The sequence below is a fragment of the Aureimonas phyllosphaerae genome (assembly GCF_047943035.1).
In the GTDB taxonomy this organism is placed as follows: domain Bacteria; phylum Pseudomonadota; class Alphaproteobacteria; order Rhizobiales; family Rhizobiaceae; genus Aureimonas; species Aureimonas phyllosphaerae.
On the sequence record NZ_CP181348.1, the window covers coordinates 3,075,220 to 3,296,367 of the forward strand.

The window sequence follows — 221,148 nt, forward strand, 5'->3', positions numbered from 1 at the left end:
GGCGGCCGCCTGCCGGCTCGCATCCTCGCGCGGCACGCCGAGCCGGACCAGCGGGTCGGCCACCACCTCGAGCGCCGAGGCTCGGGGCACGGCGCGCAGGAACTGGCTGACATAGCCGATCGAGCGCTCGCGAAGGCGAAGCACCGTGCGCGGGTCCCCGGCACCGAGGTCGCGCATCTCGCCGTCGGCGGCGTCGCGCACCAGGATCGATCCGCGATCCACCGCGTAATTGCCGTAGATCATGCGCAGGATCGAACTCTTGCCGACGCCCGAGGGCCCGCCCAAAACCACGCATTCACCGGGGTGAAGCTCGAAGCGGACGTTCTCGACGACGGGCAGCGTCAGCCCGCCGCGCAGGTGCATGGTGAAGGACTTGGCGACGCCCTCGACGGACAGGAACGGAGCGGACACGGTCACGACTCCGGGATCGAGGCGACGAGAAGCTGGGTGTAGGGGTGGTGCGGATCGTCCAGCACCCGGTCGGTCAGGCCTTCCTCGACCACGCGACCTTCCTTCATCACGATCATCCGCTGCGACAGGAGCCGCGCCACGGCGAGATCGTGGGTCACGATGATGACAGAGAGGCCGAGGTCGGCGACGAGGCCGCGCAGGAGGTCGAGCACCCGCGCCTGCACCGACACGTCCAGCCCGCCGGTCGGCTCGTCCATGAAGACGAGACGCGGATGCGTGACGAGGTTGCGGGCGATCTGGAGCCGCTGGCGCATGCCGCCGGAGAACTCGGTCGGCCGGTCGTCGATGCGGCTTCCGGCGATCTCGACCCGACCGAGCCAATCCTGCGCCGTTTCGCGCAGGGTTCCGTAGTGGCGCTGGCCGACGGCCATCAGCCGCTCGCCGACATTGGCTCCGGCGGAGACCCGCATCCGCAGCCCGTCGGCCGGGTTCTGGTGTACGAAGCCCCAGTCGGTCCGCATCAGGAGCCGCCGTTCGGCTTCGGTGAGGGTCGCGAGGTCGCGGGTCACACCGTCCCGCATGGCATAGGAGACGCTGCCGGCGGTCGGCTCGAGGCGCGCGGAGATGCACGACAGGAGAGTGGTCTTGCCGGAGCCGGACTCGCCGACGATGGCGAGCACTTCGCCGGGCCAGAGATCGAACGAGACGCCGATGCAGCCGACGCGCGATCCGTAGCGCTTTTCAAGGTCGCGGACCTGGAGGAGAGGTGTTTCCATGGTCATTCCGCGGCCTCCCCGAGCGCGAGACCGGTTTCGCCGGCTTCGCGCTGCGTCTCGCAGTGATCGGTGTCAGAGCAGACGAACATGCGTCCGCCCCGGTCGTCGGTGAGGACCTCATCGAGATAGACGCCGGTCGAGCCGCACAGGGCGCACGGCGTGCGGAAACTCTGGACGCGGAACGGATGGTCCTCGAAGCCGAGGCTGACGACTTCGGTGTAGGGAGGCAGCGCGTAGATGCGCTTCTCGCGGCCCGCCCCGAAGAGCTGGAGTGCCGGCGAGCGGTTCATCTTCGGATTGTCGAACTTCGGGATCGGCGAGGGGTCCATGACGTAGCGACCCTCGATCTTCACCGGATAGGCGTAGGTGGTCGCAATATGGCCGTGCCGCGCGATGTCCTCGTAGAGCTTGACGTGCATCAGCCCGTATTCCTCGAGCGCGTGCATCGTCCGTGTTTCGGTCTCGCGCGGTTCGAGGAAGCGCAGGGGCTCGGGGATCGGCACCTGATAGACGAGGATCTGTCCGGCCCGGAGCGGCACCTCGGGGATGCGGTGGCGGGTCTGGATGATCGTGGCTTGCGCCGTCTTCGTCGTCGTGGCGACGCGCGCGACGGACTGGAAGAATGCCCGGATCGACACCGCGTTGGTCGTATCGTCGGCGCCCTGGTCGATGACCTTCAGAACGTCGTCCGGACCGATCACCGCTGCGGTGACCTGCACGCCGCCCGTCCCCCAGCCGTAGGGCATCGGCATCTCGCGACTGGCGAAAGGAACCTGATAGCCGGGGATCGCGATCCCCTTGAGGAGCGCGCGCCGGATCATGCGCTTGGTCGCCTCGTCGAGATAGGCGAAGTTGATTTCGGGAAGCTCGGTGCTCATTCGGCTGCCTCCTGACGGGCGTCGCGCTCGGCGTTGAGCTGACGCACGAGGTCGAGTTCGGCCAGGAAATCGACGTAGTGGGGCAGCTTGAGGTGCTCGACGAAGCCGGTCGCGGCGACGTTGTCGCAGTGCTCGAGCACGAACTCCTCGTCCTGCGCCGGGCTGCGCCGCTCCTCGCCGTACTCGTCCGCGCGCAGCGCGCGGTCGACGAGGCTCATCGCCATCGCCTTTCGCTCCGACTGCCCGAACACGAGGCCGTAGCCGCGCGAGAAGCGGGCAGGCTCGTCGGGACCACCGGTGAACTGTGCCACCATCTGACATTCCGTGACGCGAACGCGCCCGATGGTGATGGCGAAGCCGAGTTCGGGGAGCTCGACCTCGACTTCCACCAGCCCGATTCGGATTTCGCCGACGAAGGGATGGGTGCGCCCGTAGCCGCGCTGCGTCGAATACCCGAGCGCCAGGAGGAAACCCTCGTCGCCGCGCGCCAGCGCCTGCAGCCGCAGGTCGCGTCCGGCCGGAAAATCGAGCGGATCGCGCGTGATGTCGCCGGGCTCGCCGCCGGGTTCGCCATCGTCCTCCATCAGGCCTTCCGCGCCGAGGAGATCGGTCACGCGGGGCGCGACGGCGGTCGGTGCGGCGCGGCGCTCCGGCTCCGCGACGTCTTCGTCGCGCGCCATCGCCGGGTCGAGCAGACGGTGGGTGTAGTCGAAGGTCGGACCGAGAAGCTGGCCGCCGGGAAGGTCCTTGTAGGTCGCCGAAATGCGTCGCTCCAGCCGCATCGCGCCGGTGTCGAGCGGCTCGGCGGCGCGGAAGCGGGAAAGAGTTGTCCGGAACGCCCGCAGGAGGAAGATCGCCTCGATGAGGTCGCCCCAGGATTGGCGGATGGCTAGCGCCGCGAGGTCGGGATCGTAGAGCGAGCCTTCCGCCATTACGCGGTCGACACCGAGCGCAAGCTGCGACGCGATCTGCTCGATCGTCAGGGCCGGCACGCTCCGGTCTCCGCGGCGACGGTCGGCGAGCAGCCGGTGCGCCTTCTGGATGGCGGCTTCACCGCCTTTGACGGCTACGTACATCTCAAGCCTCCTCGACGCAGGTCGTGCGCGGGAGCACGAGGCAGTGCGCGCCGGCAGCCAGAACGAGGTCGTGCCCCCGGGGGAACAGTGCGCGATTGGCCGCGCGGGCGGCGATGAAGCCGGCGGGCAGGCCGAGTGGGGCGATGCGGCGCGTCGTCTCGATGCCGGGGCCGGACAAAGTCAGTGACGCTCCGCCTTCTAGCGCCTCGACCGACAGGATCAGGGTCGCGGAGCGGTCGGGATAGACGTCGGTGCCGAGCGGATAGCGCTCCCACCGCTTGGGATCCGACATTGGCGACAGAACCGCGAACGCGGCATCGGCCGGATCGGCCAGCACGGCCGCGCCGGTCTGGAAGGCGATCCACGCCAAAGTTTCGGCAGCGTCGTCGGTTTCGAGGAAGACGGGCGCGTCCGCGTCGGCGAGCGTCGCCAGAAGCGTCGCGATCGCGGGCGTCAGGGGGCTCGGCGCGGAAACGAAGCCGCCGAGGTCGATCGTCGTGCCGGGCTCCGCGAAGGCGCCCATGATCCGTCGGAACGCAGCCTGCGATCCGAGGACCGGATCGTTGAAGCCGCCGGAGACGGCGGTGGTGGAAAGCGCAGCGGACATGACGATCAATCCTCGCCTCGGGCGACGGTGAAGAAATCGACGCGGGTGGCTTCCGTCTCCTCGGCGCGGCGCTCCAGCGCCTCGGCATCGGCGGCGAGCGCCGGCGTCACGAACTCGGTCTCGATCCGGTCGCGCCAGGCATCGGTCTGCCAGAGGGCGTCGAGGTGAGCGGCAATGCGGGCAGTCTCGGTATCACGCCCGAGGATCATCGCGTGCCCAACCTCGCCGGTCGCAAGCCGCACCGTGGCGCGGCAGACGCTGGCCTCTCCAAGATTGAATGCCGCACCACCGCCGCCGGCGCGTCCGCGCAGCATGACGAGGCCGACCTCCGGCCCGCGAACGGGCAGGGCCGGCGGCACCTCCTTCGCGAAACCAGCAAAGCGATCCTTCAGGAAGCCTCGCGGTGCGAGCGCCAGCGCGTTTATGGCGCGCTTGCGGGCATCCTCAGTTCGCATGTTCGAGGGGGTGGCGGTTTGAGGCATCAAGTACGACCCGCTTCCGATTGTCTATTTGTCTAGACTACCGATCTGGACGGGGAAGGTATAGCGCCTCGATGGTGACACCTCTATGACGGCGGCGCGCGGTCAAACGGAGCCCGACGGAATGAACGATGCGGACGAGGGGGTGACGCGCTGGCGACGCGTGGCGGACCGCATTCGCGCCAGCATCGCCGACGGTTCGGTCTCCGATCAGCTTCCACCCGAAACGGAACTTGCCGAGCGGTATGCGGTCAACCGGCACACCGTTCGTCGGGCCATCCAGTCGCTCGCGGCCGAAGGGCTTCTTCGGTCGGAGCGGGGGCGTGGCACCTTCGTCAACGCACCTGCTCCGCGTCTTGCCTACCCGGTCGGCCTGCGAACCCGCTTCTCCGAGAACGTCACGGCGCAGGGTCAGCGGCCTGCCGGGCGTCTGATCCGATCCGAAACGGTGCGCGCGGATCAGGCGCTGGCCGCCTTGCTGAACTGCCCGCTCGGCGCGGCGCTCGCCCGGCTCGACACGCTGTCCGTCGCCAGCGGCCTGCCGCTCTCGGTCTCGACCGGCTATTTCCCGGCCGATCGCTTTCCCAACATCGTGCGCGACTATGCCGAGACCGGATCGATCACCGAGGCTCTCAGGCGGCACGGATTGCCGGACTACCGTCGGCTTGAGACCCGAATCACGGCCGAGCGCGTGCATCCGGTGGATGCCGAGCATCTTGACCTGCCCCCCGACAGCATCGTCCTCGTCTCCAGCGCAGTCGACGTCGATGCCGAGGATCGCCCGGTGCAGGCGATGCGCTCGCGCTTTCCTGCCGACCGGATGGAACTCGTGTTCCGTCTCTGATCGTCAGCAGATTGCCGGATCTCGGCGTCGCTTGCGCGTTGCTCGTAGGCCGTCGCGCGCGAGCATGGACAGGGTTTCGGCCCCTCGCTAAAAGGCTGGCGCTGCGGCGTTCCTGCGCCGCGATCCTATCCAAGCCTTGAAGGTTTCCCATGAGCGGCGTGAACGAGATCCGGTCGACGTTCCTCCAGTACTTCGCGAAGAACGGGCACGAACCGGTCGCGTCCTCGCCGCTGGTCCCTCGCAACGATCCGACCCTGATGTTCACGAACGCCGGCATGGTGCAGTTCAAGAACGTCTTCACGGGCCTCGAGAAGCGCTCGTACACGCGCGCCACGACCGCGCAGAAGGTCGTGCGGGCCGGCGGCAAGCACAACGATCTCGACAACGTCGGCTACACCGCCCGGCACCACACCTTCTTCGAGATGCTCGGCAACTTCTCGTTCGGCGACTACTTCAAGGAAGAGGCGATCAGCCTCGCCTGGAGCCTCGTGACCAAGGAGTTCGCGCTCGACAAGTCGCGCCTTCTCGTCACCGTCTACTCGGAGGACGACGAGGCGGCGAAGCTGTGGAAGTCGATCGCCGGCTTCTCCGACGACCGCATCATCCGCATCCCGACCTCCGACAACTTCTGGACCATGGGCGAAACCGGGCCGTGCGGCCCGTGCTCGGAAATCTTCTACGACCAGGGCGAGAGCGTCTGGGGTGGCCCGCCGGGCTCGGCGGAGGAGGACGGCGACCGCTTCCTCGAGTTCTGGAACCTCGTCTTCATGCAGTTCGAGCAGGTCTCGCCCGGCGAGCGCCTGAACCTGCCGCGGCCGTCGATCGACACTGGCATGGGCCTCGAGCGCATGGCCGCGATCCTCCAGGGCGTCACCTCGAACTACGAGACCGATCTCTTCCGCCGCCTGATCGCGGCCGTCGAGGAGGCCATCGGGTCGCGCGCCGAAGGCGATGCGCTCGCCTCGCATCGTGTCATCGCCGATCATCTGCGCGCGACAGCCTTCCTGATCGCCGACGGCGTGCTGCCGTCGAACGAAGGTCGCGGCTATGTCCTGCGCCGGATCATGCGCCGCGCCATGCGCCACGCGAAGCTGCTCGGCGCGCGCGAGCCGGTGATCTACAAGGTCCTGCCGACGCTGGTGGCTGAGATGGGTCGCGCCTATCCGGAACTCACCCGCGCCGAAGCGCTCATTTCCGAGACGCTGAAGCTCGAGGAGAAGCGTTTCCTCGTCACCCTCGACCGCGGCCTGTCGCTGCTGAACGACGCGTCGGTGTCGCTGGGCCAGGGCGACATGCTCGACGGTGAGACAGCCTTCAAGCTTTACGACACCTACGGCTTCCCGCTCGACCTCACGCAGGACGCTCTGCGCGCTCGCGGCGTCGGCGTCGATCTCGACGCCTTTAACTCCGCCATGCAGCGCCAGAAGGCCGAGGCGCGGGCCAGCTGGGCAGGCTCCGGCGAAGCCGCGGCGGAAACGATCTGGTTCTCGATCCGCGAGCGCGAGGGCGCCACCGAGTTCCTTGGCTACGACACCGAGACCGCCGAAGCCCAGGTCCGCGCGATCGTGCAAGGCGGCAAGGAAGTCGAGAGCGCTGCGGCAGGCGAGGAGGTTGCGGTCGTCCTCAATCAGACGCCGTTCTACGCCGAGTCCGGTGGTCAGGTCGGCGACACCGGCTTTATGAAGGGCGAGGGCGTTCGCTTCGCGGTGACCGACACCCAGAAGGTGGCCGACGGCCTCTTCATCCATCGCGGCAAGGTCGTCGAGGGCACGCTGAAGGTCGGTGCACCGCTGGAGCTCGTCGTCGATCACGAGCGCCGCACCCGTATCCGTGCCAATCATTCGGCGACTCATCTGCTGCACGAAGGCCTGCGCGAAGTGCTCGGCACGCACGTCGCACAGAAGGGCTCGATGGTCTCGCCCGACCGCCTGCGATTCGACTTCTCGCATCCCAAGCCCGTCGAAGCGGACGAACTCGCTCGTATCGAGGCGCTCGCCAACGACGTGATCCGTGAGAACACGCCGGTCGAGACACGGCTGATGGCGGTCGACGACGCGATCGCGCTGGGCGCGATGGCGCTGTTCGGCGAGAAGTACGGCGACGAGGTCCGCGTCGTGTCCATGGGTGGGGCCAAGGACGGCAGCACGAAGGCGGCCTACTCGATCGAGCTTTGCGGCGGCACCCATGCACGGGCGACTGGCGACATTGGCCTTGTCCATGTCGTCTCCGAGAGCGCGGTGGGCGCCGGCGTGCGCCGCGTCGAAGCGCTGACTGGCGCGGCGGCGCGAGATTACTTCCTGGAGCAGGATGCGCGCGTCCGCCGGATCGCCGCCTCGCTGAAGGTCGGCCCAGCCGAGATCGCAGATCGCATCGACTTGCTGGTCGAGGAGCGTCGGCGCCTGGAGCGCGAACTGACCGAGGCGAAGAAGAAGCTGGCGCTGGCCGGCGACGGTTCGTCGTCGTCGTCCGCCCCGAAGGACATCGGCGGCATCTTGTTCATTGGACGCGTGCTGGACGGTGTCGCCGCAAAGGACCTGAAGGGGATGGTGGACGATGCGAAGGCCGCCCTCGGCTCCGGCGTCGTCGCCTTCGTGGGCGTCACGGACGGCAAGGCGAGCGTCGTCGTCGGTATCACGGCCGATCTCATCGAGCGCGTCAGCGCAGTCGATCTGGTCCGTGCCGCTTCGGAGGCGATCGGAGGCAAGGGCGGCGGCGGCCGTCCTGACATGGCGCAGGCCGGAGGTCCGGATGCGGACAAGGCCGACGAGGCGATCGCGGCCATTGAAGCCAGGCTTGCAGCCTGACCGGCGACCCGCCGGCCAACATCTCGAACAAAAAGGGCGCCTCTCGGCGCCCTTTTCATTTTCGTCAGCCGTTGTAGCTCGGGAACGAAGCGATCTCGGCGGCCGAGGTCGTCAGCGTCAGACGGTTGCCGTCCGGCGAGAAGCGGTCGATCGGGATTACCTTGGAGCCGGTGAAGCCGGTGGTCGTGCCCTTGAAGTCGACCACAAGGGCAACAGGGGTGTTGGCATCCGTGCCCAGAACCGCCTCGACTTCGCCAAGCTCGACGCCGTCACCGCTCTTCAGCACCTTGGCGCCTTCGACAGCGTCGACCGACTTGTTCCAGGGCATGAGCATGACGTTCTCATTCACTTCCACGGCGGCCTGCTGGGCCTGAACGGCGGCGCCGGAGAGAAGGAGAACGCTGGTGGCGCCGAAAATCATGCGATGCATCTGATGCACTCCTTGATGATGGATGCACGCCTAACGACAGCATTTCAAATGCGGTTCCGCGATTTTATCGCGTTCGATGGGAGCGGAGTTTGCGCTTTCGAGTTTTTGTCACAGTTTGGTCACGACGTCGGCGCGGGCGCGCGAAAGCGATGTCCTCATCCTCAGGGAGGTTGGGAAGGTCCACCGTCAATCCTCTGCCAGACCGCCCGATTTTTGCCGGAGGTTCGCCCCGTTTTCGAAGGTCGATTTTTCGCTAAGCGGGGCAGTCTGATGGTCTTCTGGATTGCCGACAGAAACCGATCTTCAAGAGATTCGTCTAAGCGAGGCCGTAGACCGCTCGCTGGCGCATGAAAAAAGCCGGCGCGTTAGACGCGCCGGCTCCATTCAGAAAGTCATTCGGCCGCTCAGGCCATCGCCTTGCGCAGGTTCTCGTCGATCTTGTCGAGGAAGCCGGTGGTCGAAAGCCACGGCTGATCCGGACCGATGAGAAGAGCGAGATCCTTGGTCATGTGGCCGGCCTCGACCGTGTCGATGCAGACCTTCTCCAGCGTGTCGGCGAAGCGCTTCAACTCGGCGTTGTCGTCGAGCTTGGCGCGATGCGCGAGGCCGCGCGTCCAAGCGAAGATCGAAGCGATCGAATTGGTCGATGTCTCCTGACCCTTCTGGTGCTGGCGGTAGTGGCGCGTCACGGTGCCGTGCGCGGCCTCCGCCTCGACCGTCTTGCCGTCCGGCGTCATCAGCACCGAGGTCATCAGGCCGAGCGAGCCGAAGCCCTGCGCCACGATGTCGGACTGGACGTCTCCGTCGTAGTTCTTGCACGCCCAGACGTAGCCGCCCGACCACTTCAGCGCGGAGGCGACCATGTCGTCGATGAGGCGGTGCTCGTAGGTCAGCTTGCGGCTGTCGAACTCGGCCTTGAACTCGGCGTCGAAGACCTCCTGGAAGATGTCCTTGAAGCGGCCGTCATAGGCCTTGAGGATCGTGTTCTTGGTCGACAGGTACACGGGGTAGCCGCGCAGCAGGCCGTAGTTGAACGAAGCGCGGGCGAACTCGCGGATCGAATCGTCGAGGTTGTACATCGCCATCGCGACGCCGGCGGAGGGCGCCTGATAGACCTCGTGCTCGATCGTCTGGCCGTCCTCACCGACGAACTTGATCGACAGCGTGCCCTTGCCTGGGAACTTGAAGTCGGTCGCGCGGTACTGGTCGCCGAACGCGTGGCGGCCGACGATGATCGGCTGCGTCCAGCCCGGCACGAGGCGCGGCACGTTCTTCATGATGATCGGCTCGCGGAAGATCACGCCGCCGAGGATGTTGCGGATCGTGCCGTTGGGCGACTTCCACATCTTCTTCAGCTTGAACTCCTCGACGCGCTGCTCGTCGGGGGTGATCGTGGCGCACTTCACGCCGACGCCGTGCTTCTTGATCGCGTTGGCGGAGTCGATCGTCACCTGATCGCCGGTCGCGTCGCGGTTCTCGACCGACAGGTCGTAGTACTCGAGATCGATGTCGAGGTAGGGGTGGATCAGCTTGTCCTTGATGTACTGCCAGATGATCCGGGTCATCTCGTCGCCGTCGAGCTCCACGACCGGATTCTGGACCTTGATCTTCGCCATCGCTGTCTTCCCCTTGCGACGCGCCCGGCCGGAGGGGACGGGCGCTTTCGAACGATGGGGGCTGGTGCGCCCCCGGCACGGTGCTCGGGCCTATAGCATCGCCCCCCTGCCGCGCAAAGCCGCGCCGGCCTTTGCGCCGCCCGCTTCGTTCGGATAATCGTGCCGGCCAACACGGATCAGCGAGGACGGGCGCACTTGGCCGGCACCAACAGAAGCGACGAGAACCGGACCGGCGGACCGGCGATCATCCTCGTCGAACCCCAGCTCGGCGAGAACATCGGCATGGTGGCGCGCGCGATGGCCAATTTCGGCCTGGACGATCTGCGCCTCGTCAACCCGCGCGACGGTTGGCCGAACGAGAAAGCGAGGGCGAGCGCCTCGCGCGCCGACCACGTGATCGACGCGGTGCAGCTGTTCGATACCGTCGAGGCCGCCGCGGCCGACCTCACCTACCTCCTCGCCACCACCGCCCGTCCGCGCTACTCGATCAAGCCGGTTCGCGGGCCGGAGGAAGCTGGCGGCGAACTGCGCGCGCGGATCACGGCCGGGCAGGGCGCGGGCATCCTCTTCGGGCGCGAGCGCTTCGGTCTCTCCAACGAGGAGGTCGATCTTGCCGACGAGATCGTGACCTTCCCGGTCAACCCGGCCTTCGCCTCGCTGAATATCGCGCAGGCTGTGCTTCTGATGAGCTACGAGTGGATGAAGTCCGGTCTCGGCGAGGGTGCCGCGCCGCGCTTCCAGGCGCCCAATGTCGTGCCCGCCGCCAAGGAAGACCTCTACCGCCTCTTCGACCATCTGGAGGGCGCGCTCGACACGACAAACTTCTTCTTCCCGCCGGAGAAGCGGGAATCGATGGTCCACAATCTGCGGATCATGCTGACGCGGGCCGGCTTCTCGGATGCCGAGGTGCGGATGCTCCGCGGCGTGCTGCGCGCTTTCGAATACCGAATCGAAAAAGGACCGCAGTGAGCGACAAGCCCGTTCTCCTCTTCGATTCCGGCATCGGTGGATTGACGGTGCTGCGCGAGGCGCGCGTCCTGATGCCGGAACGCCGCTTCATCTACGTCGCCGACGACGCGGCCTTTCCCTACGGCGACTGGGAAGAGGAGGCCCTGCGGTCCCGTATCGTCGGCCTGTTCGGCGATCTCCTCGCCGAGCACGACCCGGCGCTTTGCATGATCCCCTGCAACACGGCCTCGACGCTGGTGCTCGGCAATCTGCGGGCGGCCTTCCCGCACATGCAGTTCGTCGGCACCGTGCCGGCGATCAAGCCGGCGGCCGAACGCACGCAGTCCGGGCTCGTCTCGGTCCTTGCGACGCCCGGTACCGTGAAGCGCCAGTACACGCGCGATCTCATCACGCAATGGGCCACGAAGTGCGAGGTCAATCTCGTCGGCAGCGTACGGCTTGCCGCGCTGGCGGAAACCTACATGCGCCACGGCTTCGTCGAGGAGGAGGCTGTCGCGGCCGAGATCGCGCCGTGCTTCGTGGAGCGCGCTGGTCGGCGCACTGACATCGTGGTGCTCGCCTGCACGCATTATCCGTTCCTCGCCAACCGCATGCGCAAGACGGCGCCATGGCCGGTGGACTGGCTCGATCCGGCCGAGGCGATCGCACGTCGTGCCCTGTCGCTTCTTCCCGCGCCGTCGGGCAACGTTCCGACCGATCCCGACCGGGCCATCTTTACCCAAGGCCAGCCGGACGCGTCGACGCGCTCGCTGATCCGGGGCTTCGGGCTCGCGGCCTGAGCGTATCAGCTGCGGCGAAGCGTGATGTCGGAGGTCCGGCGGGGTGTCCCGTCGACATCGTCGGTGACCACCAGCGAGAACGTGCCGCCGCCGGTGTTTCGGATGGTCATCGTCGCGGTCCGGTCGCCGTGAACGGTCACCGGATAGGTCAGGGTGAACGTCAGCGTGTCGCCTTGCAGGCGACCGTTGGTCAGGCGGGAGATGCCCTTCGTCGATCCCGTGTAGGATCCAGCGAAGCGTCCGCTGGCCGGATCGAAGCGGATTTCGGCGCCGATCTCGCGACGCACGATAACGGCGGCCCGGCAGGTCCCAGCGATCCGCAGCCGGTTTTCCGAGACCTGCGATCCCTCCACCCGGCAGGTGACGCGACGCGGCGAGGTATCTTGCTCCCGCTGGACGCTTCCGGTTCCTCGGAACGATCCGTCGAACCGTTCGAGAAAACCCGGATCGGCGGCAGCAGCCGTCGGAAAGGCCAAAGTGGCGATGGCGAGGAGGTGAGCGATCCGCATCGAGTATCTCCGTCTAGCGCGCGTGAATGTGATCTTCGTATCGAACGCGGGAGGCTCGCGAACGGAACGGTTGCAGCGCATCATCGTTCGTTAGGCGGACGCGAAACCAACGGACCGATCCATGGACCTCATCAAGATCATCTTCGCCATCCTGCTGCCGCCGCTCGGCGTCTTCATGGAGGTCGGCCTCGGCAAGCACTTCTGGATCAACATCATCCTGACCCTTCTCGGCTACATTCCGGGTATCGTGCACGCGATCTGGGTGATCGCCCGCAAGTGACCGTCACGGCTTGACTTATCTCCGCCCGGCCAATAGGGACTGCGCATCGGCGGATCGAAAGGTCCGCCGGTTTCATTTTTACGTGTCCCGTGGACTCACCGTGCGCTTCGTTCGGTAGTCCTGTCGGTCCCGCCCTAAAAGGCAGGACAAAGGAGGGCGCGTTTCCTGGCGTTGCGGATGGTCCGTGCGCCTCATCCTTTGGGAAATGCGATGTCAAAGCGCGAGTCTTCCAAGTACAAAATCGATCGCCGCATGGGCGAGAACATCTGGGGACGTCCGAAGTCCCCGGTGAACCGCCGCCAGTACGGCCCAGGCCAGCACGGCCAGCGCCGCAAGGGCAAGATGTCCGACTTCGGCACGCAGCTCCGTGCGAAGCAGAAGCTCAAGGGCTACTACGGCGACATCTCCGAGAAGCAGTTCCGCAAGACCTACGAGGAAGCCGCCCGTCGTCGTGGCGACACCTCGGAGAACCTGGTCGGCCTGCTCGAGTCGCGTCTCGATGCGATCGTCTACCGGGCGAAGTTCGTGCCGACGATCTGGGCTGCCCGCCAGTTCGTCAACCACGGCCATGTCAACGTCAACGGCGTGCGTACCAACATCGGTTCGTACCGCTGCAAGGCTGGCGACGTGATCGAGGTTCGCCAGAAGTCGAAGCAGCTGACCGTCCTCATCGAGGCGACCCAGCTCGCCGAGCGCGACGTGCCGGACTACATCGAGGCGGATCACTCCAAGATGGTCGCGACCTTCCAGCGCGTTCCGGGCCTCGGCGATGTGCCGTACCCGGTCGTGATGGAGCCGAACCTGGTCGTTGAGTTCTACTCGCGCTGATCGGTTCGCCGAAAGCTATCGAATGCGAAGGCCGCCTCCGGGCGGCCTTTTGTTTTGGGGCCGCCCTTGTTAATCGAGGCTCGAAGCGAGGACATGGCCCGATGCTGGACGACGTTCCGAACCAGCCCAACAACGAGACGGCTGACGAAGCCGACACCAGTGGTGCGCATCCGCTGTTTCGGAATACGCCCGACTCGGTCTCCTTCAAGAAGCTGCGCAAGCGCCTGCTGCGCGACATGCGCGAGACGATCGAGGCCCATGCCATGGCGCGGCCCGGCGCACGCTGGCTGGTCGCGATCTCCGGCGGCAAGGACTCCTATTCGCTCCTCGCCCTGCTGCTCGACCTGGAGTGGCGGGGCCTCCTGCCGGTCGAGCTTCTCGCCTGCAACCTCGACCAGGGCCAGCCGAATTTTCCGAAGCACGTCCTGCCGGACTGGCTCACCGCAAACGGCATTGCTCATCGCATCGAGTATCGCGACACCTACTCGATCGTGAAGGAAAAGGTGCCGACGGGCGGGACCTACTGTTCGCTCTGCTCGCGCCTGCGCCGGGGCAACCTTTATCGCATCGCGCGGGAGGAAGGCTGCGAGGCGCTGGTGCTCGGGCATCATCGCGACGATAGTCTCGAGACCTTCTTCCTCAACATGTTCCATGGCGGTAAGCTCTCCGCGATGCCGGCCAAGCTTCTGAACGACGAGGGAGACCTCCTCGTCCTGCGCCCGCTGATCCGCTCGGCCGAGGACGACCTCGCCCGCTTCGCGAGCGCCATGCGGTTTCCCATCATCCCGTGCGATCTCTGCGGCAGCCAGGACGGGCTGCAGCGCAACGCGATGAAGGCGTTCCTGTCGGACATGGAGACGCGCTTCCCTGGCCGCCGCGAGACGATCGGCCGGGCGCTCGCCAACGTGCGTCCAAGCCATCTCCTCGACCCTGCGCTCTTCGACTTCGCCAGCCTCCAGCCCCGAACGGACGAGACACCGTGACCTTCGACATCGACACGCTTGCGACCATCCTGCGCGACGCCGCCAAGGCGGAGGTCATGCCGCGCTTCCGGCGCCTGGACGAGGGGGACATCCGCGAGAAGACGTCCGCCATCGACCTCGTGACCGAAGCCGACGAGAGCGCCGAACGCTTCATCAAGGCGGCCTGCGGCGGCGCCTTTCCCGACGCGCTGTTCGTGGGGGAGGAGAGCGTCGCGGCCGATCCGGCGCTTCTGCGGAAGATCGGCGACGCGGACTTGTCCATCATCGTCGACCCGATCGACGGCACGGCCAATTTCGCGATGGGTGTGCCGCTGTTCGGCGTCATGGCTGCGGTCGTCTCGAAGGGCCAGACGATCGGCGGCATCATCTACGATCCGCTCGGCGACGACTTCATGATCGCAGAGCGCGGCGCCGGATCGTTCCTCGTTCGCCCGAACGGCGAGCGCCAGCGCCTGCAGGTCGCAGCACCCGCTCCGGTCGAGGAACTGTTCGGCGTGGCTTCGTCGAGCTTCCTGCCGCGCGAGGAGCGTCGCCAGCTCCTGCAGCGCATGGCCGAGATCCGGGTCTTCGCGAACTACCGCACGGCCGCCCACGAGTACCGCCTCGCGGCGTCCGGCCACGTCCACTTCCAGTTCTATCTGAAGCTCATGCCCTGGGATCACCTCGCCGGGTCACTGCTGATCGAGGAAGCCGGCGGCTACGTGCGCAAGCTCGACGGCTCGCCCTACCTGCCGACCGACGTCGACGGTGGCCTTCTGACCGCCCCGGACGCGGCGACTTGGAAGGCGGTGCGCGAGCTCGTCGGCCCCGAGATCACCGCCTGAACCGTTTGGCGGCGGCCTACTCGGCCGCCGCCGGCTCCACGACCCGCGGACCGCCATCACGCGGGCTCGGCCGCTCGTTGAAGAGCTTTCCGTTCTCCGCGATCAGCGCGCAGCCGAAGGCTCCGAGCGACAGGACGACGTAGCCGATCAGAAGCGGGATCAGCGTTCCGTCGTACATATAGCCGACGATCCCGCCGAGCACGCCGCCGCCGAAGGTCTGCATGAAACCGAGTACGGACGAGGCCGTGCCGGCCACGTGGCCGAGAGGATCCATCGCCAGCGCGTTGAAGTTCGTGCCGATGAAGCCGAACATGCAGAGCGAGAGGATCGTCATCGGCAGATAGACGGAGAAGGGCGGCACGCCGCCGTTCAGAAGCGCGATCACGAGGTGCAGGACGTTCAGCGCGAGGAACACGCACATCGCGCCGTGTGACAGATGCCGCATGCCGAAGCGCTCGACGAGGCGCGAGTTCCAGAACGACGCGAAGGCCATGAAGATGGCGCCGGCCGAGAAGTAGAGCGTGAACTCGGGACCCATGCCGTAGATCGAGACGTAGATCTGTTCCGCCTGGTTGATGAAGGCGAAGAGGACGCCGAAGGTCAGCGCGGTGGAGAGCGTGTAGGCGAAGGCCGTGCGGTTGGTTACGACGACCCGGAACGCCTGCCCGACGCGTGCGATTGTCAACGGCAAGCGGTCCTCGGGATGCTGCGTCTCGGGCAGGCGGAAGTAGGTCCAGAGCGTCACGAACGCGCCGAACGCCGCCACCGCGATGAAGATCTCGTGCCAGTCGCCGACGAAGAGGACGAGCTGGCCGAGGTTCGGTGCGATCACCGGGATCGCCATGAAGATCATCATCACGAGCGACATGACGCTTGCCATGCGCGCGCCGCCGAAGCAGTCGCGCACCACCGACACCGCGATCACGCGCGTTGCGGCCGCGCCGATGCCCTGGATCGCGCGCAGCGCCAGCAGCATCGCGAAACTCGTCGAGAAGATCGCGGTGACCGAAGCGAGAACGTAGACGCACAGCCCGAAGAGCAGGACCGGCCGTCGCCCGAAGCGATCCGACAGCGTGCCGTAGAAGATCTGCGAGATGCCGAAGCCCATCACATAGGATGTGATGACGAACTGCGCGTGGTTCGGGTTCGCGAGTTCCAGCGTCTGCGTGATGTTGGTGAGCGCCGGAATGAAGATGTCGATGGCCGCCGCGTTCAGCGCCATGATGCAGGCGATCAGGGTCACGAGTTCCCAATAGGGGATCCCGCGCACGGTCTTGGGCGCGCTCGACATGAGGTCCGATCTTTCGTTGGTCGCGTTCGTTCTAAGCCGAGCGGTACAAAAAGCAAGGTCGACTGACGAACGCTGCGGCAGGTCCGCAAACGAAAAAGGCCCGCTCGGATGAGCGGGCCCTATCTTGGTTAGTGACTGGCGATCAGGAGGCCGTTGTCGGGGCGTTCAAGGCAATGCCCTTGTCGCCCATGAAATCCTGCAATTCGCCCGCCTGGAACATCTCGCGGAGAATATCGCAGCCGCCGACGAACTCGCCCTTCACGTAGACCTGCGGAATGGTCGGCCACCCGCCGTATTCCTTGATGCCGTTGCGAAGCTCGTCGGAGCTCAGGACATTGACGCCCTTGTAGGGCACGCCGAGGTAGTTGAGGATCTGGACGACCTGACCGGAAAAGCCGCACTGCGGGAAGTCCGGCGTGCCCTTCATGAAGACGATCACGTCGTTCGTCTTCACCTCGTTGTCGATCCAGTCGATGATGCCGGCCATGGCCAAATCCCGTGATGTCGAGCCCGCCGATGGACGGGCAATGGTGCGTTCCCGATCACATACGATGTCCAGGTCGCGCTTTAAAGGTCACCTGCGCCGGGCGCTACTTCGGAGCGCTCGTCTGCAGCGCAAGAGCATGGAGGACGCCGCCCATGTTTCCCTGCAGCGCCCTGTAGACCATCTGGTGCTGCTGGACGCGCGACTTGCCGCGAAACGATTCCGCCACGACCTCGGCAGCGTAATGGTCACCGTCGCCCGCAAGGTCGCGGATCGTGACCGTCGCGTCCGGAATGGCGTCCTTGATCATCGCCTCGATGTCGTGGGCGTTCATGGGCATGCGGTAATCTCCTGCCGGCGACGACGATCGGAAGGCGTTGTCGCAACGCCGAGGATAGGGCGAAGGCCGGGTCTGATCAATCGAACCCGGCCGCTCGTGTCAGGCCGCAGCAGCTTCCACGGGGAGGGTGCCCGACATGAAGTTGGGGAACCAGCTCTCGTGCGCCACCGTGAGGTCGGAGACCGCGACCGACAGGACGCCGTCTACCTCGAGCGACGTGCCTCCGATGGTTCCGAGGCGACGATGGGGCAGGGAACCCAACTCGGCTGCAACAGCCTCCGCCGCTTCAGCCGGTACGGCGACGACGTAGCGCGCCTGATCCTCGCCGAAGAGCAGCGCATGACGCGCGCCCTCGCCGACGGAGACCTTGACGCCGATGTTCGACGCGATGGCCATTTCAGCGAGCGCAACCGCAAGGCCGCCGTCGGAGAGATCGTGGCAGGCGCTGACACGTCCCGAGCGGATGAGGGCGCGGACCACATCGCCGTGACGCCGCTCCGCCTCGAGATCGACCACCGGCGCGCCGCCATCCTCGCGGCCTGCGATCTCGCGCAGGTAGATAGAGGAGCCGAGATGCGTCCCATCCTGTCCGACGAGGATGAGGACGTCGCCATCCTTCCAGCCGCCGATGGTCGCGGTCTTGGTGCGATCGTCGATCAGGCCGACGCCGCCGATCGTGGGCGTCGGCAAAATCGCTTGGCCCAGTGTCTCGTTGTAGAGCGAGACGTTGCCCGACACGATCGGGAAGCCGAGCGCCTCGCAGGCCGCGCCGATGCCCTGGATCGCCTTCACGAGCTGGCCCATGATCTCGGGCTTCTCGGGATTGCCGAAATTAAGATTGTCGGTTGCCGCCAAGGGCTCGGCGCCGACGGCTGTGAGGTTGCGCCAGCACTCGGCAACGGCCTGCGCTCCGCCTTGGTAGGGATCGGCCTCGCAATAGCGCGGCGTCACGTCCGAGGAGAAGGCAAGCGCCTTCGTCGGGTGACCGTCGACGCGCACGACGCCGGCATCACCGCCGGGACGCTGCATCGAGTTGCCCTGAATCAGCGTGTCGTACTGCTCGAAGACCCAGCGGCGCGAAGCGATGTCGGGCGAACCCATGATCTGGAGAAGCGCGGCACCATAGTCCTTCGGCTCGGCCACATCGGATGCCGAGACCGGCGCGGCCGGCTTCGGCTCGACCCATGGGCGGTCGTATTCCGGGGCCTCGTCCCCGAGTTCCTTGATCGGGAGGTTGGCAACCTCCTTGCCGTCGAACAGGATGCGGAAGCGCAGGTCGTCGGTGGTCTTGCCGACGACCGCGAAGTCTAGGCCCCATTTCACGAAGATGGCCTCGGCCTCCTCGTGCTTCTCCGGACGCAGCACCATGAGCATGCGCTCCTGGCTTTCCGACAGCATCATCTCGTAAGGCGTCATGCGCGCCTCGCGCACCGGCACCTTGTTGAGGTCGAGTTCGATGCCGAGGTCGCCCTTGGCACCCATCTCGACGGCGGAGCAGGTCAGGCCCGCCGCGCCCATGTCCTGGATCGCGATGACGGCGCCGGTCTGCATGAGTTCGAGGCAGGCTTCCAGCAAGCATTTCTCGGTGAACGGGTCGCCCACCTGAACGGTCGGGCGCTTTTCCTCGATCGTGTCGTCGAACTCCGCCGAGGCCATCGTCGCGCCGCCAACGCCGTCACGACCGGTCTTCGCGCCGAGATAGACCACCGGCAGACCGACGCCCTCGGCCTTGGACAGGAAGATCGCGTTGGACTTCGCGAGGCCCGCAGCGAACGCATTGACGAGGCAGTTGCCGTTGTAGCGCGAGTGGAAGTTCACCTCGCCGCCGACCGTCGGCACGCCGAAGGAATTGCCGTAGCCGCCGACGCCCGCGACGACGCCCGATACGAGGTGTCGCGTCTTCGGGTGGTCCGGCGCGCCGAAGCGAAGCGCGTTCATCGCGGCGATCGGCCGGGCGCCCATGGTGAAGACGTCGCGCAGAATGCCGCCGACGCCCGTCGCCGCGCCCTGATACGGCTCGATGTAGGAGGGGTGGTTGTGGCTCTCCATCTTGAAGACAACGCAGTCGCCGTCGCCGATATCGACGACGCCCGCGTTCTCGCCCGGTCCCTGAATGACCCGCTCGCCCTTCGTCGGCAGCGTGCGCAGCCAGCGCTTCGACGACTTGTAGGAGCAGTGCTCGTTCCACATCGCCGAGAAGATGCCGAGTTCGGTGATCGTCGGCTCCCGCCCGATCAGGTCGAGAATCCGCTGGTACTCGTCCGGCTTGAGGCCGTGGCTGGCGATGAGCTCCGGGGTGATCTGGATGTCGGCCATGGAGACTCCGAAACCGTCTTCAGGAATGGCGAATAGCCTTCGCCGCCTATCGGGCGGGAAAGCTGCGTGTCATCTGGCCGGTACCCAATCCGACCGGTTGCGGCAAGGGCCGACATCGGCACTGGCGCGCAGGATCGTCGCGTCGTCCTCGACCTGGCTGACCGCGCCTTCGATCCGGCGCTGCAGGATCAGCAGCGTGTGGTCGAGGCGACCGTCCCGCATCGGCGCGCGCAGGCAGATGGCGTAGCCGGACGCCGCAACGCCTGTCACGAAGCCGCGTGTCCACTCGAACGGCTGGCGGCGGTAGATGGCCGACCCTGTTTCGCGGATGTAGCGAATTTCCGCAGCGTTCGGGGCGGGACCTGAAGTCTCGGCGAAGGGCGCTGCATCGGTGCGACAACCGCCGAGAACGGTCGACGCCAGGACGAGCAGGCCGAAGCCCACGGTCCGGAAGGCGGCCAGCGGTTCAGGCATTGCAGACGGTCGAGCCGGCACGCCAGCGGGCGAGATCGCCTTCCAGTCGTGTGCGCAGCGAAGTATCGAGAAGCGGCCCGTAGGTCTCGACCTCGGTCGATCCCGCCGCGCCTTCGACCACAAGCAGCGGACGGGCCTCGAGACGGCCGCGCGGCACGAGAAGGAAGCGCGGACGTCCGGAGAAGGACGAGAGCTCCGGGGCGATGCTGTAGCTCGCGAAGGCCGGGTCTTTCGACTTGAACCAGCAGCGGTTGGCGGTCAGCGTCAGCCGCTCCATCCGATCGAGGCCGGTATCCGCACGTCGCGGCGCCGGCTTCTCGGGCGCCGGAGCGCGGGACGCACACCCCGCCGCGATCAAAAGCGCAGTTAGAGCGAGGCTCAGAGTCGAGACGCGCGCGACGTTCAAGCCGCGAGGCCCCGTCCGAGAAGCCCAAGCGCCCCTTCGAACAACGGTCGCCCATCGCTGCCCCCGTGCTCGGGCTCGATCAGGTTTTCCGGGTGGGGCATCATGCCGAGGACGTTGCCACGATCGTTGACGATACCGGCGATGTCGTTGATGGCGCCGTTCGGGTTGGTGCCCTCCGCATAGCGGAACACGACCTGACCTTCGCCCTCGACGCGATCGAGCGTCGAAGCATCGGCGAAGTAGTTGCCGTCGTGATGGGCGACCGGGCAGCGGATGACCTGATCTTGTGCATAGCCAGCAGTGAAGCGCGTGCCAGCGTTCGTTACCTTGAGCTTCACCTCGCGGCATACGAACTTCAAGGTCGTGTTGCGCATCAGCGCGCCCGGAAGCAGCCCTGCCTCGCAGAGGATCTGAAACCCGTTGCAAACGCCGAGTACGGGCACGCCCGCCAACGCCTTCTCGGCCACCGCCCGCATCACCGGCGAGCGCGCGGCGATGGCGCCGCAGCGCAGATAATCGCCATACGAGAACCCGCCGGGAACGACGATCAGATCGACGTCGGGAATGGCGGTCTCGGTCTGCCAGACGGTGACGGGCGCCTGACCGGAGATCTTCGTCAGCGCCGCGATCATGTCGCGATCGCGGTTAAGACCCGGCAGGAGGACGACAGCGGACTTCATGGACTGATCCCTCAGGCGAGCTCGATCGCGTAGTTCTCGATCACCGTGTTGGCGAGGAGCTTCTCGCACATGGCCTTGAGATCCGCCTCCGCCTTCGCGCGGTCCGCGCTGTCGACCTGGACGTCGAAGACCTTGCCCTGGCGGACGCCAGACACGCCGTCGAAGCCGAGCGTGCCGAGAGCCCCCTCGATCGCCTTGCCCTGGGGATCCAGGACGCCGTTCTTGAGGGTGACGACGATGCGCGCCTTGATCACGTTGTCTGCCTGCCTTGCGAATGAACCAATCGGAGAGCCGGAGCCGGCTGCGACACGGGACGCCGTGCTACTTGACCAACACCGGCCCGGAAGGGCGGGGCGGCTCGTTCTCGTTCATGATGCCGAGACGGCGCGCGACTTCCTGGTAGGCCTCGACGAGGCCGCCCATGTCGCGGCGGAAGCGGTCCTTGTCGAGCTTGTCCTGGGTCTGGACGTCCCAGAGGCGGCACGAGTCGGGCGAAATCTCGTCGGCCACGATGATGCGCATCATGTCGCCCTCGAACAGGCGGCCGGTCTCGATCTTGAAGTCCACGAGCTGGATGCCGACGCCGAGGAAGAGGCCGGACAGGAAGTCGTTGACGCGGATGGCGAGCGCCATGATGTCATCGATTTCCTGCGGCGTCGCCCAGCCGAAGGCCGTGATATGCTCTTCCGACACCATGGGGTCGTCGAGCTGGTCCGCCTTGTAGTAGAACTCGATGATCGAACGGGGCAGCACGGTGCCCTCCTCGATGCCGAGGCGCTTGGCGAGCGAACCCGCCGCCACGTTGCGCACCACGACCTCGAGCGGGATGATCTCGACTTCCTTGATCAGCTGCTCACGCATGTTGAGCCGGCGGATGAAGTGCGTCGGGATGCCGATCCGGTTCAGATGGCTAAAAATGTATTCGGAAATGCGATTGTTGAGGACGCCCTTGCCGTCGACGACCTCGTGCTTCTTCTTGTTGAAGGCGGTCGCATCGTCCTTGAAGAACTGAACCAGCGTGCCAGGTTCCGGGCCTTCATAGAGAATCTTGCCCTTGCCTTCGTAGATACGGCGGCGACGTGTCATGGATGATGCCTGATCGCGTAAGGGGCGAGTCGAACGGCGACCCGCGAAAACCATATGTCTCCCGCGGGTGAATAGACCAAACGCCCCGCCTAAACAATCGCAAACCAGACATGCGTCCCTTGCGGGACGCGCCGGAGCTTCGCTGGACAAGCCCGAGCAGGCCGCTAGCATTCCCGCAGACACGCTACGCAGCCAGCGAAAGGATACGGGAATGTCGCTGAACGACCGGGGTCACGATCACGAGGGCCGCTACGCGCACGACGAGGAGCGCAAGTTCCGGATCGAAGCGCGCGCCACGAAGCTTTTGGGTCTCTGGGCCGCCGGCAAGCTCGGAAAGACCGGCACTGAAGGTGAAGCCTACGCGTCGCAACTCGTCAATCTCGACCTCGGCGCCGCGGGACCGCAGGACGTGTTCGCCAGGATCCGGGCCGACTTCAACGCCGCCGGCGTCCAGCAGTCCGACCACCAGATCGAGCGCCATCGCACCGAATGCCTGGAAGAGGCCGAAAAGCAGGTCGCGGCATCCTGATGCCGATCGGAAGCCTGAAGACGCTTCTCGACAGGCCGGAGCCCGCTTTGTGCGGCTGGTCCAGCCTTGCCGATCCGGTCGTTCACGAAATCCTTCTGCGCAGTTTCGATGCCCTGATCCTCGACGGCCAGCACGGGCTTCAGGATATGGCGGATTTGCGCGAGGGATGCACACGTGCCGCCCTTCTCGGGAAGCCCTCGATCCTGCGCGTCGCGCCCGGCGACCTCGCGCTTGCCGGGCGAATGGCCGATCTCGGCGCATCGGCCGTCATCCTGCCGATGGTCGACAGCGCTTCGGAAGCCGAAGCCTTCGCGAAGGCGCTCCGCTACATGCCCGGCGGCACGCGATCATTCGGGCCGACGCGAGCGGCGGACCTCTTCGGACTGACGCCGCGCGACTACTTCGCTGCAGCCGACGAGGCGGTCCTGTCGTTTGCGATGATCGAGACGGCCGGGGCGATAGCCGACCTCGATGCGATCCTCGCCGTTCCGGAACTCGGAGGCGTCTTCCTTGGACCTTCGGATCTCTCGATCGCGATCGGCAACGGCGCGCTCGACCCGAAGGGTACGGCGACCGATGCAGCGGTGGCCGACGTGGCCCGGCGGGCACGCGCCGCCGGCAAGGCAGTGGCGATCTATGCGCTGGATGCCGACGACGCCCGGCGCTACGCCGGGATGGGATGCCAGCTCATCGGCATTTCCTCCGATGTTGCCATCCTCAAGGCAGGATGCGAGCGGCTGAACACGGAGTTCCGTCGCTGATGCTTCACCTCGGCTGGGGCGCCGGCAAGCGGGCGAGGAACTTGCCGAAGGTCAGAAGACCTTCCGGCCAGGGACCGTGCCCGCTGGCCTCGTCCAGACGCCCCGACTCGCCCGCATCCACGAAGAGGGAACCCCAAGCCGCTGCCACATCCTCGACCGCGTCAAAGCTATGATCGGGTTCGCCCCGGCTTGCGACGACAACGGAAGGGAACGGCAGCGGATCGCGCGAATAGGCGGAGAAGCCGTGCGCGCCGTCGCCGAGGTCGAGGGGCGCCACGAAGAATGCGCCGGCAACCGGCTTCGACAGGTGCGGCACCGCTTCGACGGCCGCGGCGACCCCCAGACCGTGAGCCACAAGGATCAAGGGGCGTGTAGCCTCATCCACGGCCTTCATGACATCGGCGGTCCATCGCACGGCGTCAGCCTGTTCGGCGGCGGGCGGAGCAACACGGCGCGCCGTGGAAAGCTTCGATTCCCAGCGGGACTGCCAGTGCTGCTCTGAGGCACCGTTGAGACCGGGGATGATCAGGATATCGACGTCGGAAACTCGCATCGTCCGCAGATGCGAAGGGGGCACCGGCTTGTCAAGCGGCGCAACTAGAGCAGCGGACTGATCAGGCGGGTGACGTTCTCGCCGAGCTGGACGAAGAACCCTCGCTTGTTCCATTCCTCCAGATGAAGCTTGCGGCTCTTCGTTCGGTAGTCGTCCTCGATCGCGCGCAGATCGCGTACCGTATCCTCGCTGTAGGTGATCAGCGTCACCTCCGAATTCAGCTCGAAGGATCGGCGGTCCATGTTGGCCGAGCCGATGATCGCGATGTCGTCGTCGATCGACAGATGCTTGGCGTGCAGGAAACGCTCGCGGTAGAGCATCACCTCGACGCCGGCTTCCAGCAACTCGTCGTAGTAGGACTGCTGGGCGTGATCGATCAGGAAGCTGTTGGTCGTCGACGTCACGAAGAGCGTGACCCGCACGCCCTTGGCGACCGCCGTGCGCATCGCCAGCAACAACGGCTCGTTGGGAATGAAGTACGGTGTCGCCAGGACCACGCGCTGGCGTGCGCTGTAGATCAGATCTGTGAAGAGGATGTCGACGCCGGCTTCCGGGTAGTCCGGCCCCGACGGAAGAACCTGCGCGGTCGCCGTCCGCTCCGCCGAAGGCGGCTGGGGCGCTGGCATCAGCTCGGGCGAGCCGATGTCCTCGGCCGTCTCGAGGTACCAGTCACCGATGAAGATCGCCTGCAATTCCAAGACGACCGGGCCTTCCACGCGTGCCATCAATTCGCGGTAGAAGGTCTTCGGCTCGTACTCGATGCGGTGCATGTTCTGCGAGCCGACCCACCCCACCTTGCCGTCCACCACGACGATCTTGCGATGGTTGCGCAGGTCCATGCGCGTCGCCTGATTCCAGAACCGAAGCGGCAGGATCAAACGTAGCTCGACGCCGGTGTTCTTAAGCCGTTTTGCGATCGCCTTGCGATCGCGCGACGAACCGACCGCGTCGATCAGGAGGCGACACTTCACGCCACGCTTGGCGGCCCGCTGCAGCGCGCTCAGCACCTTGTTGCCGGCCTGATCGTTCTGCAGGATGTAGACCATCACATGCGCATGGTGCCGCGCGGCATCGATATCGGCGGCGATGCGGTCGACCACGCGATTGTAGTCTGCATCCAGCACGATCCGGTTGTCGGCAAGACAAGGGAAGCGACCGATCCGGTGAACAAGGTGCGCCGTCATCCGGTGCTGCGGCCGCAGCGTGCGCATTCCGCCCGTGCCCTCCAGCGTCATGTGGGCGATCGCGCGGCGGATGATGTCGGGCACGTTCTTCAGACGGTCCTGACGCCACTTCGGATGGCGGGCATTACCGACCGCAAGATATACAACCAGCGCCGCCCACGGCAGGAAGAAGAAAAGGAGAAGCCAAGCCTGCGCCGCCACCGGGCTGCGGCGGAACGGGATGTAGATCACGGCACCGATCAGGATGGCCCAACTCATGAAGGTGAGGGCCATCGGCAAGACTGTGCCGTCGACGAATTCGATCATACGTGTCTCGACCTCGATCGTCGTGCCGTCGGCTGCGCCTTGCGCGGGTTCCTACCCGGCGATATGGGCGAAGCCGGGCACCGGGCGAGACGCGCGGGAAACATTCGTTTGCCGGAACGCCTCGATCTCTCCGACGTTGGACGGCGAGGCCGCTGGCGAGGGGTGTTCCGTGCGGAACGGTGAGGGCATGTTGCGGATCGTCTACGCCAACCTCGGTTACAGCCGCGACATCGACGGCTCCCTGAAGCACCATGTCCGCCGGGCGCATCACCACGTCTTCACGACCCGTAGCGTGCAACTGCGAAGCCTCGGGCTCGTTCGCGAGCGGCTTCGAGAACTGAAGCCGGACCTTTCCTGCTTCGCCGAGATCGACAAGGGCTCGCTCAACAACGGCTTTTTCGACCAGGTCGGCGCCTTGGCTGAGGCGCATCACACGACCGTGCGGATCGACAACAAGTATGGCGCCGGGCGGCACTTCCGACGCCTGTCGGTCTCGCGCGGCAAGTCGAACGCGTTCCTCGCGTCGCGACCGCTGACCTACACGGCGCGCTATCTGTCGTCAGGCAAGAAGCGGCTGGTCTACGACATCGAGATTTCGGGCATTCGGATCCTGATGGCGCATCTTTCGCTGCGCTATCATGTCCGATGTCTGCAGATGGCCGAACTCTCGCGCTGGGTGAAGGAGCGCGAGGTCCCAACCGTGGTGATCGGCGACTTCAACCTCTTTCGCGGCGTGGACGAGTTGCGACCGCTCCTCGCCGATGGACGGCTGGTGCACGCCAACGCACATTCGGGCCCGACCTTTCGGCTCGGGCCCTATCGCGCTGCGCTCGACATCTGCCTCCTGACGAAAGATCTGGAGGACCGTTGCAAGATCGCGATCCTCGACCAGCCATATTCGGACCACCAGATGATCCAGCTGGATATCGAAGGCGCAGACGAGGAGGGCACAGGACCGCTGAACACACCCGTCCTCGTCGCCGCCGACGCCGAAGCCGCCTGAGCGCGATCAGGCCTTGCCGAACACGCGGCGGAAGATCGTGTCGACGTGCTTGGTGTGGTAGCCGATGTCGAACTTCTCGCGGATCTCTGCTTCCGACAAAGCGGCTGTGACCTCGGCGTCGCCGAGGAGCTCGGTCAGGAAGTCGGCGCCGTGCTCCCACACCTTCATCGCGTTGCGCTGGACGAGACGATAGGCGTCCTCGCGGCTGACGCCGGCCTGCGTGAGAGCGAGCAGCACGCGCTGCGAATGGACGAGACCCTTGAACTGGTTGAGGTTGCGGTCCATCCGCTCGGGATAAACCAGCAGCTTGTCGATCACGCCGGTGAGGCGTCCCAACGCGAAGTCGAGCGTCACCGTGGCGTCCGGGCCGATGTAGCGCTCGACGGAGGAATGCGAGATGTCGCGCTCGTGCCAGAGAGCGACGTTCTCCATCGCCGGCATGGCAAAGGAGCGGACCATCCGGGCGAGGCCCGTCAGGTTCTCGGTGAGGACTGGGTTGCGCTTGTGCGGCATCGCCGACGAGCCCTTCTGCCCGGGCGAGAAATATTCTTCGGCTTCCAGCACCTCGGTCCGCTGAAGGTGGCGGATTTCCGTGGCGAGCCTCTCGATGGAGGAGGCGATCACGCCGAGCGTCGCGAAGTACATGGCGTGGCGATCGCGCGGAATGACCTGCGTCGACACCGGCTCCGGCTTCAGCCCGAGCGCCTTCGCCACATGCTCCTCGACGCGCGGATCGATGTTGGCGAAGGTGCCGACCGCACCTGAGATCGCACAGGTCGCCACCTCTTCGCGCGCCGCGCGGAGGCGGTCACGGCAGCGGTCGAACTCGGCATAGGCAAGGGCGAGCTTGACACCGAACGTCGTCGGTTCGGCATGGATGCCGTGGCTGCGGCCGATGGTGACAGTGTCCTTGTGCTCGAAGGCGCGACGTTTCAGAGCTTCAAGCAGCGCGTCCATGTCCGCGAGGAGAATGTCCGTCGCCCGCACGAGCTGGACGTTGAAGCACGTGTCCAGCACGTCCGACGAGGTCATGCCCTGATGGATGAAGCGGGAATCGGGACCGACGAACTCGGCAAGATGCGTCAGGAAGGCGATGACGTCGTGCTTGGTGACGCGCTCGATCTCGTCGATCTTGTCGACGTCGAACTGCGCCGCGCCGCCCTTCTCCCAGATCGTCTTCGCCGCCTCCTTCGGGATCACGCCGATCTCGGCCAGCGCATCGCAGGCATGAGCCTCGATCTCGAACCAGATCCGGAACTTGGTCTCCTGCGACCAGACGGAGACCATCTCGGGGCGGGAATAGCGGGGGATCATCGGCGGGCCTTTCTGGCGGACGGCAAACGGGGGCTCGGCCGCGCTGTAACAGACGCGCCGCCGCGCCTCAATCGAACCCCGCGTCTCAGGCCGGCAAGTCGTACCAGCAGCGCTTGAGGTCGCCGGGTGCGGAACGGGCGGCATGGACCCCGCGGGCGACCGCGCGCGCGATCGCGCTGGTTGCGGCGGCCGCGAGTTCCACGCGTTCGGCGCCTTCCGGCCGCCAGCCGCTGCCGCCCGTCGCAGCAGCGAACACCAGGTCGCCGTCGAAGTCGGTGTGGGCCGGCCAGAGCGAGCGCGCGAAGCCATCATGCGCGGCGACCGCGAGGCGGCGAGCCGCCCCCTTGTCGAGAACCGCGTCGGTGGCCACCACCGCGATTGTCGTGGCGCCTCCCGGTCGAGGGTCAAGCTTCGTGACCGGCGACTCCGACAGGACTGGATGGGGAACGGGCAACCCGAGGCCACCGAACTCGTCATCGATCTCGAACGGCGCGGCATGGAAGTGCCGGCCGGAGCCGACCAGCGGCGAGCCGAGCGCGTTCACCGCCACGAGTGCCGCGACCGTCGCGCCCGACCGAAGCCTGACGGAGGCCGATCCGAGGCCACCCTTGACCACCGCCGTCGTTGCGCCGGTTCCCGCGCCGACGCTTCCCAGTTCGAACCGTTCGCTCGCAGCAGACGCCGCCTCGAAGCCCAGTTCGCGGTACGGCGAGTGGAGGCCCCAGTCCTTGGCACCACCATTGGCGAGATCGAACAGGATCGCCGCCGGAACGATGGGGACGCGGTGGCCGGCGGCCAGGAAACCTCGACCAACGGAGCGCAGGTAGGCCTGTACGCCGGACGCGGCATCGAGACCGAAGGCGGAGCCGCCGGACAGGACAAGAGCGTCGATACCGGGAACGAGCTTGTCGGGCGCGAGCAGGTCCGTCTCGCGTGTGCCGGGTGCCCCGCCGAGAATCTCCACGGCCGCGACGCACGGCGCATCGAAAAGGATCGCCGTCGAGCCGCTTTTCAGCTTTTCATCCTGTGCGTTTCCGACGCGCACCCCTGCGATATCGGTCAGGAGGTTGCGCGGACCCGTCTGCCAGATGGCGGCCATTCAGCTCAACCCTCGGCGTCCGGCACGAAGCGTTGCCCGTCCCAGCGATAGGCGCGGAAGGGCGCCACATCGGCTGCGCCTTCGCCATCGAAGCGCACGAGACCGGCGGTGGTGATGAACGTCTCGTCGTTCAGGAGGTCGATCACGCTGCGACTTTCGGCTCGAGCCCGCGTCCCTGCCTGAATGGCGATCTCGGCGCCGACGCGCGCGATCCGCGCATAGCCCTCGTCTTCCGGGGGCGTTTCGGACGGCGCCCAGTCGACATCGAAGCCGCTAGCAAGCGCCACGACACCGGCGGGTAGCGCCACGCCGCCTCCGGCGTCGATCAGGGATTCGCCCCCTGCCGCCTCGAGCGTCGACCCGATCTCCGCCGCGTCACGCAAAATCACCGCCGTATCGCTGCGTGCCCCGAGGAACAGGACACGGGTCACCCCGCTCTGCTGAAGACGACGGGCGACAGGAAACTGTTTTTCCTCCGCTGGCCGGTAGGTTTCCGTGACGGCCGCACGCAGGCCATCGGCCTCCAGCGCCTGACGCACCTTATCGGCGAGATCGCGCGATTGCGGTGAACCGTCTTCGACGATGCCGAACGCCGTGTCGGACCATCTTTCGCGCACAAACCCGGCGAGCGCCCGCGCCTCCGCACCTGCGGCCGGCGCAAGTCGCCAGACGAGGGCACCGTGCTGCTGCCGTTGTCGCTGGATGCGCGCCGCCCGCACACCGACGTCGAGAACCGGGATCGCCGCCGCGGACAGTTTCGGCAGGGCCGCCTCGAGTGCGACGGTACAGAGGAAGCCGACCGCTGCCGCGGCCCGTGCAGCGATCAACGCATTCGCCGCTTCGCGGCCGCCATCTGCCGAGCAGAACGTGTCGACCGATACGGTCGTCCCTCCGTTTTCCTCCGCGGCGCGCTTGGCACCCGCCTCGATCTGGCGGCCCAGAATCTCGTTCGGGCCGCTGAGGGGGGCGGCGATGCCGATCACGAGCGCGTCACCGGATTGCGCCCGAACCGACGCTATCGGCACGGTTGCGAGGAGAGCGGCAAGGATAAGGGCGCGGACGGCATGTGGCATGCCTTCTTCTAGCGCCTTCCGGGACCGGGAGCGAGGTGGCTTCGCTTGACCCTTCGCGCACGCGCCGCTTAAGTCGCCGCGGGCCGCCGAAACCGGCGCGCAGCGGGAGATCGGACCCGGCATCAAGGCCGATGGTCCCAAACTGTTTCGGGAGTTCAAGCATGATCGGCGGACGCAAAGCCATTCTGGGCCTGACGGCTTCTCTTCTCGCGCTCGGCGTTTCCGCCGCGTGGGCGCAGGATGCCGGGATCAAGGTCGGCCTCATCGGCGGCATCACCGGCCCGATCGAGAGCCTCATGCCGCCGATCGCCAATGCAGCGAAGCTCGCGGTCGCGCAGGTAAACGAAGCCGGCGGCATCGGCAAGAGCGGCGCGAAGGTCGAAATGGTGATCGGCGACGACGGCTGCGTCGATGCCGCGCGCGCGTCGGACGCCGCCGACCGTCAGGTAAATTCCGAGAAGGTGGCGGGCATCGTCGGCGCCATGTGCTCCGGCGCGACGATCGCCGCCGCCAACGCCGCGGCGATCCCAGGCGGCGTCGTGATGGTGTCTCCCGCCTCGACCTCGCCGGCGGTGACCGATCTCAACGACAACGACCTCGTGTTCCGCACCGCGCCGTCCGACGCTTACCAGGGCGAAGTGCTGGCGCGCGTCGTCAAGAAGAACGGCATCGACAATGTCGCGATCACCTACGTCAACAACGACTACGGAACCGGTTTCGCGCAGGCCTTCCAGAAGGCCTACGAGGCGGACGGCGGCACGGTGACGGTCTCGCAGGCACACGAGGACGGCAAGGCCGACTACCGTGCCGAGATCGGCTCGCTCGCGTCGTCGGGCGCCGATGCGCTGGTGGTGCTGGCCTATGTCGACGGCTCGGGCGGGCGCATCGTGGCGCAGGCGCGCGAAACGGGCGACTTCTCGACCTTCGTCGGCGGCGACGGCATGGTCGGCGGCAACCTGACCAACGTCACCGGAGGTGACGAGAAGCTGATCCTGACGCGTCCGGGCGGCACGGCGGCGCTGGGCGCCGAGCAGTTCGCGACCGCGGCCAAGGCTGCCAACATCGATCCCGCCGCAACCTACACTTCGACGTCCTACGACGCGGCCTTCGCGCTGCTCTTGGCGCTGGAAAAGACGGGCGGCTCGCGCGAGGGCCTGAGCCAAGCGCTGCGCGACGTGGCTTCGGCGCCTGGCGAGGTGATCCTGCCGGGCGAGTGGACGAAGGCGAAGCAGTTGATCGAGGCCGGCACCGACATCAACTACGAGGGTGCGTCAGGCGCACTCGAGTTCGACGCCAAGGGCGACGTTCCCGGCTCATACGACGAGGTCACCGTCAAGGACGGCAAGATCGTGGTCGTCGGGCCCGCGATGTAAGCCGAGCGAGCGCATTCGAAACGACGAAGCCCCAGAGTTCGCGCTCCGGGGCTTTTTTCGTGTCAGTGCTTCTTCATGGGGTCGTGTCCCCAATTCATCAGCGAGTACCGCCAGGGGGTGTCCTCGATCTCGCCCTTCGGCTTCTGCTTCATGTGCCGCTTGATGTAGCCGACGACCTTCTGCATGTGCTCGTACTCGGCGTCGGTGAGATCTGACTTCTTCATGCCCTTAATCTCGATGATCTCGCGGCCGGACTTGTGTCCAACGGACTCCCCCTTGCCGCCGGATTTGGCTCCGACGTCCTTGGACTCGTCCGTCTCCAGCCACGTTTCGAGCTGCTTCGGCGTCATGTTCACGAGGTCCTTGAACTCTGCATAGACCTCGGCTCGCTTGTCGTCGTCCATTGGTGCGCTCCCGCTGTGGTTGCGCGCCCAACGACTCCTTCCTGTGGACGGTTCCTGCGAAAACCGTTCAGTCGGTCCGACACCGTTCCGGCAGCACGCCGTGGGGCGCGAAGCGCAGGACCAGCGTGATCGTAAGGCCGATCACGAACACGCGCATCTGCAACGCACGCGAATCGAGGTCTGCGGGGGCGACCCATCCGAAGAGGCTTTGACCCCAGTCGCGCGCCAGCGAGAAGAGCGTCAGCGCAGCCGGTTCTGACATCGTCCACACGATGTAGACAAAGACTGCACCGAAGATCGCACCGCGATTGTTTCCGGCGCCTCCCAGGATCACCATCACCCAGATCAGGAACGTGTGGTTCAGGTCGACGAAGCCCGAAGGATCGAAGATCGAGGTGAAATGGACGAGGATCGCTCCACCAAGGCCCATCAGCATGGCGCCGAGGACGAAGATCTCGAGCCGGCGCCCATCCACGTTCTTGCCCATCGAGGCCGCGGCCGCCTCGTTGTCGCGGATGGCACGCATCATGCGGCCCCACGGCGCTCGGTAAGCGCGCTCCATCAGGAGGTAGACAACGAGGAGGATCACGGCGGTGACGGCGAGATACAGGCTCCGGCCCCAGAGGAAACCGACCTCCGCCGGCGTGGGTACCGGCCACGGCAGCGGCGAGACGGTGAGGGTGCCGCGCGTCAGCCAATCGGCGTTCCGCAGGAAGGTCTTGATGATCTGCGCGATTCCGAGCGTGGCGATGGCGAGATAGTCGGCTCGCAGTCCGAGGCAGATCTTGCCGATGACATAGGCGATCGCGCCTGCCACGACGCCAGCCGCGACCCAACCGACGCCAACCGGCAGACCGAAGCCGCCGATGAAGCCTGCCTCGGCCTCGATAGCGGTGGTCGCCGGATCGAACTTCGCGGTGACCAGCATGAAGGCGATCGCACTGGAGATCACGGTGAGGGCGGTGACGAGTCCCTGCGGCAGACCTAGCCGGCGTGTCTGCGATATGAGCCCCACGACGACAACTGCACCGACCAGCCACACGAGAGCTTCACCCAGCATCGGCGCTCCGCGCGACGCCCAGAACGCTTCGTTGACCGGGAAGGTCATCAGCACGGAGGCGAAAGCACCAGCCACAATGAAGCCCATGATGCCGACGTTGAAGAGGCCGGCGTAACCCCATTGAATGTTCAGCCCGATCGCGATGATCGCATAGGCCGCGGCTTCGACGAGCATGCGGGTCGCATAGGCCGAACCCTGAAGCCAGAAGACGAGCGCGACCAGCGCACAGAGCGCCAGGATCAGGACGAGTTCGCGGTTGCGGTTCGAGGAGACGGATCCGCCGCGCATCAGAACACCCGCCCCTTGAAGATACCGGTCGGCCGGTAGATCAACACAACGATCAGGATGAAGAACGGCACCACGAGACGATATTCGGTCGGCACGAAGGCGAGGTTTGCGGGAATTTCGAGCCCTGCGGGCAGCAGTCCCTGGAAGGGGCGTAGCAGCACCGACAGATTGAACACGGACAGCGTCTCAGCGAAGCCGATGAGATAGCCTCCGGCGATGGCACCGTAGGGTTGGCCGATGCCGCCGACGATCGTCGCGGCGAAGATCGGCAGCAGGATGTTGTAGGCGAGGTCCGGCTTCAGCTGCACGTCCATCGCGAGCATCGTACCGGCGATGGCGGCCAGGGACCCGCCGATGACCCACGTCGCCTTGACCACTGTATCCAGCGGAATGCCGGTCACGCGGGCGAGGTCCGGATTGTCAGATACGGCGCGCATCGCCTTGCCCAACCGCGAACGCGTGAGGAAGACGTGCAGAGCCACGACGGACACGACGGTCAGGACGATCAGCGCCAGCTGCGGCTCGGTGATTACGATCGGTCGACCACCCGTCGGAATGCGGAAAATCTGCTTGGGTGCCTCCTGATACATATCGCGCGAGCCCGTGCCGGCGAAGAGGCGGATCAGCCCTTGCAGCATCAGCGTCACGCCGATCGACGCCATCACCATCACGACGGGCCGTGCGCCGCGCTCGCGCAACGGCTTGTAGAACGCCTTGTCGAGCCCGATCGCGAAGACCGACGTCAGCAGCATCACGACCGGCAGGAGTAAGAGTACCAACGGGACGGGCAACGATATGCCGAAGGCGGCACACAGGCTGGCCAGCATAAAGGCGAAAAAGGCAGCCGCCGTCATCATGTCGCCGTGGGCGAAATGGGCGAAGCGCAGGATGCCGAAGATCAGCGTCACGCCGACGGCGCCGAGGGCGTAGATGGAGCCGATGATCAGCCCGCCCATCAGGCCACGGTTGATGAAGAAAACTAGCTCGTCCAACGGATTGTCTCGAAGAGTTCGATCAAGGGGCGAGGCGTCGGCTCAGCCGCCCAGGAAGGATTTTGCGACATGCGGATCGGCCAGAAGAGCCGCGCCGGTGTCGGTGAAGCGGTTGCGCCCGCCAGCCAGCACGAACCCCTTGTGGGCGATCCCGAGTGCCTGCTTGGCGTTCTGCTCGACCATCGCGACGGTGACGCCCGAGGCATTGACCGCGAGGATGCGGTCGAAGATTTCGCTCATGTAGCGGGGCGAGAGGCCAGCCGTCGGCTCGTCCAGAAGGATCAGCTTCGGGTCGATCATCAGAGCGCGTCCCACCGCCACCATCTGGCGCTGGCCGCCCGAGAGTTCGCCCGCCGGCTGCCGGCGTTTGTCCTTGAGCGGTGGAAAAATGTCGTAGACGCGATCGAGCAACCCCGACACGTCGTCGCGCCGGACATAGGCCCCCATTTCGAGGTTCTCGTGGACGCTCAGCGTCTTGAAGACGTTGTGCTCCTGCGGCACGAACGCCATGCGCAGGGCGCTGAGGCTGTCGGTCGGGCGATTGGTGATCTCCTGCCCATCGAACATGATCCGGCCTGAAGAGACGCGCAGCAGTCCAAAGATCGCCTTCAGCGTCGTCGACTTGCCGGCCCCGTTCGGTCCGACGATGACGCCGATCTCGCCGGCTTCGAGCTCGAGGTTCACCCCGTTCAGGATCATCGCCTCGCCGTAGCCGGCGACGACGTTCTCGACCTTCAGGAGGCTCATGCGCTCGCTCCCGGGCCCGTGGTCGCATGGCCGGTGGGGGAGCCTCCGAAATAGGCCTCGACTACGGCTTCGTCCGCCTGGATCTCGGCCAGCGTTCCGGTCCGCATGACTTCGCCTGCGGCCATGACGATCACCGGGTCGCAAAGACGGCCGATCAGGTCCATGTCGTGCTCGATCACGAAGAAGGTGTAGCCGCGTTCGCGGTTGAGGCGCTCGATGTTGGCCGCGATGTCATTGAGAAGCGTGCGGTTTACCCCCGCCGCGATCTCGTCGAGAAGTACGATCTTGGCATCCACCATCATCGTGCGGGCAAGCTCGACGAGCTTCTTCTGGCCGCCGGAAAGGTTGCCTGCAAGCTCGTGCGCGACATGGCCGATCTTGAGGAAGTCGATCACGTCTTCCGCCCGTTCGCGCACCCGCACCTCGAACTCGCGGACCGTCCGGCCTCGGAACCAGGCTTCCAGAAGGTTCTCGCCGGGCTGGCCGCCGGGCACCATCATCAGGTTCTCAATGACGCTCAGATGCGAGAACTCGTGGGCGATCTGGAACGTGCGCAGGAGCCCGCGGTCGAAGAGCTGATGCGGTTTCAGGCCCTGGATCTCGCGCCCTTCGAACAGGATCTGTCCGGACGAGGGCGCCAGATTGCCGGCGACCATGTTGAACAGCGTCGACTTGCCTGCGCCGTTCGGCCCGATCAGCCCGGTGATGCCGCCCTGTTCCACCGTCAGCGAACAGCGGTTCACCGCCGTGAAGCCGCCGAACCGGCGCGTTACGTCCCTGACCTCGAGGATCGGCGCCATGTCGGCTTCCTATCGCATTGAAACATTTCCCGAAGCGGCGCACGAACGCGGCGCCGCGGGAGCGGGCACGTCCTGAAGGCTTGCGGCTGCGATGTCAAACGCGTTGACGTTCGCGTCGCTCACGAACTCGAAAAGTTTCAGGGCCTATGGTGCGCACTGTCGGCCAGCGCCCCATGTTGAGAGGGCGTCCCGCAAACGACGTGACAGCCCGAAGGACGAATCTTGCTTCTGACCCACGCCGAAATCGACCGGACGGCTTTCCGCGAGGCGATGAGCCATTTCGCCGCCGCGGTAAGCCTCGTGACGACGGACGGTCCGGCCGGACGGCGCGGCGTGACGGTCACCTCGGTCTGCTCGGTTTCCGACGATCCGGCAACGCTTCTCGTTTGCCTCAACCGGTCCAGCGCGGCCAACGCCCGGTTCGCCGAGAACGGTGTCTTCGCAGTCAATGTCCTCGCCGACCGCAGTGAGACGGTGGCGCGCGCCTTTGCGGGCGAGGGCAAGCTCGACCTCGATCAGCGGTTCGCGTCGGGGCGCTGGACGACCATCGAGACCGGTGCGCCGATTCTCGAGGATTCGATCGTATCCTTCGACTGCCGCATCCTCGAAAGCCGGACGGTCGCGACCCATCAGGTGACGATCGGTCAGGTCGTCGGGCTGTCGGTCCCGAGAGCGGGGCACAGCTTGCTGTACCGTGCGCGGCGATATCATGCGCTGCAGCACCTCGACCCGGAATGACATGGTTGTGACGCGGGGCGTTCGGCCTATCTTGTTGAGACCCACGCCAGCGGACATCATGCGTTGACCCAAGTCCCCCGCAGCATCGACGAGACGGAGACCCTCCTTTCCGAAGGGGGCTACGTCGCCGACCGCTCGCTCGCCACCGTCCTGTTCCTGGCACTGCGCATGCGGCGTCCGCTCTTTCTCGAAGGGGAAGCCGGGGTCGGCAAGACGGAGATCGCCAAGGTCCTGGCGGATCGGCTGGGACGTCCCCTGATCCGGCTCCAGTGTTACGAAGGTCTCGACGTCTCCACCGCGCTCTACGAGTGGAATCATGCCGCGCAGATGATCGAGATCCGCCTGCGCGAGGCAAGTGGCGACACGGCGCGCGATGCGATGCGCTCCGACATCTTCTCCGAACGGTTCCTGATTCGTCGCCCGGTGCTGCAGGCTTTGGAAGGCGACCCCGGACGCGCGCCGGTTCTCCTCATCGACGAACTCGACCGGGCCGACGAGGCGTTCGAGGCGTTCCTCCTGGAAGTCCTGTCGGACTTTCAGGTGACGATCCCGGAACTCGGCACGATCCGCGCCACAGAGATTCCGATCGTCATCGTGACGACCAATCGTACCCGCGAGATCCACGACGCCCTCAAGCGCCGCTGCCTCTATCACTGGCTCGACTACCCCGACGCCGCGCGCGAACTGGAGATCGTGCGCCGCAAGGTGCCGACGGCGCGCGCCGACTTGAGCGCCGAACTCGTCGCCTTCGTTCAGCGCCTGAGGGGCGAGGACCTGTTCAAGGCGCCCGGCGTTGCCGAAACGCTCGATTGGGCGACGGCCCTGACCGAACTCGATGCCGTCGCGCTCGACCCCGAACTGATCACCGATACGTTGGGCGTCCTGCTGAAGTACCAGGACGACATCGCGCGGATCGGCCAAAGCGAGGCGGACGAGATGCTGAGGGCCATTCGTAGGGAGCACGCTTCCGCATGATCGCGGGAGGGCACCTCGCCGAAAACGTCACGCACTTTTCGCGCGCGCTGCGACGGGCGGGACTGCGTGTCGGTCCGGCCGATACGCTTGCCGCGATCGAGGCCATCCGCGCCGGGGGTATCGGATCGCGCGACGATTTCTACTGGACGCTGCACGCCGTCCTCGTAGCTCGCCGCGAAGACACGCCGGTCTTCGACGAGGCGTTCCGACTGTTCTGGCGTTCACGACAACTGGTCGAGCGCATGCTGGCGATGTTCTCGGCAAAGACACCTGCGAAGGCGGAGCCGCCCCCGGCGAAGGCCGGTGCCCGGCGGGTATTCGACGCGCTGGAAGGCCGCGCCGATGCCCGCCGCGTTGAGGAACGTCCGACGCTCGATGTCGATGCGCGGCTCACGGTCTCGGCGGATGAGGTTTTTCGGGCCAAGGACTTCGCTCAGATGAGTGCGGCGGAGCTCGCGGAGACGAGGGCGGCGATCCGCCGCCTGGTTTCGCCCGACGACCGAGTCGTCTCGCGCCGCTTTCGCTCAGACGGCCACGGGCGACGTTTCGATGCACGGCGCACGCTGCGGGCCTCGATCCGCTCCGGTGGCGATCTCATTCTGCCGCGGTTCTATCGCCCGCGTACCGTGCTACCCCCGCTGGTGGTGATCGCCGACATTTCGGGTTCCATGAGCCAGTACAGCCGCGTGATACTGCATTTCATGCATGCGATGTCGGCGAAGCGTCGGGTTCGAGCCTTTCTGTTCGGCACGCGGCTGACCCCCATCACGCGGCAACTCGCCCGCAAGGATCCCGATGAGGCCGTTGCCGCGTGCAGCAATCTGGTGCGGGACTGGTCGGGAGGGACGCGCATCGGCGCGGCGCTTGAAGAGTTCAATCGACGCTGGTCGCGACGCGTCCTGTCCGGCGGCGCCATCGTTCTGTTGGTGACGGACGGTCTCGAGCGGGACGACATGCAGCGGCTTGCCTGTGAGGCGGATCGCCTTCATCGCTCGTGCAGGCGGTTGATCTGGCTCAATCCCTTGCTGCGGTTCGATGGATTCTCGGCCCGCGCTCGCGGCGTTCGTGCCTTGCTGCCGCATGTCGACGAGTTCCGGTCCGCCCATTCGCTGGATTCCCTCGCCGATCTTTGCGCCGCGCTCTCTCGCACGCGGGCGGGTCGCGATATGGAGCCGCGCACCTGGCTGAAAGCCGGCGAGGCCGCTTGAGGAACGCGAAATGAGCGACGCAACGGATATCCTGGCTACCGCCGAACGCTGGGCCTCCGAGGGGAAACGTGCAGCTCTGGCGACCGTGGTCGAGACGTGGGGCTCCGCCCCGCGACCGGTCGGCAGCCACCTCGTCATCGACGAGGACGGCGGGTTCGAGGGCTCGGTGTCAGGCGGTTGCGTCGAAGGTGCGGTGATCTCCGAGGCTCTGGACGTGATCGCCAGCGGAGAGCCGAAGATGCTCGAGTTTGGTGTCGCCGACGAGACCGCCTGGCGCGTCGGCCTGTCCTGCGGCGGCCGTATTCGTGTCTATGTCGAGCGCGTGGGCTAATGCGAGCGGATCTTCTCCGGGCGTTGAACGCCGAGCGACGGGCACGCCGCGGATGTCTCGTCTTGACCGATCTGGCCACCGGTTCCCAGCGACTGGTGCGTGAGGGTGATGCAGAGACGGAAGGAGAGGCTGTGCAGCGAGCGCTCCGCGCTGGACGCTCAGGCATTCTCGAGGGAACGAAGACGTTTCTGAATGTCTATCTGCCGCCGCCACGGATCGTGGTTGTCGGCGCGGTCCACATCAGCCAGGCGCTGGCTCCGATGGCGTCGATTGCCGGTTTCGACATTTCGATCATAGACCCGCGCACGGCCTTTGCGACACCGGAGCGGTTTCCCGGCGTCCCGTTGCATGCGAAATGGCCGGAAGATGCGCTGAAGGAACGGCCACTCGATGCCTACACAGCGCTTGTCGCGGTCACGCACGATCCGAAGATCGATGACCATCCGTTGATCGAGGCTCTTGAAGTCGGCTGCTTCTATGTCGGGGCATTGGGCAGTCGAAAGACCCATGCGCGTCGGATCGAGCGACTTTTGTCGGCCGGCGTGCCGCAGCATCGGATCGGCCGGATCGAGGCGCCGATCGGCGTCGATATCGGCGCATCGACGCCAGCAGAAATTGCTGTCGCGGTTCTGGCATCGGTGATTGCGGCTTTCCGCGGTCGTAAGATGCACGCGGAACGTCGGGGCGAGGCGGGAGGCGCATGAAGTTCGGCCCTGTGCCGACGGCCGAGGCTCGAGGTGGCCTCTTGGCGCACGCCCTGACCGTCGACGGACGCCGGCTCGCAAAGGGTCACGCGCTTTCCGGCGACGACCTGCGGCAACTTCAGGACCAAGGCGTCAGCGAGGTCGTCGTCGCCCGGCTGGACCCGGACGATGTGACGGAAAACGATGCCGCTGCCAGGATCGCCCTCGCGCTGGCTGCCGACGGCATATCCGTCGCGCCGCCTGGGACCGGTCGAGCCAATCTTCACGCCGAGGCATCGGGAATCTTCCTGCCGGACCGATCGCTGATCGATGCCGTCAACCGCATCCATCCGGGCATCACCGTGGCGACCCTTGCGGAGTATACATCGGTCGAAGCTCATCGCATGCTCGCGACGGTCAAGATCATACCGCTCGCGGTACCGGGAGCGGCTGTCGCGGAGGCGGAACGGGTTCTGTCCGGCGGGACGGCGCTTCGATTGAAGCGGTACAGAGCTCGCGGCGTCGGGCTCGTCCAGACCGAACTGCCGACGATCAAGGCCACCACGCTCGACAAGACCCGGCGTATCCTGGAGGGACGGCTCTCTCCGTCGGGTTCGATATTGCTTCGCGAAGTCCGATGCCCGCATGACGCCGGCGAACTGGCGCGCCGACTGAGCGACGCGGCGGCAGACGAGGAACTGACGATCGTCTTCGGCGCATCCGCCGTGATCGACGAGGCCGATGTGGTGCCGGACGCGATCCGGCGGGCCGGGGGTGCCGTCCGGCACCTCGGCATGCCGGTGGATCCCGGCAATCTGCTGCTTCTCGGTCAGATCGGACCGCGTCTCGTGTTGGGTGCCCCCGGCTGCGCACGAAGCCCAATCGAGAACGGTTTCGATTGGATTCTCAATCGTCTCATGGCGGATCTTCAGGTGGGGCGCGAGGAGATCGTCGGCCTTGGCGTCGGGGGGCTACTGATGGAAATCGCGACGAGACCGCAAGCCCGTGAAGACGTCGTCTCGGTCCGACCGTCGACGCCGCGAGTCCATGCGCTCGTGCTGGCCGCCGGGCGTTCCAGCCGAATGGGCGGGCCCAACAAGCTCCTGGCGCGGTTCGGAGGCGAGCCGCTGGTCCGGCGGACTGTCGAGACCGCGCTCGCCAGCCGTGCGTGCGGTGTCACGGCGGTGACGGGCCACATGGCCGACGAGATCGGCGCGGCCCTCGAAGGTACGAGCGCCAGAATAGTGCACAACGAGGACTTTGCCGCCGGACTGTCCACGTCATTGCGGCGTGGTTTCGCGGTAGCGAGCCAGGACTCAGACGGTGTCCTGGTGCTCCTGGCTGATCAGCCGCTGCTGACGAGCGCCGATCTCGATCGGATGATCGAGGCGTTTAGCCCCGCGGGGGTCGGCTCCATCGTCCTCGCGACCGACGACGGCCGCCGGGCCAATCCTGTGATCCTTTCATCGATCTTCGCGAATGCCATCTCGACCATCGAGGGCGATGTCGGCGCACGCGCCATAGTTCAGTCGAGCGGCGAGCTCGTTCGCGAGGTCGAACTCGGACGAGCGGCGTCGCTGGACGTCGATACGCCGGATGTGATGCGAGAGGCGGGCGGGGTCTGGGATTAGCGGAAAGCTGCACGGATTCGCTGCACCACCGGAACACGATGGCTTTTGCGGCAGAAGAGCTGGCCGGGTTAGGACTTCGTTAAACATGCGGGCGCAGCCTTGAGACCGAGGGCTGCTTCCTCGGCCCGATGCAGAAGGAGCCGACATGCCTGCCGCACGTACGCCCGATCCGCAGTTACTGAAGATGCTGTCCGGCTACGGCCTGACGTTCGCGGAAATCCTCTACCGCATGCCGGATCACCCGGCCTTCCTCCAGACCTTCTTCTGGCAGTTCGACGACATCGCGCCGGACTATCCGCGCCTCCGACGCTTCCTCGACCACTGGGAGCGCGACGTGGAGGCAAAGATCCACTCTGTCCGCGTGATGCACCAGGGCCTGATCCAGCCGCGCGAAATCAAGCTCGTGCGCGAGGTCGGCTACCTCAACTGACGCGTCAGATGAGACTTTCGGCGCGGAAGCTGAAATGGCCGTTTCGGCCGATGATGACGTGATCGTGTATCTTGATGCCGAGTGCTTCGGCGACGTCGACCAGCGTCTTCGTCATGTCGATATCGGCGCGCGACGGACTGGGATCGCCGGACGGGTGGTTGTGGACGAGCACCAGCGCGCTCGCCGACAGGGCGAGGGCTCGGCCCATCACTTCGCGCGGGTAGACCGGCGTGTGGTTCACCGTGCCGACCTGCTGCACCTCGTCGGCGATGAGAGCGTTCTTCCGATCGAGGAACAGGATGCGGAACTGCTCGCGTGTCTCGTGCGCCATCACGGCGTGGCAGTAGTCCAAGACCGCCGACCAAGACGACAGCATCTCGCGCCCACGGATCGAAGCGCGAAATGCCCTTTGATTGACCGCGGTCACGATCCGGAGATCGAGTGCCGTGGCAGCGCCGATCCCGTCGATCTCCGTGAGCAGTTCTGCGGGCGCGTTCAATACGTCGGAGAGCGTCCCGAAGCGCTTCAGAAGAGCCTTCGCGATCGGCTTGGTGTCGCGGCGGGGGATGAAGCGGAACAGCAGGAGTTCGAGAAGTTCGTAGTCGGCCAGCGCGTCGGGCCCGGCCGACGTAAAGCGCTCACGCAACCGGTCGCGATGCCCGTCGTGATCCTTCGCAGCCGCGCGCGGCTTCGGGAGGGGCACTTCGACAGCAGCGGTCCAGTCGGGCTGCGGCGCTTCCTTCAGGCCGTCGTCCCCCTGCGCCATGATCCGTTCAGGCCTCGGCTTCGGCCCAGGCCGAAGCGGGAAAGCCCGGCATGTCGCGTCCGTTGAGAGACCTCGTGAAGACCTCGCATCCGGTCTCGGTCACGCCCACGGTGTGCTCGTACTGTGCCGAAAGCGAGCGGTCGCGCGTGACCGCAGTCCAGCCGTCGGCGAGTACCTTCACATGCGGGCGTCCGAGATTGATCATCGGCTCGATGGTGAAGATCATGCCGGGTCGCATCTCGACGCCTTCGCCGCGACGCCCGTAGTGCAGGATGTTCGGCGCGTCGTGGAAGAGGCGGCCGATCCCGTGACCGCAGAAATCCCGCACAACCGAGCAGCGCTCGCCCTCGGCGTAGGCCTGGATCGCGGCGCCGATGTCGCCGACGTGGTTGCCGGGCTTCACCGCCTCGATCCCGATCAGGAGCGAGCGATAGGTAATTTCGCACAGCCGCTCGGCGGCGCGCTTGATCTGACCGACGGGATACATGCGCGACGTGTCGCCGTAGTAGCCGTCGAGAATCAGCGTCACGTCGATGTTGACGATGTCACCTTCGCGCAGCGGCTTGTCATTGGGAATGCCGTGGCAGACGACGTGGTTGATCGAGGTACAGACGTTCTTGGTGTAGCCGCGATAGTTGAGCTGCGCCGGCAGCGCACCGTGATCGCGGGTGAACTCGAAGACGAACCGGTCGATCTCGTTGGTCGTGATCCCCGGCTTCACGATCTCGGCCAGTTGGTCCAGCACCTCCGCCGAGAGCCGGCTGACGCGGCGCATCCCCTCGAAGGCCTCCGCATCGTAGAGCCGGATGGAGCCGGTGTTGCGGAGAGGATTGGCTTCGGCTTCGAGGTAGACTGTCATGATTGCAGCGATGCGTGCCCGCGACGGGAGAGAAAGAGCTTGTGCGTGATGTCGCACCGATGGCGCATCGCTTCAAGTCCGGCGGGTCACTGGCGGACGTATCGCCCCGGCGCGTCCTCGATCACCGGCAAGCCGTTGGCGCCGGGTTCGCGGGCCGGCACCCGTTCGTTCGATTGCGCCTCAAGCCACGCCTGCCAATGCGGCCACCACGACCCCTTCGTCTCTCGTGCCTGACGCCACCAGTCGTCGAAGGACAGGTCGCGCGACGGCGAGGGTCCGACCCAGAACTGATACTTGTTCTTGGCAGGCGGATTGACGACGCCCGCGATATGGCCCGAGCCGGACACGACATAGGTGACCGGTGCACCGAGAGCCTGGCTGCCCTCGTAGACGCTGAGCGCCGGCGCGATGTGGTCTTCCTTGGTGGCGAGGTTGTAGACGGGCAGGGTGATCGACGACAGGTCGAGCCTGACCCCGCCGATCTCCATCATGCCGCGCGACAGCCGATTCTCCAGATAGCAGTTGCGCAGGTAAAAGAGGTGGTTGGCCTTCGCCATGCGTGTGGCGTCGGCGTTCCAGAACAGGAGATCGAAGGGCAGGGGTTCCTTGCCCTTCAGGTAGTTGTTGACGAAGTACGGCCAGATCAGGTCGCCGGATCGGAGAAGGTTGAAGGCCGTCGCCATCTGCGAGCCGTCGAGATACCCCTTCTCCATCGTGCGCTCGATCTCGGCGAGCTGGCCTTCGTCGACGAAGACTTTCAGATCGCCCGAGTGCTTGAAGTCGATCTGGGTCGTCAGGAACGTGACCGAGGCGATCCGGTCGTCTCCGCGGGCCTTCAAGTAGGGAAGCGAGGCAGCCAGCAGCGTCCCGCCGACGCAGTAGCCGACCATGTTGACCTCGCGCTCGCCGGTCGCCTGCTCGACCGTGTCGAGCCCGAAGGCGATGCCTTCGTCGATGTAGTCCTTCCAGCTCCGGTCGGCGTGCGCTTCGGTCGGGTTAACCCAGGAGATGACGAAGACCGTGTGCCCCTGCTCGACCATCCAGCGGATGAACGATTTCTCCGGGTTGAGATCGAGGATGTAGAACCGGTTGATCCAGGGCGGCGAGATCAGGATCGGTCGCCGGAAAACGGCTTCCGTCTGCGGCGCGTACTGAAGGATCTGGCAGACCTCATTCTCGGCAACGACCTTGCCGGGCGTCATCGCGAGGTTCTCGCCGACCGCGAATTTCGTCGGATCGGACTGGCGTAGCTTGAGCTGGCCTTTCCCCGTCATCATGTCCTCGGCGAACATGCGCATGCCGCGCACGAGATTCTCGCCGTTCTGCTCGACCGTCTCGCGGTAGAGCTCGGGGTTGGTGAGAACGAAATTGGAGGGCGAAATCGCGTTGGCGATCTGCCTCACATAGAATGCAGCCTTCTGGCGCGTGTGCGGGTCGAGGCCATCGGACCGTTCGACCAGCATGTTCGCCCAGTCCGACGTGATGACATAGGCTTCCTTGAGGAAGCCGAAGAAGAGGTTTCGGCTCCAGTCCTCGTGGGTGAATCGCTTGTCCGGCCGACCCGCCGGCGCTTCGGCCGGCGGTGCGCCGGAAGCCTTGCGGATCGAATCCGCCCACAGCCCCATGAAACGCATCATCAGTGCGCTCTGCGCCTCCAGCGAGCGCGCAGGGTCGGTCAGCCAATACTCGCCGACGCGCGACAGCGTCGCGACCATGTCGGAGTAGCTGAGTGGTCCATCCTTGATCTCGCCGCGCTCGCGCGGCTCGACCCAGGCCGACGCGGCCTTGCCGACCTGTTCCAGCATTCTTGCCATGTTGCGCGCGAACGCTTCGGGATCCCGCACCGCGTAATCCGAGAAGGAGGGCATCTCCCCGGCGGGGCCGTCGGTCGTGGATGTCGATTCCGCCATGGCCGGTCCTCCTTGATCGTCCCTTAAAGCATTATGTCGCCGCCACGACAGCGGCGTGAAGCGTCTTGCGTCGGACTTTCGTCGCCGCGCCGCAACATCGGGATGCGCGGCAACGCGCCATTCCCAAGCCGGAATCCTTCGGTTAAGAAGGTCGCGTTCGGGGGAAGGCGTTCATGATCTTGGGTGTGCGAGCGGTGCGATCGACGGTGACGAGCCTCCTGCTCGTGCTGAGCCTGTCCGCCTGCCAGTCGTTCCTACCGCGCGATGAGGCCCCGGTGACCCTTCCGCCGCTTGCGGCGGCGCCCGGCGTGTCGTCGTCCGGCCAGAAGCTCGACGAGAACGGCTATCCGATCATCGGCCGCATGCCGCGCGCGGCAAAGCCGCAGGCGACGGACGAAGCGGTGCAGCGGACCGAGCAGCGCTACGCCAACGCGGGCGCGCGAGCGCCGGGCAATTCCGAGGCCTCCTACCGTCGCGACGTGTCGGAACTCGAAGCGATCGCCGCCAGCCAACGGGCGGAAGCGGACAGGGTGCTGGCGACGAGCGCGGCGCCGGCGGACGCGGCAGCCAGCAGCCGGGCGCAGTAGAGCGCCGCCGACCGCCAGACGCGGTCGATGCGCCCGGCACCAGCGGACGCTCAGCGAATGAGCCCGTTCGGCTGCCGGTTCATGCCGCCAGCCCATTTCATGCGTCCAGCCGAAGGCCCGCATCCATGAGCGAAGAATACCACAAGATCCGCCGCCTCCCGCCCTACGTCTTCGAGGAGGTCAACAAGAAGAAGGCGGCCGCGCGCGCCCGAGGCGTCGACATCATCGACCTCGGCATGGGCAATCCCGACCTGCCGACGCCGAAGTTCGTCGTCGACAAGCTGTGCGAGGCGATCCGCGACCCGCGCACGCACCGCTATTCCGCCTCGAAGGGCATCGCGGGCCTTCGCCGCGCGCAGGCCGCCTATTACGAGCGGCGTTTCGGGGTGAAGCTGAACCCGGACACTCAGGTCGTCGCGACGCTGGGCTCGAAGGAAGGCTTCGCCAACATGGCGCAGGCGATCACGGCGCCGGGCGACGTCGTTCTCTGCCCGAACCCGACCTATCCGATCCACGCCTTCGGCTTCCTGATGACGGGCGGCACGATCCGCTCGATCCCAGCCAAGCCCGACGAGGACTTTCTGCGGGCGATCGATCGCGCCGTGCGGCACTCGATCCCCAAGCCGATCGCGATCATCCTCAACTACCCGTCGAACCCGACGGCCTACGAGGCGGACCTCGACTTCTACGCCGAGGTCGTGAAGTTCGCGAAGGAAAACGAGATCGTCATCCTGTCGGATCTCGCCTATTCCGAAATCTTCTTCGACGGTGCGCCACCGCCCTCCGTGCTGCAGGTTCCGGGCGCGATGGACGTGACGGTCGAGTTCACCTCGATGTCGAAGACGTTCTCCATGCCGGGATGGCGTGTCGGCTTCGCGGTCGGCAACGAGCGGCTGATCTCGGCTTTGGCGCGCGTGAAGTCTTATCTCGACTACGGCGCCTTCACGCCGATTCAGGTGGCGGCGACCGCGGCACTCAACGCGGGCGACGCCGCGATCGAAGAGGTGCGTTCCGTCTATCGCCATCGCCGCGACGTGCTCGTCGAATCGTTCGGGCGCGCGCATTTCGAGGTGCCGCCTCCGTCCTCGACCATGTTCGCCTGGGCGCCGATACCGGAGCGCTTCCGCTACATGGGCTCGCTGGAGTTCTCGAAGCTCCTGATCGAGAAGGCCGATGTCGCGGTCGCGCCGGGTATCGGCTTCGGCGAATACGGCGACGACTACGTGCGCATCGCTCTCGTCGAGAACGAGCATCGCATCCGTCAGGCGGCGCGCAACATTCGCCGCTTCCTTGCGTCGGGCAACGATCCCGTTCAAAAGGCGGCATCTGCGGACGCTTGAGGCTGGTCGGCCAGGCGTCCCATTCCGACGATCAAGATTCAAGGACAGCCATGGATAGCCCGCTGCGGATCGGCTTGGCCGGATTGGGAACGGTGGGCGCTTCGCTCGCCCGCCTTCTGTCGACCCGGGCGCAGACCTATGCGCTGCGGGCGGGGCGGCCGATCGAGATCGTCGCCGTGTCGGCCCGCGACCGCTCTCGCGACCGTGGGATCGACCTGTCCGCGATGGCCTGGTTCGACGATCCGGTGGCGCTCGCTTCGAAGGCCGAGATCGATCTCTTCGTCGAACTCGTCGGCGGATCGGAAGGGGCGGCGCTCACCAGCGTCAAGGCGGCGCTGAACCGGGGTATCCCGGTCGTCACGGCCAACAAGGCGCTGCTCGCGCACCACGGTGTCGAACTCGCCAAGCTCGCCCAGAAGAAGAACGCGACGATCTTCTTCGAGGCGGCGGCGGCTGGGGGAATCCCAATCATCAAGACGATGCGCGAGGCGCTGCGCGGCAACGCCGTCCATCGCGTCTACGGCATCCTCAACGGCACCTGCAACTACATGCTGACGCGCATGGAGAAGGAGGGCATCGCCTTCGACGACTGCCTCGCCGACGCGCAGCGGCTCGGCTATGCGGAAGCCGATCCCACCTTCGACATCGGCGGCTTCGATGCCGCGCACAAGCTCGCGCTTTTGACCTCGCTGGCCTTCGGCTGCGAGATCGACCTCGACTCGATCTTCATCGAGGGCATCTCGTCGGTGACGAATGCCGATATCGAGGCCGCGGCGGAGCTAGGCTATCGCATCAAGCTCTTGGCGGTCGCGCAGCGCACCGACAGCGGGATCGAGCAGCGTGTCCATCCGACGATGATCCCGGCGCATTCGGCGCTGGCGCAGGTCGACGGCGTGACCAACGCAGTTGCCGTCGATACCGACCTTCTCGGTTCGATCCTGCTCGTCGGCCCGGGCGCCGGCGGCAACGCGACGGCGTCTGCTGTCCTGTCCGACGTCCTCGATATGGCGCAGGGCGTTCGCTTGCCGACCTTCGCGGTCGATGCCAAACAACTCGCGCCCTACAAGCGCGCCCGCATGCGCGCCCACGAGGGCGGCTATTACATCCGTCTCAGCGTGCTCGATCGCGTCGGAGCCTTCGCTTCGATCGCGCGGCGGATGGCCGAGAACGATATCTCGCTGGAGTCGATCGTCCAGCGCAAACGGGACGGCCAGGACGCGAGCGATACGGCGCCGGTGATCCTCATCACCCACGAGACCACCGAGGCGGCTGTGAAGAAGGCGCTGGACGCGGTGTCAAAGGACGGGCACCTCAAGGAAGCGCCTCGGATGATCCGGATCGAGGCGCTCGACTAACCCGAGCAAGGATGGCCTTCGGTGCTGCGTATGCGCGGCGACCGTCGGTAGAGGATGGCGACAGAGCACGATGGCCAGCGACGTTTCGAAGCTCTCCGATCCGCTAGACCGGGTCCTGTCGGTCGAGATCGCCCGCGTCACCGAGCGGGCGGCCGTCGCGGCAGCGATGCTTCGCGGTCGAGGTGACGAGCGAGCGGCGGACCAGGCGGCCGTGGATGCGATGCGCCGCGAACTGCAGGCGATGGCCATCGATGGTACGGTGGTGGTCGGCGAGGGCGAGCGCGACGACGCGCCCATGCTCTACGTGGGCGAACGCCTCGGGCTGGGAGGACCGGAAGTGGATCTCGCGCTCGATCCGCTGGAGGGTACGACGATCTGCGCCAAGAGCCTGCCGAACGCGCTGACGGTGATCGCGGTCGCGGCGCGCGGCTCGCTGCTGGTGGTGCCGGACGTCTACATGGAAAAGATCGCGATCGGACCGGGTTACGCCGAAGGGATCGTTGGTCTCGACCGGACCCCGCGCCAGAATATCGAGGCGCTTGCCCGGGCAAAGGGCGTTCCCGTGGATCGCATCACCGCCTGCATCCTCGATCGTCCGCGCCATGCCAAACTGATCGAGGAGATCCGCGCCACCGGCGCCGCGATCCGTCTGATCGGCGACGGCGACGTGGCAGGAGTGATCCACACGACAAACCCGGAGAGCACCGGCATCGACATCTACATGGGCATCGGCGGCGCGCCGGAGGGCGTCCTGGCGGCGGCGGCGATCCGGTGTACGGGAGGCCAGATCCAAGGCCGCTTGCAACTGAACACGGGCGAGAAACGCAATCGTGCGGACAAGCTCGGCCTGACCGACCCCGAGCGCATCTACAAGCTGTCGGACATGGTGCGCGGCGAGGTGATCTTCGCGGCCTCGGGTGTCACCGACGGTAACCTTCTCGATGGTGTGCGATTCTACGCTAGTCGGACGGTGACGCATTCGCTCGTCATGGATTCGCGCAACGGCACGTTGCGTGACATGCGTACCCGCCATCTCACGTCGACCGCTTCCGATAGCTGACGCGTCGTCGACACTGAATGCCTGACTTGAAACGGACCTTCCTCGGCGTCGAACGTTCCGTCGGCGCTCGCCGCTGGATCCATGCACTCGATCCCCGCGCGGAAGCGGCGTCCGCACGCATGGCACAGCTCTCGGGAATGCCGGATCTCGTGGCTCGTATCCTGGCAGCGCGAGGCGTCGCACCCGAAGCGGCTGCGGAATTCCTGGCGCCCACGATCCGCGACCTGATGCCCGATCCCTCGACGCTCACGGCGATGGATACGGCGGCCACGCGCATTGCCGATGCGGTCGAGCGGAGGGAGAACGTTGCGGTCTTCGGCGACTACGACGTGGACGGCGCCGCATCCGCCGCGTTGGTGCAGCGCTACTTCGCGCATTTCGGCCTGCGCTGCGACATCCGCATTCCCGACCGCGTCACGGAAGGCTACGGCCCGAACGCCAAGGCCTTGCGGGATCTGGCCAATGCGGGCGCCACCTTGATCATCACCGTCGACTGCGGATCGACGAGCCTCGACGCCCTGTCGGCCGCGGCCAGCGACGGGACCGACGTCGTGGTCCTCGACCACCATCAGGTGGGTGTGGATCTTCCGCCGGCGGTGGCTGTCGTCAATCCGAACCGTCAGGACGACTTGTCGGGACAGGGGCATCTTTGCGCCGCCGGCGTGGTCTTCCTGACGCTTGTGGCAGTGTCACGAGAACTTCGTCGACGCGGCAAATCGACCACGCAATTGCCTGACCTTCTCGGTGATCTCGACCTCGTGGCCCTCGCGACCGTCTGCGATGTGGTGCCGCTTATCGGCTTCAATCGGGCTCTGGTCGTTCGCGGTCTGGAAGTTCTGCGTGCTCGGCGCAACCCGGGTCTTCGCGCTCTCGCCGAGGTTGCCCGCCTACAGGGGCCGGTCGAGGCATTTCATCTCGGGTTCCTGCTCGGGCCCCGCATCAACGCCGGCGGTCGGATCGGCGACGCCGCGTTGGGAAGCCGCTTGCTGACCTTGCGCGACGAGGTCGAAGCGCGAGACATCGCGGCGGAACTCGAACTCCTGAATGCCGAACGGCAGGCGATGGAGCGTGAGATGCTCGCCGAGGCCGAACAGGAAATCCATGCCGAGATCGGGACAGGCGACGGACCTCCGATCCTCGTCGTTGGTCGACCGACGTGGCACCCCGGCATCGTCGGACTGATCGCCGCGCGGCTCAAGGAAAGGTTCGGACGCCCGGCCTTTGCCATCTCCTTCGACGCCAACGGTCGCGGAACCGGCTCGGGACGCTCCATCGCAGGGTTCGATATCGGACGCTTCGTGCGCGATGCGGTCGAAGACGGCACACTGGTCCGCGGCGGCGGGCACGCGATGGCTGCCGGTTTAACGATCGCGCGGTCGAGGCTCGCGGACTTTCGCCTGCGCGCGGAAACCTACGCCCGCACGACCGTCGACGCCTTGCGCGCCGAGGATACGCTGGCTGTCGACGGCGCCTTGGCCGCTCGCGGCTTGACGCTGGACATGGTCCGCACGATCGAGCGGGCAGGGCCCTTCGGCTCGGGTCACGCGGCGCCGATCCTTGCGATGCCACGTCATCGACTGGTGTCGTCCGCTGCCGTCGGCTCCGGGGGCCACATCCGCGCCACGCTCCGGGGTGCGGACGGCGCGACGACGTCGGCTATCGCATTTCGCGCGGCAGGAACGCCGCTCGGCGACGCGCTGATGGGTCGTCGAGGCGAGGATGTCCACGTCGCCGGGAATGTCTCCATCGACCGCTACCAGGGCGGCGAGAAGGTCACCTTCCGCATCATCGATCTGGCGCTTCCCGCGATCTGATGATGCCCGCAGCAACGACCCGTAGGCAGCGAATGACCGCCGTTACGACTGCATAGCGAGTACGGAAGGGAGTGGTACGCCCGAGGGGAATCGAACCCCTCTCTCCACCGTGAAAGGGTGGCGTCCTAACCGATAGACGACGGGCGCGGACGAGTGGGTCTATACGGCGAGTCGCTTGGTGGTGCAACCCGAAATGTGACCCTTGGCGACGCTTTCGCCGCGGCGCACGCTGCGCCGCCAGAGGGTGCGCTACGCGCGCCGGGTTCAGGTCGATTGACGACGGCGGCAGGGCCAGTTCCAGTCGCGCATCTTGCCGACATCGATGTGGATAGCCGCCGTATGGCAGTAGGTTCCGACACCGCCTCGACCCGGAAGGGCGCGGACGAACTGGGCGACGTCCTGTCCGTTGACGCCCGGCACATGCAGATCCGCCGCCTTGCACGCCATGTGCATCGAAGCCTTCGCGCCATTGACGCGGCGATTGTGCTGCGGCGAACGGAAGCCGGAGGTGATCACGACCTTCTGCTTGAACCGGCGCTCGATCTGGCTGATCAGCGACATCAGGTTCGAATCAAAGCAGTTGGTGACCACATCCTCGCGCTGGATGAGGAGGCCGCTGGGTGCGAGTCGCGCGATGCCGGAGAGCGAGGCCAGCTGATAGCTGCTGCCGATGTCGTCCATCAGCTCCGAATCGACCGATGCGCGCTGTCCGATCTCGAACAGAGACTTCGGATCTACACCCGGCAGCGAGTTGGCGCCGATATCGGTTTCGGCGTCGTTGCGCTGATGGACGATCACACGGCCGGGTTTGCCAGCCTCGGCGTTTCGCAACGGTGTCTTCGCCTGCGACTGGTTGTAGAGCGAAGCGTAGAGGGACCGGTCGGCCTCGGCCGATTTCTTCGGCGCGGCAAAGGCCGCGATGGCAGGGCCTGTCGTTCGAGTCAGAAGGCGCCCAGGCTGGATGCCTCCGGCTGTATCACTGTTTCCCGCAACCGCAGCGACGACGGCTTCGGTCTTTTCGGACGCGCCCGCCTCGGCGACGCGCGCCGTCAGAGTCGGATCGAGGGGGGCCGGCGATGCCGCCGGCGTGCTGTCATTCGCCTCGGCGACCTTGGCGGGCTCCTCGCCCTTCCCTCCGGGCTCTCCCTCCTTTGCCGCTTGGGCGATGGCATCCTCGACGGACTTCGGCTCGGGCGCTTGCGAGAAGCCGAAGGCGCTGCTTTCGTCCACCGCCGACACGCATCCGCCCAGGAGAGGCGACAGCGACAAGATGGTTGCGGCAAGGAGTGCCTTGCGCGGCAGCAGGCCGCGTGCGGAGAAAAATCGTTCGGTCAACCGGTCGTCCACCCTCTCGGTGTCGGCTCGTAAGGCCGTTCACCCAAGCCATGACCGAAGCCCCGGATCGGGTCTTCGGAAGACTGCCGCTTCGATCGCGTTCGCTTCCCCAAAGCGCGGGCCCGATACCGGGGCCCACCGCGAAGTATGACTATTTCGTTAGCACTGTGTCGTTTCCGAGGCTAGCCCGGCCTCAGTTCACAGTGAATGCTACCAGGTTCCGGTGTTCGGCATGCTGGACCAGGGCTCCGCCGCAGGTTTCGCTTCGCCACGCTGCAGCAGTTCGAAGGAGATGTTGTCGGGAGACTTTACGAAGGCCATGCGACCGTCCCGCGGCGGGCGATTGATGGTCACGCCCTGATCCATCAGCCGCTGACAGGTCTCGTAGATGTCATCGACTTCGTAGGCCAGATGCCCGAAATTGCGGCCGCCGGTGTAGTCCTCAGGATCCCAGTTGTGGGTCAACTCGAGAAGGGGAGCAGCGTTCGAGCGACCCGCGCTCTCGTCGTCGCGCGCAGCGAGGAAGATGAGCGTGAAGCGTCCGGCCTGGCTTTCGGTCCGGCGAACTTCGACCATCCCCATCTTGTTGCAGTAGAAATCCAGGGATTTGTCGAGGTCGGCGATGCGGACCATCGTATGGAGATATCGCATGGGATCCTGCTCAGAACGTCGTTCCGTTGCGACTTAGGGGCACGAAGCGATCCGCCAATGTGCGACCCATTGGAACAGCCACTACGTCTGCGACTTTTTGCGAAGCTTGCGGCACGGGGTCCGGGCGATGTTTTTTGCGCGGAACGGGAAAAACGGGGCGCTTGAGGATTCCCAAACTCACTATTCAAACTATTCTGAAAACTCAGGTGATCGTTTGACGAATGGTGATGGATCGCGAATGCTGACGCGTCCTGCACGAATGTTGGAACGGTCGGCGTCAGGCCGTCTTCGCGGCGGGCGTAAGTGACGAACGAGGCGGAACGTTCGATGACAGTGCGTGCACCCAGCGCGATGGATCATGAAGCTGACGGTTCGACGCGGCCGCTCGATCTCGAAACCGTCACCGGCAGGATCAAGTGGTTCGATGTCGCCAAAGGGTTCGGCTTCGTGGTTCCGGACGGAGGCGGCGACGATGTGCTTCTGCATGTCACCTGTCTGCGCCGCGACGGCTTCTCCACCGCCCTCGAGGGCGCGACGGTCGTGTGCGAGATCCAGCGTGGCGAGCGCGGCCTTCAGGCTTTCCGTGTGCTCAGCATGGATACCTCCACTGCCGTCGCACCGGCCCAGACGGCGGCAGCCCGTACCCATGTGCAGGTGGTACCCACGAGCGATCTGGAACGGGCCTCTGTCAAGTGGTTCAACCGCAGCAAGGGCTACGGCTTCATTTCGCGCGGGGAGGACACCGAAGATATTTTTGTCCATATGGAGACGCTGCGTCGCTACGGCATGGCGGAACTCCGGCCGGGGCAGGAGGTGCTCGTGCGATACGGCAACGGCGACAAGGGCCTCATGGCGGCCGAAATCCACCCCTTGACCGGGCCCGTCCGGCCGGGAGCCCACTGATGTCGACGTTCTTCGCAAGGGCAGCACAGGTTGGCGGAGCGGCCGCTGCGATGGTCCTGATGCTCGCATCCGCCGCGTTTGCCGATACGGCAACCTTGATAACCGAAACGGGAGCACACGCGATCGAGGTCGAGGTCGCCGACACGCCATCGGAGCGCGAGATCGGCCTGATGAATCGCGAGTCCCTTGCGGAGGGCACCGGCATGCTGTTCGATTTTCGCGAAAGCCGTCCCGTCAGCATGTGGATGAAGAACACGCTCATCCCGCTCGACATGCTGTTCGTCGACAAGGACGGGACGATCGTGCGAATCGCGCGCAACGCGAAGCCGCATTCGCTGGAAACGATCCCGTCTGGGAAGACCGTACGCTTCGTTCTCGAAATCAACGGCGGCGCAGCAGCGACGTATGGCGCGAAGGCGGGCGATAAACTCGAGCATTCCTTGATCAAGGGACGCTAGATTGGCGGTTCGGGCCGGAAACGCCGCATTGCGTGCCCGGAGCGGTTCGTCTAGAAGCCCTGTGTTTCGGATTGTTCCGGATCATCGGAGCGTAGCGCAGTCTGGTAGCGCATCTGGTTTGGGACCATTTTGGCGTTCCTCCTAAACTAGCATATTTCTCAACGGGTTGGGTGCGATTTTCGGGGGCTTCGGAAAACTTCTCCGGGGCCAGTCCGGGGAATTGCATCAAGCGCGTCTCCAACGTCGTCGTCCAGCACGTGGGCGTAGCGCATGGTGGACGAGATGTCCGAGTGCCCGAGCGCCTTCTTCACCAGCGCCAGGTCGCGGGTCGCCCGCAGGAGCTTCGTCGCGAAGTCGTGGCGCATGTCGTGGCGCCGGAAGTCGGCGATGCCTGCCTGGCGTAGCGCAGTCTCGAAGGAGCGCCGGTAGCCCGCCACGGTGAGCGGCAAGCGCATGCCCTTCTTCGGCCCTCGCTGCACCTCATAGGTCCAGACACAGGGCAGGGGCGACTTGCCCATCTCGCGCTCAAGAAGGGCAATGTCAGCCCGGCTCACGCGCTGCCACTTCTCCCCATGTCCCTTGATCCAGATCCGCACTCGGCGGTTCGGCACGTCCACGTCCAGCTTCTTCAGCCCGAGCGCGGCTTGCAGTCGGAAGCCACGTTCGAACTGGAAGGTGGTGAACGGGATGAAGTCCTCCCGCAGCGCCTCCCAGAATGCGCGCGCCTCGGCCTCGGATAACTCGCGATCGCGGGCAGGCTTCTCTCGTCGCCGAAGCGCCTTCCAGTCGATCGTATGGGGCCTGCACGTCATGCCCCAGGCGCGTGAGGCATGAAACATGAGCGCCCGCATCGGCTCGATGACGTTGCGGTTGACTGTCGCACCCGAGATGGGTCGGGCAGTCTTCTCGTCCTTTCCGACCACTTCGCCCGCGCGCTTTTGACACGCCAGCGCTATGTCGTCTGCCGTGACGTTGATCAGCCGCCGCTCGCCGCCGATGAGCCGGGCGCAATGCTGGAAGCCGATAGCGGTGTCGATCCCGCTAGGCTTCTGCGCCAGCACCTCGTCCATGTACCGCCCGATGCAGTCGTCTAGGGTGAGATGATCGTTAGGTGCGGCGCTGCGGACCCGGCGCTTCTCTGCTTCTTCAAACGCCTTAGCTCGTCCAAGCGCCTTTTCGCCAGTTGTGCCATGGAACCGTCGGCTTTCCCCGTTGACCTTGATCGTGAAATCGAAGTGGAAGAAGGGCGACTTTTCGTTGCCGGCTTTGTCCTTGGGGCGGTAGACTGACATTCAGGGCTCCGGGTCAGGTAGGCTTCGATGTCCTCGCGGGCGTAGCAACGCCGCTTCCCGCGGATGCGGAACGCGATGCTTCCCCGCTCGGCTTCCCGGCGCAAGGTGGTCGAAGAAATCTGCAGGACGGACGCGGCTGCCGGCTCCGACAGGAACGGGCCATCCGCAAAGGCTGCCGCGATCAGGGCAGCGACGCTCGGAGGCAGAAGCGGGCTACCCATCGGCTTCGTCCCCCTTCTGGGAGAGGGCTCGGGCTCGCTTCAGCGCGTGGGCGGGCGAATTTCCTGTCGCCAGGATATGCCACTCCCAATCATTGATGTTCCCGCGCTTCTCAATGACGCGCCAGCCGTGCTCGCCCATTTCGTCGCGTTCATCGACAGGTCCGTAGGATAGCTCGTGAGCCGAGCGCTCGCCGAACCATTTCAGGAGGTCTGCCTCCTCCAGCGCCGCCTTTCTGGTCTCGGCCTCTTGGCGGGGAAGGCGGGAGGCGAGGAACGGCATGAGAGCTTCCGCCAGCGCACCGGCTCCGAGGCTGTTCGAGCCATCGACGCGACGGATTTCCTGAGCGAGATCGTCCACCAGCGTATCGTCCGCGCTCACGAGCGGGGCTCCGTGGTGAGGGAGGCGGGTCATGCTGCCCTCCTTTGCCGGTACTGCTCCGGCGCGTTGGCGTGAAAGACGGCCCGCGAGAAGCCAAGCGGCGTGGCGCTCCGAACGTCGCCGCGGTCACTGGAAGGGCTGGCGAAGTGGATGCGATTGTCCGGCTTCACGTCAATGAACTGCGGCGCAACGCGAGGTGCGGGCATGACGAACCCGTTCAGCGGCCAGATGCACGTCTTCTTCGTGTAGTGGTCGTCCTCGCACCAGCCGGTGTAGTCGGCTGGATCGAAGTAGTGTCCCGGCTTGCCGATGTGCGGGATACTCGACAGGATGCCCACCGGGTTCTCGAGAAAGCCCGGTGCGCCTGACCAGGCAATGGCCTGTCGACACGCCTCGAAGACCTCCAGCGCATCGCGCAGCATGTGGCCGCGCTTCTTGCCGTGGTCGCGCGTGCCGCTCACCGAGACGTGGGTGCACGGAGGCCAAGCGGCGACGAACACCGGGCGATACCCGGCCGGCAGGATCCACGCGCGGGCATCGCCCCAAACGTAGTGGACTAGGCCCTCGGTACGGTCTCGGCGGATGGAGTGCTGGACATCGACGCAAAAGCATTCGATGCCGGCTTCGCCCCACGGCTGGGCCGCAACGCCCGTCCGGTCGCAGAGGAAGACAGCGCAATCGGTGAGGTCAGCCATTGGCCTCTCCCTCCCGCTTGTCCGCCACCGGAACCGCTTCGGGGGTGGATAGGGCGGCGAGAGCTTCCCATCGCATCTTCGGCTGAACGTAGATATCCCGCTGCTCGCGGCCCTTATTCGCCCATCGACGGTGAGGCCGAACGGTGCCGGCGATCTTCCATCCCGCGCCGCGCATGCTTGCGCCGCTCTCGCTGGCGAGCGTGTACGTCACCATCCGCATGCCGCCCATCTGCTGCCAGATCCGCCAGCACCGGCCGTAGAGGAACGAGCAGGTGTTCTTGGGCGCGTCGGGCGCGGTGCACACGCGCAGCACCTCGGCGGTCACGCCGTCCATCAGCGTGACGCTCACAGGGTTGCCGACGATCGCGATGCCGACGACTTCACCACCCGCGACGGCCGCCACCGCGAACTTGCCGCCATTCCGAGCCGTGCGGCCCGAATGGCGATGATGCTGCGCCACGAAGTCGTTCGCGGCCCGAAGGGTTGTTGGGCGAAGGCTGAGGCTCATCGTCCCGTCTCCCCCTGGTGCTGGTCGCGCTCGGATGGGGACGGGGAGACGGTGAGGGCGGCGTAGAGCGGCGTCACGGACCAACCTCGCTGCTCATAGCTTTCCGCCGTTCCGCGTTCCCATACGAGAATGTCGGAAATGTCATGGGCGTGTGGATTGCCAGTGCAGCGGTAAGCGACGGGCTCCGCCACAGCCGGGCCGGTCTCACCCTCGTGCTTGCGAACGAACGGCTCGCCGGTGTCCATGTCGATGAACGGTTTGGCGGCTTCCTCCAGTTCGGGCAAATCGCGCTCCGTATCGCCGAACAGCATGTTCGACACGGCGTTTAGCAGCCGGTGCAGTTCCCCATCCGCATCGGTGCGAACGGGGGCGGCCTCTCCCTCTTGTGCGGGTGAGGAGAGGGCGGCGCGAATTGCTGCCGCAGCGGCCCTTGTTCCGTCTAGATAACCGTCGTTCCAGTCGGCGCTGTCGCTGCGGGCGCGGGGCCGGTCGTCAAACGCGCTCTCCGCAATGGAGGCCGCCCGAGAATTCAGCCTAGTCAGCCGCGCTTCTGCGGCCTGATAGCGGCGCTCGTTGATCAGCTGCTGCTTGATGGCGTGTTCGGCTCGATCGCGCTCGCGCTGGACCGCCGCAGCCGAGCCTGCCTGCATCTTCTCGATACGGGCTTCCAACTCTGCGACCATCTTCGCGTTGCGCTGCGACTGCTCGAAGTGGCGATCTGCTCGTGCGGTCTCGCTAGCGTCCGCCACTGCCGAGCCGGCCTTTCCCTCTGGCGACAGGGCGACATACGGCGTGCCCGAAATGTCGGACGGATCGCGATTGAACACCCAAAGCTGAAGGGGCTTCTGGCTTTTGGCCAGCTTCTTCATGTCGCCTTCGCGGACCCATGCTACCGGGGCGTCCGTGACGAGATCGCCGGCCGCGTTCGTGGGGGAAGTCGTCATCGGGAAGCGTCCCTCGCAAGACGACCGCCACGGCCCCAGTCGTAGTGGGTGCCGTCGGGCTTGCGGAAGTTGGGGTGGGTGGGTTTGCCGCCGAGTTTCAGGTGCTTGGCCTTCAGGCTGCGAACAGCGGCGCGCTCGCTGGCTTCGGCGGAGGTCTTCTTGCCGTGGCAGTCGCCGCACAGGATCTGCAGATTGCTCTCGACGTTCTCGCCGCCGTCAGCCAGCGGCGTGATGTGGTCGCAGGCGGTAGACTTCACGTCCGCGAGGCTGCGCGTGCAGGACGGGCAGGCGTCTCCGTGCCGGGCAGCGATGCGCAGCTTCACGTTGGTGCCCGGCATGCTGTCGTCGGTGCGGCCGCGCCATTCCTTGACGGTGCGGGCCATCAGCGCACTGCCGGGCGGATGTCCGCCTCATCCACGCCGACCTCGGTGGCGATCAGCTTCACGGCCGCTGGCATGTTCAGCTTGCCGGTGATGACCGAGTAGGCCCGGTCGACGATCTTCTTCAGGTCGTCGAGGTTCGACGGCAGCTCGCGCTTCCAGGCATCCTTCGCCGAGGTCAGGGCTTCGCCGCGGTCCTTCGCCGGCTGGGTGCCGGCTGCAATCTCCAGCATCTTCGCCGCGCACTCGGTCAGCAGGTTAAGCAGGACCGGATCGTGGCTGGCGGAGGACACAGTGCGATCCGCCTCGCGGTCGTCGGCCTCCTGCTCCAGCGCCGCCTCGTGCTCGAATGCTGGCGCGTCGGGGTCGATCTCGTCTGCGGGAGCCTGGGCCTCCACCTGAGGCTCAGGACGCGCGCCAAGCTCCCCGTCGATGTGATCCGCCCGGAAACCCTCCGTCGCGCTCTGCGACGTCTGTGCGGGCTGTGCGGCGATACGATCGGCAAATGCCGATCGGCCAGATTGCGTCGGCGTGATGTCGCGTGCGCCGTCGAGCTCGTCGCGATCGTAGACGCCCAGGATCACTTCGGGGAAGTGACGACGGGCGCCGGCACGGACGGAATAGTAGCCGAGCTGCTGGTCCGGGTCTGACTTCCACAGCGGTGAGTTCTTCGTCGTGATCGCGGCGAAGCGCGGGCTCTCGTAGACATGGACCGATCCGTCGGATGCCTCGAATGTCACGACGCACTGCCGGTCCTGGCCGTCGCCGCGGTATTCGATCTGCGGCCGACGCTTCAGCCCGGCGCGCGTGTTGATGACGGCCGCGATCAGCTGCGCCTCATAGGCCATCTGGTCACCGACCTTGTAGGACTTCTGGGCGACCGAGAACGGGTCCATCTCCCATTTGAAGGCCTGCATGCACACGGCGAGGCAGGCGCCCGGATTGTCGCGGAGATGCTTCGGGATCGCGATGTCGGCGCGCGCCATCACCTCGGCGAAGCGTACAATGTCGCCAAGGTTCTGCGGAGCCAGCATGCCGCCGCCGGCGCCTTGGCCGAATGCAACGGACTGGATGGATGTGCGCTCCTCGCGGACTGCGATATGGCTCATGCGGCCTCCTTCGCCGCCAGCGTCGTCTCAGCGCGCGTGCGGGCCCATTGCGGGATGTCGATGTTCAGAACGGAAGGGGCGAAGCCGTCGTAGCCGGGCCACTGGCCGCGCTTCAGGCATTCGCCGACCATGCGAAGGGCGTTGCGCGCCTGGCGCTCGCCAAGGTCCAGATCCTGCGTCCGAACCTCAAAGAAGCGAACCTCGTAGGGCGCGGTCTTCTCCACGAAGGCGAGCACGAAACTCTCGAACGGAAGCTCGAGCGCGCGGCACACCATGCGGATGACTGCGCCTTGGACATGGTAGCCGCGATCGTGGATGGACCGGGCGATGCTGTCGTCGTCGACGGCGGCCGCGGTCTTCAGGTCGACGAACGAGCCGTCGTCGCGCGGGATGACGTCGGGCCGAGCCTTCAGCCAGACGCCGGACACCCGTGCGAAAAGCGAGCGTTCGATGCGGCCGTTGAGTGCGCCGGCCTGGACGATCGGGTGCGCGGCAAGGCTGTCCCGCATCCGCCGCAGCGTGTCGATCTGCGCCGGCAGGACAACGGTGCGGCCCTCTGCCTCGCGCTCGGCGATCCACGCCTTGCACTCCGTCCGGTTGCCCTGCCACGGCTTTCCGCCGATCTCGTCCGGCCGCATCGCGAAGTGCTCCGAGAAGCCTTCCTCGCCAAGCAGCAGATGGTGCGCCGCCTTGCCGAAGTTCAGCGCCTCGGTGCTCTCCTTCTCGATCCGCGCCGGGTTGAAGGGGCTGTGGACCCAATAGGCCGACGGGCGGTCGATCACCTGCCGGACGCCGGATGACGAGATGGCGAAGCCGTTCAGCAGTGACGTGTCGCCGTGGTAGGTCTCGATCGGGACGGACGCGTAGACGCCAGCCTCGGTGATGGTCTTGCCGTCCCATGTGCGCTCGGTGCTCATGCCGACGCCTCCAGCTTGGCGGCGCGCGTCGCCTTCGCCCGTTCGGTGCGGGTGACGATGTTGGCCTCGCGGGCAGCGGCCTTGCCGGTCTCTGCGGCCCACCACGCCTCCGCCTTCGCCAGGCAGTCGTCGCGAGACGATCCCCAGAACGACATGTTGAACGGCACCTCGCCGGGGTTCGGCTTGCTGGCGGTTGGGGCCGGCGTGTTGAAAATCTGCGCCTGCCACTGGCGACCGGCCGGGGCGCACGGTGCGTGATAGGCGACGAAGCGGGTGCTCTCGATCACGGGCGGCCTCCCTGCGCGATGGTGGCGACATAGGCGGCGATGACGGCGAACCAGGGCGCGAGATGCGCGCGGCGGGAGCCTGTGGCGGGCATGGCAGCCTCCTGATGGGTGAGAGGGTCAGCGACCGCCGGCGGCCTTGTAGGCGGCGATGACGGCGGCGGTTTCGGCTCGGCGGATCTGGCGGGCACGATCGGGCAGCTTGTCCCAGCGGGCCTTGGCGCGGTCGGGATCGCGCTCTCGGATGAAGTGGACGAAGCCTGCGAAACAGGCGGCTTCGATCGCATCGGCGGACTGGGCCGGCGGCCAGCTCTTCGCGGACTGGCGGGGCCGGGCGAGGCGCGCGTCGGCGTCCGGGTCATAGGATCCGACGAACTGCGACTGCGCTTCCAGGATGCGAGGTGCGCGGTTCATGCTGCCACCTGCCGAGGTGCGAGGTCGATGTTCCGCTGCACGACGCTGAACGTCACCGCGACGACCCATGGGTTCTCGACCCAAGCTCCCTTGCCGTTGATGCTGTCCCAGAGGTGGGCGTAAGCTTCAACCGCATCCGGCGAAGCGTCGGCGCACCCGCACGGCTCGGGCTGGCCGCAGGAGAGGCAGCCACCGTCCACGATGCCCTCGGCGCGTGCGTCTGCTTCCGAGATATCCTGAAGTCGCTCCACGCGGACGTCGGAGACGGTCAGCGTCAGGCGTGAGGCCCAGCGCGGCATGTGGATGCCGGGCTTCGGCGGCGTCCAGTCGCCCTCGTCAGGATTATCATCCGCCCAATACCAGAGAGGGCAGTCGAACGGCCAATCGCGAGGCGGTAGGCCATGGCACCAATGCGGGCCGCTGAACGCCTCGCGAACCCACAAACGGTCACTGACGGCGAACCGAACGGCCACTCGGCCGCCGCCGTCCCCTTCGATGTAGATCCAGTCGCCGTACTCGTTGAGCGCGGGTCCCGGACGGCACGTCTCGTGCGCTAGCGCCCGGCGCGTCTGCGTCTTGTGGCCGGCCAGAAGGGCCTGCACCATCGGGGCGGAGAAGAGGATCGGACGGTCAGCCATCACGCCGCCACCGCCGCCGCAGGCTTCGCCCACAGCGCCTTGTCCTCGAGATCGTCCCAGCGTCCGCCAGCCTCGCGCTGGAGATCGTAAGCGATGTCTGCACGGTCCTCGGCCGACAGCTTGGCGTGCGACCGCGGCTCGACGGGCGAATGCAGCACGACGTAGCCGTTCCGCAGGTTGCGGTAGGCGATCAGCGCGTCGCGGTAGACGTCATCGTAGCGATCCTCCTTGCCGACGGCGGCGAGCGTCTCGCGGACGATCCACTGGCGGAGGAATGCTGTCTCGACGTCCGGCGCCGATGGCAGAACGGTGTGCTTCAGGAACACCCGAGCCTGCATGTCGCGGACGAGATCGTAGCCAAGCATGGCCTGGGCATCGTCTTCGGACAGATCGACCAAGGCCAACGCCTCGGTGACGAAGAAGCCAACGGTGTCGCGCATCACAGCACCGCCTTTCCGAGCGCGGCGAGGCCAAGAACGAGGCCAAGAGCCCAGGTGGCGAAGCACAGGCGATCGGCGCGGGTGGTCTGGGAGAGGAGGGTGGCGATCATCGCCCCTGCTCCATCGAAGCAGTGCGGACCGAGCGGAACGCCTCCTGTCGCTCCACAGCGCGCTTGGCGAGGTTGCCTTCCGCCATCCACAGCGCGCCGTAGAAGCCGAGGCCGACAATGGTGGCGCCTAGCATGGACGCGGCCAGCGTGCGGCCGATCGGGATGGGGTGGTCGGATTGGGGGATGCGGGGCAAGTCGGCCTCCATCGGGTCAGCAGTGCGCTAGGGATGGGTCCGAATATCGCAGAATTTGCGATGCTTGCAAGAGGAAGTATCGAAAAAAATGCGATATCCGCTTGCGCTCACCTGTCAGAGTATCGCAAAAGAAAACGGCCCGGACCCGCGTGATGAGGTCCGAGCCGCCGCACCGGCAGTCGCTTGGATGCAGATTGCCTACCAAAATTCCCCGTTATTCACAACCGCGGGGTGCGGCGAATCGGCCTTGAAGGGGCCGGCGGGTCTGCTCGGAGGTTCCCGCCGCTGGCTTTTCCACAGCCGATTCTTGATCGAGGTCTCCCGACCATGCCCCTCGATCGCGGATCACGCCGCCGATGATGGTCTAGCGGTGCCGGCCCCAGGCTGACCGGACCGAACTGACGGGGCATGACGGGCCCGCCGGGAGCACGCGCAAGGCAGCGCGCCGGACAACCACGAGCACTGAAGCACCACGGCCGGCTGGTCCGGTCTCCTGGCAGATGCCGAGCTTTACAAGCTCACACGGCGCCAGGTGCAGCGCGGAGGGGCACCGCGAGAACAAAGGCTAGCTCGTGGGGGATATCGGTTCGACGGATGCACATGCCGCACAGGATCGCGGCGCCAGTCGGGGTGGTGCAGTACCCGTCTATGACCGAGCTATGCCTAGAGGTCGATGATGACCCTGAAGACGCGGCCGAACACGTAGAGATCCTTGTCGCCAACGGCTGTCGCAACGTGGTCCGGATTCCACGAGTAGGGCATCACCATCGGTTCTGGATCGCGGCGATACTTCTTGAAGGTCGCCTCGCCGTTGTCGAGCGAGAAGACATAGTTCCTGCCGTCGATCAGAACGTCATCTGCTCGATTCACGATGATGATCGAACCGTCCGGCGCGATCCGGTTCATGGAATCGCCTTCCACCGTCAACGCGAACCAGTCGCCCTTTGGGAGGTGCGAGACCTTGATATGGCGTTCGATATCGGCCGGGCGCACCCCGTCCTGCTGTCGGAACGTGCTGGCGCTAATCCTCGCGAGCAAAGGCACCTCCACCGTCTCGCGCTCATCATCCTCAACCTGATCGGTCTCGGGCTCGGCGTAGAGAGCCGAGACGGGCACTTCCAACGCGGTCGCCAGGTTCCGCTCATGCTTGGGCATGATGCGCGTCTTGGAGTTCTCCATACGGCTGATGGTCTGCCACTGAACGCCGATCCGGTCGGCGAGGTCAGCCTGCGTCCATCCCCGTGTTTCGCGTAACTGTTTCAGGCGATTGCTCATCGCACAACCGCTAGCAGTCATCGCAAAAGATGCGTATCGCAGGAAATTCGATACAGATGTTGACGGTATCGCAGATTGTGCGATATAAGGGCTCATCGAAGGAGCCCCTGCATGACGACGTTGAAGGAATGGCGGGAGGCGCAGGGTTGGAGCACGCAGCGGGTCGCTGACGAGCTCGGCTTGGACGCCCGGTCCGGTGCCGGCACGATCTGGCGCTGGGAGACGGGCCGCAGCCGGCCCGATGCTGATGTGGTCGCCAAGATCGCCGAGATCACTGGCGGCGCCGTCACCGCTGATGGGATGCACCGCACGCGGCTTGACTTCCTGAAGTCCCGTGAGGCGGTTGCCGAGGCAGCAGCATGATCTTCGCCGCGCTCACGTTCACTGGAGCTCTGGCGCTCGGCGTTTCCCTCGGTCGCTTCCTCACCCATCGCAAGCCGATGGATGCGGCGGTTGCCGTGCTGGGCCTGACCCTGATCGCCGTCGCGCCGCTCGCGCCTCCCAGCTGACACCACTCCGCTTGCGGGTTCCCCCACTGCCCCGCGAGCGCCGGCGGGGAAGGCGATTCCTCCCTCGGCCTTCCCCGCCAACCGTCCAAGCCTCCGCAGTACCGCATCGCAGGCTTCGTCCATCGTCATCGGTTCGTCGGTGCGGGTGGCGGTGCTCATGAACCGGAAGATGGCGCTCGCTCACGGCTCCGTCATCGAAATTCGAACCCCGAACCTTTCGAGAACACCGATGCTGGCAAAGCCCCTGTCGCACGACGAGAAGGTCTTCAAACGAGCGTTCAAGCGCGCCTGCGATATGGCCGGCGGCACGAGCGAGATGGCCCGGCTACTCGGGATGGATCGGCAGGCCGGCCAGGTTTCGAAGTGGCAGTCGGACACCTATCCCGACGTTCTGCCATCCCGCCTGTTCAACGTCGTCGACCGCATCGCCGGCTACCCGGTGATGAAGGAGGCGATGTGCGGGATCGACGGGTTCGAGATCCGCGCCGTCACGCCCGAAGACCCGGACATGCCGATCTGCTCCATGATTTCGGCGCTGGCTGGGGAGAGCGGCCGCGCGCTTCAGGTGATGCTCGAGGCGAATGCGGATGACATGATCACGCCGCGCGAAGCCGAGTGCATCGAAGGTGTCGGCAAGCGCGCGATCCAGTTCTTCCAGCGCATCATCGACGCGGCGCACGCTCGAGCGGCTGGGGGCGGTCAATGAGCGCGCTCCTCAACCCCGCCAACGATTTTCAGTCGGTCGCCCCGTTCGAGCACATCATCATGCCCGCGGTCCGCGTGCTGAAGGCGGCAAGCGAAGCCCGCACCGATCGCGAGGCGCAGGAGAGCATTGAAGGCGGTTCGATCGAGCAAGCCGAGGTGCCGGGGGCGGGGCACTGATGACCCGCTTCCGCTGGACTGACGAGGCGCTCGCCAGCCTACGCCGCGACATGAACCTTGGCCTCTCCTATGCGGAGATCGCCGCGAACCTTGGATGCACCGTCAACGCCGTGCGGGTCCGCTCGTACAAGGCCGGGTTCTCTAGTCGCGGCCGCTCGGCAATGCTGACTGCCGAGCGGAACAAGGGCAAGCCGCGTCCTGCCGCCCTCCGACGCCGGCTCGCTGCCAAGGCGCGTGAGAGATGGGCCGACCCGGCGTTTCGTGACCGCGTTCTGCCGATCATCCTCGAGACGAACCGCAAGCCAGCCCGCTGCCGCAAGATCAGCTTGGCGCAGGACCGACTGCGCGGCGCCGCGATCCCGCCCGAGATCGCCGCCGACTACCGCTTCCTGTTGAACAACAAGGGCCTGCCGGCGCGCGAGGCTCTCGCCGTCCTCGGCCTTCTTCCCCCATCCACCACCGCTAGCAAGGGAGCCTGATCATGGCCCGTGCGAATGCAGCCGCAGCGAATGAACCGGCCGGCGTCGGCCACAACCAGCGCCCCGCCAGCGAAACGGAGGTGCTCTTCTTCGTCAACCGACGCAGCTACCTCGCCGCGCTGGAGGAGCAGAAGGCCGCCAACAAGCGGGTGAAGGACGTCGGCAAGACGATCAAGGCGGACCTCGGCGCCAACGGCCTGCTGATGATCAAGGCCTACGAAGAATCGCAGTCGCCGGAAGGCAAGGCACGCATCCAGGCACGGCAGGAAGCCGAGCGGCAGGCCATGGGCTTCGCCGGTATCCCGATCAACACGCAGCTCGACCTGCTGACCGACCGCATGCCGCTCGTCGAGCGCGCCTTCCGCGACGGGCGCGAGGCGGGTCTGCGCGGTGACACGCTGGCGAACCCGTACAACGAGGGATCGGCCGAGGGGCAGGAATACGCCAAGGGTTGGCACGACGGGCAGGGCGCGCTGTTCACCGGCATTAAAGCGAAGGAGGAAGCGGCGGCCGAGCTGATCGAAGGGCCGGGCCACGATGACGGCGGCGATCTGGACGAGGACGACGCCTGATGTCCGATCCCGAGATCGCCTGCCCATGCTGCGGCGGCGCTGTGTCGCCGCTCGACCTCATCATGGACGAGAAGACCCGCACCATCGTTTACGCAGGCCAAGTCGCTCGGCTGACCGGGAAGCAGTTCCAATTCTTCCGGGTTCTGCTCGACGCCTTCCCGCGGGTTCTCTCGCGTGACGATCTGGTCGAGGCGATCTATGCAAACGGCGACGACGCGGCGGGCATCAAGGTCTTCGACGTCATGGCCTGCAAGATCCGGCCGAAGATCGAACCCCTCGGCCTGACCATCACGACGCAGTGGGGCATCGGCTACCGCATCGAGCTCGACGAAGAGGGTAAGGCCGCCGTCCTGCGCGCTCGTCGTTTCGAAGAGGGCCGCAAGCGCCGCATCCAGTTCGAAGGGCCGGATCTTCCTCTGATTTCGGTCTACCGTCAGCAGGGCTACCCGATCACCGACATCGCGCGGCGTCTTAATCTCTCGTTCCGCGCGGTGACGGCCGGGCTGGACGCGATTGAGTCGGCGAAGGTGCCCGCGGCGCTGGCGGGGAGGCAGGCCGCATGAACCTGATCCTCGGCCTCGACGTTGCCCAGCGCACCGGCTGGGCCGCCTATCGCCCCGACCGCAGCATCTCGGCCATTCAGGCCGGAGTTCTCAAGGCGGAAGGCGAGAGCTTTGAAGAGCGCGCCGCCACGCTCGGCCGCCAGTTCGGGCTGCTGCTGAAAGAGACCGGCAAGCCCGCCCTGGTCGCGATCGAAACGCCGCTCCGCATGCTGCCGCAGGGCAAGCGCACCGCGAAGATGATGGGCGAGGAAGAGACCATCGTCGGCGCCGGCGGCGGGGCGAACGCCATGATCTCGTCCAACCAGCTCGTCGGCGCGATCTCGGCCATCTGCGGATGGAAGGCGCTGACCTTCGTCTGCATTCCGGCGGCGACCTGGCGCAAGGCCTTCCTCGGCTTCGCCCGTCAGCCCGGATGGGATCGCAAGGCGTGGAAGAAGGCCGTCCGCGAGCAGTGCGCCCGCGAGCGCATCACAGTCACCAACGACGACATGGCCGACGCGGTGGGCATCGCGATCGCGGCCAAGATTACCCCCGAGTTCCGACAGATCCAATATGAGCAGTCTAGGAGGGCAGCGTGAGCGCCTTGCACGAACTCCTTGCGCGCGCCGAACAGAACGCGGCCGCGCGCTTCTCCGAACTCAACAGCCTCGCGGAATCGCGCGCGGCGCTGAAGGAAGCCGAAGCTGCGGCTCGCGATGAGCACCGGAAGGCGCACGGCGTTGTGATCCGTATCCGTGGCGCGATCGAAGCCGTCGAGCGCCTGCCGGAAGCGGCTGAGATCCTCGGCGATGATCCGGCGCCGGTCGCCGCGGAAACGGTGCTCGACGGGCTTGGCCTGCGCGCCGGGCAGGATGGCGAGCCGCCGCTGGTCGAGGTCGCCCCGGTCGCCCCGTTCACCCCGGCGCTCGACTATCCTGCCGAGCATCCGATCGAGCCGCCCCGGCGCGAATCCAACGTCCGGCCGATCGCGGCAACATCAGCAATCGAGGCCGTCATCTCGAAGCCGCTGCCCGCCGTGCGGCTGGACTCGGAAAGGGCCCGACCCGCTCGGCCAAACTCGAAGAAGGTCCGCGCGCTCGCCGACGACATCCTCGCCATGTTCCAGAAGGTACGACACGGCAGCTGCGCGTCGCTCGACACCGAGGTGATCTACCGAGACACCGGGAAGTCGGCGGCGGCCGTCAGCGTCGCGCTGACCGATCTCGCCGACCGTGGCCTGATCCGCCGGGTGAAGGCCGCCGAGCGCGGGCACATCACCATCCTGATCAAGGACACAGCGGAGGCGGCGGAATGAACCAGCACGCCCCCATCGAAGAGGACAAGAGCTACAACATCGAGGCGGAGCAGGCCGTGCTCGGCTGTGTGCTGATGGACAACTCCGTGCTCGACGCGCGCCTCGGCTTTCTCCAAGGCGAGCACTTCGGCGAGAAAATCCATCAGGACATCTTCGACGCAGTGCGCCGCTATGCCGACGCGGGCCGCCGCGCCGACGCGGTGACGCTGATTCCTGACTTCCGCGCCGAGCGGATCGACGACATGACGAACGGAGCGCAGTACATCGCTCGCCTCGTCGCTGCCGCCGTGCCGATCGCCATGGTCCGCGACTACGGTCTCGCCGTGCTCGAGGCATACGCCGTCCGGCTGGCGTCGGCCACCTGCGAGGACTTCGCCGCCCGGTTCCGCGTCCGCACCGGATCCGAGCGCATTCTGGACATCGTGGGCGACCTCGAGGACGAGATCGCAGCCATCCGCAATCTCGCGCCGAAAGGCGCTGAGCGGTCTTCTATCAACGCCTACGTCGACACCTTCATCGCCGAGCTGTCGGACGCCGACGCCTCGGCCCGCGCCACTATCCCGTTCCCGCTGCCCGAGATCGCGTCCATCCTTCAGGAAGACGGATTCGAGCCCGGCAACCTCTACGGGCTGCTGGCGGCATCAGGCGAGGGCAAGACCTCGCTGCTGCTCCAGATCATTCGCGCGGCCGCCGAAGCCGGACATCCGGTCCTGCTCATGAGCTTCGACCAGACCGGCCAGCAGGTCGTCCGGCAGATGGTCTCGCAGCGGACCGAGATCAGCCTGGGTCAGATGCGCCGCAAGAACGGCCTGAACGATCGCGAGTGGGGCATCGTCTCGAAGGAGGTCGAGGGCGTCCGGCAGCTGCCGATCGAGGTCAAGACGCTCCGCACCGAGAAGATCGGCCGCATCTGCGGCCAAGCGCAGGCTTTCGCCAAGCGCTGGGCCCGCACGACCGACAAGCCCTGCCTGATCGTACTCGATCACAACCGCAAGGTCGCACCGGACCGGCCGAACGATCACGAGGGCCGTATTGCAGCGTCCATCAACGGGGCTGGGAAGGCGTTGGCGGAAGAACTGGGCGCTGCGGTCCTGTTCCTGAACCAGCGCAACTCCGGCGGCTCAAAGCGCGACGTGCCGCGCCCGATCATCTCCGACCTGTTCGGCGGCGAGATGGCCCGCGAGGACTACGATTCGATCCTCTACCTCTACCGTCCGGAGCACTGGCAGAACGAGAAGCTGAAGGTGGCTGGCTCGGCGACCGAAGAGGACAAGATCCGAGCCCGCTTCCGGATCAACGGCCAAGACCCGGAAGGCAAGGCCGAGCTGGGCGCGCTGAAGGTGCGCTACGGCCGCGCCGACGTGCGCGAGATCGTCCGCTGGAACGGGCGCTTCACGAAATACGAGACCATGCGCTCCGGCGGGCAGGAGCTGTTCTGATGCAGTACGAGGCCGGCAAGAGCTACGCCTGGTTCACCGCGCACGGACGAGGCTACGCCGCCGTGTTCGCCTACCCCGGCAACAAGCGAACCCGCATGTTCTGCGAGGGCGGCAAGGTGGTCCAGTTCACCAGCGCCACCGACGCGATCGCGGCCGCGCAGATGCAGGTCCGGAAGGTCTGCGAGCCCGACATTCGCAGCACGATCGCGGAAGAGGTTCAGCCCGCCGCTGACGTGCTCGACGTTGCCGGCTGGCAGGCGCGGAAGGTGCAGCAGCAGATTGAGGACCGGAAGGTGTTCCGCGGCCTCGGTAAGGGCTTCCTGACAGTCGAGACGAAGCGGAGGCGGGCATGAGCCGTCAGCATCTACCCAACCGCCGCCCGGCCGAGAACGTCGACGTGCGCTTTCAGGGCATGGACGTTCAAGTCTCGTTCGGCTGGACCGACGACTGGCGGATCACGGAGGTGTTCGCCTCGACCCGCAAGGTCGGCACCGCGATCGACACGATGGTGCGGGACCAGTCAGTGCTGCTCTCGATCGCGCTCCAGTACGGCGCCACGCCGACGGTGCTCCTGCGCTCACTGACGATGACCGAGGAGGGCGACCCGGAGGGATTTGCGGGGCTGATCCTGCGGATGATCGTGGTGCGCGAGGCCGAGATCAGGGCGGAGGTGGCGGCATGACCGACCTGTTCGACATCATTGACCGTCTGGATGACGCCACCGGTCCCGACCGCGAGATCGACGCAGCCATCGACGCCACCCTTCGCGTCGGCAAGGACAGCCTGCCGACATGGGCACATGAACGCTTTCCGGTCTGGCGCGCGACGAAGCTCGGCATGGTCGAGGCGGTGACATCCGAAGGGCGCGGTCCATCATGGGATAGCCTCCGGTTCACCGGCAGCATCGAAGCCGCCACAGTCCTTGCCGAGCGAATGCTGCCGGACTGGGGCCGCATGTCCTACTGGAACAACTGCCAGGGACACACCGCGCTCGTCGAGGACAACGCGAACTCCTACACCGGCAGCACCGGGAAGGAATACGAGGCGACCGGCGCGACGGCAGCCATGGCGCTCTGCTCCGCCGTGCTGCTGGCACTCGCTGACCGCCCCGATCTGATGAGGAGCGCATGACCAACGCCAAGGGTCACCTCGACACGTTCCTGGATGGCCTTGGCGTTCGCCTGCTTCCCGTCTGGCGCCGGCGCAAGGGGGCGCAGAGCCACGCCCGCGGCAAGCTGCGCGAGATCGCCAAGCACCATGGCTGGGATCACCTCGGCCTTGTGGTGCGCTTCATCATCGAGAGCGAGGGGAACAAGACCGCGCTCTGGTCCGAGACGGCCGGGGCCCTGTCCGACGTCCTCGCCCAGCGCCCCGACTGGCAGGATCGCCCCTCGGACGTCTTCGCCGCCATGGACACCATCGACCTCAACAAGATGCGGGAGCGCGCGGTGCGCCGCCGACCCTGGCCGATCCGGCACACCATGCGGGCCTTCCTCTACGACGCGCTGGAGCAGCGCTTGGACACCGCGATCGACAAAGACCTGTTTGGAGAAGGCGCATGACCGACCTCACCATCGAAGCGGCCGAGCTCGCCGATATCGAGATCATCGCCCGCCACCGCTTCGTCGAGGCGGCCGAGACCATGGCCTACCTTCAGGTCCGAGGAACTCGCCCGTCGGACAAGAGCGGGACATGGCCTGGCGTCGCCGACATCGTGGATGGCGACTACCTTGAGCGCTACCGCCCGTCGGCCGCCGCCATCTCCCGCGCCGAGGAGGTGATGCAAGATTGGCTGCTCGACTTCGTGGCGGATCAGGAGCAACGTGTGGTCGCCTGCCGGTGGGCCGCAAGCCTCGCTGTGCCCAGGATTGCTGGTTCCTTCCGCTCGTTCTGCAAGAAAACAGGCCGAAATCGAACGACCGCAGATCGACGTGTCAATCTTGCATTCCAAAGCGTTGCCAGCGGGTTGCGAAAACTGGCTAAACCGTTGCGCGAGCCGGACTGGTCGAGGACTGGACCACTCATGCCCGATTGGGCTACAGACTTCGATATGGTCGCGGAACGTGTGGCGGAGAGGCAAACAGCTTGGCACGCACCGAACGCCCGGCCGACCAATCAACCCGAGATGCGCGACACCAGCTGGGCCGACGATCAGAACCGTCGGCGGCGTGAGCGCGAAGAAGAGCAAGCGGCGTGAGCAAAAGGTGGGATCACCGCCGAATACCGATTTGCGTCGAAAGTTGAAATCTTATCCAACGGGATGAGATTGAACGCACGGTGCTATACAAGTTGCTGAGTGGTAGTTCGCTGGCTCAAGACATAGGAATTCCCTGTTGAAACAGGGAGGTCCCCGATGTCGAATACGCTGTCCCCCAACGACGTGAAGTCGAAGGGCCGAAAGTTAGAAGATCTGATCTCCGAGGCTCTCAGCGGCAAGGACCTAGCTGCCACGGCGGTTCCGACGGGCTGCACCTGGCAATGCTGGGTCGAGATCGGCCCCGATGGGAAGCCCAGCGTGAAATGCGGGATACGCTGCTGAGCCAACATCGACCGACTTATAGCCCCGTCAGCTTCGGCCGGCGGGGCTTTCGTTTACGTCCGCACGATCGGCGGCAGTCCCGCCACCTTCCGCTCGTGATCGGTCCGCTCCAAGCTGACCATGACGTTGGCATGCAGCTCGGTGCCGGCCGGGTAGAACTGCTCCTTGCCGTTGATCGTAACGACCATGTGCCAGTTGTTGCCGATCAGGCGAGTGGTGAAGGTGGGGGAAGTCAACGTAATGCCATCGCTGCTGAAGTGATCGTGCCGTCGATCGGAATGTATCGGAAAGCTTCATAGGTCCACCAAGAACCGACGCCAAACGCCGAAAAGGCAGCTATGCCGAGAGCGATGCAGGTGGCTTGAAAGGCGTATCCGAGTTTTTGCACCCAGGGCTTCTTCGAAGCGAAGCATGCCTGAGAGAGGTACGTAAATCCTGCCACCAATGCTCCCCCGAGCGTACCAGCCACGAATGGAAGCAGGCAGGACGCGTAATTCTGTACCGCGTTCCCGTCCAGCCGCGCCAAGTTCCCAAGCAGGGCCAAAATGGCGATGGCGGCACCGCCATTGATGAGCACCATGAACCGCGTTGCGGTCTGGCCCATCTGAATTATGCTTCGGAACTCTTCAAGCGTGGCAGCGGTCGTGTACTTGTACGCCTCCACGCCTTGCGCGAGTTCGGCCTTGTAGCGTTCCAGTGTGGCCTCGGGCGGTTCCGGTTCTGGTGATGCCTCGATCCCTCGAAGATAGTTCAGTAGGTTGTCCACCTCGATCACCTGAGCGCCGCCTTCCTTCAAGGCTTCGATCTCAGCACGGAGCCCTGCTGCAAACCCACGAACGCTCAAGAGACCAACCCTCATGCCATCTCTGACGAACCCCAAGCACGAGCGCTTCGCAAGCGGTCTCGCCAAAGGGTTGAGCGCGAGCGAAGCCTACGAGCAGGCCGGGTACAACCCCAGCCGAAGCGCTGCGTCGCGGTTGTCAACAAATGTGAACGTTGTGAGGCGCACCAGGGAGCTTCAGGAACGCGCCGCCGATCGTGCCGAGTGGTCAGCAGCCGATCGCCTCCGAATGCTCTCCACGATCGCGCACAAGGCTCTGAGCGACGATCCTCGCGTCGCCGTCTCAGCCATCGCTGAAGCGAACAAGATGCAGGGCAGTCATGCCCCGGCGAAGCACCAGCATGCGGGGCCCGGTGGTGGCCCCATCCAAACCGTCGACCTATCGAACCTGAGCGACGATGACCTTGCACGCCTCGAAGCTATTCTCGGTCCGCTTGCCGTCGCTGGCGGAGATCCGAGCGGAGAGGGCGAGGCGGGCGGCACAGGCTGAACGGGATCGGGTAGCGCGCGACGTCGAGAGGATCCGGTCGCGATGCCAGACGCTGGCCGGCTTCATCCGTGAGGCTTGGCATGTGCTGGAGCCGACGAACCCGTATCTGCACGGCTGGCACATCGACGCCATCGCCGCGCACCTTGAGGCCATCACGTCCGGCGCCTTCCTCGCACAGGGGCTGAGCAACCGCCTGCTGATCAACATCCCGCCGGGCACGATGAAGTCGCTCATCGTCTCGGTGTTCTGGCCCGCCTGGGAGTGGGGGCCGAAGGGGCTTGCCTCGCACCGGTTCGTGACGACTTCCTACTCGGAGACCTACGCCAAGCGCGATAGCCGGCGCATGCGATCGTTGGTGACGTCGGAGTGGTACGAGAGCCTGTGGCCCGAGGTGAAGCTGATCCGGTCGGGTGAGGCGTCGTTCGCCAACTCGAAGACCGGTTTTCGGGAGGGCATGCCGTTCAAGAGCCTGACCGGCTCGCGCGGTGATCGGGTGATCATCGACGACCCGCATTCGATCGACACTGCGGAATCGGAGGCCGAGCGCGAGGCGACGACGCGCACCTTCCGCGAATCCGTGCCGACACGTCTCAACGATCCTGAGCGATCGGCGATCGTTGTGGTGATGCAGAGGCTGCATGAGCGGGACGTGTCGGGTCAGATCCTAGCACTCAAGCTCGGGTATCAGCACCTCATGCTGCCGATGGAATTCGAGCCGGAACGCCGTTGCCGGACGGCCATCGGGTTCGAGGATCCGCGCAACTATGACGGGGAACTTCTGTTTCCCGAGCGCTTCCCGCGCAACGTAGTCGAGCGCGACAAGGTGCCGATGGGCTCCTACGCCGTGGCCGGGCAGTTTCAGCAGCGCCCGGTGCCGCGCGACGGCGGCCTGTTCAAGCGCGAATGGTTCGCGGGGAAGATCATCCGCCAGGCGCCGCAGGGCACGCGCTGGATCCGACATTGGGACTTGGCCGCCACAAAGAAGGCAGGAGCCGCGCGCACCGCGGGCGTGAAGATCGGCCGCGCACCTGACGGCTCGTTCATCGTCGGGCACGCCGTGAAGACGCAGGACGAGGGCAACCGCGTCCGCCAGCTCATCAAGGCCACCGCGGAGGCCGACGGGCGCGAGGTGGAAATCAGCCTGCCGCAGGATCCGGGTCAGGCGGGCAAGGTGCAGGCGCAGGATATGGTTGCCATGCTGGCCGGCTGGAAGGCGAAGGCCGAACCGGAGACCGGCGATAAGGTAACCCGCGCCGAGCCGTTCTCGGTCCAGTGCGAGGCCGGCAACGTCTACATCGTCGAGGGGGCCTGGAACGAGGACTACCTAGACGAGCTGTGCCTGTTCCCGAGCGGCTCATTCAAGGATCAGGTCGACGCGAGTTCGGGCGCATTCGGGCGGCTCGTCCAACGCAAGGAAGCGCAGCCCGGCCGAGTGACCACAACGACCACGATGGGTGCGTACTGATGTCCGTTGATACCCGTCACCCTGAGTACGCCGACCGTGCCCCGGAATGGAAGGAAATGCGCGATACCTCCCGCGGCGCTCGTGCGGTGAAGGAGGAGGGCGAAACATACCTGCCGATGCCATCGGGCTACCGAGCGCAGGGGGATGGCGGCACTCGGATGTACGGCGCCTATCGGATCCGTGCGCAGTTCCCCGAGATCGTCGCGCCGACGGTCCGGGGCATGATCGGCGTCATCCATCGCACCGAAGCACAGATCGAAATGCCGGACGCCATGCTAGGGCTTTGGGAGCGGGCAACAGCTGACGGGTTGGCTTTGGAAGCTTTCCACCGCCGGATCACGTCGGAGCTTCTGCTGACGGGCCGCTACTCGATCCTGGCGGATGCTGCCTCTACGGGCTCCGAGTTGCCATTCCTCGCCGGGTATTCGGCTGAAGCGCTTATCAACTGGAGCGCCGATCGCGACTTCTACGTGCTCGACGAAAGCGGTCTGAAGCGCGAAGGTTTTGAATGGCGCGACCAGAAGCGGTTCCGCGTCCTGCAACTTGTGGAAGGCCGCTACGAGGTTGAGCGCTATGAGGGCACAGAAAAGGAAGGCGATACCCTGCAGCCGGTTGCGCAGGGCAACAAGGCGCTCGACGCGATCCCCTTCGTGGTGATCGGTCCGCTGGATCTGTCAGTCTCACCAACCGAGCCGCCGCTGATCGGCGTTGCACGTGCGGCGCTAGCGCAGTACCGCCTCGACGCCGATTACCGCCACCAGCTCTACATGTCGGGCCAAGAGACGCTGGTCATCATCAACGGCGACGCGCCGGAGGCGATCGGCGCCGGGGTCGTCATCACGCTTCACAGCGGCACAGGCGAGGACGGCAAAGAGCGAACGCCGGACGCAAAATACGTCGGTCCGCAGGGCACAGGCATCGAAGCGCACCGGACCGCGATCCAGGATGAGCGCGAGAACGCAGTGTCAGCCGGCGCGAGGCTATTCGACAGCGCCAAGAAGGCGGCCGAAAGCGGCGAGGCGCTGAAACTCCGATATGCCGCCCAGACAGCTACGCTGACGTCGATCGCCCAGGCCAGCGCACAGGGGCTGGAGAAGGCTCTCCGCTTCATCGCCATCATGCTCGGGCAGGACCCGATGAAGGTGGTGGTGAAGCCGAACCTCGACTTCCTCGACAGCACCCTCGACCCGCAAGCTGCCACCGCCCTCGTCACCATGTGGCAGAACGGGGCGATCAGCTACGCGACAATGTATGAGAACCTGCAGCGCGGGGAGATCGCGAGCGCAGAGCGGACCGCTGAAGAGGAACAAGCGCAAATCGACAAGGAGGACGTCGACAGCGATCCGGTGGAAGCTGGGCTGCTCGATCGTTCGGCGTAGGGCTCGAAACTCACGACCTGCGAGCCCGCAGCGTCTCCGACGGCTGCGCAAAGTGCCATTCCCAATCGTCAGCGACCCGCTGCCACAGCCAGTCGTTGATCGGGGTTCCGACGCTGAACTCGTAGGCGTCACGAGCGGTCGGAATTCGAAGCATCCTAGCCTTCAAGATCGCGCGCGCAATTGTCGGGTTGATGCGCCTTACAGCCATCGTGTCTTTCGCTGCCTTGCGGATTGGTCAGTGCGGAACGGGCGTAGGCACACGGTCAGGCGGTGGCGGGTCTTGGCCTTCGACCTGCCGGTTCCGTTCAGTGCAGCCGATCGCCCACGCCACAACGGCCACTGCGATCACTCCAAGCGCCAGTCTCTGAGACATCAGCATCTTCATTCCTCGGCCTGCGTCGGCGGGCCGTTCTACGCCCGCAGTGCGGGTTCCTCACCATAGGAGCGGCCAGTGGCCCTGAAAGCAATCCTCGACAGCCTCGATGGCGTCGAAACGACCCTCCACGATCTGTACACGGAGAAAGACGGCAAGTTCGTCCTCGAAGTGGATGGGATCGACCAGCATCCCGAGACGAAGGCGCTCAAGTCGGCGCTCGATCGCGTCCGGAGCGAGAAGCGTACGGTCTCGGAGAAGCTCACGTCTGCAGAAGAGCGATTGACTGGTCTGCCCGACGACTTCGACGCCGAGGCCTACGAAGACCTTCGCTCGCGCGCTGAGGGCAACGAGCCTGCCAAGCTGGACGAGCGCCTGGCTGCGCAAAAGACTCAGCTCGAGGGCAAGTTCGCGAAGGACCGCGAGAAGCTGGACGGACGGATTGCCAAGCTCGACGGTGCGCTTCGCCGCGTGATGGTCGACGAAGGCCTGACGAAGGCGTTGCTCGACGCCGGGATCGACAAGACGTTCCTGCCGGCGGCCAAGGCGCTGCTGAAAGAGCGCGGCCAGATCAAGCTGATCGAGGACGACGACGCGATCCAGGTTTTCGCCGACGATGGCGTGAACGACCGCACGCCGCTTGCCGACTACGTGCGCGCCTGGGCAGGTCAGGATGAAGGCAAGCCTTTCATCACCAAGCCGACCGGCGGCGATGCGAAGGGCGGTGACGGGCAGCGCTTTGGCGAGAACCCGTTCGACACGAAGGGCGGCACCGTGAGGCCGAACCTGACGAAACAGCAGGAGCTCATCGCTCAGAACCCGGTCAAGGCCCGCCAGATGGCGCAGGCTGCAGGCATCACGCCGACCTGGTGACTTCCCGGCGTCAGTGACGCCCCTCTGCATTCCAGGCCGCGCCCAGTGGGGTGGCCGCCCGAACCCTATCACCCCACTGATTGACAGGAGCCATTCCCATGGCAACCACCCGGCTGACGGACGTCATCTACGGTCCGCTCTTCCTGCCTACGACCATCCAGCGCATCGCGCAGCTGTCGCGCCTGCGGAACTCGCCGATCGTCTCGAACGACCCCGAAATCCAGCGCTTCGCCAACGGTCCCGGCGACATCGTACAGATGCCGTTCTGGAACGACCTCAACGGCGCCTCGAACGTCTCCTCCGACGATCCTGCGCAGACGGCGGTTCCGAACAAGCTGACGCAGGGCCAGGACATGGCCCGGAAGAACCGGCGCAACAACGGCTGGCAGTCCGCCAATCTCGTTGCCGCGGTTCTGGCGGAGGACCCGCTCGACGTCGTGGCCCAGCTCATTGCCGAGTATTGGGTGCGCGACGAGGAGACTGTCCTCGGTCAGGTCGTCAACGGCATCTTCGCCTCGTCTGGCATGGCCGGCAACAAGCTCGACGTCGCTTCCGAAGCCGGTGCCACCACGCCGGTCAAGCTCGACCCGGAAGTGGCCGCCAACGCCTATGCGCTGCTCGGCGAGTACGGCCAGACGCTCTCGGGCGTTCTGATGCACAGCCGCGTCTACTACAACCTGCGTGCCCAGCGTGCGATCCAGAAGTTCCAGGATCCGGTCTCCGGTCTGTCCTTCGACACCTGGGACGACAAGCGCGTCTACGTCTCGGACGCCTGCCCCCGTGTCGCGGGTTCGACCTCCGGTTTCAAGTACACGTCGTACCTCTTCGGCGACGGCGCGCTGGCCTACGCTGAGGCGACGGGCGAGGGCGGTCCGAAGAAGCCGGTCGAGATCGAGAGCGCGGCGTCGGCAGGTAACGGTGAAGGCATTGAAACGGTCTGGTACCGCCGTCACTTCGTGCTGCATCCGCGCGGCATCGCCTTCACGGGTTCGCCCGCAGGCAACTCGCCGACCAACGCCGAGCTGGCCAACGGCTCCAACTGGACGCGCCGCTACGACCCCAAGCTTCTCCGCATGGTCGCGGTCGTCACCAACGGCTGATCCGGCGGGGCTTCGGCTCCGCTTCCCCAACCCTTCATCATGGAGACGGTCCGATGACCGAGAACACGAAGCGTGAGCTGCCGGACGACATCCTCGAGGCCGAGGGCATCGCCCGCGCCGACGAAAGCAAAGTCGAGATCCTGCGCGGCATGGCGGGACAGAACAACGCCTATCAGGACGACCTCGACACGGCTGTGGCCAACGCGAAGGAATCGAACGATCACGTCGACAAGCTCCGCGGCGATCTGGATGATCGACCCGCTGATCTCTCCGGTGTGACACGCCTCTTGTCCGACAGCGCCGGCAATTTTGCGCCGAACATCGAGGTTGCGACCGCCGGCGGTATCGGCGTCGAGGCGAGCAACACCAACCCCGCGACCGGCAAGCCTGCACAGACGGCCGACGAAGCTGGCATCGTGCAGATTCCGGACGGGTGGGAGAGTTCGCACTGGCGCACCCGCGTTGCGCTGGCCGAGCGGATTTCGGGTCGAGACGATGTGAAGGCTGAAGAGGCCAACGACATCATCTCAGCCGAGCGGTCGCGTCGAGGCTGACCCGTGGTTGCGTCGCACTACGGCACCCTCGAGGGAGCAGACGCATTTCATGCTGCCCGAGGAAACGACGCGTGGGTCGGCGCTAGTGAAGTAGCTCGAAGCGCAGCGCTCATCCGCGCTTCGAGCTATATCGACGGTCGCTATCGGGATCGCTTCTCTGGCCGAAAGTCCGGGGGGCGAACCCAAGCGCTCGAATGGCCTAGGCTGAACGCTGCCGACGCCATTGGCGAGCCGATTGCAGACGATGAGGTCCCAGGCGAAGTCGTGCACGCCGCCTATGAGGCTGCGCTTATCGAACTTGGCCGACCTGGCTTCTTTTCTCGCGCATACACGCCGAGTGAGCAGAAGGTGCTGACGGAAGTAAAGGGCATCCGCTGGACCGTTGTTGGTGGCGGAACCGGCAAGGATGGCATGCGACCTGTCGCAACCGCTGTGGACGGATTGCTGTCAGGCCTGCTCATGCCAACTCCGTCCGCCTCTTCGTCGCGCTTTCTGCTGAGGGCTTGAGGATGGAAGATTGGAACGCGATCGCTGCCGAGGTGGCCGATGCCCTGCGCTCCGTCGCGGATGTGTCCCAGCCGGGCGGCTTCCCGGTCGTACTGCGGAAACAGACGAGCGTTGGCGGCGATCCCTGGAACCCGGCCTTCACGAACGCCACGGACTTTCCCCTGCACGCCATCGAGACGGTCCGCGAGGTGCGCGACGCCAGCGGCACGCTGATCGGCCAGTCGGTCCGCACGCTGACGGTGACTGCCATCCCTGACGTCGTGCCGGCAAGCGGTGACACGATCGCGATCGGCGCGGCCGTGCCCGACACGAACACGGAATGGGTCCAGATCGCCGAGGTGCGCCCGCTCGCGCCCGCCGGCATCGCGGTCCTTTACGAGATCGACCTGATCGCATGACCACGACTCGCGAGCGCATCGAAGCGCTGCTCGACACGTTCGACGCGCGGATCCGCGACGCATTCCTCGCGAGCATCGACGACATTCGGTCCGCCATCACGCTCAAGATTGTGGTGGAGCGATTGGAGCGCGGCGACATCGCCGGCGCGATCGACGCCTTGCACCTCGACGCCGATGCCTTCGCACCGCTCGAGCGTGCCATCGCGGAGGCCTACGACGCAGGCGGGCAGGGGCTTATCGCCGACCTGCCGCGCGCAACGGACCCGCAGGGCACTCGCATCGTGTTCCGGTTTGGCACGCGCAACCCGGAGGCCGAGCAACGGCTGCGGGCGCATTCTTCCAGCCTTGTGACGCGGATCGTTGACGACCAGCTTCAGTCGCTTCGGCAAGCGCTCGAGACCGGCCTATCCGAAGGCCGCAACCCGCGCTCCACCGCGCTCGACGTCGTGGGGCGGATCAGCCGAGCGACCGGCAAGCGTGAGGGCGGCATCATCGGCCTCACGGCGCCCCAGGAGCGCTACGTGGCATCAGCCCGTGCCGAGCTTTTGTCCGGCGATCCCGAACAGATGGCGCACTACCTGACCCGCGAGCGCCGCGACAAGCGGTTCGATCGCACGATCATGGCCGCCATACGGGCAGGGAAGGCTGTGGACGCGCAAACCGTGCAGCGGGCGACCGAGCGCTACTCCGACCGGCTTCTCACTCTCAGGGGCGAAATGCTGGCACGCAGCGAGACCATGACTGCGATGGCGACGGCGCGCGATGATGCGATGCGCCAGCAGATCGCTGCGGGAAAGGTCGAGCAGCAGGACGTGACGAAGACCTGCGCTCGGCCGGCGATCGTCGGGTGAGGCACACGCATCGCCTGCTGAATGGGCGTGCTGTCGAGATCGACGGGGTGTTCTACTCGTCGTCGGGCGCGGCCTTGCGCTTCCCCGGCGACCCGAACGCCCCTGCCAGCGAGATCATCGGCTGTCGGTGTTGGGTCGAGTACAAGGTGGACTTCGCCGGTGCGCTGGTCCGCCGCTTCCGAGCGCAAGAGGTCGCGTGATGGCCATGGAGAAGAGCGCGCTGAAGACCGAGCACTGCGGCCCGAAGCGGGGACGCGGCGCATGGTGCCGGAAGGCTGTCGCGAAAGCCCATTCGAACAAATATCGCCGCCGGGCTGACGCGCGTGCCATCCGGCAGGCCATCGTCGAGCGATGAAGTCGTTCGCCGCCCAGGTGTCCGAGTGGGCGCACAAGGTTGAGGGCGCCGTCGAGGTCGTCTTCCGGGAGAGCGCACAGGAGGTCGTGTCTGAGGCACAGCGGCCCGGACCGTCGGTTGCTTCGACGAGGGCAGACATCAAGGCCGGTCTCGGCACCATCGGGCGCGGCAAGAAGAAGCGCGCCATTGCCGGTCCCGTGCCGGCTGCCGGACAGGGCGGGCGCCTACCGGTCGACACCGGGTTTCTCCGAGCCTCGCTCCGAGCTTCCACCACCGCGCCGCCGCCGATCGACAGCCAGTTCGTCCCGGCTGACGGTAAGAAGTACGCCTTCGACGAGAGCAGCATCGAGGCGGTAATCGCGGGCGCCGAGATCGGGCAGACCCTCTACTTCGGCTACACGGCCGCCTACGCGCGAGCGATGGAATACGGATCCGGTGGCGGGCCGGCCTATGCGTTCGTGCGAACAGTAGCTCAGAAGTGGCCGAGCATCGTCGACGCCAAAGCGGCCGAGCTTAAGGGGCGCCTTGGTCTTTAGCCGCAGCGTTGTCTGACGCCGTGAGTAGCGCGAGCTGCAGCATCCCTAGAGAGCGGCGAGCGGCCTTCAGAGCCGTATCAGCGCGAACCGTAGCGCCATCCTCGCTGCCGAGCGCGAGCATCGCAGCATGCAGCCGGTCATAGGCGGCCATGTCGTCGAGCGGTTCTTTGTCGGCCATCATCGGAACGGATAGCACGGAATGCCCGTCGAGACATCGATCATGGAGGCGCTCTACGCGCATCTCGTAGACATGCCCGGTGTGCTGCCGATCGCTTGGCCGAACCGAGCCTTCACGGCGCCCGGTGACGGCAAGTTCCTGCGGGCCCAGTTCATCCCGAACCTCGTCGAGCGGACATCGATCCGATCTGAGGACGCGCCCCGGCGCCGCGGCCTCTTCCAGGTGGCCGTCATGTGGCCGCAGGATCAGGGCGAGACGCTCCCGCGCAACTATGCCGGCAGCATCGCCGAGCATTTCTCGACCGATCTCCGCCTCGTGCGCGACGGCGTGTCCGTTCGCATCACCAGCTACCCGGCACTGGCAGACCTCCTGATCGACGGGAGCCGGGTGATGATCCCCGTCACCATCCCATGGGAATGCCTCGACTGAGGCGAACACGGAGTTTCCCTTATGCCTCGTTTTGCTACAGCCGGGTCGAAGGTCTACATCGGCGCCCCGCTCGACCTGAAGACCACCGATTTCGTCGCGGCGGATTTCACGTCGCAGACCTGGGTCGAGATCGGCGCTCTGACGTCGATCGGATCGGTGGGCGATACCAACGCGGAAATCACCGCTAACGAAATCGGCCTCGGTCGTGACGTCTCGGCAAAGGGTACGGCCAATGCCGGCACCATGACGCTCACGGCGAACATTGACACTTCCGACACCGGTCAGATCGCGCTGCGTGCTGCGCAGAAGTCGATCTCGAACTATGCCTTCCGTATCGTCTTCCCGGATGCCCCCGCGACGGGCGCCAGCCCCAAGGGGTCCCAGCGTCTGTTCGTCGGCCTCGTCATGGGTGTGCCCGAGAACCTCGGCAGCGCGAACCAGTTCGCCACCGTCGACGCCACCGTGAAGATCAACTCGAACGTGGTCCAGGTCGGACCGTCGGCGAGCTGACCATGAAGGCGCCCGTCACCTCCGAGCCCGAGGCGAAAGCCCCGGACGCCGACCCGCGCAAGGTCGATCTCGTGGATGCCGCCGGTCAGCCGATCGGCGTGACCGTCACGCTGAAGGACGATCCGGTTGAGGACGAGACCGTTGGCGAGGACGACACGCCCGAGGCTGCACACGTCCGCCGCCTCGCCAAGAGCATCACGTCGTGGACCTCCATGGAAGTCGACGGCGAAGCCTATCCGTTCAGCCAGGCGCGCGCCGTCCCGCTGCTCACCCGCTACCCGCACTTCGCCGACCAGATCGGCAAGGCCCTGAAGCTCTGAAGGAGCCCGCATGTCCAAGTTCGACCTCGCCTCGCTCGACGCCCTCAAGTCCAATCAGGACGAGGGCATGGAGCTGCAGATCAAGCATCCGATCTCAGGCGATCCCATTGGCCTGACGCTGCGGGTCTCGGGCTACGAGTCCGACGTCGTGAAGCGCCTTCAGCGCAAGCAGCAGAACGAGCGCCTTCACAAGCGCTCGAAGAAGGTCACGGTCGAGGAGATCGAGCGGGCGGGGCGTGAGGTGATCGTCGCGTCCGTGCTGTCTTGGCAGGGCGACGCCGACTTCGAACTCGACGGTCAGCCGATCGGCGAGTGCAACAAGGAAGCGGTGGAAGCCCTGATCCGCCGCTTCCCCTTCATCGGACAGCAGATCGACGATTTCGCGGGCGACCAGTCCAATTTTTTGTCGAACTGACAGACCAGCTTTGCCGCGCCGTCCGGCACACCCTGTTCCTCGCGGAACGGGATGAGAAGTCCGGCATCACGCGGCGGGAAAGCTGGGAAGAGGCGGGCGTCGAGATTGAGGAGCCGGAGGTCTATGACGCCGGCTCCCATCTCGTCGAATGGTTCTGGGATGCGGACAGCCTGTGCGGCTCAACGGGCTTCGGCCTCGTGCCGCTTGATGCTCTCCGCATCCAGGCATGGGCGGGGCTGACCGGTACGACAGTCGAACCCTGGGAAGGTCGGATCCTGCTGGAGATGTCCCGTGCGCGCCAGCAAGGGCCGCAGGAGGACTTGCAGTCCGAGGCGCCGGTCACGCAGGCGATCAACCCGGCCATGTTCGACGCGCTGTTCGGGTAGGAGGAGGTCAGGCTGGGGCAACGGTCTATGACGATGGTCGGGAATGCGCCCAGGCCTCACTCGTCTCATTTTCGCCGTTGGAACGGTTCTGCTTGGCGGTTTGTCCGCCGTCCGAATTGTTGTCGATATGATCGGCTATTCGACAACCCCCGACGATGCGAAGGTTGCAATGGGTCTGCTGCACGACCTCCTAACATACCTTCTTCGTACGCCTTGGTGGGTGTTGCCGAGCCTCACACTGCTGGCGGGTGCGGCAACGTTCTGGATCTTCAAGCTTACCTACTCGCGAGAGGTGGTGATCCGGAGCGATACGCAGGTGGTCGATATCCGCTCCGCAGCGGACATCGCGATCGACTGCTCGAAGGGTAGAACATTTCTATTCCGGCCAATTGCTGACACGACAGTCAGTGCGCCTATCGACGCGCAGGAGGGCGTGTTTCGGCTGTTCGTCCTCACGGGAGCCGATGCGCGCAACCTAACCTTCAATGCGGACTTCGAAGCCGTATCTGGGACCGAACTGTCGGTCGCCTTGGCCGCCAACCGTATGTTCGAGTTCCAAATCGTCTCGATCAAAGATGGATCGCGCTTCCGCCACTTCGTCACCGATCCAGCCGCGTTCGTACGGGAGGTGCAGAAGGGGGTACACAAGTCGATGGCTTACGCCCTGCACTACGGGGGGTGAGACTCTGCGGGTATTATGCCTGACCTCGGAATTCCGAGGTGACGATCGGGTAGGGGCTTGCTAGCTGCTACCCGCCTGGAGTTGGCGTCGCGACAGGTTCGAGATCGTTATGTCTCTTAAGGACCGCGAAAATCTGCCCAAGCCAACGATTGGCTGCGATGTAGTCCATAACGTCGGCGTCGAGCCAGACACCCTGGTCGTCATGATCGGGGTCAGGGAAGGTGAACGTATGTCCGTCCGCTGTTTCCCAACCCATACCGTCATCGTACGAGTCGCCGTAATAATGGCATCCAGCTTCTTCTAAAAGCTCGACAACCTCGTAAAAGTCATAGCGGCTCAAGCGACTCGACGCTCTCGGCGATCCTCGGCAAACTCCTGCCGAGCTTTGCGCCGCTCATCCATGCGCTTAAGCATCGCAATAGCTGAGCGCACCGAGGATTCTGCTCGTTCCTCATCCGCAGGATTCAATGAAACGAACAGGCCATCAACGGTAGCAGACGTGTAGACAAGCTTTTGCCCGATCTGCTGCCGCGTGATTTCGTGACCATCTATCGTGAACATCTAGGACACCTTTCGACGCACCGTGGCGCATAACGGTGCATGAATGACACCACGAATATGCACCCCGCATACCGAACAATCAATGAACTCACGATGAGTTTCACCAACAGGATCGGCGTATGACCAACATACCGTACAGCGTAAGCACGACGTCGCATCGCTGAGGGGCCAGTGCCGGCGGAGGTCGCTCGTGCCCATGCTTTCTCCGACGGGAACGAGCGCGCTGGCTTTTATGTGGGACTGCCATTCATCGCGCAGAACGGCGGCACCTTTGCCGCGCCCGACACGGAAGAAGTCGGTTCCTGGATCGAGGCGCTGGTAGAGCGCAAGATCGATCTCGCCGAGTTCGACGCTAGGCTGCGACCGTTCGTTGTGCTGCGCTGATTGGCTCACCCCATCTGTCAACGGTGGACAGATGGGCGGCCAGGCCAGCCTACCTGAACGACGAGAAGCACACATTCTCCGTCAGGTCGTCCGTGGTCCCGCAGAACGATCCGCGGTCGAGTTCGTAGAACGTCGCGGCTCGGCCGTTCAGCTTCCATCGGTGAAACTGACCCTGATGTGGCCCCTGCTGAATAACGACCGGCTTCGGCAGTCCGGGGATCGCGAGGCGATAACCTTTCGACGTCTGCTCGATCTTGCACGGACCGTCCGCGAAGGCATCCGTCTTCGTGTTCAGGTAATCGCATGATGCTGCAGACGCTTCGGTTGCGAGAAGCGCAGTGGCGAGTGCCATGGCGAGAGAGTGGGCGCGCATCAGAGGCCTTCCTGAATATCTAGGCTTCAGCTGTAGGAAGTCTGCCCGGCCTACTTCTTCGGCAGCAGGCGGCGGCCGATCGTGTCCAGAACCTCTTGAGAGTCGATCGCCCCGTCGGGACGTGCCGATCCCTTCACGAGCCGAATGTAGACCGTCGCGCCCGGCTGATAGGCAGAGCTGGTGCTCGCGGGAGTGACGGTGTAACCGCCGAACCCGTTGGGGTTCACCATGCCCGGCGTGGAATAGGTCGCAACTTGGCTAGAGTCCTGGATGTCACCTTCCCTGACGAAATAGCGCGATCCATTCGATTGGGCCGTCTGCGCCGCTTTCAGCAACAGATAGTCGCCCACGCGGCTCGATGGTGTGTTCTGGTTGACCAGCGCTGAGACGCGGTATCGGTCGTATCCGACCTGCTCTGCCCGGACACCGCCGACGACTGCGCTTGATCCCTCCTCTTGGTAAGGCGTCTGACACCCTACCAATCCAACGCACAGCGCAACCGTAAGAATCGAACGTCGCATCCAGCACACTCCCGAGGCGAAGAGCCATTCGGGACATAGCGGCGGCGACGTGTCCAGACAACGCAGAAGCATTTGCACAGGCGTCCTTTGGGGCGCCTTTTTCGTTGGAGCATGCCCGTGGCCGATCTCGCCGTCCTTGGCCTGCAAATCGAGAGCGATGGTGCGCTGAAGGCGTCCAACGACCTCGACAAGCTGACGGCTTCCGCGACCAAGGCCGAGAAGGCGACCGATAGCGCCGGCAAGGCGTCTGAACAGGCCTCCACGCGGATGGCGGCGGGCTCCAAGGCCGTCGAGCGCCTCCTGGCCGCGATTGAGAAGGTCGAGCGCGCAGTCCGCGACCAGAGTGCCGCGCTCGGCAACATGGGCGGCGCCATGGGGCGCGTTGAAGCACAGATGGAAGCTGCTTCGAAAGCCGCACAGGGCGTCGCTGCAAGCGTCAGCGGGGCAGGAGCGGCTGCGACTAAGGCGGCGGCACAGGTCGCCACGCTTGGAGCCAGCGGATCCTCTGCGGCAGCCGGCATCGCTGCCACGGCAGCAGGCGCGGCGTCGATGGGCGCAGGGCTCGTCGCAGCCAACCAGAACGTGAAGCTCACGAGCAACCAGCTTCTGAACCTGTCGCGGCAGGCGAACGACGCCTTCACGATGCTGGCCTCGGGATCCGACATCACGCAGGTGTTCGCCACTCAGATCGGCCAGGTCTACGGGGCGCTCGAGGAAGGGCCGCAGGGCCTCCGCGGCTCTTTGAAGGCGCTCGGCTCGGCAATTCTAGGCCTCATCACGCCGACCACACTTGCAATCGCCGGGCTTGCCGCAGCAGCTGCGGCTGCTCGCTACTTCGGCAACGACACGGCCGCGAACATGGAGAAGGCCGAGAAAGCAGCCAAGTCCTACGAGAAGTCGATCCAGTCGCTAAAGACGGCTCAGGGCGACCTCGGCGGCGTGATGGGCCGCATCTTCGACCGAGCAATGATCCAGTCGGTGGACGACGCGCGCCGCCAGCTTGCACTTCTGGCCCAGGAGCAAATTCGTGCCAAGAAGGCGATCGGCGACACGCTGGTGGATGCCGGCATGCCCGGCATGCTGGAGACGCTGAATCCACTCGGCCCGATGCGCGAATTGTTCCGCATGGGGGAGGGCGCGACCAACAAGGGCACGTTCGGTTACCTCGGTGCGGAGTTCGAGGCGGGACGTCGGTCGGCGCAGTCCTTGCGCGAGGAGGTCGAGAAGATCCTGCTCGACGACCGCTTGCCGGATGACTTGCGCGAGCTCGGCAATCGGATGCTGGAAGGCGCCAAGCAGGCCGCTGAGGTCGAGGCTCGCATTAAGGCCATCACCACGGCCATCCGCGAGCAGAAGCGCGAGCTTGCGACCGAAAACTACAAGAAGGCAACGGATGCCTTCGACCAGTTTTTGCCGAACAACCGCACTCAGCGCGAGCAGATCGAGCAGGCCTATCGCGAGCGTGTCGCTGCCATTCAGTCGCTGCAGGACAATCCGCGCGCCATGGAAGGCCGGATGAATACGGCCGAGGCGCAGCGCCTTGCTGCGCTGAAGGAGATCGACCGCCAAGAGGAGGTGATGCGCCAGGGGCGCGAGCTCGACATCAAGGGTATCAACGCGCAGACCGTCGCCGAGCGCGCGCTTCTGGCGGCTGAGCGCGAGCGCTTGGCGTTGTCGGAGCCGGGGGCGAACAAGGGCGAGGTAGAACGCAAAGCTTCGGCCGCATCGCTGATGGTCTATGCGCAGGCTGAGCGGGAGGCTGCAGAGGCTGCTCGCCAAGCCCGCGATACCCGCGATCAGGCCGGCCTCGAAGGCTACGCTGCGCAGGTAGCGGCTGTGAACGCGCAGTTCGCGGAGCAGATCAGGCTGGCCGAGGGCTCGGAGGCTGCTGTCCGCGATTTGACCGCGGCGCGCGACGCTGAACTTGAGGCGCTCGAGATCTCGACACGGCGTTCGCTGTTTTCGTCGCAAGAGCAGTCGCTCCGACAGCTTCAGGCCGAAGCCGGCATGATCGGCATGAATGACGACGCGCGCCGCGTTGCGCTCGCCACGCTGCAGGCAGAAGCCGACCTGCGCCGTCAGGGCATCGACCTGAACGGCGCGTGGGGCCAGAGCTACGTCGATAATGCGCGCGAGATTGCGACGCTGGAGAACGCACTCGACAAGCAGCAGGAAGCATTCGAGAGCCTGCGCGATGCGGCCGGCGATTTCTTCTCGTCGCTCTCGTCCGGCAAGGGCATCCTAGAATCCTTCGTCGGCGCGTTCGCGCAGCTTGGTAACAAGCTGGCGTCGCAGGGGTTCGAAAAGCTGTTCGGTGGTCTGTTTGGAGCCTCGCAGCCAACTGGACTGAATGCCGGGCAGATTGCGTCTGGTGTCGGTCAGGCCTTGAGCCAGTCGCCCCAGGTCTACACCGCTCCGATCGGCCGCGTGGACCGCGCTCCGCTTCCGCCGCTCGTAACCGGTGAGGGGTTCTCCGCTTCCAAGGCTGCCAGTGTCGCGAGCCAGTCCGTGCCAGCGCGCGTCTGGAACTTCTTCGCCGGAAAGGGCCTGTCGGCACACCAGATTGCCGGCATCATGGGCAACGCGCGGGCGGAAAGTGCTTTCGACATCGGTGCCCGTGGTGATGGCGGGGCGGCGCTGGGCCTTTTCCAGTGGAACGATCGCGGCCCCGCTATGCAGAAGTTCGTCGGTTCCGATTGGCGCAGTGATCTTCAGGGACAGCTCAACTTCGCTTGGAAAGAGCTCCAGACGTCCGAAAGCCGCGCCTACCGCGCACTCCTGCAAGCGACCAATGTCACTGAGGCCACCGAAGCCTTCCTCGGCTTTGAGCGGCCCCACGGCTACAACACTGGCGTCAAGAACTCGCACAACTACTCCGGGCGGCTTCGTTTCGCGAATGAGGCCTACGGGGAGTATGGCGGCTCAAACGTCGCGTCTTCGAAGAGCGACGCGCGGGTCATCGAGAAGGCCACCGCGACCGGGACGGAGAAGGGATACACCCGCGCCGTTGAGAACTACGTGGGCGGGCAAACCAATTCGGCGTCATCTGCTGGCGCTGGATTGTTTGGGCCTCGTGGCCAAGCCGGGATGAGCGTACTCGGAGCGGGTCTCGGCGCTTTCGGCTCCGGTTATCAGTCAGGATCCCCGCTGTCCGGCGGCCTATCCGGCGCCCTCGGGGGCTACCAGGCGGGCGGGGCGATTTCGTCGTTCTTGGGCATCGGTGCAGGAGCGGGCGCTGCGTTGGGCGTCGTCGGCGGCGCTGCGCTCGGTATCCTTGGCGGCATCCTCGGAGCGCGGAAGCAGCGCGAGCAGGCGCATCGCGACAAGGCGGCGAAGTGGGAAGAGCTGCGCCCGCAGTACGAGGCGTTCGACAAGTCGCTGTCCGGCGACGGCAACGGCCAGCTGCGGCAGTGGATCACCGAACAGGAAGGGGCCTTCGCGCAGTTCCGGAAAGTGGGCGGCGACGCCTGGAAGTACGGCCAGGGCAACTCATCGGCGCAGTTCGCGTCGACCGGGACCAAGATGTGGACCCGGTTCATGGAGATGCAGGAGGAGTTCCGCGAGGGCTTCACCGACATGGTGGAGGATCTATCCTCGGGTGAAGGCCTCGGCGGCGCGTTCGCCAAGGGCCGAGCGGCGACCAAAGATCTGAAGAAGCAGATCAAGGACATGATCGACGACGTGTCGATCGCGTTCGGATCGGACGATATCGGCGTCGGCGTCAACGGGGCTTGGACTGAAGCGTCCAAGGCCATGGAGGAGACGCGCAACAAGGCGATCGCCGAGGCGAAGGTGGCCGCCGGCGAATACGCCCTGTCGCTCCTCTACACGGCGGAGACGACCTCGGACGTCGAGAAGAGCCTCGACGGCTTCCGCGGCACTGCCGCTGGCCTGCAGAAGGTGCTGACTGATCTCGGCTGGACGGCCGAAGCCGCGGCGGCCGACATCGACGATCGTCTCAGCCAAGCGATCGCCAAGATGGGCGAGACCTTCGTCGACGGGTTCCAGCAGCAGATCAACGATCTGTCCGGCAAGGGCTACCTGAACGACATCGCGGACCTCGTGAAGAACCGCGACACGAGCCTCAACGACACCAAGCTGCTCGGCGTCGACCCGTCGATCGTCACGAAGTGGTTCGAGCTCGCGCTGCAGGACATCGTGTCGAACGCAGACCTGACGGCACAGGCCCTGGAGGAGCTAAAGAAGAAGTTCCCCGAGCTGGCGAAGGTCGCGCTCGCCGTCACGTCGAAGATGCAGGCGGACTTCGACCGGGCCGTGTCGGATCGGGCCGAGGCCGAAAGCCTGCTGCGCGCCGAGTACGAGCGGACGGTCGACCGGATCAAGAGCATCACGGACTTCCTGTCCGACATCGCTCTCGACGACAACCTGTCGACGCTGAGTGGCAAGGAGCAGTTCGACGCCGCCCAGAAGGCCTACCGCGAGACGCTGTTCAAGGCGAACGGCGGCGACCGGGAGGCGCAGGACAAGCTGCTCGGCGTCGGCCAGGACTATCTGGACGAGGCCAAGGCCTACTATGCCACGTCCGAGGCCTACGGCGCCGTCTACGCTGAGATCAACTCCACCCTGAAGGCCTCGGCCTCGAAGATGGAGACCGAGCTCGACGTGGCGCGCCGACAAGCGACGTTCCTTGAGGACATCGTCACCAGCACCAAGGGCCTGTCCGGCCTGCTGGCGGACTTCCTGAAGGCGCAGTCGGCCGTCGACAAAGCCTACGAGACGATCAACGGCAACCGGAACTGGGGCGCGATGGCGGACCAGAACAAGGCCATCATCAAGGCCTTGTCCGGTGCCGGCATCCAGTACAGCGGCAACTTCGGTGGCGGCCAGTTCCTGGAATGGATCACGCAGCAGTCGACGAAGCAGCAGGCCATCATCCAGCCGATCGTCGACGGCATCGTGGCACAGTTCGCTGGCAAGAGTTTCGCGCTCGGTGGCTACACTGGCCCCGGCGGTATCAACGAGTTCGCCGGGATGGTTCATCGCGGCGAGGTCGTCTGGAACCAGCGTGACGTCGCGGCCTGGGGCGGGCCAGCTCGCGTCGACGCTATGCGCGTCGCGCGGATGCCGGACATGCCGAACGCCTCGGCTGGTGCCGGCGACAGTGCGGCGCTGATCGCCGAGGTCCGCGAACTGAAGTCGCTCATGCGGGCGCAGGTCACGACCACGGGCTCGGGTCTTCAGCGCGTCGCCGTGGCAACGGAGGAGGGCACTCGCTCGTCCCGCCAGGCCGAACTCGCCGCGCGCCGGTCGTCGAACAACAAGCAGGCCGCATGATCTACCTGATCGAGATGGAGCCGGTCGTGGAAGCGACCGGGGAGACAAGGGTGCTGCGCTACGGCTCGGCACCCTTCGTCACCCTACCGACGGACACGCCCGCCAACACCGAGTTCGAGGAGCGCGTCGCCGACCCCGGCAACTACGAGCGGTTTCTGTTCAGCCGCGGCCGCACGCGCGGGGAATCGTCGGTCGGCGGCGGCGACATCGTGCTGGTGAACGCCGACGGTGAACTGGACGATCTGCTCGATCTCGCCTTTGACGGACGTCGGTTCACGATCTGGGGGCTGGAGGACGTCGACGCGCCGTGGTCGAGCCGCCAGACCATTCTGGTCGGCACCATGGAGCAGGCGACGTTCCCAGGCCGGAAGGTCGAAATCCGCATCCGCGATCGCCTCGACCTCCTGCGCGAGCCGCTCCAGACGCAGCGGTTCAAGGGCACCACGACCTCCGGCGACTCCACCGAGGCAGAGGGCAACGTCGACCTGAAGGACGTGCTGGTGCCCGAACTATTCGGCACGGCGCGCACCATCCCGCCGATCGTCGTCGATCCGTTCAATCGCATCTTCCGCGTCGCGCGGCGGCTGGACGGGATCACGGCCGCCTACGACACCGGCGTCTTGCTGACGGCGACGCAGGACTACGCGACGTTGGCATTGCTGAAGGCCGCGACGCTCCAGGCGGGCCAGTACGCGACTTGCCTGGCGTTCGGCTTGATCCGCACGCAGACGACGTCCGGCAGTCTGACGGTAGACGCTTATGAAGGCGCGACGTTCGCCGACCGCTCGGCTGCGCGCATCGTGCAGCGGATGATGCCGGGCACGATCCCGCTGTCGGCGGGCGATTTCGACGCGCTGCACGCCGCCAACCCAGCCGAATGCGGCCTGTGGATCGGCACGAACGAGGTCACGATCCTCTCGGTCGCGATGGCCGTCCTGAATAGCGTGGGCGCTTCGCTCAGCATCGATCGCTTTGGGATTGTGCGCGTGCGCCGGCTGGAGCTTCCGATCGGCGTGGGGGCCATCCTGATCGACGAGACGAACATCCTCGACCGCGGCGAGGGCTTCTCGCGCTCGGCGCCAAGTGACGACGGGCAGGGCGTACCGTCCCCGTCGATCACGCTGCGCTGGGGCCGGTCGAACACGGTCTACAGCGAACAGGATCTGAAGGGCGTCGCGACCACCGAGGCCTTCCGATCCTTCGCGACGCAGGAATGGCGCGTCGAAGAGGTGAAGAGCGAAGCGAACGAGGCTCGGCACCCGAAGGGTCCGAAGCTGACCTTCGACACCTGCTTCGCCAACCGCGACGACGCGCTGGCCGAGGCGAACCGGCTGATGACGATCTACGGCGCCCGGCGCGACGTGTTCAACGTCGAAGTGGCGAGCGACGAAGTGGCAACGCTGGACCTCGGCGACGTCGTGACCCTCGCCCCCGATCGATTTGGCATGGCCGACGGCGTGCCCGCGCGCGTGACCGGCATTGTCTCGACCTATGCGACCAACGTCACCGAACTGGAGCTCTGGCGCTGATGGCTCGCTGCCTGTTCCTCTATCCGAACCTGTCGGACGTCCGGAAAGGCGCGACGCCCGGGGCCGATCTGAAGGGCGGCAACTGGGTGCTGCCGCTCGCCAACGTTCAGAACCGCCGTCTGTCGAAGATCGCGCGGTCCGCATCTACAGCACCTGCCGACACGCAGTTCGAGGTGACGTTCGATGCCTACGGCGAGGTCCGGGCGATCGTGCTGGTGAACCACAACTTCTCGCCCGTCGCGCGCTGGCGCATCACGGGCTGGGACGACGACGGCTCCTACTTCGACAACGCCTACCAGATCGAGACGGACGTCTATCCGACGCTCGGCTACCCGGAAGATACGCCGTTCGAGCAGGCGAACTGGTTCGATCAGAAGCCGCTTCTGCAGGATTTGGAAGGCTTCACGCAGAACGCGATCCACGTCCTGCCCGAGCCCTACTACCTCCGTCACTGGCGCATCGAACTGATTGATGACGACAACGAGGCGGGCTTCCTCCAGTTCGGCCGGCTCTGGATGGCGACCGGCTGGCAGCCTTCGCACAACATGAGCTACGGGCAGTCGGCGCTCGCCTTCAACTCGCTGACGACGGTCGAGGCCGCGCTGTCCGGTGCCGAGTTCTTTGACGTCCGCGCGCCGTTCCGCACCTTCGCGATCGGCTTCGAGTTCCTACCGCAGCAGGAGGCACTCGACCGCGGTCTCGAGATGATGCGCCGGGCCGGGAAGCACGGCGAGGTCTTCTACATCCACGACCCTGACGACGCCGCGAACCTCACGCGAACCAGTTTCCTCGCCCGCTTCGAGGAGCTGCTGCCGTGGGAGCAGGTGGTGTTCCAGCGGGCCAACATCGGCTTTCGGCTGAAGGAGCTTCTCTGATGGCGTTCACACCGGAGGAAGCCGCGGCCGGTACGCGGCTCGGCCTCTACAACATCGGCAAGGTCTCGCCGACGAACCCGTATGGCCTCGGGCAGGGCGGCCAGCGCAACTACATCAGCGCTGCGGACGACCTGTCACTGTTTGGATCGGCGGTCGTGCGCGAGACGCAGGCGCTGCTGGCGCTCGTCCAGGATCTGACCGACCAGGCGCAGCTTGCCGCCCTTCTCGTCGAGGGCGGGCCGGTCTCCACCGTGCAGGTCGGCGACGGCCCCATCCAGAGCGGTGCGGTCAAGATCGACCTGTCGGCGCTGTCGGCGCAGGTCAACACCGCCCTGCAGCAGGTCCAGACGGCGCAGGCGAACCTCGTCGCCGCGCAGGCCGGTCTTCTCGACGACGCCATCTCCTACAACCGCGCCTTCGGAGCATAAGCCATGGCCCGCACCTCGATCCTCGGCGGCGCTACGCTGACGACGACCCTTCAGACGATCGTCACCAACGCGTCGGCCGATGCCAAGACGCGCGTCGTGGAACTCCGGTTCTCCAACATCGACGGCGTAAACCCGGCCGACATCACGCAGTGCATCCTGATCGACAGCAGCGCGTCGAACGCCCAGCGTCCGGTCATGGGCGTCAACACCACGGTGCGAGCACGAGAAACGCTTTCCACCAACGTGACGCTCGATCCCGGCGACAGCATCCAGTCGGCGGCGTCTGCCGGCGGCGACATCTACCTGCTCGTTACCAAGATCCATGAGGAGGCTGCATGACCGCGTTTCGCAGCGGGCTTGATCGGCCCGTCAAGCGGTCGAGCGATCGGATTGGCGGCGGCATCCTCGGCCAGGTCTGGTTCGCGGGAACACCCGTCACGCAGGTCAAGCAAAGCGTCGTGCCGGACGGCGCTGCCTATGCCTTCGTTGAAGGACTTGGCCGGGGTGGGCTCGCTTTCACTGGCGGCTCTAATCCTGCCGCAGCTATTAGCGGCGGTGGCGCTGGTGAGGATGCAATCGTCGCGGTGTCGCCTGGCGCAAACCTGACGATCGATGCCTCCCACGCTGCAGTCATGGCAACCACGATCACGATCAGCGACAAGTTGGTTCTGACGGCGGCAAGCGCTCCCGATGCCGGCAACACTCGAGGGGCTGCAGGGGCCGGCAAGTATCCTGGAACGCAAGGCACCCTTTCGCCGCGCGTCGGCGGCAACGGAGGCGGTCGCTTCGGCGGGGCTGGTGGGCAAAGGGGTTCAAGCTCACAGCAACCCGGTGCAGGACTCGGCGCTGGCGAGGTTACAACCCAAAATGGACAGCTGTTTCCTGGAGGTTTCGGCGTCGGCTGCGTGACGTTCTTCACCTCCTATGACGATGCGCTGGCGTTCGCGAAAGCTGTCTACGGCAGCTCGTGGGTGCCGTGACCGGACCTCCTCCGATCGCCTGAAATCGATTGCCTTCCGCACGGGCGCCCTCAGAGGCGTTTTTTTCGTGCCCGCCATCCTGTGAGGCCCCATGGTCCAGAATACCCGTGACAGCAACCTTCTGAACACCGAATGGACGCAGGTCGCCTCAGGGGTGTCGGACGTCTACGTCTCGCTGGAGACGCGGGTGGCGCCCGTCCTGATCCGCGTCGCCGAAAGCACGCCGGCCTCAGGCGTCGACACCGGCCACACGCTGACGAACCTCAACCCCGCCATGTCCTTCATCGGGCTGACCGCCGCGCAGAAAGTCTATGCGCGAGCCGTGGTCGGCTCGTCGAAGATCTGCATCTCGTAACCGGAGCCTCCCATGCCTGCCTTCTCTTCTCGCATGGCTGGCGCTGCGGCGTCGTCCGGTTCCGGTTCTGGCACGCCCGGCGGTGGCGGTGCGTCGGCGACCGACCTTGCCCGCCTCATGTCTCGCGCTTTTCTGCCGGAGGCGTTCAGCGCGCTCGGCAACGATCCGACGAAGGACGACGCGCCCGGCCTTCAGGCGGCCCTCGACGCGGCCTCGGTCGCTAACTCGGGTCTCGGGGGCGTCGTCTCGCTCGATCCGAACCGGACCTACTATCCGAAGTCGAAGCTGTCCTTCGATCCCAGCCGGACCATGCTGCTCGGCAATGGCGCGCGCATCGACTTCCGCGGCAAGAGCTTCACCGACCCGGCGCTGTCGCCCGAGCTCGTCGGCAACTATTCGTTCGATCAGGACGGCTCCGGTTGGGTCGTGACGTCCAACTCGAACCGGCAGCCGGTCTTCGCCAACGGCGAGATGCGCTTCGACGCGCCGTCGGACGTCTACTCGTTCCTCGAGGTCGGCCGACAGATCGCGGCGCCCGCCGGGGCCAAGCTGCGCGTCGTCGTCGAGGTCGGCTACATCAACACGATCACCGTCGGGGCGAACACCTACCGCTCCATCACGGTCGGCTTTCGCGCCGGCAACCTTGCAACGGGCGGCGTGTCGGGTAAGTCGAAGACGATCTCGAACCAGGACGGCGCCTACAAGCCGGGCGCCTTCATCCAGTACGACGTTGGCATCCTGACGGCCAACCCGTTCCTGCGCATCCAGACCAGCGCGAACATGAGCATCCGCTCGATTAGCGTGAAGGTGCTGCCCGACAACACCTGCTTCCTGATCCAGACGCCGACCGGCGGGCGCCTGCGCGGCCACAACGAGCGCGAGGTCAGCAACCTGAAGCTGGCGGGTCGATCCGACCAGTCGTCGTTCGTTGACATGTTCGAGTTCGAGACGCCGACGGAGAGTTTTGCCTCGCGCGTGAACTTCTACAACGTCGATGCGTCCGAGGGCGTCGGGCGGGGCCTTCTCTTCGGCAACCGCGCCTACCTCATGAACTTCCACTCCTGCCGGTTCACTGCGGCTCTGGCCTGCGTCGAGACGATGGAGAACCCGGACGATGCCGGCGAGAACATCGCCTTCTTTGGCGGCAACCTCGGCGCCGGGCAATGCGGCATTCGCAACCGGGGCATGGCGTTCCGCCTGTTCGGCACCTCGATCGACTTCTCGCGCCAGTTCTATGTCGGCACAGGCACGCTGGAAGCGCATGGCGGCTGGTTCGAGACCAACCAGCACACGGCCGATGATGCCGCTGTCGCTGGCTTCTCCGAGACGCAGTACCGCTTCGACGTCCAAGGCGGGACGCTGAAGCTGTATGGCGGGCTCATCCAGGTCGACGGATCTACCACGCCGCAGGCCGAGGCCATCTTCCGGATCGCCAAGAACGCGACGGTCGATATGGAGGGGACCGACGTCTACAACATGCGCACGACCAGCGGTGCATGGGCGGTGGGCGATGGGCGGATCAAGTCGAAGATCCGCGGCGGCACGGGCAAGGAAACCGAGCCGGTCCTGTCGCGCACGTCGCTGAACAACCGCATCCTCGGCGACCTCGACAACCAGCCGGTCATCGTCAACGCCTGGCTCACCTCGACGTCGAAGCAAAAGCAGCCGGATCGCCGAACCATCCAGTGGGGACCGGTGAAGGCGTTCACCGGCACGCTGACGCGCGGCTCGGTGCAGATCAACACCGGCGACAACACCGGCCTCGTCGTCGGGATGACCATTGAGGGCGATGGTGTCATTCCGGGAACTTCGATCACGGCGGTGAACGGCAGTGCGTCGATCACGCTGTCGAACCCGGTCGGTGGGAACGGCCTGAAGTCGTTGACGGCCTACGGCGCTGTGAATGCGACGGCAGTCATGACGGCCGACGACGTCGTGTTCCGCACCGGCGGCCGCTCGCTGAAGGTGCAGAAGACAGGCATCGGGACGACATCGCTTCTCGCGTACGTCGCAGTCCCGGTCGAGCGCGGGCATGCCGCCGGGGGCGAGCTGTACCTGAAGGTGCTTGGGGGGCTTAGTGGCAACCAGTCGCTGTTCTTCGATACCTACTTCGCGGCGCTGGCACAGGGCGACAGTTCGGACGCGCCGATTGTCTCGGCGACGCGGCAGGCCATCACCAATCAGGTCATCGCGCTCGATCTCGCCGCCGGTCTCGACTGGACGCGCCTGTCCTGGAAGACGACCCGCGTCGACGCGACGGCGGCTCACGATGGCTACGCGCCGGAATGGGCCACGCACATCGTGCTCGCCTTCAACATGGCCTCGATGCCGAACGGCTTCACCATGCACCTCGATGACATCGTGGCCAGCTCGTTCTGAACGAAGAATGACCCGAGCGAAGGATTGAACTCCGCTCGGGCAGAACAGCAAACCGGTTCCCCAACATGCTTGCTGCTGAGCGGTGAGCTAGGGCGCGATGCTTGCGCGAGTATTGCGCTGCAGCGTCCTTCCCCTGCGACCTTTCCGCATCGTCAATCCAAGAGTGGAGGCCTTCGGCCATGTCCGCATTCTCAAACTACCTCGAAGCCGCGATCTGCAACTGGCTGCGTGGCACCGCGATGCCGAGCGCTCCCGCAGCCCTCTACGTCGCTCTGTTCAATGGTGATCCAACCGATACGGGCACCGGCGGCACTGAGGTGACGGCGACGATCCGCGCCGCGGGCCGGGTGGCGGGTGCTTTCGGTGCCCCGAACGATGGCGTGATCAAGAACTCGGCCGTCGTGAACTACGGCGCAGCGGCGGCCTCGGCGACCGTCTCGCACTTCGCCCTGTTCGATGCGGCGAGCGGCGGCAACCTTCTGATGTACGGGGCGCTGACCGGCGGTGCGCAGTCGATCGGCGCCAACACCAACGTCTCGTTCCCGGTCGACAGCCTGACCCTCACGGTGCAGTAAGCGAGGGCCCGCGCCATGACGACCAATCCCATCGCGATCGGCTTCGATTGGCGCCAGGCCTTCGATTTCCCCGAAGGCTTCTTCCAGCCGGGCGATCAGGTGCGGGCGGAGTTTCGCCAGTACGCGTCCGATCGACTGCCGCTTGCCACGGCCATCACGCGCATCGAAGGGGCGCGGCTGTTCGTGGAACTCGACGAGGCGCAGACGAGCGCCATGGCCCGACTTGCGAAGGACGCAGTCGTCACGAACTTCGTTGTCGATCGAGGCGGTGACGAGATCGCGATCGGCGTCATCGTCACTGTGCCGGTCGTGCTGCTGCCGACGAGGCCTCGCGCATGAACGCGATCGTCATCACCCCGGCGACCGGCCAGCCGATCACGGTACGTCCTGCCGAAGGCGTACCCGTCAAGGTCGTGCCCGTCCTGACGGCCCCGATCGACATTGCGGGCGTAGCGGGCATCCCAGGCGCCTCGGCACCGGCGGTCGTGGATTTCTCGAGCACGCAGTCGCCGGACGGCGTCGTGACGGTGCGCGTCATCATGTCGGACGGCGTGGTGCACGAGTTCGAGTTCCAGGGCGGAAGCGCGCTGCCGCCGATCGAACTCGCTTTGGTGGGCTCGGCCGCAGGCTCCGCCGCTGCAATCGGTTCGCTGCGAGCGGATCGCGAGATCGCCGGTGCTGCGTTCGGGACGGCCACAGTCTCGGCGACGCTCGGCGCGTGGCTCGATCTCGCCGCTGTTGCTGCTGCGTCTGGTTCGGCGACGGCACGTCTTGCGGCCGCCCTTGACCTCTCCGGCACCGCATCAGGCAGGGCGACGACGGCGGGGCAGCTTTCCGTCGCGCTTGAACTCGCTGGCGCGGCTATTGGCCGGGCGCAAGCGTCGGGCATGCTGCGTCTCGGCACCGATCTGACGCTGCAGGCGATGGCGACCGGACGGGCGACCGCTGACGGCATGCTGCTTCTCGACCTCACCATCGTCGCCACGGCGGTCGGGCGGGGCACGGCATCCGGCACGGTCCAGGCTTCGTCGGAACGGGCGGGCGCGGCGACGGGCATAGGGCAGGCGTCCGGGGCCCTTCTCGCTGCGACGGCTCTGGCCGGCAGTGCGACGGGCGTTGGACTAACGTCTGGTGCGCTGCTGCTCGAGGCCGGCGGCAGCTATGATGCCGATGCCCAGGCCGCCTTCAACGCGATGACGGTGCAGCCGAGCTCGCAGCGCAAGTGGCTCTACAACGCACTGATCCTCAACCTGAAAGCCGACGGTCTCTGGTCGAAGCTCGACTGGCTTTGCATCATGGCGGCACACGACGCGCAGACCGCTCGTCTCAACCTTCGCGCGCCCGCCAAGTCGCTCGCCGCGGTCAACACGCCTGCCTTCGTCGTCGATCGAGGCTATGCTGGCGACAACCTGTCCTCGCATCTCAGCTTCGGCGAAGCGTTCAACGCGACGGGGAACGTCTACGCCCTGAACTCGGCGCATCTTGGCGTCTGGTGCTCGGGGCAGGGGGCGACGGACGGACTGCGGAACCACATCGGCTCGTCGCAGTCGACCCGTAGCTTCATCCAGCCGCATACGTCCGGCGCTGGACAGGCTCGCATTAACGACTCGGCCTCGTTCAATCTCGGCGCGGCAGAGACCTCGCTCGGCGGCCGCATACTGACCCGCACGGGCGCTCTTGCTCGAGCCTACTATCGCAACGGCGCGCAGGGTCAGGCTGACATGACCACATCGTCAGCGATCCCAACTGGTCCCGCATACCTACTCAGGAATGGCGCCGGTTACACGGACGACCGTCTGTCGGCGGCGACGACCGGATCCGGCCTGACCGCTTCGGAAGTGCAGGCCCTGCACAACCGCATCAACACCTTCCTCACCAACGTTGGAGCCGTCTGATGGCCAACCTTCGCCCGTTCCTGCTTATGGACAAGCTACAGGCCGCCCGCTTCCGCGAGGAAACGGCCAATGACGAGAACCAGCTCGATCCGGTGCCCGTCCGCGGTGGTCCGCACATCAACAAGTTCGTGCTGCCGGAGCGCGTCATCTTCGACCCGGCATTCGAGGATCGACGCGACGCTTTCCGCATGCTGACGGTCGTATCGCTCGACACAGACGAGGCGTTCCCGCCCGAGCCGCCGCTCGAGGACGGTATGCGCGCCGCAAGGTAAGGTTACGAAAGTGATCCCCTTAACTGGCACGCGAATTTGATTGACGCGTGAATGCCCTCGGTCGTACGGAATGTGAACTATACACGCTGGGGATGTTCGATGTCTGCGCCACTGCCACCAAGCAGCCGTGTCTATTTTCTCGACGCGGCGCGGGCAGTGATGCTGTTGCTGGGCATCCCCTTCCACGTCTCAGAAATCTATCGCGTCTCGAACGGCTACTCGATTGACTCGCCGGATGCGTCCTACCTCGCGAGTGCTATAAGCGCTGCAGTCCATGTGTTCCGAATGCCTGCCTTCTTCATCCTAAGTGGCTTCTTCGCAGCGATGCTGCTCCAGAAGGGCACGCCGGAGAGTTGGATGAAAGGGAGGACCTGGAAGCTCGGGATACCGTTGGTCGCAACGACCCTACTGCTCGGATGGTTTGAGAATAGCATCGCCCTGTATCACCAAGACGGTATCTCATGGAGTTCGGCGTGGGCCTTGGCGACCGACGCCCCCATCTCAGAATGGGTGCATCACCGATGGTTTTTGGTCACCCTGTTGATGTACTGCGGCACGTTCGCGCTTTTGCACCCGCGTTTGGCCGTTAGCGCAGCCGCTAGTCAAGATCGATCCGGGAATAGCTTGATTGCCAAAGTCGGCATCCTTGTTGGTTTGATGCTCGCGCCTTTCCTGGCAATCGTAGCAGGGAAAGTGGCTGGCGAATGGTTCTGGATTGCTCCCACGCTCAAGCAGTATGCAAACTTGTATGTAAAGTACCTGCCGTTTTTCGCGATCGGCTACTGGACTTTTTCGACCCGTCGATCCTTTGAGGGCCTTTTGCACATCAAGCGCTGGGAACTTCCCATTGCTGCACTTGCCCTCTTGTCGTATTTCGTGACGTACTTCGCTTTCTATCCCGATGGCCCGTCCGGAAGCTCCGCAGTCGATAGGATTTTCACGCTCGTCCGCATATCGGTGGAGTGCCTTGCGGGGTTCTACGCCGCCAAATTCTTCTATGTTGCGATGCGGTTGATTCTGAACCGACGTTCTCGGACGGTATCGTACTTCGTAGAGGCGTCATTCTGCATTTACCTAGTTCACGAGGTCTTCCTACTTGCATTTGGTGGGGCGCTTCTCGACATCGGATTGGATCCTTACATCGAGATGGCTCTGATCTGTGGGGGGACGGTGATCGGATCCGTCGTCGTGTTTGAGATCGTGAGACGGTCCACCCTCCTCAGTGTTCTCTTCAACGGGGGGCCTGTTCCCAAGCTCCGGCCTGCGGGGAACCAGGGCCTTGGGGCTGCGGAAGCGAAAGCGTAATTCGTGATGAGGATCGAAGGAGGCGGCGTTGATCTACGCTGTCGAGTTTTGGATCTGCTGGAAGGTCGGTAGCGCTGCACTATCCGCCGCCGATGGTCTTGCTTGGCTCATTTCGGTTTCCCGAAAAGAAAATCGAAGACGCCGGACACAAAGCGGAAAGGGGCCCATATTGGCGGCTCATTCGGCGCCTGCTCCCTGGCAAGATTCCACCCCGCGTCAGTTAGGGCATATTCGATCCGATCATCTGTGACGGTGACATAGGATCTCTCCGTCATATACCCGAGGCTAAGAGCTGCCTGCAGCGCTCGCACTTCCTCGCTGGAAGATAAACCCGGAATGATTGTGATCGCACCACCGTCACGTGCGGCGAGCCGGCAGTAATCTCGGATCAACACAAGATCCGGACTGAACGTGTATGCGTTCATAACATCCTCCGACAACGTTGCGACCGCTGCGTTGTAGAGGGCTGATCAGCCAACCTGCAATCCCCAAACAGTCAGCCCTGACCCGCCCCCAGCCGAGCTTTCTCATGCCGCCGCCCTGCGTCAAAAGATTGAGTTCCCCGTCTGCCTCGCGATCGGGGCAGCGGTTCTCGATCTTTTTAACTATTTGGTTATTCTGTTCAGGCAGCGTTCACGCTTGCCGACCAAGGCGGCCCGGGAAACAGAGTTGCCCGTTCCCCGGGCCTGACGACAAGCCGGTTCCCCAACAAGCTTGTCGCTGCGCCGCAATTTATCTCATTGCGGCGCAGCCACCATCCTGCGTTTCAATTCGTGGTTGATGTGTGGCCGCAGCGTCATCAACGCGCCAAAGAGCTGCCACTCTCACTTCAAAGGGCGACCCGCCCGGAGCTCTAGATACCGGACGGGTCTACACATCGGCTACCCAAGTTGCCGATGCGATGAGGAAAACGACAAGCCAGCCGCGCAGGGCAAAGCCTCAGCCCCGCTCAGTTGCTTGGTTGCGGCGCTCGCGCCAAACGTTGAGCGAACGAGCTAGGACTACCCCAAGTACGGCTCCTCCGGCCTTCACCAGCGCATCGCTCGGTCTTGCATGTCTGCTTGGGGATAGCGCTTGCAGGAATTCGAAACCTCCGGCAGCAACGGTGAGCGCCACGCCTACGGATAGCCATTGTTTGGGGTAGGCGAAAACGAAGAGTGCTGAGAGGATGGTGAAGGCCAGCGCCCGGTCATAGCTGACCTGAACAATGTCATGGGGGCGGAATTCCATCGGCGAGACGGTAATGAAGACGATGACTGACAGTGCGAGCCATGCCGCGAGCTGCAGCAATCGCGGCAGTGCGCGCTCGGCAAACGATCTCAAGACCTCCATCGTTTACCGTGCCAATTCAAAGGAAAAGAACCGCGTCACCCAAACTGGAGATTAGGTGACGCGGCAAGAAACCTTCCATGCGGGGACGCGATGGAAGTTCCGTTGCCCTAGCGTAACCGCCTAGAGAAGCACAAGTCGTGCGTGTAGGTTATGTCCAGGGTTGCGGTTGGTACGAAATTCGCCTCACTCCACAGCGACCCGCTTGACCACTTCATGTGGGGCCGAGGATCAAGCGGGTCTTCGCGTTCGGACCATAGGAGCGAGGACGCGAGCCTGAAGTTCGCCAGCTCCGACGGTCGGAGTCAACCGAACAGTGAATGGCTGGGTCAGTGCTGCAGATGACGCAGGTTGATCGCCTGTGAACGCGCTTCGACACTTTCAACATTCGGCAGGCGCCTAGGCAGAAGGATCGACCATGTCACTCTGCCGGCGCGCGGTACTGCTAACACCTCTTTCCGAAAACGATCTGCAGATCCTGTGTCGGCCACTTTGAGCAATCTGGAGGCGTCTCGCGATTTGTGGAACACGCTAGAGAACCTGACGGAGGCGTCGGCAATCCTGCCTGCGGTGAACGTAAGATCCTTTGCCTGGCTGGGCATTCCGACGATGCCGAGCAAGCAGGCAAGTAGGACGGATTTCATTCTGCCTTCCGCCACAGCGCCCTCCCAAAACTAGAGCAACCCGCCCGGAGCTGGCGGAACCAGACGGGTCTTCGCGGGAATACCGTAGGAAGGTGCTCGCGATCGGCCAAGTTCGCCCGCGTCAAACCGCAGAGTCAATCCCGCCTCAAATGACGACCCGCTCGGCGTCAACTTAGGGGGTCGATTGCCGAGCGGGTCTCCGCGCCGAGCTCAGCAGGAGGTTGGCGCGAGGCAGATCATCCCGCAAACAGCTTAAGAAATCACCCGTACCCCAAATGGCGGGGTGCTGAAACGAGAAAGGCGCCGGGTGCTTGGAGGCCCGACGCCTTTCGCTTGTCGGACCTACGCAACGCGCCCGACTGCTAGGTCGTAGATGACCACAGTACGCTTAACGATTCGTTCCGCTCTGCTGAGGGCAAAAAAGGACGGGGTTCTCTGCCCGCGGGGTGTGGGAAATCCGCTCAACAACCTTACATGCTCTGGAGGAGTCAAAAAGGCTCAGACCTAACGACAAGAGCTGCCGCCGAGTAGCCGCCAAAGTTTGGACTTCGGGAGGGACACCGAAATGCAGAATGAAGCGCTAGCAACGCGCCCAACAGCCAAACCTGCCTTTCACCGAACAGCCAACAGCGGAACGCCAGAGCGACTGCGTCCCGCCTCAGGCCTTCTTCTCGGCCTTCTCCTGTCCAGTGTCGTTTGGCTTCTGTTGCTCGTTTTGTGGCTGTAGGTTCGACACCATAGACCGCGGGCGGAAAGGCACAACGGTCGGCCCCTTCTGCAAGTAGGCGTCGACCCAGGTTGGTCTTTCAACAGGCTTGGGGGAGCGGTATTGCCAGGCTCCCTTTCGGTTTCTGCGCCTCAGCACCCACTGCAGCCAAACAATTCTGTAGGTTTTCGTCCCATACCAAACGGGCAATGATACAGGGCGCCACGCGAACCATCTCGACCAAGGCGCCGGGCGGTAGATGGGCCGCTTGCTGTACTGCATTGCAAAAAACCTAAAGTCTTAAGGTGTTGGTGGGCCTGGAGCAATTGATTTACCAATATCCGCCGGATCGACAATAGTTCGATTTAGGATTGGTTAAGACGTGACACGCAAGGCGCCCTACTCGGGCGCCTTTTCTCTTTCCGAAAGGCCTCTTCCATGACCCTCGTCGCCAACTGGCGCCGGGTGCTTTCGCGCGCCTGGTCCGTCCGGTTCCTGATCCTCGCCTTCGGGCTGTCGGCGCTGGAGTTCATTCTCCAGACGTTCGGTGAGAGCCTGCCGATCCCGACCCGAGGCTACACGCTTCTGACCGGCCTTACGATCGGCGCTGCTTTCGTTGCTCGCCTCGTCGCGCAGTCCTCGCTGTCCGGAGGCCGTAATGCCGATCGGTAAAATTGCAGCCTCCAAGCGAGGCAAGGCAGCGGTGTTCGGCGCCGTCCTCGCGGCGGCTGCCGGCGGGTGGGCGGCCTACGTTGCGACGCAACCGTCCGTCACGCCTGCGGTTGTGCGCACTGCCATCGCGAAGGGCATCACTCCGCCGGCCGTGCAACTCGCGGTCGATCGGCTGATCAAGCCATGGGAAGGTCTGGTGCTGACCTCGCACTGGGATCCCTACGCGAAGATCTGGGACATCTGCTACGGCGAGACCCGCATCAACGGGAAGCCCGTCACGGCCGGGATGCGCTTCACCAAAGCCGAGTGCGAGCAGATGCTCAATCGGCGTGTGATCTCCGACTACTTCCTGCCGCTCGTCGATCGCGTGAAGGGGTACAACGACGCGCCGATCAGCGTGCAGGCCTCGCTCCTGTCCGGCGCCTACAACTTCGGCGTCGGCGCTGCGGTCGGGTCCACGGCGGCGCGCCACGTCTCCGCCGGTCGATATGCGCAAGCCTGCGCGGCGCAGACCGCGTTCAGCAAGGCTGGCGGCCAGGTCGTCAAAGGGCTCGTGAAACGCCGCGAGATGGGCGACGCGCAGCGACTTGGCGAGGCCGAAACCTGCCTGTCGGGGCTGAAGTGATGGGCGCCCTCGAGGCCATCAAGGCCGCGATCGTCCTCGTCGTCGGCCTTGTGATCGGCTGGCTCGTCGGCGGGCTCTACGCCGAACTCGTGTCGCTGCCGGCGGCGCGCGAGGCCGGTGTGCAATCCGAGCGCGTAGTCTGGGAGACCCGGCAGCGTGAAGCCGAGGCAAAGGCCGAAGCGGATCGCCGCGCGGCGCAGTCCCGTATCGATGCGATCGAGCGCGACTTCCACCAGCGCGAGACCGAGCGCCTTGCCCAGCTATCCAACCTTGAAGCTGCCCTCGACCAGGAGGCCAACCGTGTCCCGATCCCGTCTGCCGCTGACCGCGGCGCTGTTGCTTGCCGCCCTGCCGTTCCTCGGGGCCTGCGCAACGCGCTCGACGGTATCGGTCGCGCCGCGCCTCGCAACGATCCCGCAGGCGCTCCTGCTGCCGTGCGCTGATGCAGTGGCGCTTCCCGAGCGCGACCTGACGACAGCCGAGACCGTGCGGCTGTGGGGCAGGGACCGGCAAGCGCTCGGCGCCTGCCGCGATAGACACAACGCGCTCGCCGATGCGGCGGTCGCGCTTCAATCCCAGGGCTCGCCCTGACGCGTACGAAAGGCAGAGCCGGTGGCTGACGACAACGACGACCCGCCGCGCCGGCTGGCCGAGCGCATCATGCGAGACGAACGAGACCCGCCGCATGTCGGTCGGGGTGAACCGTACTACCCCCCATCGGGAGCCGTGCAATGGCTGGACGAGGAAGACAGGGAGAGGGTCGAGAACCTGATCCGAATGGAGCCGGACATCGCCGAGATGGTGCAGGCGCGGCGCTCCTGGGCGTTGGTGATGGCAACGCTCAAGACGGTGGCCGTCTGGCTGACTGCTATGTCCGGCGGTCTGCTTGTCGTGCGCGAGATCCTGAAGGGGCTAAGCAAATGAGCCGCCTGCGTCGCATTCTCACGTTCCCGAACACGGTTGCCGCGATCGTCTGCGCCCTGATGCTGCCCCCGGCTTACTGGTTGATCATCGACCGCGAGCCGGTCGCCTCGAGCGTCTCCGAAGTCCTCAGCCGCGACGTTCGGCAGGGCGACTTCCTCCAGATCGACTACGACGTCGTGTGGGCGTCGCGCTGCGAGATCGTGGCGTTCCGCTACATCATCGATGAGATGCAGGTGGAGTGGCCGATCTCGCGCTCTGAACGGGTCGTCGAAAAGGGTCGGCAGAGGTTCACGATCCGGGTGCCGGTGCCGATGGCGGCGGCGCCGGGCAAGGCCGTCTATAAGGGAACGCTGCGCTTCGCCTGCAATCCGATGCAGCGCCTGTTCCCGCTCGAGCAGGATCTACGGCCGCGCGAGTTTACGATCCTGGTGAACGAGGAACTCGCTTGGCGTCGCCGGAAGGACGCCCAAGGCGGTGCCCCGGCGCTGCGACGCTTCGCAGGGCTCGGCTAGCGCTTCGCCGCCCGCCAGCCGGCAGCCTGCGCCTCCGCCGCCGAGCAAAACCACCGTTCGCCGCGGCGCTCGTCGATCTTCGTCTTCTCGTAGGCGTCCTGTCCGGGCATGTGATAGATCCGACCGGACTTCGAGATGTTGCCCTTAATCGTGCAGCCCTTCGGCTGGTCATGAGCAACCTGCTCGGACGCCATCCGCGCACCGCGGCGCCACTTCGACGGCTCGGTGAACGTGCCCTGCCAGATGCCGCGCCTGGCTGCACGGGCATCAGCCTCGGCGTCGCTGTAGCGGCCATCCGAGTACTGCCTGTACTCGACCGCCCAGCCGGCGCGGACCATCTCCGCGTTGACGACCTCCCCGCCGCGCGCGGTGCACTCGGCAACGATGCGGCCGTAGCGATCGCGGTCCTCTTCCGTGCAGCTGACGTGGCCGGATCGGCCGATGAGCTCCGCCAGGAAGTCCGCCGACCGCGATCCGCAGAGATAGCGCTTGCCGTTGGCGTCATCGCACGTCTGGCCGCTCTCAGGCGCGTCGATGCCGTAGAGACGGATCCGCTCTTTCGTGCCGGCCACCTCGATCGTGTCGCCGTCGGTCACGGTCGCCAGGCCTTCGATCGTCTGTGCGACTGCTGGTGTCGCGAGAAGGCAGGCCATAAGGGCCGGCGCAATCCAACGTCTCATTCCGGCTTTTCACCCTTCTGGCGCTTCAGTTCCTGCTCGAGGCGATCTACTGCACGCTCCCAGCCCTCCAGACGCTGCTCGTCCGTGATGACCGTTGGCACATGCACCTCGCGGACGCCGTGTGATCTCCGCGCGAGGAAGGTGCGCCAGGGATTGTCGTCGCTCATGGTGTCAGGTCCTTCCCACTTCGCGGATGGTCCGCCCTCGTGCGGTCAGGCGAAACCAGACCGTGCCGCGCCAGCCGGACGATGCCTCAACCAGACCCATGTGCGAAAGTTCGTAGCAGGCGACAAGCACGGCGTCCGACAGTTGCTCGGCCTCCTGGCCTACGCTGTCCATGTGACCGTGGCCGTCATCGAGCCGCACGAGCGCGCGGATCTGGATCGGTGTCAGCTTGGAGAGATGCGGCATCGATGTCCCCTTTTCGATCTTGTCGAATCGTCCGAACGTTCTCTATCCGTTCTCGATGCCCCCGCGCGACAACCATGGTCTGTTTCTTGATGACGCTCAACGGCTCGGCCTGGTCGTCGAGGTCGCATGCAACTTCTGCCGGACGACGCGCTACTACAGCCCGGCTGACATGCGGGTGCTCCTCGGGAACGTCGAGGTCGACAGTCTACGCCGGCGCCTGAAGTGCGAGGATTGCGGGAAGCGCGATTACGTCGAGGTCATCGGCAAGGACCTTCCGGCTCACGAGAAGAACGGGAAGGTGCTGCGGAAGCTGACGTCGATTCAGGTGCTCAGGCGGCCGGTCTGGAAAGACGTGCCGATGTGATACTGCCGTCTGGATTGCGCCCCATCCCCCGAGGAAGCACAGGGGGGACGGGGAGGGCAAGGGGTTAGGCGGATCGCTTGCTGCTTCGCTCTTCCCATATCCCGTACCCTTTGCCGAAGACGCACCCGCCAGCGAAGGCAAAGACCGCGATCGATCCAATGTCGGCTTTCGCGATTTCGACAATGATGCTGGTTATGAGCGTCAGGAGGCCTACGAACATCATCTGTCGTGGCTTCATCGCGCTTCACCTTCTTCCTTGCTGGAAGCGGGAGCCTCGGGGGAGAGGAGGGAGCGGCCGGCTGGGGTGATGGAAAGCAGCATCGTGCTCGTCTTCCAGATTGAGCCTCGCTGCCTCTCCGCCAGACCATCGCGCAGCAATCGAATTGCAGGCTTGTAGCTTGCCGAACAGCGTCGATCTCCCGCGGCCAGTAGCCCAAGATAGTCGTGCTGCGCCTTCGTCAGCTTCACCGTCATGCTTCGCTCCCTCCCTGTCTCTGTCTCCAGCCGATCTCTGAGGGGGTGGGGGAGCGGGAGGGAACCTCGTCATCTTCGAAGTCGCTTGAAAGAGTGTCGGTTTCTCCGACACCCTCGCCCCCGCACGTATCGCACTCGTCCCAATCGACTTCCTCAAAGCCGACCGGCGACTGGCAGACGGCGCAGAAGCTGCCGAACGGCGTGTGCATCAGGTAGCTGCGCCTCATCTCTCCACCTCTCGTTCTCGCCAAGACCAGCCGAAGGGGACGGATAGGGGGAGGGGGATCATGCGGCCTCCCCGAAGATGTCGAGTTGTTTGCCCTGCCGATCGAACCGAATACCCTTGGCGCTCGGATCGTAGCGATCGAATGGGACGTTCCGGTATGCTCGCGTCACAACCCATCGCTGGAAGCGCTTGTGGGGGCGGCTCGTCTGATCAAACGGCATCGGATACGGGTCGATGCCTCGCGCCACCATCGCGTCGAAGCGGTGGAAAATGCGCTCCCATGTCTCCTTTCTGTCGTAGCCGATCAGCATGTACGCCATGAGCTGCGTCGGGCGGATGCCAGCCCGCTCCAGCGTATCCACACCTCGCATGAACACGCCTTCGTCCTTGAGGTTGTCCCACGCGACGTAGAGGCGGCGCTTGCCGAACGAGGCATCGCGGAAATCCACAGAGGCCAGCGCTTCGGCAACCTCATCCGTCACCATCCGGACGTTAATACCCTGGCTGAACGACAGCTTGAAGCCGCCCGTCCTCGCCTCCTCGATCCGCTCGCGCCACCACGGCTGGCCGAAAAAGTCGTTGTCGAGAAGGTGAATGTGTTTCGGTCGCCCGTTGCCGCGCCAGATGTCGTGCAGCGTGCCGACAGAACGGTTCGCACCTTCTTTCTTCGGGACGACGCAGAACCTGCATTTCAGCCGGCATCCACGCTGCGTGTAGCCTAGCGATGCGTTGAAGTCGGGCCAGAACGTGAAGTCGGCCAGATCGGTCACACCGGGCGCGATCTTCTCGACCGTCCGTTCCCCGTCAGGATCTACGCCTGTCCCGCCGATCGCCGCTTCGGGGAAATTGGCGGCGAAGCGCTCAACTTTCTCCTTGCTGAACGCAAAGATCGAACTGCCATAGGCGAAGTCGTAGCGCTTGGGCTCGAACACGTCGCGCGTAGCTGAACGCGAGAAATGGACCTCGTGCCCCTGCTGCCGATGCCACGCCCCGAGGCGTGCGAGGGCGAGGTTTGGCAGCTTGCCGTCAATCTGCGTTAGGCGCACTGACGCGCTCATTCCGCCCCTCCAGCATAGAGGGCAGAGCCGATGGCGAAGGGGGCGGGCGGTCTCGCGTCGAACGCGCGATGCAGCTCGTAGCGTTCGGACGCGCGGAACGGCCGCACCAGAACGGACGAGCAACATCCTCCGGTGATATTCCGGTGATCCTGTCGGCGGATTGTTTGCGGTTCGCTCTTTGTGCCCGGTTCTGCGGATTGACTTTGACCGTCAGCCGCCGCAAATGCCTTGCACGGTCGGCTTCTCGATCTGTCGGAGCGTAGCGCAGTCTGGTAGCGCATCTGGTTTGGGACCAGAGGGTCGCAGGTTCGAATCCTGCCGCTCCGACCATATCTGGAACACCGCAGGACAACGTATTCGGAGACGGCGAGAACATGGTGGCCCGCATCTATCGTCCGGCCCGCACGGCCATGCAGTCGGGCAAGGGAAGAACCCGCGAGTGGCTCTTCCTCTACGAGCCGGAAGACCCGAAGACCGTCGAGCCGCTGATGGGCTATACGTCCTCGCGCGACATGCGCTCGCAGGTGCGCCTCTCGTTCGAGACCAAGGAACTCGCGATCGAGTATGCCGAGCGCAACGGGATCCCGTATCGCGTCGAGGAACAGCATATCGCCGGACGTCCTAAGGTCTCCTATTCCGACAACTTCCGATACGATCGCGCACAGCCCTGGACGCATTGACCGGTCCGGCGCGTTCGGCCCCGTAGCTCAGAGGATAGAGCACCGGCCTTCTAAGCCGATGGTCGCAGGTTCGAATCCTGCCGGGGTCGCCAGCGTCCATTGGTGCCGAGTCCACTAGAGACTTCTGTCCATCCGAGCTCCAGGAGTCGCCGGCAGCGACCTGCGGGCGCGGGATCATGTGCTCTCGACGGGCTAGTCTCTGATGCCCACCAGATTGGCGATCGACCTTGCTTAGATCAACGCCGTGAGCTCTCCAGGAGAGGTCTGACTCCCTGCTGCCCCTGGTTCGCAGATCAGCTGACGGGCTCGCGGTAGGACACGTCGCCGAAGCCCTCCATCATCCGGCGTGCGCCGCTGCGGCTCACCTCGCGGAAAGTTTTTGGAACTGTCGGGCTCGGACCGGTTTTGGCTTCAGACGAAATAGTTCGGAATGCCATGAATGAACGTGATCCCGGATAATCCGGCAATCCGCCACGGCGGCGAAACGCTGCCGCTCGTCGAGGTCAGGGGACACAGTCTTCCGTTGCAAGCCGGCAATGCCTTCCTCGGCGACTTGGCCAGCGGTTCGCGGTTCCGTGAGCTTCTGCGGGAAGAAAGGCACAGGATCGAGGTTCGCGAAGCGCCTCCATTCGGGCACGATCGAACTCACGAGATCGGGGGCGACGAACTCGATGCCGCGCTATTAGAGCGGGCGACAACGCCCGAGGGGCGGATCATCGATCAGGCGATCCAAACCTTCTCCCGACATCTGGCCGATGTTCTGGTCCGGTTTCTCGACACGGCCGACTGGGAGGGAACACAACGGATCGCCTGCGGCGGCGGTTTGATGGAAGGCTTGGTTGGGGCTGAAATCGTCGAGCGGACGACACGGCTTCTGCAAGAAGGCGAAAAGCCCGTTCCACTCAGCCGACTGCATCATGCCCCCGACGAGGCCGGAATGATCGGCTGGGCCTACGCGGCCCCTTCGTCCGTCATCCAGCAGGCACCAGGCTTCGTTGCTGTCGACATCGGTGGAACCAACATCCGCTGGAGCACCGTTCGCCACAAGGGCGCGCCGGCGTCGTCAGCCGAGCCGGAAGTCGTTCACCACCAGAAGTGGGGCCACGCCGAGGAGGGTGTCGATCGCGAGGCTCTTCTGGACCGACTGGTCGACGGCATCGCCGAGATGTTGCGCCGGGCCGAGCAGGACGGGCTGCATCTTTCAGCGCTCATCGGTATCTCTTGCCCGGGTGTGATGCGCTCCGACGGCAAATTCTCGGACGGCTGCCAGAACCTGCCGGGCGCGTGGTGCGATCCGTCCTTCTCGCTACCGCAGGAAATCGATGACCGCCTTGAACAGAAGGGCATACGCGAAAAAATCGTGGCGCTTCACAACGACGCGGTGATTCAGGCGCTCAGCGAATGGCCCCGGATGAAGGATGTCGAGCGCTGGGCTGCCGTCACGATGGGGACCGGGCTCGGCAACTGCAGCTTCGTCAATCGGTAAGGAGAGACGGGCCCTCGAAAGGGCTCGACTGCCTCAGCGTTCGATCACCAGATCGCTGTTCGGCTTGGAGCAACACAAGAGCACCATGCCCGCATCGATCTCGCGTTGTCGAATGCCGCCCTGATGCGTCATCGCGACCGTCCCCGAGACCTTTTTCGATTTGCACGTGCCGCACATCCCCTTCGAGCAGGATGACGGCAGCCGCATGCCCGCTCGCTTGGCCGCCTCGAGCACGGTCATGGTCTCCGGGACCTCGACGCTGCGCCGCGTCTTCGTGAACTCGACCGTATAGGTCCGGACCGTGGGCCCGGCTTCCGTTTCCAGTTGTACCTCGGCCTCAGCCGCGACTGCCTTCTCCGACGCCGTCAGCGTCTCGAAGTTGAAGCTTTCGTCGTGGTAGCGCGCCATCTCGTAGCCGGCTTCGGCCAGGATCGCCTTTACGGCCGCCATGTACGGGGCCGGACCGCAGACAAAGACCTCGCGCTCGCGGAAATCAGGCGCGACGACATCGAGAATGCCGCGCGTGAGGAAGCCTCTCAGCCCGCTCGACGGAGCGAGCGGGGACACGTTCTGGACGATCGGAACGAAGCGGAAGGCGTCGTCGACGCGCGCCATTCCCTCCAGTTCCTCGCGAAAGATGATGTCGGCGGGCGATCGCGCGTTGTGGATGAAGACGATGTCTTCTCGCTGCCCGAGATCGTGGAATGTTCGCGCCATCGACATCAACGGCGTGATGCCGCTGCCGCCGGAGAGGAAAAGGTACTTGGAGGCGGGCAGATCGGCGCAGGTGAAGTCACCCATCGGGCCGACAGCACGAATGCGCATACCGGGCTTAAAGCTGTCGTGCAGCCAATTCGAGACCGGCCCGCCCGGAACCCGCTTGACCGTGAAGCTGATGCGGTCGGGACGCGTCGGAGCCGAAGAGATCGTGTAGCAGCGATAGATGGTTTCGCCATCGATCTCGAAGGCGTAGGTCATGAACTGACCCGGCTTGAAGCGGAAGCGGCCTGGCGCCGCCGGCTTCAGGACGAACGTCTTGACGTCATGGGTCTCATCGCGCACCGCCTGGCAGACGAGAGTATCGTCCGCCTCGCTGTCCCACAGCCCGTCGGCGAGCTCGATCGAGGCCGAACCCGAATTGCCTCCACCCGCGGCCTCGCTCATTTCGTGATGTAGTCCGTCATGCGGGCGACGTACCAACGGATGAATTTCTCCACGAGCATTTCGGTATTGGGCGAATAGGGGCCGGGCTCGTAGGCAGGGCTGAGCGCGCCCTGCTGGCACATCTCGACAAGAGCTGCATCCTGCGCGTTGGTCGCGGTCCAGACCTCAATCAGCCGATCGATCTCGTAGTCCACGCCTTCGACCGCGTCCTTGTTGACCAACCATTTGGTGCGGACCAGCGTGCGTCCTTCATCGAGCGGCAGGACCGAGAAGGTGACGATGTGGTCGCCGAGGAAATGATGCCAGGAATTCGGTTGCGTCCAGAAGGACAGGCCGCCGAGTTTGGCGGTGCTGAAGCGCCCAAGCGGGACGCTGCACGCCGCGCGCGTGTCCATCGTGTGGCTCTCGCCATCGCCGTCGAGCGGCAGTCGCTCGGTGCGGAAGCCGCTGACGCGGGTGTCGAGTTCCTCGACCTCGCGCGAGGGGAGGCCCATCCTCTCCCACTCGTCATGGCTTGTGGCCCGCAGCGCGTCGTAGCGCTGCGCATTCTCCAGATCGATCGGGTCCATTTCCTCCGGAGAGAAGCCGAAGCCGTAGGCGAAAAGCGGGACCGTCAACTCGGGATGATTGGCCTCGCAGTGGTAGCACTCGCGATTGTTCTCGAGCGTCAGCTTCCAGTTGCCCATTTCGATCAGATCGCTCTGGTAGGCGATCTTGGTGCCGCGCACGTTGTGAGGTGCGATGTAGGGGGCCATGCGGGCGGCGAGCTGGTCAAAGTCCTCGGGCGGGTTGTCCGCGAGGCAGACGAAGAGCAGCCCCTCCAGCGAGCGGAGATTGACCGGCTTCAAACCCTTGCAGGACGGATCGAAGTCCGACCCCATGTGCGGCGCATGCACGAGATGACCGTCGAGACCGTAGGTCCAGGAGTGATAGCGGCAGACGAGGTTGCCCACCGTCGTCTTCTCCTCGTCCACGAGACGGGCGCCGCGGTGCCGGCAAACGTTGAAGAAGGCGCGAACCTCGTTGTCATCGTCGCGAACGATTAGGATCGACGCCTTGCCGATTTCGACCGTCGCGACGTCGCCGGGCTCGGGTACGTCGGGCTCGACGCCGACATAGATCCAGTGGCGGTAGAAGATCGCTTCCATATCCGCCGCGAACACCTCCGGCGAGGTGTAGAAGGGCGCATCGAGGCTGTGTCCGGGGCGGCGCCCCAAGACCAAAGACTCCAGCGTATCCAGCTTGTTGAGCATGACCGACCGCGACTCCCCGCAGCAAGGCTAGCAGCCTCTTCAGCTTGGAAGAATTCTCGCTTTCGCAGCGTCCGTCTTGAACGACGACGACAGCTAATTTAGCTTTTGCGACATCGCGCTCGCTTGGTGCACCGTGACGGTCGGTTCGGATTCCCAACTCTTCGGTTTCATGCTGACCGAGAGCTTCTCGATGATCGCGTTCACCGCGGCCGTCGAGCCGCTCAGACTCGCCAACCGGGCTGCCGATCGTCGTCTCTACGATTGGAAGCTCTTTGCTTCTGACGGCCTTGCGGCCGAAGCTTCGAACGGCGTGCGGGTTGCCGTCGACGGATCCTTTCGCGATGCCCTGGGGCTGAATGCCGTGGTCGTCTGCGCCGGCGTGAACGTTCACCTTCACGACCATCACGACCTGATACCGACGTTGCGCAAGCTCGCGAAATCCGGGGTCAAGGCCGGCGCGGTCTGCACGGGTGCCTACGTGCTCGCGAAGGCGCGGCTGCTCGACGGCTATCGCTGCACGATCCACTGGGAGAACCGCCCGGGTTTGCGGGCGGACTTTCCTGATCTCGACGTCGGGGACGACTTGTTCGAGATCGATAGAGATCGCTTCACCTGCGCCGGGGGCGTGGCGGCGGCCGATATGATGCTGTCACTCATCCGCCGCGACTTTGGCGATGCGCTCGCACGGGCGGTTGCCGATCAGATGATCCACAAGCGCATCCGCGACGCCGACGAACCCCAGCGCCCCGATCTGGGAACGCGGTCCATCAACCCCCATCCGAAGGTCCAGCGCGTTCTGACGCTCATGGAGGCATCGATCGAACGTCCGACGAGCATCGATGAGCTCGCTCGGAGCGTCGCGTTGTCGTCACGTCAGCTCGAACGGTTGTTTCTGGAACACGTGGCGGTGTCGCCGACGCGCCACTACGTCAACATTCGGCTCGAGCATGCTCGGAAACTTCTGCGGCAAACGCGGATGAGCATTCTCGACGTGGCGATGGCGAGCGGCTTTAATTCTGCGTCGTACTTTTCGCAAAGCTATCTCGAGCGGTTCGGCCACTCTCCTCGAGCGGAGCGCAAGGTCACGCCGGCGTAACGCTCAGCCGCTGGCCAAGGCGTCGAAATCGATGATCTCGGGTTTGTGACCGGTCGCCTCGACCACGCGAAGCAGATCACCACTGGCGAGTGACATCGTGGCCGTATTGACGAGGGGATGGACGGTGATGCGCGGATGCGCCAGCATGTCTTTCGCCAGCACGAGTTGCACCGCTCCGGACTTGTCGTTCACGAGGGCGAGGGGACTGACCGAACCCTGAACGACGCTGAGCGACTCCATCAAGGTGTCGGCGCTGGCGAAGGAGAATTTCTTCGCGCCGAGGTGAGCTGCCAGAGCTTTCAGGTCGAGCCGACGATCCGTCGGAACGCAGACCAGCCAAAGGCTCCCCTTCGCGCCTTTCAGAAGCAGATTCTTCGTGTGGACGCCGTCCAGCGAGTTCCAGAAGGGCAGGGCTTCTTCCACCGTGTGGACGGGCGGATGCTCGATCTCGACGGGCTCGATGCCGAGGCGATTGAAGATGGCTGCGAGTTCTGCGCGTGCGTCGGACATGGACACCATTCGATTGCCTGGGCGCTCGTTTCGCGCGCCGAGATCGGAATTCGACGTCCGGCTCTAGCAGCCTGCGCTGTCGACTGCACGCGCGGTCACATCCTCGGCGAGCGAAAACGTCGGTCGACCGCACGGAGGGTCAGGGACCGACCATCGCAGCGACGACTTTTGGAAGCGACAGGCAGCCCAGTGCCTCTCCCCGAGGATCCCGCACGACGATCATCGATTTGCCGGAGGCCAGGAGGCTCGAAACCGCCGTTTCCAGGAGCGTGCTGCACGGCAGTTCGATGCCGTCGACGTCCGGAGGGATCGCCTGCCGTTCCACGACGGCGGACAGCTGCACGACCTTGCCGCGGTTCACATGGCGGACGAATTCCATGATGTACTCGTCGGCGGGTGAGAGGACGATTTCCTGGCCCGTACCCTGCTGGACGACTTCCCCATCCCGCAGGATGGCGATCCGGTCGCCAAGGCGCAGGGCCTCGTCCAGGTCATGCGTGATGAAGACGATGGTCTTGCGAATCTCCTTCTGGAGCTCGAGCAGGATCGACTGCATGTCGACGCGGATCAGCGGATCGAGGGCGGAGAAGGCCTCGTCCATCAGCAGGATCGGCGCATCGTTGACGAGGGCGCGGGCAAGGCCCACGCGCTGCTGCATGCCGCCGGACAGCTGGTGAGGATAGTGGTTCTCGAAGCCGGACAGACCGACCCGGCTGAGCCAGTGCATCGCCGCGTCGACCTGTTGCGCACGCGGGACACCCTGTAGCTGCAGCCCGTAGACGGCGTTGTCGAGCACGGTCCGGTGCGGCAGCAGACCGAACTGCTGAAACACCATCGCCGTCTTGTGGCGCCGGAACTCGCGCAGCTCCTTCGGCGACATCTTGCAGACGTCGACCCCCGCGACAAGCACCTCGCCGACACTCGGGTCGATCAGGCGGTTGATGTGTCGGATCAGGGTCGACTTGCCGGAGCCCGAGAGGCCCATGATCACCTGGATCGCTCCGGCCGGCATGGAGATGTTGATGTCGTTGAGACCAAGGACGTGCTTGTGCACATCCATGATCTCCTGCTTCGTCACGCCCTGCTTCAACAGCGGGACGATCTTATCAGGCGTCTTGCCGAAGACCTTGGAGAGGCCGCGGATTTCGATCGCGTGATCCTGCGTCTGTTCGCGGCGGGTAGGAGCCGCGCGCTGGAGGGGCGTCGCGGTATCAAGCATGCCCGAGCTCCTTGTGGCGCTGCAAACGCTGGCCGAATGCCTGGCTGATGCGGTCGAAGATGATCGCGATGCCGACGATCGCCAGACCGTTGAAGATGCCCATCGTGAAGTACTGGTTGTTGATGGCGCGCAGCACGGGCTGTCCGAGTCCCTGCACACCGATCATCGAAGCGATGACGACCATCGCGAGCGCCATCATGATGGTTTGGTTGATGCCCGTCATGATGGTTGGCATCGCCAACGGCAGCTGGACGTTGACGAGCTTTTGCCAGGACGACGACCCGAAGGCGTCCGAAGCTTCCAGCACTTCCTTGTTGACCAGCCGGATGCCGAGATCGGTCAGGCGAATGATCGGAGGAATGGCGTAGATCACCACGGCGATCAGCCCCGGCACGCGTCCAATGCCCATCAGCATCACCACCGGGATGAGATAGACGAAGCTCGGCAGGGTCTGCATCACGTCAAGGATCGGACTGATCACACTGCGGACGCGGCGCGAGGGCGCCATGGCGATGCCGACCGGAATGCCAACGACCAGCGAGATCAGCGTGCAGACGATGATCATCGAGATCGTCCGCATCGTGTCTTCCCACATGTCGAAATAGCCGATCAGCAGCAGCGTCACGACCGAGCCGATCACGATGGGCCAACGGCGGCTTGCCGCCCAGGCGAGGGCGGCAACGGCCAGGATGATCACCGGCCAGGGCGTGTTCAGCATGATCCATTCCATCCAGACCAGGAGGATCCGGAGCGGCTCGAACAGCGCCTGGATGGGATCGCCCCAAGCCCGAGTGAACGTGCGAAAGCTATCGTCGATGGTCGAGCGAAGCATTCGCAGATGGTTGTCGTCCATGTGCGGAAAGGTCCACAACCAGTCCATCGCGTCCCCCGTCGTCTGTTCGTCTCATCATCGGCCGAGCACTCGCGCCACTCGCGCGGGTGCCAACCAGAGGTCTGGATCAGGCGTCAGAGAGCCGCCTCGATCTTGGAAGCCGCTTCCGGCGTGACCCACTTCGTCCAGACGTCCTTCTTGGTCTCGAGGAAGTGCTTCGCGCCATCGTCACCGTTGGCCTGGTTGTCCGTCATCCATGCCAGCAGCTCGTTGACCGTCGCGTTCGACCACGACCGCTTGCCGAGATACGTCATCACCGGCTCGCCCGCGCGCTCGGCAAGCTTGGCGGTCACTACCGTATCGACGTTGTCGGCCACCCATTCATTGAGCTTCGGATCGGGGCAGTCGGCGTTGGAGTTGCAGCGCTTCCATTCCGCGGCATCGTGCGGGGCATCGAAGCCGAGGCGAACCATCGGATAGCGTCCCAGGATCGCAGTCGGGGCCCAATAATAGCCGAGCCAGCCCTGCTTGTTCTCGTTGGCGCGAGCGATCGATCCGTCGAGACCGGCGGACGAGCCGGTGTCGACCAGCGTGAAGCCCTTGTTGGCGGCATCGTAAGCCTTAAAGAACTGCGCGGTGACGACCGTGCCGCCCCATCCCTGCGGTCCGTTGAAGACGGCACCCTTGCTGGAGTCCTCCGGGTTCGGGAAGAGTTCCGGGTGCTTCAGCGCATCGCCGATGGTCTTGATGTCGGGATGGGCGTCCGCGACGTATTTCGGGATGAACCACCCTTGCTGCGCGCCGTCGGACAGGGCGTGACCGGTGGCGACGAGCTTCTTCTCGGCCAGACCGCGGTTGATGACCTCGGGCACAAGATCGACCCAGCCTTCCGGCGCGATATCCGGCTGACCTCGCTCGGCCATCGACGTCAGGGTCGGCACGGTATCCCCCGAAATGATCGAGACTTCGCAGCCGTAGCCATTTTCCAGGATGAACTTGTCGAGGCTGGCGAGCACTTCGGCGCTCTGCCAGTTCATCGCAGCCACGGTGACCTCGCTGCAGTCACCCGCGGCGTGAGCGGCGAGGGTGCCCACCGAACTGAACGCCAGCGCAAGAACGGTCGATGCCAAGAGATGCTTCATCAGTCGATACTCCTGCGGCGCGAGAACGGGGCCTACCCGGCGGCGCCATGTGCCGGGATGTGCTGGGGTCCTGATCCGATCGCGGCTCGAGCTCGATCCCGCGAACGAAGGAGACGGATGAGGGCGGGAGACCTGAATCCACCTCGATGCTCGGTGCGACTTCGGTCGCTTCGACCATGAGACTATCGGCGCACGGGGCAACCAATAGGATTATTGCGACGCTGGAATAGATTTATTGCGACGAACTGAGCACCAGCACCGCATCAATCGACGCTGGCTATTTTGTAATCAGGCAAGCGACTTTCCTCGATCCCCGTGGAGGAGAAGGAGTTGGGCCCCGGCGGCCCGGACCAGTTTCGATCGAACGGATCATTCCGTCTGCGGCAGCGTGACGCAAGTGGCCCGAAGGAACAAGGCGAGACGAAGCGGCGTCGAGCCGTCCGCCCCGCCGAGACCCGCTCAGGCGGCCAGTTCACCGTGCGGATCGAGGACGAACTTCACGGCCGCGCCCTGATCGAACGTCTCGTAACCTTCAACGGCTTGGTCGAGCGGAATGATCTTGGCGTTGACGATGTCGGCAATCGGCAGGCGATCGTGGAGTATCGCTTGCATCAGCTGCCGATTGTACTTCAGCACCGGGGTCTGGCCGGTGTAGAACGACTGCGCCTTCGCCCAGCCGAGACCGAAGCGAAGCGAAGCGACAGGCTGCCTTGCTTGGCCGCGCTGTCGACGGCGCCCGGATCTTCGGTGACGTAGAGACCCGGGATGCCGATCGAGCCGGCGGCGCGGGTGATCTCCATCATCTGGTTGAGAACGATCGCCGGCTGCTCGCCGCCGGAGTGCCCGCGTGCCTCAAAGCCGACCGCGTCGATCGCGCTGTCGACCTCGTTGGTGCCCACGACCTCCGCGACCATCTCGCCGAGCTTGTCGTGCTTCGAGAGATCGATCGGCTCGAAGCCCATCCTGGCGGCATGAGCGAGCCGATCCTTGTTGAAGTCGCCGATCATCACGACGGCCGCGCCGAGAATCCGGGCCGAAGCCGCGGCTGCGAGACCGACGGGCCCGGCACCGGCGACGTAAACCGTCGATCCGACGCCGACGCCTGCCTTGACCGCGCCGTGAAAGCCCGTCGGCAGGATGTCGGACAGCATCGTGAGGTCGCGGATCTTCGACATCGCCCGGTCGCGATCCGGGAACTTCAGAAGGTTGAAGTCGGCATAGGGAACCGTGACATAGCGGGCTTGGCCGCCGATCCAGCCGCCCATGTCGACATAGCCGTAGGCGCCGCCGGCTCGCGACGGATTGACCGTCAGGCAAACGCCCGTGTCCTGCGACTTGCAGCAGCGGCACCGCCCGCACGCGACGTTGAACGGCACGGAGACGATGTCGCCGATCTCCAGCATCTCGACGTCGATGCCCTTCTCGATCACCTGGCCGGTGATCTCGTGCCCGAGCACGAGACCGGGCTCGGCGGTCGTGCGCCCGCGAACCATGTGCTGGTCCGAGCCGCAGATGTTGGTCGAGATGACCTTCAGGATGACGCCGTGTTCGATACGGCGGCCATCGGGCGCCGCGAGCTTGGCATCGTCGATGTCGCGCACCTCGACCTTGCCGGGCTCCAGATAGACCACGCCCCGATTGCTGCTCATGTTCGTCTCCTCCCAGAGTTCACCTGCCCGGAGCGTTCAGCACTCCGGCAGGTTGACGGCCAGTCCTCCCAGACTGGTTTCCTTGAATTTCAGGTTCATGTCCTCGCCCGTCTGCCGCATCGCCTCGATGCAGTTGTCGAGCGGCATGAAGTGCGAACCGTCGCCGCGTAGTGCCAGCGAAGCGGCGGCGACCGCTTTGGTCGCCCCGATGCCGTTGCGCTCGATGCAGGGCACCTGCACAAGACCCGCTACGGGGTCGCAGGTCATGCCGAGATGGTGTTCGAGCGCGATCTCCGCCGCGTTCTCGACCTGCTCCGGCGTTCCGCCGAGAACCGCGCAAAGGCCCGCAGCCGCCATCGCGGCGGCAGAGCCGACCTCGCCTTGGCAACCGGCCTCCGCGCCCGAAATCGACGCATTGTGCTTGATCAGACCCCCGATGGCGGCAGCGGTCAACAGGAAGTCGGGAACCCGCGAGCGACAGCCTCCGTGGCAGTTGTCGAGATAATAACACAGGACCGCCGGCACGACGCCGGCCGCGCCGTTGGTGGGAGAGGTCACGACGCGCCCGCCGGCCGCGTTCTCCTCGTTGACGGCCATCGCATAGACGCTCAGCCAGTCCGAGGCCCCGTGCGGCTGGCTGAAATTGCGCAGCTTTTCGGCGAGCAGTTGCTCGTGGATCCGGCGGGCTCGTCGACGCACGCGCAGCCCGCCCGGCAGTTCTCCGTCGATCGACAATCCACGGTCGATGCAGTCGCTCATGACGGCCCAGATGCGGTTCACATCGGCATCGACATCCGCATGGGGGCGCAGCTGCGCCTCGTTTTCACGCTTCATCTCCGCGATCGTCAGGCCGCTTTCGCGCGCCATCCTCAGCATGCCGGCGGCATTGCGGAAGGGAAATGGCCAGGCGACACTCCCATGCGGATCGATCGCCTTCGGCCGATCGCGCTCCGCCGCCGTCATGACGAAGCCGCCGCCGATCGAATAGTAGGTCTCCGAGAAGAGTTCCCGCCCGTCACGGTCGTGAACCGCGAAGATCAGACCGTTGGCATGGCCGGGGAGCGGCTGCCCGAAATCGAAGACGATGTCGCGAGCCGGGTCGAAGGCGAGCGGCGGCAGGCCGGCATGTCGCAGGACGCACTCTTCAGCGAGCGCGGCGAGCTCGCCTTCGGCCCGTGTCATGTCGATGTCCGCGGGCACCCACCCGAGAAGACCGAACGCCACGGCCCGATCGGTCGCATGGCCCTTGCCGGTGAAGGCCAACGAGCCGTGCAGGCTGACCTTGAGCGATGCGGCGGCTTGCGCCGACGGAGAGTGGCGCAGGAGGTCGAGGAAGGCGCCGGCCGCCGTCATCGGCCCCATCGTATGAGACGAGGACGGTCCAATCCCGATCTTGAAGACGTCGAAAACACTGAGGAACACGCAGGCCGCTCACGCTTCGGAGGAAAGCCGATCGGCGCGCCCTCCCGGCGCGCCGGCCGCCGTCAGTGTCGGCAAGCGGTCGAGGCGCTGCCGCGCCCCGGCCTCCAGCAGGATCAGAGCCCGAGTTCGAACTCGCGGCAGATGCCTTCTAGAAGATGCCAGACGTGATCGGCGAACGAGTGCCAGACCTCGATCCGGAAGCGGTCCTCGGCCTCGCGAAAGAGGATGATCTGCACGCGGTCGATGATCGTCCGGCGCGCGCTGCCGACGGGCATCAGGGCGACCTCGGCCGCGATGCACGACTGAAGAGCCGCGGCGGCCTCCGGTCCCTCGATGGCGATCCCGACCTCGCGATGACCGACATCGACGAGGCTGTGGATCGTCGTCGCGTAGAGATCGGCAAACGCCGTTTCGATCGCGTCTTGGTCCGCGAGCGGCGCGATCAGGAACCATTCGTCCGGACCGATGCAGGCGGCCAGACGGCCCGACGACGTGGCTGTGGCCTGACCGATGGCCGCGGGAAGGTCGGAGCCCCAGGCCGCAGCGGCCGCAGCGAGATCGGACGGTGCGATCCGCAGGTTGAAACGTGAGCAATTGTCGAGTGCGCGGATCGCGACGGAGGTGCGACGGGCGACGGAGAGTTCGCGGCCGACAAGAGGGTGACGTTCCTGAAACATCGTGGCGTCCTCCTCAGGCGCTCAGGCGCGAGTTGTCGGGATCGAAGAAGACCGTGCCGGTCACCGTCGCACGAAGCGTCTCGTTCGGCATCGGGATGTGGACGGTCTCACCCATGCGCCCCTTGCCGCCTTCGACCACCGCGAGCGCGATGGACCGGCCGAGCGCGACGCTCCAGTAGGAGGACGTCACGTGTCCGACCATCTTCATCGGCACAGGCTGGTTCGGGTCGAGGACGATCTGCGCCCCTTCCTCGAGGACCGTCTTCGGGTCCTCGGTCAGGAGGCCGACGAGTTGCTTGCGATCGGCCTTCAGCATGTCGGGCCGGCTCAGCGAGCGTTTGCCGACGAAGTCGGGTTTTGCCTTCCCGATGGCCCAGCCGAGGCCCGCGTCGTCCGGCGTCAACGTGCCGTCCGTGTCCTGCCCGACGATGATGTAGCCCTTCTCGGCGCGCAGCACGTGCATCGCCTCGGTGCCATAGGGTGTGATGCCATAGGGCTTGCCGGCCTCGATCAGCTTTTCCCAGATCGCGCGGCCGAAGCGTGCGGGCACGTTGACCTCGTAGCCGCGCTCTCCGGTGAAGCTCATGCGGAAGAGGCGCGTCGGTACCCCGGCGATCTTGCCTTCGGCGATCGACATGTGCGGGAAGGCGTCATCCGACAGGTCGATGCCCTCGATCAACGGTTCCAGGAGCTTGCGGGCGTTCGGGCCGTTCAGCGCGATCACCGACCACTGCTCGGTGGTGGAGGTCAGCCAGACCCGGAGCTCGGGGAACTCCGTCTGGAGATAGTCCTCCATCATGTTGAGCACGCGAGCGGCACCGCCCGTCGTCGTCGTCACGTGGAAGCGGTCCTTTGACAGGCGACCGATCACGCCGTCGTCGCGGATGAAGCCGTCCTCGCCGAGAAGCACACCGTAGCGCGTGCGGCCGGGTTCGAGCTTCGTCCAGGGGTTGGTGTACATGCGGTTGAGGAACTCGGCCGCGTCCGGACCCACGATCTCGATCTTGCCGAGCGTCGAAGCGTCGAATATGCCGACGGACTCGCGCGTCGCGTTGCATTCGCGGGCGACAGCGGTGTGCATGTCCTCGCCGGTCTTCGGGAAGTACCAGGCGCGCCGCCACAGCGACACCGGCTCGAACACCGCGCCGTGCTCCTCGGCCCAGGCGTCGATCGCGGTCTTGCGCGTGACGTCGAACAGGCGGCCGCGATTGTAGCCGCAGAAGGCGCCGAAGGTCGTCGGCGTATAGGGCGGGCGGAAGGTCGTGAGGCCGACGGCCGGGGCAGGGCGCTGCACGGCATCCGAGGCGATGGCGAGACCATTGATGTTGGATGTCTTGCCCTGGTCGGTCGCCATGCCGTTGGTGGTGTAGCGCTTGATGTGCTCGATGGAGCGGAAGCCCTCGCGCACGGCCAGCCGGATGTCCTTGGCGGTCACATCGTTCTGGAAGTCGACGAAGGCCTTGGCCTTCGACGGGTTGAGGTCGGTCGGCAGCTCGCGGCTCGTCACGCCCGTCAGGCGGCGCTCGCCGCCGACCTCGTAGCTGCTCGAACGGGTGGGGAAGCCCGCATCGAAGGCCGCCGCGGCACCCGCATTGGCACCACCGGCCAGCGCGTTGGCCAGCCCGAAATCGCCGTCCCCGGCGCCGACGCAACGGCACTCTTCCTTCTGGGTCGAGGGAAGGAAGGTCTGTCCTTCCTCGCGCCATTCCAGCTTGCCCTGCGTATGGGAGAACAGGTGGAGGCTCGGCGTCCAGCCGCCGCTCATCAGGAGCGCGTCGCAGGAGAGGGTGCGAGCCTGGGACGCGCCGCCGTTGACCGGCGTGACGCGGACCGACTCGACGCGCAGGCGTCCCTTGGTTCCCGTCACGGTCCAGCCCTGCAGGACTTCGATTCCGGCCGCTTCCGCTTCCGCCTTCAGTTCGGCGTCGACGATGGACCGGATGTCAACGATCGCCGACACCTTCACGCCGGCCCTTGCGAGGTCGAGCGCGGCAAGCCAGGCGCTGTCGTGACTGGTGACGACGACGACCTCATTGCCGACCTTCACGCCGTAGCGGTTGAGATAGCTGCGGGCGGAGCCCGCGAGCATGACGCCGGGCCGGTCGTTGCCGTGGAAAACGAGCGGGCGCTCGATCGACCCTTGAGCGAGGACGACCTGCTTGGCGCGAACCTTCCACATGCGTTCGCGCGGTGCGCCGTCGGGCGCCGACGCAAGGTGGTCGGTCAGGCGCTGGCAAAGACCGACGAAATTCTGGTGGTAGTAGCCGAAGGCGGTGGTGCGCGGCAGGAGGGTGACGTTCGGCATGGCCGAAAGCTCGCCGACCGCCTTCTCGAGGAAGGCCCAGCCGGTGCCGCCGTCGACCGACGCGTCGGTTTCGGACAGGAGAGACCCGCCGAACTCGGCCTGCTCGTCGACCAGCATCACCTTCGCGCCGGAGCGCCCGGCTTCCAGCGCGGCGGCCAGACCCGCTGGGCCGGAGCCGACGACGAGCACGTCGCAATGCACGAAGCGGCTGGAATAGCGGTCGGGATCGGGCTCGGTCGGCGACTTGCCAAGGCCTGCGGCGCCGCGGATCACCGGTTCGTAGACCTTGTTCCAGAAGGACTTCGGCCACATGAAGGTCTTGTAGTAGAAGCCTGCCGAGAACAGCATGTACAGGGCGTCGTTCACGGCTCCGACGTCGCGCTTCAGCGACGGCCAGTGGTTCTGGCTCGACGTTTTCAGCCCGTTCGAGATTTCGAGCACGGTCGCGCGCGTGTTCGGCTCGAAGCGGCCCGGCCCGCGGTCGACGCCGAGCAGCGCGTTCGGCTCTTCCGAGCCGGCCGACAGGATGCCGCGCGGGCGGTGGTACTTGAACGAGCGGCCGACGAGGTGGACGCCGTTGGCGAGCAGGGCCGAGGCGACCGTATCGCCCTCGAATCCGTTGAACGTCTGCCCGTTGAAGGAGAAGCTGACGCGCCGGTTGCGGTTCACCCGGCCGCGATTGGCAACGCGGAAATCGCTCATGCCCGGATCTCCTCGGCTTCGGCGTCTTCGGGACGCGGCTTGCCGGCCTCGTAGGTCGTCAGGAACTTGTCGGTCACGGTATCGCGGATGGCGTTGAAGAAGCGCCCGCAGCCGTGGATGTGGCGCCAGCGCTCATGATGTTTTCCGCGCGGGTTGTCGCGGATGTAGAGGAAGTCGCGCCATTCGTCGTCGGAGAGGACGGACGGGTTCTCTGGACGAGCGATATGCGCCTGGCCACCATAGGCGAACTCGACCTCGGGCCGCTCGCAGCGGCAGTAAGGGCAGCGGATGAGAAGCATGGTCCGACCCCTCTAGTGCGCGACCGCGGCCGCGGCCGCCTCGTCGATCAGCCGGCCCGTGCCGAAGCGCTCCAGCGTGAACGGCGCGTTGATCCGGTGCGGCTCGCCGCGCGCGATCGTGTGCGCGAAGACGTTGGCCGAGCCCGGCGTCGCCTTGAAGCCGCCAGTACCCCAACCGCAATTGACGAAGAGTCCCGGCACCGGCGTTTTGCCGATGATCGGCGAGCGATCCGGCGTGACGTCGACGATGCCGCCCCATTTGCGCAGCATGCGCATGCGCGTGAAGATCGGGAAGATCTCGCAGATCGCCGCGACCGTATGCTCGATCAGCGGCAGGCCGCCGCGCTGGCTGTAGGACACGTACTGGTCCGTGCCCGAACCGATGACGAGCTCGCCCTTGTCGGACTGCGAGATGTAGGCGTGCACCGTGTTAGACATGACGACGCAGGGGAAGATCGGCTTGACCGGCTCCGACACGAGCGCCTGGAGCGGATAGCTCTCGAGCGGGAGTCGGACGCCGGCCGACTCCATGACGACCGACGTGTTGCCGGCGGCGGAGACGCCCACCCGCTTCGCCTTGATGAATCCCCGCGCGGTGTCGACGCCGGACACGTGACCGGCCCCATCGCGGCGGATCGCCGTCACCGGGCAGTTCTGGATGATGTCGACGCCCATCGCCGCCGCGCCGCGTGCATAGCCCCAGGCGACCGCATCGTGCCGCGCCACACCGCCGCGACGCTGAAGCGCCGCACCCATCACAGGGTAGCGCGCGTTCGGCGAGATATCGAGCGGCGGGCAGAATTCCTTGGCTTCCTCGGCCGTCAGCCACTCGTTGTCGATGCCGTTTAGACGGTTCGAATGGACGTGCCGCTTGAAGCTCTGAACGTCGTGCACGTTGTGCGCGAGCATCATCACGCCACGCTGCGAGAACATGACGTTGTAGTTCAGCTCCTGGGTGAGGTTTTCCCAGAGCTTCATCGAATGCTCGTAGAGCATCGCGCTCTCGTCATAGAGGTAGTTCGAGCGGATGATGGTCGTGTTGCGGCCGGTGTTGCCGCCGCCGAGCCAGCCCTTCTCGATCACCGCGACATTGGTGATGCCGTGCTCCTTGGCGAGGTAGTAAGCCGCGCCGAGCCCGTGTCCGCCGGCGCCGACGATGATGGCGTCGTACTCGGCCTTCGGCTCGGCATCAGGCCATTGCGGCTTCCAGTTCTTGTGACCGGACAGCGCATTCGCCACGAGCGAAGGGAAGGAGAAGCGGGTCATCGCGAACCTCAAACGACCATTGCCGGGGTATCATTGCGACAACGCCCTGCCGGAGACAGGACATTTGCGTCAATCGGGTCGCACTTTAAGAACCAGCAATGCGCCCTAGTCGAGGCGGCCGGAAACGGAAGGCGAGGAACGCGACGGCGCTGTCGATCGACGGAATCAGGCGGCCTGCGCTTGACCGATCGAAGCGGACTGCTGCGCCTGACGACGGACCTCCTGCGGCGTCATGTCGAAGCGCTGGCGGAACATGCGGCTGAGATGCGATGAGTCGCAGAAGCCGCATTCGACGGCGATCGCGGCGACAAGCTTGTCGGTCGTCTCGATAAGATGGCGGGCGAAGCTGAGCCTGATCTGCAGAAAGGCCGCCTGCGGCGAGGCGCCGAGCGCCGAACGGAAATGACGCTCCAGCTGGCGCTTGCTGTGACCCATGCGCTTGGCAAGCTCCGCCACCGACAGTGGCGTGTCGATGTTCTGCTGCATCAGAAGCAGCGCCCGCATCACCATCGGGTCGCGAGTGGAAATGTCCATCGAGACGCCGGGCTGCGGCTTCTCCGGCCGCAGCGCGTCGTCGATGATCATGATGTGGAGGCTCTTGCTGGCCTGCGCCCGACCGACATGCCGCTCGACGAGATAAGCGGCCAGATGTGCCGAGCTGGCGCCGCCCGAACAGGTCAGCCGATCGCCGTCGTCGATGAAGATCTGGTCGGAGACGGGATCGAGCCCGTCGAACTGTTCGAGGAAGTCGGCGTGGTGGAACCAGCTGACGCAGCAGCGGTAGCCTTTCATCAGCCCCGCCTTGTGCAGGAGGAAGCCACCGGTGCACAGCCCGATCAAGGGAACGCCCGCGGCAGCCGCTCGCGTGAGATAGGAGACGTAAGCGGACCCCAGCCCCGTCAGGTCGTCCATGACGCCGCCGACGACCACTAGATAGTCGAATTTCGTTGGGTCCCCGAGGCGCTCGTTCGGTTGGACCGACACGCCGCTGCTCGATGGAATCGCGCTCATTGTATCCGAGAGGACGTTCCAGTTGCACATGATGGGGCGACTGCGGTCGCCCTCGTCCGCCGCAAGACGGAGGACGTCGACGAAGTTGGCGAAGGCGCAGAGCGTGAAGCGTTTGGCGAGGATGAAACCGACGGACAGGCGCGCCGTCGACTTTCGCGGCTTGTAGACCGCAGAAGCCGCCGAACTTGTGCGGCCTTCGCCTACCTTCGCGTCCATCAGCTCCACCTCGCCGTGCGCTCTCGCCCGGCTGTCGTACTGCTAATCCGGCTTTGACGCAAACATCCTGTCCGGGCCGCATCTGCTGTCGCAATGCTACCCCTCACGAGCCGAACCCGCCCTTCAGGCACGCCGCCGGGACAGCGCTCGAGGCATTTGTTCCCCTCCAGTCGAGTAGTCCGTGATGGCCGAGAACAAGTTCATCCTCAAGCTCAGCTGTCTCGACCAGCCGGGGATCACGGCTGCGCTGGCCACCGCGCTCGCCTCGCGCGGCGCGAACATCGTCGAGGCCAACCAGTTCTGTGATCGCCAGACGAACCAGCTGTTCGTGCGCATCGCGGTGGCGGCGCCCGAAGCCACCACGCAGTCGGTGCTCGATCTGGCGCTGAAGCCGTCGGTCGACCGCTTCGACATGCGCATCAAGGTCGAGGACCTGTCGCGGCGGCCGAAGATTATCATCATGGTCTCGAAGTTCAACCATGCGCTCTTGCACCTCCTCTACCAGATCAAGGTTGGCTGGCTGAACGCCGAGGTCGCGGCGATCGTGTCCAACCATGAGGATTCGCGCTGCACCGCCGAGCAGGAGGGCATCCCCTTCCACTACTGGCCGGTCAACAAGGAGAACAAGGCCGAGCGGGAGGAGCAGCTGATCGAGCTCGTTCAGACGACCGGCGCCGAACTCGTCGTTCTCGCCCGCTACATGCAGGTGCTCTCCAACGATCTGTCGAACCGGCTGTTCGGCATGGTGATCAACATCCACCATTCCTTCCTGCCGAGCTTCAAGGGCGCCAAGCCCTATCATCAGGCGCATGAGCGCGGGGTAAAGCTGATCGGTGCGACGGCGCACTACGTGACGGCCGATCTCGACGAGGGGCCGATCATCGAGCAGGAAACCGAGCGCGTCACGCATGCGATGACGGGCGACGACTTCGTGGCGGCCGGACGCGACATCGAGTCCCGCGTGCTCGCGCGGGGCGTGAAGTATCACCTCGAAGGCCGCGTCATGCTCAATCATCATCGTACGGTCGTTTTCACGCCGTGAATCTCTCGCAGAACGCCATCGGCGCGCCGCGCCTCCGCTCAGCGAACTGAAGGACAGAAGGACATGGCTGCTTTCCCCGAAAAGGCGCGGGTCGTCATCATCGGACTGGGCGGGATCGTCGGCGCCTCGATCGCGCATCACCTCGTCGAGCGCGGCTGGGACGACATCGTCGGCATCGACAAGTCGGGCATTCCGACCGACATCGGCTCGACCGCCCACGCGTCCGACTTCTGCTACACGACCAGCCATGACTTCCTGAGCTGCTGGACGACGCTCTACTCGATCGATTTCTTCGAGAAGATGGGACACTACGCTCGTGTCGGCGGTCTCGAGGTCGCGCGCGTCGGCGACGACGAGCGCATGGACGAGATCCGGCGCAAGGTCGCCTCGGCCAAGGCGTTCGGGACGCGTGCGCGGCTCATCGAGCCGGCCGAGATCAAGGCGAAGATGCCGCTGATCGAGGAAAGCGTCGTGCAGGGTGGGCTCTGGGACCCCGACGCCGGCCTCGTAATTCCGCGCTCGCAGACGGTCGCCGGCAAGCTCGTCGACCAGGCGGTCGACGCGGGCAAGCTGCAGGCCTTCGCCAATACGTCGGCCCAGTCCCTCGTGATCGAGGACGGTCGCATCAAGGGCGTCGTCACCAGCCGCGGTACGATCATGGCCGACCGCGTCGTCGTCTGCGCAGGCCTGTGGGGCCGCCTGATCGCCGAGATGGCGGGCGAGGACCTGCCGGTCATGCCGGTCGACCACCCGCTGACCTTCTTCGGTCCCTACGAGGAGTTCGCCGGCACCGGGAAGGAGATCGGCTATCCGCTGCTCCGCGACCAGGGCAACTCGGCCTACCTGCGCGACACCGGCGATCCGACGACCGCCGAGGGCGGCCAGATCGAATGGGGTTACTACGAGGAGAACGACGTTCGCCTTGTGCATCCGCGTGAGCTTCTCGAAAAGCATCAGGCCCGGCTTTCGCCCTCGCAGCGTGACCTCGACATGGAGCAGGTCATCGAGCCACTCGAGCGTGCGATGGAACTGACGCCGATCCTCGGCGAGCTCGGCTACAATGAAGGCCACTCCTTCAACGGCCTTCTCCAGACGACCACCGACGGCGGCCCGTCCATGGGCGAGAGCCAGAAGGTGCGGGGCCTCTGGTACTGCGTCGGCATCTGGGTCAAGGACGGCCCGGGCATGGGCAAGCTCATCGCCGACTGGATGACGGACGGGCGCACCGCGATCGACCACAACCGGATCGACTTCGCGCGCTTCGCCAGCTTCCAGCTCGACGAGAAGTTCATCGAGGAGCGCTGCACCGAGACGGCACGCAAGATCTACAACCCGCCGGTCCATCCGCGCGAGCCCTTCGCGGGCGGGCGCGGCATCCGCCGCTCGCCCTTCCACGAGCGCGAGAAGGAACTCGGCGGCTACTTCATGGAGCTCGGCGGCTGGGAGCGTGCCCATGGCTACGCCGCGAACGAGCACCTTCTGGAGAAGCACGGCAACCGCATTCCGGTCCGCGAGAACGAGTGGGACAACCGCCACTTCTGGCGCGTCTCGAACGCCGAGCATCTCGAGATGAGCGAGAGCTGCGGCATCATCAACCTGTCGCACTTCTCGATCACCGACATCGAGGGCCCGGACCACGTCGAGCTGATGGAGTGGCTGTGCGCCGCCAAGATCGGGGGCGACGCCAATATCGGGAAAGGCATCTACACCCACTTCCTCGACGACGAGGGCATGGTACGGGCCGACTTCACGGTCATCCGCATGGCCGACCGCATCCGGATGATCAACGGCGCCGACGCCGGGCCGCGCGACTTCCAGTACATGCGGCGCACCGCTGCCGACCGCGGCCTCGACGTGACGATCACGGACGTCTCCGAAAAGTACATCACGATCGGCATCTGGGGTCCGAGCGCTCGCGAGAACCTCGGCAAGCTGCTGGAGGACCCGTCCGTCCTGTCGCCCGAGAACTTCCCGTTCGCCGCGATCAAGCCGATCACCATCGCCGGCAAGTCCGTCACGGCGTTCCGCATCTCGTATGTTGGCGAACAGGGCTGGGAACTGCACATGGCTTACGAGGACGGGCTGGCCGTCTGGGACGCTCTTCGGTCCACCGGCGCGATCGCGGTCGGGGTCGAGACCTATGCGAACACGCGTCGCATGGAGAAGAGCCTGCGCCTGCAGAACGCGGACCTCCTCACCGAGTACAATCTTCTCGAAGCCGACCTTGCCCGCCCGAAGGTCAAGGAAGCCGACTTCCGCGGCAAGGCCAAGCACATCGAGTATCGGGCCCGCGCCAACCAGCCGGCGATGCTCTGCACGCTGGTGATGACCGACAACAACGACTCGAAGGGCATCGCGCGTTACCCCGTCGGTACCATGCCGGTTCTCGATCCGAAGACGGGCGAGACGCTGGTCGACGAACTCGGTCGCCGCTCCTTCACGACGTCGGTCGCGTACGGACCGACGATCGGAAAGAACATTGCACTCGCCTACCTGCCGTGGAGCCATTGCGAGATCGGACGCAAGCTCGACGTCGAGTACTTCGGCGACACGTTCCCGGTCGAGGTCGCTGCGGTCGGTTACAAGCCGCTATACGATCCGGAGAACGTCAAGCCGCGCAGCTGACGCGTCTTCCGCCCCTGGTTCACGTAGCCGTCTGTCGCCGCGGAGCCCAACCGGCTCTGCGGCGAACCTTCGTCCGTGATCCGACACAGGTTCGCTGAAAGCTGAACTTCGTCGCTACCTCCCAGAAATCTGCGGCAGACGAACAAGCTGAATGGCTTTCTGCCAGCCGCGTGAGTCCATCAACGCTGCGTCGTCTATTGCGCCTCGACCTGTGCTGACGTCTCTCCGATGCGGGCTTCGAGCGCCCCCGGATGACGATCGAGCACGCCCTCCAGCGCATCGCCGCCTCTCAGCCCGCCGATGTCGGCGCCCGAGACATAGGCGGCCCGACCGAGGAGGTGGCCGGCAACCGGGATGGTCAGGAGCAGGAACAGGACGACCGCGAGCCCCGTCAGCGTTACATCCAATCGCTGGAGCTGGAGGACGACCCCGAGGACGATGAACCCCGCGCCCAGCGTTCCCGCTTTCGTGGCCGCGTGCATCCGTTGCAGCGGATCGAAGAAACGGATCAGCCCGACGGCGGCAGCGAACAGGAAGACGACGCCGACGAGCTTCGACATGACGGAGGCGAGCGACAGGACGATCATCGGCGGCTTCCCTTGCGCTCGAGAAAAGCGGCAAGGGCGCAGGTCGCGACGAAGGAGATCAGCGCGATCCCGAAGGCGACGTCGAGGAACTCGCGCCGCCCCGTCGTGCCCGCCGTCAAGGCGGCGATCGCGACCGCGATGCCCGTCAGCATGTCGATCGCGATGAAGCGGTCGGCATAGCCGGGCCCGCGCACCATGCGCCAGAAGGTCAGCGCCAGCGGCACCATCAGGACGACGACCAAGGATGCGCTCAGCCAGTCGAGGGCGTTCGAGAGGGTTTCGATCATCCCTCGATCCTCCGGATGCGGTCCTCGAACGTCGAGCGGATGTCGGCGACGATCGCCTCCGGATCGTCGGCATCGAGGCTGTGAATGAACAGGGTGCGCCGGTCGTCGCTGATGTGCAGCGAGCAGGTGCCGGGCGTGAGCGTCACCAGGTTGGCGAGCACCGCGATGCCGAGGTCGGTCTTCAGGCGGATCGGCATGGCGATGATGGCGGACGCCGTGCGCGGCTCCCGCGCGAAGGCTGCGTGGGCCACTGCGACCGACGATTTGAGAAGCTCGCGTTGGAAGACGGCTGCCAGGACCACACAATCCCAGGCGCGGGTGACGAGCGATGATCTCATGGGGTCGCTCCCGGGCGCGCCGCCATGCCCGGCCCGAGCACGGCGTCAATGTAGACGGCGGGGTCGGCAAGCCCGGCTGCCGCCTCGTTGGCATAGAGGACAAAGGGCTGGGCCACGAGACCGATCACGACCGTGACGGCGGACAGGAGAGCGATTGCAACGAGCATCGGACGCGGAACCGGCCGTGCCGCCTCGCGGGGTAGGACGGGGCTCTTCCAGAAGGCTTCCATCCAGATCTTCGTCATCGAGTAGAGGGTCAGGATGCCGACGAAGAGCGAGACGCCGACCAGCCACCAGGCCTGGTCCTTCACCGCCGCGTCGATCACCATGAACTTCGCCCAGAAGCCCGACAGTGGCGGGATGCCGCCGAGCGACAGGGCGGGAACGAGAAAGAGCATGGCAAGCAGCGGCGAGCGCTTCAGGAGCCCGCCGGAGCGGCAAAGGTCGAAGGTGCCGGACGCGCGGTGGATCGCGCCCGCGATCAGGAAGAGGTTCGCCTTCACCACGATGTGGTGGACGATGTAGAAGACGCCGCCCGCAAGGCCGGCGGGCGTAGCGAGCGCCAGGCCGAGCAGCATGTAGCCGATCTGACTGACGATGTGGAACGACAGGATGCGCCGGACATCCCACTGCACGGCCGCGCCGAAGACGCCGAACAGCATCGTACCGGCCGCCATGACCGCGAGAATGTCCCGCAGGCCCGAGCCATTGACCGCGAAGATCAGTGTGAAGACGCGATAGCAGGCGTAGACGCCGACTTTGGTGAGAAGGCCGGCGAAGATCGCCGCGATCGTGATCGAGGCGGTGTGGTAGGAGGCCGGGAGCCAGAAGAACAGCGGGAAGTAGCCCGCCTTGATGCCGAACCCCGCCAGGAACAGAAGCGCCGAGATGGTGAGCGTCGCGGAAGGCGGCAGCGTTGGCAGGACGCGGCCGAGATCGGCCATATTGAGCGTACCAGCGGCCCCGTAGAGGAGCGCGACCGCCAGGAGGAAGAGCAGCGTCGAGAAGAGGTTGAGAACGGCGTATTTCAGCGTGCCATCGAGTTGCGCCCGCGTGCGACGGATCGAGAGGAGGCCCATCGCGGTGATGAGCATGATCTCGAACCAGACGTAGAGATTGAAGATGTCGCCCGTCAGGAAGGCGCCGTTCACCCCGGCCAGCATGCCGTGGAAGAGGACGTGGAAGCCCGCCTCTTCCTCGCGCCGCCGGATGTCGGTGAGCCCGAAGATCATGGTGGCGAGCGCCATGAGGCCGGTGATCGCGGCCATCGCCGCGCCCAGTCGATCTGCCGCGAACGTGACGCCGAAGGGCGCCGCCCAGTTGCCGAACTGGATGGCCTGGATGCCGTCCGTGACGGTGCGCGACAGAAGCGCGAGCGAGACCGCGAAGAGGAGGATCGTGCCGATCCAGGAGACGACGCGCTGCGCCTCGATCCGCCCGCAGAGCGCGGCGCACACGGCGGCCGTCGCCAGCGGCACGGCGACGGGCCAGAGAACGGCGTTGCTCGCGAGCACCCCGATCATGGCCGATCCTCCGTCGGAACGAAGGGGCTTCCGAGGCGCTCGGCGTCGTTGAGGGCGCGGTTGTCGAGCGTTCCGGTGGAGCGATGCAGCCGGAGGGCCAGCGCGGCCACGAAGGCGACCAGGGCGAAGCCGATGACGATCGCCGTAAGGATCAGCGCCTGCGGCAGCGGGTTGGCGGCCTCGACCGCCAGCGCCGTCTCGCCGCCGGGAATGACCGGCGGCACGGTCGACACGATCCGCCCGGCATAGAGAATCACAAGGTTGACGGCGGCCGACAGGACAGCCACGCCGAAGAGGATGCGCACGGCATGGCGCGACAGCATGAGATAGACACCGCAGGCCGAGATGACCGCGATCGCGAGGGCATAGACAAGGCTCATGAACGGGCATCCTCCTCGTAGAAGCGGAGCACGAGGGCGAGGATGCCGCCCACGACCACGAGATAGACCCCGATATCGAACAGGAGGGCCGTCCCGGTATGGAAGCTGCCGATATGCAGCCACCAGTGCGTGAGGAACGACCCTTCCAGAAGGAGGCCCGGCAGACCGGACAGGAGCGCAAGGACGAGCCCGGCTCCCATAGCGGCGACCGGATGGATTCGCAGCGCGGTACGCGCCGCCTCGACGCCTTCGGCGAGCACCAGGATGGCGAAGCCGGACGCACCGATCAGCCCGCCGACGAACCCGCCGCCCGGCTCGTTGTGGCCGCGATAGAGGATGTAGAGCGACACAGCGATCATCAGCCAGAAGAAGATCCGCGCGAAGGCGGAGAGGACGAGGGAGTTCATCGGGCGCCTCCGGTCTTTCCGGTGCGGCGCAGAAGGCTCCAGGCGCCGAGGGCGGCAAAGCAAACCACAGCAATCTCGCCGAGTGTGTCGATCGCGCGGAAGTCCACGAGGATGACGTTCACGACGTTGCGGCCCCAGGCCTCCGGGTAACTCGCTGCAGCAAAGAAGGCCGACAGGCGAGGGTCGAACTGCACGGCCGTCATCGCGATGAGGGCGACGAAGACGACGATGCCGAAGCCTCCCGCCAATGCCAGGTCCAAGCGGCGCTCCGCCGTCGTCCGCGTCGAGGCCGGCCGCAGCGGAATGCGCAGGAGAAGGGCGGTCAGGATCACCACCACGAGAACCTCGACCGAGAACTGCGTGAGCGCGAGATCGGGCGCGCCGTTGAGCAGGAACACGAGCGCGGAGCCGAAGCCGACGATGCCGACGCTGACCAGGGCTGTAAGAAGCGAGCGGGTTCGCGTGGCGGCCACGGCCCCGATCATCATGAAGGCGAGCACGGCGACGGGCGCGATCCGCAGGTCCGCGAGGTCGATGTCGACGGCAAGGCCCGGAGCGTTGAAGACGAGCCCCAACGTGAGGATCGCCAGCGTCGCCGCAACGACCGTCGCCGTGTAGGCGCGCTGGTCGCCGTTCTGCAGGATGCGCGTGGACCGCTCGGCGAGATTGAGGATGCCGTTGAAGACACCGTAGTAGCCGCGGTCTCCCAGCAGCGCGACGAGCGGGGGCCATTCACCGAAGCGCCAGTGGACGCGGGGCCAGATGGCATAGAGGACGGCACCAAGCGCGACCACGGCGGCGCTGAGCGCCAGCATCGGCGTGAAGCCGTGCCAGAGATAGAAGGACGCCTCGATCGGTCTGCCGGCCAAAGCGCTCGCGGCCGGGACGACAAGCGAATTTGCCATGAGACCGGGCGCGAGGCCGAACAGAAGGCCGAGCGCCGAGAGAACGAGCGGGCCGACCACGAGCCCCGGCGTGTCGGCGTGGTGCACCTCGCTCGGGACCCCGCGCCGCTTCCAGAACGGATTGATGGCCGACAGGAGGGCGACCATGACGAAGGCCGCATTGCCGACGACGGCCAGGGCGATGGCGACCGTGCCGGCGGCATCGGCCAGTTGCGCCTCGAAGACCAGTTCCTTGGCGATGAAGCCGACCATCGGCGGCAGGCCGGCCATGGAGAGGGCAGCGGCCGCGGCGGCCAGAGCCGTCATTGGCAGCTTGCGCCCCAGTCCGGCCATCTGCGTGATCTGCGTCCGGCCCGTGGCATGGATCACGTTGCCGGCGCAGAAGAACAGGGCGGCCTTGTAGAGCGCGTGCGCCAGGATGAAGCCGACCGTCGCCACGGCCGCCGTCTCGCCGCCAAGACCGATCAGGAGGACCAGAAGCCCCAGCGACCCGACGGTGGACTGCGCGAGGACGCCCTTGAAGCCCGACTGCATCATCGCCCGCAGTCCGCCGACGAGAAGCGTCGCCGTGCCGAAGACGACGAGGGTCATGCCGAAGGCGGGCATGCCGGCGAAGGCCTGATCGAAGCGGGCGAGGAGATAGACGCCGAGCTTCACCATGGTCGCCGAATGGAGATAGGCCGAGGCGGGCGTCGGCGCCTGCATCGCATTGGGCAGCCAGAAGTGGAAGGGGACCTGCGCGGACTTGGTGAACGTGCCGAGGCACAGGAGCACGAGGATCGCGGGCGCGAGCGGCGAGGCCGTCAGTTCGTCGCCCCGGGCGACGACCTCGGACAGGCTGAAGGTGCCGAGCGCGGAACCGATCAGGAGGATCGCACCGAACAGGCAGAGACCACCGCCGGCTGTCGCGATCAGCGACTGCAGCGCCGCCTTGCGAGCGGCGGACTGATGGGAATCGAAGCCGATGAGCAGGAACGAGACGAGGCTCGTCAGCTCCCAGAAGACATAGAGGCCGATGAGATTGTCCGACAGGACCGTGCCCAGCATCGCCGCCATGAACAGGAGCGTCAGCGCCAGGAAGCGCGCCCCCTTGTCCCGTGGCTTGTCGGCGAAATAGGCGCCAGCATAGATCGTCACCAGTGCGCCGATGCCGGTGATCAGCAGGCAGAACAGGAGCGAGAAGCCGTCGAGCCGGAAATCCAGCGCGACGCCGAGCGCCGGCACCCACTCGACGCGCTCGGTGAGGGACGCCACCCCTTCGAGCCTCAATCCCAATCCGAGAAAGACGCAGAACAGGGCGGCGGGAACGGTCGCCAGGGCCCATCCGGGATGGCGCAGATGCGGGGCCGTGACCCGCGCGACCAAGGCGGAAGCGATGGCGACGGCGATGCAGGCGATCAGCGGCATGCGGTAACGACCTCGATTCCGGCGAACCGGAGCGCCGCCCCGTCTGCGGAGGTGAACTGCGGTCGGCGCACCCTCGCAGCGAATCGGCGTTTGAATCCCGCCGTCCTGCCGCCTCCCGCCGTCATACCGGTCATTCGGGAGGGCAGCTCGATGCCTTGGACATTTCGGACCACGCCACGCGCTGTGCGCCGTCGCGCATTCGGCCCTCCATGCGCTGCCACCGACACGACGCGGCGAGCGGCAATTGTCAACGCGAGGAAGGGTGGAATGGCAGCTAAGAAGCGTTCACTCATGGGCGTCCACAGGTTCTCACCGCTGGCGGCCCGACCAACGTGAGTACACCTGCGCGTCCGAGCGGGACGCGCACCCGGACGGGGTATGGGGCTGCAGGGTCAGGGGGGCAAGAGGAAGACGGTCGAGAAACCGCAAGTTCGGTGCCTGGTTGCAAACCATGGTCGAAATCGCAGGCGTCGGGTCACCTTGTGCTGTTCTCGTGATAAGCCAGACTAAGAAATTCCTGAAGGGGGCCCGATGCTCCGAATCCTCAATGACTCGACCTTGCGTCTGTCCGCCAAGCCGCGAGCCACATACGCCCTCAGCCTGGTTTCTTTTGCGGAAAGCTCATTCTTTCCCGTTCCGCGGATGCGCTCTTATTTCCCATGATCGTCGCCGAGCGTCGCCGAGCTTGGCGGCTCGCCTTCATCTGCACCACGATGTCGGTTCTCGGCGCGATCCTCGGCTACCTCATCGGGGCGCTCCTGTTCGACGAGGTCGCCAAGTCGCTTCTTGCGATCTACGGTTATGGTGACCGCTTCGCCGAGTTCGCCATGACCTACAACGAATGGGGTGCCTGGATCGTCCTCATAGCGGGCCTCACTCCGTTTCCCCTCATGGTGGTCGCGATCGCGAGCGGCGCGACCGGGCTCGATCCCGCGGTGTTCGTCTTGTCGAGCATCGTGGCGAGTGGCATCCGCTTCTATGCAGTGGCCGGCTTGCTCTATCGCTTCGGACCATCCGTTCGAGCTTTCATCGAGAGGCGACTGGGCATCATCTTCATGGCGGAAATCGTCGCCCTCCTCGGTGGCTTCGCTTTCGTTCGTCTCGGCGTCTAGGCCGGATTTTCATCTACCCTCCCGACACTTCGACAGACCCAGCCGACACGGAGGACGTTCACCGATGAACGCGCTCGATCAGACCCTTTTTTCCGCCATTAACGCCGGATCGCCCACATGGGGCGCAACGGCCTGGTTCGCCTATTTCGCCGCTCGTTACGTCGTGTTGGTCATTCCCTGCCACCTCGCGCTTCTTTGGATTGCGGGGACGCACGACGTCCGCCGGCAGGCATTGATCCTCGCCATCGCTCTTCTCCTTGCTGCCCTTGCCAGCTTCGCGATCGGGATGATCGTTCCGACGCAGCGCCCCTTCCTCATCCCTCTCGGCAACCAACTCATCGAACACCGCGGCAGCCCTTCCTTCCCCAGCAATCATGGGCTCGCCATGTTCACTTATGCCGCGGTGATGTTAGCCCTGCGGCACTGGTGCCATGCGCTCTGCATCGGCTGCGCGGGGCTGATCGTGGCTTGGTCCCGCGTCTATCTCGGCATTCATTTTCCGCTGGACATGTTCGGTGCGATGGTGATTGCGGCCGGAGCGGCATGCCTCGCCATCCTGATCGACCGGCGGCTCGGCAGGCATCTCACCTCAGCCGGGGAAAGGCTATTCGAGCAAGCCGTCGCGCGACCCGCCGCTTGGATGATCAGGGGCCGGGGCTGACCGGACGGCATCTTGCTTTTCCGAGTTGGCTTGATGGCCAAGAGCAACCGCGAGCGGATGCTTTCTTAGTCCGTCGAATTCCTTTGACGAGCCACGAACAGCCGCCCGTCGGTTGGTTTCGCTGTGTGATGCGCCGCATCGTCCGAATGTTTCCGCGACGGATCGCTCCGGACGGACTTACACCTGAATAACGGACAATGCAGACTGGGTCCGGATCGGAAGGGTCTTCGGCTGCCGGAGGACGGCCGCGGATCATGGCTGACGGGCGATCCTTCAGGCTTTCGATCGGTCGGTCTTTCTACGGTCGACCCGCAGCCTTCGAACCACCACCGAAATTCCCACTGCGGAATCTTCTCGATCCCTCGATCTCGATCCACAAGCAGCCGATCGTCCTTGACCTTCACGGCCGGCGCAACGTCGGTGAACAGGGACGGAAGCCTAGTTTGATCAGGATAGGGACTGGAGCGGCCGGAAGGTGCAACCCCCACGTGGCGCTGGGTGCAGTCCTTGGTGGGCGATGACAGGCTCGAACTGCCGACATCCTCGGTGTAAGCGAGGCGCTCTACCAACTGAGCTAATCGCCCTCCGGGGCCACCGATTACGCGTTTGGCCGACCATCGGTCAAGAGGCCACGGGCACGCCTCCCCGCTGATAGCACTGAGAGAGGAGATTCGCGGGCACGCCCCGGAAGTCCGGGCCCTCGAGCGCACATCCTCCGAGCCGATTCTTCAGCACAGGCGCTTCGAACGCACTGATCGGAATGGGTTTTCAAATCACGTGCGAAAGCGCGTTGACAGACGGAAGGGGAGCCCGTAAACGACCGCTCATGCCGCTGACGGACACGCCAGCGACACAATACGATGCGCGGGTGTAGCTCAGTTGGTTAGAGTGCCGGCCTGTCACGCCGGAGGTCGCGGGTTCGAGCCCCGTCACTCGCGCCATTGTATTTCGACTTTTTACGTTGCCACTGACTAGAGGCAACGACATGCGCGGGTGTAGCTCAGTCGGTTAGAGTGCCGGCCTGTCACGCCGGAGGTCGCGGGTTCGAGCCCCGTCACTCGCGCCATCTCTCTTCCTATATGTTCTATGCTCGAACTCGTCTTCAGCCCACGCTGCTGCGCTGTTCCGGCTTCGTTTGCCTGTCTGCGAAGATTGCTTCAAGCACGCCCAATGGGCGGGGATGCTGCTTGCGTCCACATTAGGAAGGGTCTAATCCTCGCCGCAATGCGAAGGGCGTGAGCCGTGGCCGTTGGACGCATTGAATACGTCCTCCGATCGCTCATGTCCCCGTCAGGTTTTCAAAGCCGCACTGCCGCGGCCGGTGTGCGGACTTGGCGCACCCGGCTCAGAGGAAGACCCGCTTGTGAACGAGCTTCTTGGATCCTACCTACCGATCGTCATCTTCGTCGGCGTCGCGCTCCTGATCGGTATCGCGCTTCTCGTGTCACCGTTCCTGCTCGCCTTCAAGGCGCCGGACGACGAGAAGCTGTCGGCTTACGAGTGCGGCTTCGACGCCTTCGACGATTCGCGCATGAAGTTCGACGTCCGATTCTATCTGGTGTCGATCCTTTTCATCATCTTCGATCTCGAAGTCGCATTCCTGTTCCCCTGGGCTGCCTCCTTCGGCGATCTCGGGTGGGCGGGCTTCTGGTCGATGATGGTCTTCCTCGGCGTTCTGACCGTCGGGTTTGTCTATGAATGGAAGAAAGGTGCCCTCGAATGGGATTGAACCCCGGTACCGCCCCGTTTGCCGCGCGATCCGACCTGCAGGTAGCTCCTGCGGCCGATCCGTTCGTCACCGAGGTTAACAACGAACTGGCCGATAAGGGCTTCATCGTCACCTCGACCGAGGACCTCATCCAGTGGGCGCGCACGGGCTCGCTCATGTGGATGACGTTCGGTCTCGCATGCTGCGCGGTCGAGATGATGCAGATGTCGATGCCGCGTTACGACGGCGAGCGCTTCGGCTTCGCCCCGCGTGCGTCACCTCGCCAGTCCGACGTGATGATCGTCGCCGGCACCCTCACCAACAAGATGGCACCGGCGCTCCGCAAGGTCTACGACCAGATGCCGGAGCCGCGTTACGTGATCTCCATGGGATCCTGCGCCAACGGTGGCGGCTATTACCACTATTCCTATTCGGTGGTGCGCGGCTGCGATCGCGTAGTGCCGGTCGACATCTACGTGCCGGGCTGCCCGCCGACGGCCGAGGCGCTTCTCTACGGCGTCCTTCTTCTGCAGAAGAAGATTCGTCGTCTTGGAACGATCGAGCGTTGAGGGGCGCATGAACGAGCTTTCGGAATATCTGGTCCCACTGTTCGGCGAGAAGCTTGTCGCGTCGGACTTCCGGCTGGATGAACTGACGTTGACGGTCGCTCCGGGGTACCTCGTCGAAGTCGTCACGCATCTGCGCGACGATCCGCAGTGCCAGTTCAAGTCCTTCGTCGATCTGTGCGGCGTGGACTACCCGGCTCGCGTCGATCGGTTCGAGGTGGTGATCCATCTCCTTTCGCCGTACCTCAACCAGCGCATCCGCGTGAAGGTGCTGACCGGTGAGGACGATCCGGTTCCCTCGATCACCAGCGTATTTCCCGGTGCCGACTGGTTCGAGCGCGAAGCCTATGACCTCTACGGCATCCTGTTCACCGGGCATCCGGATCTTCGCCGCATCCTGACAGACTACGGTTTCGAGGGGCATCCGCTGCGGAAGGACTTCCCGCTGACCGGGTTCGTCGAGGTGCACTACGACGAGCAGCTGAAGCAGGTCGTCTATGAGCCGGTGGAACTGCGCCAAGAGTTCCGGCAGTTCGACTTTCTGTCGCCGTGGGAGGGCACGGATTACGTGCTGCCCGGCGACGAGAAGGCGAAGGCGAACTGAGAGGATGACGGGCGAGGGCACTTTGCCGTCCGGCGGCCTCGGTTGCCGAGGTCCGTCGATCAGCAGTCCCAGGTCCGTTGACGACAAGTCGTCGCAATATTCCTTCGCGAACGAAGCCCGTAGGATCGCGGGCGCGCAGACCGTCGCGCAGTTCGCAAACGAGCAGGGTGCCTGACCGTGGCCGAGATCGACGTCCGGAACTTCAACATCAATTTCGGCCCCCAGCATCCGGCGGCACACGGCGTGCTCCGCCTCGTGCTCGAGCTCGACGGTGAGAACGTCGAGCGCGTCGATCCCCATATCGGCCTGCTGCATCGCGGCACCGAGAAGCTGATCGAGCAGAAGACCTACCTTCAGGCGATGCCCTACTTCGACCGGCTCGACTACGTCGCGCCGATGAACCAGGAGCATGCGTTCTGCCTTGCGGTCGAGCGTCTCGCCGGGGTCGAGGTCCCGATCAAGGGTCAGTTGATCCGCGTTCTTTATTGCGAGATCGGGCGCATTCTCTCGCATCTCCTCAACGTGACGACCCAGGCCATGGACGTCGGCGCGCTAACCCCACCGCTCTGGGGCTTCGAGGAACGCGAGAAGCTGATGGTCTTCTACGAGCGCGCGTCCGGCGCTCGCCTCCACGCCGCGTACTTCCGGCCGGGCGGCGTGCATCAGGATCTTGCGCCGCAGCTCGTCGACGATATCGGCATCTGGTGCGACGAGTTCCTGCCGCGCCTCGCCGATATCGACGAACTCCTGACCGAGAACCGAATCTTCAAGCAGCGCAACGTCGATATCGGCGTCGTCAGCCTGGAGGACGCCTGGGCCTGGGGCTTCTCGGGCGTGATGGTCCGCGGTTCTGGCGCCGCGTGGGATCTGCGCAAGTCGCAGCCCTACGAGTGCTACGACCAGATGGATTTCGACATTCCGATCGGCAAGAACGGCGACTGCTACGACCGCTACCTCATCCGCATGGAGGAGATGCGTCAGTCGGTCGCGATCATGAAGCAGTGCGTTGAGCGTCTCGCTGGCCGCGACCGGGCCGGCCCCTTCGCCTCGACCGAGGGCAAGGTCGTGCCGCCCAAGCGCGGCGAGATGCGCCGCTCGATGGAAGCGCTGATTCACCACTTCAAGCTCTACACCGAAGGCTTCCATGTGCCCGAGGGCGAGGTCTACGCGGCCGTCGAAGCGCCGAAGGGCGAGTTCGGGGTCTACCTGGTGGCGGACGGGACCAACAAGCCGTACCGCTGCAAGATCCGCGCGCCTGGCTTCGCCCATCTGCAGGCCATGGATTTCCTGTGCCGCAATCACATGCTGGCCGACGTCTCGGCGATTCTCGGATCGTGCGACATCGTGTTCGGCGAGGTCGACCGCTAGACCGGTAACGACCAGCTGGAATTGTCCCGATCGCCTCGCTGGTGGGCGATCGAAAATCGATACGACACGGCGTCCGGCACGGGTTCGGGCGCTGGTCTTTCATGCTTAATGTGTTAGAACGCGCCGCAACACGGGTGTGTTGGAACCGTTCTGAAGTCGAGGTCCGATGTCCGTCAGACGTCTTGCGGAAGATGCCGTTCAGCCTCAAGGTTTTGCCTTTTCGGCGCAGAACGCCGAATGGGCCGAGGCGACGATCCGCAAATATCCCGAAGGCCGTCAGCAGTCTGCCGTCATCCCGCTCCTGATGCGTGCACAGGAGCAGGACGGCTGGGTGACGAAAGCCGCCATCGAGCACGTCGCGCAGCGGCTTCGCATGCCGATGATCCGCGTGCTCGAGGTCGCGACCTTCTACACGCAGTTCCAGCTCGCCCCTGTCGGCACGCGCGCCCACATCCAGGTGTGCGGGACGACGCCGTGCATGCTGCGAGGGTCGGACGATCTGAAGCGCGTCTGCCGTGAGAAGATCCATCCGCAGCCGTTTCACCTGAACGATAGCGGCACTCTGTCTTGGGAAGAGGTCGAGTGCCTCGGCGCCTGCGTGAACGCCCCGATGGTGATGGTGTTCAAGGACACCTATGAGGACCTGACGGCCGATCGGCTGGCGGAGATCATCGACGCGTTCGACCGCGGCGAGGGCGCTGCGATCAAGAAAGGCCCCCAGATCGACCGACATCTATCGGTCCCGGTGGGCGGCCTGACGACGCTGAACACATTCAATGACGACGACGGTGGCACCGACGAGGCCCGTACGGCGCCACAGACCGGCGGCACGTCCGCGCCGAGCGATGGCGGAGCCGGCTCGGCACCCTCGCAGGCCGGTCGTGTCGATACGCACGCACCGGAAACGGATCCCACCATCAAGGGTCCGGACGGGGTCGCCAAGACACATCCGGCGGCCGAGGAAGCGACCAGCGTTGACCTGACGAACCATTCCGCCACGTCCGGACGGACGGGAGGAACGCAGCAGGGTCCGACCGGCGCCGAGCAGACCAATGCTGCTGCAGAGCAGAAGAAGGCCGAAACCATGTCGGGCGAGGCCCGCACGGATGGGCCGCTCACGACAAAGGGCGTCAGCGCTCAGAGCGCCGTCGTTCTGGAAGAAAAGTTCGTCGAGGACAGCGATCGGGGCTTTGCCGCAACCGGCAAGGAAGATCTGTCGGGCAAGGATCATACCGCGACCGGTACGCTCGAAGGCAAGCGCACCGACACGGATGACGTTCTTCCAGGTCCGGACGTCGGCAAGGGCGAACCGGCCAAGGGTCGTCGCGGCACGAAGCCGAAGGCCTCGGAATAGGCGGAGATCGGAACATGCTTCAGGACAAGGACCGGATCTTTACCAACATTTACGGCCTTCGGGACAAAAGCCTGAAGGGCGCGATGAAGCGCGGCCATTTCGATGGCACGGCCGACATCATCGGCAAGGGCCGCGACTGGATCATCAACGAGATGAAAGCATCGGGCCTGCGCGGTCGCGGCGGGGCCGGCTTTCCGACGGGTCTCAAGTGGTCGTTCATGCCAAAGGAAGTCGGCGAGCGGCCGCATTACCTCGTGGTGAACGCCGACGAGTCCGAGCCCGGGACCTGCAAGGACCGGGAGATCATGCGCAACGACCCGTTCACGCTGGTCGAAGGCTGCGTGATCGCCGGTTTCGCGATGGGCGCGCACACGGCGTACATCTACGTCCGCGGCGAGTACGTCCGCGAGCGGGAAGCGCTGCAGCTCGCCATCGACGAATGCTACGAGACGGGCCTGCTCGGACGCGATAACAAGTGCGGCTGGGACATGGACATCTTCGTCCATCATGGCGCCGGCGCCTATATCTGCGGTGAAGAGACCGCGCTGCTCGAAAGCCTCGAAGGCAAGAAGGGCCAGCCGCGCCTGAAGCCGCCGTTCCCGGCGAACATGGGCCTCTACGGTTGCCCGACGACGGTGAACAACGTCGAGTCGATCGCCGTTGCGCCGACCATCCTGCGCCGCGGCGGTGGCTGGTTTGCCGGCATCGGCCGTCCGAACAACACGGGCACGAAGCTCTTCTCGATCTCGGGTCACGTGAACCGGCCGTGCACGGTCGAGGAGTCGATGGGCATCCCGTTCCGGGAGCTGATCGATCGTCACTGCGGCGGCGTGCGCGGCGGCTACGAAAATCTCCTGGCCGTCATTCCGGGCGGCTCGTCCTGCCCGCTAGTGCCCGGCGAGCAAATCCTCGACGCGCCGATGGACTTCGACGGCATGCGCGAGGTGAAGTCCTCGTTCGGCACAGCCGCCGTGATCGTCATGGACAAGTCGACCGACATCGTCCGGGCGATCGCTCGCCTTGCATACTTCTACAAGCACGAGAGCTGCGGTCAGTGCACGCCTTGCCGCGAAGGCACGGGCTGGATGTGGCGCGTCATGGAACGCATGGTGGTCGGCAACGCGCAGAAGCGCGAGATCGACATGCTCCTCGACGTGACGAAGCAGGTCGAAGGCCACACGATCTGCGCGCTCGGCGACGCCGCCGCTTGGCCGATCCAGGGTCTGGTTCGCCACTTCCGCCCGGAGATCGAGCGTCGCATCGACGAGTTCTCGCGCAACGCCGACACGGGTCGCAAGCCGATCCTGCAGGCGGCGGAATAGGGTCTCGGTGGTCGATCGGCTTCGATCTGGATCGGAGTTCGGCCGGCAAGGTGGTGGACAACTGGATAGCCTCCGACAAGAGGCCGCCGGACAGTCCGCCGAGGTAATGGATATCTGGCCAGTGACAATGGCCGCCACGCGTTCGGCGGCCGTCGCACTTTGAAAGCCAAGTTCGATCGGGTCTGAAAATGGCAAAGATCAAAGTCGACGGAAACGAGATCGAGGTTCCCGACCACTACACGCTGCTGCAGGCGGCGGAGGAGGCGGGTGCCGAGATTCCGCGCTTCTGCTTCCATGAGCGCCTGTCGGTCGCTGGTAACTGCCGCATGTGCCTCATCGAGGTGAAGGGTGGCCCGCCGAAGCCTGCCGCTTCGTGCGCGATGGGCGTGCGCGATCTCCGTCCGGGCCCGAATGGCGAAGCGCCGGAAATCTTCACCAATACGCCTATGGTGAAGAAGGCCCGCGAGGGCGTCATGGAATTCCTCCTGATCAACCACCCGCTGGATTGCCCGATCTGCGATCAGGGCGGCGAGTGCGATCTTCAGGACCAGGCGATGGCCTTCGGCGTCGACTCGTCGCGCTATCAGGAGAACAAGCGCGCGGTCGAGGACAAATACATCGGCCCCCTTGTGAAGACGATCATGACGCGGTGCATTCACTGCACGCGGTGCGTTCGCTTCACGACCGAGGTGGCGGGCATTTCCGAGCTCGGCCTCGTCGGTCGCGGCGAGGACGCCGAGATCACGACCTATCTCGAGCAGGCCATGACCTCCGAGCTTCAGGGCAACGTCATTGACTTGTGCCCGGTCGGCGCTTTGACCTCGCGTCCCTATGCGTTCCAGGCCCGTCCGTGGGAACTGACCAAGACGGAGTCGGTCGACGTGATGGACGCGGTCGGTTCGGCGATCCGTGTCGACACGCGCGGCCGCGAGGTGATGCGCATCCTTCCGCGCATCAACGACCTCGTCAACGAGGAGTGGATCTCCGACAAGACCCGCTTCGTCTGGGACGGCCTGCGCACCCAGCGCCTCGACCGCCCGTATGTTCGCCGCGACGGTCGTCTCCAGCCGGTCTCCTGGCCCGAGGCGTTCGAGGCCATTCGCCAGAAAGTGTCCGGCGTCGCGCCGGACCGGATCGGCGCGATCGCGGGCGATCTGTCGGCCGTCGAGGACATGTGGGCTTTGAAGCGCCTGATGGGCCAGCTCGGATCCGCCAATCTCGACTGCCGTCAGGACGGGGCGAAGCTCGACCCGGCCGACGGACGTGCTTCCTACGTTTTCAACACGACGATCGCCGGCATCGAGCAGGCTGACGCGCTGCTGATCATCGGCTCCAATCCGCGCTTCGAAGCTCCGGTGCTCAACGCGCGCATCCGCAAGCGCTGGCGCCGCGGCGACTTCCCGGTCGGTTTCATCGGCGAGAAGTCGGACCTGCGCTATGCCGTCACCTACCTCGGTGCGGGACCGCAGACGCTGTCCGACATCGAGACCGCGAACGGCGAGTTCTTCGACGCCCTTAAGAATGCGGCCCGCCCGATGATCATCGTGGGGCAGGGCGCGATCAGCGGCGAGAACGGCGCCGACGTTCTTGCCAGCATCGCAGCGCTTGCGCGTGAGATCGGCGCGGTGTCCGACGAGTGGAACGGCTTCAACGTCCTCCACACGGCGGCAAGCCGGGTCGGCGGCCTCGATATCGGCTTCGTGCCGGGCGAGGGCGGCAAGGCGGTGGCCGAGATGGTATCGGACGGCGTCGACGTCCTCTTCAATCTCGGAGCCGACGAGATCGACATCGGGCCCAGCGCCTTCGTCGTCTACGTGGGAACGCACGGCGACAAGGGTGCGCATCGCGCCGATGTCATTCTGCCGGGTGCGGCCTACACGGAAAAGTCCGGGACTTGGGTCAACACCGAAGGCCGGGTGCAGACGGGCTCGCGCGCCGGCTTCCCGCCAGGTGACGCGCGCGAGGAGTGGGCGATCTTCCGCGCCCTGTCCGCCGTGCTGGGCAAGGCCCTGCCATTCGACTCACTCGGTGCGCTGCGCCGCGACCTTGCGGGCGCTCATCCGATCTTCGTCGGTTCCGAGTTGCAGGCTGCCGATCCCAACGCGATCACGCATCTTGCCGACCGTGCGGGCACACCGTCGGGGGCGGCGTTCAAGTCCGGCATCGGCGACTTCTATCTGACCAATCCCATTGCCCGGGCCTCGAAGGTCATGGCGGAGTGCTCGCGCCTCGCGCATGTCGAGCATCTCGAAGCGGCCGAGTAAGGACGGTACGAACCCATGGAGCTGTTCTCCGCCTATATCTGGCCGGCCCTCGTCATTATCGGTCAGAGCCTTCTCTTCCTGGTGGTCCTGCTGGTCCTGATCGCCTACATCCTTCTGGCCGATCGCAAGATCTGGGCAGCCGTGCAGATGCGTCGCGGCCCCAACGTCGTCGGCCCCTTCGGCCTCTTCCAGTCCTTCGCCGACCTTCTGAAGTTCGTCCTGAAGGAGCCGGTCATTCCGGCCTCGTCCGACAAGGTCGTCTTCCTCCTCGCGCCGCTGGTCGCGGTGACGCTGGCCCTGGCGACCTTTGCGGTTGTGCCCGTCTCCGACGGCTGGGTGATCGCCGACATCAACATCGGTATCCTCTACATCTTCGCAATCTCGTCGCTCGAGGTGTATGGCGTCATCATGGGCGGCTGGGCGTCGAACTCGAAATACGCCTTCCTTGGCGCACTTCGCTCGGCGGCCCAGATGGTGTCCTACGAGGTCTCGATCGGCTTCGTGATCGTCACCGTCCTTCTGTGTGCCGGCTCGCTGAACCTGACCCAGATCGTCCTGTCGCAGAACACCGGCGTCGGCACGATGGTCGGCCTGCCCGCCAGCTTCCTCGACTGGCATTGGCTGTCGCTCTTCCCGATGTTCGTGATCTTCTTCATCTCGGCACTCGCCGAGACGAACCGGCCGCCGTTCGATCTGCCGGAAGCGGAGTCGGAGCTCGTCGCGGGCTTCATGGTCGAGTACGGCTCGACCCCGTACATGATGTTCATGCTCGGCGAGTATGCAGCCATCACCCTGATGTGCTCGCTGATGACCATCCTGTTTCTGGGTGGCTGGCTTCCGCCGTTCGGCTTCGCACCGTTCACCTGGGTTCCCGGCGTCATCTGGTTCCTCGCGAAAGTGGCGCTCTGCTTCTTCATGTTCGCGATGGTGAAGGCCTTCGTGCCGCGCTACCGTTACGACCAGCTCATGCGCCTCGGCTGGAAGGTGTTCCTTCCGCTGTCGCTGGCGATGGTCGTGCTGGTCGCCCTGGTGCTTCAGCTGACCGGCTGGGGCGACGGCCAGAGCGCGGACGCTGCTCGCCAGGCGGCGGCCCTGTCCTGGTAAGCCATAAAGACACAACGAGGGCGGTGATCGTGCCGCCCGAAGCCTCCTTTACCGGAGATCGGATCGTTCGATGAGTGCCCTGGCCCAGTCCGTCAAATCCCTATTCCTGGTCGAGTTCCTGAAGGCGTTCCGCTTGTCGATGCGGTACTTTTTCGCTCCCAAGGCGACCGTGAACTACCCGTTCGAGAAGGGACCGGTAAGCCCGCGCTTTCGGGGGGAGCATGCGCTTCGCCGCTACCCCAACGGCGAAGAGCGCTGCATCGCGTGCAAGCTCTGCGAGGCGATCTGTCCTGCGCAGGCCATTACGATCGAAGCCGGGCCGCGTCGCAACGACGGAACGCGCCGCACGGTGCGCTACGATATCGACATGGTGAAGTGCATCTACTGCGGCTTCTGCCAGGAAGCCTGCCCGGTCGATGCGATCGTCGAGGGGCCGAACTTCGAGTTCTCCACCGAGACGCGTGAAGAACTGTACTACGACAAGGAAAAGCTGCTGGCGAACGGCGACCGTTGGGAGCGTGAAATCGCTCGCAACATTGCGCTCGACGCTCCGTACCGCTAATCCGCACCCCGTGGCGCCCTGTCGCGCCACGCTCCGAACCGAATCTGCCGGCGGCGAACGAGGTCATCGTTCGTCCGCCCTTTGATGCTACCGCGATTTCAGGGGGAGCCCGACATGTTGGGGCTGCAAGCCTTCTTCTTCTACGTCTTCGCCATCGTCTCCGTCGGCTCGGCGATGATGGTGGTCCTCTCCCGGAACCCCGTCCACTCGGTCCTCTTCCTGATCCTGACATTCGTGGCGTCCGCGGGCCTGTTTTTGATGACCGGGGCGGAGTTCCTCGCACTGATCCTGATCGTGGTCTATGTCGGTGCGGTGGCGATCCTGTTCCTCTTCGTCGTTATGATGCTGGATCTGGATTTCGGTCGCATCAAGCAGGGCGCCTTTCAGTACGCCCCGATCGGCGCCGTGATCGGTCTGGTTCTTCTCGCGCAGCTGATAATCGCGGTCACCGGCAGCTACTATTCCCCGCAGCTCAGCGCGCAGACGGTGATGCCGACCCCGCCGCTGGAGCAGCTCTCCAACATCCAGGCGCTCGGGCACGTTCTCTACACGCGCTACGTCTTCTTCTTCCAGATGGCCGGCCTCGTGCTGTTCGTCGCGATGATCGGCGCCATCGTGCTGACGCTGCGCCACAAGGCGGGCCTCAAGCGCCAGTCGATCCCCGTTCAAGTCGCCCGCAACCCGGCCACCGCCATCGAGATCCGCAAGGTCGAGAGCGGCAAGGGCATCTGAGGCAGATAGGGATACACGAACCATGGCTGTCGGCCTCGGACACTACCTCACGGTCGCCGCGATCCTCTTCGTTACGGGGGTCTTCGGCATCTTCATGAACCGCAAGAACATCATCACGATCCTCATGTCGGTCGAGTTGATCCTCCTGTCGGTCAATCTCAACCTCGTGGCGTTCTCCGCCTTCTTGAACGATCTGGCCGGACAGGTCTTCGCCCTGTTCATCCTCACGGTCGCCGCGGCGGAAGCGGCGATCGGCCTGGCGATCCTGGTCGTCTTCTTCCGAAATCGCGGCTCGATCGCCGTCGATGACGTCAACACGATGAAGGGCTGAGCGCGCGGCGATGTATACCCTGATCGTCCTTCTGCCGCTCGTCGGCTTCATCGTCGCCGGCCTGTTCGGCAACCGCATCGGCGCCAAGGCCTCGGAATACGTCACTAGCGGTCTCCTGATCGCGGCGGCGCTCCTGTCCTGGATCGGCTTCCTGTCGTTCAGCGGCGAGACGCAGCACGTGCAGGTCCTTCAGTGGATGAAGGCCGGCACGCTCGATATCTCCTGGCAGCTGCGGATCGACCGCCTGACGCTTGTCATGCTGGTCGTCGTCAACACGGTGTCGGCGCTCGTGCATGTGTACTCGATCGGGTACATGCACCACGACGACTCGCGCCCGCGCTTCTTCGCCTACCTGTCGCTCTTCACCTTCGCGATGCTCACGCTGGTGACCGCCGACAACCTCGTTCAGATGTTCTTCGGCTGGGAAGGCGTCGGCCTCGCGTCCTATCTTCTGATCGGCTTCTGGTATCAGAAGCCCTCGGCCAACGCCGCGGCGATGAAGGCCTTCGTCGTCAACCGCGTCGGCGACTTCGGCTTTCTCCTCGGTATCTTCGGCCTGTTCATGGTGTTCGGATCCGCCAACCTAGACACGATCTTCGCCGGCGCCGGCCAAATGGTCGGGACGATCTATCCCGAAGGCGGGGAGGCGGCCGCCAACGCTGCCGCTCCAATCCTCAACTTCGCCGGTTACTCGCTGCCCGCCGCTGGCGCGATGACCGCCATCTGCCTTCTGCTCTTCATGGGCGCGATGGGGAAATCCGCGCAGATCGGCCTGCACACCTGGCTGCCCGACGCGATGGAAGGCCCGACCCCGGTGTCGGCGCTGATCCACGCGGCGACGATGGTCACCGCCGGCGTCTTCATGCTCGCCCGGCTGTCCCCGGTATTCGAACTCAGCCATTCCGCGCTGACCTTCGTCACGTTCATCGGCGCGACAACGGCGTTCTTCGCGGCCACGATCGGCCTCGTGCAGAACGACATCAAGCGCGTGATCGCCTATTCAACCTGTTCCCAGCTCGGCTACATGTTCGTCGCCCTCGGCGTCGGAGCCTACGGGGCCGCGATCTTCCACCTGTTCACCCACGCCTTCTTCAAGGCGCTCCTATTCCTCGGCGCCGGCTCGGTGATCCATGCGGTCGACGGCGAGCAGGACATGCGTCACATGGGCGGCCTGCGGAAGCACATCCCGATCACCTACTGGACGATGATGATCGGCACGCTGGCGCTGACCGGCTTCCCGTTCACGGCCGGCTACTATTCAAAGGACGCGATCATCGAGAGCGCGTTCGCGGGCGAAAACGCCTTCGCCATGTACGGCTACATGATGACGGTCATCGCGGCGGCGCTCACGAGCTTCTACTCCTGGCGCCTCGTCTTCCTGACCTTCCACGGGAAGCCTCGCGCGAGCCACGAGGTCATGCACCACGTGCACGAGTCGCCGCCCGTGATGACGACGCCGTTGTTCATCCTGTCGGCCGGAGCGCTGCTCGCCGGTATCGTCTTCTATCCGTTCTTCCTAGGCGACAGCTACGAGACCTTCTGGCATACGGCTCTCTTCGCCGGCCCGGAGAACCACATCCTGCACGAGGCCCACGAGGTCCCGGCGCTGGTCGTCTGGTCGCCGACCATCGCGATGGTTCTCGGCTTCCTGGTCGCCTACATCTTCTACATCCGGCAGCCGCAGCGCCCCGCGCAGATGGCGGCGCGCAATCCGGGCCTCTACAAGTTCCTCCTCAACAAGTGGTACTTCGACGAACTCTACGACGTCCTGTTCGTGCGCTCGGCCAAGTGGCTCGGCCGCTTCCTGTGGAAGAAGGGTGACGTCGCGGTCATCGATCGCCTCGGCCCGGACGGCATCTCGGCCCGCGCTCTCGACGTGACCGGCTGGGTCGTCCGCCTGCAGACCGGCTATCTCTACCACTATGCCTTCGTCATGCTGATCGGCGTCGCGGCGCTCGTCACCTTCATGATGTTCGGGGGAATGCGCTGATGTCCGGCTGGCCGATCCTATCGACCATCACCTTCGCGCCGCTGGTCGGCGTGCTGATCATCCTGTTCACACGGGACGACTCCGAGCTGGCGCGCCGCAACATCCGCAATGTCGCGCTGCTCGTCTCGGTCTTCACTTTCCTGCTTTCGCTGTTCATCTGGATCGGCTTCGACAAGTCCGTCGCCGGTTTCCAGTTCGTCGAGGAAGCTGAGTGGCTGACCGGGGGCATCGCCTACCGGATGGGCGTCGACGGCATCTCCATGCTGTTCGTCATCCTGACGACCTTCCTGATGCCGATCTGCATCCTTGCCAGCCGTGACGCGATCACGGTTCGGGTGAAGGAATACATGATCGCGTTTCTCGTACTCGAGACGCTGGTCGTCGGCGTCTTCTGCGCGCTCGATATCGTGCTGTTCTACCTCTTCTTCGAGGGCTCCCTCATCCCGATGTTCCTGATCATTGGCGTCTGGGGCGGTAAGCGGCGCGTCTACGCGTCCTACAAGTTCTTCCTCTACACGTTCCTCGGTTCGGTCCTCATGCTCGTCGCGATCATGGCGATGTACTGGACCGCCGGCACGACTTCGATTCCGGAGCTCCTCGCCTACCAGTTCCCGGCGTCGATGCAGACGTGGCTCTGGATCGCCTTCTTCGCCTCGTTCGCGGTGAAGATGCCGATGTGGCCGGTCCACACCTGGCTACCCGACGCGCACGTCGAGGCACCGACGGCCGGCTCCGTGATCCTCGCGGGCATCCTTCTGAAGCTCGGCGGCTACGGCTTCCTGCGCTTCTCGCTTCCGATGTTCCCGTTGGCATCGGCCGACTTCGCGCCGTTCGTCTTCGTGCTGTCGGTCGTCGCCATCATCTACACCTCGCTGGTTGCGCTGATGCAGGAGGACATCAAGAAGCTGATCGCCTACTCGTCCGTCGCGCACATGGGCTTCGTCACCATGGGCATTTTCGCGGCCAATGAGCAGGGCGTTCAGGGCGCCATCTTCCAGATGCTCAGCCACGGGCTGATCTCGGGCGCGCTGTTCCTGTGCGTCGGGGTCGTCTACGACCGCATGCACACCCGCGATATCGCCGCTTATGGCGGCCTCGTGAACCGCATGCCGGCCTACGCCGCCATGATGCTTCTTTTCACGATGGGCAATGTCGGCTTGCCGGGCACGTCGGGCTTCGTCGGCGAGTTCATGACGCTGATGGGCGTGTTCCGCGTGAACTCTTGGGTCGCGATCTTCGCGGCGACGGGCGTCATCCTGTCGGCGGCCTATGCGCTTTGGCTCTTCCGCCGCGTCATTCTCGGGGCGCTCGACAAGGACAACCTCAAGTCGATCCTCGACCTGACGCCACGCGAGAAGGCGCTGCTCTATCCGCTAGCTGTGCTGACGGTCTTCTTCGGCGTCTATCCGATGCCGGTCTTCAACGTGACGACGGCATCCGTAGATCAGCTCCTGTCGAGCTACACGGCCGCTATCGAGGCCGCGTCCAGCGTCGCCTCGATCCAGAACTAAAGAACGGGCAGGGCGAACCGATGTTTTCGCAATTCGTGGCGCAAAGCCTCCCCATCGTCGGCCCCGAGCTGATCCTCAGCGTCGGTGCGATGGGCCTGTTGATGGTCGGGACGTTCCTCGGCGAGAAGAGCGCCAGGCTGGTGACGTCACTGACGGTTGGAACGTTGCTCTTCGCACTGGTTTGGCTGCTGTTCGCCACGCCAACCGGCCTAGCGTTCGGCGGCTCGATCATCCTCGACCCGTTCGCTCGCTTCATGAAGGCTCTGGTGCTGATCGGTGCGGCGGCTGCGGTGCTGATGTCGACCGGCTACGCGGAGCGCGAGCGCTTCGCCAATTTCGAGCTTCCGGTTCTCATCGTGCTCTGCACGACGGGCATGCTGGTCATGGTCTCCGCAGGCGACCTGATCGCGCTCTACATGGGTCTCGAGCTCCAGTCGCTCGCGATCTACGTGATCGCCGCGATCCACCGCGACCACGTCAAGTCGACCGAGGCGGGCCTGAAATACTTCGTCCTTGGCGCGCTCTCGTCGGGCATGCTCCTCTACGGCGCGTCGCTCGTCTACGGCTTCACGGGCCAAATCGAGTTCCGTGCGATCGCCGAGGCCGTCGCGCAGGACGGCGCCCGATCGCTCGGCCTGATCGTCGGTCTCGTCTTCGTGCTGGCTGGCCTTGCCTTCAAGATTTCGGCCGTGCCGTTCCACATGTGGACGCCCGACGTTTACGAGGGCGCGCCGACGCCGGTGACGGCGCTGCTGGCTGGTGCGCCGAAGGTTGCGGCGGTAGCGCTTCTCACCCGATTCACGGTCCAGAGCTTCGGACCGATGACGCCGGACTGGCAGCAGGTCGTCGTGTTCCTGTCGATCGCGTCGATGCTGTTTGGCTCCTTCGCCGCGATCGGTCAGCGCAACATCAAGCGCCTGATGGCCTACTCGTCGATCGGCCACATGGGCTACGTGCTTGTCGGTCTTGCGGCCGGCACCGAGGCGGGCGTCCAGGGCGTCCTGATCTACATGGCGACCTACGTCACCATGACGCTCGGAACCTTCGCTCTGATTCTCGCGATGCGTCGCCGCGACGGCATGGTGGAGGATGTCTACGAGCTCGCCGGCCTGTCGCGCACGAACCCGATGATGGCGCTGGCAATGACGGTGCTGATGCTGTCGCTGGCGGGCCTGCCTCCGCTGCTCGGCTTCTGGGGCAAGTACTACGTCTTCATCGCCGCGGTCGGCGCGGGGCTTGTGCCGCTGGCGGTGATCGGCGTGATCGCATCGACGATCGGCCTGTTCTACTATCTGCGGATCGTAAAGGTGATGTGGTTCGACGAGCCGCTCGCCGGTTTCGAGCCGATGAGCATGGAGCTGAAGCTCGTGGCGGGCGCCGCGACGATCTTCATCTTCCCCGCCTACATCGTTCTCGCGGGTCCGCTGTTCACGGCCGCCGCGGCAGCGGCCCAAACCTTCTTCTGACGGGCGAATGGCCGGCCGACCTCATCGCTCGCGGCGTCATCTCGCGCTCGACGAAGTCGGCTCGACCAATGCCGTCGCGCTTGAGGCCGCTCGAGCAGGCGATCCCGGTCCCCTCTGGATCACGGCGGCCCGCCAGTCGGCGGGTCGTGGACGTCGCGGACGGTCCTGGCTCTCCGAGCGCGGCAATCTGTTCGCCACGCTTCTGATCGTCGATCCGTCGAGCGACCAGCATGTCGTCGATCTTCCGCTGGTGGTGGCCCTAGGCGTCCGCAACGGTCTGGCTCGGCTTCCCGGGATCGATCCCGCGCTGGTGGGCATCAAATGGCCGAACGACATCCTGCTCAGTGGCGCGAAAGCGGTCGGTATTCTCCTGGAGAGCGAGCGCTGCGACGGTGAGCGTCGAGCGGTCGCCATTGGTTGCGGCGTCAACGTTGCGACGGGGGCAGGCAATACGCCCTATTCCGTGACCAGTCTCCGAGACGCCGGATATCGAGGCGATCTGCCGACGGTTTTCGAGCATGTCGCCGCAGGCGTCGAGGCGGCACTGGAATTGTGGGACGCGGGTCGCCAGTTTCACGAGGTGAGGGCGCAGTGGCTCCGTCACTCGGTGGGCCGCGGCGAGATGTGCCGTGTCAACCTTCCCGATGGATCGTCGGTGGAAGGGATTTTCGTGGATCTCGACGAGGGCGGCCGCCTCGTTCTCGGACTGCCGAACGGCGAGCGTCGACACTTTTCGGCAGGGGATCTCTTCTTCCTCCGCCAGACCGCAGGCGTTTGAGCACAGCTCACGCCAAAACCGATTCCGGGCGACCCCCGGCTGATGAACGACGGAAAGGCTGCATGCTGAGGCATGCCAAGAACGAAAGAATGACGACATTGAACGAACTGGTTTTCGTGCCGCTCGGCGGCATCGGCGAAATTGGAATGAACTTCGGCCTCTACGGCTACGGCCCTCCCGGCCAGCGCGAATGGATCGCGATCGACTGCGGCGTCTCGTTTGCCGGGCCTGAGTTCCCCGGAATCGACCTCGTGATGCCCGACTTGTCCTTCATCGAGGCACGGCTGGATCGCCTGAAGGCGATCATCATTACCCACGCTCACGAAGATCACTACGGTGCCGTGCTTACCCTTTGGCCCCGGCTTAAGGCCCCGGTCTACGCAACTCCCTTCACTGCGGCTCTGCTTCAGGCAAAGCGGGAAGGCGAGCCCGGCGCGCCCAAGGTGCCGCTCGAGATTTTCCGGGCCGGGGACCGTTTCGATATCGGGCCGTTCTCGATCGAGGCCATCAACGTGACGCATTCGATCCCGGAGCCGGTCGCGCTTGCGATCCGGACACCCGCCGGTACGGTTCTTCATACCGGCGACTGGAAGATCGACGCGACGCCGGCCCTCGGTGACCCGACCGATGAGACGCGCCTTCGCCAGATCGGCGACGAGGGCGTGCTTGCGCTCGTCTGCGATTCGACCAATGCGATGCGCGAGGGTGTTTCGCCCAGCGAGCAGGACGTGACGCAGTCGCTGTCGCAAATCATCCGCGAGGCGAAGGGTCGCGTGGCGATCACGACCTTCTCGTCGAATGTCGGCCGTGTGCGTTCGATCGCGAAGGCGGCGGCCGAGGCCGACCGGCAGGTTCTTCTGCTGGGGCGCTCGATGAAGCGCGTCGCCGATGTGGCGGAAGAACTCGGCTACCTCGAAGGCATTGCGCCGTTCGTGAGCGAGCAGGATTTCGGCTACCTCCCGAGCGACAAGGCCGTGATCGTCCTCACGGGAAGCCAGGGCGAGCCGCGCGCCGCACTCGCCAAGCTGGCGCGCGACGAGCACCCGACCGTGGCGCTGTCGAAGGGCGACACGGTGATCTTCTCCTCGCGCTCGATCCCGGGCAACGAGAAGGCGATACTCGACATCAAGAACGCCCTGATCGAGCGCGGTGTGCGCGTGATCGAGGATCACGACCAGCTCGTGCACGTCTCCGGCCATCCGCGCCGCAGCGAGTTGCGGCAGATGTACGAGTGGGTTCGCCCGAAGATCGCCGTACCGGCGCATGGAGAGGCCGCGCATCTCATGGCCCACGCGGGCCTCGCACGCGAACTCGGCGTGCCGGAGGTCGTGACGATCCGAAACGGCAAGCTGCTCCGGCTGGCGCCGGGCGCGGCGACCGTGATCGACGACGTGCCGTTCGGACGCATCTACAAGGACGGTCACCTCGTGGGGACCGCTGAGCAGATGGGCATCGGCGAGCGCCGGCGCCTGTCGTTTGCGGGCCACGTCTCGGTTCTGGTCGAGCTCGACGAGAAGCTGGAACTCGACATCGACCCCGAAGTCGTCGCGATGGGTTTGCCGGAGAAGGACGAGGAAGGCGAAGAGTTCGTCGACGTCCTGATGGAGGCTGCCGCCGGTGCCGTCGAGAGCATTCCACGCGGGCGTCGCAAGGATCTCGAACTCGTGCGCGAGGCGGTTCGCCGCGCGGTGCGCGGCGAGGCCTACGATGTCTGGGGCAAGAAGCCGGCGGTGACGGTTTTCGTGACTCGCGGCTGACGTCGCGCCTCGCTCACGCCGCATCCCTGCGTAAGGTGAGGTCCGGGAAGGCGCCCGGACCTCCGTGCGGCCTGACAAAGGCTGGAGGAGCATCATGGGGATCCTGACCTCGGTCGCCATCTACTTCGTGATCTGGTGGACCGTGCTTTTCATCGTCCTTCCGATCCGCATGCGCTCGCAGGCGGACGAAGGCGAAGTGGTGCTCGGCACCACGCACAGCGCTCCCGCACGCTTCAGCGTGGCGCGGGTCGCATTCCACAATACACTGCTAGCGACTGCGGTGTTCGCGCTGTTCTATCTCGTGACGGAAGTCTGGGGCATCGGACCGGGGTCGTTCCCGCACATCGTCCCCGGAACCTGAGCCGAACGGTCCCACAAAAAAAAATGCGAAGCTTTCGCTTCGCATTTCAAGGTGCCTGGTCCGGGTTCCGCTCCGGTGTCGAGACCGGGGCGGCGCTTCTCGCGCGCCGGAAACCACGTCCTCCCATGACTGAACCAAGCGATCTGCGCCCCTCGGGCGTTTCTCTTGACGGTGAGTATCTATCGGCGAATCCCGAGCCTTGTCGACTCGAATTCCGACTTTTGTGACAGTTTTTCGTCACGCTGCCTGTGTTTTCGGCAAATTCCTATCTGCGCCGACCTTGCATCAATCCTGCGCTGCGGCTTGTCCGTTCCGCGCTTCGCTTCCCAAGCTTTCGGCGAGTGGTTAAGAGCTTGCTGACGACACGTCACAAGTCCGAACGCGAACCGCACGAGTTTCCATGCGCCTGTCCCGCTACTTCCTGCCGATCCTCAAGGAAACCCCGAAGGAAGCCGAGATCGTGTCGCACCGGCTGATGCTGCGGGCGGGCATGATCCGCCAGCAGGCAGCGGGGCTCTACTCGTTCCTGCCGCTCGGCAAGCGGGTGCTCGACAAGGTGACGAAGATCATCCGCGAGGAGCAAGACCGCTCGGGCGCGGTCGAGCTTCTGATGCCGACCATTCAGTCGGCCGAACTCTGGCGCGAGAGCGGACGTTACGACGACTACGGCAAGGAGATGCTGCGCATCCAGGACCGGCACGAGCGCGACCTCCTGTTCGGCCCGACCAACGAGGAGATGGTCACCGATATCTTCCGGTCCTACGTGCGCTCCTACAAGGACCTGCCGCTGAACCTCTACCACATCCAGTGGAAGTTCCGCGACGAGGTGCGCCCGCGTTTCGGTGTGATGCGCTCGCGCGAGTTTCTGATGAAGGACGCCTATTCCTTCGACATCGACTACGAATCGTCCAAGACCGCCTACGACCGCATGTTCGTGGCCTATCTTCGCACCTTCGCGCGCATGGGCCTGAAGGCGATCCCGATGCGTGCCGACACGGGCCCGATCGGCGGCGAACTCTCCCACGAGTTCATCATTCTCGCGTCGACCGGCGAGAGCGAGGTGTTCTGTCATCGGGACTACCTCGATATGGCGGTGCCGGGCGAGGGGATCGACTTCGGCGACGCCGCCCAGCTCGCCTCGATCGTCCAGCAGTGGACGACGCCTTACGCCGCGACCGAGGAGATGCACGACGAGAGCGCGTGGAACGCCGTCGCCGAGGGCGATCGCCTCGCCGCGCGCGGCATCGAGGTCGGACACATCTTCCACTTCGGCACCAAGTATTCCGAGCCGATGGGCGCTACCGTCACAGGTCCGGACGGCAAGGAAGTACCCGTGCAGATGGGTTCCTACGGTATCGGTCCAAGCCGCCTGATCGCGGCGATCATCGAGGCGAGCCACGACGAGAACGGCATCATCTGGCCGAAGGGCGTTTCGCCGTTCGACGTCGGCCTCGTCAACATGAAGCCGGGCGATGCGGACTGCGATGCGGTTTGTGACCGTCTTTACGCCGAACTTCAGGCGGCCGGGCACGACGTCCTCTACGACGACGAGGACACGCGCGCCGGAGCGAAGTTCGCGACGATGGATCTTATCGGCCTGCCCGTGCAGGTGATCGTCGGTCCGCGCGGGGCGAAGGCAGGCGAGGTCGAGATCAAGCATCGTGCGAGCGGCGAGCGCGAGACGCTGCCGGTCGGCGACATCTTGGCGCGTCTGTCCGCGTGACGTCGGCCGAGACCCTGGAAGACGCCGTCCACGGCGGGCAAGCGGCGGGCAAGACCCGCCCGTTCTCCCGTTTCGAGTGGATGATCGCCGGGCGCTATCTGCGCTCGCGCCGCCGCGATGCGGGTGTGTCGGTGATCGCCGGCTTCTCCTTCATCGGCATCATGCTGGGCGTTGCGGCGCTCATCATCGTCATGTCGGTGATGAACGGCTTCCGGGGCGAACTCCTGACGCGCATCCTCGGCGTCAACGGCCATGTCATCATGCAGCCGATCGATAGTCCGCTGACGGATTTCGACGAAGTCGCCAAACGCATATCTGCCGTGCCCGGCGTCGCCTACACGATGCCGCTCGTCCAGGGGCAGGTCCTGGCAACGGGCTCGGGCTCCGGCACGGCGTCGACGGGCGCGCTCGTGAAGGGAGTCCGGGGCGCCGACCTCCAGAAGCTGACACCCGTCGCCGGCAATATCCAGCTGGGCTCAATCGACCACTTCGACACCAGCCAAGGCGTGGCGATCGGCTCGCGACTGGCCCAGTCCCTCGGCCTTGGACTCGGAGATTCGATCACGTTGGTTTCGCCGGAGGGAGACGTCACGCCGCTCGGCGTCACGCCGCGCGTGAAGGCCTATCCGGTGGTCGCGGTCTTCGAGATCGGCCTGTCGGAGTACGACGCGTCCTACATCTACATGCCGCTGAGCGAGGCCCAGCTTTTCTTCAATTCCGAGGACAAGGCGCAGTCGATCGAGATCTTCCTGAACGATCCAGATCAGGTCGTGTCCCTGCAGGGGCCGATCGAGCAGGCCGCAGGGCGTCCGAACTACACCGTGACATGGCAGCGCATGAACGAGAGCTTCTTCTCGGCGCTCGAGGTCGAGCGGAACGTCATGTTCATCATCCTGACGCTGATCGTTCTGGTCGCTGCGCTGAACATCATCTCCGGTCTCTTCATGCTCGTGAAGGACAAGGGCCGCGACATCGCCATCATGCGGACCATGGGCGCGACGCGCGGCTCGATTATGCGCGTCTTCCTGATCACCGGCGCGTCGATCGGCGTTGCTGGTACGCTCGCGGGCTTTGTGCTCGGGACCCTGTTCTGCCTGAACATCGAGAACCTCCGGCAGTTCTTCTCCTGGGTCTCCGGCACCACGTTGTTCAATCCGGAGTTCTATTTCCTGTCCCGCCTGCCGGCCGAGATCGACGGGAGCGAAGTCGTCACGGTGGTCGCGATGGCCATCGGCCTGTCCTTCCTCGCGACGATCTTCCCGTCCTGGCAGGCATCGAAGCTCGATCCCGTCGAGGCCCTGCGCTACGAATGAGCACGAATACCTCACTTCGCCTGGCGCAGGTCGAGCGACACTACGTTCAGGGCGAGTCCCGCCTGACGATCCTCGACCACGCCGACATGGAAATCCGTGCAGGCGAAATGGTTGCGCTTGTGGCGCCGTCGGGTGCGGGCAAGTCGACGCTGCTCCACATTGCCGGTCTTCTCGAGAAGCCTGACGGGGGTGACGTCTTCGTCAACGGCACGTCCTGTGCAGGTCTCGACGATGCCGGGCGGACCGACATGCGCCGGTCATCGATCGGTTTCGTCTACCAGTTTCACCATCTCCTGCCGGAGTTCTCGGCGCTGGAGAACGTGATGCTGCCGCAGATGATCCGCGGTCTGCCGCGCAAGGTCGCGGCCGACCGAGCCCGAATGCTCCTCGAATACATGCGTCTTGGTCAACGGGTGACCCACCGTCCGGCGGAGCTGTCCGGCGGCGAGCAGCAGCGCGTCGCCATCGCGCGCGCCGTCGCTAACAACCCTTACGTCCTGCTCGCCGACGAGCCGACCGGCAACCTCGACCCGTCGACGTCGAACTACGTCTTCGACGCCATGACGGCACTCGTACGCCAATCCGGCGTCGCAGCTTTGATCGCCACGCACAACCACGACCTGGCCAAGCGAATGGATCGGGCGATCACTCTTCGTGACGGCAAGATCATAGACCACGTGCTGGTCTAGGCAGCGATCTGGTTAGCTCGTCCGGGCTGGATGGTTCGAAGCGGCCAGTGGGCGACCGCGAACCCATAGGGACGCGCACGGTTACCGGAAGACCTATCCCTCAACGCCTCGGGACGCGAGAAGGTCTCTATGGCACTGCCGGTCTCCGAATGTCCGTGTGCTCGTAAATGACTGACGAGGGCAAAGCGCGACGCTTCAGCTTCGTTCTCCCCATCGATAGAACCGGTTTTCCCGCCGCAACGCCGCGACTCAAGCGCCGCGGACGCATTGCTCTGTTCGTTCGGCCTTGGATGACCGTTGGCGGGATGATGGCTGTCCCCGAGGGAGCATCTTCGTCTCCCAACTCGTCGCTCTTCTACCGGCGTGGCGGACGACCTGCTCGATCGCTGTCCGAGTTCCTAGCAACCCTCTCGACATGGCAGCAGCACGACCGAATCAAGGATTGATTCACTATCCGCGTTGCGGCCTCTTGATCTTCACCCAAATATGGAACAAAAAAGGAACATAGGAACGAAAGGGGAACGACATGCTGATTCTGAAGGAACTCGCTTCGCTGACCGCTCTCTGCCTCTTCTTTGCGAGCTTCGCTCTCATCGTCCATATCCTCTGACGAACACCGACGCCGCGCCGACTGCTGGCGGTCGCGGCAGCTGCATCTTATCTGGGGATTGGCTCTCGGGGACGGGCGCATCCTGAAATAGCAGGCTGGACTCTGCCCCATGGATTGGAACACTGAGGAATCTTCTGACGCCGCAAGCGGCCCTGAGTCGTTCTACGACGATCTCGGTTATCTGCGGCCGGTCGGCGAGTCGTTCGATGACGACGCGCCGACGATCGAGGAGATCGCCGTGTCCGACCATGTCGAGCCGATTGCGCCGCCACGCTTCATTCATCTGCGGGTGCACAGCGCGTTCTCCCTTCTGGAAGGAGCGCTGCGGATCGACCAGATCGTCAAGTTCGCCAAGGGTGATGGCGCGCCGGCGATCGGCATTGCCGACACCAACAATCTCTTCGGGGCGCTCGAGTTTTCGGAGAAGGCGGCGAAAACCGGCGTGCAGCCGATCATCGGTTGCCAGCTCGAGGTCGATTTTGGTGACGCCGAGATCAATCCACGTGACCGCTCTGGCTTCGGGCCTGCGGCCCCGGTCGCCTTCATCGCCGCGACCGAGCAGGGTTACGAGAATCTCGTCGAGATCGTTTCCCTGTCCTACCTCGCGCACGACGGTAACGCCCGCCCGCACGTCCCGGTCGCTTGGCTGGAAGGTCGCACAGAGGGGCTGATCGTCCTCACCGGTGGTCCGCTGGGACCGATCGGCACGGCCATCGCGGCCGGGCAGGGTGGTCTGGCACACGCCCGTCTGGAGAGGCTCGCTGCCCTCTACGGCGACCGGCTCTATGTCGAGCTTCAGCGCCACGGTGGGCGCGAGCGGCGGACCGAACCGGACACGGTCGCTCTCGCCTATCACCTCGGCCTGCCACTGGTGGCCACCAACGAGCCGTTCTTCTTCTGCGACGAAGACTTCGACGCCCACGATGCGCTGATCGCGGTGGCGTCGAACAGGCTCGTCAGCCACGAGGACCGTCGTCGGTTGACGAACGATCACTGTTTGAAAAGCCAGGATAAGATGGCGGAGCTCTTCGCCGATCTGCCGGAGGCTTTGGAAAACACGATCGAGATCGCGCGCCGTTGCTCTTATCGCGTGCGCACGCGCAAGCCGATCCTGCCGCGCTTTGCCGGTGCGGATGCCGACGCTGCGGAGGCGGAACGGGCGGAGGCCGCCGAGTTGCGCCGGCAGGCAGAGGCCGGTCTGGAAGCGCGGCTTGCCTTTCACGGGCCGGCTCCGGGACAGACCGTCGAAATTTACCGCGAGCGGCTCGAGTTCGAACTGTCCGTCATCGAGCGGATGAAGTTCCCGGGCTACTTCCTGATCGTGTCGGACTTCATCAAGTGGGCGAAGGCCAATGGCATTCCCGTCGGCCCGGGCCGCGGCTCCGGCGCCGGCTCGCTGGTCGCCTATTCGCTGACGATCACCGATCTCGACCCTCTGCGCTTCGCGCTCCTGTTCGAGCGCTTCCTGAACCCCGACCGCGTGTCGATGCCTGACTTCGACATCGACTTCTGCCAGGACCGGCGCGAAGAGGTGATCCGTTACGTCCAGGAAAAGTACGGCCGCCAGCAGGTCGCCCAGATCATCACGTTCGGTTCGATGCAGGCCCGCGCCGTGCTGCGCGATGTCGGCCGCGTGCTCGAGATGAGCTACGGCCACGTCGACAAGCTCTGCAAGCTCGTTCCGCAGAACCCGGCCAACCCGGTGACGCTGGCGCAGGCGCTGGAAGACGAACCGCGGCTTCAGGAGGCGCGCAAGGCGGAAGAGGTCGTCGACCGCCTGCTGACGATCTCGTTGAAGCTGGAGGGGCTCTACCGCCACGCCTCGACGCATGCCGCCGGCATCGTGATCGGCGACCGGCCGTTGTCGAAGCTCGTGCCGATGTATCGCGATCCCCGCTCGGACATGCCCGTCACCCAGTTCAACATGAAGTGGGTCGAGCAAGCCGGCCTCGTGAAGTTCGACTTTCTCGGCCTGAAGACGCTCACGACCCTCAAGACCGCCGTGGATCTGATCGCCCGCCGCGGGGTTCAGATCGACCTCGGCGCCCTGCCGCTCGACGACGCGCCGACCTACCAGCTCCTGATGCGCGGCGAGACCGTGGGCGTGTTCCAGGTGGAATCGATCGGCATGCGCAAAGCGCTGATCGGCATGCGACCGGACTGCTTCGAGGACATCATCGCTCTCGTCGCGCTCTACCGTCCGGGGCCGATGGAGAACATTCCAGTCTACAACGCGCGCAAGCACGGCGAGGAAGAGGTCGAGATCATCCATGAGTTGATCGAGCCCATCCTGCGCGAGACCCAAGGGGTGATCGTCTACCAGGAACAGGTGATGCAGATCGCCCAGGTCCTCTCGGGCTACACGCTCGGCGAAGCCGATCTCCTGCGCCGCGCCATGGGCAAGAAGATCCGCGCGGAAATGGACGTCCAGCGCGTTCGCTTCGTGGAAGGCTGCGAGAAGGGCGGCATCAAGAAGGCGCAGGCCAACACGATCTTCGACCTCCTGGCCAAGTTTGCGGACTATGGCTTCAACAAGAGCCACGCAGCAGCCTACGCGCTGGTTTCCTACCAGACGGCCTATCTCAAGGCGAACCATCCGGTCGAGTTTCTCGCCGGGTCGATGACGCTCGACATGGGCAACACCGACAAGCTCAACGACTTCCGCCTCGACGCCAAGCGGCTCGGCATCGAGGTCGTACCGCCATCCGTCCAGACCTCGTTCAGGCCGTTCGAGGTGGAGGACGGCAAGATCATCTACGCGCTGGCGGCGATCAAGGGCGTCGGCGAGCAGGCGGTCGAGCACATCGTCGAGCGGCGGCAGGAGGGCGGCCGGTTCGAGAGCCTCGAAGACTTCTGCGCCCGGATCGATCCGAAGATCGTCAACAAGCGCACGCTGGAACACCTGATCTGCGCCGGCGCGCTCGACTGCTTCGGTCATGATCGGGCGAAGCTGTGCGGCAACCTCGACCGTCTGGCAGGCTATGCGGCCATGGCCCAGTCGGGACGCACGTCGGGCCAGCACGACATGTTCGGCGGTGCCAATGCCGGACCGGAACCGCTGCGCCTCGCAGACGTGCAGGGCTGGACCAGTGCCGAGCGACTGCTGAAGGAATTCCAGGCGATCGGCTTCTATCTGTCGGCGCATCCGCTGGACGAGTACAAGGCTGCCCTCAAGCGCCTGAAGGTCCAGTCCTATGCCGAGGTCGTTGCGGGGGTGCGGCGTGGCCAGACGGCCGGACGCCTCGCTGGAACCGTCACCTCGCGTCAGGAGCGCAAGACGAAGTCGGGCGGCAAGATCGGCATCGTCCAGCTCTCCGATGCTTCAGGCCAGTACGAGGTCGTCCTGTTCACCGAGACGCTGATCAACTTCCGCGACATGCTGGAGCCGGGCGCGTCGGTGATCGTCACTGTATCAGCCGAAGATCGACCAGAAGGAATTTCGCTTCGGGCCTCCGGGGTTCAGTCGCTGGAAGGCGAGGCGGAGAAGATGCAGAAGGCGCTGCGCGTCTTTCTGCGGGACGCCAAGCCGTTGCAGTCGGTGCGCAGTCAGCTTCGGCCGGGAGGCGACAGCGAAGTCTCGCTGATCCTCCTGCGCAACGACGGCGAGCGCGAGGTCGAGATCGACCTGCCCGGTCGCTTCCGCGTGTCGCCGCAGATTGCCAGCGCGATCAAGGCGGCGCCGGGCGTGGTCGACGTCGAACTGGTCTGAGCGCGCGAGCGCTCAGGATCCTTCGATGATGGCCTGCAGAGCCGCCTCGGCCTCTCGCCAGCTTTCGGTCCGGATCGTTCCGTGCGGCATCGGCGGGAGATGCGGCCGGAAATCTGCGTTCGCCATGAGATGAACGAGCCGGACATTCGGGACGCTTCGCCGGACCCCTTCGAGATTGGGCGGGAGATCGTCGACGAAGGCGACCGGTCCAACCCAGCGCTCGGCCAGTTCGGCCACGACGCCACCTTTGGAGCGCTCGGTCGCGATCATCGGCCAGGGCATTCCCGCCTGATCGAGGAGGGCTCGGCGCTGATCGTAGAATGACGGCGTCATGGCCGTCAGGAAGACGATGTCCGCTATCCGCGACAGGCGAGACAGCGCCTCGGCAACCCCCTCGACGGGCTTCTGCCGCTGTTCCTGCTGGGCGTAGAGGCGCTCCGTCACGCCGTCGAGTTCGTGCCCGCTGAGGGCCGCGCCCGTGGAGATCGACCGGACGTTGCCGGTGAGCCGGAAGCTGTCGAAATGCAGTTGCGCTCCGCACTCTGCCAGAAGCTCGCAGAATGGCGCGATGAAGTGCAGCACGACCTCGTCGATATCTAACACGAGAAGTGCGGCGTGGCGTGGCTCGAGATCCGCGATCCGCGGTCCGCGCGTAACGTCGCCTCTCGTCACGAAAAGGACTCGGCGTAGGTGTCTCCGAGCGAGCGCCGGGCGGCCGCTACGTCCTGCGGACGGATGCCGGCGTGGGCGGCGAAGTCGTTCAGCGTCGCCTCGTCCGCAATGACGAAGTCAAGGACGCCCGCCAGGAACGCGGGCTCGGTGGCAGCCTCGCGCAGGTTCTCGAGTTCCAGTCCCGTCAGCCGCAGGAAGCGATTGAAGAGGACTGTATCGGATGCGACGAAGGACAAGGCCTCGATCGCCAAGGTCGACGCATCATCTTCGCTTGCGCGTTGCATGTCTCAGCCTTTCTTAACCACGATGACGCCTCGCACGATCGGCGAGTGCATATCTACCTTTGTTAAATCAAATTGCGGGTACTTTCGCGAACCGACACAGGAAACGGATGCTGCCCGATTCCGCCACGAAGGTTGCGTCAATGACCAAGACCGTCATGATTGTCGAGGACAACGAGCTCAATATGAAGCTCTTCCGCGACCTCATCGAGGCCCATGGCTACCGCACCGTTCAGACGCGCAGCGGCCTGACGGCGATGGGTCTCGCGCGCGAGAGCCAGCCGGACCTAATTCTCATGGATATTCAGTTGCCGGAAATTTCTGGGCTGGAGGTCACAAAGCTGCTGAAGGCCGACCCGGATCTCAAGCGCATTCCCGTCATCGCGGTGACGGCCTTCGCGATGAAGGGCGACGAGGAGCGGATCCGTCAGGGCGGATGCGAGGCCTATATCTCAAAACCGATCGCGGTCACCAAGTTCATCGAGACGATTAAGTCGTTCCTTGGCGACGCGTGAGTCGCCGTGGGCGACGATCCATCAAGTTGCGCGCGACCGCCGCAAGGTTAACCATTCGTGAAATCTTCGTGGACGGGATCAGTCCACCGGATTGATTCTCGGGCGATTCTCGGCAACTCTCGGAGCGTGGGAAAACGGGCGCAGGCAAGCCGCTCCCTTCGAGTTTCCCCATGGAATGCTCAGGTCCGCCGCATCTCCTGGGTCCCGTGGGGCGGTCGGCCGGCATCTGGTCTCAAGCGGTTTCCTCGTACCGTGATCGGATAGCCGGCCGGCCACTTTCCTGTCTATCCGACAACCGATCCTTCGTGCGTTGCTGCGTCACGCATGCCGCAAACGCAAAACGCCGCCCAGAAGGGCGGCGCTGCAGATCGTCGTTCGGCCAGAAGCGGCTTACTTGATCTTCGTCTCGCGGAACTCGACGTGCTTGCGCACGACCGGATCGTACTTCGTCTTGGTGAGCTTGTCGGTCATCGTACGGCTATTCTTCTTGGTCACATAGAAGAAGCCGGTGTCCGCCGTGCTCAGCAGCTTGATCTTGATGGTGGTTGCCTTGGCCATGGTCTTCGGTCCGTCCGTCTATCAATTGTCGTTTCCTGCGCCGCGCGATGCGACGGGTGAGCGTCGCAAGAGGCATGCAGGACAGGGTTCAAGAAGATTCGAGTACCGGACCGGGCTTCGGGCTCGATGCTCGACGGGGCGAACGAGCCGCCTCGACTATCGCGGCGGACACTACGCATGGCGGCGCTCAAGTCAAGAGGGACGGCGCAGCGTACGGGCTCCGATCGCCACGAGATAGGCCGCGAAGAAGACGGCGAGAGCGTAGGCGAAGCCGCTCGGACCGAACAGATCCATCGAAGTCCCAAGCGTCTGGGGACCGACGAGCATGCCGAGCGAATAGCAGAAGATGAAGGCGGCATTGGCCGCCGCGAGGTCGGCGCCTGCAAGGCGCGACCCGAGATGCGCTAGACCGACGGTGTAGAGACCGGCGACCACACCGCCCCACAGGAAAAGGACGATCGCCAGGAGCACCCAGTTCGCATGAAGCAGAGGCATGATCAGTGCGCCTGCGAGGCCGATGGCGGCGAACGCAAGAAGGAGGTGCCTGCGATCTCTGACCCGATCGCTGAGAAGGCCGAGCGGGATCTGCAGGGCGACGCTGCCGAGGCCGATGGCGGACAGGAGGCGCGCGGCACCGCCTTCGCTGAACCCGATCGACAGCCCGTAGAGCGGAAATAGGGCAAGCCCGCCCGACTCGACCGCGCCGAAGACGAACACGGCGCAGGTGGCACTCGGCACCGCCCAGAGATAGCGATGGAACGGCGCCGTCGGCGACTCGTCCAGGACGGGTGTGCTGCGCGAAGCGAAGAGAAGCGGGACGGCAGCCGAGAGGATCATCGCCGCACCGATCCCGAAGGGCAGAAAGCCTTGGCTGCCGACGAGCGAGAAGACGAAGGGCCCGAGTGCGAAGCCGAGCGCGAGTACGGTCGCGTAGATGCCAAGAATCAATCCGCGGCGCGATGGCGGCGAAACGGCGCTGATCCAGAACTCGGACAGGATGAACATGACGGTGACCGCGAAATGGAAGACGAGACGCAGCGCAAACCATGTCCAGAACGGCTCGAAGACATAGAAGCCGATCGCCGACATCGCCGCCGCCGCGATGGCGAGGAACAGCGTGCCGCGGATGCCGAACCAAGCGATGAGGTAGGGTGAGGCGGGAGCCGCCAGAAGCGAGGCGAGACCGGCGACCGCGGTGTTCAGGCCGATCAGGGTGGAGGAGATGCCGCGGGCTTCAAGGACGACGCTGAGAAGCGGGAGCCCGAGCCCGAGCCCTAGGCCGACAGCGCCAATCGAGGCGATCGCCGCAACCACGCCCGACCAGGCGACGCGATCGCTCGTCGGGGCAGGACTGTCGGACACCTGTGCGCCTGCGGTCATAGGTACTCGACGGTGTGCTCGCCCCGACGCCGCCGGAAGAAGGGGATCGGAGCCCATGGATCGTCCTGCGTGCCAGCTTCGAGCCGCCGAAAGGCTGCGTCCAGAACCCGTGCCGTTATCTCAGCGACGCGGAAGTTCTTAAGCTGTTCCGGTCCCACCCATATGACGGTGTCGAATTCGTCGGTGGGTGGCCGAGCAGGTAATCGTCGGTCGAGGAGACGGTCCGCTGACACGAGGAAGAAGCGCGCGTCGAACCGACGAGGAAGGCCGGGCGGCGTAATCGCCCGCGCCAGCGGCATCAGGGCGCGAGGCGTCGGAACGGCACCGGCCGCCGCGAAGGGCTCCCAGCCGGCCGGCATGGCGAGGGGCCGGCCCAACTCTGCAACGAGAAGGCCGGTCTCCTCCTGCGTCTCGCGGATCGCGGCGAGCGCGAGGGCCGCGGCGTGACATGTTATGCGCGGTTTCGGGCTTCCAGCCATCAATCGGGTGGCGACAGCCGCGTCGACCGCAAGATGCCGCGCCAGAGCCATGTCCGAGGCTTCCAGTCGGCCACCGGGGAACACGAGATGGCCCGGCATGAAAATGTGACCGGCCGCGCGGATTCCCATCAGGAAGCGGATCTCGCCGTCCGTGCGATCGTAAACGAGAAGCGAGGCGGCGTCCTTCGGCCGAACCCGCCTCGCAGGGTCGCTCAATGGTCGGCTTCGGCTGGAGCGCCGCCGAACCCGTGCATGCGGATCGCCCATTGCAACCCGATGGTCGCGCCCTTCAACGGCTGCAGCAGGACGAGCGACAGAACGAGCGTCACGGGGATCCAGATGGCCAAATGGGCGGCGAGCGACAGATCTACCCAGGTCTCCGCACCCATGAAGAGGGCGACGACGATGTGACCGACGATGAAGACGGTCAGATACGGAGGGAGATCGTCTGCGCGGTGATGCGAATATTCCTCGCCGCACCGGTCGCAGCGATCGACGCTCTTCAGGAACCCGCGGAAGAGCTTGCCCTTGCCGCAGTGCGGGCAGCGCATGCGAAACCCGCGCGCCATCGAAAGGAGAATACCGCGGGGCTCGAGCTCGACGGGATCACCGGATGCGCTCATCGTTTCCCTCTCACCTTGCCAGCGACGTTCTTGGCCCGGAACGGACGATTCGGCCTGCGAGCCCGGGGGCGCGCCTTGTGGAACGAGGCGGTCGTGCCCGGCAGTTCGCGGGCTTCGGTCAGCATCTCGAAGCGCATCGCACCCGACAGCGGCGCGGCCTCGACGAGCTTCACCTCGACCGTATCGCCTAGCCTGTAGCCAAGCCGCGTCCGCTCGCCCACCAGCGTGTGAGCGGCCTCGTCATAGTGGAAGTAGTCGCGTCCGAGCGTCGAGATGGGCACGAACCCGTCGGCGCCATAGCTCGGCAATTGCACGAAGAGGCCGGCGCGCGTGACACCGGTGATACGGCCCCCGAACTCCTCGCCGAGGCGCTCAGCGAGGTGTTGGGCGATGAGCCGGTCGACCGTATCGCGCTCGGCTGCCATGGCCCGGCGCTCCGCCTGGCTGATTTCCTCCGCGGTCTTCTCTAGCTCGGCCTCTTCCGCCTGCGTGATGCCGCCCGCACCCAGCCCCAAACCCTTCACCAGCGCGCGATGCACGACGAGATCGGCGTATCGGCGGATCGGCGACGTGAAGTGCGCATAGCGCATGAGGTTAAGGCCGAAATGGCCGATGTTCTCGGTCGAGTAGTTCGCCTGGCTTTGCGAACGAAGGACCACCTCGTTGACGAGGCTCTCGTGCTCCGTGCCGCGCACGGCCTTGAGAATGCCGTTGAAATGCGCCGGCCGAAGGTTGCCGCTCTTGGCAAGCGGCAGATCCAGCGTGCGCAGGAAATCGCGCAAGGACTCCATCTTGGCAAGCGAGGGCGCGTCGTGGGCACGGTAGATCAGCGCCTGCTTGTGCCGCTCGAGCGTTTCGGCCGCGGCGACGTTGGCCTGGATCATCATCTCCTCGATGAGGCGATGCGCATCGAGCCGTTCGGGCACCACGACGCGATCGACTTTGCCCTCGCCGTTCAGCAGGATCTTGCGCTCGGGGAGATCGAGGTCGAGGGGCTGGCGATCGCTGCGCGCGCTCACGAGTGCCCGGTAGGCCGCCCAGAGCGGTCGCAGGACGCCTTCGAGGATCTCCTTCGCCACACCGTTGTCGCGCCCGTCGATCGCCGCCTGCGCCTCTTCGTAGGCGAGCTTGGCGTGCGAGCGCATAATGATGCGGAAGAAGGCGTGCGAGCGCTTCTGGCCCTGCGCGTCGAACACCATGCGTACCGCCAGCGCCGGTCGATCGACGCCTTCGCGCAGCGAGCACAGGTCGTTGGAAATGCGCTCCGGCAGCATCGGAACGACCCGGTCGGGGAAGTAGACCGAATTGCCGCGCAGCCGCGCCTCCGCGTCGAGCTTGGTGCCGGGCCGCACGTACCAGGAGACATCCGCGATCGCGACGGTGACGACATGGCCGTCCGGATTGGCAGGATCCTCGTCCGGCTTCGCGTGCACGGCGTCGTCGTGGTCCTTCGCATCGCGCGGATCGATCGTCACGAGCGGGAGATCGCGCCAGTCGACCCGGTCTTCCATCGTGGCGGGTCCGGCGCGTTCGGCCTCGGCCATCACAGCCTGCGGAAACGCGTGCGGAATGGAGTGGGCGTGCAGCGCGATCGTCGAGATCGCGCGCTCCGTCGCCATCGACCCGATCACGTCGGCGATCGAGCCCGTCGGAAGACCGCGACGCTGATGTTCGGCGGGTTCGACCTCGACGAGATCGCCGTCCTCGGCATCGCGCGTCGCGCCCGGCGGGATCATGTATTCGAGCTGGCGGCGCTCGACGGGCTCGACCCGGCCACCGCCGCCGGGCGTCTTGCGGAAGATACCGATGGCGCGGGCCGTCCGGCGTTCGAGCTTGCGGATGACCTTGGCGCTGGGTCCCGCATCGCCCTCGTAGGTAAGTTCGGCCAGCACCCGGTCGCCTATGCCGACGGCCGGCCCGGACGACGCGCCGCGCAGGGCGAAGCGGGGGCGGGGGCCGCGTTCGTCCTCGTCCCAGCCTGTGGGATCGCCGAGGAGGCCGCCGTCCGCATCGCGGCTGCGGATTTCGAGTACCCCGACCGTCGGCAACTCGCCCGGGCGACGGTAGCTCTTGCGCCCGCCCTCCAGCAGTCCCTCGGACTGAAGGTCCGCAAGGATGTCCTTCAGGACGTAACGGTCGTCTCCCTTGACGCCGAACGCCTTGGCCAGATCGCGCTTAGTGGCGCGACCCGGGTTTTCAGCGAGGAAGCGGAGCACCGCCTCCCGGCTCAGCGAGCGCGTTTCTCCGTAAGGTTTCGCTCGCTTCGCCATCTCGTTCAGTCCGCCTTCGCCTTGGCCTTGGCGGCCGGCTTCTTCGCTGCGGCAGGCTTCTTCGCCTCGCCTGTCTTGGCCGCTGCCGTTCGGCGCGCTGCGGGTTTTTTCACCGCCTCGCTGCCGTCGGCCTTCGCCACCTTCGTCGTCTTTTTGGCCGGCGCCTTCTTGACCTTGGTGCCCGTCTTCTCGGCGCGCTCGTTGAGGATCTGGATCGCTTCCTCAAGCGTCACGCTTGCGGGGTCCTTGCCGCGCGGCAGCGTGGCATTGACCTTGCCGGCGTTCACGTAGGGGCCGAAGCGCCCCTCGCGCACCGTGATCGAACCGCCGATCGTCGGATGCTCGCCAAGCGTTGCAAGGGCTGCCGGCGTCGAACGCCCGCGCGGCCCACGCTCCTTCTTCTCGGCGATCACGGTCACGGCGCGGTTGAGCCCGACGGTCAGCACGTCCTCGATCGATTCGAGGTTGGCGTAGGCACCGTCGTGCTGAAGGAACGGTCCGTATCGGCCAAGGCCCGCGAGGATCGGCTTGCCCGTCTCCGGGTGCAGACCCACCTCGCGCGGAAGCGACAGCAACTGAAGCGCCTTCTCGAAGTCGATGTCGGCGACCTGCCAGCCCTTGGGCAGGGACGAGCGCTTGGCCTCCTTGCCGTCGCCACGCTGGACATACGGTCCGAAGCGGCCCGAGCGGAGGGTGACCGGCTCGCCGGTCTCCGGGTCGCTTCCCAGGTTCTTCGGCTCGTTGAGCCCGCCGTCACCTTCGACGCCCTCGGCCTGAAGGTTGGAGCCGAGCTGACGCGTGAAGCCGCATTCGGGATAGTTCGAGCAGCCGACGAAAGCCCCGAACTTGCCGAGCTTCAGGCTGAGCCGGCCTTCGCCGCAGCGCGGGCAGGCGCGAGGGTCCGTGCCGTCGCCCTTGTCCGGGAAGACGAGCGGCGCCAGTTCTTCGTTCAGCGCGTCCAGGACATCGGTGACGCGAAGCTCCTTCGTGCCGTCGACCTGCGCCGAGAAGTCACGCCAGAAGTCGCGCAGGACGTCCTTCCACGAGAGTTCGCCCGCCGAAATGCCGTCGAGCTTGCCCTCGAGATCGGCCGTGAAGTCGTACTCGACATAGCGCTCGAAGAAGTTGTGCAGGAAGGCCGTCACCAACCGGCCCTTCGAGTCGGGGAACAGCTTGCGCTTGTCCTGGACGATGTACTCGCGGTCCTGCAGCGTCTGAAGCGTCGCGGCATAGGTCGACGGGCGACCGATGCCGAGTTCTTCCATCCGCTTGATGAGCGAGGCTTCGGAGTAGCGCGGCGGAGGCTCGGTGAAATGCTGCGTCGGGTCGACCGACAGGCGCTTCAACGTGTCGTTCGCCGCGATCTCGGGCAGGCGCGCGCTTTCGTCCTCCTCTTCGGGCGTCTCGGTCGGCGCCTTGGAGTCGTCGCGGTGGTCCTGATAGGCCCCGATGAAGCCGTCGAAACGGATCACCGAGCCGGTCGCGCGCAGCATCGCCCTGCGCCCCGCACCCGTCGCCTCGATCTCGGCGGTGGTCCGCTCGATCTCGGCCGATGCCATCTGGCTGGCGATCGCCCGCTTCCAGATCAGGTCGTAGAGACGTGCCTGATCGCGATCGAGGAACTTCTCCATGTCCTTCGGATGGCGATCGAAACTCGTCGGGCGAATGGCCTCGTGAGCCTCCTGCGCGTTCTTCGCCTTGGTCGAGTAGAGCCGCGGCTTTTCCGGCACGTAGCGGCCGCCGAAGGTCTTGCCGATCGCACTGCGCGCGTCGTCGATCGCTTCGGGCGCCATCTGGACGCCGTCGGTTCGCATGTAGGTGATGAGACCGACCGTCTCGCCCCCGATGTCCATGCCCTCGTAGAGACGCTGGGCGATCTGCATCGTGCGCGACGCTCCGAAACCGAGCTTTGCGGACGCCGCCTGCTGGAGGCTCGACGTTGTGAACGGCGGAGAGGGGTTGCGACGGGTGGGCTTGGCCTCGACCGAGACAGCCTTGAACGACGCGCCGTTCAGCATGTCGCGAATCTCGAAGGCCCGCGCTTGCGTGCCGATCGACAGGCGTTGCAGCTTCTCACCGTCGAATGCGGTGAGCCGCGCGACGAAATCCTCGCCCCGCGGCGTCGAGAGACGCGCCGCGATCTGCCAGTACTCGTCGGTCTTGAAGCGCTCGATCTCCGCTTCCCGGTCGCAAACGAGGCGTAGCGCGACCGACTGGACCCGGCCCGCCGAGCGCGCGCCCGGCAGCTTGCGCCAGAGGACGGGAGAGAGCGTGAAGCCGACGAGATAGTCGAGGGCGCGGCGGGCGAGATAGGCGTCCACCAGCGGCACGTCGATCTCGCGCGGGTTCGCCATCGCATCCAGCACCGCCTTCTTGGTGATGGCGTTGAAGACGACGCGGCTGACCGGCTTGTCCTTGATGACCTTCTTCTGCTGGAGAACTTCCAGCACGTGCCAGGAGATGGCTTCGCCCTCGCGATCCGGGTCGGTCGCGAGGATCAGGCCGTCGGCGCCCTTCACGGCCTGCGCGATCTCGGTCAGGCGCTTCTGCGAGGGCTTGTCGACCTCCCAGTCCATGGCGAAGTCGTCGTCCGGACGCACGGAGCCGTCCTTGGGCGGCAGGTCGCGCACATGGCCGAAGGAGGCGAGCACCTTGTAGTTGCTGCCGAGGTATTTGTTGATCGTCTTCGCTTTGGCCGGCGACTCGACGATAACGACTTCCATGAGCGGACGGTCCTGGGGAACGGGGCGGGCGCGAACGGGGACCGCCGAAAACTTAAAGCTTCGCTCACATGGACAGGCCGGACGCGTGGGTCAACCCCGCCCCGGTCCCCAAGCCCCTCGCGAGTCAGGGCAGGAGACTGAGGCGTCCGCCACTGTGGCGTTCGAGCCGCCCGGCGAGATCCAGTTCGAGAAGGACGACCTGCGCCGCGCTCCAATCGACCTCGGCATGGGCCATGAGATCGTCCAGCGAGACAGGCGTCGTGCTGAGCGAGCGCACGAGCCGCGATCGTTCGTCATCGCCCGGCTCGTCGAAGGGTTCGGACGGCGAAGGCTCGGCAAACAGGCCAGGGCGCGCGTTGGAGCGACCATCGAGCGGCGCGAGCGCATCGAGAATGTCGGCCGGTTCCGTCACCAGCATCGCGCCGTCCTTGATCAGCGCGTTGCACCCTGCCGACTTTGCATCCAGCGGCGAGCCCGGCACGGCGAACAGGAGGCGGCCGAGCTCGCCGGCGAGCCGGGCGCTGATCAGCGTTCCCGAGCGCATCGCGGCCTCGACAACGAGGACGCCGAGCGATAGGGCCACGACCACCCGGTTGCGACGAGGAAAGTCGACGGCGCGCGGCTCCCAGCCGAAAGGCATCTCCGTGACGAGGCAACCGCCGCCGTCGGCGATGCGGCGCATGAGCGGTCGATTCTCGGGCGGATACGGGCGGTCGAGCCCGCCAGCGAAGACCCCGATCGTGCCGGTGGCGAGGCTCGCCTCGTGCGCCGCCGTGTCGATGCCGCGGGCAAGACCTGACACGATGGCGTAGCCCTCGCGACCGATGCCGTCCGCGAAGAGCCGGGCGAGCTTGCCGCCCGCGGCCGTCGCCGAGCGAGCGCCGACGATGGCCACCGCCGGCCGCTCGAACTTCGCGGTCTCGCCCATCACGGCCAGAACCGGCGGCGCGGCGTCCGTCCGCAGGAGCATGGCGGGATAGTCGGCCTCTCCCCGGATCACGAAGCGGGCGCCCATACGCTGCGCCGCGGCGAGTTCCGTCTCGACCGAAGCGAGGGGAGCGATCGCGACCTGCCGCCGGGCGCCGCCCCGCGCGGCGAGGTCGGGCAGCTCGGCCAGCGCGGCGGAGGGTGTTCCGAACCGGGCGACCAGCTTCGTGTAAGTAACGGGACCGACGTTCTCGCTGCGGATCAACCGCAGCGCCGCAATCCGCTCGGCGTCAAGCAGGACCGGCGAAGCGGCCGCCGGCGACGGCGTCAACCCTTGGACCCGATCTTGCTTTCCGTGCCGGTCAGGAGCCGGCGAATGTTGGGCGCGTGCTTGATGTAAACGAGGACCGTCAGAATGGCCGTGAGGCCGGCGGCCATCGTGTTGCCGAGGGTGAGGTAGACGACCGGCACGACCAGCGTGGCGAGGAGCGCCGCCAGCGACGAGAACTTCCAGATCTTCGCGGCCCCGAGCCAGACCGCGGCGAACACCAGAACCCCGATCGGCGCGAAGCCGAGGAGCACGCCGATATATGTCGCGACCCCTTTGCCGCCGCGAAAGCCGAGCCAGACGGGGAAGAGGTGCCCGATGAAGGCGCCGAAGCCCGCGACCGCAGCCGCCGGCGCACCCCAGCGCCAGTAGATCAGAACCGGCACGGTCGCCTTGAGAAGGTCGCCGAGAAGCGTCAGCGCGGCCACCTTCTTGTTGCCGGTCCGCAGGACGTTGGTCGCGCCGATATTGCCGGAGCCGATCGATCGAAGGTCGCCGAGGCCGAACATCTTCGTCAGGATCAGCCCGAACGCGATGGTGCCGCAGAGATAGCCGACGACGAGGGCGGCCACGAGGATCGTCGGGTCAATTCCCGCGGCCATGTCCATCGGCTCAGTGTCCCTGATTCTGGAGGGAGAAGACTTCGCGCCCTGCGACGAAGGTCTTCACGACCTCGCCCTGGAACCGCGCATTCTCGAAGGCGGTGTTCTTAGAGCGCGAACGAATGCGGCTCTTGTCGAAGACGTAGGGGCCGTCGAGGTCCACCAGCGCGAAGTCTGCCGGGTGCCCCGGCTGCAGCGTGCCGCGGTCGATCTTGAGCAACTTGGCCGGCGCCACGGTCAGCGCTTCCACGATGCGAGCGAGTTCCACCCGGCCGGAGTGATAGAGCCGCAGCGACGCCGGAAGCAGGGTTTCGAGACCGATCGCCCCGACCTCCGCCTCAGCGAAAGGTCGACGCTTGCCATCGGCATCCTGCGGGTCGTGCGCCGAGCAGATGACGTCGATCGTGCCGTCGGCGAGCGCGGCGATCATTGCCTGCCGGTCGTCCTCGTGTCGCAGCGGTGGCGAAAGACGGAAGAAGGTTCGATACTCGCCGATGTCGTTCTCGTTGAGCGACAGGTGGTTGACCGACACGCCCGCCGTTGCAGCGACGCCGCGACGCTTGGCGGCGCGCACCGCCTCGGCGGACAGTTCGGTCGAGATCTGAGCCGCGTGGTAACGCACGCCGGTCAGAGCCGCTAGACGCAGGTCCCGCTCCAGCGGGATCAGCTCGGCCTCGCGCGGGATGCCGGGAAGGCCCAACCATGAGGCGAGCAGCCCCTCGTTCATCACGCCTGACCCGACAAGGTCGGCATCCTGCGTATCGTGCGCGAACAGAGCGTCGAAGTCGCGCATGTAGGTCATGATGCGTCGGATGAGGCCGCTGTCCCGTAGCGTCCGCCGCCCGTCGGTGAAGGCTCGGACGCCGGCCTGGGCCAAAAGCCCGATCTCGGTCATCTCCTTGCCCTTCAGACCCTTGGTTAGAGCCGCGGCCGGGAAGACGTTCACCGACGCCGTCTCACGCGCCGTTCGCATCACGAACTGAACCAACGCGACGTCGTCGATCACCGGATCGGTGTCGGGCATGGTGACGATCGAGGTCACGCCGCCCGCCGCGGCCGCGCGGCTCACCGAGCGGATCGTCTCGCGATGCTCGCTGCCGGGTTCGCCCATGTGGACGCGGATGTCGACGAGGCCGGGGATCAGGAGAAGGCCGGACGCGTCGATCACCTCGGCGCCGTCGGGCGCGTTCTCGTTGGCCGAGGCAGCGCCGACGGCGGAGATCACACCGTTTTCGACTAGAAGGTCGCCGAGTTCGTCCAACCCCTGCGACGGGTCCAAGATGCGGGCGTTGCGAACGAGGAGGGGGCGGGCACTGTCGAGGCCGGTCACGATGCGGACTCCTCGTTGCCCATCATCCATTCCATCACCGCCATGCGGACGGCGACGCCCATCTCGACCTGCTCCTCGATGACGCTCTGGGGGCCGTCCGCGACCTCCGAGGCGATCTCGACGCCGCGGTTCATCGGGCCGGGATGCATGACGAGGGCATCGGGCTTGGCTCGCGACAGGCGTTGCCCGTCGAGGCCGAAAAGGCGGAAATATTCGCGCACCGAAGGCACGAAGGAACCTTCCATCCGCTCGCGCTGCAGGCGCAGCATCATCACGACGTCGGCGTCCTCAAGCCCCCGGTCCATGTCGTGGAAGACCCGGACGCCCATCTGCTCGATCCCGTTGGGCAGAAGCGTCGAAGGTCCGACGACGCGCACGTCGGCGCCGAGCGCGTTGAGAAGCAGGATGTTCGAGCGTGCGACGCGGCTGTGCAGCACGTCGCCGCAGATCGCGACCGACAGGCGCGCGACGCGGCCTTTGCGACGGCGGATCGTCAATGCGTCGAGAAGGGCCTGTGTCGGATGCTCGTGCGCGCCGTCGCCCGCGTTCACGACTGAGCAGCCGACCTTCTGCGACAGAAGGGCGACCGCGCCCGCAGCGTGATGACGCACGACGAGGATGTCGGGGCGCATGGCGTTCAGCGTCATCGCCGTGTCGATCAGGGTCTCGCCCTTCTTCACCGACGAATTGGCGACCGACATGTTCATGACGTCGGCGCCGAGGCGCTTGCCAGCAAGTTCGAAGGACGCCTGCGTTCGGGTCGACGCCTCGAAGAAGAGGTTGATCTGCGTTCGGCCCTTCAGCGCCGCCTTCTTCTTGTCGCGCCCGAGGCTGACCGCGATCTCGCGCTCGGCGAGGTCCATCAGCATGTGGATGTCGGGAAGCGACAGGCCCGCGATGCCGAGGAGATGGCGTCGGGGAGCGGCGGAGGGGGGTGTCAGCGCTGTCATGGCGAGCACCGCCTATAGGAGAAACGGGGAGGGGCCACAAGCGCGTCGTCCGCCGATGCACCTCCGCAATTAACCATGCCGAAGAGTTCGCGTTGCGGGGCGGGAGCGAAGCGCGGATGTTGGCGTTAAGTTTTCGTTAACTCTTCGGAGGGCTGGCCCGTGAAGCGCATACCCACGACCTTCGCTCTTTCCACTTGGGCCGGCTTTCTCGCCGTCACCGGCGCCAACGAAATTCTACATCTGAACGGTCATGCCGCCCTCGGCGGCTTCGCGCTCGAACCGTCGGTCGGAACCGGTCCCGTCGGCTGGGGCGTCGCGCTTCTCTGCATTGGTACAGCGGCGCTTCTGGCCGTCGGCCTCATCCGGTTGCACGGGCGCGACGATGCCGAGATCGGGCAGGGCGAACTCCTGTCGTTTGCCGGGATCGGCGTCTGCTCGGCCATGGTGATCGCGGCCACCCTCTTCGGTCAGCCGTTCGCGGCGGTCTTCGACCGCCTCGACCTCGCCTTCTGGTCCCTCGGCCTCAGCTTGGTGGCGCTCGCGTTCGACGCCTGCATCTTTGCGCCGGACGACGAAGACGAGATGGACGAGATGGCCTTCCGCCGGACGGTCGCCGCGATCAGCGCTTCGATCCCGCGCCAGACCGACGTGCGCCGCGATGGAGACGCGTGATGCGCTGGCTGCTGTCTCTCTGGTTCCTGCCGATCGGCTTCCTTGTGCTTTGGCTCGTGCTCGCCTCCAACGACTGGAGCCTCGGCCTGCATTTCTTCTCGCGCGACATGTACGACACCGTGTTCGGCGTCTACGCGAACGTGCTGGGCGTGGCGCCCGAAACCTTGCCGCCGCTGGTGGTGAGGGCGCTGATCCTCGACAGCCTGATCGTGCTGGCGCTCTGCGCATTGCGTCGTCGCAAGGCGATCGTCGGCTTCCTTCGCGAGCGCTATTCGTCGCGCAGCTCGGTCAGCCTCGACAGCCTGTCCAAGGCGCCCTGAAGAATGAAGGACGCGGCGGCCGAGTCGATCCGCTCGGCACGCTGACGCCGCGATACGTCCATCTCCAGAAGGCTGCGCTCGGCCGCAACGGTCGACAGGCGCTCGTCCCAGAAGACGAACGGACGCGGGTCGATCCGCTGGAAATTGCGCACGAAGGCCCGCGTCGACTGCGACCGCGGGCCTTCGCTGCCGTCCATGTTGAGCGGCAGCCCGATGACCACGAGCCGCGCATCGACCGAGGCGAGAAATGCAGACAGGGTAGTGGCATCCGCCTGAAACTTCGCGCGGCGGATGACGGGACGCGGATTGGCCAGCCCCCATCCGAGATCGGACACCGCGACGCCGATCGTCTTCGTCCCGAGGTCCAGCCCGACGGCCGTGCCTCCTGCCGCCCTCATGTCGACCACATCAGCGATATCGGCGATCAGCATCCTGCCTCCTTGATACGGGGCTTCCGGCGCTAGGTTTCCCGCGACCGCATCATCGGAGATCCCCTAGCATGAAGATGACCTACTTCGGCCATTCGGCATTTCGCATCGACACGGGACGCGCGGTCATCCTGATCGACCCGTTCCTGACGGGGAACCCGCACTTCAAGGGCGACGTCGCAAAGGCCACCGAAGGCGCCACCCATATCCTGCTGTCGCACGGTCATGGCGACCACGTCGGCGATACGGTCGAGATAGCCAAGCGTACGGGCGCCCGCGTCCTCGGAACCTATGAACTGGTCAACTGGCTGGCGTCCAAGGGTGTCGAGACCATCGAGCCGGCCAATACCGGCGGCACCGTCAAGTTCGACGGCTTCTCCGTCACCCTCACGCAGGCCTTCCATTCCTCCGCGAGCGTCGAGGAAGGTGGCAAGATCACCTATCTCGGTATGCCCAACGGCATCGTCATTCACTTCGACGACGGCAACAGCGTCTACCACATGGGAGACACCGACATCTTCGGCGACATGGCGCTGATCGAGGAGATGCACCAGCCCAAGATCGGTCTTGTTCCGATCGGCGACCGGCTGACGATGGGCGGGGCGGTGGCCGCGCTGGCCTGCCGCCGCTACTTCAACTTCAAGACCATCATCCCGCTGCACTACGGAACGATGCCGATTCTTGACGCCGATCCGCAGCGCTTCATGGACGCGATGGAGGACGAGGCCTCCCGCGTGCTGCTGCCCGAAGTCGGCCAGCCGTTCGACATCTGACGGCCCCCTCGCGGACAGGCGGCGGCGTTGCCTCCGGGCAACCCCGCCGTTATAGCACCGTCTCGACCATCAGTTCGGGAATGCGCATGTCCGTCGATACCGCCACCGTTCGTCGTGTCGCCCGTCTCGCCCGCATCGCGGTGTCCGACGACGAGGTCGCGACCATGCAGGGCGAATTGAACGCCATCCTCGGCTTCGTCGAGCAACTCGGCGAAGCCGACGTGTCCGGCGTCGAGCCGATGACCTCGGTCACGCCGATGGAGATGAAGAAGCGCGACGACGCCGTGACCGACGGCCACAAGGCCGAGGACATCGTCGCCAACGCCCCGGCCACGCAAGAGCACTTCTTCATGGTGCCCAAGGTCGTGGAATGAGCGCTGGACGCGTCGAGATTCGCGCCGAGACCCCGCTGCAGGACGACCTGCGCGCCCTGATCGCCGAGCTGAACGACGCGATCGACAGCCAGGAGCCGGACACGCCGGCCGAGTTCAAGTTTCGCATGACCGCCGAGGAGATGGCGCGACCCGATACGACGACGTTCCTCGTCCGCATCGACGGCGCGGCCGTCGGATGCGGGGCCCTGAAGCGGCACGACGCGTCGCTCGGTGAGGTCAAGCGGATGTACCTGCGACCCGCGGTTCGCGGGCAGAGGCTGGCCGCCCGTCTCCTCGATCGGATCGAGGCGGAAGCCAGAAGCCTCGGGCTTGGGGCGCTGGCTCTCGAGACCGGCATCGGCTTCGAGGCTGCCCGCCGCTCCTACGAGCGGGCTGGCTTCGAGCTGAGCGGCCCCTTCGCCGACTACCCCGACAGCGGCTACGCCGCGTTCTATCGGAAGACCCTCGCGGTTCGCGAAGCCGATCCGGCCGCGTCCCGACCATTCGACGTTGCGAGACCATGACCGATCTGACCGAACTCACCATCGCCGAAGCCCGCGACGCGCTGAAGGCCAAGACCTTTCGGGCGAGCGAGCTGACGGACGCCTATCTCGGCGCGATCGAGGCTGCCAACGGCGCGCTGAACGCCTACGTCGCCGTCACGGCCGACAAGGCGCGCGAGATGGCGGCCGCATCCGACACGCGGCTGGCGCAGGGCGAGGGTGGGGCGCTCGAAGGAATTCCGCTCGGCGTGAAGGACCTCTTCGCGGTCGAGGGCGTGCGCACGCAGGCCGCGTCCCACATCCTCGACGGCTTTAAACCGCGCTACGAATCGACCGTCACAGCCAATCTGTGGGCCGACGGCGCCGTGATGCTCGGCAAGCTGAACATGGATGAGTTCGCGATGGGCTCGTCCAACGAATCGAGCCATGACGGCCCGGTGGTGAACCCGTGGCGCCGCAACGGGTCGGACGTCGCGCTGGTGCCAGGCGGCTCGTCCGGCGGCTCGTCGGCGGCGGTTGCCGCGCGCCTCTGTGCCGGTGCGACGGCCACCGATACCGGCGGCTCGATCCGTCAGCCGGCGGCTTTCACGGGAACCGTGGGCATCAAGCCGACCTATGGTCGTTGCTCACGCTGGGGCATCGTTGCCTACGCCTCGTCGCTCGACCAGGCGGGTCCGATCGCGCGCGACGTCCGCGATGCAGCGATTCTCCTGACGTCGATGGCTTCAAGCGACCCGAAGGACACGACGTCCGTGGATCGCCCGGTGCCCGATTACGAGGCCGCCGTCGGTCGGTCGGTGAAGGGACTGCGCATCGGCATCCCGCGAGAGTATCGCGTCGAGGGCATGCCGGCCGAGATTGAGGCGCTATGGCAGAAGGGCATTGCGACGCTGCGCGAAGCCGGGGCTGAGATCGTCGACGTGTCGCTGCCGCACACGAAGTACGCCCTACCGGCCTACTATATCGTGGCGCCCGCCGAAGCCTCGTCGAACCTCGCGCGCTATGATGGCGTGCGCTACGGCCTTCGCGTGCCCGGCAAGGACATTGCCGAGATGTACGAGAACACCCGTGCCGCCGGCTTCGGTCGCGAGGTGAAGCGCCGCATCATGGTCGGCACCTACGTGCTTTCGGCCGGCTACTACGACGCCTTCTATCTTCAGGCGCAGAAGGTCAGGACCCTGATCAAGCGCGACTTCGAGACCGTCTTCGCGGACGGCGTCGATGCCCTCCTGACGCCGACGACCCCCTCCGCCGCATTCGCCATCGGCGATGCGAAGCTCGCGGCTGACCCCGTGGCGATGTACCTGCAGGACGTCTTCACCATCACCGTCAACCTCGCCGGTCTTCCGGGCATTGCGGTGCCGGCCGGCTTGTCCGGTGAGGGCACGCCGCTCGGTCTCCAGTTGATCGGTCGTCCGTTCGACGAAGAGACGCTCTTCGCCACGGCCTCCGTGATCGAGAAGAGCGCCGGCCGCTTCGCTCCGAAGCGCTGGTGGTAGGACGCTTCGGCGCGCTCCGTCGCGCCGACGTGATCGAATGACTGCAGCCCAGCTGCGCCCCGAGATGAACGAGTTCGCCCGATGCCCCTCGTCGATACACGCACCCCCGATCCGAAGAAGCTGATTCCCGGCGCGACCGGGGACTGGGAGATCGTGATCGGCATGGAAGTTCATGCCCAGGTCCTGTCCGAGTCGAAGCTCTTCTCGGGCGCGTCGACCGAGTTCGGCGCCGAGCCCAACGACAACGTGTCGCTCGTCGATGCGGCGATGCCCGGCATGCTGCCCGTCATCAACGTCGAATGCGTGCGACAGGCCGTGCGGACGGGCCTAGGCCTGAAGGCGCAAATCAACAATCGCTCCGTCTTCGACCGGAAGAACTATTTCTATCCGGACCTGCCGCAGGGCTACCAGATCTCGCAGTTCCAGCAGCCGATCGTCGGCGAAGGGACCGTGATCGTGTCGGTCGGTCCGGACTCCAAGGGACAGTTCGAGGAGGTCGAAGTCGGCGTCGAGCGCCTGCATCTCGAGCAGGACGCAGGCAAGTCGCTGCACGACCAGCACGCGACGATGTCCTTCGTCGACCTGAACCGCTCTGGCATGGCGCTGATGGAGATCGTCTCGAAGCCGGACATGCGTTCCGCCGACGAAGCGCGCGCCTATCTCACCAAGCTGCGCACCATCCTGCGCTATCTCGGCACGTGCGACGGCAACATGGACGAAGGCTCCATGCGCGCCGACGTCAACGTTTCGGTGCGCCGTCCGGGCGGCGAGTTCGGTACCCGCTGCGAGATCAAGAACGTCAATTCGATCCGGTTCGTCGGACAGGCGATCGAGTCGGAAGCCCGCCGGCAGATCGCGATCATCGAGGACGGCGGCACGATCGACCAGGAGACGCGCCTGTTCGACCCGGCCAAGGGCGAGACGCGTGCGATGCGCTCCAAAGAGGACGCGCACGACTACCGCTATTTCCCTGATCCCGATCTCCTGCCGCTTGAGTTCGACGACGCCTTCGTCGAGGCGCTGCGGGAGAAGCTGCCGGAACTCCCCGACGACAAGCGCCAGCGCCTGATGAGCGAGGCCGGACTCTCGGCCTACGACGCTTCGATCCTCGTATCCGAGAAGTCGATCGCCGACTTCTTCGAGCAGGTGGCGAAGGGGCGCGACGCCAAGCAGGCTGCGAACTGGGTGATCAACGACCTTCTCGGAGCGTTGAACAAGAGCGGCAAGTCGATCGAGGAGACGCCCGTCTCGGCCGACCAGCTAGGCGCCGTGCTCGACCTCATTCGCGAGGGCACGATCTCGGGCAAGATCGCCAAGGACCTGTTCGAGATCGTCTGGAACGAAGGCGGGGACCCCCGCGAGCTGGTCGAAAGCCGCGAGCTGAAGCAGGTCACCGATACCGGCGCGATCGAGAAGGCGGTGGACGAGGTCATCGCGGCCAACCCCGACAAGGTGGCACAGGCGCTCGCCAAGCCGACGCTCGCCGGTTGGTTCGTCGGTCAGGTCATGCGCGCGACCGGCGGCAAGGCGAACCCGCAGGCGGTCAACGACCTCGTGAAGGCCAAGCTCGGACTGGAATGAGCACCTACTTCATCCGAACTGCGACGGCCCGCGACATGGCGGCCGTTCGTCAGCTCTTGGTCGAGACCTGGCAGGCAACCTACGGCGCGATCCATGACGCCGAGCGTTTGCGGGAGGTGACGGGTACGTCGCATGACGAGACGGCGCTCCGCGGCCGTCTCGGACAACCGGATACCGAGTTCCTGGTCGCAGACGATGGGACGCGTCTTGGCGGCATGGCCTTCGCTCGCGCTGCACGCGACGACCGGACCCTCCTGATCCTGCACGACCTCTACGTCCGGCCGGATGCACAAGGGCGAGGGGTCGGGACGGAACTATTCTCCGAGATCGCCGGCTGCTTCCCCCAGGCGACCCGCATGCGTATCGAAGTGGAGGAAACCAACGCCCGTGCGATCGGCTTCTACACCGGGCTGGGCTTTGCGCGTGTCGGCGCTTCCGAGAGCGAGGGTGGCTCGACCGTCCTCATCTTCGAGCGCCCGCTGGGCGCTTTCGACGCCTAGACTTTTACCGGCCGCGGCAGCATAACCCAGCCACGGCATTTACGGACACGATGCGATGAAACCCTGGCTGCTGCAGATCTTCACCTGGTGGAACGGCCAGACGATCGGAACGCGCTTCCATACCTGGCGCTTCGGCAAGCGGGTGGGCGAGGACGAGCGCGGCAACGTCTACTACCAGTCGGCCGACGGCAAGCGTCGCTGGGTCATTTACGCGGGCGAGGCGGAGGCCAGCCAGATCGGCCCCGGCTGGCACGGCTGGATGCATCACCGCGTGGACACCCCCCCGGTGGACGAGAACTACAAGCCGCGCGACTGGCAGAAGCCGCATGTGCCCAATCAGACCGGGACGCGCTTCGCCTATCGTCCGAAGGGCTCGCTCCTCAACACCGCCGAGCGGCCGCGCGTGACGGGCGACTACGACGCCTGGACGCCCTGATCGGGATCGCTCGCTCGATGCGTTTCGCTTCCTCCGCCGCGCGGCTCGCGGCGCTTCTGGCGCTGGCATGCGTCCCATCGCATAGCGCACATGCCGCCCGGATCGAAAATCCGGAAGCCGTGTTCTCCGGGCTCGACAAGATCACGGGCCGGATCACCTCCTTCGAGGTCAGGATCAACGAGACCGTGCAGTTCGGCGCGCTGCAGGTGACGCCGAGGGCGTGCTTCACCCGCACGCAGGAGGAGGCCCCGAAGACGGATGGCTTCGTCGAGGTGGACGAGATCACGCTCGACCGCGAAATCCGCCGAATCTTCACCGGCTGGATGTTTGCCGACTCGCCCGGCCTCAACGCCGTCGAGCACCCCGTCTACGACGTCTGGCTCAAGGACTGCAAAACCGACGCGAGCGTGCCGCCGGCACAGTGAAAGTCGGCCGGTCGCTCCAGCGCGTCGGCCAGAAGCTCGCGATATTGCGCACGCCGAACCTCGATCGCCCCGAAGCGCTGGAGGTGCCCGGTGATGAACTGGGTGTCGAGGAGTGTGAAGCCGCCGCGCCGCAGCCTGTCCCATAGGTACACCAGCGGCACCTTCGAGGCGTCCGTGCGCCGCGAGAACATGCTCTCGCCGAAGAAGGCCGCGCCGAGGCTGACGCCGTAAAGGCCGCCGACGAGCTCGCCGTCCGCCCAAGCCTCGACGGAGTGGGCATGACCCATCCGGAACAACCCGAGATACAGGTCGCGAATCTGCGCGTTGATCCAGGTCTGGTCGCGACCGGGCGCCGGTTCGGCACACGCGTCGACGACGGCTGCGAACGCGGTATCGAACCGAATGTCGAAGGGCTGCTGCCGGATCGTCTTGCGCAGCGACCGAGGGACGTGGAACCCGTCGAGCGGGAGGATGCCGCGGAACGTCGGGTCGACCCAATGGATCGACGGGTCCTCGGCATCTTCCGCCATCGGAAAGATGCCGGCCGCGTAGGCGCGCAGCAGGATCTCGGGTGTGATCAGCGGCTCGGAGCCGTACCGTCCGCTGCGCGCCAATGGTGTGTCAGGCAGCCTTCGCCGCGGCGGCGAGATACTGCTCCAGCCAATGAATGTCGTAGTCGCCGGCCTGGATGTCCGGATTCTCGACGAGGTCCTGGAACAGGGGCAGCGTCGTCTTGACACCATCGACGATGATCTCATCGAGCGCCCGCCGAAGCCGCATCAGGCACTCGTTGCGGGTACGGCCGTGGACGATCAGCTTGCCGATCAGCGAGTCGTAGAACGGCGGAATCGAGTAGCCCTGGTAGACGCCCGAGTCGACGCGCACGCCGAGACCACCGGGGGCGTGGTAGTAGCTGATCTGGCCGGGCGAGGGCGCGAAGGTCCGCGGGTCCTCGGCATTGATGCGGCACTCGATCGCGTGGCCGTTGAACTTCACGTCGTCCTGCGTCACCGAAAGCCCGAGTCCGGCGGCGACGCGAATCTGCTCGTGCACGAGGTCGAGGCCGGTGATCGCCTCCGTGACCGGGTGCTCGACCTGCAGGCGCGTGTTCATCTCGATGAAATAGAACTCGCCGTTCTCGTACAGGAACTCGATCGTGCCGGCGCCGCGGTACTTCATCTGGGCCATGGCATTGGCACAAATCTCGCCGATGCGCAGACGCTGCGCGTCGTCGAGCGCCGGGGATCGCGCCTCTTCCCAGACCTTCTGGTGGCGACGCTGCAGCGAGCAGTCGCGCTCGCCGAGATGCACGGCCTTGCCCATGCCGTCGCCAAAGACCTGCACCTCGATGTGGCGCGGCTTACCGAGATACTTCTCGAGATAGACCGCGTCGTCGCCGAAGGCTGCGCCTGCCTCCGCGCGGGCCGTCGAAAGGGCCATGGAGAGATCGGCAGGCGTATGGGCCACCTTCATGCCGCGTCCGCCGCCACCGGCCGACGCCTTGACGAGGACCGGGAAGCCGATCTCCTGAGCGACCCGCATTGCCTCGCCGTCGTCGGTCACCGCGCCGGCCGAACCCGGCACCACGGGGATTCCGAGTGCCTTCGCGGTCCGCTTGGCCTCGATCTTGTCGCCCATGATACGGATATGCTCGGCGGTCGGGCCGATGAAGGCGATGTTGTGCGCCTCCAGAATGTCGGCGAAACGCGCGTTCTCGGACAGGAAGCCGTAGCCGGGATGAACGGCGTCGGCGCCCGAGATTTCGCAAGCCGCGAGAATCTGCGGAATGTTCAGGTAGCTGTCGCGAGCCGGCGGGGGACCGATGCAGACGCTTTCGTCGGCCAGCCGCACGTGCATGGCCGCATTGTCGGCGGTGGAGTGCACGGCCACGGTCGCGATGCCGAGCTCCTTGCAGGCCCGCAGGACGCGGAGCGCGATCTCGCCGCGATTGGCGATCAGTACCTTATTGAACATGTATGCCTTTCCTCGCCCGCCCGCGAACTCGCCTCGACGATCCCGAGAGGATCAACCGATGACGACCAGCGCCTCGCCGTATTCGACCGGCTGGCCGTTGTCGACGCAGATGCGCTTGATGATGCCCGAGCGCGGTGCCGGGATCTGGTTCATCGTCTTCATCGCCTCGATGATCAGAAGCGTGTCGCCCTCGTTGACCGACTGGCCGATCTCGATGAACTGCTTGGCGCCCGGCGCGGACGCCAGATACACGGTGCCGACCATGGGCGAGGGGACCGAGCCGACTTCCGGCCCGCTCGACGCCGCCGGAGCAGCCGGGGCGGGGGCGGGAGGCTGCGGCGCTGGCATGGCGTGCATCGGCGCGGGCGCCGGAGCGCCGTAGCTGTAGCCGGCGGACGCCACGTATTCCTTCTGGCGCGAGACGCGGATGCGAAGTTCGCCCTGCTCGATCTCGATCTCGGTCAAATCCGTGTCGTTGAGGATGTCGGCGAGCTCGCGCACCAGCGAACGGTCCACAGTCGAATCCTTTTCCATAATGGTCCTTCGAACTCGCCGGGGCTGCGACGCGGGACTGTCCGCTCGGCCTCGGTCATTCATGCGACGAAAAGCCCGGATCACGACGATCCCGGCCCCGGACGAGGCAGACGTGAGCCTGCCGACAGTTGCTTGACGGATCGAACGCCGAAGTGGCGTATCCGTTCGATCCGTGCCGTATAAACACTTGCGAGCGGCTCGCAAAGCCGGAAGGCGAGGGTGGTGCGCCCGAACTCAGTTTGCGGTCGGCGGACAACTCGCCGAGCCGCAGGCGCGCACGTTCGCGATCTTTTCGGCCAGGGCATCGGCGCCGACGGCACCGGGAACCAGCTCGTCGCCGATCACGTAGCTCGGCGTCCCGCTGATTCCGAGGGCCGTCGCGAGCTCGGCGCTCTCGTTCAGCGCGGCCGTCACGCTCCGGCCGCCGAGAAGCGGTCGCAGCACGGACTCCTCGACGCCGAGCTGTGCGGCCACCTCGAGCGCTCGCGCCTCGTCCACCTGCGTCCGCGAGGCAAGCAACGTTTTCTGGAACTGCGGATAGCTGTCCGGCTTCGTCTCGCGAAACGCCAGACTGACGCGCGCAGCGGCTTCGGATACCGGCCCCAGAACCGGGATTTCCTTGTAGACCACCTTCAGCTTCGGATCGCTCTCCAGGAGCACCTGAAGATCGCTCGCCGCTCGCTTGCAGTAGCCGCAATTGTAATCGAAGAACTCGACCAGCGTGACGTCGCCCTGCGGGTTTCCGGCTACCGTCCCGGCCGGGGAAGCGTCCAGCCGGTCGCGCAGGCTGGCGATCGTTTCACTCTGTCCAGCCTTGGCTTCCGCGGTCCGCTTCGCTTCGAGTGCCTGCATGGACTCGAGCAGAACCTCGGGATTGGCGATGAGGTAGTCGCGCACGATGGTCTCGATTTCACGCGTCTGCGCGTCGTCGAACGCCCAGGCGGGAGACCCGAGAAGCGACACGCCTAGAACTGCCGCAGCGACCAGACGCCGACCCAGCGCGAGAATTTTCAACACCGGATCAGGCATCATTTGCGGCTTACCTTCGTCGTGATGATGTCCTGAGCCTGCCTCCACTGCGGCGAGTTCGGACGGAACTTTTGCTGGGCGCGGGCCGCGAAGATCTTGGCCTGACGGAAATTGCCGGCTTCCCAGTAGCCCTCTGCCGTCGCCAGTTCCGCTGCGCCGATGTCGCCGGTCTTGCCGTAGGCCATCGCGAGGAACTGATAGGCCGTCGAGTTGCCGGGATCGTCTTCCAATCCCTTGCGAATCTGGGCGATGGCGTCCTTCATCCGCTCGGGTTTTCCGCCGGTGACCAGCGCCTGGCCGACGGCCGCTTCCAAGATGCCCGATTTCGACGGATCGAGCTTGGCGGCCTTGGCGAAGGCTGCAGCCGATTCGTCGGACCGCCCGGCCGCCATCAGGATCTCGCCGCGCACCTCTTGGAACCACGGGTTGCCCGGTACCTCCCTGATCAGCGCATCGATCTTCTGCAGTGCCGCACCCGGAGATCCTGCCAAATGGGTGGCGATCGCATCGCCGTATCTCGCCGGCAGGCTCGTCAGGTTTCGCCCGAACGTCCGTCGGACCTGCCCTGCGCCGCCGTTGTAAGAGGCGATCTTGGCGCGTGCCAAGTCATGGCGGAGCTGCAGTTCCGGGGGGTCCTTCTTGTCGAAGTAGGGACTTTCCTTCGCTGCCGTCTGGAGGAAGCCGATGCGTTCCTGCGGTGCCGGATGCGAACTGACGTAGCGGTCGGATGAAACGCCGGACAGCATGTTCTTTCGCATCAGTCCGGCAAAGCTGTCGAGGAGCCCTTTCGGCGACTGCTGGGTCTTCAGAAGATAGGTGAGGGCGGACCTATCGGCGGTCGTCTCTTCCGTGCGCTGGTAGGCGAAGAGGCCGCGCTGCGCGATGTTGCCTCCGCTGGTCATCAGGCCGCCGCCGAGGCCCGCCACCGATCCCGAACCGCTGGCCGCGCCCGCTGCCGCGACGCCAGCGCCAAGAAGGCCGGCAACGACCGCGATCGTTTTGGCGCGCTCGATCTGATCCCGCAGTCGCTCTTGATGGCCGCCAGCCAGATGGCCGACCTCGTGGGCCAGAACGCCGATGGTCTCGTTCGGCGTCTCGGATTCGAGGATCGTGCCAGTGTTGATGAAGATGCGTCGCCCGGCCACGAAGGCGTTGAAGCCAAGGTCGTTGACCAGCACGATCTCGACACGCGCCGGCGACAGCCCGGCGGCCCGGAGGATTGGCTGCGAATAATCCTTGATGAGGCTTTCGATCTCTGCATCGCGCACGACCGGAAGCGACGAGCGGCGCGCCGTCTGCGCCTGGACCGGAGGGACCGCGGCCGCAACCACCAACGCAGCCGCGACAGTCTTGGCAAAGATGCCCTTCAACAAAAAATCCACCCCAAGTCTTCCCAGGCTTGTGCACGCACTTCTAGAACGCGGCTTCCCGGACGGCCATCCCTGCCGTCTGCAAGGTCATCTTTTTCCGGCGTTTATGAGGCTTCCATGTTCGACATTCCGCCGCCGAAGGCATCCCGCCGATCCGACGTCGACCCGTTCCGCGCGATGGATGTCATGGCCGCGGCCAACCGCATGATCGCGGACGGCCGGGATGTGATCTCGTTGGCGGTCGGCCAGCCGTCAGCGCCGGTGCCGAGCGTCGTCGCGGAGGCGGTCGGTGCCTTTCTTGCGCGGGGACGGGTGGGCTACACCGACGCCCTCGGTCGGGCGTCTCTGCGTCGGCGCATCGCGCGTCACTATGCCGATGCCTACGGCGTCGACGTTCCCGCCGAGCGCGTGATGGTCACGACCGGATCATCCGCCGGCTTCAATCTAGCCTTTCTCACCGCCTTCGACGTCGGCGACCGCGTGGCGATCTCGACACCCGGCTACCCCGCCTATCGCAACATCCTGAAAGCGCTCGGGATCGAGCCGGTCGAGATCCCCGTCGGCCCGGATGTCGACTATATCCTGACGGCCGAAGCTCTGGAGCGGGCGCACCGCGAGAAGCCTCTGAAGGGGGTACTGATCGCCAGCCCCGCGAATCCTACCGGCACCGTCACGCCGGCGGACGAGCTTCGCAGGCTCGTGGAATTCGCGGACGCGGCCGGGATCGTGTTCGTGTCCGATGAAATCTACCACGGCCTCGCCTTCGGCCGCGACACGGCGTCCGCCCTGCAGTTTTCCGATCAGGCGATCATCGTCAACTCGTTCTCGAAATACTACTGCATGACGGGTTGGCGGATCGGCTGGCTGGTCTTGCCGCCTCATCTGGTGCGGCCCGCCGAGCGGGTCGGCCAGAGCCTCTACATCTCGGCGCCCGAACTCAGCCAGGTGGGCGCGGAAGCCGTGTTCGACGCGACGGATGAATTGGAGACCGTGAAGCTCGGCTACGAGAGAAGCCGAGCGCTTCTGATGGAGGCCCTGCCGACGCTCGGCTTCGGAGACATCGCGCCGATCGACGGAGCCTTCTACGCCTACGCCACCATCCCGGAAGGGTTCGGGGACGCAACCGAACTCGCAAACCATCTTCTCCAGTCGGCGCATGTGGCTGCGACGCCGGGGCTCGATTTCGACCTGGAGCGGGGCCACCGCACCATGCGCATGTCCTACGCCGGCGATCCCGAGGAGATCGCGGAGGCGGTTCGCAGACTCCGAAACGATCCGGGTCTTAGCTCCTAGTTCTCAAACGAAAGGAGCGGCCGTTCGGCCGCTCCCTTGTCTTCCTACTCGGCGCTCTTTCGCGACCACCAGCCGCGACGCTTCGGCTTCTCATCGGCCGCGTCCTCGCTGGCTTCCTCGCCATTGGCGATGAGGCGCAGGCCGCGGCGTACGGGGGCTTCTTCGGCTGGAGTGTTGTCCGCCGTCGCATCGCCGCCTTCCGCCGGGAAAACCTCGTCGAGCGGCGGGTTGCCATCGACGGCCGCGCTCGCCTCAGCGGTCGCCGCCATGACCTCGTTCTCGTCCGGCGCGGCGATGTCCGCGCCGACTTCGCCCTCGCCGATCTCGGACGGATCGGCTTCGAGCGCCTCGACGGCATCGGTCATCTCGGGCTCGAACGAAGCGTCGACCTCGGCAGCCGCCAGCGCGGGAAGCTCCGGTGCGACGTCTTCAGCGATTGCGTCCGAGGCTTCTTCGGCTTCAGCCTCAGCCGAGCCGTCCGCGCGGGTCTCCTCGTCGCGGTTCCGCCGACCGCCGCGACGACCGCGACGACGACGCTTGCGGTCACCGCCGTTGCCGTCACCCTCGCCGGCGTCGTCGGACACCGTTTCGCCGTCCACGTCGGCGGACGCGGCGATGGCTTCGCCGGCTGCATCGTCGTCCGACGACACTTCGGCATGCTCGCCGTGCCCGGTCTCGTCGCCGCGGCGACCGCCACGACGGCGACGCCGACGACGGCGCGATCCGTCGCGCGACTCCTCGCCGTCCGATCCACGCTCCCGGGCTTCCGTCGGCCGCGCGCTTTCAACGGCGTCCGGCTCGGCTTCGATCACGACATCCTCGATCTCGATGGTCTCGGGCGAGACGGCGGGCAGGGTGGTGATCGCCTCGGGCTTCACGCGGCGCGTCGCCTCGGCGCCGTGTTCGATCGTGACGTGCTGGTGGCCGAAGCCCTCGACCGCTTCCAAGAGGATGCGCAGACCGTAGTGCCGCTCCAGTTCGTCGAGCGTCGAACGCTTCTCGTTGAGGACGTAAAGCGCGGTCGCGGTCGGCACCTTGACCACGAGATCGTGGGTACCGTGCTTCTGAAGATGCTCCTCGATCGAGCGCAGCACCTGAAGTGCCAGCGAGGACGAGGAGCGGATGAAGCCGTTGCCGCTGCAGATCGGGCAGGTCTGCGTGGTCGATTCGAGAACGCTGGCGCGGATGCGCTGGCGGCTCATCTCGAGCAGGCCGAAATGCGAGATGCGTCCGACCTGGATGCGCGCCCGATCGTCCTTCAGCGAATCCTTGAGACGCTTCTCGACGTTCCGGTTGTTGCGCTTCTCCTCCATGTCGATGAAGTCGACGACGATGAGGCCGGCGAGGTCGCGCAGGCGAAGCTGGCGCGCGACCTCCTCGGCCGCCTCGAGGTTCGTCTGATAAGCGGTGTCCTCGACCGAATGCTCGCGGGTCGAACGGCCGGAGTTCACGTCGATCGCGACGAGCGCCTCGGTCTGGTTGATGATGATGTAGCCGCCGGACTTCAGCGTCACATGCGGCTGCATCATCTTGTCGAGCTGCGCCTCGATGCCCTGTCGGGCGAAGATCGGGCTTGGATCGCGATAGGGCTGCACGACCTTTGCCTGGCTCGGCATCAGCATGCGCATGAAGTCCTTCGCCTCGCGGTAGCCGCTTTCGCCGGCCACGAGGATCTGGTCGATATCCTTGTTGTAGAGGTCGCGGATCGACCGCTTGATGAGGCTGCCTTCCTCGTAGACGAGGGCAGGGGCGGTCGACTGAAGCGTCAGCGTACGCACCGTCTCCCAGAGGCGCATCAGGTATTCGTAGTCGCGCTTGACCTCGGCCTTAGTACGGTTGGCACCGGCCGTGCGCAGGATGATGCCCATGCCTTTCGGCACCTCGAGGTCGCGTGCGACCTCCTTGAGGCGCTTGCGGTCGGCCGCGTTGGTGATCTTGCGCGAGATGCCGCCGCCACGGGCCGTGTTCGGCATCAGGACCGAGTAGCGGCCGGCCAGCGACAGGTAGGTGGTGAGCGCAGCACCCTTGTTGCCGCGCTCCTCCTTGACGACCTGCACCAGCAGGATCTGCCGCCGCTTGATGACTTCCTGGATCTTGTACTGCTTGCGGGGGGCGCGGTTGCTGCGGACCGGCACCTCCTCCATCGCATCTTCGCTGCCGAGGTCGTCCACCTCGTCAGCTTCGTCGGCGACAGGTTCTTCCTCGGTCTCTCGCGACCGACGCGAACGGCGACCCCGGCGCGGCTTCCCGTCCTCGTCGCCATCCGCCTTCGCTTCGACGGCCTCTGCGGCATCGTCGCCCGTGGCGGCTTCGACGACCTCGGCGACCGGCGCGTCGCCGGCTTCGACCTCGACCGTTTCGCCATTCTCGGAGGCGGCAGGCGCGGCATCCTCGGACGCTTCGCTCTCGACGACCTCCGAAACGCTGTCGTCGCTGGCCTCGGCGGCCTTGGCCTCCCCACCGCGCGGACGACGGCTACGCGAGCGGCCAACCTTGGCCGGCTTGCGCTCCTCGGCTTCCTCGTCCTCCTCGGCCTGCGCGAGGTCGTGCTCGATCAGCGCCTGACGGTCGGCATGGGGGATCTGGTAGTAGTCGGGATGGATCTCGTTGAAGGCGAGGAAGCCGTGACGGTTGCCGCCGTACTCCACGAACGCGGCCTGCAGCGACGGCTCAACGCGCGTCACCTTGGCCAGATAGATGTTTCCCTTGATCTGCTTCTTGTGCTCGGACTCGAAATCGAACTCTTCGACCCGGTTACCCTTGACGACGACGACCCGGGTTTCCTCCGGGTGGGCGGCATCGATCAGCATCTTGTCTGCCATGAAATCTCAACTCCGGGACCCGCGGCGGCCCGGAATGCGCGACCTCGAGGGTCGGCCATGGGCCAGGCGTGAGGGGGTCCGCAATGGCGCGCTCGGGGCATGCCGGGCCGAGCCTCCCCGACGCACGAGCGTCCGGCCCGAACGGGCGGAGCGCAGGCATCGAAGGGAACTGGTATGCCGGAAACACGCGTGAACGACCTGCAACAATGGATGGCTGCTTGCGCAGCCGACGAGGACGCGAGCTCGGCGGAAACTGGATCCTGTCTTCGCCCGCGGAGAGACCGGTGAGCGTGTGAGACCCGACCGGCGTAAATCTGTGCGAGTTTCCGGCGTCGGACGGAATCGTGCGCCGGCCGATGCTTTCGGCCCGTTGGAGCCGACGAATTCGACGACGCACCCGTTCTGATGACGCAGGAGCCTCATTTATGCTTGTAAGGCGCTATAGTCCGGCAAACAAGGGGACAGCCTGTCAAAGCGGCAGCTTAGAGAACTGCCGCGATCCTGCTCGCTCCGACGACCCGCATGCCCATAGAAGTTGGCGGCCGACAACCGTGATGAGAACGCTTCTTGCCTTACTGACACTCGCCTTTTTCGCCGCAGCGCTCGCGGTCTCGCCAAGCCATGCCGGCGATCGTCCCTCGATCGTCACCGGGATCGATGAAACTGCGACGGCGGAAGGCTTCGCTCTGACCGTCGACGTCGACGGCAAGGCCGAGCCGAAACTCATTCTTCTGCGAAATCCCTATCGCGTCGCTCTGGATCTCGATGAAACCCTCGCGGCAGCCAAGCCTCCCAAGCTTGGTGCGACGGCGCTGGTGACCGACATCCGGCACGGTCTCGTCGGAAGCGACCGGTATCGCCTGATCGTGACGCTTGCCAAGCCCGCCAAGCCGGAACTGACGGTCACGCAGACCGCGAACGGCTCGCGCATCTCGCTGCGGCTGACGCCGGCCGACGAAACCGCCTTCATGCTTCCCGCGGTAACGAAGCCGACCGCTTCAGCTGGCAACGGACCGGCGGAGGAACGCCCGTTCGTGGTGGTTCTCGATCCCGGACATGGAGGCATCGACAAGGGCGCGACCGGGGAGAAGGGGACGGAGGAGAAGGCGGTGAACCTCTCCTTCGGCCTCGCGCTGCGATCCGCCTTGGAAAAGCTGCCGGGCGTCGAGGTCGTGATGACGCGCGACGACGACACCTTCATCCCCCTCAACGAGCGAGCGGCCATCGCTCGGCGCGCGGGCGCCAATCTGATGGTCTCGCTGCACGCCGATTCGATCCGCTACAAGGATCTGCGGGGCGCGACCGTGTACACGCTGTCCGAGAAGGCGTCCGACAGCCTCTCGCGCGAACTGGCCGATACCGAAAATTCGGCCGACCGCTTCGCGGGGCCAGAGTGGGACCAGGATGCGCCGGAGATCCACGACATCCTCGTCGATCTCGTACGTCGCGAGACGGAAGCGCTGTCCGAGCATTTCGCCATCCAGCTGGTCGCGGATCTCGGCAAAGGCGAAATCCGCCTCATCAACAATCCACGCCGTTCCGCGGGCTTTCGCGTGCTTCGCGCGCCGGATGTTCCCTCGATCCTTTTGGAGATGGGGTATCTCTCGAACCCCGAAGACGAACAGGCGCTTCAGTCTAAGGAGTGGCAGACCAGGCTCGCCGCGATCCTGGCTCGCTCGATCGCGGAGTTCGCGAAGCGCCCACCGCTGACCAGCGCTCGTTGACAAAGCGGTCGTTGCGCTTATGCAACATTCGACGGGGCAACGCGCCGGCATCATTCGCCCGCCGCATTCTCCATGCATGAACGATGCGTTAGGACTTTCCGAGATGCGGGCCCGTCCCGCTATGCCCGGCGGGCCATGCCGCGCGGCTCTCGTCGGGTCGCGAAAGCGGTAGCCCATGGAGACACGATGATCAGACTTCTCGGCTACCTGTTCGGCATCGGCACCGTCTTTGCGCTGATCGTGGCGGGCGGCGTCGCCTGGTATGTGGCTGACATGAGCCAGGATCTGCCGGACTATCAGGTGCTCGAGAAGTACGAGCCGCCGGTGACGACCCGCCTCCATGCCGCCGACGGCTCGCTGATGGCCGAATATGCCAAGGAGCGGCGTCTCTATCTGCCGATCCAGACCATTCCCCAGCGCCTGAAGGACGCGTTCCTCTCGGCCGAGGACAAGAACTTTTACAACCATCCGGGCGTCGATCTCGAAGGCATCGGTCGCGCTGCGCTGCTCTACGTTCGCGGCGGCCCGATGCAGGGCGGCTCGACGATTACCCAGCAGGTCGCCAAGAACTTCCTCCTCACCAACGAGCGCTCGATGGAGCGCAAGGTGAAGGAGGCGATTCTCTCGCTCCGCATCGAGCAGGCCTATTCCAAGGACCGGATCCTCGAACTCTATCTGAACGAGATCTATCTCGGCATGGGCTCCTATGGCGTCGCCGCGGCCTCGCTTGCCTATTTCGACAAGTCGGTGAACGAGCTGGAGATTCAGGAAGCGGCCTATCTCGCCGCGCTGCCCAAGGCGCCGGAGAATTACAATCCGTTCCGCGACCCCGAAGAGGCCATCGGCCGCCGCAACTGGGTGATCCAGCGCATGGCCGAGAACGGCGCGATCACGCAGGACGAGGCACTGGCGGCCATCGCCAAACCACTGGGCGTCAACCCGCGACCGAGCGGCACTTACCTGGCCTCCGCCGAGTATTTCACCGAGGAGGTCCGCCGTCAGGTGATCTCCCGTTACGGGGTGAAGGCGCTCTACGAGGGCGGTCTCTCGGTTCGCTCGACGCTCGATCCGCAGATGCAGGTCGAGGCACGAACCTCGCTGCAGCACGCACTCGTCCAGTACGACCAGACCCGTGGCTATCGCGGCCCGATCGAAACGGTGGAACTCGGCGGTGACTGGGGACCGGCGCTCAACAAGATCGAGCCCTACGCGGACGTTCCGGAATGGCGTCTGGCGGTGGTGCTCTCATCCGATTCCAATTCGGCCAGCGTCGGACTTCAGCCGGCGCGCGATGTCTCCGGCCGCCGCGGCTCGGAACGCGAAATCGCGACACTGAGCGCCGCCGACATGAAGTGGGCCATGCGCCAGGACCGCGAGGGCAAGCGCAGCACGGCGCGCTCGGTCGACGACGTCCTCGCCCGCGGCGACGTCGTCTATGTCGAGAAGAAGGGCGACGGCTACGTCCTGCGCCAGCCGCCGAAGGTGCAGGGCGCGCTGGTCGCCATGGACCCGCATACCGGCCGCGTGCTCGCGATGGTCGGCGGCTTCTCCTACGCGCAGTCGGAATTCAACCGCGCCACGCAGGCGATGCGCCAGCCGGGCTCCTCCTTCAAGCCGATCGTCTACGCGGCAGCGCTCGACAACGGCTACACCCCGGCCTCCGTCATTCTGGACGCCCCAGTCTCGATCCCGGATGGCCGCGGCGGCTTCTGGGAGCCGAAGAACTACGGGGGCGAGGTCGCAGGACCCTCGACGCTTCGCCTCGGAATCGAGAAGAGCCGCAACCTGATGACGGTGCGACTGGCCGACGACATGGGCATGAAGCTCGTGGCGGAATATGCCGAGCGCTTCGGCGTCTACGACAAGATGGCACCCTATCTGCCGATGGCGCTCGGGTCGGGCGAGACCACGGTAATGCGGATGGTGACGGCCTATTCCGTGATGGCCAACGGCGGCCGCTCGATCGAGCCCTCGGTGATCGACCGCGTGCAGGACCGCTACGGTCGAACGGTCTATCGCCACGACAACCGCAAGTGCGACAGCTGCAACGCCGCTTCGTGGGATGGTCAGGCGGAGCCGGAACTCGTGGACGAGCGCCAGCAGGTCCTCGATCCGATGACTGCCTATCAGATCACATCGATGATGGAGGGCGTGGTCCAGCGCGGCACCGCGACGATCGTCAAGGAACTCGGCGTGCCGGTGGCTGGCAAGACCGGGACGACCAACGACGAGAAGGACGCGTGGTTCGTCGGCTTCACGCCGAACCTCGTGACCGGTGTCTACCTTGGCTACGACAACCCTCAGCCGCTTGGCCATGGCCAGACCGGTGGCGGATTTGCGGCCCCGGTGTTCAACGAGTTCATGAAGCAGGCGCTCGCCGGCAAGCCGGTGGTCGACTTCCGCATCCCCGACGGCATGACGCAGGTCGCCGTCAATCGTGCCACGGGCATGGCGGCGGCGCCGGGCGCCGACGGCTCGATCATCGAGGCTTTCAAGCCGGGGACGGGTCCGTCTGACCAGTACGAGGTGATCGGCGGCACCTATGCCAGCGCCCCAGCGCAGCAGTCGATATCGCCGGAAGCCGCACAGGCGATCGCTAGCGGAGCGGGCGGCCTGTTTTAGGTTCGGCTTCCGACGCGACTCTTCCGATCGGCCCCGGCGGCTATCCGCGCGGGGCCGATCCGCTTTACACCCATGCGCCCCGTCCCTATGGTCCGCGCCATTCACCGATCCGTTTTCGAGAGGAATGCCGGCATGCGTGCCGAAATCGAATCCATTGTCTCCGACATCAAGCAGGCCGTAAGCCTGCTGAGGAGGCATCTTTGACTGGGATCAATCGGTCCGAGAACTCGATCGCCTGAACGCGGCCGCCGAGGATCCGTCCCTCTGGAACGATCCCGCCGAGGCGCAGCGCCTGATGAAGGAGCGTCAGCGACTGGAAACTGCCATCACCGGCATCCGCGCGCTGGAGCAGAGCCTTCAGGACAACATCGAACTCATCGCCATGGGCGAGGAGGAAGGTGATGCCGAGGTCGTGACGGAAGCCGAGAACGCGATCCGCGCACTCGAGAAGGACGTCGCGGAACGACAGATCGAAACGCTGCTGTCGGGCGAAGCCGACGCCAACGACACCTATGTGGAAATCCATTCGGGTGCCGGGGGAACGGAGAGCCAGGATTGGGCCTCGATGCTTCTGCGCATGTACATGCGCTGGGGCGAACGGGCCAAGATGAAGGTCGAGATGCTGGAGCACAACTCCGGCGAAGAGGCCGGCATCAAGTCCGCCACCATCCTGCTGAAAGGCCACAACGCCTACGGCAAAATGAAGGTGGAGTCCGGCGTCCACCGCCTCGTCCGCATCTCGCCCTACGACAGTCAGGCGCGCCGCCATACCTCATTCGCGTCCGTCTGGGTTTACCCGGTCGTCGACGATTCGATTGAGGTGGACGTCAGCGAAAGCGATGTGCGCATCGACACCTATCGCGCGTCGGGCGCGGGCGGGCAGCACGTCAACACGACGGATTCGGCCGTACGCATCACGCACCTTGCGACAGGCATCGTGGTGCAGTGTCAGGCGGAACGCTCGCAGCACAAGAACCGGGCGACCGCCTGGAACATGCTGCGCGCGCGGCTCTACGAGGAAGAGCTGAAGCGCCGCGAGGAGAAGGCCAACGCCGAGGCCGCGTCGAAGACCGACATCGGCTGGGGTCACCAGATCCGCTCCTACGTTCTTCAGCCCTACCAGATGGTCAAGGACCTTCGCACGGGCATGGAAAGCACGGCGCCGGACGACGTGTTGGACGGCAAGATCGATCCGTTCATCGAGGCGGCACTGGCGCAGCGCGTCTTCGGAGGCGACGCCGACGTCAGCGACGTCGACTGAAACAACCGGACGAACCCGACGAGGCCGCCCCGAAACGGGCGGCCTTCCTCGTCAGAGCTTCGCCCACTTGTGTCCGGCGTCAATATAGCGCTGCGGATTGACGGGCTCGCCGTTCACCCGCACCTCGTAGTGCAGATGAGGACCGGTGCTGCGGCCCGTGGTTCCGATCAGCCCGAGGCGCGATCCGGCCGTGACCGCCTGACCGACCGAGACATCGATACGGGACAGATGGGCGAAGCGGCTGGAGACGCCGTTGCCATGGTCGATCTCGACCGCCAAGCCGTAGCCGCCCTGATCTCCGGCGGACACGACCCGGCCCTGGCCGGTCGCGCGCACCGGTGTCCCCATCGCCCCGGCGAAATCCACGCCCGTGTGCATCGCCTCGCGACCAAGGAACGGATCGGACCGGATGCCGAACGTCGAGGTGCGCACCGTGCCGGCCGGTTTCGGGTCGGCGATCGGCAGGCGCTCGGCTTCGCCGCGCAGGTCGTCCATCCGGGACAGCATGTCCTCCAACTGGCGAAGCTGGGCATCGAAGCCGGCATCGGCTGGCGGCGGCACGAAGATGCCGCCTTCGCCTTGGTCGACACCCAGCGGCCCGAGAAGATCGGTCATGCGGTCGACCTTCTCGGACGCCTCCTGCGAAAGCTTGGCGACCCCGGCCGCCTGTTGCCCCTCGACGAGCCCGACGCTCTCGCGGATCGACGGAAGCACGACATCGCGGATATGCTCGACCGAATCGGGCCGGGCCGCCTTGAACGGCGACAGGGCCTTTCCGATGCTGCCCATGACGTCCCAGTCCCTGCCGCCGTCCGCAGTCGTCGAACCCGTCGTCGCGGTGTCGATGAGGCCGGCGTCCGCCGCCTGATCCAGAAGGGGCTCAAGCTTCTGAAAGCGGCCGACCAGTTGCGCCTGCTGCGACAGCAGCGCCTGCAATTCCTTCGAAATCTGGTCGCGGTCGATGTGCTGAAGGGTCGTGAGCTTGTCGAGTTCCTGCCGCAACCCGCTGATCCGCTTCTCGTAGACGGTCGTCGCCCGGACCTCGCGATCCATCATCATCCGGACCACGCTGTCGCCAGTGAAGGACAGCGCGATCGCTCCGATGCCGCCCACGACGCAGATCAAGGAGCCTGCGACGGCGGTTCCCAGAAGCCAGGACGGTACGGTCCAGTGACGCACGCGCTCGCCGCGCGCGATGACGATCGTATGGGACTTGATCCGGTTGCCGAAGACGGAACCGCGAAGCTGCGAACTCATGCACTCGCTCCACGCGCGCCGGACGTTCGGCCGCATGGAGGAATTAGAAACCGTTAAGGTTAAAGCCTCGTTGACGGATGACGATCGCTACTGCGAGAGCGGCGACAGGCTCCGGTAGAATGTCGGCGTGAGGCCGGCCTCAGCGCGGGCCCGGTCATTGAACGGCGCCTTCACCTCGCCCCGGAAGCATTCTCGAACGAGCTCCTGGAAGCGCCGCGCCGGATCGATGCGCTGGCGCGCGCAAAGGAATCGAAACCACTTCGCTCCGACGGCGACGTGCCGTTTCTCGTCGTTGTAGATCACCTCGAGAATGGCCGCGGTTTCGGGATCGCCGACCTCATTCAGCTTCGATAGGAGAGAAGGGGTAACGTCGAGCCCGCGGGCCTCGAGGATCAAAGGCACGACCGCGAGGCGGGCCGCCAGATCATGGGCGGTAACTTCGACTGCCTGCCAGAGGCCGTCATGCGCCGGGAGGGCTCCGTAATGCGAGCCAAGCCCCGCAAGACGATCCGAGAGCAGCCCGAAATGCCGAGCTTCGTCGGTCGCAACCATCATCCAACCGTCGAAAAACGAACGCGGGACCGGCTGGCCGCAGAACCGCGCGACGATGTCGAGCGCGAGATCGATCGCGTTGAGTTCGATGTGGGCGAGAGCGTGAATCATGGCGACGCGCCCCTCGACCGTATGGACCGAGCGTCTTGGGACGTTTCGGGGCGAGACCAGGTCGGGCTTTGCCGGGCGCCCCGGGCGCGAGGGAAGGGCGGGGTCGGTCGGCGAGGACAGGCCGAGCGTACGCTCGGCCCAACGCTCACCGGCCAGCCGCGTCAGGCGCCGCTTCTCGTCGAGATCGGGCTCGCGCAGGGCCTCGATGGCGAGGCTGCGCAGCGTCTGTGCAGCCGGTCGGCTCACGCGTCCACCAGCTTGCGAGCCTCGTCGAGAACCTCGCGGGCGTGACCATCGACCTTCACCTTGGGCCAGACCCGGCTGATCCGTCCCTCGCCGTCGACCAGAACGGTCGTCCGCTCCACGCCCATGTAGGTCTTGCCGTACATGCTCTTCTGGACCCAAACGCCGGCCGGCTCGAGGAGTGCGCGATCGGGGTCGGCGAGAAGGGGGATCTGAAGGCCGTGCTTGTCCCGGAATTTGCAGTGCTTGTCGATCGGGTCGGGCGACACCCCGAAGACCGATACGCCCGCTGCCTGAAAATCCTTCGACAAGGCCGTGAAGTCGAGCGCCTCGAGCGTGCAACCCGAGGTGTCGTCCTTCGGATAGAAGAAGATGACATAGGGCCGGCCGCGCAGCTGCGCGTCCGAGATTGTGCTTCCGTCGTCCGCCGGAAGCTCGAACGGCGGAAAAGTCTGCCCCATCGTCAAAGTCGCCATTCGGCCCTCCTTTCGGCCCATTGCGCTGACACGTCTGCGCCGAGGCGGCACAGTGTGGCGCGGCTTCGACAGGTCTGACGTATCCGCCCTGTATCATAGCGCCCGCAAGTCGAAGGCAAGCTATGATCCGTTTGTTGCACCCCGGAAGCGGCGGAGCATCCATCGTCATGCCTGTGCAGCGGGAGACCATCGGACTTGATGAGAAAGATTCGGCGTCTCGTCGGTGCGATCCTGAGCTTCGTCCTCCTCCTCGCGATCACGATCGCAGGGGCCGGCATGTTCCTGCTCGGGACGCCGGCCGGTGAGCGCTTTGTCCAGTCCCAGACCACGGCAGCGCTTTCGCGCCTGCTGGGTCCTCGCTACGAGGCGACGCTTGGCCGACAGCAGTTCGAATTCCGCGGCGACGGTACGCTCGCACTGAACTGGTACGACGCGGCGCTGCATCGCCGAGACCGGCCTGAACTCGAGTCGCGCGTCGAGCGGATCTCTGTCGCGCTGCGGCTGATGCCGCTGGTGGGCGGCAGCCTGGAGTTCGGCCGGCTCGAGATCGTCGGAGCCGACCTCGATCTGGCGGCCTTCGCCGGAGTGCGTCCTGCAATGCCTGCCGCGTCGACGACCGACGTCGATGATCGTTCGGTTCTCGCCCGCACGATCGACCGAGGCATCTCAGCCCTGGAGCGCCAACTCCAGGCCCTGCAGGCCTATCATTTCGATACGCTGAGCCTTCAGGACATTCGGGTGACCGGGCTTCCCGTCCGGTCCGGATCATTGACCCAGCTGACCCTTCAGCGGGCCGACCTCCACCGCGCTCTCGACGGCACGTTGCGGCTCGTGTCCAGCATCGAAGTCGGCGATATGCCGGTCGTCATGTCCGGCACTGCGGAGTTCGATTCGAGCACGAGCCGTCTGACGCGCCTCCAGGGGCGTACCGGTCGCATCGCGCTTGGGAGCATCGTGCCGCCGGCCGACGAGGCCGACGAAGACGACGAGCGACCGTTCGGCAGCGATTCCGAGGCGTCGCTGGAGCTCTCGCTTGATCGGAAGGACCCCGACGAACCGGCCTACGTGCGGGCGAGCGCGCATGTCGGGGCGGGACATCTGCAACTCGGCCTCAACCGGACGCGGGTCGAGGACGCGCGGCTCGACCTGACCTATCGCCAGGGCGAAGAGCGCGTCGTCATCGAGCCCAGTCCCTTCCGCTTCCGGGACGTCTCCTTCGAGCTTTCCGGTACGGTCGGGCAGACCAACCGCGGCAATCCCGACGAGGCGCCGATCTACGGTTTCGCCGTTTCATCGCCCGACGTGCGGTCGAAGGTCGGTCGCGAAGAGATGGCGGAGGCCGGACCTCTCACCGCATCCCTGGAGCTCGCCGGAAGCTTCGAGCCGAGCAAGCGCCGGCTGACGCTGGACAAGGCGGTGGTGCTCACCGATGGCGGCCGATTGGAAGGTCAGGCCCGATACGACGGCTCGGCCGCCGATGCGCGGACATTCCTGGACCTGAAAGCGACCTCTCTGACCGCCTCGGCGGTCAAGGCGTTCTGGCCGTTCAACATCTCCGGCAAGTCGCGCCGGTGGGTGCTGGCGCACCTTGCCGACGACGGGGACGTACCGGAAGGCCGGATCGCCATCGATATCCTGCGCGACCGCATCGGAGATGCGTTCAAGATCGGAGGAACGCCGACCGAAGCCGAACTGCAGCTCGATATTCCGGTGCGGGGCGTCAGCCTCTCAACCGTCGGCGATCTGCCGGACCTGATGCAGGTAGACGGAACAGTGACCGTCCGGGGGATCCGCACGGATATCGCCGTAGACGAGGCGAAGGTCGTCGGCCTCGATCGAGTCGAGATCAAGCCTTCGACGCTGGTGCTTCAGCGGCCGCCGGATGGCGGTTTGCGCGATCTCGGAATCGATCTTAACGTCCAGGCTTCCGGTGCGGTGCCGGAGCTTCTGGCAATCGCCGACCGCGATCCCATCCGCGCGTTCCGCAACCTGTCCTTGAAGCCCGACGCCTTCAGCGGAAGCGGCACGGTCGAGGTCGGCGCGCGGTTGGTGCTCGGCGATAGCATTCCTCGCGACCAGCAGGTCAGGGACTGGAGTGTCGAAGCCGAACTCGAGAATGTGGAACCAGGACAGCCGATCGAGGGTCGTACCTTCACCAAGTTGAGCGGCCTGTTTCATGCTATTCCGGGTCAAGCCAGCGGATCGCTCGACGGGATGATGGACGGAATGCCGGCGAAGCTCACCTTCGCCTTGCCGTTCGGTACGAACCCCGTGGGATCACGCAGCCTCGAAGCTGAACTGAAGGTCCCTTCCGCAAAGGTGGTGGATCTGGTGCCTGCGCTGTCCGGTGTCGTGAAGGGGCCGATCGCGGCGCGCGTCACGGACGATGCGGACGGCATGCGTGCCAAGCTCGATCTGTCGCAGACCGAACTGGATCTGCCGGCCGTCGCCTGGAAAAAGGGGCCCGGCATCCCTGCCAACCTCGCTTTCGTCGTTCGCCGCGATGGGGAGACAACGGAACTCGACGATCTCGACCTTGAAGGCGACGGATTCCGCGCACAGGGCTCTCTTTCGGTCGACAAGCGCGGCCTCCGCCGCGCGGCGCTGACGCAGGTGGCTCTCAATCCCGGCGATGACGTTCGCGTCGAGGTCGAACGGCACGGAGAAGGCTTCGGCGTGCAGGTGAAGGGCGATCGCTTCGACGCTCGTCCCATCCTCGCCGAATTGCGGGCCGGGATCGGCCGAGACAAGAAGGGACGTGTTGGGGGCGGGACGTTCGACATCACGATGGACGTGAGCCGTATCGACGGCTTCAACGGTCGCGGCGTGGACGGCTTCTCGTTGAATTACGCATCTGCCGACGGACGGCTTGCGGCTCTTGCGCTCGGTGGCTCCATCGGCGGTGCGGATCTGGCCGGCGATCTCGCGCCGCAGAACGACAATCGTCGCATCCGCATCGCATCGGGCGACGTCGGCGGGCTTCTCGGCTTCACCGGCCTCTACAGCCATATGGAAGGCGGGCAAGGCTCTCTGACGCTGGTCGGCTCTTCGGATGCGGGTTACCGTGGAGAGGTGAAGCTCGCGAACTTCAATCTGGTCGATGAACCGCGGCTGTCGCGCATCGTCGGCTCATCGCCGGCACCGGGGGCAGCTAGCCTTTCGCAAGCGATCGGACAGGAACTACGGACCGAGCGCGCGTTCTTCGACCACGCCTCGGCCAAGCTTGGCTACGACAGGGGATCGCTGCGCGTAGCCGACGGAATCGTGCGCGGTCCGATCTTTGGCTCGAGCTTTGCGGGTATCGTCTACGACCCGAGCGGCCAGATCGACGTGACCGGCTCCTTCATGCCGGCCTATGGCCTGAACCGCGTGTTCGGCGCGATCCCGATCATCGGCCAGATCCTGGGCAACGGGCAGGAGGGCGGCCTGATCGGGATCACCTACCGGTTGAGCGGGGCGATGGCTTCGCCCACGCTCGTGGTCAATCCGATCTCGGCAATCGCGCCGGGCATTTTCCGGCAGATCTTCGCCTTCGACTGAGGGTTCAGTCGTCGGCCTTCAGGAGAACGTGACGCTTCTTGCCGAGCGACAGCTTGGCGACGCCATCGTTGAGCGCGGCGGCATCGACCGACAGGCGCTCGTCGGATACGGGCTGGTCGTTCAAACGAACCGCGCCGCCCGCGACATGACGCCGGGCCTCGCCGTTGGACGCGGCGAGCCCCGCCTTGACGATCAGCGACAGAATGCCGACCCCCGACGCGAGTTCCGACTTCGGAAGCAGCACGGTCGGCAACGTATCGGCCAGCGCGCCTTGCTCGAAGGTCGTGCGGGCGGTCGCCTCGGCCTGCGTGGCGGCCTCACGGCCGTGGACGATGGCCGTCGTTTCGGTCGCCAGGATCTTCTTGGCCTCGTTGATCTCGGCGCCGCCGAGCGCGGCGAGACGCGCGATCTCGTCGAGCGGCAGGCGGGTGAAGATCTTCAGGAAGCGACCGACGTCGGCGTCCTCGGTGTTCCGCCAGTACTGCCAGAAGTCGTAAGGGGAGAAGAGGTCGCCGTTGAGCCACACGGCCCCGGATGCCGACTTGCCCATCTTCTCGCCCGACGACTTGGTGAGAAGCGGCGTCGTCAGGGCGTAGAGCTGCGGGCCACCCATGCGATGGCTGAGGTCGACGCCGTTGATGATGTTGCCCCACTGGTCGGAGCCGCCCATCTGCAGCACCGTGCCGTAGCGACGGTTGAGCTCGGTGAAGTCGTAGCCCTGCATGATCATGTAGTTGAACTCGAGGAAGCTCAACGACTGCTCGCGGTCGAGGCGCAGCTTCACCGAGTCGAAGCTGAGCATGCGGTTGACCGAGAAGTGACGGCCGACGTCGCGCAGGAATTCGACGTAGTTCAGCTTCAAGAGCCAGTCGGCATTGTTCACCATGATGGCCGCGTTCGGGCCGTCGTAGCGCAGAATGTTGCCGAAGACGCGCTGGATGCCGTCGATGTTGGTCTGGATCTGCTCGGACGTCAGCATCCCGCGTTGCGAGTCGCGGAACGAAGGATCGCCGACCATCGAGGTGCCGCCGCCCATCAGGCTGATCGCCTGATGCCCGGTCTCCTGCAGCCAGTAGAGCATGGTGACGGAGATGAGGTTGCCGATGTGGATCGACGTCGCGGTCGCGTCGTAGCCGACATAACCGGTGATACGCCCCTTGTGGGCGAGCGCATCAAGGCCCTCCGGATCGGAGACCTGATGGATGAAGCCGCGCTCGTCGAGAACGCGCAGGAAGTCGGATTTGTAGCGGCTCATGGTCGTCCGTTCCGCCGGGGCGGCGCGGAGCGCACGCCGACCGGCTCGTTGTCGTCTTACTTCAGGCGCTTCGGGCGCGCGTCGGACAGCTCGCCCGCGAGGCGGCGGTCGAGATAGTCGGCGCACTCGGCCATCAGCTCCTCGGTCTGCTCCGAGAAGAAGTGGTTGGCGCCCGCCAGCGTCTTCTGCGTGATGAGGATACCCTTCTGGGTCTTCAGCTTGTCCACCAGACCTTGCACATCCTTCGGCGGTGCGACCTTGTCCTTGTCGCCATGGATGATGAGGCCCGACGACGGGCATGGCGCCAGGAACGAGAAGTCGTAGGAGTTCGGCTGTGGGGCGATCGACATGAAACCCTCGATCTCCGGCCGGCGCATCAGGAGCTGCATGCCGATCCAGGCGCCGAACGAGTAGCCGGCCACCCAGCAGTGCTTCGAATCGGGATGAAGGGCTTGGATCCAGTCGAGCGCCGCCGCGGCATCGGACAGCTCGCCGGCCCCGTGGTCGAACTCGCCCTGGCTGCGACCGATGCCCCGAAAATTGAAGCGCAGCGTCGTAAAGCCGCGCTCCACGAACATGTAGAACAGCTGGTAGACGATCTGATTGTTCATCGTGCCGCCGAAGCGGGGATGGGGGTGGAGAACGATCGCGATCGGCGCGTTCTTCTCCTTCGCCGCCTGATAGCGACCTTCCAGTCGGCCGGCCGGTCCGTTGAAGATGACTTCGGGCATTGCAAAACCTCAAGGGGGCTCGATGACCGGAGGGACCGGACACCTTGACGGAGGATGGGCAGCCTCTTAAAGTTCTTTCTTAGAACGATTCAAAACTACACGGCTCCTACAGGGGCGCTATGTAGTCTGCCGAGCGCTCGAAACACAAACATTTTCGAGCGTTGATCGTTGGGCGAACCTTCGAGGGGCCAACCGTAAAAGCACGAAGGTCGGCTGTGCGCGAGATGCGTGTCTATCTGGATCACAATGCAAGCGCGCCGCTTCTCCAACCGGCGCGGGACGCGATCGTGGCCGCGCTCGGCGTCTTCGGCAATCCGTCGTCGGTCCACACGGAAGGCCGTACCGCCCGGTCCATCGTCGCGAAGGCCCGGTCCGAGGTCGCCGCATTGGCGGGAGCGGAGGGCGAGGCTGTCGTCTTCACGAGCGGAGCAACCGAGGCTGCCTCGACCTGTCTGACGCCGCACTGGATGCGGGACGGGCAAAGTCTCCTTTTTCCGCGCCTCGCCGTCATCGATACCGACCATCCCTGCATCCGCGAAGGCGGGCGCTTCGCCTTCGCGGATGTCACGCGCCTGCCGGTCCGGTCGGATGGAACGCTGCGGCTGGACGCACTCGACGCCTGGCTCGCCGCGGGGTCGCCCGGACTGATGGCGTTCTGCGAGGCCAACAGCGAGACGGGCGTGGTTCAGCCCACCGAGGCGATCGTCGAGCGATGCCGTACGGCCGGAGCCGTCGTAGTGTGCGACAGCGTGCAGGCGGCCGGCCGCATGCCGCTCGAGGCGCTCCGCCGGGGTGCGGATGCAATGATCCTCTCCGCCCACAAGATCGGGGGGCCGAAAGGCATCGGCGCTTTCATCCTCGGCTCGCCGACAATGCGTCCGGCTCCGCTCCTCACCGGCGGTGCGCAGGAAACACGGCAGCGGGCGGGCACCGAAGCGGTGCCGCTGATCGCTGGCTTCGGAGCGGCGGCGGGAGCTGTGCGGGACGAGGCTGCGCGACCGGCGGACTTGCTCGCCATGCGCCAGCAACTGGAAACGGGACTGCTCGCTTTGGCGCCGGAGTTCATCGTCCTTGGCGCCGAAGCGCCGCGCCTGCCCCAGACCGTGATGATCCATCATCCCGCGTTGCGGGCAGAGACCGCGCAGATCGCCATGGACCTCGCGGGTTTCGCCGTATCGGCGGGTTCGGCCTGTTCCTCGGGCAAGATCGGCGGCTCGACCGTGCTGGAGGCGATGGCGCGCGGAGGCGCTGCGATCGATCCGTCGCAAGGAGGCATTCGCGTCAGCTTCGGCCGGGAGACGGGCGCCGCCGAGATCGATCGGTTCCTCGCCGCGTTCGCCAGCTTCTGGGCACGGCAGGCCGGCGCAGCGCTCGTCCGGCAGGTCGCATGAAAAGCCGCAGCTAATGTGGTCTCCCTTCTTCAACTTTTGAGGGCGGCCCCCCATTTGAACCGTTGTAAACTGCCGCTATAGGGCAGGGCACAAGCCAACCACCGGACCTTGAATCCGGCGAGTGTGGAGAGAGACGATGCCAGCAGTCCAGGAAACGATCGATCAGGTCCGCCAGATCGACGTCGACCAGTACAAGTACGGTTTCGAGACCGTCATCGAGATGGATGTGGCTCCGAAGGGGCTGAACGAAGACACCATCCGTCTGATCTCGGCCAAGAAGAACGAGCCGGAATGGATGCTGCAATGGCGTCTGGGCGCGTTCGAGCGCTGGAAGTCGATGGAGAGCCCGTCCTGGGCCCGCCTTGATTATCCGCCGATCGATTTCCAGGATATCCACTACTACGCGGCGCCGAAGTCGATGTCGGGGCCGGCTTCGCTCGACGAGGTCGATCCCGAGATCCTGCGCACCTACGAGAAGCTCGGCATCCCGCTTAAGGAGCAGGAGATCCTGGCGGGCGTCCGCCGGCCGGACGAGCCCTCGCAGTTCGAGAGCGACGACGACTCGGGCGTGCCGCCCTCCGAGGGCAGCTATGGCGGGCGCGTCGCCGTCGACGCCGTGTTCGATTCGGTGTCGGTCGCGACGACCTTCAAGAAGGAGCTGTCGAAGGCCGGCGTGATCTTTATGCCAATCTCCGAAGCGATCCGGGAGCACCCCGAACTGGTGCAGAAGTACCTCGGCTCGGTGGTACCGGTGTCGGACAACTTCTTCGCCACCATGAACTCGGCGGTCTTTACCGACGGTTCGTTCGTCTACGTGCCGCCGGGCGTGCGCTGCCCGATGGAGCTATCGACCTACTTCCGCATCAACGAGCGCAATACCGGCCAGTTCGAGCGCACGCTGATCATCGCCGACAGGGGCTCCTACGTCTCCTATCTCGAAGGCTGCACCGCGCCTCAGCGCGACGAGAACCAGCTTCACGCCGCCGTCGTCGAGCTCGTGGCGCTCGACGATGCCGAGATCAAGTACTCCACCGTCCAGAACTGGTATCCGGGCGACAAGGAGGGCAAGGGCGGCATCTACAACTTCGTGACCAAGCGTGGCGACTGCCGCGGCGCGAACTCGCGCATCTCTTGGACGCAGGTCGAGACCGGCTCGGCGATCACCTGGAAGTACCCGTCCTGCATCCTGCGCGGGGACGGCTCGCGCGGCGAGTTCTATTCGATCGCGGTGTCCAACGGTCGCCAGCAGATCGATTCCGGCACGAAGATGATCCACATCGGCAAGAACACGTCGAGCCGGATCATCTCGAAGGGTATCTCGGCCGGCAACTCGAACAACACCTACCGCGGCCAGGTGACGGCCATGCGCAAGGCCGCGAACGCGCGCAACTTCACGCAGTGCGACTCGCTCCTGATCGGCGAGGAGTGCGGCGCGCACACCGTGCCCTACATCGAGGCGAAGAACGCGACGGCGCAGTTCGAGCACGAGGCGACCACCTCGAAGATCTCCGAGGATCAGCTCTTCTACTGCATGCAGCGCGGCATTCCCGAGGAGGAGGCCGTGGCGCTGATCGTCAACGGCTTCGTCAAGGACGTGATCCAGCAGCTTCCCATGGAGTTCGCCGTGGAAGCGCAGAAGCTGATCGGCATCTCGCTCGAAGGCAGCGTCGGCTGAGGCCGACGCTCCGCGACTGACCATTTCGACCGCGCCCGGGGTGGCGCCGACCAACGCTTTAAGAAGAACGAAGATGCTGGAAATCAGAAACCTGCACGCCCGCGTGGCGGATACCGACACCGAAATCCTGCGCGGTCTCGACCTGACCGTCGCGGACGGCGAGGTGGCGGCCATCATGGGGCCGAACGGGTCGGGCAAGTCGACCCTGTCCTACATCATCGCGGGCCGCGAGGACTACGAGGTCACCGAGGGTGACATCCTCTACAACGGCGAGTCGATCCTGGAGATGGACGCGGCCGAGCGGGCGGCGTCGGGCGTGTTCCTGGCCTTCCAGTATCCGCTGGAAATTCCGGGCGTCGCGACGATGACCTTCCTCAAGACGGCACTCAACTCGCAGCGCAAGGCGCGCGGCGAGGGCGAGCTGACGACGCCCGAATTCATGCGCCGCGTGAAGGCATCCGCCGCCGATCTCAAGATCGACGCGGAGATGCTGAAGCGCCCGCTAAACGTCGGCTTCTCCGGCGGTGAGAAGAAGCGCGCCGAGATTCTGCAGATGGCGCTTCTCGAGCCCAAGCTGTGCGTCATGGACGAGACCGATTCCGGTCTCGACATCGATGCGCTGAAGATCGTGGCCGACGGCGTGAATGCGCTGCGCGGGCCGGACCGCTCGTTCCTCGTCATCACGCACTACCAGCGCCTGCTCGACTACATCGTGCCGGACAAGGTACACGTCCTCTACAAGGGCCGGATCATCAAGTCGGGCGACAAGTCGCTGGCGCTTCAGCTGGAGAACGAAGGCTACGCCCAGATCATCGGCGAGGCGGCGTGATGTCCGCCATCAACCAGACCCGCACGAAGGCGGAACTGGCGCTGATCGAACGCGGCCAGACGTCCGTGGCAAGCGACGCGCAGCGCCGGGCACTGGACGTTCTCGCCAGCGAGGGGCTGCCGAGCCGACGCGTCGAGGCATGGCACTACACCGACCTGCGCGTTCTGCTCGGCCGGCAGGCCGAGGCAGGCAGCGAGGCGAGCGGCGCAACGTTCCTGTCACCGTTCCTGCCGCACAGCACCGTGGTGGAGCTCGGATCGGCCGGCGCCGGCAATGATCCGGCACCGGGCGTCTCGGTCTCGCAGGCTTCGAACCCGGCCGCGTTCGACGAAGTCGTGAACCATCTCGACCGTGCCGTCGATACGATTCGCCTTCTCAACACCGCCATGGGTGCCGCCGGCTCCGCGCTGCGCCTCACCAAGACCGATGGGGTCGAGGGCGTCATGGAACTGCGACCGCAGCCGGCGGCCGGCGGGAGCCATTCCTATTCCAGCGTCGACGTGGGCGCCGGCGCACGGGCGACCGTCGTCGAGCGGGCGCCCGCGGGCGCGGCAGGCGACCTGTCATCGGCCGTCCACCATCTCGACATCGGCGATGGCGCCGAGGCGCTGTGGATTGTGGTGCAGGAGAAGGGCGCAGCGGAGACGCATCTCGGCCAGCTCAACGTGCGCCTCGGCGCGGACGCGAAGCTCAAGCTCTTCGTGCTCAACGCGGGCGGTGCTGTCGTCCGGCAGGAAGTGCACGCGGTCACGGTCGGCGAGGGTGCCGATATCCAGATCCGCGGCGTGAACCTTCTGGAGGCCGGCCGGCACATCGACGTCACGACGACGCTCAATCACAACGTCGCGCACACGACCTCGACCGAAATCTTCCGAAACGTCGTATTCGGCGGACACGGCGTGTTTCAGGGCATGATCCGCGTCGCCAAGGGTGCGCAGAAGACCGACGCGCGCCTCGCCTGCAACACACTGCTCCTGTCGGACGAAGGCGACTTCTCGGCCAAGCCCGAGCTCGAGATCTTCGCCGACGATGTTCAGTGCGGGCACGGCGCGACGGCCGGCGAGATCAACGCCGATCACCTCTTCTACCTCATGAGTCGCGGCATCCCCGAAGCGCCGGCGCGGGCGCTCTTGGTGAAAGCCTTCGTCGACGAGGTGGTGGGAGATCTGGAGGACGAGGCGGTGGTCGAGGCGCTGGAAACGCGGATCGACGACTGGCTGGCGCGGGATCGCTGATTTCTCGCGACCGTCCGAGCCGGCCGCAGGCCGGAAACGCGGAGAACGGATCAATGAACATCCAGACGATCATGACCGAACGCTACGACGTCGAGGCGATCCGCCGCGATTTTCCGATCCTGTCGCGCGAAGTCTACGGCAAACCGTTGATCTATCTCGACAACGGAGCCTCGGCGCAGAAGCCGCGTCAGGTGCTGGACGTCATCCATTCCGCCTACGCGGACAACTATTCCAACGTCCACCGGGGCCTGCACTTCCTGTCGAACAAGTCGACGGAAGACTTCGAAGCGGCGCGCGAGATTGTACGCTCGTTCCTGAATGCGGCAAGTCATGAGGAAATCGTCTTCACCAAATCCGCGACCGAGGCCATCAACCTCGTCGCCTACGGTTACGGCATGCAGGAGATCGGGGAGGGCGACGAGATCGTTCTCACCGTCATGGAACACCATTCCAATATCGTGCCCTGGCACTTCCTGCGCGAGCGCAAGGGTGCCAAGCTCGTCTTCGTGCCGGTTGCGGACGACGGTTCGATCACGCTGGAAGACTTCGAGCACGCGATCACCCCGCGCACCAAACTCGTTGCATTCACCCACATGTCGAATGTTCTGGGCACAGTTACGCCTGCGAAGGCCGTAACGGAACTTGCCCATTCGCGTGGGATCCCGGTACTCATCGACGGCAGCCAAGGCGCCGTTCACCTGCCGGTCGACGTGCAGGAGATCGGCTGCGACTTCTATGTCTTCACCGGCCACAAGATGTACGGACCGAGCGGCATCGGCGTCCTCTACGGCAAGTTCGACATGCTCGACCGGATGCAGCCGTTCAACGGCGGTGGCGAGATGATCGTGGAAGTGAGCGAGGGGGGCGTGACCTACAACGCCCCGCCGCATCGCTTCGAAGCCGGCACGCCGCCGATCGTTCAGGCCATTGGCCTCGGGGCGGCGCTCGAATATATGCGCTCCGTCGGCCGCGAGAAGATCGCGGCGCACGAGGAGAGCTTGCGGGCCTATGCGCACGAGCGCCTGAAGGCGGTACCGACGCTTCGTATCTACGGCGAAGCATCCGGCAAGGGTGCGATCGTCGCATTCGATCTCGAGGGGATCCACTCTCACGACGTGTCGATGGTGATCGACCGCGAAGGCGTCGCCGTACGGGCCGGCACCCACTGCGCCCAACCGCTTCTGAAGCGCTTCGGCGCGACCTCGACTTGCCGCGCGTCGTTCGGCATGTACAACACCATGGCCGAGGTCGATCGCCTCGCCGAAGCGCTTGAAAAAGCGCACAGCTTCTTCGCCTGAGGAGCCATCTGATGGCCGATACACAAGACACAGCGGCAGTGCCGTCGCCCACGCCGGACGAGGCGGAGCGCGTCGGCGCCAACCTCCAGACCGCTGGCGCCGACAAGAGCTCGGCGATTCCGCCGGACGAACTCTCGCGGCTCACCGACGATATCGTCGCGGCGCTGAAGACCGTCTACGATCCCGAAATCCCCGCCGACATCTACGAACTCGGCCTGATCTACAAGATCGACATCGACGACGACCGCAACGTCGATATCGACATGACGTTGACGGCCCCTGGATGCCCCGTCGCCGGCGAGATGCCGGGCTGGGTGGAGAATGCGGTCGGCTCGGTCGAAGGAATTCAGGTCGTCAAGGTGGAACTGGTCTTCGACCCACCCTGGACGCCCGAGCGCATGAGCGAGGAAGCCCAAGTGGCGGTGGGCTGGTTCTAGGACGCTACAGTACGGCTTGCGTCGACACGCCCGCCGTACCAAATCTATGCCAAGCATGCTTCGAAGGAGCCTCCCATGGGCCGCTTTTCCGTTCTCTCCATGTCCGACGCCGCCGCCGAACGCGTGCGCGCGATTGTGGATGCGCGCGGTGGAGAAGCGGAGGGCATTCGCGTCGGCGTCAAGAAGGGCGGGTGCGCGGGCATGGAGTACACGATCGACCTCGTGACCGAACCGAAGCCGGGCGAGGATGTGGTCGAACATGCCGGCGCCCGTGTTTTCGTGGCGCCGGAAGCGGTGCTGTTCCTTCTCGGGACGCGCATGGATTACGAGGAGACGACGCTCCGGTCCGGCTTCACGTTCGTGAATCCCAACCAGACGTCGGCTTGTGGCTGCGGCGAATCGATCGAACTCAAGCCTGCGGACAGCGCGAAAGTCGCGGCAGCTCGCTCGGTCGCCTGAACGAGATCGTGGACGACGACACGATCCACGAACTTTTCGCCGTACTCCAACCGATCAGCATTCGCCGCATGTTCGGCGGCAAGGGCATCTATGCC

Annotated in this window: 235 protein-coding genes, 6 tRNA genes and 2 pseudogenes (2 of these 243 cut by a window edge); 135 read left to right on the top strand and 108 right to left on the bottom strand. The window is 65.3% G+C overall.

What is annotated here, in order from left to right; genetic code table 11:
• The 6 genes in view from phnL to phnG are tightly spaced (at most 50 nt apart) and all read right to left on the bottom strand, a layout consistent with a single transcriptional unit that may run on beyond the window.
• On the bottom strand, nt 1–363 hold the 5' portion of the coding sequence (phnL, locus tag ACLNGM_RS14545; protein WP_416358456.1) for a phosphonate C-P lyase system protein PhnL. 303 nt of this gene lie to the left of the window's left edge; only the first 363 of its 666 coding nucleotides appear in the window; the start codon lies at nt 361–363; its stop codon lies off the left edge, out of view.
• 50 nt (nt 364–413) lie between these two features.
• The gene (phnK, locus tag ACLNGM_RS14550) at nt 414–1,193 is read right to left on the bottom strand and encodes a phosphonate C-P lyase system protein PhnK (protein ID WP_416355468.1); all 780 of its coding nucleotides are present in this window, start codon (nt 1,191–1,193) and stop codon (nt 414–416) included.
• Nucleotides 1,190–2,065 (bottom strand): alpha-D-ribose 1-methylphosphonate 5-phosphate C-P-lyase PhnJ, encoded by an 876-nt coding sequence (locus tag ACLNGM_RS14555; RefSeq protein ID WP_416355469.1) that lies wholly within the window; start codon nt 2,063–2,065, stop codon nt 1,190–1,192. Before ACLNGM_RS14555 ends, phnK begins: the two co-directional genes overlap by 4 nt.
• Nucleotides 2,062–3,141: a carbon-phosphorus lyase complex subunit PhnI gene (locus ACLNGM_RS14560; RefSeq protein ID WP_416355470.1), complete on the bottom strand. Its 1,080-nt coding sequence runs from the start codon at nt 3,139–3,141 to the stop codon at nt 2,062–2,064. The genes ACLNGM_RS14555 and ACLNGM_RS14560 overlap by 4 nt, the downstream gene beginning before the upstream one ends.
• 1 nt (nt 3,142) lies before the next feature.
• A complete protein-coding gene (gene phnH, locus ACLNGM_RS14565) occupies nt 3,143–3,748 on the bottom strand; it encodes a phosphonate C-P lyase system protein PhnH (protein ID WP_416355471.1) in 606 nt (201 codons plus the stop codon).
• A 5-nt stretch (nt 3,749–3,753) separates the two neighbouring features.
• Nucleotides 3,754–4,230, bottom strand: coding sequence for a phosphonate C-P lyase system protein PhnG (gene phnG, locus ACLNGM_RS14570; protein ID WP_416355472.1), 477 nt, complete (start codon nt 4,228–4,230; stop codon nt 3,754–3,756).
• A 121-nt stretch (nt 4,231–4,351) separates the two neighbouring features.
• Between phnG and phnF the strand changes: the two genes are divergently transcribed.
• Complete coding sequence (gene phnF, locus ACLNGM_RS14575; protein WP_416355473.1) at nt 4,352–5,071, top strand: phosphonate metabolism transcriptional regulator PhnF; 720 nt, start codon at nt 4,352–4,354, stop codon at nt 5,069–5,071.
• 149 nt (nt 5,072–5,220) lie between these two features.
• Complete coding sequence (gene alaS / locus ACLNGM_RS14580) at nt 5,221–7,875, top strand: alanine--tRNA ligase (RefSeq protein ID WP_416355474.1); 2,655 nt, start codon at nt 5,221–5,223, stop codon at nt 7,873–7,875.
• A gap of 64 nt (nt 7,876–7,939) precedes the next feature.
• Here the strand turns inward: alaS and ACLNGM_RS14585 are convergent, their stop codons facing one another.
• Both ACLNGM_RS14585 and ACLNGM_RS14590 read right to left on the bottom strand, forming a co-directional pair.
• Nucleotides 7,940–8,305, bottom strand: coding sequence for a hypothetical protein (locus tag ACLNGM_RS14585; protein ID WP_416355475.1), 366 nt, complete (start codon nt 8,303–8,305; stop codon nt 7,940–7,942).
• 404 nt (nt 8,306–8,709) lie between these two features.
• Nucleotides 8,710–9,921, bottom strand: coding sequence for an NADP-dependent isocitrate dehydrogenase (locus tag ACLNGM_RS14590; RefSeq protein WP_416355476.1), 1,212 nt, complete (start codon nt 9,919–9,921; stop codon nt 8,710–8,712).
• Nucleotides 9,922–10,116: 195 nt separating this feature from the next.
• Between ACLNGM_RS14590 and ACLNGM_RS14595 the strand changes: the two genes are divergently transcribed.
• Entirely contained in the window at nt 10,117–10,890 is a 774-nt protein-coding gene (locus ACLNGM_RS14595; protein WP_416355477.1) for an RNA methyltransferase, read from the top strand.
• The gene (murI, locus tag ACLNGM_RS14600) at nt 10,887–11,669 is read left to right on the top strand and encodes a glutamate racemase (protein ID WP_416355478.1); all 783 of its coding nucleotides are present in this window, start codon (nt 10,887–10,889) and stop codon (nt 11,667–11,669) included. The genes ACLNGM_RS14595 and murI overlap by 4 nt, the downstream gene beginning before the upstream one ends.
• Nucleotides 11,670–11,674: 5 nt before the next feature.
• Here the strand turns inward: murI and ACLNGM_RS14605 are convergent, their stop codons facing one another.
• Nucleotides 11,675–12,178, bottom strand: coding sequence for a hypothetical protein (locus tag ACLNGM_RS14605; RefSeq protein WP_416355479.1), 504 nt, complete (start codon nt 12,176–12,178; stop codon nt 11,675–11,677).
• Between the two features lie 121 nt (nt 12,179–12,299).
• Between ACLNGM_RS14605 and ACLNGM_RS14610 the strand changes: the two genes are divergently transcribed.
• The 4 genes from ACLNGM_RS14610 (at nt 12,300) to ACLNGM_RS14625 (ending at nt 15,093) form a co-directional block, all read left to right on the top strand.
• A complete protein-coding gene (locus ACLNGM_RS14610) occupies nt 12,300–12,458 on the top strand; it encodes a YqaE/Pmp3 family membrane protein (protein WP_082505117.1) in 159 nt (52 codons plus the stop codon).
• A 210-nt stretch (nt 12,459–12,668) separates the two neighbouring features.
• Nucleotides 12,669–13,286 (top strand): 30S ribosomal protein S4, encoded by a 618-nt coding sequence (rpsD, locus tag ACLNGM_RS14615; protein ID WP_090959598.1) that lies wholly within the window; start codon nt 12,669–12,671, stop codon nt 13,284–13,286.
• 101 nt (nt 13,287–13,387) lie between these two features.
• Entirely contained in the window at nt 13,388–14,269 is an 882-nt protein-coding gene (ttcA, locus tag ACLNGM_RS14620; RefSeq protein WP_416355480.1) for a tRNA 2-thiocytidine(32) synthetase TtcA, read from the top strand.
• Nucleotides 14,266–15,093, top strand: a complete 828-nt coding sequence (locus ACLNGM_RS14625; RefSeq protein WP_416355481.1) for an inositol monophosphatase family protein — start codon at nt 14,266–14,268, stop codon at nt 15,091–15,093. Before ttcA ends, ACLNGM_RS14625 begins: the two co-directional genes overlap by 4 nt.
• Nucleotides 15,094–15,109: 16 nt before the next feature.
• On the opposite strand, the gene ACLNGM_RS14630 is transcribed toward ACLNGM_RS14625, so the two are convergent.
• From ACLNGM_RS14630 to purC, 9 genes are all read right to left on the bottom strand, one after another.
• A complete protein-coding gene (locus tag ACLNGM_RS14630; RefSeq protein WP_090959590.1) occupies nt 15,110–16,384 on the bottom strand; it encodes a multidrug effflux MFS transporter in 1,275 nt (424 codons plus the stop codon).
• Between the two features lie 142 nt (nt 16,385–16,526).
• Complete coding sequence (gene grxD, locus ACLNGM_RS14635; RefSeq protein WP_416355482.1) at nt 16,527–16,871, bottom strand: Grx4 family monothiol glutaredoxin; 345 nt, start codon at nt 16,869–16,871, stop codon at nt 16,527–16,529.
• Nucleotides 16,872–16,974: 103 nt separating this feature from the next.
• Complete coding sequence (locus ACLNGM_RS14640; protein WP_294644955.1) at nt 16,975–17,208, bottom strand: BolA family transcriptional regulator; 234 nt, start codon at nt 17,206–17,208, stop codon at nt 16,975–16,977.
• A 99-nt stretch (nt 17,209–17,307) separates the two neighbouring features.
• Nucleotides 17,308–19,524, bottom strand: coding sequence for a phosphoribosylformylglycinamidine synthase subunit PurL (gene purL, locus ACLNGM_RS14645; RefSeq protein ID WP_416355483.1), 2,217 nt, complete (start codon nt 19,522–19,524; stop codon nt 17,308–17,310).
• A gap of 69 nt (nt 19,525–19,593) precedes the next feature.
• On the bottom strand, nt 19,594–19,998 hold the full coding sequence (locus tag ACLNGM_RS14650) for a hypothetical protein (RefSeq protein ID WP_416355484.1): 405 nt from the start codon (nt 19,996–19,998) through the stop codon (nt 19,594–19,596).
• Nucleotides 19,991–20,404 (bottom strand): hypothetical protein, encoded by a 414-nt coding sequence (locus tag ACLNGM_RS14655; protein ID WP_416355485.1) that lies wholly within the window; start codon nt 20,402–20,404, stop codon nt 19,991–19,993. The genes ACLNGM_RS14650 and ACLNGM_RS14655 overlap by 8 nt, the downstream gene beginning before the upstream one ends.
• Nucleotides 20,401–21,084 carry a phosphoribosylformylglycinamidine synthase subunit PurQ gene (purQ, locus tag ACLNGM_RS14660; protein ID WP_416355486.1) on the bottom strand — a complete coding sequence of 228 codons (684 nt, stop codon included), beginning with the start codon at nt 21,082–21,084 and terminating at the stop codon, nt 20,401–20,403. Before purQ ends, ACLNGM_RS14655 begins: the two co-directional genes overlap by 4 nt.
• Before the next feature lie 11 nt (nt 21,085–21,095).
• A complete protein-coding gene (purS, locus tag ACLNGM_RS14665) occupies nt 21,096–21,338 on the bottom strand; it encodes a phosphoribosylformylglycinamidine synthase subunit PurS (protein ID WP_416355487.1) in 243 nt (80 codons plus the stop codon).
• Nucleotides 21,339–21,405: 67 nt separating this feature from the next.
• Nucleotides 21,406–22,170, bottom strand: coding sequence for a phosphoribosylaminoimidazolesuccinocarboxamide synthase (purC, locus tag ACLNGM_RS14670; RefSeq protein ID WP_055884531.1), 765 nt, complete (start codon nt 22,168–22,170; stop codon nt 21,406–21,408).
• Nucleotides 22,171–22,381: 211 nt separating this feature from the next.
• Here purC and ACLNGM_RS14675 point away from each other — a divergent pair, with 211 nt between their 5' ends.
• Together ACLNGM_RS14675 and ACLNGM_RS14680 are read left to right on the top strand one after the other, a co-directional pair.
• Nucleotides 22,382–22,699 (top strand): DUF1476 domain-containing protein, encoded by a 318-nt coding sequence (locus tag ACLNGM_RS14675; protein WP_416355488.1) that lies wholly within the window; start codon nt 22,382–22,384, stop codon nt 22,697–22,699.
• On the top strand, nt 22,699–23,460 hold the full coding sequence (locus tag ACLNGM_RS14680) for an HpcH/HpaI aldolase family protein (RefSeq protein WP_416355489.1): 762 nt from the start codon (nt 22,699–22,701) through the stop codon (nt 23,458–23,460). The genes ACLNGM_RS14675 and ACLNGM_RS14680 overlap by 1 nt, the downstream gene beginning before the upstream one ends.
• 4 nt (nt 23,461–23,464) lie before the next feature.
• Here ACLNGM_RS14680 and ACLNGM_RS14685 read toward each other — a convergent pair whose 3' ends face one another.
• The gene (locus ACLNGM_RS14685; RefSeq protein WP_416358457.1) at nt 23,465–24,013 is read right to left on the bottom strand and encodes an RBBP9/YdeN family alpha/beta hydrolase; all 549 of its coding nucleotides are present in this window, start codon (nt 24,011–24,013) and stop codon (nt 23,465–23,467) included.
• Nucleotides 24,014–24,057: 44 nt separating this feature from the next.
• Nucleotides 24,058–25,503, bottom strand: coding sequence for a cardiolipin synthase (cls, locus tag ACLNGM_RS14690; protein WP_416355490.1), 1,446 nt, complete (start codon nt 25,501–25,503; stop codon nt 24,058–24,060).
• 187 nt (nt 25,504–25,690) lie between these two features.
• Here cls and ACLNGM_RS14695 point away from each other — a divergent pair, with 187 nt between their 5' ends.
• Entirely contained in the window at nt 25,691–26,506 is an 816-nt protein-coding gene (locus tag ACLNGM_RS14695) for an endonuclease/exonuclease/phosphatase family protein (protein ID WP_416355491.1), read from the top strand.
• A 6-nt stretch (nt 26,507–26,512) separates the two neighbouring features.
• Here ACLNGM_RS14695 and purB read toward each other — a convergent pair whose 3' ends face one another.
• The 3 genes from purB to ACLNGM_RS14710 all read right to left on the bottom strand — a co-directional run bounded on the left by purB (nt 26,513) and on the right by ACLNGM_RS14710 (nt 29,902).
• On the bottom strand, nt 26,513–27,820 hold the full coding sequence (gene purB / locus ACLNGM_RS14700) for an adenylosuccinate lyase (protein ID WP_416355492.1): 1,308 nt from the start codon (nt 27,818–27,820) through the stop codon (nt 26,513–26,515).
• An 85-nt stretch (nt 27,821–27,905) separates the two neighbouring features.
• Nucleotides 27,906–28,910: a P1 family peptidase gene (locus ACLNGM_RS14705; protein WP_416358458.1), complete on the bottom strand. Its 1,005-nt coding sequence runs from the start codon at nt 28,908–28,910 to the stop codon at nt 27,906–27,908.
• Between the two features lie 14 nt (nt 28,911–28,924).
• Nucleotides 28,925–29,902 carry an ABC transporter substrate-binding protein gene (locus ACLNGM_RS14710; RefSeq protein ID WP_416355493.1) on the bottom strand — a complete coding sequence of 326 codons (978 nt, stop codon included), beginning with the start codon at nt 29,900–29,902 and terminating at the stop codon, nt 28,925–28,927.
• Between the two features lie 251 nt (nt 29,903–30,153).
• Here ACLNGM_RS14710 and ACLNGM_RS14715 point away from each other — a divergent pair, with 251 nt between their 5' ends.
• On the top strand, nt 30,154–31,365 hold the full coding sequence (locus tag ACLNGM_RS14715; RefSeq protein ID WP_416355494.1) for an ABC transporter substrate-binding protein: 1,212 nt from the start codon (nt 30,154–30,156) through the stop codon (nt 31,363–31,365).
• 62 nt (nt 31,366–31,427) lie between these two features.
• Here the strand turns inward: ACLNGM_RS14715 and ACLNGM_RS14720 are convergent, their stop codons facing one another.
• From ACLNGM_RS14720 to ACLNGM_RS14740, 5 genes are all read right to left on the bottom strand, one after another.
• Nucleotides 31,428–31,769: a DUF3140 domain-containing protein gene (locus ACLNGM_RS14720; RefSeq protein ID WP_090959541.1), complete on the bottom strand. Its 342-nt coding sequence runs from the start codon at nt 31,767–31,769 to the stop codon at nt 31,428–31,430.
• 67 nt (nt 31,770–31,836) lie between these two features.
• A complete protein-coding gene (locus ACLNGM_RS14725; protein ID WP_416355495.1) occupies nt 31,837–33,117 on the bottom strand; it encodes a branched-chain amino acid ABC transporter permease in 1,281 nt (426 codons plus the stop codon).
• Nucleotides 33,117–34,109 carry a branched-chain amino acid ABC transporter permease gene (locus tag ACLNGM_RS14730; protein ID WP_416355496.1) on the bottom strand — a complete coding sequence of 331 codons (993 nt, stop codon included), beginning with the start codon at nt 34,107–34,109 and terminating at the stop codon, nt 33,117–33,119. Before ACLNGM_RS14730 ends, ACLNGM_RS14725 begins: the two co-directional genes overlap by 1 nt.
• A gap of 42 nt (nt 34,110–34,151) precedes the next feature.
• Nucleotides 34,152–34,856 carry an ABC transporter ATP-binding protein gene (locus tag ACLNGM_RS14735; RefSeq protein ID WP_416355497.1) on the bottom strand — a complete coding sequence of 235 codons (705 nt, stop codon included), beginning with the start codon at nt 34,854–34,856 and terminating at the stop codon, nt 34,152–34,154.
• Complete coding sequence (locus ACLNGM_RS14740; protein WP_416355498.1) at nt 34,853–35,656, bottom strand: ABC transporter ATP-binding protein; 804 nt, start codon at nt 35,654–35,656, stop codon at nt 34,853–34,855. The genes ACLNGM_RS14735 and ACLNGM_RS14740 overlap by 4 nt, the downstream gene beginning before the upstream one ends.
• Nucleotides 35,657–35,878: 222 nt before the next feature.
• Here ACLNGM_RS14740 and ACLNGM_RS14745 point away from each other — a divergent pair, with 222 nt between their 5' ends.
• From ACLNGM_RS14745 to ACLNGM_RS14775, 7 genes are all read left to right on the top strand, one after another.
• On the top strand, nt 35,879–36,394 hold the full coding sequence (locus ACLNGM_RS14745) for a flavin reductase (RefSeq protein WP_416355499.1): 516 nt from the start codon (nt 35,879–35,881) through the stop codon (nt 36,392–36,394).
• 63 nt (nt 36,395–36,457) lie between these two features.
• Entirely contained in the window at nt 36,458–37,369 is a 912-nt protein-coding gene (locus ACLNGM_RS14750; protein ID WP_416355500.1) for an AAA family ATPase, read from the top strand.
• Nucleotides 37,366–38,577 (top strand): vWA domain-containing protein, encoded by a 1,212-nt coding sequence (locus tag ACLNGM_RS14755; protein ID WP_416355501.1) that lies wholly within the window; start codon nt 37,366–37,368, stop codon nt 38,575–38,577. The genes ACLNGM_RS14750 and ACLNGM_RS14755 overlap by 4 nt, the downstream gene beginning before the upstream one ends.
• 10 nt (nt 38,578–38,587) lie before the next feature.
• Nucleotides 38,588–38,908 carry an XdhC family protein gene (locus tag ACLNGM_RS14760; RefSeq protein ID WP_416355502.1) on the top strand — a complete coding sequence of 107 codons (321 nt, stop codon included), beginning with the start codon at nt 38,588–38,590 and terminating at the stop codon, nt 38,906–38,908.
• Nucleotides 38,908–39,612 (top strand): XdhC family protein, encoded by a 705-nt coding sequence (locus ACLNGM_RS14765; RefSeq protein WP_416355503.1) that lies wholly within the window; start codon nt 38,908–38,910, stop codon nt 39,610–39,612. The genes ACLNGM_RS14760 and ACLNGM_RS14765 overlap by 1 nt, the downstream gene beginning before the upstream one ends.
• Nucleotides 39,609–41,222 carry an NTP transferase domain-containing protein gene (locus ACLNGM_RS14770; protein ID WP_416355504.1) on the top strand — a complete coding sequence of 538 codons (1,614 nt, stop codon included), beginning with the start codon at nt 39,609–39,611 and terminating at the stop codon, nt 41,220–41,222. The genes ACLNGM_RS14765 and ACLNGM_RS14770 overlap by 4 nt, the downstream gene beginning before the upstream one ends.
• Nucleotides 41,223–41,367: 145 nt before the next feature.
• Nucleotides 41,368–41,652 (top strand): usg protein, encoded by a 285-nt coding sequence (locus tag ACLNGM_RS14775; RefSeq protein ID WP_416355505.1) that lies wholly within the window; start codon nt 41,368–41,370, stop codon nt 41,650–41,652.
• A 4-nt stretch (nt 41,653–41,656) separates the two neighbouring features.
• Here the strand turns inward: ACLNGM_RS14775 and radC are convergent, their stop codons facing one another.
• The 3 genes from radC to phaC form a co-directional block, all read right to left on the bottom strand.
• Nucleotides 41,657–42,418, bottom strand: a complete 762-nt coding sequence (gene radC, locus ACLNGM_RS14780; protein WP_416355506.1) for a RadC family protein — start codon at nt 42,416–42,418, stop codon at nt 41,657–41,659.
• 7 nt (nt 42,419–42,425) lie between these two features.
• Nucleotides 42,426–43,277 carry a type I methionyl aminopeptidase gene (gene map / locus ACLNGM_RS14785; RefSeq protein WP_416355507.1) on the bottom strand — a complete coding sequence of 284 codons (852 nt, stop codon included), beginning with the start codon at nt 43,275–43,277 and terminating at the stop codon, nt 42,426–42,428.
• A gap of 86 nt (nt 43,278–43,363) precedes the next feature.
• Entirely contained in the window at nt 43,364–45,187 is a 1,824-nt protein-coding gene (gene phaC, locus ACLNGM_RS14790) for a class I poly(R)-hydroxyalkanoic acid synthase (protein WP_416355508.1), read from the bottom strand.
• Between the two features lie 173 nt (nt 45,188–45,360).
• On the opposite strand from phaC, the gene ACLNGM_RS14795 reads away from it, so the two are divergent.
• From ACLNGM_RS14795 to recJ, 5 genes are all read left to right on the top strand, one after another.
• The gene (locus ACLNGM_RS14795; RefSeq protein WP_090959499.1) at nt 45,361–45,774 is read left to right on the top strand and encodes a hypothetical protein; all 414 of its coding nucleotides are present in this window, start codon (nt 45,361–45,363) and stop codon (nt 45,772–45,774) included.
• Between the two features lie 125 nt (nt 45,775–45,899).
• Entirely contained in the window at nt 45,900–47,114 is a 1,215-nt protein-coding gene (locus ACLNGM_RS14800; RefSeq protein ID WP_416355509.1) for an LL-diaminopimelate aminotransferase, read from the top strand.
• Between the two features lie 50 nt (nt 47,115–47,164).
• The gene (locus ACLNGM_RS14805) at nt 47,165–48,469 is read left to right on the top strand and encodes a homoserine dehydrogenase (RefSeq protein ID WP_416355510.1); all 1,305 of its coding nucleotides are present in this window, start codon (nt 47,165–47,167) and stop codon (nt 48,467–48,469) included.
• A 70-nt stretch (nt 48,470–48,539) separates the two neighbouring features.
• The gene (glpX, locus tag ACLNGM_RS14810; protein WP_416355511.1) at nt 48,540–49,529 is read left to right on the top strand and encodes a class II fructose-bisphosphatase; all 990 of its coding nucleotides are present in this window, start codon (nt 48,540–48,542) and stop codon (nt 49,527–49,529) included.
• A 26-nt stretch (nt 49,530–49,555) separates the two neighbouring features.
• Nucleotides 49,556–51,343, top strand: coding sequence for a single-stranded-DNA-specific exonuclease RecJ (gene recJ, locus ACLNGM_RS14815; RefSeq protein ID WP_416355512.1), 1,788 nt, complete (start codon nt 49,556–49,558; stop codon nt 51,341–51,343).
• Between the two features lie 72 nt (nt 51,344–51,415).
• Here the strand turns inward: recJ and ACLNGM_RS14820 are convergent.
• The 3 genes from ACLNGM_RS14820 to gloA all read right to left on the bottom strand — a co-directional run bounded on the left by ACLNGM_RS14820 (nt 51,416) and on the right by gloA (nt 53,329).
• Nucleotides 51,416–51,490: transfer RNA gene (locus ACLNGM_RS14820), tRNA-Glu, on the bottom strand.
• Nucleotides 51,491–51,607: 117 nt separating this feature from the next.
• Nucleotides 51,608–52,690, bottom strand: a complete 1,083-nt coding sequence (locus ACLNGM_RS14825) for a YcbK family protein (RefSeq protein ID WP_416355513.1) — start codon at nt 52,688–52,690, stop codon at nt 51,608–51,610.
• Between the two features lie 198 nt (nt 52,691–52,888).
• Nucleotides 52,889–53,329: a lactoylglutathione lyase gene (gene gloA, locus ACLNGM_RS14830; protein ID WP_090959482.1), complete on the bottom strand. Its 441-nt coding sequence runs from the start codon at nt 53,327–53,329 to the stop codon at nt 52,889–52,891.
• Nucleotides 53,330–53,656: 327 nt separating this feature from the next.
• Here gloA and ACLNGM_RS14835 point away from each other — a divergent pair, with 327 nt between their 5' ends.
• Nucleotides 53,657–54,232, top strand: coding sequence for a cold-shock protein (locus ACLNGM_RS14835; protein WP_090960178.1), 576 nt, complete (start codon nt 53,657–53,659; stop codon nt 54,230–54,232).
• Nucleotides 54,232–54,690: a DUF192 domain-containing protein gene (locus ACLNGM_RS14840; protein ID WP_416355514.1), complete on the top strand. Its 459-nt coding sequence runs from the start codon at nt 54,232–54,234 to the stop codon at nt 54,688–54,690. Before ACLNGM_RS14835 ends, ACLNGM_RS14840 begins: the two co-directional genes overlap by 1 nt.
• A 158-nt stretch (nt 54,691–54,848) precedes the next feature.
• On the opposite strand, the gene ACLNGM_RS14845 is transcribed toward ACLNGM_RS14840, so the two are convergent.
• The 15 genes and pseudogenes from ACLNGM_RS14845 to ACLNGM_RS14915 form a co-directional block, all read right to left on the bottom strand.
• Nucleotides 54,849–55,982 (bottom strand): tyrosine-type recombinase/integrase, encoded by a 1,134-nt coding sequence (locus ACLNGM_RS14845; RefSeq protein ID WP_416355515.1) that lies wholly within the window; start codon nt 55,980–55,982, stop codon nt 54,849–54,851.
• A 68-nt stretch (nt 55,983–56,050) separates the two neighbouring features.
• Nucleotides 56,051–56,203, bottom strand: a pseudogene (locus ACLNGM_RS14850) (hypothetical protein); the annotation flags it as partial.
• Complete coding sequence (locus ACLNGM_RS14855; RefSeq protein WP_416355516.1) at nt 56,196–56,615, bottom strand: hypothetical protein; 420 nt, start codon at nt 56,613–56,615, stop codon at nt 56,196–56,198. The pseudogene ACLNGM_RS14850 and the gene ACLNGM_RS14855, both read right to left, overlap by 8 nt.
• Entirely contained in the window at nt 56,612–57,277 is a 666-nt protein-coding gene (locus ACLNGM_RS14860; RefSeq protein ID WP_416355517.1) for a hypothetical protein, read from the bottom strand. The genes ACLNGM_RS14855 and ACLNGM_RS14860 overlap by 4 nt, the downstream gene beginning before the upstream one ends.
• Nucleotides 57,270–57,785: an XF1762 family protein gene (locus tag ACLNGM_RS14865; RefSeq protein WP_416355518.1), complete on the bottom strand. Its 516-nt coding sequence runs from the start codon at nt 57,783–57,785 to the stop codon at nt 57,270–57,272. Before ACLNGM_RS14865 ends, ACLNGM_RS14860 begins: the two co-directional genes overlap by 8 nt.
• Entirely contained in the window at nt 57,782–58,729 is a 948-nt protein-coding gene (locus tag ACLNGM_RS14870; protein ID WP_416355519.1) for a hypothetical protein, read from the bottom strand. The genes ACLNGM_RS14865 and ACLNGM_RS14870 overlap by 4 nt, the downstream gene beginning before the upstream one ends.
• Nucleotides 58,726–59,112: an HNH endonuclease gene (locus ACLNGM_RS14875; protein ID WP_416355520.1), complete on the bottom strand. Its 387-nt coding sequence runs from the start codon at nt 59,110–59,112 to the stop codon at nt 58,726–58,728. The genes ACLNGM_RS14870 and ACLNGM_RS14875 overlap by 4 nt, the downstream gene beginning before the upstream one ends.
• Complete coding sequence (locus ACLNGM_RS14880; protein WP_416355521.1) at nt 59,112–60,218, bottom strand: recombinase RecT; 1,107 nt, start codon at nt 60,216–60,218, stop codon at nt 59,112–59,114. The genes ACLNGM_RS14875 and ACLNGM_RS14880 overlap by 1 nt, the downstream gene beginning before the upstream one ends.
• On the bottom strand, nt 60,215–61,135 hold the full coding sequence (locus ACLNGM_RS14885) for a PD-(D/E)XK nuclease-like domain-containing protein (RefSeq protein WP_416355522.1): 921 nt from the start codon (nt 61,133–61,135) through the stop codon (nt 60,215–60,217). Before ACLNGM_RS14885 ends, ACLNGM_RS14880 begins: the two co-directional genes overlap by 4 nt.
• Nucleotides 61,132–61,422, bottom strand: coding sequence for a hypothetical protein (locus ACLNGM_RS14890; protein WP_416355523.1), 291 nt, complete (start codon nt 61,420–61,422; stop codon nt 61,132–61,134). The genes ACLNGM_RS14885 and ACLNGM_RS14890 overlap by 4 nt, the downstream gene beginning before the upstream one ends.
• 117 nt (nt 61,423–61,539) lie before the next feature.
• Nucleotides 61,540–61,833: a hypothetical protein gene (locus ACLNGM_RS14895; protein ID WP_416355524.1), complete on the bottom strand. Its 294-nt coding sequence runs from the start codon at nt 61,831–61,833 to the stop codon at nt 61,540–61,542.
• Nucleotides 61,830–62,471, bottom strand: a complete 642-nt coding sequence (locus ACLNGM_RS14900; protein ID WP_416355525.1) for a hypothetical protein — start codon at nt 62,469–62,471, stop codon at nt 61,830–61,832. Before ACLNGM_RS14900 ends, ACLNGM_RS14895 begins: the two co-directional genes overlap by 4 nt.
• A complete protein-coding gene (locus tag ACLNGM_RS14905) occupies nt 62,471–62,911 on the bottom strand; it encodes a hypothetical protein (RefSeq protein ID WP_416355526.1) in 441 nt (146 codons plus the stop codon). Before ACLNGM_RS14905 ends, ACLNGM_RS14900 begins: the two co-directional genes overlap by 1 nt.
• A 106-nt stretch (nt 62,912–63,017) precedes the next feature.
• Nucleotides 63,018–63,215, bottom strand: a complete 198-nt coding sequence (locus ACLNGM_RS14910) for a hypothetical protein (protein WP_416355527.1) — start codon at nt 63,213–63,215, stop codon at nt 63,018–63,020.
• Nucleotides 63,216–63,878: 663 nt separating this feature from the next.
• Nucleotides 63,879–64,586 (bottom strand): LexA family protein, encoded by a 708-nt coding sequence (locus ACLNGM_RS14915; protein WP_416355528.1) that lies wholly within the window; start codon nt 64,584–64,586, stop codon nt 63,879–63,881.
• Nucleotides 64,587–64,601: 15 nt separating this feature from the next.
• Here ACLNGM_RS14915 and ACLNGM_RS14920 point away from each other — a divergent pair, with 15 nt between their 5' ends.
• The 15 genes from ACLNGM_RS14920 to ACLNGM_RS14990 all read left to right on the top strand — a co-directional run bounded on the left by ACLNGM_RS14920 (nt 64,602) and on the right by ACLNGM_RS14990 (nt 72,425).
• Nucleotides 64,602–64,853: a helix-turn-helix domain-containing protein gene (locus ACLNGM_RS14920; protein WP_416355529.1), complete on the top strand. Its 252-nt coding sequence runs from the start codon at nt 64,602–64,604 to the stop codon at nt 64,851–64,853.
• Nucleotides 64,850–64,999 (top strand): hypothetical protein, encoded by a 150-nt coding sequence (locus ACLNGM_RS14925; RefSeq protein WP_416355530.1) that lies wholly within the window; start codon nt 64,850–64,852, stop codon nt 64,997–64,999. Before ACLNGM_RS14920 ends, ACLNGM_RS14925 begins: the two co-directional genes overlap by 4 nt.
• A 157-nt stretch (nt 65,000–65,156) precedes the next feature.
• Nucleotides 65,157–65,705: a hypothetical protein gene (locus ACLNGM_RS14930; protein ID WP_416355531.1), complete on the top strand. Its 549-nt coding sequence runs from the start codon at nt 65,157–65,159 to the stop codon at nt 65,703–65,705.
• Nucleotides 65,702–65,881 carry a hypothetical protein gene (locus tag ACLNGM_RS14935; protein ID WP_416355532.1) on the top strand — a complete coding sequence of 60 codons (180 nt, stop codon included), beginning with the start codon at nt 65,702–65,704 and terminating at the stop codon, nt 65,879–65,881. The genes ACLNGM_RS14930 and ACLNGM_RS14935 overlap by 4 nt, the downstream gene beginning before the upstream one ends.
• The gene (locus ACLNGM_RS14940) at nt 65,881–66,360 is read left to right on the top strand and encodes a GcrA family cell cycle regulator (RefSeq protein WP_416355533.1); all 480 of its coding nucleotides are present in this window, start codon (nt 65,881–65,883) and stop codon (nt 66,358–66,360) included. The genes ACLNGM_RS14935 and ACLNGM_RS14940 overlap by 1 nt, the downstream gene beginning before the upstream one ends.
• Nucleotides 66,361–66,362: 2 nt before the next feature.
• The gene (locus ACLNGM_RS14945; RefSeq protein ID WP_416355534.1) at nt 66,363–66,932 is read left to right on the top strand and encodes a hypothetical protein; all 570 of its coding nucleotides are present in this window, start codon (nt 66,363–66,365) and stop codon (nt 66,930–66,932) included.
• Between the two features lie 62 nt (nt 66,933–66,994).
• Entirely contained in the window at nt 66,995–67,495 is a 501-nt protein-coding gene (locus ACLNGM_RS14950; RefSeq protein WP_416355535.1) for a winged helix-turn-helix domain-containing protein, read from the top strand.
• On the top strand, nt 67,492–68,073 hold the full coding sequence (locus ACLNGM_RS14955) for a hypothetical protein (protein ID WP_416355536.1): 582 nt from the start codon (nt 67,492–67,494) through the stop codon (nt 68,071–68,073). Before ACLNGM_RS14950 ends, ACLNGM_RS14955 begins: the two co-directional genes overlap by 4 nt.
• Nucleotides 68,070–68,789 (top strand): hypothetical protein, encoded by a 720-nt coding sequence (locus ACLNGM_RS14960; protein ID WP_416355537.1) that lies wholly within the window; start codon nt 68,070–68,072, stop codon nt 68,787–68,789. The genes ACLNGM_RS14955 and ACLNGM_RS14960 overlap by 4 nt, the downstream gene beginning before the upstream one ends.
• Nucleotides 68,786–70,228 (top strand): replicative DNA helicase, encoded by a 1,443-nt coding sequence (locus tag ACLNGM_RS14965; RefSeq protein WP_416355538.1) that lies wholly within the window; start codon nt 68,786–68,788, stop codon nt 70,226–70,228. Before ACLNGM_RS14960 ends, ACLNGM_RS14965 begins: the two co-directional genes overlap by 4 nt.
• The gene (locus tag ACLNGM_RS14970; protein ID WP_416355539.1) at nt 70,228–70,581 is read left to right on the top strand and encodes a hypothetical protein; all 354 of its coding nucleotides are present in this window, start codon (nt 70,228–70,230) and stop codon (nt 70,579–70,581) included. The genes ACLNGM_RS14965 and ACLNGM_RS14970 overlap by 1 nt, the downstream gene beginning before the upstream one ends.
• On the top strand, nt 70,578–70,910 hold the full coding sequence (locus ACLNGM_RS14975; RefSeq protein WP_416355540.1) for a hypothetical protein: 333 nt from the start codon (nt 70,578–70,580) through the stop codon (nt 70,908–70,910). The genes ACLNGM_RS14970 and ACLNGM_RS14975 overlap by 4 nt, the downstream gene beginning before the upstream one ends.
• Nucleotides 70,907–71,359, top strand: coding sequence for a hypothetical protein (locus ACLNGM_RS14980; protein ID WP_416355541.1), 453 nt, complete (start codon nt 70,907–70,909; stop codon nt 71,357–71,359). The genes ACLNGM_RS14975 and ACLNGM_RS14980 overlap by 4 nt, the downstream gene beginning before the upstream one ends.
• Nucleotides 71,356–71,790, top strand: a complete 435-nt coding sequence (locus ACLNGM_RS14985; protein WP_119540509.1) for a hypothetical protein — start codon at nt 71,356–71,358, stop codon at nt 71,788–71,790. Before ACLNGM_RS14980 ends, ACLNGM_RS14985 begins: the two co-directional genes overlap by 4 nt.
• Nucleotides 71,787–72,425 (top strand): hypothetical protein, encoded by a 639-nt coding sequence (locus tag ACLNGM_RS14990; RefSeq protein ID WP_416355542.1) that lies wholly within the window; start codon nt 71,787–71,789, stop codon nt 72,423–72,425. The genes ACLNGM_RS14985 and ACLNGM_RS14990 overlap by 4 nt, the downstream gene beginning before the upstream one ends.
• 395 nt (nt 72,426–72,820) lie before the next feature.
• Here the strand turns inward: ACLNGM_RS14990 and ACLNGM_RS14995 are convergent, their stop codons facing one another.
• Nucleotides 72,821–73,003 carry a hypothetical protein gene (locus tag ACLNGM_RS14995; protein WP_416355543.1) on the bottom strand — a complete coding sequence of 61 codons (183 nt, stop codon included), beginning with the start codon at nt 73,001–73,003 and terminating at the stop codon, nt 72,821–72,823.
• Nucleotides 73,000–73,611: a hypothetical protein gene (locus ACLNGM_RS15000; protein WP_416355544.1), complete on the bottom strand. Its 612-nt coding sequence runs from the start codon at nt 73,609–73,611 to the stop codon at nt 73,000–73,002. Before ACLNGM_RS15000 ends, ACLNGM_RS14995 begins: the two co-directional genes overlap by 4 nt.
• 13 nt (nt 73,612–73,624) lie before the next feature.
• On the opposite strand from ACLNGM_RS15000, the gene ACLNGM_RS15005 reads away from it, so the two are divergent.
• The 18 genes from ACLNGM_RS15005 to ACLNGM_RS15090 all read left to right on the top strand — a co-directional run bounded on the left by ACLNGM_RS15005 (nt 73,625) and on the right by ACLNGM_RS15090 (nt 85,409).
• Nucleotides 73,625–74,098, top strand: a complete 474-nt coding sequence (locus tag ACLNGM_RS15005; RefSeq protein ID WP_416355545.1) for a terminase small subunit — start codon at nt 73,625–73,627, stop codon at nt 74,096–74,098.
• A gap of 82 nt (nt 74,099–74,180) precedes the next feature.
• Entirely contained in the window at nt 74,181–75,563 is a 1,383-nt protein-coding gene (terL, locus tag ACLNGM_RS15010) for a phage terminase large subunit (protein WP_416355546.1), read from the top strand.
• Nucleotides 75,563–76,942: a DUF4055 domain-containing protein gene (locus tag ACLNGM_RS15015; protein WP_416355547.1), complete on the top strand. Its 1,380-nt coding sequence runs from the start codon at nt 75,563–75,565 to the stop codon at nt 76,940–76,942. The genes terL and ACLNGM_RS15015 overlap by 1 nt, the downstream gene beginning before the upstream one ends.
• 451 nt (nt 76,943–77,393) lie before the next feature.
• Nucleotides 77,394–78,188, top strand: coding sequence for a hypothetical protein (locus ACLNGM_RS15020; RefSeq protein ID WP_416355548.1), 795 nt, complete (start codon nt 77,394–77,396; stop codon nt 78,186–78,188).
• Nucleotides 78,189–78,286: 98 nt separating this feature from the next.
• Nucleotides 78,287–79,288, top strand: coding sequence for a major capsid protein (locus tag ACLNGM_RS15025; RefSeq protein ID WP_416355549.1), 1,002 nt, complete (start codon nt 78,287–78,289; stop codon nt 79,286–79,288).
• Between the two features lie 53 nt (nt 79,289–79,341).
• Nucleotides 79,342–79,842, top strand: a complete 501-nt coding sequence (locus ACLNGM_RS15030) for a hypothetical protein (RefSeq protein WP_416355550.1) — start codon at nt 79,342–79,344, stop codon at nt 79,840–79,842.
• A 3-nt stretch (nt 79,843–79,845) separates the two neighbouring features.
• Complete coding sequence (locus ACLNGM_RS15035; RefSeq protein ID WP_416355551.1) at nt 79,846–80,349, top strand: DnaT-like ssDNA-binding protein; 504 nt, start codon at nt 79,846–79,848, stop codon at nt 80,347–80,349.
• A 2-nt stretch (nt 80,350–80,351) separates the two neighbouring features.
• A complete protein-coding gene (locus ACLNGM_RS15040; protein ID WP_416355552.1) occupies nt 80,352–80,747 on the top strand; it encodes a hypothetical protein in 396 nt (131 codons plus the stop codon).
• On the top strand, nt 80,744–81,598 hold the full coding sequence (locus tag ACLNGM_RS15045; protein ID WP_416355553.1) for a head morphogenesis protein: 855 nt from the start codon (nt 80,744–80,746) through the stop codon (nt 81,596–81,598). The genes ACLNGM_RS15040 and ACLNGM_RS15045 overlap by 4 nt, the downstream gene beginning before the upstream one ends.
• Entirely contained in the window at nt 81,595–81,798 is a 204-nt protein-coding gene (locus ACLNGM_RS15050; RefSeq protein ID WP_416355554.1) for a hypothetical protein, read from the top strand. The genes ACLNGM_RS15045 and ACLNGM_RS15050 overlap by 4 nt, the downstream gene beginning before the upstream one ends.
• Nucleotides 81,798–81,953 carry a hypothetical protein gene (locus ACLNGM_RS15055; protein WP_416355555.1) on the top strand — a complete coding sequence of 52 codons (156 nt, stop codon included), beginning with the start codon at nt 81,798–81,800 and terminating at the stop codon, nt 81,951–81,953. Before ACLNGM_RS15050 ends, ACLNGM_RS15055 begins: the two co-directional genes overlap by 1 nt.
• Entirely contained in the window at nt 81,950–82,489 is a 540-nt protein-coding gene (locus tag ACLNGM_RS15060) for an HK97 gp10 family phage protein (protein ID WP_416355556.1), read from the top strand. The genes ACLNGM_RS15055 and ACLNGM_RS15060 overlap by 4 nt, the downstream gene beginning before the upstream one ends.
• Nucleotides 82,490–82,688: 199 nt before the next feature.
• Nucleotides 82,689–83,096 carry a phage tail terminator-like protein gene (locus tag ACLNGM_RS15065; protein ID WP_416355557.1) on the top strand — a complete coding sequence of 136 codons (408 nt, stop codon included), beginning with the start codon at nt 82,689–82,691 and terminating at the stop codon, nt 83,094–83,096.
• Nucleotides 83,097–83,117: 21 nt separating this feature from the next.
• Complete coding sequence (locus tag ACLNGM_RS15070) at nt 83,118–83,606, top strand: hypothetical protein (RefSeq protein ID WP_416355558.1); 489 nt, start codon at nt 83,118–83,120, stop codon at nt 83,604–83,606.
• Nucleotides 83,607–83,608: 2 nt separating this feature from the next.
• Nucleotides 83,609–83,926, top strand: coding sequence for a hypothetical protein (locus ACLNGM_RS15075; protein ID WP_416355559.1), 318 nt, complete (start codon nt 83,609–83,611; stop codon nt 83,924–83,926).
• A gap of 10 nt (nt 83,927–83,936) precedes the next feature.
• Nucleotides 83,937–84,341, top strand: coding sequence for a hypothetical protein (locus ACLNGM_RS15080; RefSeq protein WP_416355560.1), 405 nt, complete (start codon nt 83,937–83,939; stop codon nt 84,339–84,341).
• Nucleotides 84,239–84,727, top strand: coding sequence for a hypothetical protein (locus ACLNGM_RS15085; RefSeq protein WP_416355561.1), 489 nt, complete (start codon nt 84,239–84,241; stop codon nt 84,725–84,727). The genes ACLNGM_RS15080 and ACLNGM_RS15085 overlap by 103 nt, the downstream gene beginning before the upstream one ends.
• Nucleotides 84,728–84,770: 43 nt before the next feature.
• Nucleotides 84,771–85,409, top strand: a complete 639-nt coding sequence (locus tag ACLNGM_RS15090; RefSeq protein ID WP_416355562.1) for a hypothetical protein — start codon at nt 84,771–84,773, stop codon at nt 85,407–85,409.
• A 67-nt stretch (nt 85,410–85,476) separates the two neighbouring features.
• On the opposite strand, the gene ACLNGM_RS15095 is transcribed toward ACLNGM_RS15090, so the two are convergent.
• Nucleotides 85,477–85,749, bottom strand: a complete 273-nt coding sequence (locus tag ACLNGM_RS15095) for a hypothetical protein (protein WP_416355563.1) — start codon at nt 85,747–85,749, stop codon at nt 85,477–85,479.
• Entirely contained in the window at nt 85,746–85,970 is a 225-nt protein-coding gene (locus tag ACLNGM_RS15100; protein ID WP_416355564.1) for a hypothetical protein, read from the bottom strand. Before ACLNGM_RS15100 ends, ACLNGM_RS15095 begins: the two co-directional genes overlap by 4 nt.
• Before the next feature lie 234 nt (nt 85,971–86,204).
• On the opposite strand from ACLNGM_RS15100, the gene ACLNGM_RS15105 reads away from it, so the two are divergent.
• On the top strand, nt 86,205–86,354 hold the full coding sequence (locus tag ACLNGM_RS15105) for a hypothetical protein (protein WP_416355565.1): 150 nt from the start codon (nt 86,205–86,207) through the stop codon (nt 86,352–86,354).
• 49 nt (nt 86,355–86,403) lie between these two features.
• Here the strand turns inward: ACLNGM_RS15105 and ACLNGM_RS15110 are convergent, their stop codons facing one another.
• Both ACLNGM_RS15110 and ACLNGM_RS15115 read right to left on the bottom strand, forming a co-directional pair.
• Nucleotides 86,404–86,727, bottom strand: coding sequence for a hypothetical protein (locus ACLNGM_RS15110; protein WP_416355566.1), 324 nt, complete (start codon nt 86,725–86,727; stop codon nt 86,404–86,406).
• Between the two features lie 50 nt (nt 86,728–86,777).
• The gene (locus tag ACLNGM_RS15115; RefSeq protein WP_416355567.1) at nt 86,778–87,248 is read right to left on the bottom strand and encodes a CC0125/CC1285 family lipoprotein; all 471 of its coding nucleotides are present in this window, start codon (nt 87,246–87,248) and stop codon (nt 86,778–86,780) included.
• Between the two features lie 117 nt (nt 87,249–87,365).
• Here ACLNGM_RS15115 and ACLNGM_RS15120 point away from each other — a divergent pair, with 117 nt between their 5' ends.
• The 13 genes from ACLNGM_RS15120 (at nt 87,366) to ACLNGM_RS15180 (ending at nt 103,136) form a co-directional block, all read left to right on the top strand.
• On the top strand, nt 87,366–92,543 hold the full coding sequence (locus ACLNGM_RS15120) for a phage tail tip lysozyme (protein WP_416355568.1): 5,178 nt from the start codon (nt 87,366–87,368) through the stop codon (nt 92,541–92,543).
• Nucleotides 92,540–94,072 carry a hypothetical protein gene (locus tag ACLNGM_RS15125; protein ID WP_416355569.1) on the top strand — a complete coding sequence of 511 codons (1,533 nt, stop codon included), beginning with the start codon at nt 92,540–92,542 and terminating at the stop codon, nt 94,070–94,072. Before ACLNGM_RS15120 ends, ACLNGM_RS15125 begins: the two co-directional genes overlap by 4 nt.
• Nucleotides 94,072–94,947 carry a hypothetical protein gene (locus tag ACLNGM_RS15130; protein WP_416355570.1) on the top strand — a complete coding sequence of 292 codons (876 nt, stop codon included), beginning with the start codon at nt 94,072–94,074 and terminating at the stop codon, nt 94,945–94,947. Before ACLNGM_RS15125 ends, ACLNGM_RS15130 begins: the two co-directional genes overlap by 1 nt.
• Nucleotides 94,947–95,375, top strand: a complete 429-nt coding sequence (locus ACLNGM_RS15135) for a hypothetical protein (protein WP_416355571.1) — start codon at nt 94,947–94,949, stop codon at nt 95,373–95,375. The genes ACLNGM_RS15130 and ACLNGM_RS15135 overlap by 1 nt, the downstream gene beginning before the upstream one ends.
• Before the next feature lie 3 nt (nt 95,376–95,378).
• Nucleotides 95,379–95,714 (top strand): hypothetical protein, encoded by a 336-nt coding sequence (locus ACLNGM_RS15140; protein ID WP_416355572.1) that lies wholly within the window; start codon nt 95,379–95,381, stop codon nt 95,712–95,714.
• A complete protein-coding gene (locus ACLNGM_RS15145) occupies nt 95,711–96,355 on the top strand; it encodes a hypothetical protein (RefSeq protein ID WP_416355573.1) in 645 nt (214 codons plus the stop codon). Before ACLNGM_RS15140 ends, ACLNGM_RS15145 begins: the two co-directional genes overlap by 4 nt.
• Nucleotides 96,356–96,446: 91 nt before the next feature.
• Complete coding sequence (locus ACLNGM_RS15150; RefSeq protein ID WP_416355574.1) at nt 96,447–96,710, top strand: hypothetical protein; 264 nt, start codon at nt 96,447–96,449, stop codon at nt 96,708–96,710.
• A 12-nt stretch (nt 96,711–96,722) separates the two neighbouring features.
• Nucleotides 96,723–99,089 (top strand): hypothetical protein, encoded by a 2,367-nt coding sequence (locus tag ACLNGM_RS15155; protein ID WP_416355575.1) that lies wholly within the window; start codon nt 96,723–96,725, stop codon nt 99,087–99,089.
• Nucleotides 99,090–99,268: 179 nt separating this feature from the next.
• Nucleotides 99,269–99,664 carry a hypothetical protein gene (locus tag ACLNGM_RS15160; RefSeq protein ID WP_416355576.1) on the top strand — a complete coding sequence of 132 codons (396 nt, stop codon included), beginning with the start codon at nt 99,269–99,271 and terminating at the stop codon, nt 99,662–99,664.
• 15 nt (nt 99,665–99,679) lie between these two features.
• Nucleotides 99,680–100,003, top strand: a complete 324-nt coding sequence (locus ACLNGM_RS15165) for a hypothetical protein (protein ID WP_416355577.1) — start codon at nt 99,680–99,682, stop codon at nt 100,001–100,003.
• Nucleotides 100,000–101,559: a hypothetical protein gene (locus ACLNGM_RS15170; protein WP_416355578.1), complete on the top strand. Its 1,560-nt coding sequence runs from the start codon at nt 100,000–100,002 to the stop codon at nt 101,557–101,559. Before ACLNGM_RS15165 ends, ACLNGM_RS15170 begins: the two co-directional genes overlap by 4 nt.
• Entirely contained in the window at nt 101,559–101,831 is a 273-nt protein-coding gene (locus tag ACLNGM_RS15175) for a hypothetical protein (RefSeq protein ID WP_416355579.1), read from the top strand. Before ACLNGM_RS15170 ends, ACLNGM_RS15175 begins: the two co-directional genes overlap by 1 nt.
• 99 nt (nt 101,832–101,930) lie before the next feature.
• Nucleotides 101,931–103,136, top strand: coding sequence for an acyltransferase family protein (locus tag ACLNGM_RS15180; protein WP_416355580.1), 1,206 nt, complete (start codon nt 101,931–101,933; stop codon nt 103,134–103,136).
• Between the two features lie 107 nt (nt 103,137–103,243).
• On the opposite strand, the gene ACLNGM_RS15185 is transcribed toward ACLNGM_RS15180, so the two are convergent.
• From ACLNGM_RS15185 to ACLNGM_RS15195, 3 genes are all read right to left on the bottom strand, one after another.
• Nucleotides 103,244–103,561: a hypothetical protein gene (locus ACLNGM_RS15185; RefSeq protein WP_416355581.1), complete on the bottom strand. Its 318-nt coding sequence runs from the start codon at nt 103,559–103,561 to the stop codon at nt 103,244–103,246.
• Nucleotides 103,562–104,075: 514 nt separating this feature from the next.
• Nucleotides 104,076–104,459 carry a VanZ family protein gene (locus tag ACLNGM_RS15190; protein WP_416355582.1) on the bottom strand — a complete coding sequence of 128 codons (384 nt, stop codon included), beginning with the start codon at nt 104,457–104,459 and terminating at the stop codon, nt 104,076–104,078.
• Nucleotides 104,460–104,794: 335 nt separating this feature from the next.
• Nucleotides 104,795–105,109, bottom strand: a complete 315-nt coding sequence (locus tag ACLNGM_RS15195; RefSeq protein WP_416355583.1) for a hypothetical protein — start codon at nt 105,107–105,109, stop codon at nt 104,795–104,797.
• 1,144 nt (nt 105,110–106,253) lie between these two features.
• Here ACLNGM_RS15195 and ACLNGM_RS15200 point away from each other — a divergent pair.
• The 5 genes from ACLNGM_RS15200 to ACLNGM_RS15220 all read left to right on the top strand — a co-directional run bounded on the left by ACLNGM_RS15200 (nt 106,254) and on the right by ACLNGM_RS15220 (nt 108,548).
• Entirely contained in the window at nt 106,254–106,487 is a 234-nt protein-coding gene (locus tag ACLNGM_RS15200) for a hypothetical protein (protein ID WP_416355584.1), read from the top strand.
• The gene (locus tag ACLNGM_RS15205) at nt 106,474–107,112 is read left to right on the top strand and encodes a lysozyme (RefSeq protein WP_416355585.1); all 639 of its coding nucleotides are present in this window, start codon (nt 106,474–106,476) and stop codon (nt 107,110–107,112) included. The genes ACLNGM_RS15200 and ACLNGM_RS15205 overlap by 14 nt, the downstream gene beginning before the upstream one ends.
• Nucleotides 107,112–107,555 carry a hypothetical protein gene (locus ACLNGM_RS15210; protein ID WP_416355586.1) on the top strand — a complete coding sequence of 148 codons (444 nt, stop codon included), beginning with the start codon at nt 107,112–107,114 and terminating at the stop codon, nt 107,553–107,555. Before ACLNGM_RS15205 ends, ACLNGM_RS15210 begins: the two co-directional genes overlap by 1 nt.
• Before the next feature lie 169 nt (nt 107,556–107,724).
• Nucleotides 107,725–108,036 carry a hypothetical protein gene (locus ACLNGM_RS15215; RefSeq protein ID WP_416355587.1) on the top strand — a complete coding sequence of 104 codons (312 nt, stop codon included), beginning with the start codon at nt 107,725–107,727 and terminating at the stop codon, nt 108,034–108,036.
• Nucleotides 108,033–108,548: a hypothetical protein gene (locus tag ACLNGM_RS15220; RefSeq protein ID WP_416355588.1), complete on the top strand. Its 516-nt coding sequence runs from the start codon at nt 108,033–108,035 to the stop codon at nt 108,546–108,548. The genes ACLNGM_RS15215 and ACLNGM_RS15220 overlap by 4 nt, the downstream gene beginning before the upstream one ends.
• Here the strand turns inward: ACLNGM_RS15220 and ACLNGM_RS15225 are convergent.
• From ACLNGM_RS15225 to ACLNGM_RS15235, 3 genes are read right to left on the bottom strand one after another with little or no spacing between them, the layout of a single operon-like run.
• A complete protein-coding gene (locus ACLNGM_RS15225) occupies nt 108,545–109,228 on the bottom strand; it encodes a thermonuclease family protein (protein ID WP_416355589.1) in 684 nt (227 codons plus the stop codon). The genes ACLNGM_RS15220 and ACLNGM_RS15225 overlap by 4 nt on opposite strands.
• Complete coding sequence (locus tag ACLNGM_RS15230) at nt 109,225–109,395, bottom strand: hypothetical protein (RefSeq protein WP_416355590.1); 171 nt, start codon at nt 109,393–109,395, stop codon at nt 109,225–109,227. Before ACLNGM_RS15230 ends, ACLNGM_RS15225 begins: the two co-directional genes overlap by 4 nt.
• Before the next feature lie 4 nt (nt 109,396–109,399).
• Nucleotides 109,400–109,639 (bottom strand): hypothetical protein, encoded by a 240-nt coding sequence (locus tag ACLNGM_RS15235; RefSeq protein WP_416355591.1) that lies wholly within the window; start codon nt 109,637–109,639, stop codon nt 109,400–109,402.
• A gap of 19 nt (nt 109,640–109,658) precedes the next feature.
• Between ACLNGM_RS15235 and ACLNGM_RS15240 the strand changes: the two genes are divergently transcribed.
• Nucleotides 109,659–110,003 carry a hypothetical protein gene (locus ACLNGM_RS15240; protein ID WP_416355592.1) on the top strand — a complete coding sequence of 115 codons (345 nt, stop codon included), beginning with the start codon at nt 109,659–109,661 and terminating at the stop codon, nt 110,001–110,003.
• A gap of 234 nt (nt 110,004–110,237) precedes the next feature.
• Here the strand turns inward: ACLNGM_RS15240 and ACLNGM_RS15245 are convergent, their stop codons facing one another.
• Both ACLNGM_RS15245 and ACLNGM_RS15250 read right to left on the bottom strand, forming a co-directional pair.
• Nucleotides 110,238–110,477 (bottom strand): hypothetical protein, encoded by a 240-nt coding sequence (locus ACLNGM_RS15245; protein WP_416355593.1) that lies wholly within the window; start codon nt 110,475–110,477, stop codon nt 110,238–110,240.
• A gap of 285 nt (nt 110,478–110,762) precedes the next feature.
• Nucleotides 110,763–111,761: a hypothetical protein gene (locus tag ACLNGM_RS15250; protein ID WP_416355594.1), complete on the bottom strand. Its 999-nt coding sequence runs from the start codon at nt 111,759–111,761 to the stop codon at nt 110,763–110,765.
• A 253-nt stretch (nt 111,762–112,014) separates the two neighbouring features.
• Here ACLNGM_RS15250 and ACLNGM_RS15255 point away from each other — a divergent pair.
• The 4 genes from ACLNGM_RS15255 (at nt 112,015) to ACLNGM_RS15270 (ending at nt 113,927) form a co-directional block, all read left to right on the top strand.
• A tRNA-Pro gene (locus ACLNGM_RS15255) sits at nt 112,015–112,091 on the top strand.
• Between the two features lie 44 nt (nt 112,092–112,135).
• Nucleotides 112,136–112,441 carry an ETC complex I subunit gene (locus ACLNGM_RS15260; protein ID WP_055884617.1) on the top strand — a complete coding sequence of 102 codons (306 nt, stop codon included), beginning with the start codon at nt 112,136–112,138 and terminating at the stop codon, nt 112,439–112,441.
• 16 nt (nt 112,442–112,457) lie between these two features.
• A tRNA-Arg gene (locus ACLNGM_RS15265) sits at nt 112,458–112,533 on the top strand.
• Nucleotides 112,534–112,880: 347 nt separating this feature from the next.
• Nucleotides 112,881–113,927 (top strand): ROK family protein, encoded by a 1,047-nt coding sequence (locus ACLNGM_RS15270; RefSeq protein ID WP_416355595.1) that lies wholly within the window; start codon nt 112,881–112,883, stop codon nt 113,925–113,927.
• Between the two features lie 33 nt (nt 113,928–113,960).
• Here ACLNGM_RS15270 and ACLNGM_RS15275 read toward each other — a convergent pair whose 3' ends face one another.
• Entirely contained in the window at nt 113,961–115,091 is a 1,131-nt protein-coding gene (locus tag ACLNGM_RS15275; protein WP_416355596.1) for an FAD-binding oxidoreductase, read from the bottom strand.
• Nucleotides 115,088–116,344 carry an aromatic ring-hydroxylating oxygenase subunit alpha gene (locus ACLNGM_RS15280; RefSeq protein WP_416355597.1) on the bottom strand — a complete coding sequence of 419 codons (1,257 nt, stop codon included), beginning with the start codon at nt 116,342–116,344 and terminating at the stop codon, nt 115,088–115,090. The genes ACLNGM_RS15275 and ACLNGM_RS15280 overlap by 4 nt, the downstream gene beginning before the upstream one ends.
• 133 nt (nt 116,345–116,477) lie before the next feature.
• Here ACLNGM_RS15280 and ACLNGM_RS15285 point away from each other — a divergent pair, with 133 nt between their 5' ends.
• The gene (locus tag ACLNGM_RS15285; RefSeq protein ID WP_416355598.1) at nt 116,478–117,440 is read left to right on the top strand and encodes a GlxA family transcriptional regulator; all 963 of its coding nucleotides are present in this window, start codon (nt 116,478–116,480) and stop codon (nt 117,438–117,440) included.
• A 3-nt stretch (nt 117,441–117,443) separates the two neighbouring features.
• Here ACLNGM_RS15285 and ACLNGM_RS15290 read toward each other — a convergent pair whose 3' ends face one another.
• From ACLNGM_RS15290 to ACLNGM_RS15340, 11 genes and pseudogenes are all read right to left on the bottom strand, one after another.
• A complete protein-coding gene (locus ACLNGM_RS15290) occupies nt 117,444–117,950 on the bottom strand; it encodes a prolyl-tRNA synthetase associated domain-containing protein (RefSeq protein ID WP_416355599.1) in 507 nt (168 codons plus the stop codon).
• Nucleotides 117,951–118,089: 139 nt separating this feature from the next.
• Nucleotides 118,090–119,169, bottom strand: a complete 1,080-nt coding sequence (locus ACLNGM_RS15295; protein WP_416355600.1) for a quaternary amine ABC transporter ATP-binding protein — start codon at nt 119,167–119,169, stop codon at nt 118,090–118,092.
• On the bottom strand, nt 119,162–120,049 hold the full coding sequence (locus tag ACLNGM_RS15300) for an ABC transporter permease (RefSeq protein WP_416355601.1): 888 nt from the start codon (nt 120,047–120,049) through the stop codon (nt 119,162–119,164). The genes ACLNGM_RS15295 and ACLNGM_RS15300 overlap by 8 nt, the downstream gene beginning before the upstream one ends.
• Nucleotides 120,050–120,135: 86 nt before the next feature.
• Nucleotides 120,136–121,143 carry an ABC transporter substrate-binding protein gene (locus tag ACLNGM_RS15305; protein WP_416355602.1) on the bottom strand — a complete coding sequence of 336 codons (1,008 nt, stop codon included), beginning with the start codon at nt 121,141–121,143 and terminating at the stop codon, nt 120,136–120,138.
• 459 nt (nt 121,144–121,602) lie between these two features.
• Nucleotides 121,603–122,792: pseudogene (gene fdhA / locus ACLNGM_RS15310) on the bottom strand (formaldehyde dehydrogenase, glutathione-independent).
• Nucleotides 122,793–122,828: 36 nt separating this feature from the next.
• Entirely contained in the window at nt 122,829–124,214 is a 1,386-nt protein-coding gene (locus ACLNGM_RS15315) for an L-serine ammonia-lyase (RefSeq protein WP_416355603.1), read from the bottom strand.
• A gap of 113 nt (nt 124,215–124,327) precedes the next feature.
• A complete protein-coding gene (locus ACLNGM_RS15320; protein WP_416355604.1) occupies nt 124,328–124,891 on the bottom strand; it encodes a sarcosine oxidase subunit gamma in 564 nt (187 codons plus the stop codon).
• Nucleotides 124,892–124,904: 13 nt separating this feature from the next.
• Nucleotides 124,905–127,898: a sarcosine oxidase subunit alpha gene (locus tag ACLNGM_RS15325; protein WP_416355605.1), complete on the bottom strand. Its 2,994-nt coding sequence runs from the start codon at nt 127,896–127,898 to the stop codon at nt 124,905–124,907.
• Complete coding sequence (locus ACLNGM_RS15330) at nt 127,895–128,197, bottom strand: sarcosine oxidase subunit delta (RefSeq protein ID WP_090959443.1); 303 nt, start codon at nt 128,195–128,197, stop codon at nt 127,895–127,897. Before ACLNGM_RS15330 ends, ACLNGM_RS15325 begins: the two co-directional genes overlap by 4 nt.
• Nucleotides 128,198–128,209: 12 nt before the next feature.
• The gene (locus tag ACLNGM_RS15335; RefSeq protein ID WP_416355606.1) at nt 128,210–129,463 is read right to left on the bottom strand and encodes a sarcosine oxidase subunit beta family protein; all 1,254 of its coding nucleotides are present in this window, start codon (nt 129,461–129,463) and stop codon (nt 128,210–128,212) included.
• Between the two features lie 165 nt (nt 129,464–129,628).
• Nucleotides 129,629–130,690, bottom strand: a complete 1,062-nt coding sequence (locus ACLNGM_RS15340) for a GlxA family transcriptional regulator (RefSeq protein WP_416355607.1) — start codon at nt 130,688–130,690, stop codon at nt 129,629–129,631.
• A 184-nt stretch (nt 130,691–130,874) separates the two neighbouring features.
• Between ACLNGM_RS15340 and purU the strand changes: the two genes are divergently transcribed.
• Nucleotides 130,875–131,732, top strand: coding sequence for a formyltetrahydrofolate deformylase (gene purU, locus ACLNGM_RS15345; protein ID WP_416355608.1), 858 nt, complete (start codon nt 130,875–130,877; stop codon nt 131,730–131,732).
• A gap of 63 nt (nt 131,733–131,795) precedes the next feature.
• A complete protein-coding gene (locus tag ACLNGM_RS15350) occupies nt 131,796–134,357 on the top strand; it encodes a GcvT family protein (RefSeq protein WP_416355609.1) in 2,562 nt (853 codons plus the stop codon).
• A 194-nt stretch (nt 134,358–134,551) separates the two neighbouring features.
• On the opposite strand, the gene mnhG is transcribed toward ACLNGM_RS15350, so the two are convergent.
• Genes mnhG through mbhE form a run of 7 tightly spaced genes read right to left on the bottom strand, consistent with a single transcriptional unit; the run spans nt 134,552 to nt 140,191 of the window.
• Nucleotides 134,552–134,944: a monovalent cation/H(+) antiporter subunit G gene (mnhG, locus tag ACLNGM_RS15355; protein WP_416355610.1), complete on the bottom strand. Its 393-nt coding sequence runs from the start codon at nt 134,942–134,944 to the stop codon at nt 134,552–134,554.
• Complete coding sequence (locus ACLNGM_RS15360; RefSeq protein WP_090959429.1) at nt 134,941–135,231, bottom strand: monovalent cation/H+ antiporter complex subunit F; 291 nt, start codon at nt 135,229–135,231, stop codon at nt 134,941–134,943. Before ACLNGM_RS15360 ends, mnhG begins: the two co-directional genes overlap by 4 nt.
• On the bottom strand, nt 135,228–135,569 hold the full coding sequence (locus tag ACLNGM_RS15365; RefSeq protein WP_416355611.1) for a Na+/H+ antiporter subunit E: 342 nt from the start codon (nt 135,567–135,569) through the stop codon (nt 135,228–135,230). Before ACLNGM_RS15365 ends, ACLNGM_RS15360 begins: the two co-directional genes overlap by 4 nt.
• The gene (locus tag ACLNGM_RS15370) at nt 135,566–137,092 is read right to left on the bottom strand and encodes a proton-conducting transporter membrane subunit (protein ID WP_416355612.1); all 1,527 of its coding nucleotides are present in this window, start codon (nt 137,090–137,092) and stop codon (nt 135,566–135,568) included. The genes ACLNGM_RS15365 and ACLNGM_RS15370 overlap by 4 nt, the downstream gene beginning before the upstream one ends.
• Nucleotides 137,089–137,472 (bottom strand): NADH-quinone oxidoreductase subunit K, encoded by a 384-nt coding sequence (locus tag ACLNGM_RS15375; protein ID WP_416355613.1) that lies wholly within the window; start codon nt 137,470–137,472, stop codon nt 137,089–137,091. The genes ACLNGM_RS15370 and ACLNGM_RS15375 overlap by 4 nt, the downstream gene beginning before the upstream one ends.
• Nucleotides 137,469–137,879, bottom strand: coding sequence for an MnhB domain-containing protein (locus ACLNGM_RS15380; protein WP_416355614.1), 411 nt, complete (start codon nt 137,877–137,879; stop codon nt 137,469–137,471). Before ACLNGM_RS15380 ends, ACLNGM_RS15375 begins: the two co-directional genes overlap by 4 nt.
• On the bottom strand, nt 137,876–140,191 hold the full coding sequence (mbhE, locus tag ACLNGM_RS15385; protein WP_416355615.1) for a hydrogen gas-evolving membrane-bound hydrogenase subunit E: 2,316 nt from the start codon (nt 140,189–140,191) through the stop codon (nt 137,876–137,878). The genes ACLNGM_RS15380 and mbhE overlap by 4 nt, the downstream gene beginning before the upstream one ends.
• Before the next feature lie 659 nt (nt 140,192–140,850).
• On the opposite strand from mbhE, the gene ACLNGM_RS15390 reads away from it, so the two are divergent.
• Together ACLNGM_RS15390 and ACLNGM_RS15395 are read left to right on the top strand one after the other, a co-directional pair.
• Nucleotides 140,851–141,303 (top strand): YqaA family protein, encoded by a 453-nt coding sequence (locus ACLNGM_RS15390; RefSeq protein ID WP_416355616.1) that lies wholly within the window; start codon nt 140,851–140,853, stop codon nt 141,301–141,303.
• 64 nt (nt 141,304–141,367) lie between these two features.
• Nucleotides 141,368–141,964 carry a phosphatase PAP2 family protein gene (locus tag ACLNGM_RS15395; protein WP_416355617.1) on the top strand — a complete coding sequence of 199 codons (597 nt, stop codon included), beginning with the start codon at nt 141,368–141,370 and terminating at the stop codon, nt 141,962–141,964.
• A 508-nt stretch (nt 141,965–142,472) separates the two neighbouring features.
• Here ACLNGM_RS15395 and ACLNGM_RS15400 read toward each other — a convergent pair.
• Nucleotides 142,473–142,548: transfer RNA gene (locus tag ACLNGM_RS15400), tRNA-Val, on the bottom strand.
• A 280-nt stretch (nt 142,549–142,828) separates the two neighbouring features.
• Between ACLNGM_RS15400 and ACLNGM_RS15405 the strand changes: the two genes are divergently transcribed.
• The 23 genes from ACLNGM_RS15405 to dnaE all read left to right on the top strand — a co-directional run bounded on the left by ACLNGM_RS15405 (nt 142,829) and on the right by dnaE (nt 169,786).
• Nucleotides 142,829–142,905, top strand: a tRNA-Asp gene (locus ACLNGM_RS15405).
• A gap of 48 nt (nt 142,906–142,953) precedes the next feature.
• Nucleotides 142,954–143,030, top strand: a tRNA-Asp gene (locus tag ACLNGM_RS15410).
• Nucleotides 143,031–143,327: 297 nt separating this feature from the next.
• Entirely contained in the window at nt 143,328–143,693 is a 366-nt protein-coding gene (locus ACLNGM_RS15415) for an NADH-quinone oxidoreductase subunit A (RefSeq protein ID WP_090959412.1), read from the top strand.
• A complete protein-coding gene (locus tag ACLNGM_RS15420) occupies nt 143,684–144,241 on the top strand; it encodes a NuoB/complex I 20 kDa subunit family protein (protein WP_416355618.1) in 558 nt (185 codons plus the stop codon). Before ACLNGM_RS15415 ends, ACLNGM_RS15420 begins: the two co-directional genes overlap by 10 nt.
• A gap of 7 nt (nt 144,242–144,248) precedes the next feature.
• Nucleotides 144,249–144,842, top strand: a complete 594-nt coding sequence (locus ACLNGM_RS15425; RefSeq protein WP_416355619.1) for an NADH-quinone oxidoreductase subunit C — start codon at nt 144,249–144,251, stop codon at nt 144,840–144,842.
• A gap of 177 nt (nt 144,843–145,019) precedes the next feature.
• Entirely contained in the window at nt 145,020–146,210 is a 1,191-nt protein-coding gene (locus tag ACLNGM_RS15430; protein WP_416355620.1) for an NADH-quinone oxidoreductase subunit D, read from the top strand.
• Between the two features lie 166 nt (nt 146,211–146,376).
• Nucleotides 146,377–147,564: an NADH-quinone oxidoreductase subunit NuoE gene (nuoE, locus tag ACLNGM_RS15435; protein WP_416355621.1), complete on the top strand. Its 1,188-nt coding sequence runs from the start codon at nt 146,377–146,379 to the stop codon at nt 147,562–147,564.
• 14 nt (nt 147,565–147,578) lie between these two features.
• A complete protein-coding gene (gene nuoF, locus ACLNGM_RS15440; protein WP_416355622.1) occupies nt 147,579–148,886 on the top strand; it encodes an NADH-quinone oxidoreductase subunit NuoF in 1,308 nt (435 codons plus the stop codon).
• A 188-nt stretch (nt 148,887–149,074) separates the two neighbouring features.
• A complete protein-coding gene (gene nuoG, locus ACLNGM_RS15445; protein WP_416355623.1) occupies nt 149,075–151,150 on the top strand; it encodes an NADH-quinone oxidoreductase subunit NuoG in 2,076 nt (691 codons plus the stop codon).
• 15 nt (nt 151,151–151,165) lie between these two features.
• On the top strand, nt 151,166–152,254 hold the full coding sequence (nuoH, locus tag ACLNGM_RS15450) for an NADH-quinone oxidoreductase subunit NuoH (protein WP_090959392.1): 1,089 nt from the start codon (nt 151,166–151,168) through the stop codon (nt 152,252–152,254).
• Nucleotides 152,255–152,324: 70 nt separating this feature from the next.
• A complete protein-coding gene (gene nuoI / locus ACLNGM_RS15455; RefSeq protein ID WP_090959390.1) occupies nt 152,325–152,816 on the top strand; it encodes an NADH-quinone oxidoreductase subunit NuoI in 492 nt (163 codons plus the stop codon).
• A 114-nt stretch (nt 152,817–152,930) separates the two neighbouring features.
• Nucleotides 152,931–153,548, top strand: coding sequence for an NADH-quinone oxidoreductase subunit J (locus ACLNGM_RS15460; protein ID WP_416355624.1), 618 nt, complete (start codon nt 152,931–152,933; stop codon nt 153,546–153,548).
• 22 nt (nt 153,549–153,570) lie between these two features.
• Nucleotides 153,571–153,879, top strand: coding sequence for an NADH-quinone oxidoreductase subunit NuoK (gene nuoK, locus ACLNGM_RS15465; protein ID WP_055884692.1), 309 nt, complete (start codon nt 153,571–153,573; stop codon nt 153,877–153,879).
• A gap of 10 nt (nt 153,880–153,889) precedes the next feature.
• Nucleotides 153,890–155,869, top strand: a complete 1,980-nt coding sequence (gene nuoL / locus ACLNGM_RS15470; protein WP_416355625.1) for an NADH-quinone oxidoreductase subunit L — start codon at nt 153,890–153,892, stop codon at nt 155,867–155,869.
• The gene (locus tag ACLNGM_RS15475) at nt 155,869–157,380 is read left to right on the top strand and encodes an NADH-quinone oxidoreductase subunit M (protein WP_090959382.1); all 1,512 of its coding nucleotides are present in this window, start codon (nt 155,869–155,871) and stop codon (nt 157,378–157,380) included. Before nuoL ends, ACLNGM_RS15475 begins: the two co-directional genes overlap by 1 nt.
• A gap of 20 nt (nt 157,381–157,400) precedes the next feature.
• Nucleotides 157,401–158,846 (top strand): NADH-quinone oxidoreductase subunit NuoN, encoded by a 1,446-nt coding sequence (nuoN, locus tag ACLNGM_RS15480; protein WP_416355626.1) that lies wholly within the window; start codon nt 157,401–157,403, stop codon nt 158,844–158,846.
• A 7-nt stretch (nt 158,847–158,853) separates the two neighbouring features.
• Nucleotides 158,854–159,624 carry a biotin--[acetyl-CoA-carboxylase] ligase gene (locus ACLNGM_RS15485; RefSeq protein ID WP_416355627.1) on the top strand — a complete coding sequence of 257 codons (771 nt, stop codon included), beginning with the start codon at nt 158,854–158,856 and terminating at the stop codon, nt 159,622–159,624.
• A gap of 89 nt (nt 159,625–159,713) precedes the next feature.
• Nucleotides 159,714–161,381: a ribonuclease J gene (locus ACLNGM_RS15490; RefSeq protein WP_416355628.1), complete on the top strand. Its 1,668-nt coding sequence runs from the start codon at nt 159,714–159,716 to the stop codon at nt 161,379–161,381.
• 94 nt (nt 161,382–161,475) lie between these two features.
• On the top strand, nt 161,476–161,742 hold the full coding sequence (locus ACLNGM_RS15495) for a DUF1467 family protein (protein ID WP_416355629.1): 267 nt from the start codon (nt 161,476–161,478) through the stop codon (nt 161,740–161,742).
• 400 nt (nt 161,743–162,142) lie between these two features.
• Nucleotides 162,143–163,465 carry a proline--tRNA ligase gene (gene proS, locus ACLNGM_RS15500; RefSeq protein ID WP_416355630.1) on the top strand — a complete coding sequence of 441 codons (1,323 nt, stop codon included), beginning with the start codon at nt 162,143–162,145 and terminating at the stop codon, nt 163,463–163,465.
• An 80-nt stretch (nt 163,466–163,545) separates the two neighbouring features.
• A complete protein-coding gene (locus ACLNGM_RS15505; RefSeq protein WP_416358459.1) occupies nt 163,546–164,778 on the top strand; it encodes a lipoprotein-releasing ABC transporter permease subunit in 1,233 nt (410 codons plus the stop codon).
• Nucleotides 164,775–165,467 (top strand): ABC transporter ATP-binding protein, encoded by a 693-nt coding sequence (locus ACLNGM_RS15510; protein WP_416355631.1) that lies wholly within the window; start codon nt 164,775–164,777, stop codon nt 165,465–165,467. The genes ACLNGM_RS15505 and ACLNGM_RS15510 overlap by 4 nt, the downstream gene beginning before the upstream one ends.
• 719 nt (nt 165,468–166,186) lie before the next feature.
• The gene (dnaE, locus tag ACLNGM_RS15515; protein ID WP_416355632.1) at nt 166,187–169,786 is read left to right on the top strand and encodes a DNA polymerase III subunit alpha; all 3,600 of its coding nucleotides are present in this window, start codon (nt 166,187–166,189) and stop codon (nt 169,784–169,786) included.
• A gap of 12 nt (nt 169,787–169,798) precedes the next feature.
• On the opposite strand, the gene ACLNGM_RS15520 is transcribed toward dnaE, so the two are convergent.
• A complete protein-coding gene (locus ACLNGM_RS15520; RefSeq protein WP_416355633.1) occupies nt 169,799–170,458 on the bottom strand; it encodes a hypothetical protein in 660 nt (219 codons plus the stop codon).
• Nucleotides 170,455–170,742: a DUF3572 domain-containing protein gene (locus ACLNGM_RS15525; RefSeq protein ID WP_416355634.1), complete on the bottom strand. Its 288-nt coding sequence runs from the start codon at nt 170,740–170,742 to the stop codon at nt 170,455–170,457. The genes ACLNGM_RS15520 and ACLNGM_RS15525 overlap by 4 nt, the downstream gene beginning before the upstream one ends.
• Before the next feature lie 140 nt (nt 170,743–170,882).
• Between ACLNGM_RS15525 and ACLNGM_RS15530 the strand changes: the two genes are divergently transcribed.
• Nucleotides 170,883–171,254, top strand: a complete 372-nt coding sequence (locus ACLNGM_RS15530; protein WP_416358460.1) for a response regulator — start codon at nt 170,883–170,885, stop codon at nt 171,252–171,254.
• A gap of 390 nt (nt 171,255–171,644) precedes the next feature.
• On the opposite strand, the gene rpmG is transcribed toward ACLNGM_RS15530, so the two are convergent.
• The 10 genes from rpmG to ACLNGM_RS15580 all read right to left on the bottom strand — a co-directional run bounded on the left by rpmG (nt 171,645) and on the right by ACLNGM_RS15580 (nt 183,424).
• Nucleotides 171,645–171,812: a 50S ribosomal protein L33 gene (gene rpmG / locus ACLNGM_RS15535; RefSeq protein WP_090959361.1), complete on the bottom strand. Its 168-nt coding sequence runs from the start codon at nt 171,810–171,812 to the stop codon at nt 171,645–171,647.
• 192 nt (nt 171,813–172,004) lie between these two features.
• Nucleotides 172,005–173,192: an MFS transporter gene (locus ACLNGM_RS15540; RefSeq protein ID WP_416355635.1), complete on the bottom strand. Its 1,188-nt coding sequence runs from the start codon at nt 173,190–173,192 to the stop codon at nt 172,005–172,007.
• Complete coding sequence (locus ACLNGM_RS15545; RefSeq protein ID WP_416355636.1) at nt 173,189–173,887, bottom strand: NUDIX domain-containing protein; 699 nt, start codon at nt 173,885–173,887, stop codon at nt 173,189–173,191. The genes ACLNGM_RS15540 and ACLNGM_RS15545 overlap by 4 nt, the downstream gene beginning before the upstream one ends.
• Nucleotides 173,884–174,294: a DUF983 domain-containing protein gene (locus ACLNGM_RS15550; protein ID WP_416355637.1), complete on the bottom strand. Its 411-nt coding sequence runs from the start codon at nt 174,292–174,294 to the stop codon at nt 173,884–173,886. Before ACLNGM_RS15550 ends, ACLNGM_RS15545 begins: the two co-directional genes overlap by 4 nt.
• Nucleotides 174,291–176,564, bottom strand: coding sequence for a ribonuclease R (gene rnr, locus ACLNGM_RS15555; RefSeq protein WP_416355638.1), 2,274 nt, complete (start codon nt 176,562–176,564; stop codon nt 174,291–174,293). The genes ACLNGM_RS15550 and rnr overlap by 4 nt, the downstream gene beginning before the upstream one ends.
• A gap of 5 nt (nt 176,565–176,569) precedes the next feature.
• Nucleotides 176,570–179,287 (bottom strand): type I DNA topoisomerase, encoded by a 2,718-nt coding sequence (gene topA, locus ACLNGM_RS15560; RefSeq protein ID WP_416355639.1) that lies wholly within the window; start codon nt 179,285–179,287, stop codon nt 176,570–176,572.
• 124 nt (nt 179,288–179,411) lie between these two features.
• Nucleotides 179,412–180,545 carry a DNA-processing protein DprA gene (gene dprA, locus ACLNGM_RS15565; protein ID WP_416355640.1) on the bottom strand — a complete coding sequence of 378 codons (1,134 nt, stop codon included), beginning with the start codon at nt 180,543–180,545 and terminating at the stop codon, nt 179,412–179,414.
• Nucleotides 180,542–181,150, bottom strand: coding sequence for a glycerol-3-phosphate 1-O-acyltransferase PlsY (gene plsY / locus ACLNGM_RS15570; protein WP_416355641.1), 609 nt, complete (start codon nt 181,148–181,150; stop codon nt 180,542–180,544). The genes dprA and plsY overlap by 4 nt, the downstream gene beginning before the upstream one ends.
• A gap of 4 nt (nt 181,151–181,154) precedes the next feature.
• On the bottom strand, nt 181,155–182,474 hold the full coding sequence (locus tag ACLNGM_RS15575) for a dihydroorotase (RefSeq protein WP_416355642.1): 1,320 nt from the start codon (nt 182,472–182,474) through the stop codon (nt 181,155–181,157).
• Nucleotides 182,471–183,424 (bottom strand): aspartate carbamoyltransferase catalytic subunit, encoded by a 954-nt coding sequence (locus ACLNGM_RS15580; protein ID WP_416355643.1) that lies wholly within the window; start codon nt 183,422–183,424, stop codon nt 182,471–182,473. Before ACLNGM_RS15580 ends, ACLNGM_RS15575 begins: the two co-directional genes overlap by 4 nt.
• A 159-nt stretch (nt 183,425–183,583) precedes the next feature.
• Between ACLNGM_RS15580 and ACLNGM_RS15585 the strand changes: the two genes are divergently transcribed.
• Nucleotides 183,584–184,096: a hypothetical protein gene (locus tag ACLNGM_RS15585; protein ID WP_090959334.1), complete on the top strand. Its 513-nt coding sequence runs from the start codon at nt 183,584–183,586 to the stop codon at nt 184,094–184,096.
• A complete protein-coding gene (locus ACLNGM_RS15590) occupies nt 184,096–184,416 on the top strand; it encodes a DUF6105 family protein (RefSeq protein WP_416355644.1) in 321 nt (106 codons plus the stop codon). The genes ACLNGM_RS15585 and ACLNGM_RS15590 overlap by 1 nt, the downstream gene beginning before the upstream one ends.
• Here ACLNGM_RS15590 and ruvX read toward each other — a convergent pair.
• Nucleotides 184,365–184,847, bottom strand: coding sequence for a Holliday junction resolvase RuvX (ruvX, locus tag ACLNGM_RS15595; protein ID WP_090959328.1), 483 nt, complete (start codon nt 184,845–184,847; stop codon nt 184,365–184,367). The two genes, ACLNGM_RS15590 and ruvX, sit on opposite strands and share 52 nt — an antisense overlap.
• A gap of 68 nt (nt 184,848–184,915) precedes the next feature.
• Between ruvX and ACLNGM_RS15600 the strand changes: the two genes are divergently transcribed.
• The 8 genes from ACLNGM_RS15600 (at nt 184,916) to ACLNGM_RS15635 (ending at nt 190,935) form a co-directional block, all read left to right on the top strand.
• A complete protein-coding gene (locus ACLNGM_RS15600) occupies nt 184,916–185,617 on the top strand; it encodes a metal-dependent hydrolase (RefSeq protein WP_416355645.1) in 702 nt (233 codons plus the stop codon).
• Between the two features lie 86 nt (nt 185,618–185,703).
• Nucleotides 185,704–185,991 (top strand): Asp-tRNA(Asn)/Glu-tRNA(Gln) amidotransferase subunit GatC, encoded by a 288-nt coding sequence (gatC, locus tag ACLNGM_RS15605; protein ID WP_416355646.1) that lies wholly within the window; start codon nt 185,704–185,706, stop codon nt 185,989–185,991.
• A complete protein-coding gene (locus ACLNGM_RS15610) occupies nt 185,988–186,515 on the top strand; it encodes a GNAT family N-acetyltransferase (protein ID WP_416355647.1) in 528 nt (175 codons plus the stop codon). Before gatC ends, ACLNGM_RS15610 begins: the two co-directional genes overlap by 4 nt.
• Entirely contained in the window at nt 186,512–187,993 is a 1,482-nt protein-coding gene (gene gatA, locus ACLNGM_RS15615) for an Asp-tRNA(Asn)/Glu-tRNA(Gln) amidotransferase subunit GatA (RefSeq protein WP_416355648.1), read from the top strand. The genes ACLNGM_RS15610 and gatA overlap by 4 nt, the downstream gene beginning before the upstream one ends.
• 81 nt (nt 187,994–188,074) lie before the next feature.
• Nucleotides 188,075–189,574 carry an Asp-tRNA(Asn)/Glu-tRNA(Gln) amidotransferase subunit GatB gene (gene gatB, locus ACLNGM_RS15620; RefSeq protein WP_416355649.1) on the top strand — a complete coding sequence of 500 codons (1,500 nt, stop codon included), beginning with the start codon at nt 188,075–188,077 and terminating at the stop codon, nt 189,572–189,574.
• Nucleotides 189,571–190,074 carry a GNAT family N-acetyltransferase gene (locus ACLNGM_RS15625; protein WP_416355650.1) on the top strand — a complete coding sequence of 168 codons (504 nt, stop codon included), beginning with the start codon at nt 189,571–189,573 and terminating at the stop codon, nt 190,072–190,074. The genes gatB and ACLNGM_RS15625 overlap by 4 nt, the downstream gene beginning before the upstream one ends.
• A 55-nt stretch (nt 190,075–190,129) precedes the next feature.
• On the top strand, nt 190,130–190,510 hold the full coding sequence (locus tag ACLNGM_RS15630; RefSeq protein WP_055884771.1) for an NADH:ubiquinone oxidoreductase subunit NDUFA12: 381 nt from the start codon (nt 190,130–190,132) through the stop codon (nt 190,508–190,510).
• Between the two features lie 17 nt (nt 190,511–190,527).
• The gene (locus ACLNGM_RS15635; protein WP_416355651.1) at nt 190,528–190,935 is read left to right on the top strand and encodes a DUF2155 domain-containing protein; all 408 of its coding nucleotides are present in this window, start codon (nt 190,528–190,530) and stop codon (nt 190,933–190,935) included.
• Here the strand turns inward: ACLNGM_RS15635 and aat are convergent.
• From aat to ACLNGM_RS15660, 5 genes are all read right to left on the bottom strand, one after another.
• On the bottom strand, nt 190,878–191,549 hold the full coding sequence (aat, locus tag ACLNGM_RS15640) for a leucyl/phenylalanyl-tRNA--protein transferase (RefSeq protein ID WP_416355652.1): 672 nt from the start codon (nt 191,547–191,549) through the stop codon (nt 190,878–190,880). The genes ACLNGM_RS15635 and aat overlap by 58 nt on opposite strands.
• A 7-nt stretch (nt 191,550–191,556) precedes the next feature.
• Nucleotides 191,557–192,909: an acetyl-CoA carboxylase biotin carboxylase subunit gene (accC, locus tag ACLNGM_RS15645; RefSeq protein WP_416355653.1), complete on the bottom strand. Its 1,353-nt coding sequence runs from the start codon at nt 192,907–192,909 to the stop codon at nt 191,557–191,559.
• A 51-nt stretch (nt 192,910–192,960) separates the two neighbouring features.
• The gene (gene accB, locus ACLNGM_RS15650; RefSeq protein ID WP_416358461.1) at nt 192,961–193,446 is read right to left on the bottom strand and encodes an acetyl-CoA carboxylase biotin carboxyl carrier protein; all 486 of its coding nucleotides are present in this window, start codon (nt 193,444–193,446) and stop codon (nt 192,961–192,963) included.
• Between the two features lie 231 nt (nt 193,447–193,677).
• Complete coding sequence (locus tag ACLNGM_RS15655; RefSeq protein WP_416355654.1) at nt 193,678–194,475, bottom strand: DsbA family protein; 798 nt, start codon at nt 194,473–194,475, stop codon at nt 193,678–193,680.
• Entirely contained in the window at nt 194,472–195,842 is a 1,371-nt protein-coding gene (locus tag ACLNGM_RS15660; RefSeq protein ID WP_416355655.1) for a M48 family metalloprotease, read from the bottom strand. Before ACLNGM_RS15660 ends, ACLNGM_RS15655 begins: the two co-directional genes overlap by 4 nt.
• A 117-nt stretch (nt 195,843–195,959) precedes the next feature.
• Between ACLNGM_RS15660 and ACLNGM_RS15665 the strand changes: the two genes are divergently transcribed.
• On the top strand, nt 195,960–197,135 hold the full coding sequence (locus tag ACLNGM_RS15665; RefSeq protein ID WP_416355656.1) for a pyridoxal phosphate-dependent aminotransferase: 1,176 nt from the start codon (nt 195,960–195,962) through the stop codon (nt 197,133–197,135).
• Nucleotides 197,136–197,179: 44 nt separating this feature from the next.
• Here the strand turns inward: ACLNGM_RS15665 and ACLNGM_RS15670 are convergent, their stop codons facing one another.
• Entirely contained in the window at nt 197,180–199,957 is a 2,778-nt protein-coding gene (locus ACLNGM_RS15670; protein ID WP_416355657.1) for an Rne/Rng family ribonuclease, read from the bottom strand.
• A 425-nt stretch (nt 199,958–200,382) separates the two neighbouring features.
• Between ACLNGM_RS15670 and ACLNGM_RS15675 the strand changes: the two genes are divergently transcribed.
• The 3 genes from ACLNGM_RS15675 (at nt 200,383) to prfB (ending at nt 205,564) form a co-directional block, all read left to right on the top strand.
• Nucleotides 200,383–201,681, top strand: a complete 1,299-nt coding sequence (locus ACLNGM_RS15675) for an N-acetylmuramoyl-L-alanine amidase (protein ID WP_416355658.1) — start codon at nt 200,383–200,385, stop codon at nt 201,679–201,681.
• A 186-nt stretch (nt 201,682–201,867) separates the two neighbouring features.
• A complete protein-coding gene (locus ACLNGM_RS15680) occupies nt 201,868–204,303 on the top strand; it encodes a penicillin-binding protein 1A (RefSeq protein WP_416355659.1) in 2,436 nt (811 codons plus the stop codon).
• Between the two features lie 132 nt (nt 204,304–204,435).
• Nucleotides 204,436–205,564 (top strand): peptide chain release factor 2 gene (gene prfB / locus ACLNGM_RS15685; RefSeq protein WP_416355660.1). Its coding sequence is split into 2 segments (ribosomal slippage): nt 204,436–204,504 and nt 204,506–205,564, totalling 1,128 coding nucleotides; the frame shifts between segments, so codons are not numbered across the junction.
• 51 nt (nt 205,565–205,615) lie between these two features.
• Here the strand turns inward: prfB and ACLNGM_RS15690 are convergent.
• The 3 genes from ACLNGM_RS15690 to ACLNGM_RS15700 form a co-directional block, all read right to left on the bottom strand.
• Nucleotides 205,616–206,821 carry a M23 family metallopeptidase gene (locus ACLNGM_RS15690; protein WP_175526743.1) on the bottom strand — a complete coding sequence of 402 codons (1,206 nt, stop codon included), beginning with the start codon at nt 206,819–206,821 and terminating at the stop codon, nt 205,616–205,618.
• Nucleotides 206,822–206,908: 87 nt separating this feature from the next.
• Nucleotides 206,909–207,730 carry a ferritin-like domain-containing protein gene (locus ACLNGM_RS15695; RefSeq protein ID WP_416355661.1) on the bottom strand — a complete coding sequence of 274 codons (822 nt, stop codon included), beginning with the start codon at nt 207,728–207,730 and terminating at the stop codon, nt 206,909–206,911.
• Nucleotides 207,727–208,203 (bottom strand): peroxiredoxin, encoded by a 477-nt coding sequence (locus ACLNGM_RS15700; protein ID WP_416355662.1) that lies wholly within the window; start codon nt 208,201–208,203, stop codon nt 207,727–207,729. The genes ACLNGM_RS15695 and ACLNGM_RS15700 overlap by 4 nt, the downstream gene beginning before the upstream one ends.
• A gap of 195 nt (nt 208,204–208,398) precedes the next feature.
• On the opposite strand from ACLNGM_RS15700, the gene ACLNGM_RS15705 reads away from it, so the two are divergent.
• Nucleotides 208,399–211,743 carry a hypothetical protein gene (locus tag ACLNGM_RS15705; protein ID WP_416355663.1) on the top strand — a complete coding sequence of 1,115 codons (3,345 nt, stop codon included), beginning with the start codon at nt 208,399–208,401 and terminating at the stop codon, nt 211,741–211,743.
• Nucleotides 211,744–211,747: 4 nt separating this feature from the next.
• Here the strand turns inward: ACLNGM_RS15705 and tyrS are convergent, their stop codons facing one another.
• Together tyrS and ACLNGM_RS15715 are read right to left on the bottom strand one after the other, a co-directional pair.
• Entirely contained in the window at nt 211,748–212,998 is a 1,251-nt protein-coding gene (tyrS, locus tag ACLNGM_RS15710; protein WP_416355664.1) for a tyrosine--tRNA ligase, read from the bottom strand.
• 56 nt (nt 212,999–213,054) lie between these two features.
• On the bottom strand, nt 213,055–213,729 hold the full coding sequence (locus ACLNGM_RS15715; protein WP_055884820.1) for an alpha/beta hydrolase: 675 nt from the start codon (nt 213,727–213,729) through the stop codon (nt 213,055–213,057).
• Between the two features lie 224 nt (nt 213,730–213,953).
• Between ACLNGM_RS15715 and ACLNGM_RS15720 the strand changes: the two genes are divergently transcribed.
• From ACLNGM_RS15720 to ACLNGM_RS15755, 8 genes are all read left to right on the top strand, one after another.
• The gene (locus tag ACLNGM_RS15720; protein WP_416358462.1) at nt 213,954–215,120 is read left to right on the top strand and encodes a cysteine desulfurase family protein; all 1,167 of its coding nucleotides are present in this window, start codon (nt 213,954–213,956) and stop codon (nt 215,118–215,120) included.
• Nucleotides 215,121–215,256: 136 nt separating this feature from the next.
• The gene (gene sufB, locus ACLNGM_RS15725; RefSeq protein WP_416355665.1) at nt 215,257–216,795 is read left to right on the top strand and encodes a Fe-S cluster assembly protein SufB; all 1,539 of its coding nucleotides are present in this window, start codon (nt 215,257–215,259) and stop codon (nt 216,793–216,795) included.
• 73 nt (nt 216,796–216,868) lie between these two features.
• Entirely contained in the window at nt 216,869–217,624 is a 756-nt protein-coding gene (gene sufC, locus ACLNGM_RS15730) for a Fe-S cluster assembly ATPase SufC (protein ID WP_416355666.1), read from the top strand.
• A complete protein-coding gene (gene sufD, locus ACLNGM_RS15735; protein WP_416355667.1) occupies nt 217,624–218,859 on the top strand; it encodes a Fe-S cluster assembly protein SufD in 1,236 nt (411 codons plus the stop codon). Before sufC ends, sufD begins: the two co-directional genes overlap by 1 nt.
• 53 nt (nt 218,860–218,912) lie before the next feature.
• Nucleotides 218,913–220,157 carry a cysteine desulfurase gene (locus ACLNGM_RS15740; protein ID WP_416355668.1) on the top strand — a complete coding sequence of 415 codons (1,245 nt, stop codon included), beginning with the start codon at nt 218,913–218,915 and terminating at the stop codon, nt 220,155–220,157.
• A gap of 11 nt (nt 220,158–220,168) precedes the next feature.
• On the top strand, nt 220,169–220,594 hold the full coding sequence (locus ACLNGM_RS15745) for an SUF system Fe-S cluster assembly protein (protein WP_416355669.1): 426 nt from the start codon (nt 220,169–220,171) through the stop codon (nt 220,592–220,594).
• Between the two features lie 75 nt (nt 220,595–220,669).
• Complete coding sequence (gene sufA / locus ACLNGM_RS15750; RefSeq protein WP_416355670.1) at nt 220,670–221,053, top strand: Fe-S cluster assembly scaffold SufA; 384 nt, start codon at nt 220,670–220,672, stop codon at nt 221,051–221,053.
• Between the two features lie 8 nt (nt 221,054–221,061).
• On the top strand, nt 221,062–221,148 hold the start of the coding sequence (locus ACLNGM_RS15755) for a TfoX/Sxy family protein (RefSeq protein WP_416355671.1). It continues 291 nt past the right edge of the window; only the first 87 of its 378 coding nucleotides appear in the window; its start codon is at nt 221,062–221,064; the stop codon falls past the right edge of the window.

Coding starts and splice junctions, on each gene's coding strand:
- phnK (WP_416355468.1), bottom strand. CDS start 1,193: ATGACCATGGAAACACCTCTCCTCCAGGTCCGCGACCTTGAAAAGCGC.
- ACLNGM_RS14555 (WP_416355469.1), bottom strand. CDS start 2,065: ATGAGCACCGAGCTTCCCGAAATCAACTTCGCCTATCTCGACGAGGCG.
- ACLNGM_RS14560 (WP_416355470.1), bottom strand. CDS start 3,141: ATGTACGTAGCCGTCAAAGGCGGTGAAGCCGCCATCCAGAAGGCGCAC.
- phnH (WP_416355471.1), bottom strand. CDS start 3,748: ATGTCCGCTGCGCTTTCCACCACCGCCGTCTCCGGCGGCTTCAACGAT.
- phnG (WP_416355472.1), bottom strand. CDS start 4,230: ATGCCTCAAACCGCCACCCCCTCGAACATGCGAACTGAGGATGCCCGC.
- phnF (WP_416355473.1), top strand. CDS start 4,352: ATGAACGATGCGGACGAGGGGGTGACGCGCTGGCGACGCGTGGCGGAC.
- alaS (WP_416355474.1), top strand. CDS start 5,221: ATGAGCGGCGTGAACGAGATCCGGTCGACGTTCCTCCAGTACTTCGCG.
- ACLNGM_RS14585 (WP_416355475.1), bottom strand. CDS start 8,305: ATGCATCGCATGATTTTCGGCGCCACCAGCGTTCTCCTTCTCTCCGGC.
- ACLNGM_RS14590 (WP_416355476.1), bottom strand. CDS start 9,921: ATGGCGAAGATCAAGGTCCAGAATCCGGTCGTGGAGCTCGACGGCGAC.
- ACLNGM_RS14605 (WP_416355479.1), bottom strand. CDS start 12,178: ATGCGGATCGCTCACCTCCTCGCCATCGCCACTTTGGCCTTTCCGACG.
- ACLNGM_RS14610 (WP_082505117.1), top strand. CDS start 12,300: ATGGACCTCATCAAGATCATCTTCGCCATCCTGCTGCCGCCGCTCGGC.
- rpsD (WP_090959598.1), top strand. CDS start 12,669: ATGTCAAAGCGCGAGTCTTCCAAGTACAAAATCGATCGCCGCATGGGC.
- ttcA (WP_416355480.1), top strand. CDS start 13,388: ATGCTGGACGACGTTCCGAACCAGCCCAACAACGAGACGGCTGACGAA.
- ACLNGM_RS14630 (WP_090959590.1), bottom strand. CDS start 16,384: ATGTCGAGCGCGCCCAAGACCGTGCGCGGGATCCCCTATTGGGAACTC.
- grxD (WP_416355482.1), bottom strand. CDS start 16,871: ATGGCCGGCATCATCGACTGGATCGACAACGAGGTGAAGACGAACGAC.
- ACLNGM_RS14640 (WP_294644955.1), bottom strand. CDS start 17,208: ATGCCCATGAACGCCCACGACATCGAGGCGATGATCAAGGACGCCATT.
- purL (WP_416355483.1), bottom strand. CDS start 19,524: ATGGCCGACATCCAGATCACCCCGGAGCTCATCGCCAGCCACGGCCTC.
- ACLNGM_RS14650 (WP_416355484.1), bottom strand. CDS start 19,998: ATGCCTGAACCGCTGGCCGCCTTCCGGACCGTGGGCTTCGGCCTGCTC.
- purQ (WP_416355486.1), bottom strand. CDS start 21,084: ATGAAGTCCGCTGTCGTCCTCCTGCCGGGTCTTAACCGCGATCGCGAC.
- purC (WP_055884531.1), bottom strand. CDS start 22,170: ATGACACGTCGCCGCCGTATCTACGAAGGCAAGGGCAAGATTCTCTAT.
- ACLNGM_RS14675 (WP_416355488.1), top strand. CDS start 22,382: ATGTCGCTGAACGACCGGGGTCACGATCACGAGGGCCGCTACGCGCAC.
- ACLNGM_RS14680 (WP_416355489.1), top strand. CDS start 22,699: ATGCCGATCGGAAGCCTGAAGACGCTTCTCGACAGGCCGGAGCCCGCT.
- ACLNGM_RS14685 (WP_416358457.1), bottom strand. CDS start 24,013: ATGCGAGTTTCCGACGTCGATATCCTGATCATCCCCGGTCTCAACGGT.
- cls (WP_416355490.1), bottom strand. CDS start 25,503: ATGATCGAATTCGTCGACGGCACAGTCTTGCCGATGGCCCTCACCTTC.
- ACLNGM_RS14695 (WP_416355491.1), top strand. CDS start 25,691: ATGTTGCGGATCGTCTACGCCAACCTCGGTTACAGCCGCGACATCGAC.
- purB (WP_416355492.1), bottom strand. CDS start 27,820: ATGATCCCCCGCTATTCCCGCCCCGAGATGGTCTCCGTCTGGTCGCAG.
- ACLNGM_RS14715 (WP_416355494.1), top strand. CDS start 30,154: ATGATCGGCGGACGCAAAGCCATTCTGGGCCTGACGGCTTCTCTTCTC.
- ACLNGM_RS14720 (WP_090959541.1), bottom strand. CDS start 31,769: ATGGACGACGACAAGCGAGCCGAGGTCTATGCAGAGTTCAAGGACCTC.
- ACLNGM_RS14725 (WP_416355495.1), bottom strand. CDS start 33,117: ATGCGCGGCGGATCCGTCTCCTCGAACCGCAACCGCGAACTCGTCCTG.
- ACLNGM_RS14735 (WP_416355497.1), bottom strand. CDS start 34,856: ATGAGCCTCCTGAAGGTCGAGAACGTCGTCGCCGGCTACGGCGAGGCG.
- ACLNGM_RS14740 (WP_416355498.1), bottom strand. CDS start 35,656: ATGGCGCCGATCCTCGAGGTCAGGGACGTAACGCGCCGGTTCGGCGGC.
- ACLNGM_RS14755 (WP_416355501.1), top strand. CDS start 37,366: ATGATCGCGGGAGGGCACCTCGCCGAAAACGTCACGCACTTTTCGCGC.
- ACLNGM_RS14760 (WP_416355502.1), top strand. CDS start 38,588: ATGAGCGACGCAACGGATATCCTGGCTACCGCCGAACGCTGGGCCTCC.
- ACLNGM_RS14765 (WP_416355503.1), top strand. CDS start 38,908: ATGCGAGCGGATCTTCTCCGGGCGTTGAACGCCGAGCGACGGGCACGC.
- ACLNGM_RS14770 (WP_416355504.1), top strand. CDS start 39,609: ATGAAGTTCGGCCCTGTGCCGACGGCCGAGGCTCGAGGTGGCCTCTTG.
- ACLNGM_RS14775 (WP_416355505.1), top strand. CDS start 41,368: ATGCCTGCCGCACGTACGCCCGATCCGCAGTTACTGAAGATGCTGTCC.
- radC (WP_416355506.1), bottom strand. CDS start 42,418: ATGGCGCAGGGGGACGACGGCCTGAAGGAAGCGCCGCAGCCCGACTGG.
- map (WP_416355507.1), bottom strand. CDS start 43,277: ATGACAGTCTACCTCGAAGCCGAAGCCAATCCTCTCCGCAACACCGGC.
- phaC (WP_416355508.1), bottom strand. CDS start 45,187: ATGGCGGAATCGACATCCACGACCGACGGCCCCGCCGGGGAGATGCCC.
- ACLNGM_RS14795 (WP_090959499.1), top strand. CDS start 45,361: ATGATCTTGGGTGTGCGAGCGGTGCGATCGACGGTGACGAGCCTCCTG.
- ACLNGM_RS14800 (WP_416355509.1), top strand. CDS start 45,900: ATGAGCGAAGAATACCACAAGATCCGCCGCCTCCCGCCCTACGTCTTC.
- ACLNGM_RS14805 (WP_416355510.1), top strand. CDS start 47,165: ATGGATAGCCCGCTGCGGATCGGCTTGGCCGGATTGGGAACGGTGGGC.
- glpX (WP_416355511.1), top strand. CDS start 48,540: ATGGCCAGCGACGTTTCGAAGCTCTCCGATCCGCTAGACCGGGTCCTG.
- gloA (WP_090959482.1), bottom strand. CDS start 53,329: ATGCGATATCTCCATACGATGGTCCGCATCGCCGACCTCGACAAATCC.
- ACLNGM_RS14835 (WP_090960178.1), top strand. CDS start 53,657: ATGACAGTGCGTGCACCCAGCGCGATGGATCATGAAGCTGACGGTTCG.
- ACLNGM_RS14840 (WP_416355514.1), top strand. CDS start 54,232: ATGTCGACGTTCTTCGCAAGGGCAGCACAGGTTGGCGGAGCGGCCGCT.
- ACLNGM_RS14845 (WP_416355515.1), bottom strand. CDS start 55,982: ATGTCAGTCTACCGCCCCAAGGACAAAGCCGGCAACGAAAAGTCGCCC.
- ACLNGM_RS14855 (WP_416355516.1), bottom strand. CDS start 56,615: ATGACCCGCCTCCCTCACCACGGAGCCCCGCTCGTGAGCGCGGACGAT.
- ACLNGM_RS14860 (WP_416355517.1), bottom strand. CDS start 57,277: ATGGCTGACCTCACCGATTGCGCTGTCTTCCTCTGCGACCGGACGGGC.
- ACLNGM_RS14865 (WP_416355518.1), bottom strand. CDS start 57,785: ATGAGCCTCAGCCTTCGCCCAACAACCCTTCGGGCCGCGAACGACTTC.
- ACLNGM_RS14870 (WP_416355519.1), bottom strand. CDS start 58,729: ATGACGACTTCCCCCACGAACGCGGCCGGCGATCTCGTCACGGACGCC.
- ACLNGM_RS14875 (WP_416355520.1), bottom strand. CDS start 59,112: ATGGCCCGCACCGTCAAGGAATGGCGCGGCCGCACCGACGACAGCATG.
- ACLNGM_RS14880 (WP_416355521.1), bottom strand. CDS start 60,218: ATGAGCCATATCGCAGTCCGCGAGGAGCGCACATCCATCCAGTCCGTT.
- ACLNGM_RS14885 (WP_416355522.1), bottom strand. CDS start 61,135: ATGAGCACCGAGCGCACATGGGACGGCAAGACCATCACCGAGGCTGGC.
- ACLNGM_RS14895 (WP_416355524.1), bottom strand. CDS start 61,833: ATGAACCGCGCACCTCGCATCCTGGAAGCGCAGTCGCAGTTCGTCGGA.
- ACLNGM_RS14900 (WP_416355525.1), bottom strand. CDS start 62,471: ATGGCTGACCGTCCGATCCTCTTCTCCGCCCCGATGGTGCAGGCCCTT.
- ACLNGM_RS14905 (WP_416355526.1), bottom strand. CDS start 62,911: ATGCGCGACACCGTTGGCTTCTTCGTCACCGAGGCGTTGGCCTTGGTC.
- ACLNGM_RS14915 (WP_416355528.1), bottom strand. CDS start 64,586: ATGAGCCCTTATATCGCACAATCTGCGATACCGTCAACATCTGTATCG.
- ACLNGM_RS14920 (WP_416355529.1), top strand. CDS start 64,602: ATGACGACGTTGAAGGAATGGCGGGAGGCGCAGGGTTGGAGCACGCAG.
- ACLNGM_RS14925 (WP_416355530.1), top strand. CDS start 64,850: ATGATCTTCGCCGCGCTCACGTTCACTGGAGCTCTGGCGCTCGGCGTT.
- ACLNGM_RS14930 (WP_416355531.1), top strand. CDS start 65,157: ATGAACCGGAAGATGGCGCTCGCTCACGGCTCCGTCATCGAAATTCGA.
- ACLNGM_RS14935 (WP_416355532.1), top strand. CDS start 65,702: ATGAGCGCGCTCCTCAACCCCGCCAACGATTTTCAGTCGGTCGCCCCG.
- ACLNGM_RS14940 (WP_416355533.1), top strand. CDS start 65,881: ATGACCCGCTTCCGCTGGACTGACGAGGCGCTCGCCAGCCTACGCCGC.
- ACLNGM_RS14945 (WP_416355534.1), top strand. CDS start 66,363: ATGGCCCGTGCGAATGCAGCCGCAGCGAATGAACCGGCCGGCGTCGGC.
- ACLNGM_RS14950 (WP_416355535.1), top strand. CDS start 66,995: ATGGACGAGAAGACCCGCACCATCGTTTACGCAGGCCAAGTCGCTCGG.
- ACLNGM_RS14955 (WP_416355536.1), top strand. CDS start 67,492: ATGAACCTGATCCTCGGCCTCGACGTTGCCCAGCGCACCGGCTGGGCC.
- ACLNGM_RS14965 (WP_416355538.1), top strand. CDS start 68,786: ATGAACCAGCACGCCCCCATCGAAGAGGACAAGAGCTACAACATCGAG.
- ACLNGM_RS14970 (WP_416355539.1), top strand. CDS start 70,228: ATGCAGTACGAGGCCGGCAAGAGCTACGCCTGGTTCACCGCGCACGGA.
- ACLNGM_RS14975 (WP_416355540.1), top strand. CDS start 70,578: ATGAGCCGTCAGCATCTACCCAACCGCCGCCCGGCCGAGAACGTCGAC.
- ACLNGM_RS14980 (WP_416355541.1), top strand. CDS start 70,907: ATGACCGACCTGTTCGACATCATTGACCGTCTGGATGACGCCACCGGT.
- ACLNGM_RS14985 (WP_119540509.1), top strand. CDS start 71,356: ATGACCAACGCCAAGGGTCACCTCGACACGTTCCTGGATGGCCTTGGC.
- ACLNGM_RS14990 (WP_416355542.1), top strand. CDS start 71,787: ATGACCGACCTCACCATCGAAGCGGCCGAGCTCGCCGATATCGAGATC.
- ACLNGM_RS15005 (WP_416355545.1), top strand. CDS start 73,625: ATGCCATCTCTGACGAACCCCAAGCACGAGCGCTTCGCAAGCGGTCTC.
- ACLNGM_RS15015 (WP_416355547.1), top strand. CDS start 75,563: ATGTCCGTTGATACCCGTCACCCTGAGTACGCCGACCGTGCCCCGGAA.
- ACLNGM_RS15025 (WP_416355549.1), top strand. CDS start 78,287: ATGGCAACCACCCGGCTGACGGACGTCATCTACGGTCCGCTCTTCCTG.
- ACLNGM_RS15030 (WP_416355550.1), top strand. CDS start 79,342: ATGACCGAGAACACGAAGCGTGAGCTGCCGGACGACATCCTCGAGGCC.
- ACLNGM_RS15040 (WP_416355552.1), top strand. CDS start 80,352: ATGGAAGATTGGAACGCGATCGCTGCCGAGGTGGCCGATGCCCTGCGC.
- ACLNGM_RS15045 (WP_416355553.1), top strand. CDS start 80,744: ATGACCACGACTCGCGAGCGCATCGAAGCGCTGCTCGACACGTTCGAC.
- ACLNGM_RS15055 (WP_416355555.1), top strand. CDS start 81,798: ATGGCCATGGAGAAGAGCGCGCTGAAGACCGAGCACTGCGGCCCGAAG.
- ACLNGM_RS15060 (WP_416355556.1), top strand. CDS start 81,950: ATGAAGTCGTTCGCCGCCCAGGTGTCCGAGTGGGCGCACAAGGTTGAG.
- ACLNGM_RS15065 (WP_416355557.1), top strand. CDS start 82,689: ATGCCCGTCGAGACATCGATCATGGAGGCGCTCTACGCGCATCTCGTA.
- ACLNGM_RS15070 (WP_416355558.1), top strand. CDS start 83,118: ATGCCTCGTTTTGCTACAGCCGGGTCGAAGGTCTACATCGGCGCCCCG.
- ACLNGM_RS15075 (WP_416355559.1), top strand. CDS start 83,609: ATGAAGGCGCCCGTCACCTCCGAGCCCGAGGCGAAAGCCCCGGACGCC.
- ACLNGM_RS15080 (WP_416355560.1), top strand. CDS start 83,937: ATGTCCAAGTTCGACCTCGCCTCGCTCGACGCCCTCAAGTCCAATCAG.
- ACLNGM_RS15090 (WP_416355562.1), top strand. CDS start 84,771: ATGCGCCCAGGCCTCACTCGTCTCATTTTCGCCGTTGGAACGGTTCTG.
- ACLNGM_RS15100 (WP_416355564.1), bottom strand. CDS start 85,970: ATGTTCACGATAGATGGTCACGAAATCACGCGGCAGCAGATCGGGCAA.
- ACLNGM_RS15110 (WP_416355566.1), bottom strand. CDS start 86,727: ATGCGCGCCCACTCTCTCGCCATGGCACTCGCCACTGCGCTTCTCGCA.
- ACLNGM_RS15115 (WP_416355567.1), bottom strand. CDS start 87,248: ATGCGACGTTCGATTCTTACGGTTGCGCTGTGCGTTGGATTGGTAGGG.
- ACLNGM_RS15125 (WP_416355569.1), top strand. CDS start 92,540: ATGATCTACCTGATCGAGATGGAGCCGGTCGTGGAAGCGACCGGGGAG.
- ACLNGM_RS15130 (WP_416355570.1), top strand. CDS start 94,072: ATGGCTCGCTGCCTGTTCCTCTATCCGAACCTGTCGGACGTCCGGAAA.
- ACLNGM_RS15135 (WP_416355571.1), top strand. CDS start 94,947: ATGGCGTTCACACCGGAGGAAGCCGCGGCCGGTACGCGGCTCGGCCTC.
- ACLNGM_RS15140 (WP_416355572.1), top strand. CDS start 95,379: ATGGCCCGCACCTCGATCCTCGGCGGCGCTACGCTGACGACGACCCTT.
- ACLNGM_RS15145 (WP_416355573.1), top strand. CDS start 95,711: ATGACCGCGTTTCGCAGCGGGCTTGATCGGCCCGTCAAGCGGTCGAGC.
- ACLNGM_RS15150 (WP_416355574.1), top strand. CDS start 96,447: ATGGTCCAGAATACCCGTGACAGCAACCTTCTGAACACCGAATGGACG.
- ACLNGM_RS15155 (WP_416355575.1), top strand. CDS start 96,723: ATGCCTGCCTTCTCTTCTCGCATGGCTGGCGCTGCGGCGTCGTCCGGT.
- ACLNGM_RS15160 (WP_416355576.1), top strand. CDS start 99,269: ATGTCCGCATTCTCAAACTACCTCGAAGCCGCGATCTGCAACTGGCTG.
- ACLNGM_RS15165 (WP_416355577.1), top strand. CDS start 99,680: ATGACGACCAATCCCATCGCGATCGGCTTCGATTGGCGCCAGGCCTTC.
- ACLNGM_RS15170 (WP_416355578.1), top strand. CDS start 100,000: ATGAACGCGATCGTCATCACCCCGGCGACCGGCCAGCCGATCACGGTA.
- ACLNGM_RS15175 (WP_416355579.1), top strand. CDS start 101,559: ATGGCCAACCTTCGCCCGTTCCTGCTTATGGACAAGCTACAGGCCGCC.
- ACLNGM_RS15180 (WP_416355580.1), top strand. CDS start 101,931: ATGTCTGCGCCACTGCCACCAAGCAGCCGTGTCTATTTTCTCGACGCG.
- ACLNGM_RS15185 (WP_416355581.1), bottom strand. CDS start 103,561: ATGAACGCATACACGTTCAGTCCGGATCTTGTGTTGATCCGAGATTAC.
- ACLNGM_RS15195 (WP_416355583.1), bottom strand. CDS start 105,109: ATGAAATCCGTCCTACTTGCCTGCTTGCTCGGCATCGTCGGAATGCCC.
- ACLNGM_RS15200 (WP_416355584.1), top strand. CDS start 106,254: ATGACCCTCGTCGCCAACTGGCGCCGGGTGCTTTCGCGCGCCTGGTCC.
- ACLNGM_RS15205 (WP_416355585.1), top strand. CDS start 106,474: ATGCCGATCGGTAAAATTGCAGCCTCCAAGCGAGGCAAGGCAGCGGTG.
- ACLNGM_RS15210 (WP_416355586.1), top strand. CDS start 107,112: ATGGGCGCCCTCGAGGCCATCAAGGCCGCGATCGTCCTCGTCGTCGGC.
- ACLNGM_RS15220 (WP_416355588.1), top strand. CDS start 108,033: ATGAGCCGCCTGCGTCGCATTCTCACGTTCCCGAACACGGTTGCCGCG.
- ACLNGM_RS15225 (WP_416355589.1), bottom strand. CDS start 109,228: ATGAGACGTTGGATTGCGCCGGCCCTTATGGCCTGCCTTCTCGCGACA.
- ACLNGM_RS15230 (WP_416355590.1), bottom strand. CDS start 109,395: ATGAGCGACGACAATCCCTGGCGCACCTTCCTCGCGCGGAGATCACAC.
- ACLNGM_RS15235 (WP_416355591.1), bottom strand. CDS start 109,639: ATGCCGCATCTCTCCAAGCTGACACCGATCCAGATCCGCGCGCTCGTG.
- ACLNGM_RS15245 (WP_416355593.1), bottom strand. CDS start 110,477: ATGACGGTGAAGCTGACGAAGGCGCAGCACGACTATCTTGGGCTACTG.
- ACLNGM_RS15250 (WP_416355594.1), bottom strand. CDS start 111,761: ATGAGCGCGTCAGTGCGCCTAACGCAGATTGACGGCAAGCTGCCAAAC.
- ACLNGM_RS15260 (WP_055884617.1), top strand. CDS start 112,136: ATGGTGGCCCGCATCTATCGTCCGGCCCGCACGGCCATGCAGTCGGGC.
- ACLNGM_RS15270 (WP_416355595.1), top strand. CDS start 112,881: ATGAACGTGATCCCGGATAATCCGGCAATCCGCCACGGCGGCGAAACG.
- ACLNGM_RS15275 (WP_416355596.1), bottom strand. CDS start 115,091: ATGAGCGAGGCCGCGGGTGGAGGCAATTCGGGTTCGGCCTCGATCGAG.
- ACLNGM_RS15280 (WP_416355597.1), bottom strand. CDS start 116,344: ATGCTCAACAAGCTGGATACGCTGGAGTCTTTGGTCTTGGGGCGCCGC.
- ACLNGM_RS15290 (WP_416355599.1), bottom strand. CDS start 117,950: ATGTCCGACGCACGCGCAGAACTCGCAGCCATCTTCAATCGCCTCGGC.
- ACLNGM_RS15295 (WP_416355600.1), bottom strand. CDS start 119,169: ATGCTTGATACCGCGACGCCCCTCCAGCGCGCGGCTCCTACCCGCCGC.
- ACLNGM_RS15300 (WP_416355601.1), bottom strand. CDS start 120,049: ATGGACTGGTTGTGGACCTTTCCGCACATGGACGACAACCATCTGCGA.
- ACLNGM_RS15305 (WP_416355602.1), bottom strand. CDS start 121,143: ATGAAGCATCTCTTGGCATCGACCGTTCTTGCGCTGGCGTTCAGTTCG.
- ACLNGM_RS15320 (WP_416355604.1), bottom strand. CDS start 124,891: ATGTTTCAGGAACGTCACCCTCTTGTCGGCCGCGAACTCTCCGTCGCC.
- ACLNGM_RS15325 (WP_416355605.1), bottom strand. CDS start 127,898: ATGAGCGATTTCCGCGTTGCCAATCGCGGCCGGGTGAACCGCAACCGG.
- ACLNGM_RS15330 (WP_090959443.1), bottom strand. CDS start 128,197: ATGCTTCTCATCCGCTGCCCTTACTGCCGCTGCGAGCGGCCCGAGGTC.
- ACLNGM_RS15335 (WP_416355606.1), bottom strand. CDS start 129,463: ATGACCCGCTTCTCCTTCCCTTCGCTCGTGGCGAATGCGCTGTCCGGT.
- ACLNGM_RS15340 (WP_416355607.1), bottom strand. CDS start 130,690: ATGGACGCGAAGGTAGGCGAAGGCCGCACAAGTTCGGCGGCTTCTGCG.
- purU (WP_416355608.1), top strand. CDS start 130,875: ATGGCCGAGAACAAGTTCATCCTCAAGCTCAGCTGTCTCGACCAGCCG.
- ACLNGM_RS15350 (WP_416355609.1), top strand. CDS start 131,796: ATGGCTGCTTTCCCCGAAAAGGCGCGGGTCGTCATCATCGGACTGGGC.
- mnhG (WP_416355610.1), bottom strand. CDS start 134,944: ATGATCGTCCTGTCGCTCGCCTCCGTCATGTCGAAGCTCGTCGGCGTC.
- ACLNGM_RS15360 (WP_090959429.1), bottom strand. CDS start 135,231: ATGATCGAAACCCTCTCGAACGCCCTCGACTGGCTGAGCGCATCCTTG.
- ACLNGM_RS15365 (WP_416355611.1), bottom strand. CDS start 135,569: ATGAGATCATCGCTCGTCACCCGCGCCTGGGATTGTGTGGTCCTGGCA.
- ACLNGM_RS15370 (WP_416355612.1), bottom strand. CDS start 137,092: ATGATCGGGGTGCTCGCGAGCAACGCCGTTCTCTGGCCCGTCGCCGTG.
- ACLNGM_RS15375 (WP_416355613.1), bottom strand. CDS start 137,472: ATGAGCCTTGTCTATGCCCTCGCGATCGCGGTCATCTCGGCCTGCGGT.
- ACLNGM_RS15380 (WP_416355614.1), bottom strand. CDS start 137,879: ATGAACTCCCTCGTCCTCTCCGCCTTCGCGCGGATCTTCTTCTGGCTG.
- mbhE (WP_416355615.1), bottom strand. CDS start 140,191: ATGCCGCTGATCGCCTGCATCGCCGTCGCCATCGCTTCCGCCTTGGTC.
- ACLNGM_RS15390 (WP_416355616.1), top strand. CDS start 140,851: ATGATCGTCGCCGAGCGTCGCCGAGCTTGGCGGCTCGCCTTCATCTGC.
- ACLNGM_RS15395 (WP_416355617.1), top strand. CDS start 141,368: ATGAACGCGCTCGATCAGACCCTTTTTTCCGCCATTAACGCCGGATCG.
- ACLNGM_RS15420 (WP_416355618.1), top strand. CDS start 143,684: ATGGGATTGAACCCCGGTACCGCCCCGTTTGCCGCGCGATCCGACCTG.
- ACLNGM_RS15425 (WP_416355619.1), top strand. CDS start 144,249: ATGAACGAGCTTTCGGAATATCTGGTCCCACTGTTCGGCGAGAAGCTT.
- nuoE (WP_416355621.1), top strand. CDS start 146,377: ATGTCCGTCAGACGTCTTGCGGAAGATGCCGTTCAGCCTCAAGGTTTT.
- nuoF (WP_416355622.1), top strand. CDS start 147,579: ATGCTTCAGGACAAGGACCGGATCTTTACCAACATTTACGGCCTTCGG.
- nuoG (WP_416355623.1), top strand. CDS start 149,075: ATGGCAAAGATCAAAGTCGACGGAAACGAGATCGAGGTTCCCGACCAC.
- nuoH (WP_090959392.1), top strand. CDS start 151,166: ATGGAGCTGTTCTCCGCCTATATCTGGCCGGCCCTCGTCATTATCGGT.
- nuoI (WP_090959390.1), top strand. CDS start 152,325: ATGAGTGCCCTGGCCCAGTCCGTCAAATCCCTATTCCTGGTCGAGTTC.
- ACLNGM_RS15460 (WP_416355624.1), top strand. CDS start 152,931: ATGTTGGGGCTGCAAGCCTTCTTCTTCTACGTCTTCGCCATCGTCTCC.
- nuoK (WP_055884692.1), top strand. CDS start 153,571: ATGGCTGTCGGCCTCGGACACTACCTCACGGTCGCCGCGATCCTCTTC.
- nuoL (WP_416355625.1), top strand. CDS start 153,890: ATGTATACCCTGATCGTCCTTCTGCCGCTCGTCGGCTTCATCGTCGCC.
- ACLNGM_RS15475 (WP_090959382.1), top strand. CDS start 155,869: ATGTCCGGCTGGCCGATCCTATCGACCATCACCTTCGCGCCGCTGGTC.
- nuoN (WP_416355626.1), top strand. CDS start 157,401: ATGTTTTCGCAATTCGTGGCGCAAAGCCTCCCCATCGTCGGCCCCGAG.
- ACLNGM_RS15485 (WP_416355627.1), top strand. CDS start 158,854: ATGGCCGGCCGACCTCATCGCTCGCGGCGTCATCTCGCGCTCGACGAA.
- ACLNGM_RS15490 (WP_416355628.1), top strand. CDS start 159,714: ATGACGACATTGAACGAACTGGTTTTCGTGCCGCTCGGCGGCATCGGC.
- ACLNGM_RS15495 (WP_416355629.1), top strand. CDS start 161,476: ATGGGGATCCTGACCTCGGTCGCCATCTACTTCGTGATCTGGTGGACC.
- proS (WP_416355630.1), top strand. CDS start 162,143: ATGCGCCTGTCCCGCTACTTCCTGCCGATCCTCAAGGAAACCCCGAAG.
- ACLNGM_RS15505 (WP_416358459.1), top strand. CDS start 163,546: ATGATCGCCGGGCGCTATCTGCGCTCGCGCCGCCGCGATGCGGGTGTG.
- ACLNGM_RS15510 (WP_416355631.1), top strand. CDS start 164,775: ATGAGCACGAATACCTCACTTCGCCTGGCGCAGGTCGAGCGACACTAC.
- dnaE (WP_416355632.1), top strand. CDS start 166,187: ATGGATTGGAACACTGAGGAATCTTCTGACGCCGCAAGCGGCCCTGAG.
- ACLNGM_RS15525 (WP_416355634.1), bottom strand. CDS start 170,742: ATGCAACGCGCAAGCGAAGATGATGCGTCGACCTTGGCGATCGAGGCC.
- ACLNGM_RS15530 (WP_416358460.1), top strand. CDS start 170,883: ATGACCAAGACCGTCATGATTGTCGAGGACAACGAGCTCAATATGAAG.
- rpmG (WP_090959361.1), bottom strand. CDS start 171,812: ATGGCCAAGGCAACCACCATCAAGATCAAGCTGCTGAGCACGGCGGAC.
- ACLNGM_RS15540 (WP_416355635.1), bottom strand. CDS start 173,192: ATGACCGCAGGCGCACAGGTGTCCGACAGTCCTGCCCCGACGAGCGAT.
- ACLNGM_RS15550 (WP_416355637.1), bottom strand. CDS start 174,294: ATGAGCGCATCCGGTGATCCCGTCGAGCTCGAGCCCCGCGGTATTCTC.
- rnr (WP_416355638.1), bottom strand. CDS start 176,564: ATGGCGAAGCGAGCGAAACCTTACGGAGAAACGCGCTCGCTGAGCCGG.
- topA (WP_416355639.1), bottom strand. CDS start 179,287: ATGGAAGTCGTTATCGTCGAGTCGCCGGCCAAAGCGAAGACGATCAAC.
- plsY (WP_416355641.1), bottom strand. CDS start 181,150: ATGGACATGGCCGCGGGAATTGACCCGACGATCCTCGTGGCCGCCCTC.
- ACLNGM_RS15580 (WP_416355643.1), bottom strand. CDS start 183,424: ATGACAGCGCTGACACCCCCCTCCGCCGCTCCCCGACGCCATCTCCTC.
- ACLNGM_RS15590 (WP_416355644.1), top strand. CDS start 184,096: ATGCGCTGGCTGCTGTCTCTCTGGTTCCTGCCGATCGGCTTCCTTGTG.
- ruvX (WP_090959328.1), bottom strand. CDS start 184,847: ATGCTGATCGCCGATATCGCTGATGTGGTCGACATGAGGGCGGCAGGA.
- ACLNGM_RS15600 (WP_416355645.1), top strand. CDS start 184,916: ATGAAGATGACCTACTTCGGCCATTCGGCATTTCGCATCGACACGGGA.
- gatC (WP_416355646.1), top strand. CDS start 185,704: ATGTCCGTCGATACCGCCACCGTTCGTCGTGTCGCCCGTCTCGCCCGC.
- ACLNGM_RS15610 (WP_416355647.1), top strand. CDS start 185,988: ATGAGCGCTGGACGCGTCGAGATTCGCGCCGAGACCCCGCTGCAGGAC.
- gatA (WP_416355648.1), top strand. CDS start 186,512: ATGACCGATCTGACCGAACTCACCATCGCCGAAGCCCGCGACGCGCTG.
- gatB (WP_416355649.1), top strand. CDS start 188,075: ATGCCCCTCGTCGATACACGCACCCCCGATCCGAAGAAGCTGATTCCC.
- ACLNGM_RS15625 (WP_416355650.1), top strand. CDS start 189,571: ATGAGCACCTACTTCATCCGAACTGCGACGGCCCGCGACATGGCGGCC.
- ACLNGM_RS15630 (WP_055884771.1), top strand. CDS start 190,130: ATGAAACCCTGGCTGCTGCAGATCTTCACCTGGTGGAACGGCCAGACG.
- ACLNGM_RS15635 (WP_416355651.1), top strand. CDS start 190,528: ATGCGTTTCGCTTCCTCCGCCGCGCGGCTCGCGGCGCTTCTGGCGCTG.
- accC (WP_416355653.1), bottom strand. CDS start 192,909: ATGTTCAATAAGGTACTGATCGCCAATCGCGGCGAGATCGCGCTCCGC.
- ACLNGM_RS15655 (WP_416355654.1), bottom strand. CDS start 194,475: ATGATGCCTGATCCGGTGTTGAAAATTCTCGCGCTGGGTCGGCGTCTG.
- ACLNGM_RS15665 (WP_416355656.1), top strand. CDS start 195,960: ATGTTCGACATTCCGCCGCCGAAGGCATCCCGCCGATCCGACGTCGAC.
- ACLNGM_RS15670 (WP_416355657.1), bottom strand. CDS start 199,957: ATGGCAGACAAGATGCTGATCGATGCCGCCCACCCGGAGGAAACCCGG.
- ACLNGM_RS15675 (WP_416355658.1), top strand. CDS start 200,383: ATGCTTGTAAGGCGCTATAGTCCGGCAAACAAGGGGACAGCCTGTCAA.
- ACLNGM_RS15680 (WP_416355659.1), top strand. CDS start 201,868: ATGATCAGACTTCTCGGCTACCTGTTCGGCATCGGCACCGTCTTTGCG.
- ACLNGM_RS15690 (WP_175526743.1), bottom strand. CDS start 206,821: ATGAGTTCGCAGCTTCGCGGTTCCGTCTTCGGCAACCGGATCAAGTCC.
- ACLNGM_RS15700 (WP_416355662.1), bottom strand. CDS start 208,203: ATGGCGACTTTGACGATGGGGCAGACTTTTCCGCCGTTCGAGCTTCCG.
- tyrS (WP_416355664.1), bottom strand. CDS start 212,998: ATGAGCCGCTACAAATCCGACTTCCTGCGCGTTCTCGACGAGCGCGGC.
- ACLNGM_RS15715 (WP_055884820.1), bottom strand. CDS start 213,729: ATGCCCGAAGTCATCTTCAACGGACCGGCCGGCCGACTGGAAGGTCGC.
- ACLNGM_RS15720 (WP_416358462.1), top strand. CDS start 213,954: ATGCGTGTCTATCTGGATCACAATGCAAGCGCGCCGCTTCTCCAACCG.
- sufB (WP_416355665.1), top strand. CDS start 215,257: ATGCCAGCAGTCCAGGAAACGATCGATCAGGTCCGCCAGATCGACGTC.
- sufC (WP_416355666.1), top strand. CDS start 216,869: ATGCTGGAAATCAGAAACCTGCACGCCCGCGTGGCGGATACCGACACC.
- sufD (WP_416355667.1), top strand. CDS start 217,624: ATGTCCGCCATCAACCAGACCCGCACGAAGGCGGAACTGGCGCTGATC.
- ACLNGM_RS15740 (WP_416355668.1), top strand. CDS start 218,913: ATGAACATCCAGACGATCATGACCGAACGCTACGACGTCGAGGCGATC.
- ACLNGM_RS15745 (WP_416355669.1), top strand. CDS start 220,169: ATGGCCGATACACAAGACACAGCGGCAGTGCCGTCGCCCACGCCGGAC.
- sufA (WP_416355670.1), top strand. CDS start 220,670: ATGGGCCGCTTTTCCGTTCTCTCCATGTCCGACGCCGCCGCCGAACGC.